Origin of the sequence: Geobacter sp. AOG1, assembly GCF_019972315.1 — a bacterium.
Lineage (GTDB): Bacteria > Desulfobacterota > Desulfuromonadia > Geobacterales > Geobacteraceae > Geomobilimonas.
In genome coordinates this window covers 114,436-345,121 of record NZ_BLIZ01000001.1, presented here as the reverse complement: position 1 = coordinate 345,121, position 230,686 = coordinate 114,436, and the positions used below count along the sequence as shown (strand labels likewise).

The window sequence follows — 230,686 nt, the reverse complement described above, 5'->3', positions numbered from 1 at the left end:
ATTCGCACACCCATGATGCCCCGGACCATGTCCATGACCACGACCACGACCATGGGGATGCACACGGTCATTCCCACGATCATCACTCCCACGACCATCACCACGCTGCCGGCGACAAGCCCCTCGGTCCGGTGGGGCTGATTTTGCTGGGTATATCCGGCGGGATCGTCCCCTGCCCGGCGGCGCTGGCTATTCTACTCGCATCGGTTTCCGTCGGACAGCTTGGAAGAGGTCTTGCCATGGTCCTTGTCTTCAGTCTCGGCCTTGCCGTCTGCCTCGTTGCCATAGGGCTTGCGGTGGTCAATGGCGTGAAGGCGACAAAGCGCTTCCTGGATACTGAACGATATGCGCCGAAGATCGCGTTTGCAAGTGCTGTCATCGTTACCCTCATCGGCATTGTCACCATGTATACGTCGATCACGCATTTCAGGCAGCTATGAAATATTTCACCGTTCTTTTCATAAGCGCTCTCCTCTTAGCTCCGCACGCGGTTTGGGCCCACCCTGAGACCGGCCTGCTCCCCGACGCCATTGCCGAGACCGAATACAAGATCGTTCTGGAGATCAACCCCAAGGATATCGCGACCAGAACCAAACTCGGGATGGTGTTATGCCGGAAAAACAAGCTCAATGAGGCGGAACAGCAGATTGCCGAGGCATTGAGGTTGGCTCCGAAGGATTTCGATGCCCATGATGTCATGGGACTTATCAGGCTGAAGGGGAAAAAACCGGCCGAGGCCATTGTCTGGTTTCAGAAAGCCATCGCCATAAAAAGCGAAGATACTATGGTGCATCACAGTCTCGGTCTTGCGTTCGAGCAGACCGGGCTGTACCGGGAGGCCGAGGCGTCCTACCGTCGGGGGCTGGAGGTCAACGACAGGCTGCTCCGCAAGGGAGCCAACAGGGAGAAGGAGACGGAGCGGAAGGCTACGCTTCTTTCGGCACTACAGGGTGTCCAGGCCAGGTTGAAAACATCGCGAGGGGGGATATGACCATGCACGCAACCGTGCGGCAGATGCTGCTTGCCGTTGTTACCGTAGTTCTCATCACACTGTCCGGAGAGTGCCGGGCGGCAATGCGGGAAATAGGCATGGCAACCATCACAAAGGACACCACCTGGGAGGGTGATATTGTTATTACCGGTGATGTCCATGTTCCGGTGGGTAGTACCCTCACCATTGCTCCGGGGACGACGGTAAGGTTTAAAAAGATAGCACCTGTCGGCGACCGGAACCTCTTCGGGGTCGAATCTCCCTATTACCCCCAGGCCGAGATCATTGTCACGGGCAGGCTCATCGCCAAGGGGACGGCCGAGAAACCGATTCTCTTCACGTCAGCAGAAGCTAACCCCCAGCCTGCCGACTGGGGGTCCCTCAATTTCCTGGGGAGTAAAGGGAACGTGGTCGAACACTGCCGGGTTGAATATGCCTATAACGGTGTCCATTCCCACGGCGGACAGGTTCTCATCAAAGATGACACCTTCGTGAAAAACGCCGTCGCCATCAGCGTCAAGAAAGAAGACGAGGCGGTCGGAACTCCCGGCTTCGGCATCCCTGCGGACATCACGGTCACCGGCAATCTCATCGAGGACAACAAGGGTGGCATCAACGTTCGCATCTCAAAGGCGGTCATCACCCGCAACACTATCCGCGGCAACAAGTTCTTCGGCATTTGGCTCAAGGGAAAGTGCGAGGGGGAGATCAGCCGCAACGAAATTACCGCCAACCAGAAGGGAATCTTCTTCTACAAGGCCGGGGGGATGACCATCAAGGATAACAACATCTTCGGCAACATTGACTACAACCTCGCCATCGCCGACGAGCAGGGGACGGATATCCCTGCTGCCGGCAACTGGTTCGGTATGACGGACCGGTCGAAGATCGAGGAGTTAATCTTCGACGGCAAGGCAGACCCGTCTATTGCCCGGATCATTGTCGCGCCGTTCCTGGCGGAGCGTGTCGGGGATGCGGGGAGGTAGGAGTTACGCATGTCCACCATACACCGCAACCCCAATGTCATGTGGCGCGAGGAAGATGATGCCCTTGCCGAAGCGAGCGACGCCCTTGCCCGCGGCGAGGATGCCGGCGAGATCGGTACCGCGGTGCTCTTTTCCGGCGGCACCATGCTGTCGGTCAATTACCTCGGTATGGAAATTTGGAAACTGTGTGACAACCGGACTGTCGACGGGATCGTGGCCGCACTGCTGGAGCAGTTTGAGGTGGAAGAAGACGTGCTTCGTGCCGATGTTCGTGCATTTCTCGACGAACTGGCCGTGAAAGGTTTCATCGTCTATGCAGAATGATACCATGCCCCAGCTGCAGGCACCCCTTACCATCAATTGGGCCATCAACAACAGCTGCAATTTTGCCTGTAGCCACTGCTACAGCCGCGAGGACACCCACGAGGAACTGCCGCAGGATGTGCTCTACGCGTGCTTGGAAAAGGTTGCCAAGGCAGGGGTCTTTTCTATCAACTTCGGTGGCGGCGAACCGCTGCTCCACCCCCATCTTTTGGAGATTGCCGCGTTTGCCAGCGGACTGGGGCTGCGCGTTTCCATGAACAGCAACGGCTGGCTGCTTGACCGCGACAAGGCGATCGCCCTCAAAACGGCTGGCTTTACCAAGGTCGGGATCAGCATCGACAGCCACGTCGCTGCCGTTCACGACACCTTCCGCGGCGTCGCCGGAAGCCACGGCCGTGCTCTTGCCGCACTTGGCCATCTTCAGGCGGTGGGCATCGCCACCTCCATTTCCACGGTTATCTGCCGCATCAACAGCACGGCCATCGATGAACTCGTGGCGATGGCCCTCACGCATGGGGCGGGACAGCTCAATTTCCACAACTTCAAGTGCTCCGGACTTGGTCTGGCCAACAAGGACGATCTGGACCTGACTGCCGAAGAGTGGAAAGAGTTCTACCGTCATGCCATCGTTGCGAAAAAGAGCGTGAAGGGGCTCGATATCTCCCTCGATGACCCGATCATCGCACTGCTCGGCGAGCGGAACGTGGGAAGTCTCGTCAAGGGGAGCGTCTGCGGCAAGCTTTCGCTCAACATCAAGGCCAACGGCGATATGACCCCCTGCGGTTTTATTCCGATCGTCATCGGCAACATCGTCCAGGATGACCTCCGGCAAGTCTGGAAGGATTCGGCTGTGCTGGAGAAGATGCGCAACAAGCAACCGACCGGCAAATGCAGCGGTTGCAGCAAGTACGAAGATTGCCTGGGGGGGTGTACCGCACGGGCACTGGCCCTGACCGGCGACATGAACAGCCCCGACCCCCACTGCTGGGGAGACGACGAACCATCCCGGTGACGCCCTGCGGCCCGCCTTCCAAGGCAAGAGCCGCAGCAGTTCATCACCGAGGAACATCAGTATGGAACTGGCAACACCGATCACCATCTACTGGGACCTGGCTCCCGATGCTCCCCGCAGCGATTACCTCCTGCGGATAGCTGCCGACATCGCCGCATGCCGTCCGCTCATGCTCCAGCTGTACGACCCGTCACCCCGGCCCGGTGAGGCGCTGCATGCAGTTCTGGAGCAGTTCAGGGGGATGCCGGTCGCCGTTTCACTCACCATGACTCCCGACTCGTTTTCGCACCTCGGCGGCAGCGCCGTCGGAGAGCTCGGCGTCAAGGAGGTCCTTCTGGCCATCGACACCCCTGACGTGCTGGGGAACCTGGCTGGTCGGGTCTCCCTCGGAGTATCCTGGTCGGTGACCCGTGACAACTGGCGCCTGCTCCCGGGCACTGTTGCGACCTGCCGTGCGCGCGGATTCCACCGGCTGGTGCTGCCGATGCAGCGTCTGTACAACGGTGAGGCGCCCTTCCTCCTTTCGCGGGACGAACAGGGGGAACTTGAGAGAGAACTTGCGGCTTCCGGTGGCACGGAGGGAATCAATCTCACCATTCACGACCCCTTTCTCTGGCGCTCCTTCAATCCGGGGGTGCCGTTTCCCCAGGGGGGATGTCAGGCGGCCAATACCATGATCGCCATTTCGCCGGATGGTGGCGTCTACCCCTGTCCGTCCCTGCCGGTCCGTCTGGGCAAGATCGGCGCAAGATCATTGAAGGAGATCATCGCTTCGTCGGAAAAAAGGGAGTTCAGGCGCAGGCTCCTGCTCGACCCCGAAGGATGCCGGGACTGCAGGGAACTGGCTGAATGCCGGGGTGGCTGTCGGGGGAGGGCATACGTCATGCATGGAACTCTCGACGGCATAGATGAAGCGTGCAGATGAATATTACATTGATGCATCACAACAGGAACCTCAACATGCGGATACTTCCAATGATCAGACTCGTTATCTTCCTGGCCGTGCTGCTGGTCGTCGCCGGTTGCAAGACCGAAGGGAAACGCCCGGTCGTCAAGATCGGCTACATGCTCTGCAACAGCGAGCAGGAGACGACCCAGCGGTTTCTCCCCCTGACCCGCTACCTGTCGGACAAGGTGGGGGTCGATTTCGTGATGGTACCGGTGGATACCCTCGACTTCGAAAAGCGCTTCAAGGCGGGCGAGTTCACCTTTACCCACACAAACTCGCTCCTCTACATTGTCCTTCGCGAAAACGAGGGAGTACAGATCGTCGCTTCCGAAAAGCGGGGTAAGTTCGGCGCCCGTACCGCCGGTGCCATTATCGCCCGGAAGGGGAGCGGCATTGAAAAGCTGGCCGACATCCGGGGGAAACGGCTGGCGTTCGGCCCGATGCTCGCGCCGACCGGATATCTTGCCGAGTATGACCTGATGCTCGCCGCGGGGATCAATCCGGAGCACGACCTGGCGTTCTACTCGATTCCGCCGGGTTCCTACAAGCACGAAAAGCTGATCTACGGGGTCCTCTACGGCAAGTACGACGTGGCTGCAGCACCTGTTCTCGACCTGGAGACCATGGCGCGGGAGGGGAAGATAACCCCCGATGATTTTGTCGTCCTTGCCCAGAGCAAGCCGATACCCTACTGCACCTTTGCCGTGGCCAAGGGGACCGACCCCGCGCTGGTGAAGAAGGTGAAGGAGGCGCTTCTTGCCTTGAAGTCGGCGGACACCGCCGAGGTTGACGGTGAACGGCTGAAGGTAATGAAGGCGGCCTGGATCGACGGTTACGAAGAACTTCCCGACAGCGACTATGATCCGATCCGGGAGATGGCGAAGCGGGTGAACATGCCGCCGTATCAGAAATATTGACCTGAACCTGTGAGGGGTGAGCGCCCCGTTACGCTCAGAGTCCCCTCACGTCGCCGCTGTACGGCTCATTGAGTGCCGGCCGATCAACTCACCCTGAAGGGTTCGAACATGATCGTCCGTCTTTGCTCAATTTCGTCTACAGCGGCTGACACTCGGGCACATTCGCTCCACGGGACACTCCCCCCTCACAGACTAACTACTGAGATGCTATGTTCAAAGACACCTTCGACAAACTATGCTGGGCATGCCTGGCGCTCGTCCTTATCGCCCTTCTCGTCCTTCTCGGCATGAAAGCCGGCTCGGGAGAAGGGAAAGCCGCCTCCGGCCTCGACAAGGCAGTGGAGCGAGAGATGGCCTACCACGCCCGCGTGGAACTCATTGCCAAGCTCTACGGGCCGGTTGAAGGGTTGCGCAAGGAGGGGAAAAACCAGGAAGCCCTTCTGAAGCTGGACGAACTCATCCGCAAGTATCCTGGCGAGGCCCATGGTCATATCCTCCAGGGGGAAATACTCCGGGAGATGGGGGCGCTGGACGAGGCAGTGACATCCTACGTGGCCGGTGTCAAGCTGAATGGCGATTACCTGGACGACAAAAGCCCCCTGTCACGGCGAGGCGACATCCAGCGGCTCGTGGATGAGGGGCTGAAGAACATCGGTACACGGGCTGCGGCCAATCCGGGTAACCGGACCATTGCCGCTTCGCTGCAAAAGGTCAACTATCTCAGGAGCCGGCTGGCAGGGGGGTGCGAGTAGATGATGCGCGACCGGCATTTCTGGCTAGTGGTTGCTGCGGGGGTGCTTCTCGGGGGGCTCGGCGTGCTCCTGGCGGTGTGGGGGAACCCGGAGAATTCGGGGATCTGTGTTTCCTGCTTCATCGAAAACAGTGCAGGGGCACTCGGTTTCCATGATAATTCCCGCATGCAGTACCTGCGTCCCGAGTTGATCGGTTTCGTCCTCGGTTCGGCGGCGAGCGCCATCCTGTTTCGCGAATTTCGCTCCCGCGGCGGCAGCGCGCCCCTGCCGCGGCTTTTTGCCGGTATCTTTATGATGGTCGGCTGTGCGGTATTTATCGGCTGTCCCATCAAGCTCTTTCTCCGCCTGACCGCCGGCGATCTGACCGCCCTGGCTGGTGTGGCCGGTCTGGTGGCCGGTGTCTGGGCAGGGGTGCGAAGCCTTGCCAACGGCGTGGAGCCCGGACCTCCCGAACAAAAGGGGAGGGGGGAAGGACTCCTTGTCCCCGTCGGGTTCATCGTTATGCTGGCGTTCCTTTTCGTCCAGCCCGGATTTCTCCTCTTCTCGGGGCGGGGGAGCGCGGCCCAGCATGCTCCCCTGCTCATCTCCCTTGCAGCGGGATTGTCCCTTGGCGTTGCCGCGCAACGCAGCCGTTTCTGTATTACCGGCAGCATCCGCGACATCATGCTCATGGGGCGTAGGTCCTACATGCTCTGGGGATTCATGGCCTTCCTCGTCGCAGCGGCCGGGTTCAACCTTGCAAGTGGAAGGTTCAATCCGGGGTACTACGGCCAACCCGGCGCGCACCTCGATGCCCTCTGGAGTTTTCTCGGCATGGGACTAACTGGTTGGATTTCCGTACTCATCGGGGGGTGCCCGTTCCGGCAGTTGATCAAGGCTGGCGAGGGGGATGGGGACGCAGGTCTCGTGGTGGTCGGGATGTTCATCGGCGGGGCACTCGTTCAGTCCTGGGGGGTTGCGGCGACGGCGGCAGGGGTTCCCCTTTCGGGGAAGATTGCGGTACTTGCCGGGTTCGCCTTTGTCCTGGCCGGTTGCCTTTTGTTCCGCGAACGGAGTGCGTGAAATCGTCTAATAATTCGGTCGGTCGTTGGTTCTTTCCCAAATGGGTCTCCCTCCACGTGCTCTGATCTGGGAGCCTCCTCTTAATCCACGTTTTTCATCTTCAGCAAACAGCATATTTGTTTTGCCACGTCAACGTCTTCCAAATGAGTAGACACGATTTCTCTTTTTTGCGTAATACATACGCATAATAGCGGTTTAAAAATATTAATAATGTGGGTGGACATGTGAAAATGTTCACTAAGCTGCGGTATTTCAGTGAAATTATTGCTGCGAATGGCGTTGTATGTGTTGTCGCACATTAAAATTACACGGAAATTCAGCAATAACGCTACATAAATATTAGATAGCTTGCTTAATTTGTAAATTATAATTTTTCTAAATGTGGTTAGAGAGTTAGTCCCTCCTGCCAGTAATGAGTGCTTGTTGATGTAACGACATCCGAATGGCACTAAAAATGCTTTTGCTTAACCGGGTCAGAATATTTTCTTGGAATAGCTGCAGTAAGTTCATGGAGTACGCGAGACGGTCATGATGAAGAAGCTGTTGCAAGCACCACTTATATATTTTTTTATCATGCTCTATCTGGCCGTGGGTGTGCTGGGTACGGAGGTTGACTACTTCGCGCCCTTTGTAGATCCTAGCACTTCCGCACATACCTGTAAGCATGTCAACCTTGTTCAAAACGATGCTGATATTGACGATGTACACTCCTACGGGGGGATTTCCGGTAATTCCCACGATCCGGCTGCTAAAAAAATTTCTTTCGCTGTTGCCGGCCTTCCCCATCCATTTTTCCTCCATGCACCCTCTTTTACAACAACGATAGTTACCCGGCAACATCTTGCCTATCTATCTGACCCGCGCATAAACCTCCTTGCCTCACGTGCACCCCCAGCCTGATTCCCTTGTAGTACCCCACTCTTAAGCAATTCAGTAACACCGTCTGTCATGTGCCATTCGCGGTGTCTGACAGTTCAGGCTCATGTCTCCTTCGCTGGAAGAGGACCTGTAGCCGATGATTTTTCAGTACGCATTTACCGTTAGCAACGTACGACAACTGCCGGTGATCAGGCGGGGAGGGACCACCTCCGCAGCCTTCTGCGCGGCATGATAACGAACAGGGGAACATATCAATGGCAATGAATCAGCATTCGGCGTTCGTCATGAAAGACCAGAATACTTCGATTATCGAAGATACCTACCTGCTTGCGGCACTATTGACCTTCGATCCCAGCATCAAGTACTACCCGATGCGGGATAGCAGCGGTCGTGTGTCATTTGAAGTCTATGGAAAGATATCGGACCAGATGCGGCGGTTCTACGATGGAGAGCCTGCCCCGGTCAGCAGCTATATAAGTAATCTGAAAGCGCTGAGATCGGCGATCTTTGCGTTGAAGAGCACGTTCAGAAGATAGACAGTGGTCTCCCTGCCCGTCGCTGCGGACGGGCAGGGAGACACGTTGTGCCAACACTGAATACTCTCCTGCCCCGACAAATGGGTGGGCTGTCAGTAATAGAGAAAAACACTAACTCTTCAGAGGGAAGGACCTGATATGGGAAAAGCGATGGCGAAAAAAATTAGGGGGATGAATCTGTGGGTCAAGGTAGGGCTGGTAGTAATGGCGACCTTGCTGGCAACCATAGTCATGTACCAGGAAAAACCGGTAAAGGCCGCGTCGGGAGACGTCATCCTGCTCTGGGACACCGCCAACGGTGCCGTGCCCGCGGGATGGACCAGCATCTCCAGCGTAGCCGGTGATGCGTTTTACGGAGTCTTTCCCCGTGCCGCCGCATCCTACGGTGCCGCGACGGCAGGGTCGGACACCCATACACATACCATGACGTTCTCATCGGCCGGAGCTGGCGCAACAGGCACATACGCTCCGGGTGGTACAGCGGCTGCGGCGGTTGCCCACACACACACCTGGCCGTCTCCAACCGTGACCACGGTGGATCATAAACCCCCCTTCAAGAACCTGGTGTTCATTAAAGCATCCAACCCTACACAGATACCTGCGAACGCCATTGCCATATTCGACACTACAACCCTCCCCGCCGGCTGGACCCAGTACGCGGCACTCAATGGTAACTACCTGCGTGGCTTCAGCGACAATGCAACGGGAGGGGCGGCGACCCACAACCATGACACCGGAGCGGTGACAACCAGCGCGGTATCCGGGACGGTAAGCACCAATGCCGGGGCTACTAACCGTGCGTCCGCTACCCACACCCACACGCTTGCCGCACAAACCGCCGCCTTTACGGCCGACAACAACGCGCCTCCCTACGTCCAGGTGGTTTTTGCCTACAACAGTTCCGGCGCCAGCACGCCCATCCCGGTTGGCTTGATCGCCATGTTCGATACGACCCCGACAGGAGGGTGGACCGTTATCTCCAATGCAGCGCCGTATACGAATAACCTGTTGCTGGGTACGGCAACGACCCCTGGCACGACCGGCGGCAGCGCCACGTTCAACCATGGTGGCACCGAAGTGTATGCTACATCAGGAGCAGCTACTGGAAATTATGCCTCAGCTACTGGCACCGCCGGTGGTTCAGCGAGCGCCCATACCCATGCCAATGTCACCTACACGGTTTCCTCGGTAAGCTCCTATCCTGTGTACCGCGATGTCATCCTTGCGAAGCGAACGGTCACGCCCCCGACCATATCGACGCCGCTCAATCCGAGCAGCGGCAACCAGGGTACCACCCTGAACGTCGTCATCACCGGCACCAACTTTCAGAGCGGTGCAACGGCGAGCTTCAGCGGTAGCGGCATAACGGTCAATTCCACGACGTTCAACACTTCAACCCAGCTGACCGTGAACATAAGCATCGGCCCGGCTGCTACTACCGGTGCGGGTAACGTGACGGTCACCAACCCTGATGGGGGGAATGCCATCAGTACTGGCGCCTTCACGGTCAACGCGGCGCCGACACCGACGGTAACTTCAACATCGCCAAACAGCATGACACAAGGCGCAGGGCCGACCACGGTGACCATCACCGGCACAAACTTCCTGAACGGCGCCACGGTGGCATTCAGTGGTACGGGGATAACACTGGGGGCGGTAACGTATGTTAACGCCACCACCTTGACTGTGCCGGTAACAGTCGCAGCGGGAGCCACAACAGGGGCGCGCAACGTGACGGTCACCCTTCCCGGCGGCCAAACCGGGACTGGCACAGGGGTCTTCACGGTCAATGCCCCCGCTCCGCCAACGGTTACGTCTACATCGCCTAACACCATGTCCCAGGGAACAGGACCAACGACGGTTACCATCACCGGCACCAATTTTACCGGAGCCACGGCGGTCAGCTTCAATGATGCCAACATAGCACTTGGCGCCTTCACTGTCGTCAATGCAACGACGATCACGGTTCCGGTTACCGTTCTTCCTGCAACTACGACCGGTGCCAAAAACGTGTCCGTGACGACTCCTGGCGGCACCGCCACCGGCACGGGGGTCTTCACCGTCACGGCAGGGACCTGCACGGCGAACGCACCGACCGTGACCCTAAGCGCCAATGCGAACGTTCAGCCTGGTCAGCAGGCGGTCTATACGCTATCCGTCACGAACAACGACAGTGCGTTCTGCGGCAGCACCACCTTCACTATCGCTATTGGCACGGAAACGGGGAACACGGCAAGCTTCGTTCTCCCGTCCGTTCTGGGGAGCGCTACCACCGGCGCACTTGCTCCGGGAGCGACATATAACACCACCCTAACGGTAAAAGCCCAGGCGGCAGCTGTTGGCGGCAACAACCTCACGTCGACTGTCAACGTGAGTGGCTCGGGGCATACCACCCAGTCCGACAGTGCGACGACCTTCATTGCGACGGCCTGGGCCAACAATGCACTCCTCCACAACAGCACCAACGCGACCAACAGTTCCAAGAGCGCTTCATACTGGAGCGCCAACGGCGGCTGGGGAATCCCTGGCGCCAAGTACGGTGCCTTCGACTGCACCACCTGCCACATTCCGGGATCGTCCAACATCTCCCGGATCAGAGTGACGCTCACTCCGCCGGATGCTACCACGTTCCCCGGCAGCGCGGTGCTGTTCCAGTCAAAGACGACGATCAATGATGGGACGAACCCGAGCTTCGGGGTCTATTCGGCGGCAATAACCAGTTCCACCAAGATTTGCGAGGTGTGCCACTCCCAGACCAACTACCACCGACAGAACATGTCTGCGGCCGTCAGCCACGAGAACAAGGCGCAGCAGGTGGATTGCATCGTCTGCCATCCGCATGACCAGGGGTTCAAGGCCATCGGTGGCTGTACTGTTTGCCACAAGTTCGTTCAACGCAACAAGCGGGCTCCCGTCATGGGCTTTTTCAGCAGCGGCAATTCTCACCATATCCAAGGTGCCGGCGTGGCGGACCAGAACTGTTACCAGTGCCACTGGGAAGCGAACAGCGACGGCACGGTCAACGTCAACTATCACGATATGAGAATATCGGGTGCACCGGTCAATCTGGCCGTTTACCAGAGCGGTGCACGCCCCGTGGTGCGCAACACGACGACATTCGTACCATATTCCGCCACCGGCACACGCCATGATATGCAGAAACTCAACGCAGTCTGCCTCGGCTGCCATAGTGCGGCGAGCGCCACAGCCCAGCCATTCGGCGATGGGAAAACCCCCCAGCAGTACGCGTGGGACGGCAAAAGCATCGACGAGCGGTATTCCCAGACAGCCGGCGTGAAATGGGGCAAGTACTCCAGCTCCGGGACCAACGCCCATAACGTCAATGCCAAGGATACGGTGATAAAGGCGTTCTCAGCCCATGGCAACTCTGCGCTCAACAAGCGTGGCTGGGACACTACCAATGGTACGGACGGTCCAATAACCAACACGGGCGGGTCCGTGAACGTCCTTTGCTATGACTGCCACAACTCCCACGGTTCGACGGTCAAAGGGATCACCAGCAACTATTCCAGCGCCACGGGGCGCAACCATGGCGCGCTTCTGAAGGACACGGACAACGGTATCGGCGGCTACACCGCCAATTACCAGCCCTCGTCCGATTCCACCACTGCCAACGCCAAATACAATCCGGGCGCGGGACTCTGCTTCGACTGCCACCTGAACTCCACCGCCGGCGCGACACTGCCGTGGGGATATAGCGGTACATTTGGCGCATCGCAGCGCATCATGGGGTACTGGGATTCTCCGTATTTCAAAACCCCGACCGTTGCCGGCGATTATTTCGGCCCCGCCCAGAGGTTTGCCTATAAAGCCACCGTAGTTGCAAACAAGGGTGGCCATTTCGGCGCCTCATCGGTGCTGGACAACCCTCCCGACGCCCAGCACCAGATCAACGGGCTCTGCACGCCGTGCCACGACCCGCACGGTGTCAGTCCGACCCTCAACCAGGCGTACTCGGTACCGTTGCTGAAAGGGACCTGGATGACCTCTCCCTACAAGGAGGACGCCACTCCGGTGAATACCAATGAGTCGCGTGGCGGGACGAACCATGGCGGTTCAAACACAACGCGGCCAAACCAGCAGAATGTGAGCAGTACACCACGGTACCATATCGACCAGAACACCTTCGGCGGCTCCACCACCGCAAACGAGGTCAACTTCGGGACCGCGCAAACCGCCACGAAATGGAACCTCGCCGATACCACGAACCGGATTAAGGAGACGGACACCCAGTTTGGCGGTCTCTGCCTCAACTGCCACAGCAAGACGCTACTGGCACCCAAGGCGGGCCAGAACGTGGCGCCGGACGCCTGGAAATCGCGGTCCAGAATTCATGGCACGGTAAAGGGATGGGCAACGACATCCACGGCGGCGGATGGCAATGCGAACAACAAGGTTCACTCCTATACCTGTTCCAAGTGCCATGCCCCCCACAACTACCGGTTGCCCCGCCTCATGGCCGTCAACTGTCTCAACTTCGAGCACCGGGGGCAAAAGGGGACCACTGGCATAGTTGGTGTAGCGACTGTTGCCGGTGTCGTAAGTTCAACCGGCTACGCCAGCCCGACCGATGATGGTTTTCATGAAGTAACAACCGGCCAGTGCGGGAAAGGGCGGGGCCGGTTCCCGATCGGTGGCGGGTACTACAGTCCGCTGCCGCCATCCAACCCACGCCAGTCGGCCCAGAATCCGGGACAGTGGTGGTGGGGCAATACATCTACCGGGGCGTTCAACAGCTGCCATGACAACGCCAACACAATAGATACCACCTATCCCATGAAGCAGCGCTGGAACTCAAAAACACCATGGTAAGGTGACTTGAAGAGAGACGAGGTCCAACTCTTGCACAAACGGCAAGTGAGTGCGGAAAGGAGATGAAACGATGAAAAAGCAGACCTACACGAAACCGAAGGTGGTTGGTTCAGCGAATGTGCATCCCTGCTAAATAAGGTGCACCATGTTGTGTCGTAATTCAAAGAGGTGGGGCCTGAAGGCTCCACCTCTTGTTATTTGGTTAACTTGTAATGCACTTCCGTTTGTAAACCTGATGTGCATGAACCAATACGAAAAAGGCCGGGGGAATAATCCCCGGCCTTTTTCGTCCTTGGCAAGTTGCGGTTAAATTTTCACCAGTTCGTACTTCCGTGTTCCCAGGCCGATTGTTTCGCCGTGCTCCAGCTGAATCTCCCAGTCGATGTCGGGGTGGACGCCGCGGAACTTGTCTCCCCCCGGCTCAAGGCCGCTGGTGAGGGCCGTGTCCGGGTTGCCGCGTGCGGCGTTGACCAGGTCGGCACAGGCTTGGTCGAGGGCCACCGGGTCGGTGGAGGCGCAGATGCCGATGTCGTTGACGATGGGGGCGTCGGCGTGACCGTAACAGTCGCAGGCGGGGGATACCTGGGTGATGAAGTTTATGAACAGGGACTTGTGCTCCTTCCCCCGGACTGCCCCCATGGCGAACTCGCTCATCTTCTTCATGACCAGAGGAGCGGCCTCGTTCCACTGGATGTTGATTGCCTTAACCTGGCAGGTGGTGATGCAGCGGCCGCAGCCGGTGCACTTTTCCGCGTCGATTCGGGCCTTTCCCTCGATGATGGCGATGGCGTCGTGGACGCAGGCCTTGAGGCAGAGGGCGCAGCCGGTGCAGAACTTTTCCGCTACCTTGGGGGCCACGTTGGAGTGCTGAGTCAGTTTTCCCTGCCGGCTGGCGCATCCCATGCCGAGATTCTTCAGCACGCCGCCGAACCCGGTCAGTTCGTGGCACTTGAAGTGAGAGACTGCCACGAGGGCGTCCGCCTCCACGATCTCCGCTCCGATTTCAACGGTCTGGAGCAATTCTCCGGGGATGGAGACCTTAACTGCCGTGTGGCCGCGCAGCCCATCACTCATGATGAGGGGGGCACCGACCACCGCATAGGCAAAACCGTTTTCGATGGCGCAGGTGAGGGCTGAAACCGCCTCTTTCCGTTCCCCCGGATAAAGGGTGGATGAATCGGTCAGGAAAGGGCTGGCGCCGCAGTTATTGATCTCCTCCACCACTCGCCGGACGAATATGGGGCGGACGAAGGCATGGTTTCCCCGCTCGCCGAAATGGACCTTGACCGCCACCAGGTCGCCGGGGGCGACCCGCTCCCTGATACCGCACTCCTGCATGAGCCGGCCGATCTTGCTGAACAGATTTTCCTTGTGGCCGGCGCGCATATCGGCGAAATAAACGTTGCTTGACATGGCTGTTTCTCCTTGAAAGCCGGGATCGGGACCAGTGACCGATGTAAACTTTCCGATCGCGTTTCTCCGAACGCTACCACATACCGGCGCCGTTTTCAACGGGGCAGAGGCGTTCGCGGAGAAACTTTCTTTGCGGCGGGCGGAAAATGTGGTATCTACTTACATTAAGGACGATGAACGCTGACATGACGGGAGCGTCTATGGCTGCAACAGCGATTGAACGGGAACTCTGGATACTGGGGCTGGGCGACCGGCCGGAACGGGGCGAAATCGTGGGGCGCTATCTGGCGGTTGCCGGCTACGGCACCCGCGTTGCGGAGCTCAACGAACTGGCCAACGGAAGGCCGCTTGGGGTGGTCCTCGACCTGTCTCCCCATTCCACCGACGGTTGGGGAATCCTGCTTGCCATGAAGCACGATCCTGCAACCCGCGATATTCCGGTCCTTCCGGTGTTCCTCAGCGAGAAAGGAAGGGTCGGCGGGGTCTTTCCCGTATCGGGTTTCTTCACCCTCCCGGTGGAGGGTGATTATCTCGCCGAGCGGCTTGCGGTGCTTGGCCTCACCGAAGACGTGGAAGACTACGACCTGCAGGCTCTCCTCATCTCCCGCAAGGGTGAGGAAAAAGTTTCCAAGGCGATGGAGGCCCTCGGTTTCGAGGTGGTCAACGCCTACACCGGCAAGGAAGGAATGGCGCTCGCCACCACCGGCCGCCAGTACCTGATCTTTTGTACCCTCATGCTTCCCGACATGTCGGCCTTCGAGCTTATCGACCGCTACCGCCTCTATCCCCAGACCCGCAACATTCCCTTCTTCGTTCTCGTGAAGGACGGGATGAAGCAGGGAGAACGAGGAGCCATGAGTCGTCAGATCGAACACCTGGTCCGGAAGAAGGAACTTTCTCAGGAGGAGTTTCTTTCTTACCTTCGTCGGCGCGCCTGAAAAAGTTCTTGATAGTTCATGAGAAGAACCGGCCCCTTTCCCCTAGGGGAGCCGGTTTTTTTTATGTGGTTCGAAGGTCTGACACAACTCTCCCCACCAGATTGTGGCGGTGGGGTGGCTTCCTGTCGTGGGCTCCGGCCTCTTTATTGCTCTTGAGTTGCTATAATTTGATGCTATGGTACTTTTGTAATTAATACGGTTTAACAAAAAGCTTTGTGAATTGATGGGTTGTCATGTCAAAACATAGGCATCACAATAGGGCAGATTACGTAAAGAACTGTCAACTGCGTCTGGGGAATTGGTATTACTTGGCCAGAATCAAGAATATCTCTTCTGAGGGCGCTCTTGTGAATTTCTACGCTCCGCCCCCGGACCTTCACATTGGTGATTCTTGTGAAGTTAGCATGAGTATGGATGGGGATTCCCTTGGTGAATATTCTTGTGAAGTTGTACGGGTAGAGGCTTCAAATATTGCCTTAAAGTTTACCGGCGTGAATAAACTTAAAGCTGTTGTGCATTGAGTCCGTATAATCATGTAGGGACTGGAGGGTGTGCTATGCGAGAACACAGGCACCACTGCAGGGTCGATTGTGAAGAGAACTGTCGACTGTACCTGGAAGATTGGTATTACCCTGCCAAGGTCAAGAATATTTCTTATAGTGGTGCTCTTTTGAATATATCGGTCCCGCACACCGACATTCACGTTGGTGATAATTGCGAATTTAGAGTAGAGGTGAAACCTCTTCACGAATATTCCTGTAAAGTTGTACGGGTTGAGCCTTCCTCTATTGCCTTGACGTTCAACGAAATACGGAAACTTTAGGCTAGTGCAAACCCGTCATATCTTCACCGTCTTGTAGAGAAAATTCTTGATAGTTTGCGTAATAACAGCAAGTTATAATTCATAGGTACGATATAGGTACGAACAGGCAGAAAACCCCCTCTTTTTATCCCCCAGGATTTTCACTCATTCCTGACAATTCCTGACAATCTGATCGACCCGCCAGGAACGAAAAAAGCGACCACTTTCCCAAGAGTGAGCCGGCTTTTTTTGTTTTCATCCTTGTACTTCCTTGACTCGTATACAGAGGAAGAGTATTAAGACAATTTAAATATAAATATGTGCAAGGAGGGGAGAGGTAATGGGATTCTTGAATGCATTGTTCGGGAGAACAGGACCTGGTAAACTCGCAGCAGCAAAGAACGCTCTTGCGGCGAAACACATGTTTCTATCCCTCAGTGAAGAAGAGCAACGTATTATCTGTGCCAAGACAGCAGAATTACTTGTGGCCGGGGGTATCCCTCTGAGCCAATTACAGTCTTACGCGGAAACTATGCCCGAAGGTGCTTACTATGGAATGGTTGCTATGGCATTTTCTTGCTACGGGATGGATCCAAGCATGTCGAATTTGTTTCCTGGAGGTCGATGGAACTCTGTTGATAATCCGCTTGTGGCCTTAACCGGTGCAAGTGATGAAATCGTTCTAGCCATAAATGAAATCAAGAGAAAATACGGTGTTACCATAACAATCTCTACATGATGGATTCGGTAGTCTCGTCCTGAAACTCCGTCCACGTCGCTATTGCGTCGTCCCACGCTTCCCGCTGTGCCGCGAACAAGTCCTGTTCCCTCTTCAACTGGTCGGGGTCCGTCCGACTCAGTATCGGTGTCCTGGCTTCCGCGTAAGCTTCGTAGAAGCTCTCCATCATTGCCGCTTCGTGGTCCCCTAGAAACGATTGGAGTTTCCCCGCTGCCTTCAGTTCCCGGAACATCTTCGGCGCTTTGTCCTTCATCGCCTGCTCGATCATCTGTAGTCGCTGCTCCTGATTGATTAGCATAGCCGGCCCCTCCTTTTCGTGAGGACGCTCCAAGTGTACCACAAGAAAAGGGGCATGGTTTCCCATACCCCTCTTGGCTCTCTCTTCCCCTGTGTTTCAATCTTGGCCTTCGCTTTTTTTACAATGTCAGAAAACTCACTGCGGTAGTTCCTGCCCTATTCCTCGCTTGTAGATTTCTGCAACTTGAACGAATTGAGCCATGCGTCTACTGACTCTTGGGTGTAACGAACCTTTGACTTGATCTTGATGTAGCTGGGACCGCCTCCGGTGTGTCTCCATTGCTGGAGGGTAGACCGCTTGATTTCCAGCCCCAGGTTATGCAGGTATGCGGATACTTCGTGGTCGGTCATGTAGATGGTCATTTCCGGACAAGTCCTTTCGCCCGTAATTCAATATATGCGTCTTCGAGGATTTCAAGAAGCCCCTGCTGTTCGGGAAGTTCGAGGGTGATCTTGTTCTCCGTCATGGTGTGCAGTGCCAGTGATACGAAGGCAAGCTTTTTCATAACCCCTCCTGTCATTTGGAAGATTCAAGACAGCGGCAAAGTCGGTCTTTTTGGGTTTCCAGGGACTCAGAAACAAAGCCCAATGTGTGACCGAGCTCGTAAAGCAATTCCGATACCTCAAGTGACTGTTCCGGTTTCATGTCTATGCCCTGACCTGAAAGCTCTGAAAACATGACTGCGCTGCTACCGCACCGATCAGAAAGCGCCCCTAGAAGCAGATGCGCCCTTTCCATCGTGTCCCCGATTGATTTTAAAGCCATTCCGTAACGCTGAATTGTCTGCATGATGATACCCTCCAGAATTGAATTTAATATGTTGCCGTTATATCCCTTTCAATAAACCCATGTCAAGCTTTTTATTTAATAATATCAAATAGTTATGTTCATAATTATTATGAACACCTGACTTAGGGAATGCAGGGGCATTGCGGGAAACGAGTACAAAAAAGGGGGTCGCTATTCACGACGCCCCCGGTGGTCTTGATGAATCGTTGAAGTATAATTCTGAACACTCGAACAGAGAAGGTTGGGAGTTTTCCGACATATACGCGCGCGCGTACTGCTTTGAAAACTACCTTGACGAAATCCAGGATGTCAGGCTTTGTCAGGAAAATCTTAGGATTTCTTAGGGAGCAAGACCCCGAAACCCAGCTTTTCATGCAGCTTGGCGATTCTCTCGAACAGTTGTTCCTCGGTCAAATTGTCAAAGTTGTTCATCTCAACAACATCGGTGAACATCTTGTTGTGTTTGCCGATCAGCTCCAATGCTCTGTTTGCCCCGGAAGAATCGAATCGGAACTCTCCTGTCTCTACCCATTCACCGCCTTCCTTTTTCAATACAGGGACCGCCTGCATGCAGCGTTCAACGACTTTCTGAAGGTTGGTGAGCACGTAATTGGCATCAAGCTTGACTTCCTCGATGCGCTCCTTCTTCGCTTCGTTGATTGCGGCCATGATGTAAGGTTTTGACAAGTTTTCTTCAGCTATCTGTCGTGCCGTCTTTGCACTGTACCCCGCACGGATAGCGGCCTGAGTTGCGTTCAGGTCCTTCAGATACTCTACGACGAATAACTCCTGTTTAGGGGTCATTTCACACCTCCACTATTTTGACGAGAGGCCAAGAACCGAGTTTGTAACCGATTGCGCCAAGCCTGTAGCAACCTCGGCGAATTTGGCAGAAGCATTGATCTCGATAGTTCCCTGACCGAGCATGGCCTGAACTGCGGTGCTGTAACGGCCCAAAGCCTCGGTGATCTCCAGGCGGTTCTTTTCGTGCCATGCCGCGTCCTCTTTCCCGACAATCCCTGCATTGGCATTGAGCACGTCCGCCCTCGCTCCGACAATCCTCACCACGGCGTCAAGCTTGGAAAGCTCCTGCTGCACTTGGATTCTGAACTTCTCCAGAATGCCGTTAAGCTGCGTCATGTAGAGCTCCCGGAAGGTGATCGCGTATTTGTGGGCAAAGTCCATATGCGCCACTTCCACAGAGGCCCCCTGCTGAAGCGCAAACTGAAGGTTGGTCGTTGCCCACTGCGTCATGAGCTTGTCAATTTCCCGATTTAAATTCTCCCTGTCGAACTGGTCTTTCTGGATAAGGTCGGCAATCAGGGCGTTAGTCTGGCCAGTGGCGTACTTAAACCCACGTGCGGAAGTCTGCGCCTTAATCAGATCAATACTGTCGTTCAACGCTTTCTGTCGCCGTTCTTTGTCTTCATTGAAGATACTGTCCTGAAACTCCTGCGACGGCATCCCCATGGAAGAAATATAGGACATGAGGGTTGCCTGAATGGTATCCAGTTGGGTTGATTCCCAGACGTGCTTTTTGTACTTCGCCAGATCATCAGCACGGGGAGCTTCGGGGAACATGTCCGGCTTGATGCTGTTGACCTTTGACATAACTTCATCCACGGTAGGCAAGGAGTTAATGTCGATCGGCTCGTAGTGGCCGGGGGTGTGAATATCGCCAGGGTCTTTATACTCCACCTTGTTGTAAACTTGCGCCCTGGCTGCCGATTCGAGCCGGTTCAGTGCTGCGAGCGCTTCCCCCTTCAGTTCCGAGAAAGCTGTATTATTCGATTGCCAGATTGACGATGTATCGGCCATGACGGGCCTCCTTTATTGAATGTTGGTATCCATAGCCGGCAGGCCGTTACTGTTGCAATACTCATCGAAGCTTGGTGAGCCAGGCTTGAAGTGGTAATCCGCCATTTGGAAATGACTCCAAAACCGCTCAAGGGCTTCAACGGCGCGGTGGTGTTCCGGTCCTCGTGCTTCCTCCCTCGCCCTTTCCCACAAGGGGTTATCGGCAGGAGTCATGCGAAGCTGATTGAACGTCTTGCGGAATGCCTGTTCAGCGGTAACAGCCTGCACAGCCCCTTGCTTCCTCTGCCGTTCCAGGCGGATTGCTTTCAGCCGCGCTGTCAACGGCTCTGTAGCTTCTTGCCACGGATAAGAAACGATCTGTCGAAGTTGCACAATCGCGGTGCGATGCTCCGATAAATCACCGTCCGAAAAATCCCCCAATGCCCAACCTGCCAGCACGAGAGGAAGCTGTTCTTCGAGTTTGGCCAACCCTTCAATGCTTTCCTTGTGGTGAGCTTCGAGCTTCCTGATCGCTGCCATCAATTTTGGTTCCATGTCACTCTCCTTTCATGATTTTTTTAGATTTCGCCGCCGGCAAGGACCGTTTCCACGTCCGTCAAAAGGTCTTGAAGCGCTGCCTCTGCTTCCTTCAGCTTTCCGCCTTGCAGACCGGAAAGCGCGGTAACTGCCTTCTCAAGATAGAAAACCTCATTCATGCAACCGCTGCATTTCCCGTGTTCCTTCTTGTCTTTATTTATGGAAATAACCTTCGCCATGCCGTACTCCTTCCGTTGGATATCCATTTCCCTACGCAGCTAAATTCCTACCCATATGCTCCAATAGGTTGTTAAGGATAAGCGCGGCCCTCCTTACATTGCCGATTTGTGAAGCCTTGTGAGCTTCGTGGAGCCAGTCCAGCAGAAACCCTTCGCAAGAACCTTTGCTGCATTTCCCCGCCTTCTCTGTGTTGTTGATAACGGTGATAGTTGTCATTTCCCTGTCTCCTGTCTTTGACCTGTGATGAAATTTTTTCGCTGTTCGAACCGTTGGAACTGCCCAAGCCATACCATTGGCAATGATGTGTTGCGCTCCCCGTTGCGCTGCTTCTCGATGATGATCTCAGCAACCATGTTGTGCTTTGTGCTGTCATGATCGCTGTCGTTTTTCCGGTCCCGGCACTTGTCGCAGTATGCCGCTGGTCGGAAGGGAAAGAGGATAACGTCTGCATCCTGTTCAAGTTCTCCTGAATCCCGTAAATCGCTCATGGTGGGTCGCTTGTCTATACGGCTGTCTACCCCTCGGCTAAGTTGGGAAATGGCTATGACGGCAAAGTCCAGCTCCCTGGCAAGCAATTTTAAACCACGGCTGATCTCCCCTATCGCCTGGACCCGGTTTTCTTTGGCCGGAATCTTCATCAACTGGAGGTAGTCGACCACCACGAGGTCAAGCCCTTCCTCTGCTTTGAGCTTCCTGCATCTGCTCTTGAGGTCGGCAAGGGATAGGCTCGGCGTATCGTCAATCATCATGGTGTGGCGGTTCATCCGTTCACATGCTGACTGGAATCGTTGCCATTCGTCACGCTCTTGTTCAAGCATCCCGCTCCGGATGTTCCCATACTTCACCCGTCCCACACTGGCGGTCATGCGGTCCATTACCTGATCCGTTCCCATCTCCAGGGAGAAGAAGGCGCCACGATAACCGTTACTGGTCACAGCCTCAAAGATGTTGAGAGCAAAGGCGGTCTTTCCCATGGAGGGACGACCGGCGATGATAATTAAATCCCCCCGGTGCATCCCGTTGGTCTTGTTGTCCAGGTCTGGCCAGCCGTAGGGAATGCCGGTCAACTCTCCTTTCCGCTCATACCTCTTTTCGACCCGTGTGTAAGCCTGACTGGCAAGATCGGCAGCGCTCAACATTGTCTTGCGCTTTGTTCCGACTGTCATTTGTGCAAGGGTCGATTCAACGTGCTCACGTATTTCAAGGTAGGGCCGGCCATCCGCAAACATGGCTCGTATATTGGCGCTGAGGTCGTGAAGACGTACCCGGTTAGCTTCCTCTTTCAACTCCCGGCAGTAGCGGGGGAGAAATGCGGAAGTGCTTTCAACGCTCATCCATTCCACCAGTTCCCCGGCTGATACCTTGCTGCTCATGGCGTGGGCGAGAGTTACGAGGTCATAGGTAGAAGAGGAAAGCATCCATTCGTAAACAGCCCGGTGCTTTCCTGAGATGAAGTCCGACGCCTGGAGGATAGAAGCAACCGTTTCGCGTTCCCCTGGCCAGGTGATAAGGGAGCCGATTATGGCATCTTGAATGATCTCAGGAGTTCTAGGCTGCATAGTTTCCCCCTTGGTAAGCGGGGTCATTCATGTATGAGTTATCAGGCAACGCTTGCGGTTGTGGTGCTGGCTCTGCACCTTTTTCCCAGGTCCTTACCGCTGCCTTCCAATCCTTCATACTATTTTTGCCAATCATCCAGCCTTTTGCCTCGTAGAAATCAAACCACCGCTGAGGGTCGACACCTTTATTTCTCTCAAGGCAATAGGTTTTGACTTCTTCGATGGTCGGTATAGAAGTTGGTTTAGGTTTAGGTTTTATAGTAGTGCCTTGCGATTGGCCCGTTTTTGGCTCGTCATTGGCCCGTTTTATGTCTGCTTCACGTGACAACCACTTGGAATCAATAGCTTTTATTTGTCCGTTATTGGTCCGTTTTTGGCTCGGGTTTGGCATCATTATATGTCCGCGCTGATTCCTTAAATCCGTGGTGTTTTGCGGGTAAGTGATTTCCACTCCGATCTCACAAAAAAATCGTTCGACCTTGCCGCGAGACCATCTCCACTGGTCGGCATAACCACGCACCGTCACTGTATTCCCCTGGTCATAGTCCAGAGAGAGGGAAAACATGGCCTCAAGCCTTGTGTATGCCCTGTTGTGGGGAAGCTCGCGGACAAGCCCTTTATGTAGTGGTATCCATCCACCATAGCTTGTCACCTTACACCCCCTGCTGCCTCCGCCTCTCTCATCCGACGATAGAGACCGCTCCTGCATTTCAAGAGCTGTGAGGCGGAAAGCACAAGACTGCCAGCGGCGAAGTTTGCAGCGGCTTGAACCACTTCTTCTGTCCTTGGGAAGTCAAACATCATCAAGCGTTTCCCAGGGTAAACAGCCGGAGAGTGACCGGTGGCCACACTTATGGCTGCGGCAACGTCGATCTGGTCGGTGGTGAATTTCAGTTCTTCTGCTGGTCTCATGGTCGCCCCCTACGCAGCTTGGCCGGGGTCGCTGGTGCTTGACCTCATGCGAGACTTAAAGAAGGCGTCGGTTTCGGCTATCGGGTACAGAACCTTTGATCCCATTTTGATAAACTGCGGACCACCACCCGCCCATCTTGCCCGACGAAACCAATGAACACTGAGGCCGTATCTTTCCGCTGCCTCGACTTCATTCAGGTTGAGCTTTTCCATTTTCCGCTCCTGTGTTTAGTTGTTTTGGGTGGCCACCCTATTCGTTGCGAAAACCATAGAACGACGCGGAGGGGTTTGTCGATGAAAAGACAACAAAAAACCCCCAAAACTCAATGAGTTAAGGGGGAGTTGCGCAGAAGGTACCTTATACCTTATCGAATGACCTTGTAGTGTACCTTACGGGAGAAAGTAGGGGTCATTGTCTTTTGGCCGTCTCGACAAGGGTTTAAACCCTACAGCTTCATATTTCGCTTTGATTTCGCGTTTCACCTTTTCCCGGACGGAATCAAACTTTTCGGGTGGTACACCAGCCTCTTTTATTATCCGAATGTGATTTATGGTCCTGTCGTTGCTTCGGCTCTTGGCTGCTGTCTGCACCAAACCATTAATCGTTTCCATGATCTTTTCGACTATGCCATCTACTTCGGCCGTCTGTCTCGATTTCAACGTTCTAGCTGCTTCGCTTGCTGGGGATGGTGGATTGAACAGGATTTCAATTTCTCGCCCGGTCAACCGAGCAAAAAGTTCGAGTTCTTCTTTCTGAATATGCAGCTTTGAGACGGGGATTTTTAACTGACCTTCAGGAATATACCTTTCGTTATCCCGCGTGAGGCACAGATACCGTGAAGAGTGGTCAAAGCAGATTTCTCCATTACGCAGCTTGCCTACTTCCTCCATCCCTTCCACGTTGAACCAACCAGAAAACAATGCTGGTTCTGTATTCCTCGCCCTTAGCAGGATCGGTTCTCCAAAGTAGACAGAGGGGGTGGGGAATGATCCAGGGAGTTTGTCATCACCTATATCAGGGGAAACCATTTGTTGAAGCAACCATTCAGGTGTGGGCTTGTTTGAAAGTAGTTCTGCAGCTTCTTCAAGCGTGCAGTATTGCATCCCTTCGCCTCGTTTAAAAAGGCTCTTCGTGTCGTCTGTGTCGGCCTTTGTATTATTTTCAACCTCAAACCGAAGCACAGCTTTTTTCGTTACAATGAGTTCGGTTTTTTTAATCTGGTGATTAACTGCCAAGAAAAACTGGTCTCGCTCCTGGCTGTAAAGACGGCAGCTGCTGATATCGCCACCATTCCACTTCCACTCAATGAGGTCATAATCTATGATCACATGCTGTCCTTCTATACGGACAATTTGTTTTGACACCACCATTCCGTCAGCCCCTTCAGCAAGAAGGCGCGCATTGATTGGGGTCTTGAACCGGCAGCAAGGATACAGGTGCTTTGATTCGAATAGGTGTTCAATGTCTTCTCGCGAGCATTCCCAACGTTCTGTTAGATCGGTAATGCTATACCATTCTCTTGGTAGTTCCATTTTAGCGCCTCCTGTAGCGCTCCTGTGCAGTATCACGGGGAAACCGGCCAGGATAACCGGCTTATCAGGTGCCCCCTATCCCCGTGAAGTGGGTTACTCGCCTTGTGCTGCCGTCAACTGAATAACCTTCGCTCCAACGCCTTCAACCATCAGCCGCTCGATCTCATTTGCTATGATCTGGAGCGGTTTCCGTAGGTCGTCGACGTTCGTTCCATCGTAGTGCTTGCCTGTTACGGTGCTGTCAACGTGGTTTGTCAGGCGCTCCGCATCCTCAAATATTTTGAGCCTCCGCGCCGTGGTGATGAAGGTTCGACGTAGACCATGTACGGTTATCTGTAGGCCGGTCTTTGCCTTGAGTTCTGCCGCCATAAGTCGGACGTGGCCGGTCTTGTTCAGACATTGAGGCCGAAGGAGGGAGGGGAACACAAATTGAGTTCCTTCGGGGTTTTGTTCCTGTCTCCGCTTGAGGATTGTAAGGGACTGAAGGCATAGGGGGGCGCATAACGGCTGCCGATTCTTGGTGTCGGGGATAATCATTTCCTTTTTCTCAAGGTCAATCCCACCCAACCGCTTGCCGTTTTCGACGTACTCCCATTTCAATCCGGCGGCCTCTTCGCTCCTTAGTCCCTGGTAGAGACAAACAAGGTAGGCGTCGCGAGTGATCTCGTTAAATTTCTGGATACCATCATAGAAAGCCTTGAAATCGTTTCCCTCAAGTTTATCTTTCCGCGCCTCTATCTTCTTCATGTGGCTCCCCAAGCGTAGGACGTTCAGGGGATTTGTGGTAATTACGCCAGGGTGACGAATGATTGCATAGTTGATGATCGCCGTGAGCATGACGAAGGCATTACGTGCACCATACGCGCCGTGCTCTCCGGCAATCTGCTTGTGCCGTTCTATCACCATTTCCGGTGTCAGCTTGACGACCTCCGGCAAGGTAAGGGGAAGCCAAGTTTCAAAGTGCCGCTGAATAATGCGGGTGTATCCTTTTACTGTTGCGGCTTTATGGGGCAACCCATCTTTTTTGCGTTTCTTCTCGGTGAAATAGAAGTCCAGCATGTCGTCCAGGGTGACAGTCGCGCCATTGTCGGTAATGGGGCCGCTTTTCATCTCCATCCGTGCACCAGGGACAAAAACCTTTTGCCCGTCCTTCATCTCTGTCCGGCCTTCCATCATCCGCTTTGCTTCTTCCAAGGTAATGTCACCATACCGGCCAAGGGTTTTCTTTGCTGTCCGGTAGCCCGTCTTCTTCTTTGCATCACGAATATCGGTCTTGGCAAAGAAGGTTTTTGCAGTCATACCTACCCGCAAGCATAGCCCAGGTGTCTCGGTGTCGAAGTAGTCTACCTGCCCCTTGTCAGTCAGTGGAAGCTTGTCAATACTGCGTTTGTCAAACTTCATCTTAGGCATAGCTGCCTCCATTAAGGTTTTACCTTAAATTTTCGTACCTATTTGGTTTTTGGGTTTCGTAGGTACGATATAGGTACGAAGAATATTAAAAAACCCGCTTAATCTGTCCCAAAGATTAGCGGGTAAAAGGTACGAAGTCAAGAGATAAAACGCTTATATTTCAACTGATTTCACAGCTATTAAAAACCATGCTTAACCCGTCATATCTTCACCGTCTTGTAGAGAAAATTCTTGAACTTGAAAAACCGTTTCCTCTCTTCCTCGTCTCCGTTCACGTCGCCACTGATCGCCTTGAGGTCCCGGGCGATCTGGGGCATCCCCTTGCCGGCCCTCACCCTGCTCTGTTCGATCACGAGCCGCACCACGTCCCGTGAAATCATGTTGCGCGAATAGGGCTCGTAGACCGCGGTCCAGAAATCCTTCCCCTTGTCGATGTTGGTCAGGATCTCGCCCGCAAGCTGCTCGCTGAGGTTTGCGGCAGCCTGGGGGAGCGTCTCCCGTATCCCGTCCCGGATGGCCCTGCGGATATCGTCCCCCGTCACTACTTTCCCCTTGCGGAAGAAGAGAGCCCTAAGAAGTATACTGCGCAGTTCCCGGATATTCCCCTCGTAACTGTGGCCGACGAGCACCTGCTTGGCTTCGTCCGAAAGGGCCGGTGGATCGTCACGCGTGTCATCCTTGCCGCGATAGGTCCGATACAGCTTGCCGAGGAAGTGGACGGCAAGGTCAGGGATGTCCTCGCGCCGCTCGTTGAGAGACGGAACCTGCATGGAGAGTTCCGAGAGCCTGTGGTAGAGGTCTTCCCGGAAATTCCCCTTTGCAATCTCCTCACGCAGGTTCCTGTTGGTGGCGGCAACCAGCAGAACCCGGCTGTAACGTTCCAGGTTGTCCCCCAGGCGAACGAAGCCGCCATTGTCCAGGAAACGGAGTAGCTGCACCTGGGTCTTCGGGTCGGCGTCGCCGATTTCGTCGAGAAAGACGACACCCCCACCTGCCTCTTCCAGTATACCTTTCCGGTCGCTGTAGGCTCCGGTGAAGGCCCCCTTCTTGTGGCCGAACAGCTCCGAATAGGTAAGTTCCCCGCTGTACGCGGCGATGTTGGTCTTTTTAACCGGGAGTTCACCGTTGGGGTTGATCTCGACCCGGTACATCTCGTTCAGCTTGTTGTAGAGGTTGTTGAAGAAGAATTCCTTGCCTGCCCCGGTCTGGCCGAGGACGAGGATGGAGGGAAGGCCGATGGTCGCCTCCTGGAGTACGTTCTTGCTCCAGAGGGTGATCCGGTTGAAGAGTGGCACCGACACCGTGTTGATGAAGTCGACGATCTCCTGGGCCTTGCGGCTGTTGCCGATGATGTTGCCGAGTCGGTAGGAGGAGACGTGGGGGTCCTTGTAGGCCACGTCCGACTGGAGCCGTGTCACTTCATCCTGGAGTCGCTCGATCCTCTGCAGGTCGGAGATGTGGCGGCTGGTCAGACGCTCGATGATCTGGAGTATCCGCTTGTGTTCTTCAGTGAAAAAAGCCGGTTTGAGGGAGTTGAGGCAGATGACGGCGATCACTTCGTCGTCGCTCACCACCGGAACGGCAATTTCACTCTTGATGAGTTCATGCATGGAACGGTGGAATCCACCCCGCTGCTGTTCTTCTTCTACATGGGGAATGATCTTCGGCTGCTTGGCCCATGCGACATAACCGGTCAGGCTCCGTTCGGCAGCAGCAAGTTCGGGACCGCCGACCCGGAAAGGTGGAATGTTCTTTTTCAGCCATTCCTTGCTTTTGGCGCCGACGATGGCACCGGTTTCATCCTCTACTACGAGCCATTTCCCCCCTTCCCGCTCGGCGACGACCGCGATGCTACCGGTGTCGGCGCCGATAAGTTCGGTTGCCTTGGAGAGAACCTTGGTCAGGAAGGGGTGGAGTTCTTCGTTCCGTTCCCTGAGCAGTTCGGTGATTTCGGCGAGCACCTGTATCTCCAGGTGCTCGCCACCGATTTCAGTAATGACCCGCTCCACCATCTCTGCGTGGGTCTGGAGAAGCCCCATTTCGAAATCCGAGAACCGGTACTGCTCTCGGGTGAAGTAGTTGACGAGGCAGATGACTTTGTGGGTTTCCGGCTCGTAACGGGGGACGACGTAGAGGGAACGGAGTGCCATCTGCTCGGTAAGTGCTCGCTTTTGGAGGGTCTGCTGGGTCAGGTCGGCGATGTAGAGCGGGCGAAGGAGGCGGTTGTCGGCGATGACCGCATCGTCCCGCAGGTAGGTGGCGAAGAGGGATTTCCCTCGCTGGAGGACGATGTCCCCCTGGGCGTCGTATTGAGCCTTCAGTTCCGGGTCGTCCGAATGGCTGGCCAGAATTGCCAGGGTCCGGGTACCTTCCTGATCGCTCACCGGTACGAGTACCGATGCCAGGGAAAGCCGGTCGATCAGCTGCACCGCCGAGCGAACCATGAAGCCGGCTGCTTCCCGTTTCTTGTACTCTTCGACGCGGCGGGCGAGGAGGAGTTGCTGGTGGTATTTGCGGGCGTGGTCGAGCCGTTCGGCCGCAGTCGCGACGAATTCCCCGAGGAGGGCCTTGCCGCGCGCCTGCAGCACTTCGCCGGACCGGTCATTGTCGATACAGACCACGCCAATGGATTTCCCCTGGCTGGTAATGGGGATCAGGTAGGTAGCGGCGATGCCGAAGCGCTCGGCCCAGTTGCGGTCCAGAGGCAAACCGTGACGGTAGGTGTCGCGGAACTCCGACGGGTACTGGGAAACGAACACGCTTGACACCATGGCGTCACCGGAGATGATGGGGAAGGTCGCCTCGCGGATTTCAGCCGCTTGGGGGCCTGTTGCGTAGGCGCAGGAGAGCGCGCCGCGGGTCAGGTCTTCCAGGTAGACCCTGAGCTGGTCTCGCTCCGTCACCAGTCTGACTCCTTCGGCCACGGCGTGGAGCATCTCATCCAGATTCTCCTTGCCAAAGCCGGCGATCTTCTCCCGCAACTGGGCGAGGCGTGCCTGCACAGATTCCATGGATACCTCTGCTATATTAACTGAGTAGTATTTTTACACACTGGATACTTTAGGGGAAACTGAGGGGGGATGTCAAGGGGGATGTGTGGGGCTAGGGGCTAGTTAAGCCCCTTTCTGATCTGGTAGAGTTCTTCCATGTTGAGGCCGTTCAGTTCGTAGTACTCCCTCTCAAGTTCTTCCACGTAGAAGCGGTCGAGGCCTGAGTTTTCCAGGAAGTCCTCCCGCAGGGCGATGTCCCTGGCGTCGATGATGGAGGGGAGGAGGTTGTGGATGTAGATGGCTTCTTTCTTGATAGCGAGGATGGTTTCGCGGAACAGCGCATCCGGGATCTCCCCGTCGATGAGCTTTTTGTGGCGCAATTCATCGGTAACTTCACGCTTGAGGGCATCCTGATCCGCCTTCGTGGCGTACTTGGAGTAGAAGTTGCGTATCCGGTCCCGTACATGCTCCAGGAGGACAAGGGATATCCGTTCCTCGGTATCGATTGAACGCAGTTGCTGGAGGAGGTCGGGGATGGTGAGGCGCTTCTCCTCGATCAGATTGAGGCCGCGGGTCAGGGTGGTGACTTTTTTCCGCCCGTAGTGTCCCAGGTACTTGTTCTCCAGGATGCCGGTGATGAAAAGTTCCTTGAACAGCCCCGCTTTGAGGGCGTCGAACTCGCTCTTGTTGCCGAGGAGGCTTCGCAGCATCTCTTCGGAGCTCTTGACGTTCTCCATGAACGCAAGCTGGCTGATGATAGAGGATGCGGTATCGTACCGGTCGAAGTAGGTGATGATGTAGGAAAACCCTTCCAGCAGGGAGATGTCGGCGCCGTCGCGGATCTTTTCGTCACAGGCCTTGCTGGCGTCGAGGAGAATCTCTTCGAAGGTGTGGTCGCGGTTTTCGGCTGCCTGCTTCTTGGCAAAGAGGAGCTTGAGCATATCCTCCCGGTCGATGGTGCTTTCGATCTGGCTTTCGGTGAGAAACAACCCTTCGAGGATCTGCCTGGTCTCGGAAATGTAGTCGTTTTCCTCCAGGTCGACCATCTTCTTGTCTTTTTTCAGCATCTCGTCCAGGGTATAGAAGAGTGCCCCGGGGATTTTGTTCCGGACGGAAAGGGTCTTCAACCTGGTGAGGCGGGCATTTTCCAGCTTGTTGATCTCTCCCTTGCGGTTGCAGGCGATGAGGATGTTCTTGTATTCGTCGACGATCCGCTTGTTGTCCGGGTGCTTGTACATGACGTCGATGCGGATCCGCTCCTGCTGGTAGCGGTCGATGCCATAACGATTGGCGAGTTCCGAGAGGCGGGCGAACTCTTCGTCGGCGATTTTTTTGTTGCGGAAGTAGAGGGATTTGAAGATGTCGCAGTATTCCTGGTGTTTCTTGTTGACCAGTTTGAAGAGGTAGAGTTGGGCCTTGGGGTCGTCGAGAAGGGCGAATATTTCGCTGATGAGGGTGTTGTCGTCCTGGTCGCCGACGGCGGTGGATCGCTTGATCGCCTTGCCGAGAAGCCGCAGGATCAGTTCCTGCTGCTGCTGGGGGGTGCCGGCGATCTTTTCCGAGTGGAGGAAAAAGAAGTAGTTGAAGACGGCGTTCCCCTCGAAGAATATCTTTTCGTAGGAGAGGGAGCCGTTGGTCACATCGCTGAATCTGAGATTGCCGGCATCCTTGTCGTAGCGGCCGCCGTAGAGGACAAGCCGGTTGATGACGTCACCCTTGGCCAGGTCGGCGATGGGCTGATCGACCCCGAACATATACTCGCAGAAGGAGCCACCGTTTCCCTGGTGGCTGATGCCGGTCGTGCCGATGGTGAATTCGTTGCCGGGAGAGAAGAAACGAAGGTCATCGTCTCGGGACTGATCGAAGTTGAAAAAGAACCGCTTGTGGGCGTCAATGCCGGCAGCAATGGCATAATATTCGATATGCTGGTCTGGTTGTCCGTGCAGGCGGATGTCAGTGTGCATCAGCACCGTCCATGGTCAGTTTTGAAATAGAGTAGCGCAGACCGGTATAAAAGTCCATGATGCCGGTAAAGCATGGCGTAAGGCCTCCTGGAGGATCACTCCAGCCTCATGCCGTCGTAGGCGAATTCCACTCCTGCTGGAAGCTTTGACCCTTCCCGGTAGGGGACTTCGTGGGTCAGATGGGTAAAGATGGCCCGTTCCGGCCTGAGCCGGGCAACAACGTCCAGCGCCCCCGCGATGTTGAAGTGGTTCTCGTGGGGGGTGTAGCGCAGTGCGTCGATTATCAGAATCCGCAGGCCGGTGAGAAGGGGGAGGGAGCCTGACGGGATACTGCTGCAGTCAGTCAGGTACGCCATGTCACCGAATCGGTAACCGGTCGCGGGCATTCCTCCGTGGAGGAGCGGAATCGGGACGATGGTGGTGCCGAAAAGGGTGAATGGCCCCGCAACGACATGGGGCTCCAGGAGGGGGGCGTACCCCGCCGATGCCTGCCCCTGGAAAATATACGCGAAGTTCCGGCCGATGGTCGCCATGGTTTCCGCGCTGCCGTAACAGGAGATAACCCGCTTGTGGATGAAATGGAAGCCGCGCAGGTCGTCTATCCCGTGGATATGGTCGGCGTGGGAATGGGTGAACAGCACCGCGTCGATATGCGGGAGGTGTTCACGGATGGCCTGTTTTCTCAGGTCAGTGGAGGTGTCCACCAGGATATAGCGGCCAGCGATCTCGACGATGATCGAGGCACGTGTCCTCTTGTCCCGCGGGTCGTCTGAGGTGCAGACCGGGCAGCGACAGCCGACCATCGGCACACCGGTGGACGTTCCGCTGCCGAGAACGGTTATTTTCATGGACAGTTACTCCGGCTCGGATGCTACTACATAGCATGATTGCCCCCCGCAGGCAAGGAGTTTGTCCGGTTTCCCGATACTTAGGGGACAACTATGCCGCTCATTCGGCCGGGAAGTTCCGGGTTAGATGCAGCCTGATGGCATCCTCGAATTCCGCTTCCCGGTCTCCCTTGTAGACCATGGAAGAGCCGATCTCGGCGGCCAGAATGGCGTACAGGTACTTTGGGGGAAGCCTGGTAAGACGTCTCCGGTACCGGGGCTCTTCCCGGAGGATGCGCGGCAGGTGGCTGAGGATAGCGCGGCGGTATAACGGTTGTCGGCAGAGTCCCGGCCGCTCCTGGAAAAATCGAAAGAGACGAGAGTAGTTGCCGTTGATCTCAGTACTCAAGGCGTTTGAAATATCGGTGAAGAGCATTGCCGGCTGCTCTCGGTGCCTTTTCAGAATGAGGCGTGCCTCGTCGCTCGCCCGGTTTTCCAGGATTTCCAGGACATCGCGGACGTACCGCTCTTTTTCCGCCATGAACTCCTCCTCCGAGAGAAGCAGATTGGCGATGATCTCGTAGGAGGAGGAGATGACCCCGCACTTGTTGGCCGAGGCATCGCGCATGATGATGATACCTTTTTTCTGGAGCTCGACCCTTGCCGCGGGGGTGATGAAGGAGTTGGCCCCCTCCACGATGGCCCGTGCCGAGGGGGTGCCGTCCGGAAGGATGAACCGCCCCCAGTTCGCTTCGTCGATGCTTTCGGGGCGGCCGCCGGCGGGAATGAAGATATCCGCCGGGACGGTAAAGGGGAGTTCACCGTACTCCCGGGAGAATTCGTCGATGGATATCCATTCTTCGTGGAGACCTGCAGTGTCTCGAGTCACCTTCCGGAAGAGTTCGCGCAGCCCTTCCTTTCTGCTGCCGGTCCGGAAGAGCATGCTCCCGCCGGGATTGAGTGTCGCTGGATCGAAGGCATCCAGGTCCTGCGCGAGGAGTATGCGCCTGAGTTCTCCGGGATCGGCCCCTTGGGGGTCTGCCACTGCAGCGGTACCGTCCAGAATCAGGGTGATTTTCATCTTCGGGCAACGCTCCAGCATGATCCGCATGGCGTTGCCCGCCACATCGCCGTTGGTACCACCGGTGAACTTGACGGCGAAAGGGTCCCGGCGGATGTCGACTCCCAGCTCTTCCATGGTTATTTCGGCGAACGTCACCACGCCGGTGGAGGTGACGCCGTACTCCTTGTGGTTGATTCCCACCCGCTTGCTCGACATGATGCCGATTCCGAGCATATAGCCGCGGCGCTGGGAAAGACGGGCTATCGCTTCGATCATGCCGTCATGCATGTTCTCGTCGGGGCCAAGTTCGAGCGGTTCGTCTTCCCGGTAGTAGTCGACTACGGCAGGGTTCCGTGCCACGCCGTTCTCGGTGACGAAAATGTCGAGGAACGCGTTGGTTATCCCATACTGGAGCTTGTAGAGGCGCCAGATTTCCAGTTCCCGCTCCTTTGCCCGCATCAGGTCGGAGGCGTCCAGGAGCATCACCAGTTTGGAGCCACCTTCGTAGATGTCCTTGTTCTTGAAGTGCTGGGTATGGGCTAGGACGAAGTTTTCCCGGAAAAGGGTGGCGGCGTTGGTGGTGAAGTCGTCCGGCGAACGGGCTATGACGGTGCGCCATCCCCCCCGGGCGATGTCCGAAAAGCCGATGTGGTAGCCGAAGCCGTACCGGCTGAAGAAAAAAGTGACTCTGAACGGTGTTGCCGGGGGGAGGTCGGCGGTGAATTCTGTGCCCAGGTCGGCCAGGTAGGCAGGGTTGAGGCGGAAGGCGAGCGCCTGTTTTTCCGGGACGAAGAAGTTGGTCTTCAGGATATGGGTGATGAAGGTGAGGCAGCAGCGGAAAATGGTGCGCCGCACTTCATCCAGGTGGCGGTGGCCGGTGTTGTATCCTTCCACTTCCTGTGCCGTTTCGGAAAAAACCTTGGGATAGAGGTGGTCACGGTCGGTTATGCTGGGGTCGAACCGGACCCGGAAGAGTTTGATGAGCTGGAGCCCCATTTCCGGATGGCTGTGGAATGCCCCCTGTACGTCGTCGAGGCCGAAGCGGTCCGGCTGGTTATGGGCCAGGTTGGAATGGCAGAAGGCGATAAAGGCGTTGACAAGGGAGGCATCCTCTCCGGACATGAGATCGTTGATCACGAGTTCCCGATAGGTGTACGAGCGGGTCGAAAGCATCTGGGTGGTGGCGAGTTCCTGCCGAAGTCTGACATAGGGCCTGGCCCCGCTGTCGAGAGGCGCGCCATCCTGACTTCGCACGTAAAAGGTCCCGAGGAAATAGGGGTGGACGCCGTTGGAGATGGTGAGGCAGTAGGCGCGGTTTACCCCCAGTTCCAGACGTTTGAACACCTCCATTACCTGAATGAGAAAATCCTTCTGAGGAGGGTTTCCCACGGCGAAGTGGACCCGGGATTCGTTGCCCGCGGCGATCGGTTCCACATCCAGATAGAGACCACCTCCCTGATTCCCTTTCTGGAAAAGGTTCAGAACCTGGGCGATGCGGACCGGCGGTGCCACCCGGACATACCGCTCGTGGTTCAGCCAGATGAGCCTGAGAAGCCGGTCGAAATCCCCCATGTCGAAACCGGGATAGTTCCGGCGTAGTTCCTTCCGCACCTTTCTCCGGACAGCTGCAGGGACGGTGATCTCTCTGCCGGCGTTGATCTCTTCGTTGCTCTTCCGGTCGAATTCGAACCGCTGTATCTCCAGGGACTCGGGAAGCCCCGGCAGCGGTCCCTCCGAGTGGACGAACATGGCGAAGGAAATCTCCCGCTCCTGGACCTCGCGCAGGGTGAGGGTCTCGTAGAGCGATCCCGCATAGTTACGAACGGCGAGTATTTGGGCCTTGTCCCGGTCGGCCAGGATCAGCCGCCGGTTCCCCTTTAGGCTCCCCAGTTCCCGTTCCAGGATGCCGAGCGCTTCCGGTTCGTCTTTCATGGTGATGAAGAAGTAGGGATTCATCTGCTCCCGGAGCCAGCGGCGGTTCTCATGTTTCCCGCCGACCCCCGCCTTGCCGTCTATTGTCGGTTCGCTCATGGCAGCATGCTCCTTTTATCCCCCCACCCGCTCCAGCAATGCCTTGACCATGGGGGTGAACGTTTCGTGTTCGAGGAGGAAAGCGTCGTGGCCATAGGCGGATGTGATGAGGTGGTATTCCACCGGATTGCCGATCTTTTGCAGGACGTTCACCATCTCCTCGGTCTGGTAGGGGGGGTAGAGCCAGTCGGAGGTGAAGGCGAAGAACTGGAGCGGCGCCTGAATTTGTGAGAATGCTTCCTCCATGGATTCGTATCCCCAGGCCACATCATAGAGGTCGAGGGCCTTGGCGAGGTAGAGAAAGGAGTTGGCGTCGAAACGGTCGACGAAGTTGTAGCCGTTATAGGAAAGATAGCGCTCCACCTCGAACTGGCCAAAGAAATCGAACTGGCCGTCTTTGGCGGAGAAGCGGCGATCGAACTTGGCGGTCATGGATTCGTCGGAGAGAAAGGTGATGTGGCCGATCCCCCGGGCCAGGGCCAGGCCGTCCTTGGGATTCTTACGGTATTCCCCCTTCTTCCAGGTCGGGTCGTTGAAGATGGCCCAGCGGGCCACGGCATTCATGGCGATGGCCTGGGCCGACGGGCGGGGTGTCGCGGCAAGGACGACGGCGGAGGCGATGCGCTCCGGCAACTGGGTTGCCCATTCGAGCGCCTGCATCCCCCCCATGCTGCCGCCGAGGACGGTCAGGAGCCGGTCGATCCCCAGGTGGTCGATGAGGAACTCCTGAGCCCGCACCATGTCACGAACGGTAATGACGGGGAAAGAAAGATTGTAGCGCTTTCCTGTGCGCGGGCTGAGAGAGGCGGGGCCGGTGGAGCCGTAGCAGGAGCCGATGACATTGGAGCAGATAACGAAATACCTCTCCGTATCCAGGAGTCGGCCGGGACCGACGATGGCGTCCCACCACCCCGGTTTCGGGTCGTCTTCGGCGAGCTTTCCCGCCAGGTGGGCGTTGCCGGTCCAGGCATGGGTCACCAGGATGGCGTTGGAACGCGCCGCATTGAGGGTTCCGTAGGTCTCATAGACGAGGGTGATGGGCGCCAGGATACGGCCGCTCTCCAGGCGGAGCCCCGTCTCGATGGTCAGGGATTGTTCTTGTACGATGCCGACGGACATTGGATTCTCACTCATACGTGCGGAAGTCTGTAGCACGGAAGCGCGGAAGGGAAAGTTTTTACTTCCAGCCTTCCGAGCTTCCGCTCTTCCACACAAGAAAGCCCCTTCTCGCGAGTGATGATGAGAAGGGGCTTCAGATGTGCAGCTATCGTCTAAGCGCCTCTCTCATCTTTGCCTTACGGCAGGATTTAGCACCTGACGCTCTCCGGTTCGCCTTTGGACCGATGTCTGTTCCGGCTTCGTCGAAAACGCGTCACCGTACTCTGTACGCCGCCACCGTTTCCTTCTTGCCGCCTTGACCTCGGACCGAATGCGAACCGGAGCAACCGGTTGCTGTGGCTTCGCAGGGCCTGTCCCTCCACCACTCTCGATAAGAAAGCTAGCTATTCAATTTTCATGAAAAAGGATACGAAAGGGGTGGGGTTTTGTCAACGTAATTGTTGACCCACATGCCTCCCTCTCTCTGCTAGAACTGCTCGCCGGTCCACATCTCCTCGCTGAACCGGATGGCCTTGTTCCTTCCCGTCTCTTTGGCCTTGTAAAGCGCGACGTCGGCGTATTTGATGGACTGCCAGAAGAGCTGGGTATCGATGGGGAACTCGCTGACGCCGAGGCTTATGGTCTTTTTGAGTACCCCGTCCTGGACCTTGAACTTGGCATTCTGGATGCTTTCCCTGATCTTTTCGGCCACTTTCATGGTCTCATCCTTGTTGGTGTCCAGAAGGACCACGAGGAATTCCTCGCCGCCGAACCTGATGACGAGATCGGAACTCCTGACGCTGCTCTTGATGAGGGCGGATGTCTCCTTTAGCACCGCGTCGCCGGCGTTGTGGCCGTACACGTCGTTGACCTGCTTGAAATAATCCAGGTCGCACATGATGAGGCCGATATTCTTGCCGCGCCGCATGACCCCGGCGACCATGTTCTCGGTGCACTCCTGCAGGAATCTCCTGTTGTACAGGCCGGTCAGGGAGTCCTTGAGCGCGGAATCCCGCAGCGTGTTCATGAGCCGCTTGGCCTCGATCACGGAGAGCGACTCCTTGACATACTGTCTCGCCTTGAACACTTTCCGGTCTATGGCGTGCTGGTCCCGGTACCGGGGGTCGGCCTTGTCGAACACGAGCTGCACCACCCCGCCGGTTCCCCCGCCGATGATCATCGGGATACAGAAATGCTCCTTCCCCTGCTCGATCTGGAACTGCTTGCAGATGTGGGGGTAGACCATGGACGAGATGGCGTGGCCGGTCTTCTTCGCCTTGCACAGTTCGCTGCTGTCCAGGATGTCGGGACTGCAGAACGACTCGCTGTCGGAGAGGACCAGGGGGTAGACGGGATTCATCTTGTTCTGGTTGGTTGAAATCTCGTAGATAAGGAATTCATCGATGCCGATCTGCTCCCGCAGGACGTTCCCCAGGCGGGAGTAGACATCCTCCAGGGTATCGTCTTCCTCGATGACCTTTTTGAAGGTCGTCATGCCATGTATCGATTCCATCAGGCCGTTGAACTCCGCCGACAGGATACCTATTTCGTCCTTGGAGTGGATGGCGATCTTCTTGGACAGGTCAACGTCTCCCGTTCCCAGGGAATGAATCTGTTCTATGATGGAATTTACCGGGTTGGCGATGGATCTGGATATCCAGATGGTGAAGATGCCGAGGAGAAGCAGGGCGATGACCAGGACCACGGCAACGGTGCTTGAGGTATAGTTGACGGTGGAGTTGATTGTTTCGGCGTTCTTTGCATAGAGAAGGGAGGTGCTGGTGGAATAGTCGTTGGACAGGGTCAGGGCCTCGGTGAGGGTCTGCTGGTACTCCTTCAGTTTTGCGTCGAGACGGCCGTTGTCCCGAAGATTGTCATGGAGGTTCCCCATCTTCAGGTCCACGAATGCCTGTAATTTTCTGACGAGAGTCCCCTGGAGGGCTGTCATTTCCCGGATGTACTTCTCTCCGGCCAAGTCTCCCTTTACGGAGGAGGTGGAGAACGTTTCGAGCAGCTTGCCGGTTTCCCGGGAGTAGTCATTCACCTTCCCGCCCGCCTCCAATGCGGAGAGAAAGACATTGATGTCCTCGATGCGGGCCTTGGATGTCTCGACTCTTCGCAGGGCGCTCCTCAAGTCGGAGGTCCGGGAAAGTTCCAGGGCATCCAGATTCAGACTCTGGATGTTCCGGGCAATTTTCTGGGCAAGTCTGTCTTGGGGAATAAGGTTCCTGACGATGTTGTCGGTTTTCTGATCAACGGTGATGAGCGCGGCCATGGTGACAGCGAAGAGCATGACGAACCAGAAAAGAACACCGACGGAAAAGAGGCGGAACTTTTTCTTGATGGGGAGATCGACAAAGGTGATGAAATTTATGAAACGGTTGGATATGTCTTTGATGTTGTTTTCAGGCATGCAGTGCATTCTCCTCGGCAATGAATGTCAATCGGACAATGGGGGTGATTATTCCAGATAAAGGCCCATTAATCAATACTATTTGTGGTGTGGTGGAGGTGGAGTGAGGGGGTCAACGATTGAAATATATCGGGTGCGTATGTGCAAAAAAAAGGGAGGCCTGTTGCAGGCCTCCCTTTGGGTTACGAAAGCGTATGTGTCAGGCGGCACGGGCCTGGACGAGGAGTGGGGTGAGGGCGACTTTCATCTTCCTGAGGGCACCTTCTTCGATCTGGCGCACCCTCTCGCGGGAGATGGTAAAGTGGTCGGCGATCTCCTGGAGGGTAAGGGGTTCGTCGGCAGTGATGCGGTGCTCTATGATGTAGCGCTCCTTTTCGTTGAGAAAGGTAAGGGCGGAAGCGATTTCCGTCTGCAGCAGTCTGCCTTCCTGGAGTTCCGCCAGTTGTTCTTCCTGGTTCTGGCGTTCGTCGGCCAGGCTGTCCAGAAGGGTAAGCCCCTCGCCGTCGCCGATCTCCGCATCGAGGGAGTGCTCGCCACGCATGCGCTGTTCCATTTCCACGACGTCCGACTCCCGTACATCGAGGGAGATCGCGGTCGCTTCGTTGTCGTCGAGGCCGGTCATCTGCCTGATGGCGTTCTTGGCCTGGTTCAGCTTGAAAAATAGCTTCTTCTGCGCCTGAGTGGTACCGATTTTCAAAAGGCTCCAGCCAGAGATGATATGGTTCTGGATATAGGCACGGATCCACCAGACGGCATAGGATATGAGGCGGAACCCCTTGTACGGGTTGAACTTGCGTACCGCCATCATGAGCCCGACATTCCCTTCCTGGATCAGATCGAGCATCTTCATGCCGTAGTCCCGGTATTCGGCGGCGATCTTTACCACGAAGCGGAGGTTGGCGGTAATCAGGCGATGGGCCGCTTCCAGGTCCTTCTCTTCGTAAAATTTCACGGCAAGCAGCTGCTCTTCCTCGGGCGAGAGGAGGGGAAATTTCTTTATTTCGGCCAGATAGAGATTAAGGCTGTCGGCAACGACAGGCATGGTCCTTGTCATGGGGGGTGTCTCCTTCGTCCGTGCCATTAGTCCACGGTACGGTTTGTTGGCACTCTCGGGTGGAGAGTGCTAGCTATATATATAGCAACCGTTGGAGAAAAAATCAAGGGGGGTTACTTCTGCTGGAAGACCATGATAGTCATGTCGGGACGTTTCGGCATATACCCGAAGGAGATGCGGGATTTTGGCCCTTCCCAGATGTAGGTGATCACATGGGGTGAGGGGGATTGTTCATAGTCCCCTTCGCCGAAACTCTTCCGGAATCTGGCAAGGAGCCTGTCGGTGCCGCTTTTCTTGACGTAGTCGGGATTAAACTTGATGGAAACCGCGACGAGGTTGTCATCCTTGAAAATGAAGGTCCGGACGAAAATTTCACGGTTGGGGCTGAATTGGCGATAAACGTAGTCGTTGTGAAGTCTTTCAAGGTTTCCCCGGGGATAGGTTTTCATGACCTGGCGCAGGTCCGTCCCCCAAGGGGTTTCCATGTAACCGTCGGGCAGTCTGCCCGCGGAGGCGGCCATGGCTGTCAGGCAGAGGAAGGCGATGATCAGGGGGGTCAGCCTCTTCATCCGGGCTCCATTTAATGAGTAGTGATGCTGATGCTACAATACAGGAGAATTTCATCAGATGTCAATGGTGACGGAGGAAAACCCTTGCCCGCTAAGGGCTTTGTATGGTAAACGATTCTAGGTAGATAATTCCGACGCAGAGCGCCGCAACCGGAGGTTTTTGCAGATGGACATCACGATTTTACCCCTTCCCGATGACAAGAAAAAGCCCAAATGTGCCGATGAGTCCAAGCTCGGATTCGGTCGACTTTTTACCGACCGGATGCTGCTGGTTGAATGGAAAGCGGGTGAGGGGTGGGTCAACGGCCGTATCGAGCCCTATGGCCCCTTTTCCCTTGATCCGGCATGTTCTGTTTTTCATTACTCCCAGGAGATTTTTGAGGGACTCAAGGCCTACAAGTGGGCAGACGGCACAATAACCCTCTTTCGCCCTGAGATGAACGCCCGGCGTTTCAACCAATCCGCCGACCGGCTCTGCATGCCCGAGGTGCCGGAGGATCTCTTCATCGGCGGCATCGAGAAGCTCGTTGCGCTGGAACGCGACTGGATCCCCTCCTCGGAAGGGACCTCCCTCTACATCCGTCCCACCATGATCGGCGTGGAACCTGCCTTGGGGGTGAAGCCCGCGGATCATTACTACTTCTATGTGATTCTCTCGCCGGTCGGCGCATACTACTCCGCGGGGTTCAACCCCATCAAGATCATGGTGGAAGACCGCTATGTTCGCTCCGTCCCCGGCGGCACCGGGGAGGCCAAAACCGGCGGCAACTACGCCTGTTCCCTCAAGGCCGGCCTTGAGGCGAAAAAGAAGGGGTACGACCAGGTCCTCTGGCTTGACGGTGTCCACAAGCGCTACGTGGAAGAGGTGGGGGCCATGAACATGCTCTTTGCCTATGGGAAGACCATTGTCACCTCACCCCTTACCGGCACCATTCTGAACGGCGTCACCCGCGACTCCACGCTCAAGCTGGCCGCGAGCCTTGGCTACACAATCGAGGAGCGGCTCATCGACGTGAATGAGCTGATGGCCGACATCCGGGCAGGCAAAGTAACCGAGGCCTTCGGCAGTGGCACCGCTGCAGTCATCAGCCCGGTCGGCGTCCTCGCCTACCAGGGAGAGAATTACACGGTGGGCGACGGCGGCGTGGGCGCAATTACCCGCCAGCTCTACGACACCCTTACCGGCATCCAGACCGGCAGGCTTGAAGACCAGTTCGGCTGGGTGAGAAAAATCGGGTAGAGAATGAAAGAGCGGCACCTAGAGGCAAACAAACTCTGTCTTTCCTGCCGTCGTTCCTGCAAGCAGCCCGTTGCGGTGGTGATCGCCTCCTGTCCCCGGTACTACGCGGGGCCGAAGGTGAAACGCTGCACCTGGAAACAGTTGGAACTCGGTCTGTGACCGATTCCAAAGGGTTGTCTGCTACTGTAATCCAGGTTGATCGCCAGCGTTGCAGTGCTTGCGGCCGCTGCGTCGCGGCCTGCCCTGTAAAGCTCTTTACCCTCGATGTTGACGGATTCCGAAAAACCGCGCGCCGGCAGGTTTCAATCGACTGCCGGCGTTGCTTTGCCTGCAGCCGTGGTTGTCCCGTTCGGGCGATCAATTCGGGGGAGGACCCCGACAAAGACCGCTAGTCTCACTGCCGATACTCTCCAGCAAGTCCTCTGCTGCACCATCCCCCTCTGCTCCGTCACCATGTTACGGTCCTTTTCCGGATTTTCCCTGCCTTGACAGGCTCTCCTGCCGTACCTATTATTCTTGTACGAGACGTGCCGCTGACGGGCGATGTATCGACCCGCGCCGGCGCGAAAGGAGATATCCATGATCAGACCCGAAAAAATGACCATAAAGACCCAGGAAGCACTGGCAAGCGCCCAGGATCTGGCGTCCCGGCAGGGGAACGCCGCCATTGAGCCCGAGCATCTCCTGGCAGCACTGCTGGATCAAGAGGGGGGAGTGGTCATGCCGCTTCTCCAGAAGGTCGGCGCGACTCCCGCCGCCATCCAGGCTCAAGTAGATGCTGCCCTGAAGAAACTTCCCCAGGCGAGTGGTGCGACCATGCAGCTGCATCTTTCCTCTTCCCTCCAGCACCTGCTCGATGCAGCCCAGAAGGAAGCCGATGCCATGAAGGACGAGTTCGTCTCCACCGAGCATCTGCTGCTCGGCATCGTGGCGGAAAAGGGGTGTGAAGCTGCCCGCATCCTGGCCGAAGCCGGTGTCACCCGGCAGGCGCTTCTTACGGCCCTCAAGGAGATGCGGGGGGAGGAGCGGATAACGGACCAGAATCCGGAGGAGAAATACCAGGCCCTTGCCAAGTACGCCCGCGACCTGACCGATCTGGCCCGCCAGGGGAAGCTCGACCCGGTAATCGGTCGGGATGACGAGATCCGGCGGGTGCTCCAGGTCCTTTCGCGGCGCACCAAGAACAACCCGGTGCTGATCGGCGAGCCGGGCGTAGGGAAGACCGCCATCGTGGAGGGGCTGGCCCAGCGGATCGTGGCGGGTGACGTGCCCGAAACCCTCAAGGAAAAACGGGTGGTGGCCCTCGATATGGGGGCGCTCATCGCCGGGGCAAAGTACCGGGGCGAATTCGAAGACCGGCTCAAGGCGGTGATCAAGGAGGTGGCCAAGTCCGAGGGGCGTGTCATTCTCTTCATTGACGAACTCCATACTCTGGTGGGGGCCGGTGCCGCCGAGGGGGCCCTCGATGCCTCCAACATGCTCAAGCCGGCACTGGCCCGGGGGGAACTCCACTGCATCGGCGCAACGACACTCAACGAATACCGCAAGTACATCGAGAAGGATGCCGCCCTGGAACGCCGCTTTCAGCAGGTCTACGCCGGCGAGCCCAGCGTGGAGGAGACCATTTCCATCCTGCGCGGCCTCAAGGAAAAGTACGAGGCCTATCATGGCATCCGAATCAAGGACAGCGCCATCATTGCCGCGGCGACCCTGTCGGACCGCTACATCACCGACCGGTTTCTTCCCGACAAGGCCATCGACCTGATTGACGAGGCTGCTTCCCGGCTCCGGATCGAGATCGATTCCTTGCCGACCGAGATCGACGAGATCGAACGGAAGATCATCCAGTTGGAGATCGAGAAGCAGGCCCTTCTCCGGGAGCAGGACACCCATGCGCTGGAACGTCTGAAAAAGGTGACGGACGAGCTGGCAGCCCTGCAGGGAGAGTCGGCTCTGCTGAAGGACCACTGGCGGAAGGAGAAGGGAATCATCCATACCCAGCGGGAGCTGAAGCAACGGCTGGAGGAGAAGAAGGAGGAGGCGAAAAAGACCGAGCGGGAAGGGAATCTGGCACGTACCGCCGAAATCCGCTATGGTGAGATCCCCGCCCTGGAAAAGGAGATGGCGGAGAAGGAGCGAGAGCTCGCGGAACTCCAGCAGGAAGGGAAGATGCTCGCGGAGGAGGTGGATGCCGACCAGGTGGCGGAGATCGTGGCCAAGTGGACCGGCATCCCGGTCAGCCGGATGCTGGAAACCGAGGCGGAGAAGCTGATCCACATGGAAGAGCGGCTCCGGAGCCGGGTGGTTGGGCAGGATGATGCCCTCTTACTGGTGGCCAACGCCATCCGCCGAGCCCGTTCCGGTCTTTCCGATCCCCATCGCCCCATCGGCTCCTTCATGTTTCTCGGACCGACCGGCGTCGGCAAGACCGAAACCGCCAAGGCGCTCGCCTCCTTCCTGTTCGACGATGACCAGGCGGTGGTCCGGATCGATATGAGCGAGTACCAGGAGAAGCATACGGTTGCCCGCCTTATCGGTGCGCCTCCCGGGTATGTGGGGTACGAGGAGGGAGGACAGCTGACCGAGGCGGTCCGGCGCCGCCCCTACAGCATCATCCTGTTCGACGAGATCGAGAAGGCCCATCCGGAGGTGTTCAACGTGCTGCTCCAGGTGCTGGACGACGGCCGGCTCACCGATGGGCAGGGGCGGACCGTCGATTTCCGGAATACGGTCATCATCATGACGAGCAACCTGGGATCCCAGTGGATCCAGCAGTACGGGGCGAGCGACTATGCAAAGATGCGCAGCATGGTCATGGAGACCCTTCGGGAAAGCTTCAAGCCTGAATTCCTCAACCGGGTCGACGAGATCGCCATCTACCATGCCCTACCCCTCGAGCAGATCAAGAAGATCGTCGATATCCAGGTGGGGGAACTGGAAAAGCGGCTGACTGAACGGCGCATCTCCCTTGTCATCAGCGACAATGCTCGAGAATTCCTGGCCCGGGAAGGGTTTGACCCGGCCTATGGCGCCCGCCCCTTGAAGCGGACCCTGCAGCGCAAGATACAGGATCCGCTGGCCCTCATGCTCCTGGACGGAAAGTTTACGGAAGGGGACACGGTGCTCGTGGAACTGTCCGTGACAGGAGAGGATCTGGTCATCCGCAAAAAATAGATGGGGAAGTTGAACCCGCTATCACGAGTTCTCTGTTAGTGCCAATCCCATGCTTTATGTGCCAACAGCCCGTTCTCCTGGCGGGTCGTTGCATTTGCCGGCTTGCCGATTTTACCCTTGATTTATGAGGCGTTTTGATTTAGAAAAAATCTCTTTCGAACGTGAATATTTCATAGGGAACGGTTAATGCGAACTCTCACCCTGCAAGCCCCCGCCAAGGTCAACTACCGGCTCGACGTGCTGCGACGCCGGCCGGACGGCTACCACGATCTGCGCATGATCATGCAGCAGTTCGACCTGTGCGACGAAATCCAGCTTGCCCTGAGCGATACTCCCGGCATTCGTGTCACCTGCGGTCGTGAAGGGGTGCCGGATGGGCCGGAAAACATTGCCTGGCGGGCGGCCGATGCGCTCCTCGACCTTGCCGGCCGGGAGGTGGGGATCGATATAAGGATCACGAAGAGGATTCCCGTGGCGGCCGGTCTTGGCGGCGGCAGTAGCGACTGCGCATCTGTCCTCATGGGGCTGAACCAGTTGCTTGGACTAGGTATGTCCGATGCCCGGCTCATGGAGATAGGGGTGAAGCTGGGGGCCGACGTCCCGTTCTTCATTTTCGGGAAGACTGCCCTGGCCGAGGGTATCGGTGAGCAACTGACCGCAATCGAGCAGATCCCCCGTGTCTGGCTGGCGATCGTTAACCCCAATGTCCCCGTCTCCACCGCCTGGGTTTATCAAAATTTACAATTGACAAACCGTTCCGATGACTTTAAAATACCCCGTTTCTATAGCAGTATCGCGGACATCTGCGCCATTCTCGGCAATGACCTGGAGGCGGTTACCGTAAAGCGTTACCCGGTCATTAGCGAGATCAAGGGGCGTTTGCAGTCTCTGGGTGCGACAGGGGTACTGATGTCCGGCAGCGGCCCGACGGTGTTCGGAATTTTCGAACAGGAAGACGGGGCGCGCAGGGCTGCGGAGGAACTGGCCCGCACTACCGGCTGGTTTACCGCTGCTGCCCAAACGTTGTAAGGTTTGATGGGGTGTCGCCAAGCGGTAAGGCACCGGATTTTGATTCCGGCATTCCCAGGTTCGATCCCTGGCACCCCAGCCATATTACAAAGCTCCATCCGGTAAGCAGTGTATCTCGCCGAAAACCTCGGATGGAATAACTACATAAATCATCGAGAAAGCAGCGGTGCGCATGGAAAACAAGATCAGGGTGTTCAGTGGCAATTCCAATCCGGGGCTGGCGGAAAATATCTGTACCCACCTGGGCGTTCCACTCGGGCAGGCCAAGGTCAAGACCTTCTCCGACGGCGAGATCATGGTGGAGATCGGCGAGAACGTTCGCGGTCGTGATATTTACGTGGTGCAGTCAACCTGTGCGCCCAGCAATAACAACCTGATGGAACTGCTGATCATGATTGACGCCCTGAAGCGCGCATCCGCAGCCACTATCACGGCGGTCATCCCCTATTACGGCTATGCGCGGCAGGATCGCAAGGTAGCCCCCCGCACTCCCATCACCTCCAAACTGGTGGCTGACCTGATAACCACTGCGGGTGCTGACCGGGTGGTGACTGTTGATCTTCATGCCGGCCAGATACAGGGGTTCTTCAATATTCCGGTGGATAACCTCTATGCTGCCCCGGTCATTCTGGAGAAGCTGCGGGAGCGCTTTCCCCATAACAATATTGTCATGGTTTCGCCGGATGCCGGTGGCACCGAACGGGCCCGGGCATTTGCCAAGCGGCTCGGATGCACCCTGGCGGTCATTGACAAGCGGCGGACAGGCCCCAATGTTGCCGAGGTTATGCATCTCATCGGCGATGTGAAGGATAAGACGGCCATCATTCTTGACGACATGATCGACACGGCCGGCACTCTCACTCAGGCTGCAAAGGCTTTGAAGGCGCATGGCGCCAAGACCATTTACGCTTGCGCTACCCACGGCGTGCTGTCGGGCCCGGCCATCGACCGGATCAACGATTCGGAAATAGAGACGGTCTTAATAACCGATACCGTTCCCCTTGGGGAGAAAGAACAAAGGACTGCTAAAATCGCGGTGCTGGGGGTTGCGGAGCTTCTGGCCGAGGCAATTCGGCGGATACACGAAGACGAATCGGTCAGCTCGTTGTTCGTGTAATATAATCCGGGCTATCCCCGGGGATGTTATCGGCGAAACGCCCTTACAACTAAATAAAACATCGGAGGATGTATGGAACAGAGAGAGCTTACTATTGAACTGCGGACAGAGACCGGGAAGAATGCCTGCCGGCAACTGCGGAGCAAGGACCTTATCCCCGGCGTGGTGTACGGAAAGGGGATGGAGGCCGTTGCCATCACGGTGAAACCGAAGGAACTGGACGCTGCCATTGCCGGCGAAGGTGGCCGCAATCACCTTATCTCCTTGAAAGGTGGCGGAAGCCTCAACGGCAGCATGGTTATTGTTGCTGATCTGCTGCGGGATGCGCTCCGGCGTGACGTTCAGCACGTTGACCTGCACAAGGTCAATCTGACGGAGAAGGTTCGGGTAGAAGTCGTCCTCAATCTGGTTGGCACTGCCAAAGGTGTGAAGGATGGCGGCCTGCTCGATTTTGCCATGCATGCCGTTGAAATCGAGTGCCTGCCGACCCAGATTCCGGAGCATATCGACGTGGATATTGCCGAACTCACCATTGGCCACTCAATCCACGTATCCGATCTGCAACTCCCCGCCGGTGTGAAGGTGCTCGCCGATTCCAGGGCGTCCATCGTCAGCGTGCTCGGCAAGGCCCGCGAAGAGGAAGCCGCTCCCGCCGCCGTATAATCGGCGCGCTGCGGCATCGGGCCGGTTGCGTCATGGCAAAACTTATCGTCGGGCTGGGAAATCCCGGCCCCAAGTACCAGGGAACCCGCCACAACGCGGGTTTCATGGTTTTGGACTGTTTAGCGCGCGAGGCGGGGATCCAGATTACCCGCAAGGCGTTCGGCGGGTTTTACGGAGAGGGGAGTTTTCAAGGAGAGCGGCTTCTGCTCCTCAAGCCCCAGACCTTCATGAACCTGTCCGGCCGTTCCGTCTCCGCGGCACTCCGTTTTCACAAGCTTGCTCCGTCTGACCTGGTGGTTATCCATGACGATCTGGACATCCCTTTCGGCCGGGTGAAGCTTAAGGATGGCGGTGGGCATGGTGGCCACAACGGTCTCCGCTCTCTCATGCAGGAGCTTGGGGGAGGCCAGTTCGTGCGGGTCCGCATCGGGGTCGGCCGACCGGTGCATGGCGATGCAGCCGATTACGTCCTGACCAATTTTTCCCATGAGGAGCAGAACGGTCTCGACAGGCTGCTTGACGGCGTTGTCAGTCTGCTGGCCATGCTCATGCGGGAAGGCCTCCCCAAGACCATGAGCCTGTGCAACAACAGGGATTTTCGGGAAGGGCCATAGGACCGCCTCCTGGTGGCAGTCCACGTGACGAAGTCGTCGTGATCGAGGGCACCCGCAACAGGGTGCCCCTACATTTTTTAAGGAAGCATCTCTATGGGTTTCAACTGTGGCATCGTCGGACTCCCCAACGTGGGGAAATCCACCATTTTCAATGCGCTCACCTCGGCCGGTGCCGAGTCCGCCAACTATCCCTTCTGCACAATCGACCCCAACGTGGGCATCGTCCAGGTGCCGGACCCTCGTCTCCAGCAGCTGGCCGAGATCGTCAAACCGGAGCGGATTCTTCCCACCACCATAGAATTTCTCGACATTGCCGGCCTTGTGAAGGGAGCGAGCCAGGGGGAAGGGCTGGGGAACCAGTTTCTTGGTCATATCCGCTCGGTGGATGCCATCGTACACGTGGTCCGCTGCTTCGACGACGAAAACGTGGTGCATGTCACCGGCAGCGTCGATCCCATAAGGGATATCGAGATTATCAAGACAGAACTGGCTCTTGCTGACCTGGACACGGTGGAGAAGAAATTTCAGCGGGTTGAAAAGCAGTCAAAAAGCGGCGACCGGAAGATCAAGGACGAGGCGGATTTCTACTCCCGCGTGAAAAGCGCTCTGGAAAAGGGTGCCGCCGTTACCGGCCTTGCGGAAAATGTGGACGAGCGGCTCTGGATGCGGGATATGCACCTCCTTACCGACAAGCCGGTTCTTTACGTTGCTAACGTGGCCGAGGACGACCTGGCGGGGAACCACCCCTTTGTGGCACTGGTGCGGGAACTGGCGTCCCGTGAGGGGGCGAAGGTGGTCACCATCTGCGGCAGGATCGAGGCGGAGATATCCGAGCTTGAAGGGGAGGAGAAGCAGGTATTTCTCAACGAGATGGGTCTCGCAGAATCGGGGCTCGACCAGCTCATCCGCTCCGGCTACGAACTGCTCGGCCTCATCACCTACTTCACCGCGGGGGTAAAGGAAGTGCGGGCCTGGACCATTACTAAGGGGACCAAAGCCCCTCAGGCGGCAGGCGTGATCCATACCGACTTCGAGAAAGGGTTCATTCGCGCTGAAGTCATTGCCTTTACCGATTACATCGCTTCAGGAGGCGAGACGGGGGCCAAGGAAAAGGGGCTGATGCGGCTGGAAGGGAAAGAGTATGTGGTGCAGGACGGAGACGTCATGCACTTCCGGTTCAACGTATAAGCGAAAATGCGGCTTTTTTTCAATCCCGGGCGTTGGGGTAAAATCCGCGTTTCCAGTATCACAACCGATTGGTTGTAAATGTGGATTGAGTAAGCTTATGCTCGGCCTTCAGCGCGATCTGCAATAAAAAGCTTGTCAAGTTAAGGTAAGTGTAGTAAAAATCATAGTTTCCAAAGAGCAGCCATAGTGGCTGTATCTCCTTGCTCCGGGTCGGACCGGGGCTACAAAACCGTGAGGAGGAAGTAACCATGAGGATGTACGAGACGATTTACATCGTCCAGCCCGACCTCGGCGAAGACGACATCAAGGCGTTGTCTGCCAAGGTGCAGGACGTCATCGCCAAGAAGAACGGCGAGATGAAGCGGCTGGAAGACTGGGGTAGCCGGAAACTGGCCTATCCCATCGAGAAGTTTAGCCGGGGGCGCTATTTCTACCTCCGCTGTGACGGGGATGAGACCCTTATCGCCGAGTTGGAGCGTCGTCTCCGCCTTGACGACAAGGTGCTCCGGTACCAGAGCGTCAAGCTCGAAAAAGAGGTCGAGGCCCCTGCCGCGGCCGCGCCGAAGGCTGCCGTAGAAGAAGTGGCTCCCGAGGCTGCCGCCCCTGAAAGCGAATAATAATCAATTCGGAGGATTATCATAGATGAGCGACGAAAGAACTCCCCAGAGAAGCTCTGGCCCCCGCAAGAAGCGGCCGTTCCAGCGTAGAAAAGTCTGCCGTTTCTGCGCCGATAAACAGGTTACCATCGATTACAAAGACCCCCGTACCCTTCGCTACTTCATCACCGAGCGGGGGAAGATCATTCCGCGCCGCATCTCCGGCAACTGCTCCAAGCACCAGCGGGAGATCACCGAGGCCATCAAGCGGGCACGTAACATTGCCCTGCTGCCGGTTGCCGGTACACACGTATTGCCGTAACGGGGTGCTGACCGGATGAAATCCCTGACACCCGGCCCCTGGCTGGAGATGGTCAAGGGTAGCGTCATAACCCTGGTACTGTTTCTGGCGTATGTCAGTTTTCCCCTCCTGGGGATGTTTCCCGGTCTCTTCGTGCCATTGCCGGGAATATACTATGCCCAGAAGCACGGGATAAAGGTGGGGATGGCGATTGTGGCGATCAGCGTGGCTGTGCTGATGCCGATCGCCGGCGTCTCCTCCGCCATCCTCTACCTTCTTCAGTGTGGCATCATGACCCTTGCATTGCCCGTCTTCCTCTCCCGGGGATGGGGCGGGGCGCGGAGCATCGCGTCGGCGGTGGCGCTCAATGTCGCGGTTGTGGCGTTGTTTGCCGTTGTCTTTGCCCTCAGCCAGGGGATTGACCTCCATGGGCAGGTGCTTAAGGGGATCAATGCAAGCATTACCCAGACCGCGGCGCTCTATGAGAAAAGCGGTCTGACAGGTGAAGAGCTGCAGACCTTCAAAACGGCAATGGAGCAGGCCGGTGCCCTCATCGGCCGGATCTACCCGGCGCTGGTCATCATCACACTCGCGACTATCGCGGGGCTGAACCTCTGGATCATGACACGGCTGGCGATACGTTTGCCGGGCTTTCACACTCTCGGGGAATTCAGTCGCTTCAAGAACCCGGATCAACTGATCTGGGTGGTCATTGCCGCCGGCTTCTCCATGCTCATCCCCCAGACGGATGTCGCTGGGATGGCTCTGAACGTACTGATCGTCACCCTTTTGCTCTACTTCGTGCAAGGGTTGGCTATCATCGGCTGGTTCTTCAATCGATTCACCGTACCGGGTCTGGTGCGCGCCATTTTTTATATCCTGCTGACGCTGCAGCCCTACCTTGCGGTAGCGGTCGCGGCACTCGGCATATTCGATCTGTGGGGCGACTTTCGCACCCCCAGGCAACCAGAAAACCTGTAACTCAGGCTAGGAGGAAAAGGACATGAAGGTAATTCTGAAGGAAAATGTTGAGAATCTTGGTCATATCGGCGACGTGGTAAAGGTTGCACCCGGCTATGCCCGCAACTTTCTGATCCCGAAGGGGTTTGCCCTCGAAGCGACTCTCAAGAACACCAAGGCGCTCGATCATGCGAAACGCCAGTTGGAGTACAAGAAGAACAAGGTGCTGGAAGCGGCCAAGCTGCTTGCTGCCAAGATCGAGGGGCTGGTTCTGAGCATTGCCCACCAGGCCGGCGAGGAAGGGAAGCTGTTTGGTGCCGTCACCAACATGGAACTGGCCGAGCTGCTCAAAGCCCAAGGAATCGAGATTGACCGGAAAAAAATCGTTCTTGCCGAACCGATCAAGCACACCGGCGAGTTCTCTGCCAGCGTCAAGCTTCACCCGGAAGTGAATGCCAGTCTGAAGGTAACCGTCACCAAAGCGGAGTAGACGGCGTTTGCCCCATGGTGGTGTATGGAGTAGAAACGGCGGCCGGGAGTTCCCGACCGCCGTTTTTTTGTCTTGAATCCGTGAGGGGCAAGCTCCCGTTGTGCTCGGCTTCCCCTTGGCTTATCCCCCCCTATATGAAAGTCAGTGCTGGCAGCGAGGGCAGAAATAGGTGGAGCGGCCTCCTTGGCGTTGCATGATAATGGGTGTCCCGCATACCGGGCAGGGCTCACCGCCTCGGTCGTAGACCTTGAGTTGCACCGCAAAGTATCCCGTCTGTTCTTCCCCGACCCTGAAATCGCGGATGGTGGTCCCTCCCTCTGCGATTGCAGCCCGCAGTACCTCCCTGATGGCGGTGATGAGCCGCAGGCAGTCCGTTGCGGAGAGCTCTCCTGCTGGCCGTTCCGGACGGATGCCGGCGCGGAACAGCGCTTCGTTGGCGTAGATATTCCCCACGCCGACAACGACATGGCTGTCCATGATGAACGGCTTGATCGCCACTTTTCGCGTGCGGCTCTTCCCGAACAGGTACCCGGCGTCGAACCCCTCTTCCAGCGGTTCGGGACCGAGTTCTGCGAGAAGCCGGTGCTGATGGGGATCGTCTCCGGTCCAGAGCGCCGTGCCGAACCGCCGCGGGTCGTTGAACCGGAGGGCGATGCCGTCTTCAAGGACGATATCCAGATGGTCGTGTTTACCGGCCGGGGTCGCGGCCGGGACGATACCGAGGCGTCCCGACATCCCGAGATGGAGGATCAGCGTGCCTCTGTCACAACGGACGAGGAGATACTTCCCCCGTCGATCGACACGGATTATCTCCTGGCTGGGGAGAATGGCTGTCAGTTCTGCCGGAATCGGCCAGCGAAGGCCGGCGTTTCGCACCACTACGTTCGTGATGGTTTTTCCTTCGAGATACGGCGCGATTACGCGCCGGGTCGTTTCCACTTCCGGCAATTCGGGCACGATTGATATCCTTTTCGTCTTGAATCTTCGGTAGATAGCTCTACAGGCGGGTGGTGCGCATGGTAGCGCGGCAGCTTCGGCAAGTCAATAATCCTTGACAGAGAGAGGGAGAGACTGTAATCTTACGCGTCTAACCTATTGGATACTATATGCTTTTTTCAGCCGGACGAAACCGCTTTTACAGGGGGTAAAATTGCCGGCTGATTAGGGAGGTGCGCGTTTGACTTTTCAGGATATGATCCTTTCGCTTCAGGGGTACTGGGCCAGGCAGGGATGCGTCATCCAGCAGCCCTATGATACGGAGAAGGGGGCGGGGACCTTCAACCCGGCCACGTTCCTGCGCGTTCTCGGCCCAGAGCCCTGGAACGTTGCCTACGTGGAGCCGTCCCGCCGCCCCACCGACGGCCGCTACGGCGAAAACCCCAACCGACTCCAGCACTACTACCAGTTTCAGGTGATCATGAAGCCCTCCCCCCTGAACATCCTCGACCTCTATCTGGATTCCCTGCGGGCTTTCGGCATCAACCCCAACCAGCACGACATCCGCTTTGTGGAAGACGACTGGGAATCACCGACCCTCGGCGCCTGGGGGCTCGGCTGGGAGGTCTGGCTCGACGGGATGGAGATCACCCAGTTTACCTACTTCCAGCAGGCGGGGGGGATCGACCTGAAGCCGGTGGCCGGCGAGATTACCTACGGGTGCGAGCGGATCGCCATGTACCTGCAAGGGGTGGACAACGTCTATGACCTGGAGTGGACCAAGGGGGTCACGTACGGCGACATCCACCACATCACCGAGGTGGAGTTCTCGACCTACAACTTCGAGGAGGCCAATGTGCCGCTCCTTCTGGAATCCTTCACAAACTTCGAAAAGGAGTGCATCCGCCTGGTGGAGAAGGATCTGGTCTTTCCCGCCTACGACTTTGTCATGAAGTGCTCCCACACCTTCAACCTGCTGGATGCCCGGGGCGCCATCTCGGTCACCGAGCGGGCCTCCTACATAGGCAGGGTGCGTAACGTGGCCCGTCTCTGCGCCGAGGCCTACGTCCGCCAGCGTGAACGGCTCGGTTATCCGATGTTGAAAGGGGGGTGCTGAGCCATGGGTAAGGAACTATTTCTCGAAATTGGGACTGAAGAGATCCCCGCAGGATTTCTCCCCAAGGCGATGGCCGATATCGAGGCGTTGATCGGACGGGAACTAGAGAACGCTCGCCTTTCCTGTGCCTCCATCAAGACCATGGCGACGCCACGCCGCATTGCTCTCTGTGTAGAAGGGTTGCCTGCGGTACAGTCCGATGCCGAGACAACGGCCCTCGGGCCGGCAAAGAGCATCGCCTTCGGACCGGACGGCAAGCCGACCAGGGCAGGTGAAGGTTTTGCCCGGGGGCAAGGTGTGGACGTGAGCGCCCTGACCGTCGTCAGCACCGACAAGGGAGAGTATGTCGCGGCCGTCAAGAAGGAGACGGGCCGTCCGGTGGCGGACCTTCTCACCGAGATCCTGCCGCGGCTCATTGCCAACATCCCCTTCAAGAAATCCATGCGCTGGGGAAGCCAGGATATTCGCTTCGCCCGGCCGATCCACTGGATCGTCGCCCTGTTCGACGGCATCGTGGTCCCCTTTTCCTTTGGCGCCATCGAGAGCGGCACCGCCTCCCGCGGTCACCGGTTCATGGCGAACAGCACGTTCCCGGTGCGCGATTTCGCCCACTACCTGGAAGAGTGCGAACGCCACTTTGTGATTCCCGATCCGGCAAAGCGGAAGGAAATCATCCGCCGCGAGATCGAACGGGTCGCCGTCGGGGCAGGAGGGACCGTCCTGCCGGATGAGGCGCTGCTGGAGCAAGTGACCTACCTGGTGGAGTACCCCTCCGCCGTGCGTGGCGGTTTCTCCACCGTCTTTCTCGATGTTCCCAAGGAGGTGCTCATCACCTCCATGCGCGAGCATCAGCGCTACTTCACCCTTGTGGACGGAGAGGGAAAGCTCCTTCCCAACTTCATCACCATCAACAACACCCTGACGGAAGACCCGTCGGTGGTGGTGAAGGGGAACGAGCGGGTGCTCCGGGCCCGTCTCTCCGATGCCCGCTTCTTCTTCGAGGAAGACCAGAAGGTGAGGCTGGAGACCCGCGTAGAGTCACTGAAGGGGGTCGTGTACCAGCAGAAGCTCGGCACCTCCTTTGAGAAGATGGAACGGTTCCGTAATATCGCCGAAGGACTCGCAGACTGTCTGAATCCGGCCGTCAAGGCCAAGGTGAGTCGTGCCGCCTTCCTCTGCAAGGCCGACCTCGTCTCCGGCATGGTGGGTGAATTCCCCGAGGTGCAGGGGATCATGGGGCGCGAGTACGCTCTGCTCCAGGGTGAGGACGCCGAGGTGGCGACCGCCATCGCCGAACACTACCTCCCCACCCAGGCCGGCGGCGACCTGCCGGTCTCGGATAGTGGCGCCATCCTCTCCATCGCCGACAAGCTCGACACCATCTGCGGTTGCTTCGGGGTGGGGCTCATCCCGACCGGTTCGGCCGACCCTTATGCTCTGCGCCGCTCGGCGCTGGGGATTATCAATATCATCATCGACCGGGGATACGGGCTGTCGCTGCGGACCCTCATCGACAGCGCCCTCGGACTTCTCGCTCCCAAGCTGACCCGTCCCCGGGACGAGGTGGCGGGGGACGTGCTGGAGTTCTTCCGTGGCCGCCTGGTGAACCTCCTCGCCGACCGTTATCCGACCGATGCCGTGGATGCTGCCGTCTCCGCCTCCTTCGACGATCTGGTGGACGTTGCGGCGCGGGTTGCGGCCCTCGCCGAGTTCAAGACCCGTCCCGACTTCGAACCGCTCGCCATCGCCTTCAAGCGGGTCTGCAACATCGTCAAGGAAGAGGTGGCCGCGTCGGTTACCGCAGATTGCTTCCAGGACGCTGCGGAAGGGGAGTTGCACGCCGCGTTCCAGGCGGTGCAAGCCAAGGTCGTTGCCGCCGTTGCCGGTGGCGCCTACCTGGATGCCCTGGCCGAGATCGCCACCCTGCGCGGGCCGGTGGATACCTTCTTCGAACGGGTCATGGTCATGGCCGAGGACGAACGGGTCCGAACCAATCGACTGGCCCTTTTGCAAGAGATAAAAGGGCTTTTCAGAGACATTGCAGACTTTGCAAAGATAGCCGCTTAGCCGAAAGGCAAGCGGCTTTTTTTACGTTTTAATTTGCCTAAACCCGCTTAATTATTAATAAAATGAGGAGGAGTGCCATGGCTGCAAAGTACGTTTATTTCTTCGGTGACGGGAAGGCCGAGGGGAGCGCGGAGATGAAAAATCTCCTGGGGGGTAAGGGGGCCAATCTGGCGGAGATGACGGCGATCGGTCTGCCGGTTCCGGCCGGATTCACCATTTCAACCGAGGTCTGCACCGAATTCTATAAGAACAGCCGTCAATATCCGGCAGGTCTCACGGAAGAAGTGGCGTCGAACCTGAAGCGGGTCGAGGAGCTCATGGGGAAGAAGTTCGGTGATCCCGCCAACCCCCTGCTGGTTTCGGTTCGCTCCGGTGCCCGGGCTTCCATGCCCGGCATGATGGACACCATCCTCAACCTCGGCCTCAACGATACGACGGTCCAGGGGATCATCGCCCAGAGCGGCGACGAGCGCTTTGCCTATGATGCCTACCGGCGGTTTGTTCAGATGTACTCCGACGTGGTGATGGGAATGGACAAGGAGGCCCTTGAACACATCCTGGAGCACAAGAAGGAGGACCGGCGGGTCCGGCTCGACACCGACCTGACTGCGGAGGACTGGAAGGAGTTGGTGGTGAAGTTCAAGGCGAAGATCAGGGAGACCCTGGGACAGGAGTTCCCTGAAGATCCCCAGGAGCAGCTCTGGGGAGCCATCGGGGCGGTGTTCGGTTCCTGGATGAACGCGCGTGCCATCACCTACCGCCGGCTCAACAACATCCCGGCCGATTGGGGGACCGCGGTCAACGTCCAGTCCATGGTCTTCGGCAACATGGGGAACGACTGCGCCACCGGCGTCGCCTTCACCCGCGACCCTTCCACCGGCGAGAACTATTTCTACGGCGAATACCTGGTCAACGCCCAGGGTGAGGACGTGGTAGCCGGCATCCGCACCCCCCAGCCGATCAACAAGGCAAAGAAGAAGGACGGCGACCTGCCGGCCATGGAAGACGTCCTGCCCGACTGCTACCAGCAGCTGGTAACTATCCGGAGCATCCTGGAAAAGCACTACACGGATATGCAGGATATCGAGTTCACCATCGAAAAAGGGAAGCTCTACATGCTCCAGACGCGGAACGGCAAGAGGACCGCAAGGGCGGCCATCAAGATTGCCGTGGATATGGTCGGTGAGGGGCTCGTCGACGAGCGGACTGCCGTGCTTCGCGTGGCTCCGTCCCAACTGGACCAGCTGCTTCACCCCTCCCTCGACCCGAAGGCCGAGAAGAAGGTGATCGCCAAAGGGCTTCCCGCATCCCCCGGCGCGGCCAGCGGCGAGGTAATCTTTAATGCCGACGAGGCGGAAGCTGCCGCCAAGCTCGGCCTCAAGGTGATCCTGGTCCGGGTGGAGACGAGCCCGGAGGATATCCACGGCATGCATGCGGCCCAGGGGATACTCACCGCCCGGGGTGGCATGACCTCCCATGCGGCGGTGGTTGCTCGCGGCATGGGAAAATGCTGCGTGGCGGGGTGTGGCGACATCAAGGTCAACTATGCTGCCAGCCAGTTCACGGACCGGAATGGCAATATCGTCAAGAAGGGTGACATCATCACCCTGGATGGTTCCACCGGCGAGGTTATCCTTGGCATGGTGCCGACCGTTTCACCCGAGCTGACGGGGGATTTCGGCACCCTCATGGCGTGGGTCGACCGGTTCCGTCGCCTCAAGGTGCGGGCCAATGCCGACAACCCCCACGACTCCAAAGTGGCCCGCTCGTTCGGCGCCGAGGGGATCGGCCTCTGCCGGACGGAGCATATGTTCTTTGAAGCTGACCGGATTGCAGCAGTGCGGGAGATGATCCTCTCCGAGGACCTGGAAGGGCGACAACGGGCGCTGGCCAAGATCCTCCCCATGCAGAAGGGGGATTTTATCGGCATTTTCCGCGAGATGAAGGGGCTCCCCGTCACCATCCGCCTCCTCGACCCGCCGCTCCACGAGTTCCTCCCCCAAGAGGAGAGGGACATCGAGTCCCTCGCCAAGACCATGGGGGTCAGCGTCCAGGCCCTCAAGTCCAAGGTGGAGTTCCTTCACGAGTTCAACCCGATGCTTGGCCATCGTGGCTGCCGTCTCGGCCTCACCTTTCCGGAGATCTACGACATGCAGGTACAGGCCATCATGGAGGCCGCCTGCGAACTTGTGAAAGATGAGGGATTCACTATCGTCCCCGAGATCATGATCCCGCTGGTTGCGGTGGTAGATGAACTGAAACGTCTGCGGGAGAACGCCATCCGGGTCTGTGAAGATGTCATCGCCCGGTACGGGGTGAAGATTGATTATTTGATCGGCACCATGATCGAACTCCCCCGGGCTGCACTCACCGCCGACGAGATTGCCACCGAGGCGGAGTTCTTCTCCTTCGGCACCAACGACCTCACCCAGACCACCTTCGGCCTTTCCCGGGACGATGCCGGCAAGTTTCTCCCCTTCTACGTGGAGACCGGACTCCTGGAGGAGGACCCGTTCGTCTCCCTGGACCAGAACGGTGTCGGCCAGCTGGTCAAGATGGGGTGTGAAAAGGGACGTTCAACACGGCCGGAGATCAAGCTCGGCATCTGCGGTGAGCATGGGGGTGATCCAGCATCGGTCATCTTCTGTCACAAGGTTGGGCTCGACTACGTTTCCTGTTCGCCGTTCCGGGTCCCCATTGCCCGGCTTGCCGCTGCCCACGCGGTGCTGACGGAGCAGTAAAGAAGGTGAAGAGCAGGGGGAACCGGTGAATGGTTCCCCCTTTTTTAGTGAACGAGGAGGGTCCTATGGTGAGATTTGTCGTGCGGATGCTGCTTGTCGCAGGTCTGTTGGCCGTGACAGGCTGTTCCGGTGAGAAGGGTAAAGAGCAATTGGAAACCGCCCGGTTCGAGGAAAAGCAGCACAACCTGGAACATGCGGTGAAGCTCTACGAAGAGATTATCACGAAATATCCAGGAACCCCGGCCGCCGCCGCGACGGAAAAACGGATGGCGGAACTGAACAAGGGGAAACCGTAGGGCAGGCTCGTATATTCCGCACTGATCAGAAAAAGGGGGCGTTTCCGCCCCCTTTTTCATTTGCTGCAATCGCACTCCTGCATGTCTCCGCTGGCAAAAGGTATCTTTTTGCCGCACTTCTGGCACCGCCAGAAGAGGCCCCCTCAGCCGGGGAGCAGGAACATGGCCCCCTTGCATTCGGGGCAGATTTTTTCCGTTTCCATGGCTTACCCCCTAAAGATGTGTAGTAAAACTGTAATCCGGCTCGATGTGGGATGTCAATAATTTAAATATTGAAATTATTTAAAAGTCGGTAACTGCAGCGATTCCGGGTTACCTAACCGTTACCGTGAGTGAGCCGACCCCGCTGATTTCGGCGCAGACCCTGTCTCCCGGGACAAGTGGGCCGACCCCCGCAGGTGTGCCGGTAAGGATGATGTCCCCCGGCTCCAGGGTGAAGATGGAGGAGATGTGGCTGATGATCTGCGTAACGGTGTGGATCATCAGGGCGGTGCTGCCGTCCTGGCGCAGCGTGCCGTTGACCGAGAGACGGATCTGGAGCTGCTGGGGGTCACTGATGGTGCCGGCGGGGACGAAGTCCGACAGGGGGCAGGCGGTGTCGAACCCCTTGGCGATCTCCCAGGGGAGGCTCCTTTTCTTGAGGTCGTCCTGTACGTCCCGAAGGGTCAGGTCGATGGCCACACCGTAGCCGGCCAGATGAGAGAGGGTCTCGTCGACGGGGATGTTCTTGCCGCCGGTGCCGATGAGGAGCGCCAGTTCCGCCTCGTGGTGGCAGTTCTTCGAATAGGGGGGTATGACGATTTCATCGCCATCCCCGATGATGGAGGTGGCAGGCTTCATGAAAATGACGGGGGCGGCAGGCGTCTCGTTTCCCAGTTCTTTTATGTGGTCAACGTAGTTGCGGCCGATGCAGAGGATCTTGCCGATGGGGAATTCCTTGCCGGCGATGGGTATACGGGCGGTTTTCATGGATAGTTCTCCTTCATGCTGGGGAAGTATGGTTTTGCACGTTTGACTGAATCATAGATTCCCCACTTTGCAACATTCTCCCGTCAGACGGCATCCCTGCCAGGTGCCGCGCCGGCGCAATTCATTTACGATGGCGTACCACATCTGGTTGTTCTTAAGGTCCCAGGTGGGGGCGACGCGGATCGCCAGGGGAGCCGAGCCGTAGAGCCGCTGGATGGCAATCTCCGCGGGGAGCCGTTCGAGGAAATCGCAGACCGTTGCCACATACTCGTCGAGGGCGAGAGGGACGAATTCACCCCGGTAGTAGAGGTCGGCCAGGCGGGTTCCGGCAACGGCATGGAGTTGGTGGAGTTTGAGCGAGGTGACCGGAAGGGATGCAATCAGTTCCGCGGTCCGGAGGAACCCTTCCCGCGTCTCGCCGGGAAAGCCGTAGATGAGATGGGTACAGAGTTCGATGCCGCGCCCGGCCACCCGGCCCACCGTCTGGAGATATTCCGCCAGGGTGTGGCCGCGGTTGATGCGGGCAAGGATGGCATCGTCCATGGACTGGAGACCCAGTTCCAGGCAGACGTAGTGATCCCTGGCCAGTTCTTCCAGGAGGCTGATTGCCTCGTCGCTCAGAGCGTCGGGTCGTGTGCCGATGGAAATACCGAGTACGTCGGGATGGGCAAGGGCGCGACCGAACAGGTCGCGGAGTTTTGCCGACGGGCCGTAGGTGTTGGTGTGTTTCTGGAAGTAGATGATGAATTTTTCGCTTCCGAGACGACAGCGGTGGTATGCCATTCCCTCGGTCATCTGGGTTTCCAGGGGAATGACCGGCTGGGTGCCGCCGGGTGAGAAGGAGCTGTTGTTGCAGTAGATGCAGCCGCCGCTTCCCCTGCTGCCGTCACGGTTAGGGCAGGTGAAGTCCCCGTCCACATTGACCTTGCTGACACGGCAGCCGAACCGGCGGCGCAGCCAGGCGCCGTAGGAGTTGATCCGGAGTTCGGGATGAATGAGGGTGGACGGCATGAATCAGTCTTCGTGCTCTTCAGGAAGGAGCGTCAGGAGTGCCTTGGCTTCGTCGCGGGGATTGTCGGCGGTGAGCACCGCCGAAACCAGGGCGATGCCGTGTACGCCGCACGCGACGACCTCCGGTACCTTGTCCCGTTTGATACCCCCCAGGGCAAAAACCGGGATCTGAAGGAGGCTGGCGATTTCTTCCAGTTTGGCTGTGCCAAGCGGTTCACCATAAACCGCCTTGGACGGTGTGGGGAACACCGGGCCAAAGGTAATGAAGTCTGCCCCTTTTTCCTGGGCGGTGATGGCATTGACCTGGTTGTGGCAGGATACACCGATGAGCTTTTTCTCCCCCATCACCATCCGTGCCCGGTAGATGGGTATGCTTTCGCCCCCCAGATGGACTCCGTCCGCATCCACCGCCAGGGCGATGTCGACGCGGTCATTGATGAAAAGTCGGGAGCCATACCGGCTGGTCAGCTTGCGCATTTCATAGGCGAGTTCGTACAGTTCCCGGCTGGAGAGGTCCTTTTCCCGCAGCTGAACGGCGCGCACACCTCCCCGCAAGGCTTCTTCCACGACTGCACACAACTCCCTCCCCCCCGTGTTGCGGCGGTCGGTGATGAGGTAGAAGTTGAAATCTATCCAGGGGTTTTCCCCGTTATTCATGGATTATCCCTTCAATGGGGCTGGAGGCGGTGGCGTAGAGTTTCTTCGGAATCCGTCCGGCCAGGTAGGCCAGGCGCCCTGCCCTTACGGCCAGGTTCATGGCCTCTGCCATGGCAATGGGATCCCGGGCGCCGGCAATGCCGGTGTTCATCAGAACGCCATCGCAGCCGAGCTCCATGGCGATGGCGGCATCAGATGCGGTGCCAACCCCTGCATCTACAATGACCGGCACCTTGACTGTGTCCATGATGATCCGGATGTTGTAAGGGTTCCTGATGCCGAGGCCGCTGCCGATGGGGGCGCCGAGGGGCATGACGGCGGCGCAGCCGACATCCTCCAGTTTCTTGCAGACAATGGGGTCGTCGCTCGTGTAGGGAAGGACGGTGAACCCTTCCTTGACCAGCACCGTCGCGGCCTTTAGCAGTTCTTCGTTGTCCGGAAACAGGGTTTTCTCGTCACCGAGCACCTCTAGCTTGACGAAGTCGGAAAGGCCAGCCTCACGGGCAAGACGGCAGGTGCGGATTGCATCATCTGCCGTATAGCAACCGGCGGTGTTGGGGAGGAGAGTGTATTTCTTCAGATCGATGTGGTCAAGGAGCGACTCCTTGCTCCGGTCACTGATGTTCACGCGCCGCACCGCTACGGTGATGACTTCGGCGCCGGAGACCTCGATCGCCCGGACCATCTGCTCCATGCTGGCATACTTGCCGGTTCCGACCATGAGCCGGGAGGTGAACTCCCTTCCGCCGATGACGAGTTTGTCAGGGGTCTGCTGCTGTGACATTGGAATGGTCTCCTTTATATAGGCGCGTGAGAGGCGCGGGGAGTTCGTGACGCAGGGGGTTCCAATCCCCGTGTCCCTGACGAGTTACCCGCCCCCAACGAAATGGACGATCTCCAGCCGGTCTCCCTGGTTCAGCAGGGTCGAGGCGTATTCCCCCTTGGGAAGGATATCAAGGTTGAGTTCCACTGCCACCCGCGATGGGTCGATCTCCAGCGAACGGAGGTAGTCGAGGACGGAAAGGGGAGGGGTCGTGCGGCTTTCGCCGTTGACGATGATTTCCAGTGACATGGTGTGTGATCCTTACCTGGAGGGAAAGGCCGACCGGTACGAAATAAAAAGGCCGCGGAAGCGGCCAAAGAGTTTAACAGGTCTTGTGGTCCGCTTCCCTACGCCGGAATTAACCGGATCAGGTTCAAAGGGTTGTCCGCTCCTGTTCGGATGGGACTCTCAGCCGAAACACCCCCAGCGAGATAGCGCCGATATGTAATTGTCGAACGTGCTGCAGAGCGGACGCTCAAGACGTCCGTACGATAGGTAACCTAGCAATATGGCGTGATTCTGTCAACTCTTTTCTTAGTTGAACGTGCACTCTCTAAGCGGCTCTAGGCTGTGGGAAAACGCACTCAACGGGATTCGTCGTCGGACCAGAAGGCACGTTTACGCTCCAGTTCGACCAGCCGTTCCTGTTCCTTGCGAATCTCGTCATTGCAGTAGGTCCAGATTCGGTAACTTTCCAGACCAAGGACAGTTATTCCCGCCGCGAAGACCGCCCAGAAATTCTCGTCGAGCCCTTTGGCAAAATGGTAGAAACCGTAGAAGGCCGCTAGATAGAGAACGTGGGGGAAGGGGCTTCCTTCCCCCGAGCCCCCCATCATCCGGGAGAGGATCAGGATAATGGCAGAGAAGCTGTAGAGGACGAGGGCGCCACTGATCATGTTGAAGGACGGCGGTTTGCCAAGCATTGCCTGGAATTCGTCGGGGAGGGACGGGAAAAAGCTGAAATCTCCCAGCGCGCAGGTGCTGATCGCAATGAAAAGCGCCAGGGCCCAGAGTCCATGATTTGCTGCGGCCTGCAGTTTGCCGATCCTGGACTTGATCTCCTGGCGGAGTTGGTCCGGGTTCCGGGGCTTGCTGGCAATTCCTTCAACATGGTTTTCAAGGTTGTGCGTCATGCCTAGGGAGCAACTTTCTGGCGGTCTGATGACCGCTGTGTCATGATTGACCGGCAGTACGGTTCGGCTCTGGCGCCTGCCCCCTTATTCACGCCGTGACCGGGATTCCCGTAATTCCTTGGACATATGCTGGAGCGTGCCTGCCACTTCTTTCAACTCCCCTTCGCAGGGGGGGGGCGGGGTTTCAAGATTGCCATGGCGCAGCTCGGCGGCGTAGCTTTTCAACAGCGCTAGCGGGACAAAGACGCTCCGACGCAGGAGTGCCGCCACCCCTCCGATCGTGAGGGCAAGGATCATGAGGGTGAAGACGGTCATTCTTTCCCCCATGGTTATGAGGGTCTTTTGCAGCGGTTCCTGGGAAAGGCCGATGTCGAGAGTTCCCAGCACCTTCTGGCTCGCATTATGGATGTGGCAGGGGGCGGTGTAGCAGGCCGGCTCATTATAGACCGGGGCGGTTATGGCCAGAACCTTCCGCCCCTTTTCATTCTTGAACTGCCGGGCCTGGTCCATCTTCCCGAGCGTGGTGATCGGTTCCGGTCCGCTGTGGCAGCCGATGCACCCCTCTGCTTTCTTGTCGACAAAGTGGTTCAGTTCGTCGCTTGCGGCGGAGAACATGACGAGCCCCTTCTTGTTGAAGATGCGGACATGTTCCACCCCCTGCTGGTCGCCGATGTTGCGGATGATGTTCCCCACCGTTTCCCGGTCCGACTTGAGCATCGCGTAGCGGGTCGACTTGACGATGGTGTCGGCAAGATTCGTGGCATGCTGCACTGCATCCCTCGTCATATCCCGTTTCATGACGGAATAGAGAAGCAGGCAGCAGACCACGACAAAGCCTGTTATGGCAAGCGCGACCGGGACAATTGCCCGGGCGGAAAAGCTCTTCGGCATGACATCTCCTCGCTTACACTACATGTTCGGATGGCATTTGATGCAGGCTTCACGTACGGTGAAAGCGGTTTTGCCGTCATGACATGCGCCGCACGATTTTCCTTCTCCCATGGCCAACATGGAGACCGGTTTGCTTTTCTTCCCTTGGGGATAGATGCGGGAGTGGCAATCGCTGCATTTGTAGAGCCCCATGTGCACCTTATGGCTGAACTTTGCGTTGCCGGCTCCGGTGACCTTGAAGTCCACATCCTTTACCGCGTGGCATTTGCCACAATCGGCCACACTGAATGCGTCCTTGCCGTTGTGGCAGCCACCGCACGATTTCCCTTTTTCCATTTCGGCCATGGTTATCCGTTTATTGGGGCCGGCGGCAAACAGCCTGGTATGGCAATCGCCGCACTGGTGCATCTCCAGGTGTTTCTTGTGGCTGAAGGGAGTGGGACCGGTTTCTTTGACCTTGAACGTGATCTCTTTTACCGGGTGGCAAGTGGTGCACGTGTCGAGGCCGAACGCCTTCTTGCCGTTGTGACAGGCGCCACAGGATTTACCCTTCCCCATCTCCGCCATGGTCACCGGTTTGTTGAGGCCGGTGGCAAAAAGGGCCGGATGGCAGGTGCCGCATGCAGGGGTGGCAGGGAGGTGGGCTTTATGACTGAAACGGACCGGTCCGGTTGCCTTGACCGGCATGATGACGTCCTTTACCATGTGGCATCTGGCGCAATCCTTGAGGGGGAAGGCTTCCTTGCCGTTGTGACAGGCGCCGCAGGATTTCCCCTTGTCCATATCGGCCATGGTGTAGGTCGCCTTTTTTTTCATATTGAAGAGGGCGTCGTGGCAGGCTTTGCAGTTGTTGTTTATCCCTTTCTGACGAATGTGCTGTTTGTGACTGAAGACCACCTTGCCCCCACCTTTAGTGCTGTAGGTGACATCCCGGAGATCCAGCGCAACGGCCACAATGGCTGACAATAAAACGACAACAGCAGGGAGAAGGATGAAGCGGAATTTCATGATTGCCTCCTGTGTGAATGATAGCTGGTTCCCGGAGGGGAGTAGGTCAGGATTATAAGGAACCGGCGTCAATTAGTCAAATTTAAATATGTATACCTAATTGTCGGGCGATGACACAAAAACGGCGCTCCGGCGAAACCGGAGCGCCGCGACATCGCAGCAGGGGTGGGGTCAGTGATGATCTTCCACCTCTTCCCATCCGTCCCACATTGGCTTGAAATGGGCAAACGGGGAATGTCCCAGAGTTGCCAGGTAGATGTGAACGAAGAGGAAGGCGAAGAAGCAGCAGGCGATGAGAAAGTGGGCGCTCACGAGGATCTTGATGCCACCGACGATGAGTATCAATTCCCGTAGCGGTGAAACATTCATGAGCACGATCCCGGACAGAATCACGAGGGGGAGGAGCACCAGCATGATCATGAGGTAGGCGGCCTTCTGCATCGGGTTGAACTTGTTATCCGGCGTGCTGTGGTGGGGATTGGGGCGCCCCAGAAAGTAGTTGAAGAAGTAGAAGAATGCCTGGCGGAAGATGCCGCTCTTCAGGTCCTCCAGATTGGGGACGTAGAGCTTGGCCAGGGTTCCTGCCACAAACATGTAGTAGAAGAGCCAAAGGCCGTACGATATTGAGACCACAATACCGGCGGTGTTATGGAGTGTTATCGCCGACTTGTAGGTGCCGAAGATGTTCACGTATTCGGGAAACCTTATCTGCAGTCCGGTAATGCAGAGGGTGACGATCCCGAGGGCATTCAGCCAGTGCCAGATCCTGACAGGCATGGGTGTGAGGTAGATGTATTCCTTGTGGTTCATGATCAGTGCTCCTTTCTGTTTTTCCGGGTCAGGAACCGGAAGGTGCCGTGGCCGATCGGCATCATGAGTCCTCCGACGAGAATGAGGGCGCCGATGATATTGAGTGGCGTGCTCCGGGTCGAGCCCATCATGTAGAAGTCGGGGGTGCCGTAGAGGAGGTCGAGCACCGCACCTTTTTCCACGGCAACGCGATTGTAGGTGCCGTTCTTATCCGGGAATGCCACGTAACTGGTCTGCATGGCTTTGGGGCCGGAGGCGTGGCAGAATGAGCAGTCCCACCGATTATCGAGAATCTGGTAACTATGGGTGACAACTTCCGGAGTCATCATTCCCCAGAGGCGCATGTTTTTCTTGCGGGCTTCATGGTTGAAAGTCCGGAGTTCCTGCATGGAAATCAAGCCATCTCCGTTCTTGTCAACCAAGCTTCGGACATCCTTTCCTTCCGGCACAAGGCTGGTGAGTTCGTTATATGATGCGACTTTGAAGTCTGCGTGGTTTTGCTTTGCCGGGCGATCCTGGATGTAGAGGGTGATCACATAATTCGTGGAGCCGGTGTGGCAGGTGATGCAGGGGATCGCATCGATGTGGAGGTCGGCCTGGGGCAGCCATTTGGTGTGGCTCGTAATGATTTTTTTTGTATCGTGGCACTTGGCGCACTGGGCATTGATGTCATCCCCCGACACGCTTAAGGGCTTTTTGACCGTGTGGGGGTTGTGACAGTCTGAACAGGCAGCCTTGCTGCCATGAAGACTTTGGGCATATTCTGTCTGGATATTGCCATGGCACTCCTTGCATCTGGCCTTGGGTGGTCTGAAACCATCCTGAGGATGGCCGGGAGTGACCCCTTCGTGGCAAGACGTGCAGCCGATCATGGCATGGGTGGTTGCGGCAAACTTGGCTTCATCGACGTAAAGGCGTTCTCCTCCTTTGCCGATGATCTCTTTACTGCCGTGGCAGTTGAGACATTTTCCGTTCTCCGCTCCCATTGCGCTTGCGACGCCGGCAACCGACAGCACCACCATGATTAGATACGACATGAGCCTGCTTGATTGCATATTCACGTGTTTCCTCCTTCTCCGTACCGATATCAGCGTCGTGCAGATGACGAGGCGGTTTCACGGCGTTAAATTTGAGACTCACTCTGGCAGGTTTTCGGCAACCTCTGCCGACGTTTCTTCTCCCTTTCGGGGGGAGCGGAAGGTGGCGATGAGTGCCCTGATTCCGTGAGGTACGATGATCAGGGCGCAGTATGCCACGAAAATCCAGAACACGATCCCGATCAGATCATCGGGGGGGCCGTCGGCGGCATGGGACGGTAGGGCGGATGCCAATGCCAGTGTGACCAGTGTCGCTATCTGCTTGATTCTGTTCATGTCAACCTCCTCCCGTGCCAATTGCCGGACGGTCTTCCGATGCATCATTTCGTTGCGGTCTGGTGTGCCACGTCCTTTTCTTTGCCGAGTGCCTTTGCGAACCCCAGAGTCACCAGGATGGCCGGAATTAGCTGAGCGGCTATGATGAGTGCGCAGAAGCCGAGGAATATCCAGACGAACAGACCGCTGTTGTCTTCCCGTGCACCCGAGGCAGCGAATGCTGAGGATGTGGAACCGATGACCATTGCCAGTGCGCTTTTCAAAGATGTTCTCGTTTTCATGACTTCCTCCTTGAGATGCCGTTTTTTATCTCCTGCTGCCGAAGGCAGCTGTTTACCACTTGTGATTGGCCTGCAGCTGGTTGATGTTCTCGAAGGCGCACTGCACTGCCTCGCGAATTTCGTCTTTGTCCTGTTTCAGCGCATGGAAGAAAATTCCCTCCCGCCGTACCTTGCGAATCAGGGGGAGAGAGACTTCGTCGGAAACCAGGATGATGGTCAGGTTGCGGTTGCATTTTTTAAGGAGCGGAATAAGGTCGACGGCCGTAAGCTCGTCGAACTCGCTCCCGAGAATAACCACCTGCGCGGATTTTTTCAGGATTCCGTACAGGGCAGTGACCGCCGAATTTGTCACCGTAACATTGTAGCCGGCCTCGATGAAGATATCGGCCATCTGTTTACGGGCATCCACGTCTTTGTCTGCAATGAGAAGTCCTAACATTGCTGTGTCCCTCTCTTTCCAGAGTATCTGTCCAAGGGTGTGCATGGTGCAACCCTCAGGCAGATTCCCCGCCTTTGCTTCCCTTTGCCAGAGACGTTTCGCCGACGGATTTCGAGAAAATTCCTTTGAGCATGGACCCGAACAGGATCAGTCCCGGCACCAGCTGGAAGGCGATGATGAGAGCGCCAAAGCCAAGGAACAATGTGACCAGCAGGCCGTTCCCTTCAGATTCGGCACCGGAAGCGGCGATGGCTGACGAGCAGGCTATCAGCAGCATGGCAATGATGTTAGTTAATGTTTTCATGACGTCCTCCTTGTTAAATCCATCTGTAACGTTTCTGTCTTTGTATGTGCACTGGTCGTGCCATGGTGAACCATATTTTATTAAATATTACTAACTTGTTGTTTTCCTTGACGATAACGGTGCAAAGGCAGCGGATTGGAACGGGGCTAACCCACTAAAATGTATAATTTACTTATGCAGCGAAGGGGGGAAAGCACCCCGCAACTTCTCGCAGGGTGTGGGGGAGTAATGCAGTGATATCAGCGTGTTATAGCGATAAAGGTGGGATGCATAAAAAAAATATACGTACTTGGGGGCGATGAATATGCTGCCAAAATTGCCGTAATACCTTGTCTGTAGCTGATTTATGGGTTGCACATGGCTTTGCCGGCGCATGTTTCCGGTTATTTATAAGGTTTGACTTGTGTGGCCAAATACGGTATTTTTTGAAAAAGTTCATTATAGTTCGCAAACTGCCAGCTGTTCAGCGTTCAGGATCGTGAACGCCTCCGAAGTAACGTTAGATAGGCCGGCAAGAAACATTCTCCTGGTTACTCCCTGTATGCAGCATTTCTGGTAATCAGCCATACCCGTCGGGACGCACTGCAATCGAGAAGGGAGCTATAGTAATGGAAGTAATCGATGTCCTCGTGGTGGATGACGAAGCGATTATCCGTGAAGGGCTCAAACGGATTCTGGAGCATGCGGGGTATAATGTCGCGAGTTCGGCAAGCGGCCAGCATGCACTGGAATGCATGCAGGAGGAGAATTTCGGGCTCGTAATCACCGATCTTAAAATGCCGGGGATGAGTGGCATGGAAGTGCTCAAGGCGATCAAAGTCCTGCAGCCCGAAGTGCCCGTCATCATCATTACCGGCTATTCCACGGTGGATACGGCGGTGGAGGCGATGAAGAACGGTGCGTTCGACTATATCGCAAAGCCGTTCACTCCCGACCAGATTCTTGAAAAGGTGTGCAAGGCTCTCGAGCAAAAAGCGATGATGCAGGAAAATTTCTGCCTGAAAAAAGAGCTTGGAGAACACAACGGCTTCGACATGTTCATCGGCGAAAGCCGCGAGATGCAAAAGGTCTACCGACGGATCATGCAGGTAGCCCCCACCGACAGCACCGTTCTGGTTACCGGAGAATCCGGAACGGGAAAAGAGCTCGTGGCGCAGGCGATCCATCGGCACAGCAAGCGCAGGGACCAGCCTTTTGTTGCGGTGGACTGTACTTCCCTGTCGGAGAATCTTCTGGAGAGTGAACTGTTTGGCCACATCAAGGGGTCGTTCACCGGTGCCATACAGACAAAAACCGGCCTTTTCAAGGTTGCCGACGGCGGCACGCTTTTCCTCGACGAGGTGGCCAATATAAGCCTCACCACCCAGGCTAAGCTGCTGCGGGTTCTTCAGGAACGGGAGATAACCCCCATAGGTGGTACCCAGCCGGTTCCCATAGACATCCGGCTGGTGGCGGCGAGTAACAAGGGGCTGCGTGAAATGGTGGCGAACGGCACCTTTCGGGAGGACCTCTTCTTCCGGCTCAACATCATCCCGATCGACCTTCCCCCGCTGCGGGAGCGAACCGGAGACATCCCCCTTCTCATTGGCCACTTCCTCCGGCAGTTTTCCGAAGAGATGGGAAAAGATCTCAAAGGGATTGCTCCCGACGCGCGGTCAGTCCTGGAAGAATACCCCTATCCGGGCAATGTGCGGGAACTGGAGAATGTCGTTGAACGGGCCGTAGTGCTGACGGAAGGGGATGTGATCCAGCGGGAAGACCTGGAAATGCAGGTGTCGGGGGAAGAGCAGTCGGAGCAGGCCGGTGATTATGTGCCGTTGAATGCTGATGAACTGAAAGAAACCAAACGTCAGATACGGGAACGGGCAGTCGAGCCGATAGAGAAGGCCTTTGTGCTCCATGCCCTCAAACGCAATAACTGGAACATTACCCGGGCGGCCGAGGAAACCGGGATGCTTCGCCCCAATTTCCAGGCACTCCTGAAGAAACTCAAGATTTCGGTCCGGAACGAAGCTAACAGCTGACCGCCGGGTCGTAGTCCTACAACATAACCGATCCGGACATGCCCGCATCGTTGCCGTCCGATGCGTTCTCAACGGTCTCCCCATCTGATGGAAGCGGTAACCGGATGGTAAAGACAGTACCCACCCCCACGGTGCTCTGCACCTCGATGTTCCCTCCGTGGCTCTCGACAATTCCGTAGGACACCGCAAGCCCAAGGCCGGTCCCCAAATTTTCCTTGGTGGTAAAGAACGGATCGAAGATCTTTCCGAGGTTCTCATCCGGTATGCCGCAACCCGTGTCGCGGATGCTGATGAATAGTCTGTTGTCGACGCTTGTCAGGCCGGTGACGACGGTCAGTTTTCCGCCGGCTGCCATGGCATGGCTGGCATTGAGCAGCATATTCACGAGCACCTGCTCAATCTGGTTCGGGTCGACGAGAACCGGCGGCAGTGTCTGCTGGTATTCCCTTATAACCGTTATGTCGTGAAAGCTCGACTGGTGTGTCACCAGGTCAAGGCTGGCGTCGATGAGGCCGTTGATCTGCGTTGGAATCTTGTGGGGTACAGATTCCCGGGCGAAGTCGAGGAGCCCCCGGACGATCTTCGCACAGCGCTGGGTTTCCCTCCTGATCTTTTCCAGATCGTCCTTGAGTTCCGGGTTGAGGCGGGGGTCGTCTCCGACGAGGGAAGAAAATACCAGAATGCCGGTCAGGGGGTTATTGATCTCATGGGCGATGCCTGCCACCAGTTCCCCCAGAGAGGCGAGTTTCTCCGACCGGATCAGCTGGTCCTGGATCTGTTTCAACTGATGGGTGCGCTCCTCCACCTTGACTTCGAGATTTCTTCCCCAGTCCTCCAGTTCGTCGCGGGCCTTTTTGAGACTGACGGTCATGGTGTTGAATGCGGTTGCCAGTTCCCCAAGTTCGTCGCTTGAGGAGGTCAGGACTTTGGAATTCAGTTCGCCGCGGGCGAGCAGGTTGGTGTGCTTGAGAAGTTGTTTGACCGGGCGGCTTACCAGTGCCTGGGTGCAGAGGGTGATGCTGAGCCAGATAAGCAGCAATAGAAAGAACGTCAGTGAAGTGAATTTATACCGGTAGGAACTGGTGATGGCCATGACTTTATCGAGGGACACCACGACATCAAGTACCCCCAGGACCCGGAAATTTTCCGGGTGGAAGTGACATTTGGCCGTGTAGCAGCTCTCTTCGTTGTAGATCGCCTTGGCCAGTCCCAGAACCTGTTTCCCTTTGGCATTCGTGAAAAAACGGCTCCGGTTCATGGTGGATGCGTGAGTCAGGGGGGTCGCTCCCGCATGACACATGTTGCAGGCGGCCGCCTTCTTGTCGACAAAGGTGCCGATCTCCTCGTCTCTGGTGGAAAAGATGATGCGGCCGTCTTTGTTGATGAGCCGGATACTCTCAATACCGCTCTGGGTCCCCACCTCCTGGATCATCTGATACGCCCGCAGTCGGTCGTCATCCAGCATCTGGTGGTGGGTGGTCTTGATGATGGACTCGCTCAGGTTTTCCGCGTCGGAGACGGCTTCGTCGAGAAAAATCTTCTGGAGGGTCTCGATGTTGATATAGGCGAACAGGGCCATGAATACCAACAGCACAAGACTGGTCGAAATGGCGAGCTTTGCTATGAGGCTGAGGCGAAGAGTCGGCAAGGTGGAGATCCTGTCATTTCAGACAAGGTGGTAAAACTGTATATTAAATTACATTAAAGTATAAAATGGCTATTCGTCAAGAGCTTATCGCGAACAGGGTGAATTTACCACGCCTGTCGGAAGGCCTCTTCCTCTCTCCTTCTTTATCTCCGACTTTTGTGAAATGTCCCCCCACCGCCGCATATATTGACTTGTCGGTATAAATAGTGTAATTTCAGTCTGCTAAACTTCATGCAAAATCAAGGGGATTGCCGGATATTTCGCCACACGGAGCCGTACTAAACGCGTTGACCATAGATGTGGAAGACTGGTACCATGTCTGTGGAGAAGAAGAACGGGTATCGTTGCTGTCTCCGGAACGACGGGTCCGCCGTAACGTTGAACTGATCCTGGACCTGCTGGCGGAAGAGGGGTGTACGGCCACGTTCTTCATGCTCGGTTCCGTGGCGGAACAGGAACCGGAACTTCTCCCCCTGATTGCCGGGGGAGGGCATGAGATTGCGTCCCACGGTTACTCCCATCGCCTGATCCCCGAACTCGGTGCAACGGCTTTCCGGGAGGAACTGCGGCGGACATCCGCCATCATCGGGAGCCAGACTCAGGTTGTACCTGCAGGGTTCCGGGCGCCCCGCTGGTCGCTCTCCCGCGAGACCCCGTGGGCGTTCGAAATCCTCGCGGAAGAGGGATACCGTTATGATTCAAGCCTCAACCCTCTCCCCTTTGTAGGGGATCGCCTTGGTGCACGGCTGCCGTTTCGTCGTGGGGCGTCCGGTGGGGATTTACTGGAATTGCCGCCACTGGTGACGCCATTTTCCGGCTTCAATCTCCCGACGGGTGGAGGATGGGGGCTCAGGTTTTTTCCGCTTCCCCTGATATGCTCCACCATTGAAAAGCTGAACAGGCAGGGGGCGCCGGCAGTGCTCTATCTGCACCCCCGCGAGCTTGACCCCTTCGGGCCGCGGCTGGAATTGGCTCCGCTTAAATCCTTCGTGGTCTACGGCCCGCGAACGGACGTCCGGCAGCGCCTGCGGCATCTATTGCAGCGATTTCGCTTCGGATCCATGTGCCAGTTGGTTGAACAGTGGCAATCTGCATAATCATACCGGCGTACAACGCCGTCAACACCTTGCCATCCGTGGTTCGGGAAGTTATCCAGGCGGGTATGCCCGTTCTCGTGGTGGATGACGGTTCCAGTGATGGAACAGCCGCCAGCGTAGCCGGTCTGCCGGTCAACCTGCTCCGGCATCGAGAAAACCGCGGGAAGGGCGCTGCCCTCCGGACCGGCTTTGGCTGGGCGTTGCAGCACGGATTTGTCGGAACGATCACACTTGATGCGGACGGCCAGCACGAACCGACGGCTATTCCCCTCCTGGCCGAGACGGCCCTACGTGATGGTTGGGATATCCTGCTGGCGTCCCGGTTCATCCAGTTTCAGCAAATGGCGGGACTCAGGCGCCACTGGAACCATTTCGGCGCCTGGTGCATGAAAAAGCGGACCGGTTTCGACATCGACGACAGCCAGTCGGGCTTCCGTTATTACTCGGCCCGGTTGCTGCGAACGGTCACGCTGGTGAACGACGGATACAACCTGGAGATGGAAATTCTGATAAAGGCATGGAAGGCCGGCATGACCATCGGCTCGATCCCCGTGCCTGCCCGGGTCGCCGACGGCCGGGCGACCAGCCACTTCCGGCCGGTGCGGGATACCTGGAACATCTGCATGACTTTCCTGCGGTACATGTAGTTTTGACCGCCACAAAGAGAGAACCCAATGCTGCAGAGCATTAAGAACTATTCGACGGAAAAAATCGTCTCGCTCCTCCTTTCCCTTGCCACCACCTCGTCCAACGAGACCTTGGCCCGGATGACCTACCTCATGGAGCTGATTCCCCGGAAGGATTACTACAAAGAGCGGATTCGCTGGATTCGGCAGCTCATCCGGGAGAATCATCCGAGCATCGAGTTTCCCCGTCGCATCCTCCGCGACGTGCATCCCAACCAGCGGCAGAAGTGGATCACCAATCTGGCGGTGAACCATCTCCTGGCCGGTACCAACAAACGGAAGGCCTGGGCCGACCGGGAAGGGTTTTATCCCCCGTCAACGGTGGTCATCAGCCCGACCATGAAGTGCAACCTCTCCTGCTACGGCTGCTATGCCGGCGACTACGGCAAGAACCTGGAGTTGAGCCTGGATGAGGTCGATTCGGTCCTCATGCAGATGAAGGAGATGGGGGTCTATTTCGCGGTCATTTCCGGCGGAGAGCCGTTCTTCAAGAAGGACATCTTCGAGATTTTCAAAAAGCATTCGGACATGGCCTTCCTGGTCTTCACCCACGGGGGGTTGATCGACGAGCAGGTCGTTGAAAAGCTCATCGAGGTGGGGAACGTGATGCCCGCCTTCTCCCTGGAGGGGTACGAGGCGGATACCGATGCCCGGCGCGGTGCGGGACACTTCAAGAAGGTGATGCGGGCCATGGACCTCCTGCGGGAGGCAGGGCTCTCCTTCTGCGGTTCCTTCACCCAGACCAGCCGCAACACACACGTCATTACCGACGGCGGCTATATCGACATGCTGCTGGATAAGGGGGTGTTCGCTCTCTGGCTCTTCACCTACGTGCCGGTCGGCCGGGAGCCGAGTCTGGAACTCATGGCCACCCCGGAACAGCGTGACCTGCTCAGGACCAGAGTTGCCGAGTTCCGCGCCACAAAGCCGATGCTCTTCGTCGACTTCTGGAACGACGGGCCGATCATCAGCGGCTGCATTGCTGGCGGCCGCAAGTATTTCCACATCAATGCCAACGGTGATATCGAGCCGTGCGTTTTCTGCCATTTCGCGGTGGACAACATCCGCCGGACAACCATCAGGGATGCCCTTAATTCCCCACTGTTCCGGAAGATCCGGGAGAAACAGGGAGAGCATGATAACCTGCTCCGTCCCTGCATGCTGATCGACCATCCCGACGTGGGGCGCGAGCTGTACAACTCCTCTGGCGCCTATGCTACCCACGAGGGGGCCGACGAGATATTTACCGACCTGGCCGGGCAGATGGACGGGTACGCCGAAGCCTATGCGACCATTGCCGACCCCGCCTGGGAAAAAGAGTACGCCGAGACCGGCCGGGACGGGGCGCGGGGCTGCTGCCTGAAACGATGAGCGCGAGTCCCGGTGCAGCACCCACAGGGTATGTGGAAGGGGTATACAGTAGTCTCAGCCTCTTTCTCATCAAGCTCTTTACCATCCTGGTCCCGCGCTGGCTCTTCCCCCCCTTCGCCTTCGTCACGGGGGGGCTGTTCTATCTCTTTACGGTCGAGCGACGGCGAGGCATCCGGGCAAACCTGCGGATCATAACCGGTCGGGGGGATGTGGAGCGTCTTGTCCTCTCCACGTATTATAAGTTTGCCCGCAACTGGTGCGACATCATGTTGATGATGCGGCTACGGGGAGAACGGCTGGAGCGGCTCATCGCGTCGAAGGGGTCGGGACGCCCCCTGGACGAGGCACTGGAAAAAGGGAACGGGGCAATTCTCATCACCCCCCACCTGGGGAACTGGGAACTGGGTGGACTCGGACTGGCGGAGCGGGGGTATCGGATCAATGTCCTGACCTTCCGGGAGCCGGACGAAAAGATCAACGCCATGCGGGAACGGGTGCGGCAGGAGCGGGGCATCGGTTTCATCTACGTTGATCGGGACGCCACCTCGCCGCTGGCCATCATCGAGGCAGTCAACGCCCTGCGCCGAAACGAGGTGGTTGCCCTGCTGGGTGACCGTGACGGCTCCTCCCACACCCGGCAGATGGAGTTCTTCGGGCGGCCTACCGGCATTCCGGTGGGTGCCGCCTACCTGGCGCTTGCAAGCGGAGCTCCGATCCTGCCGGTCTTTATCCCCCTTGAAGGGGATCGTTACGCGACCTACATGGAAGAGGCTATTTATCTTTCGGGGGGCCACGGTGACCGCGATGACCTCATCCGGACCGGCGTCGGCAAAGTGCTCCGGGTATTCGAGACCTACATACGGAACTACCCTGACCAGTGGTACAACCTGTTCGACTACTGGCAGATCACTACCAGTGACACAAAGGAATTAATGAATGGCCGAAGAACTGATTGAGAAGGTTAAACAACTGATTATCGACGCCCTCCGGATCGAGGGGATGACGCCGGCGGATATCGAAACCGATGCGCCGCTTTTCGGTGAAGGACTGGGTCTCGACTCCATCGACGCGCTGCAGCTGGTGGTTGCCATGGAGAAGGAATACGGCGTGGTGGTCCCCGACGCGGCAACCGGGACCAAGGTCTTCAGGTCGGTTCGCAGCATGGCCGACCATATCGCGGAACATCGCAAATGAAGCTCCTGCTCGTCTCTCCCGGCTGGGAACGGGGGAGACTGTGGGGTGAACTGGGGTTCAAGTTCCCCTCGCTGTCACTGGCCGCCCTGGCGGCGGTAACCCCCCCGGCATGGGAGGTGGCGCTCTGTGACGAGAACATCGAGCCCCTTCCCCTGGATACCGATGCCGACGTGGTGGCGCTCACCGCCATGACCCCCCAGGCGCCCCGGGCCTACCGGATTGCCGCCGAGTTCAAGGCACGGGGGAAGACCGTGGTCATGGGGGGGTTCCACGCCAGCAACCTTCCCGACGAAGCACTCCGGCACGTGGATGCCGTGGTGGTCGGCGAGGGTGATCTGGTCTGGCCCCAGATGCTGGATGATCACTGTTGCGGTCGTCTCCAACGGCTCTACCGTTCCCCCTCCCTCATCGATATGACCGCCATACCCGTTGCCCGACGGGAGATATTCGCGGGCAAACGGTACCTCCTCACCAATACCCTGCAAACGACCCGCGGCTGTCCCTTCGATTGCGAATTCTGTTCCGTCACCGCCTTCTACGGCCGGAAGTACCGGAAGCGCCCCGTGGGGAGCGTGCTGGCTGAGCTGGAGACCCTGCGCAAAGCGAACTCCTTCGCCTTTTTCGTCGACGACAACCTGGTGGCGGACCGGAAGTACGCCATGGAGCTCTTTGCGGGAATGAAGGGGATGAACTTCAAATGGCTCTCCCATGCCCCCATCGATTTTGCCCGTGATGGCGAATTCATCGCGGCGGCTGGCGAGGCGGGATGCGTGGGGATGTTCGTCGGGTTCGAATCCCTCAACCAGCAGGCCCTGTCGGCCATGGGGAAGGTGACCAACACGGCCCGCTCCTACCTGGATGACGCCAAGGTCTTCCGCGATAACGGCATCGGTATTCTCGGTTCCTTCGTCCTTGGTTACGACGGCGATACCCCGGACGTTTTCGAACGTCTCCTCCGCTTCTGCGAGGAAGCCCGGATCGAGGCGGCCATCTTCCCCATCCTCACCCCCTATCCCGGCACTGACGTCCGCCGCCGCCTGGAGGCGGAGGGGCGGATTACCTCCGATGCCTGGGAGGACTACGACATGGAGCATGTGAATTTCCGGCCGGTGGGGATGAGCGCCGACGAGCTGCAACAGGGGTACGACTGGCTCAACCGGGCGTTCTACTCCCTCCCCTCCATGTACCGGCGGATATTCAAGCTGCACCGCTCCGTGCAGGTATTCGCTCCCATGAACTTCGGCTTCAGGAGTGCGCTCAAGCGCACCAAAAAACGCACCGCGATCGGAGATGTCCCGTAAATGAACTGCTTCATGTTTCCCGGCCAGCCCCTCTCCCATGGAACCGAATGGCCCGACGATCCCGATTTCAGGGCCATCGCCGACATTGTCCGGCGCCGGGCCTTTTTCGACCTGGAAGGGTTTTCCTGGATCGGGACCGGGAGTACCGATAATGTGAAACTGCAGGTGTTCGGCACCGCCATGAGCCTCTACCGGTTCTGGATCTTGCGCCGGGAAAACACCCTGCCCGATTTCATTGCCGAGCACAGCATGGGGATCTATCCTGCCCTGGCTGCCTGTGGCAGCCTGACTGAGGAGGAGGCGATCGAAATGACCTTCCGGGTCGGGGTCTGTCTTGCCCGGATGGGTGAGACCCGCAGCTACGCCCTCGGCTGCGTGGTAGGCCTCTGCCGGGAGCCGCTTCTCGCCATTGCCGAGAACCACGGGGTGTTCATGGCCAATTACAATACTTCCCGCCATTTCCTCCTTTCCGGCGAGCGCCCCAACATGGAAGAGGCGATGGCGGAGGCCCTGGCCACAGGGGCCTTCTCCGCCCGGACCTTCCCGTGCGATACGCCGCTCCACACCCCCCTCGTCGGCGAGATCGATAATGAACTGCGGGGGATATTTGCCGACTACCGCTATGCCGAACCCCGGACCCGTCTGGTGGACCACATCAACCAGGATTGTCTAAGCGCGGCCGATCTGGGCGATTTCCTCCGCGAGGAGCTCCAACGGCCGGTCTACTGGGAAAAAACCTACCGCGCCCTGCGCGCCGCCGGTGTCACGGGTTTTGTGGAGGTTGGCGAGGGAGATTCCCTGAAAAAATACAACCGCTGGATCGACGGCGAGATGCGGTCATGAAGTATCACGAAACCGCCATAACGGTACGTTTCAACGAGGTGGACGCCTACCGGGTGGCGTGGCATGGCCACTATGTCACGTGGATGGAAGTGGGGCGTAGCGATCTGGCCGGGCAGTTCGGACTGAATGCATTCGAGATCGAGACCGCCGGTTATCAGGCGCCCGTGGTGGAACTGGAGCTCAAGTTCAAGAGGCCGCTCCGTTTCAATGATGAGGCACGGATCCAGACTACGGTCCGGCGGACGGAGACCGCCACCCTGGAATTCCACTGCCGCATCGTCGGCAGTGACGGCACGGTCGCGGCCACCGGCCGGACGGTACATGTCCTGACCGATGCCGCCGGCGTCCTCCAGTACACCCTGCCTCCGGTGATCGGCGAACGGCTGGAGCGACTCATGGCCTACCTGGAGGTGTAAGTGAAGATTCTCCTCATCTCCGTCAACCGGGAACGGAGTCCCTACCCGGTATTCCCCCTGGGGCTCGCCTATCTGGCCGGTCCCCTGGCCATGGCGGGGCACTCCCTGGAACTCCTCGACCTCTGTTTCGAACCCGACCCTGTGGCTGCCGTTGCCGCTGCCATCGAACGGTTCGCCCCCGCCGCCGTTATCCTTTCCATCCGCAATATTGACAACGTGACCTATCCCGGCTCCCGCTCCTACCTCGACGGCGTCCGGGAGGTGGTAACGGCCTGCGGCGGCCATGCGCCGGTCATTCTCGGTGGCTCCGGCTTTTCCATCATGCCACGGGAGGTTCTGGCCGCCGTTGGAGGGGATTTCGGCGTCGTGGGAGAAGGGGAGGAAGTCCTTCCCCGGCTCCTGGCAGCCCTTGCCCAAGGGGAAGACGTCGGGCTGCTGCCGGGGGTCCTCGTCAGGGGGAAGGATGGCCATGTGCTTCCCCATCCGGTCCAACTGATCGGTACGCCTGACCGCCAGCTTTTCTCCGTGGAGCGCTACAGCCGCGAGGGGGGGATGGCGAACCTGCAGACCAAGCGAGGGTGTCCCTTTTCGTGCATCTACTGCACCTATCCGCTTCTGGAGGGGAGCCGGATGCGGCTTCGCCCCATCCCCGACATCATCGCCGAGATTCGGGCGCTCCGGGACGGGTACGGTGTCAGTTACCTCTATTTCGTGGACGACATCTTCAATTACCCCATGGATTTTGCCGCCGATCTCTGCCGGGCCATGGTTGCCGCGGAGTTGAACGTCAACTGGTCCGCCTTCATCAATCCCGGGTTCGTGACCCCGGCGCTCCTGGAGGCGATGGTGGCTGCGGGGTGCGATGCGGTGGAGTTCGGTACCGAGGCGGGGTCACCGGTCATGCTGCGGAACCTGGGGAAATCCTTCGGCGTGGCGGAGGTACGGGACGCATCCCGGTTCTGCAGGGATCTGGGGGTGGATTTCGCCCATTACATCCTGTTCGGCGGCCCGGGGGAATGCGAGGCCACGGTCCGGGAGACCTTTGCCCTCATGGACGAAGCCGGGCCGACGGCGGTCATCGCCATGACCGGTATCCGGATCTTCCCCGGCACGCCGCTCCACCGGCAGGCGCTGGAAGAGGGGGTAATCACCCCGGAAACATCGCTCCTGGAACCGGTCTTCTACCTCTCGGCCGCGATACGCGATACCCTCTGCGACCTGGTGACCGAAGAGGCGATGAAACGGAAAAACTGGGTGGCGGCCGGTCTTGAGATCAACATCAGCGACGCCATGCTCGACGCGCTGCGCCATTTTCCCGTGCGGGGTCCCCTCTGGAAACTGATGAAGCGGCTGGGGAAAAGCCGGGTAAAACCGATGTGAAACCAAGCTGTTGACGTGTGAGGTATAGTCATGGAATTCAGGGACAAGATCGTCGTCGTTACCGGTGGCACCCGGGGGATCGGGCGGGCCATCTCCCTTCACTTTGCCCGGGAAGGGGCGCGGGTGACCGCCGCCTACCTTGCCGATGAGGAGGCGGCGCGGAGCATCGAGGCAGAAGCCGCCGGCCTGGCCGGTACCATCGCCGCCGTGCGGGCCGACGTCAGCACCTCCGCCGGGGCGATCTCTGTCATCGAGGCGGCCGCGAAAGAGAGCGGGCACCTGGACGTGCTCGTCAACAATGCCGGCATTATCCGCGACGGTTTCCTCCCCATGATGGCCGACGAGGACTGGGATGCCGTGCTCAGGACCAACATCGATCCCCTCTTCCACTGTTGCAAGTGGGGGGTGCGAAAGATGCTCGGGAAGAGAAAGGGGAGCATCGTCAACCTGTCGTCCATCTCCGCCCTGACCGGCACCGCCGGGCAGACGAACTACGCCGCCACCAAGGGGGCGGTCATCAGCTTCACCAAGGCGCTTTCCCGTGAAACGGGCCCCATGGGAATACGGGTGAACGCCGTGGCGCCGGGCTTGATCGAGACCGAGATGATTGCCGTCATGAAACGGGAGACTGTCGATGCCATCATCAAGGGGGCTTCCCTCGGGCGGATCGGCCGGGCCGAAGAGGTGGCCGAGGCGGTGGCCTTCCTTGCGTCGGAGCGGGCCGCCTATATCACCGGCCAGTGCCTGGTGGTGGATGGGGGGATCATTTAGGCCGCCACGAAACTTCCGGGACATCCCCTGGGGACGGAGAGAGAACGCACGGGGAACCGCTGAGAGCAGGTTTCCTTTGCGTTCTTTCCCTTTTTGCGGTTAAAATAAAGGCCACATTCGGTGCGGCATCGGCCGGATAGCCCGGTTGTCTTCCTGTGAGAATGAAACCCAGAAGGTTCAATGGTACGTAAACGGATCGCCATAACCGGCCTCGGCGTTTTCAGCGCCGCCGGCAAGAATGTTCCCGCCTACCGGGATGCCCTGCTTAATGGCCGCAGCGCCATCGGGCCGGTGGACCTGTTCGATGTTTCCCCCTTTTCGGCCCGGATCGGTGCCCAGGTGCGGGATTTCGATCCTCGTGACCATTTTGACCGCCGGACCGCCGACAGGCTCTCCCGTGCCGACCAGTTCGGTGTCATTGCCGCCGGCGAGGCCCTGGCCGACAGTGGGATCGCCGGCCATTATTCCCCCTATGACATGGGGGTTTCCATGGGGGCAGGGGCGGGGGGGATGTTCCAGGCGGAATTCTGGCTCCAGGATATCCTGGCGGGGCGCAAGGGGCATCCCAACGCCCTGCGGGGGCTCCTGCCTGACCGGACCTCCACCTCCATCGCTGCCATCTACAAGCTGGCGGGTTACCAGGGGAGCATAACCACTGCCTGTTCGTCGTCGGCCACCGCCATTGGCTGGGGGGCCGATCTCATTGCCACCGGGCGGCAGAAGGCGGTCCTTTGCGGCGGGTCGGACAGCCTCTGCGTCCTCACCTATGCGGGATTCAACTCCCTGCGGGTGGTGGACCCGGAGCCGTGCTCTCCGTTCAGCCTCGGACGCCAGGGGATATCCCTCGGCGAAGGGTCGGCTTTCGTGGTACTGGAAGGTGAAGAGGATGCCCTGCGTCGCGGGGCAAGGATTTACGGCTATATCCTCGGCTATGCCATCGTCGGCGAGGCCTACCACATGACCGCCCCCGAACCGAACGGCACCGAGGCGGCCCGGGCGATGACCGGCGCACTTCGCTCGGCCGGCGTGACAACCGGCGATGTGGGGTGGGTGAACGCCCACGGGACGGGCACTCCCTTAAACGACGTGGTGGAATCGAAGGCGATGCGGCAGGTCTTCGGCAACGGCGTGGCGGAGGTCCCCCTTGTCTCCACCAAGGCCCTCACCGGGCATTGTCTCGGTGCGGCAGGGTCCATGGAGGCGCTTGCCACCATCATCGCCCTGAACGAGGGGGTTATCCCCCAGACCCTCAATTTCCGGGGGGTCGACCCGGAGTGTGACCTGGAGTACTGCCACGAAGGTCCGCGCCGGAGCGATGCCACGGTGGCCCTTTCCAACTCCTTCGCCTTCGGGGGGAACATAACCTCCTTGGTGATAGCGAAATGACGTTCAGGGGCGAACCTCGTGTCCGCCCTGAAGGCGGGCGATTACAAGAATCGCCCCTACAGGCTAACAATGGCTAGCGAATTCGACAATATTGTTGTGACCGGTCTGGCCGCCATCTCGGCGGCGGGGGTGGGATTGGAGCCGCTGCGGGAGGCGCTGGCCGACGGAGTGAGCCGCTTGTCACCAGTTCCCGAAGAGGTGCTGGGGGAAACCGGCCACTTCTGGGGGAAGGCCACTGCCTTCCGGGCTGCTGACCACATGCCTCCCCTCAAGGCGCGCAAGTTCGACCGTGCAAGCCTCTTTGCCGTCGTCGCCACCGGTATGGCCCTGGCGGACGCCGGCCTCGACCGGGCGGGATTGGACCCGGTCCGCACGGGAATCATGCTCGGCTGCGGTTTCGGCGGCATCGCCAATTCGGAGGAGTTCCTGCGGGGATACTTCACCAACGGGAGCGAGGGGCTGGTTCCCATGCTCTTTCCCAACACGGTCCCCAATGCCCCGGCCAGCAATGCCTCTATCGAGCACGGCCTCAAGGGGCCCAACGTCACCTTCGTGCAGCGCTTCTGCTCCGCCGAATCGGCTCTGTTCATGGCCAGGCATATCCTGGAGGAAGGGCGGGCCGACGTCATGGTGGTCGGCGGTGTCGATGAACTCAACCCGATGCAGATGCGGGGTTTCAGATCCATGGGGCAGCTCTTCCGTTATGCCGGCGGTTTCGGCGAGGGGGCCGGTCTCCTGGTTCTGGAAAAAGCCGACCACGCCAGGCGTCGCGGTGCCCGTATCATTGCCGGCATGGGGCATGCGAGGACCGTCGGTCAGCTTGTCCCCGGGTCCGAAAGGGAAGGGGTGGCGCGGCTCCTCGATGGGCAACCTGCGGCGGAACTGGTTTCTCTGTCCGGCACCGCCGCCGATGTGACCCTCCTGGCGGAGCGTCTTTCCGATGTGCCGCGCCTGGAAATCGCGCCGCTTACCGGCCGTTCCCTGGCCATGGGGGGGCTGGCCCTGGTGGCCCATCTCCTGACCCTTCCTGCCGGCGCCAACGGCCTCCACCTGGCTGCATCGCCGGAGGGACCCTATTATGCGTTCCGGCTCCGGGGAGGCGACCCTGTTCAACCCTGACCCCGCCGCATACCTCCCCCATCGCCATCCTTTTCTCCACCTCGACCGGGTCGTCGCCCTGGAACCGGGTGTCAGTGCCACTGGCACCATCGGTGTGACCGCCGATATTCCCTACTTTCCGCCGCTCCTCCTCGTGGAAGCAATGGCCCAGTTGGGAGGAATAACCGCCGGCCAGGAGCAGGGGAGCATGGGGATACTGGCTGCCCTTGACCGGGTGGAACTACCGACTGTTGTTTCGCCAGGGACGAGGGTGCGGGTGATGGTCCGGATCGTCAAGACCTTCGGCACTCTCTTCCTCGTGGAGGGGGAGGCACGGGAAGGGGAGCGACTCCTCGCCCGGGCGGAGTTGACGCTGGCGGTGAGCAAGGGGTGACGATTGACGTTGCTGTTACATAATAATCCATATTCCATGTGACGGGTTGACGATGAAAAAGGTTATTATTCTCTTTCTGATGCTGTTCAATGTTGCGGCGGCTCCCGCCCAGGCCGTGCCGGACAAGAAGGCCCTGGAGGGGTTGGAGGTGTTGCGGCGGGGTTTTGCGGAACTCACCGACTTCACTGCCGACATCACCCAGGAGAAGCAGCTGGCGCTCATGAAGCGGAAGATGGTTTCCCGGGGGGTGATTCGCTTCCGAAAACCCGGCACCTTCTTCATGGAGCTCTTCCCTCCCAACGGGAGCCGGCTGCTCATGCAGGACAACGTGCTGACCATCCGGCTGCCGGAACAGGGGATGACCGACCGGATGGTACTCCCGCCTGAGCAGAGCCTGGAGAAGTGGATGGCATTCCTCTCCCGCCCCATAACCACCCTTCCCGAGGGGATGGAGGTCAAGGGGGTGCGCCAGGGGGACAGCTGGACCGTGCACATTCTTCCCTCCGGCACAGGGGGGGTGAAGGAGCTGCAGATCACCTTCGACCTCGAGGGGCGGATCAGGCGACTGGCCATCGAGGAACGGAACCGGGACCGGACCGTCATCAGGTTTACCTCGATGCGCCGGAACGTGGGGTTGAAGGAGAAGGATTTCCGGTTGAACTGAGGACCATGCAAATGCGTCATTCCATGCAGCAGGAACATTCGAGGGTATGATGAACAGAACCGGCAAAGGGCCATGCTATTTTCCCTACGACATCCAGATCAGGGGAGACCTGTGGGGGCTTCTGGAGCTTGATGACGCGGCACGGGAGGTCGAGGAGCGGGGGATGCCCCGGATCATGTTCTTCCGCCGTCTGGCCGAGCGGCTGAGTCACTATTCCGGCCAACCGGTCCAGGCGGGACTCCTCAATCTCTATGCCCTCTACATGAAAGCCCTGCGCCACCTGACTGATGTTCACACCGAGGAGCGGAAACCTGCTCTGCTGGAAGAGGCGCTGGCGACCGCCGGCTTCCCCTGCGGGTCGCCGGAGCTGGCTCGGCTGCTGGAGGGGTTTGGCGACTGCTTTCCCTGCGGCGATCTCCTGAACGGGACCGTTCCCGACCCCGCCGCCTGGCTGGCGGGTGACACTCCCGGCCACGGCCGGAAGAAGCTCGGTGTCAAAGAACTGCTCCTCCTCCGTGCCGCCATCGAGAATCCCGCTCTGACGACGTTCCGGGTGATGCTGGACGACAGCGAGCTGGAGGCGCGGAGCGCATACCGAACGGCGGTTGCCGCCCTGGAGCGGGAACTTGCCAAGGGGGGGCCGGTCGCTCCCTTTGCCCTCTCCCTCCCCGAACTTCTGCGCGCCCCCGCCAAGGCGTCCCCCCATTCCCTGGAGGGGCAGATGGAGTATATCCGCTCCCGGTGGGCCGATGTCCTCCCGCCTGAGCTGGTGGCGGAGCTGACGACTGCCTTCGCCGTGCTGGCGGAGGAGGGTCAGATGTTCGCTCCCCGGGGAGAGCCGGGTGGTGCCAACGTGCTGGAATTCCTCAAGGGGGGGCGGCTCGGGAAAGAGGGATACGACTATCCCGAGTACGAGCGGTTCTCCCCCGATGCCGACTGGATGGCCAACGTGGTGATGCTCGCCAAGATGACCTACGTCTGGCTCGACCAGCTCTCCCGCAAGTATCAGCGCCCCATCCACCGCCTCGACCAGGTGCCGGACGAGGAACTGGACCTCCTTGCCCGCTGGGGATTCACCTCCCTCTGGCTCATCGGGCTCTGGGAGCGCTCTCCCGCGTCCCAGAAGATCAAGCAGATCGCCGGGAATCCGGATGCCATCTCCTCCGCCTACTCCCTCTACGACTACATCATCGCCCACGACCTGGGGGGGGAAGAGGCACTCGGGAACCTGAAGGAGCGCTGTCGGCAGCGGGGGATCCGTCTGGCGAGCGACATGGTCCCGAACCACACCGGCCTCTACTCCCGCTGGACCGTGGAACATCCCGACTGGTTCGTCCAGCTGGATTATCCGCCGTACCCCGCTTACACCTTCAACGGTCCGGACCTCTCCTTCTCTCCCGAGATCAGCCTCCACATCGAAGACGGTTACTGGGAGCGACGCGACGCGGCGGTGGTGTTCAAGCACCATGACCACCGCGACGGCCGTACCCGCTACATCTACCACGGCAACGACGGCACCTCCACCCCCTGGAACGACACCGCCCAGTTGAACTACCTCATTCCCGAGGTGCGGGAGGCGGTCATCCGGACCATCATCCACGTCGCCCGGCAGTTCCCGGTCATTCGTTTCGATGCTGCCATGACCCTGGCCAAGAAGCACTACCAGCGCCTCTGGTATCCCCAGCCGGGGAGCAGCGGGGTCCCCTCCCGCGCCGAGCACGGTATGGGACGCGAAGAGTTCGACGCCGTCTTCCCCGAGGAGTTCTGGCGTCAGGTGGTGGACCGGGTGGCGGCCGAGGCCCCCGACACGCTCCTACTGGCGGAGGCGTTCTGGCTGATGGAGGGGTATTTCGTCCGGACCCTGGGGATGCACCGGGTCTACAACAGCGCCTTCATGAACATGCTCAAGCTGGAGGAGAACGCCAAGTACCGCCAGACCATCAAGAACGTCCTGGAGTACGACCATCGCATCCTGCAGCGCTTCGTCAACTTCATGAACAATCCGGACGAGAAGACGGCGGTGGAGCAGTTCGGCAAGGAGGGGAAGTACTTCGGCGCCTGCGTCCTGCTCGTCACCATGCCGGGTCTCCCCATGATCGGTCATGGCCAGGTGGAAGGGTTCCACGAGAAGTACGGCATGGAGTACCGGCGCGCCTACTGGGACGAGCCGGTGGACGAGCACCTGGTGAAGCTGCACGAACGGATGATATTCCCTCTCATGCGGCGGCGCTGGCTCTTCTCCGGCTCGGAGAACTTCGTCCTCTACGATTTCTTCGCCGACGGCCAGGTGGACGAAAACGTCTACGCCTATTCCAACCGGGCAGGGGACGAGCGAGGGCTCGTCATCTACAACAACCGTTACGGGGATGCGGCCGGCTGGCTACGTACCTCCACTTCCCGGGGGGTGAAAAACGCCCAGGACGAGACGGTGCTCGTGCAGACAACCCTGGCGGAAGCACTCGGGTTCGACCCGGACGGCCGTTCCTATTATACCTGGCGGGACTCCGTCAGCGGCCTCCACTACCTCCGGTCGGGACGGGAGCTGTGCGAGCAGGGGCTGTTCGTAGAGCTTTCGGCCTACGAGTGCCGAGCCTACCTGGATTTCACGGCAATCCGGGATGACGAGTACGGGACCTGGGGGCGCCTCTGCTTCGAACTGGCCGGCCGGCCGGTGGCGAGCCTTGATGAGGAGGTGAAGCAGATACGGCACGCCGAGGTGAATGTCGCATTCCGGGAAGTTTGCGGGGAACTGGACCGGCATCTGGCAGACCCGCCGGCGCTCAGGGAAAATCTGGCGGCACTCGAACCGGCGCTGGAATCGCTCTTCGAACTGATCAACCGTCACACCCTCTGCCAGGGGGACGGGGAAGCGGTGGCTGCCGAAACGCTCACGTCCCTCGAGGTCGTGGAGCGACTCATCCTGCTGCAGAAGGATGAGAAACTCACCCTCCCGATGGTCGTCCTCGATCTGCCGGCGGACCGGCTGATGGTGGCCGGGTGGCTCGCACTCCACCGGGCGGGTCGGCTGGCCGAGACTGCCGACGTTGCCGCGACGGCGGCCAGCTGGTGTGACGAACTCGGCCTGTTGCGGCCATTCGCCGACCTGTTCCGGTTCGCCCAGGCTGCCGCCGGAGCACCGATCCCCATGGACGAGTCGGCGGCAGGTTCCCTGCTCCTCGCCCTCCTTCGCCGGCCGTCGTTTTTTGCCGGTGCCGAGACCTCTACTGCGCCGGAACAGTTCCGACAGCTCTTTGCCGACCCGACTGCGCGAGAGTTTCTTGACTGCCACTGGAGCGGCGATGCGGAGTGGTTCGTGAAGGAGCGGTTCGAGATCCTCCTCGGCTGGCTCCTGCTGGCATCCGTCGTGACGGAAGGGGGTGCCGCTCCCGATTCCCTGGCGACAATCGTCCCTCCCCTGGCATCAGCCTGCCAATCCTACTACCTTACCGCTGCCCGCGCCGGTTACCGGACCGACCGGTTCCTCGCCCTGCTGGCGGGGGAAGAACTACCCACAGGAGTCGATCCCGTTGCTTCGTAACCTCATACTTTTTGTGATACTGGTCGTCTCCCTGGCCGGCTGTGCCGTGGCACCCAAGCCGCTGGTCGGCCTGGTGCCGGGCAAGGAGGCGGAAACGGTTCAGTCCCCCATCTCCATCGCCATCCGGACCCCGGACGGCGGCCGGGGAGGACGGGGCTACCTGATCTTCAAGCGCCCCGACCGCTTCCATCTTGCCATTCTCTCCCCCTTTGGGCTCACCCTGATGGAGGTGTTCAGTGACGGTGACCGCCTGACCTGTCTCATCCCCTCGAAAAATACCGCCTATAGCGGCAGGATCGCCGACCTGCCGGCTCGAGAAGGGCTGCGCACCTGGGGACTCATGCGCTGGGTGGTAGAGAAGCCGCCGGTGCCCGGCCCGGCCCTGAAACGGGACCATGTCACCGCCGATGGCCGGCGGGAGACCGTTTTCTATGACAATCAGGGGGTTGTGCTCCGGAAGGAGACGGAGGAGGGGGACCGGGTCTCCTTCAGCGACTATCAGGTCTATGACGGCGTGGCATTCCCGTCGGTCATGGAAATTTCCGCCGTCAGCGGCGAATCGGTCCGGATCACCTTTGACGAGCCGGAACTGAACAAGCCGGTGGAGGAGGGGGCACTCGTCCCGAACCTGGACGGAATCACGGTACTTCCCTTCTCCGCCTTCAACGGATTCTAAACGAGAAACGCGAATTTTCCGCAATCTCTGCGTTGATCTTCAGGATTCCTTGTGCGGCGTAGCGCTGCTACGCCTCCGCGTCGTTCTTTGATCGTCTTGACCTTGCGAAAAATACACGTTTCGGAAATGATGAAAATTTCTCAGGATACCTGTACAAGATGTTGAAATCGTTCCTCACCACCATAACCGACGCCACCAACCGGGGTATCCGGGCCCACCTGGAGTGGCTGTTCCGGATAACAAGCCGCCGTCCGCTCCTCGTCATTGGTATCTCGATTGTTCTTCTTGCCCTCTCCGGCATCTCCATCGCCACCACCCGCTTCGAATCGGACATCTTCAAGCTCTTCCCCTCCCACCAGGGACCGCTCAAGCTGTTTCTCGACTCCCTGAAGTGGAGCGGCGGCGCCCAGGACGCCTACTTCATCCTCGAAGGTAGCAAAGAGCGGCTGATCGCCGAGGGGGAGCGGTTCGCCGGTCGGCTCACGGCCCTGCAGGTGGACGGGCAGCCAGCCTTCCGCAAGGTGACCTACCGGACCTTCGATCCGGCGGAGGCCCAGTCGTTCGCCGATTTCGTCGGCTATGCCGTGGCCCATCCCCAGCTCTTTGTTTCTCCCGGGGACGCAGGCCGGTTTGCCAAGAGCCTTACGCCGGGCGCCATGGCCGGAAGCCTGGACAAGGCGCGTGCAGAGCTGACGAGCCAGGCGGGAATGGGGCTCAGGGAGATCATCGCCGCCGACCCATTTTCACTGCGAGAGCTTATCCTGCCGCGACTGAAAAAGGGAAGCCAGGCCCTCGATCTCGATACGACCTCCCCCTATTTCCTCTCCCGTGACGGCCGGGTGCTCATCATCATCGCCGAGCCGGCCAGGCCGGTGCAGGACATGGCCTTTGCCCGCAAGCTCGTGACGGGGATCAACGAAGCCCGGCAAGGGGCGACCGTCACCATAACCTGTACCGGTGCGCACCTGGCGGCAGTGCTGGACGAGGCGGCGGTGAAGGGGAATGTCATCTCCTGCGTCCTCTCGTCGCTCGTGGTGGTGCTCCTCCTCTTTTACCTCACCTACCGCCGCTTCCTTCCCACCCTGCTCATCCCGCTCATCCTCTTTTGCGGTGTGGTGCTGGCCCTGGGGACGGCGGGGCTCTTCCTCTCATCCATAAGCCTCATCTCTTTCGCCTTCACCGCTCTCATCATCGGGCTCGGTACCGACTACTCCATCCATATCTACGACCGCTTCCATTCAGAACGGAGCGCCGGACTGGATACTACCGGGGCGCTCCGGTTGGCGGTCATGGATACCGGCCATGGCGTCTTCACCGCAGCCGCCACCACCGCCTTTCCTTTCCTCGCCCTGACCATCTCCGACGTCCGGGCCCTCTCCGAGCTGGGGCTCCTGGTGGGGCTCGGGGTGATCTTCTCCCTCTATGCCACCTTCCTCTTCCTGCCGCCGCTCCTCCTCTTCTCCGAGCGCCGCTTCCCCGCTACGGTCTACCGGCCACTTCCCCGCTTTGGCCTTGGCTGGCTATGGGAGATGTGTCTCCGTCGGTATCGTGCCGTCATACCTGTTTCAGCGGCGCTCGTTGCCCTGCTCCTGGTGGCCACCTTCTTCATCCGTTTCGAAGGGGATCTGAAGAACCTCCAGCCCCGCCATTCCGAGGCATTCCAGGCCCAGGAGAAGATCGAGCAGCACCTGAGCCTCTCACCGAAGCAGCTGCTCGTCGCGGTGGAGGGGAGCAAGCTTGAGGACGTCATGGCCCGGGGAGGACGGGTCGAGAAACTAGCGGAACGCTACGTCCGGGGGGGACAGCTCGTCTCCTTCTCCTCTCTCGGTCAGGTAGTGAACGACCGGGAGAACCAGCAAGAGGTGCTGGCCGCTATGGTGGGGCCGCTGGGGTCACTGAGAGTTGCGGAATCGGCAAACGCCGCCCTCTCCAAGGCCGGTTTCGATCCCGCTCCTTTCGAGGGAACCGTTGCCGGCCTGGCTGCCCTGACCACGGCCCGGCCGGTTCCGCCGGCGGAAGCCATCGAGCGGATCGAGCGTTCACCCCTGCGCGGCATAGTTGCACGACACCTGATGCGGGGGGATGGCAGCTATCACCTCCTTTTCTATCTCAACTACCGGGGGAGCGAGCTCGACCAGAGGTTGTTTCTCAAGGAACTGGCCGCCGCAGACCCGACGGCGCGGGCCACCAGCACCGACCTCGTGAGCGGCCAGCTGGCCGGATCGGTGAAGAAGAGCTTCCTCTGGGGCTTTCTCCTCGGTGGGACCATGGTGCTGTTCCTGCTCCTTTCCCACTTCGAGTCCCTTGCCGACATCTTCACCTCCCTCTTCCCGGTCTTCGCCGGGGTCATCGCCATGCTCGGCCTCATGGCCCTCACCGGGATGGGGGTAAACTTCATGAACGCCATGGTGCTCGTGACCATTCTCGGCATGGGGAGCGACTACGGCCTCCATGTGGTGCACCGGGTGACGGGGGTGGCGGCCGAGGAACGGCGGGAGCAGTTCGTCCAGTCGGGCCGGGCCGTCTTCCTCTCCGCCCTTACCACCATCGCCGGCTTCGGTTCCCTCGCCTTCACCGATTACGGTGCCCTCTCCTCCATCGGCTGGGCCACCAACTTCGGCATCGGTGCCACCATGCTCTTTTCCCTCGTTGCGCTCCCCGCCTTTATGGAAGCGGGAAGGCGGCAAACGGCGCAGAAAAACGGGGCGTTGCCGCAATGAATACTTCTCCCGATGCCAATCCCCGCCTCCTCTTGATCTACCCGGCCACCCACAAGCTGGGGTGGGTGCGGCGCTTCCAGCTCCCCCCCCTTTCCCTGAAGCAAGTGGCCGCCGTAACGCCGCCGTCATGGGAAGTGGTCCTGGTGGACGAGGTCCACGAGGATATCCCCTTCGACGGACGATTCGACCTGGTGGGGATCACGGCCATGACCCACCAGGCGCTCCGCGCCTACGAGATTGCCGACCGGTTCCGGACTCGTGGCGTGCCGGTGGTTCTTGGCGGAATCCACCCGACGGTCCTTCCCGACGAGGCGGCTCTCCATGCGGACGCGGTGGTGGTGGGGGAGGCGGAGCCGGTCTGGGGAAAGCTCCTGGACGATCTCCTTGCGGGGCGGCTGGCCCCCCTCTACCGGGCGCCGATCCCCGAGGGGGACCGCCTCGCGATCCCCTGGGGACGGCGGGACATCCTGAAGGGGAAGACGTACCTCACCACCCAGACCCTCCAGGCGAGCCGGGGGTGTCCCTACGACTGTCCCTTCTGCATTACAACCAACTACTTCGGCAAGAGCTTCCGCTACCGGGACCCGGACGACGTGCTGGCCGAACTCCGCTCTTTTGAGGGGAAACTGACGGTCTTTCTTGATGACAACATCCTGGGGGACCCGGTTCGGGCAAGACCGATCCTGGAGGGGATGGCGGGGATGAACATCCGCTGGGGAGGGCAGGGGAACCTCCGCTTTGCCGAAGACCCGGAAATGGTCAAGCTGGTGGCGCGCTCGGGGTGCATCGGCATCTTCGTCGGCATCGAGTCGGTGACCGGCCCCCACGCCAACCACCCCAAGACCGGGAGCCGTTACACACCGGTCGAACTGGTGAAGCGGGTGCGGGACGCCGGGATCGTACTGGAGGCATCCATGGTCTTCGGTTTCGACGACCACGATGAGAGGGTCTTCGAGCAGACGGTCCGCTTCCTGGAAGAGTGCGCACCGAGCCTCCCCACCTTCCACATTCTCACCCCCTATCCCGGCACCGCCCTGTTCAACCAGTTCGACAGAGAGGGAAGGCTGCTCCACAAGGAGTGGAACCGCTACGACCACGGGACGGTGGTCTTCCGGCCGAAGCAGATGACCCCGGAACGGCTTTACCGGGGGTGGCAGGAGGCGCGCTGGGAGGCGTACCGGCTGCCGGCAATTGCCAAGCGGGTGATGAAGGGGAAGGGAAAAGGGGTGAACCTCATGTACAATTTACTGCGGCGTGGGGGGGTAGATCGTCCGGTTGGTGAGAGCATGAACGGTGCGCTGGAGTAAGAAATTATGATAACGATACTGAATTTTTCTCCGAGAACAAATGGCATTAACGATAAAATATGCGATATGTTGTGCGATGGATTTACTGAAACAAAAGTCAACTATCAGTGTATTAAGTTAAGAGAATTGACTATCCATGAATGCAGCAATTGCCGATCATGTATGAAATCGCCTGGTGATGACGTAGGTACATGTCATTTGACGGATGATATGAGCCAATTCATCAAGTCGATACTGCAATCGAAATGTATTATTATGTCATCTCCGATCAATTGTTATGATTTACCCTCGAAATTACAGGTAATTCTTGAAAGAATGAGTATCTTCTGTCACTGGTCTGATGATATGTACGCACCAAAGGTCAGATTGATGCCACATGATATTAAGGGGATATTGATAACGACCAGTGCGATGCCAGGGGTAATGGTACCCCTTGTCACCAAGGCAAGAAAAACGTTTAGACTGTTTGCCAAACCTTTGCGTGTCAAGAGGATTACCTATTATCATCTTGGTTTTAAAGGTCGAGCAACTGATATGACCGTAACTGAAAAGGACAAAAAAACAGTCCGGTGCATCGTGGAAAAGCTTGCGCATGATGCAGTGGCCACCGCATAGCAGATTGCCGCCGCCAGGGTGACAATTCGCAACGCGAATTGGACAGCGAAGGCTGCCCGAAAGGCGAGGACGGAGTCCGAGCCAAAAGGAACCGCTTCTGTCTAGCGGAAGAGGCTGATGCCGACCGTAAACAGGCTCGAATTAAGGGGTTCGTTGGGGGTGGCGGTGTTGGCGTTGGAGACGTGGTGGTAGCGGTATTCCCCCGTCAGGGCCAGGTCCTTCCTGATGAAATACTGGAGCCCCGTTCCTCCCTGGTAGGAGAAATCGAGCCGCGTCCCCATGGTCGGGAGCCCCAGGTCGACGAACAGGACGCCGCCGCCGGCGAAGACGTAGGGGACCATCTGTTCCAGTGAGGTGAACTTCCAGCTTCCCAGGGCGTAGCCCCCCGTCATGACCCGGCCGTCGTGGTTGACCGCCACGTGGAGCGGCAACTCCAGCAGGAGCTCGTGGCGCCCCTGGTACCAGTTCCCCTTTCCCACTTCGTCGGAGAGGAACCAGCCGTAGCGGAGGATGTTGGTGAAGGTCTGCACGTCGGTGCGGGTGGCGCCGAAATCCCGGTGGGTGACGCCGTAGCCGGCGAGCCAGGTATACTCGTGGCTCGCGTCGCGAACAAAGGCGTTGTCGGCGGCGGAAACGGTGGCGGGGACGAGGACCAGGGCGACGATGATGGTGAGCAGAATTCTTGTCATAAGGTATCCGTAATATTCGGTTGTGATTTCAATGATAGCCCATCCGCCGTAATCTTGTCCGCTCTGGTCGGCCCTTCGCTGCGGACCCTGACCGATGGTGGCAGGAAGATCATGCAGCGCCGGCATCCCGCATGGTTCATAACGGAGAATTCCGGCGGGTGTCCGCTCGTCGCTCCCGAGACCACGACGGATGTTCTCTCGATGTAATAAAAAGCCCTCGGCAAACCGGGGGCTTTTTGCATCAGTCCATGATTGCGGGCTGGATGATCTTGGAGAGGGGGTACTCCACGATCCCCTCGGCGCCGAGCTTGATCAGTTCCGGGACGATGCGGCGCACCTCCTTCTCGGGGAGGACGCTCTCGATGGAGACCCAGTCGGAGTTGTAGAGATGAGCCACGGTCGGGTTGTTGAGGCTCGGGAGCACTTTGGTTATCTTCTCCACCCGGTCGTTTGGGGCATTCATCTTGATACCCACCATCCCCTCGGCTGCCAAGGCGGACTTGAGGAGAGTGGCGATCTGCTGGATCTTGGCCCGTTTCCAGGGATCGGCCCAGGCCGCCTTGTTGACGATCAGCACCGGCACCGATTCCATAAGGTCGCAGACGATGCGCAGGTTGTTGGCCCGGATGGTAGAGCCGGTTTCCGTCACTTCCACGATGGCGTCGCAGAGCCCGTCCACCACCTTCGCCTCCGTCGCCCCCCAGGAGAACTCCACCGTAACCGGGATGTTCCGCTCGGCGAAGTAGCGCTTGGTGAAGCCGACCAGCTCGGTGGAGATGGTGGCGCCGTGGAGGTCCTCCGGTCTCTGCACCTTCGAGTCCTGGGCCACCACCAGCACCCAGCGGACCGGCCGGCGGGAGACCTTGGAGTAGACCATCTCACAGGCCTCGATCACGTCCGAGTCGTTCTCCCGGACCCAGTCGCGGCCGGCGATCCCCACGTCGATGGTTCCCCGTTCCACGTACTTCCCCATTTCCTGGGGGCGGATCAGCTTGCAGTTCATCTCCTCGTCGTCGATGGTGGGGAAGTAGCTGCGGGACGAAATCCCCACCTTCCACCCCGCCTGCTTGAACAGGTCGACGGTGGCTTCTTCCAGGCTCCCCTTGGGGATGCCGAATTTCAGTACATTTGACATGGAAACATCTCCTCTGACGGACGTAGCTTTTGGCCTAAATCAGCGCCCGGTTGGTTTCTATTATTTCTTATAGACGTCGTCAGGATTAAATAAAGGCTTGGAATGCTCCACCCACTGGCCATTCTCCCAGCGGACGTAGAAGCAGCTCCGGTTCCCCGTGTGGCATGCGGCGGGGCCGTTCTGCTTTACCTTAATCACCACGGTGTCGGCGTCGCAGTCGGTGAGGACCTCCATCACCTCCTGGGTGTTCCCCGACTCCTCTCCCTTCATCCAGTACTTGTTCCGGGTCCGGCTGAAAAACCAGGTCTTGCCGTCCTTCAGGGTCAGGTCAAGGGTCTTCTGGTCCATGAAGGCGACCATCAGCACCTCGCCGTTCTCGTAATCCTGGATGACGGCAGGGATCAGCCCCCCCATCTTGTCGAAATCGATCTTGATCATCTCTTCGTTCTCCCCATTTTCCGAATAAAAGTCTTCATGTAATACACCGCTCCCCGGCGGGGTGTCAACAGGAGAATAGGCGGCAAATTCCCGTGGAGGGGTTTGTGTTGCGCAGCCCGGAAGGTGCGAGTTGTCGCTTTCCCTTGTTTTGATGCCCAGGGGATACCTCCCCTGCGCTTCCGGGATGCACGCTTCGAAGATTACAACTTCAACCGCGGCGCGCCGCCTCGATTGCAGCGATGTCGATCTTTTTCATCTCCATCATTGCATCGAAAGCACGCTTGGCGGCGGCGGGATCGGGATCGGTTATCGCTTCGGTCAGAGCGATCGGCGTAATCTGCCAGGACAAGCCCCATTTGTCCTGGCACCAGCCGCAGACATTTTCTTCGCCGCCGTTGCCGACAATGGCGTTCCAGTAACGATCGGTTTCTGCCTGGTCAACGGTTGCGACCTGAAACGAGAATGCCCAGTTGTGCTTGACCTCGGGTCCACCATTGAGCCCGAGGCAGGGGATTCCCATCACGGTAAACTCGACCGTCAACACATCTCCTTTTTTCCCGGACGGAAAGTCTCCCGGTGCGAGGTGCACCGCGCCAACGGATGAATCGGGAAAGGTCCTGGCGTAAAATCGTGCCGCGTCCTCGGCATCGCCATCGTACCAAAGGCAAATCGTATTCTTTGCGTGCTTATTCATGTCACCCCTCCTGGACTATGGACGGTTTTACTGCTTCATCTTAATTCGCATAACGTGGGAGAGTACAGCGGCCAAGGCCGCTGTTACACTTGGTTGGGGCATCCTCCTTCAGTTTAAGCTTTGTTTCGTGTCAGTGGCTGACACCTCATTTTCTCTTTTCCTTCAGAATCTTTTCTTTTATTTCCTTTTGATAAGTTTTGAGCTGTCGTTGATCGTAAGCTTTAAAGCCATAATTTACCTTTTTTTCTAGTTTCTTTGTAAGGCTATAGTTTACTGTAAATTCAATGGGACCTAGAGGAATTGAGCATTTTAGTTTAAAGATCGATACATTTCCGCAACCATCACACTTTGTCACCAACTTAACGCCAACCGTATCCAAACTGTAAAAGTCCGTATTATTGATATGGGAACCACACTCTTTACAGAAAAAATCAAAATAATCGTTAGTCATTCCTCCAATAATGCTATGAAGCGTGTGATTTTCCTCAATGTTTATGCTCATAATATTTTCCTTCCTTTGTGCCAGCCCAACGGTGGCGAGGCGCACCAGCGTAGCGTTAGCAAAGCCCGTGTGCCGCCGAGTGGTTGAGCCTCGTTCTCTTTATTTTGCGGCCTTTACTTCTTCAGTGTGAAAAAAAGCATTAACGGGAAAAACGCAATAAAGGACGCCAAGAAGGTGTAGCTGCTGATGATCAGTAAATTGTCTTTTAAATCAATCGGTTTTCTCTTGATTATGAACTCAACGATTGTCGCAAGTTGCTTGATTGAGCCACAGAACAATCTCCCGTCGATTCCCATGCTTTCAAAAAGGTCTTTATGACTCACTCGTAGTCTAATTACAGTTGCAAGGAACGAGATATTTGCGACTATTACGATGGGCAGTATGATGTCCATTTTCGCCTTTTCTTTTACTTGCTCAACTCGTAATTGAGCAGTTAGAGCCTGGTTTCTAAATGTAGAAACAAGTTTCTCTATTTATAAACCACTAAGGCTTCTACATCTATAAACTTTTGTTGTTTTTGTGGTGGCCGAAGGTGGCACTCGTTACAGCTAGCACAACATTTTCCAATTAGCAATGTCTATAAAACAATCCTGCGCTTTCCCCGCACTCTTTAATTTTTACTCTCGCTAAAAAATTCCGTTTTCGCTATACTTCCCGGGTGAGTACCCTCGCCTTTATCCTCATCGTCATCTCCGCCGTCATGCACGCCCTCTGGAACCTGCTGGTGAAGCGGAGCCGTCACAAGACGGTCTTCATCTGGTGGATGTTCGTTGCCTCGGGGGGACTGTTCACCGCGACCCTGCCGCTGGTGACCGTAGAGTTCCACTGGCCCGATATCAGGACGCTGCTGCTGGTGACGGTGGGGGCGGTCTGCTTTGTCCTCTACCACCTGCTGAATGGCCGCGCCTACCGGGGAGGGGACCTGTCGGTGGTCTACCCCCTCTGCCAGACCTCCATGGTCTACGTCCCCATTTGGGGAATGTGGCTCCTGGGGGAGCGGCTCACCCCCCTCGGGATCGCCGGCATCCTGCTCGTGATCCTTGGGGCCTATTCGGTGCAGATGGAGCGGGTCTCCCTCGCCGAGTTCATCCGCCCCTTCCGCAATCTGGGCTCCGATTCGGTGCGGTACGCCCTGGCGGCGGGGTTCATCTACTCCCTCGGCTCCATCGCCGAAAAGGTCGGTGTCCGCGATTACTCACCCCTCTACTTCACCTACTTTCTCGTCCTGATCATGCTGGGAATCATGAGCTTCAATATCCTCCGCCCCCGCTATCGTCCCCTTATTACCGCCGAGCTGCGGGAGCACTGGGGGCTCATCCTCGTCAGCGGACCGGTGATGATGGCGTCGTTTCTCACCTTCCGCTACGGCCTCAACCTCTCACCCGTGAGCTATGCGGTGCCGGTGCGCCAGGTGAGCATCCTCATGGGGGTGTTGATCGGCATCTTCTTCCTCGGCGAGTCGTGCGGCCGGATCCGGCTCGGGGCGGCGCTGCTCATCCTGGCCGGTGCCATCCTCATCCGCCTCGGCTGAACACTTCTTTCCGCAACCGTTCCCCTTCCACCGACAGAACATTTCACTCAACCACCATGTCATTTTCTTCATGAGTGCCAGTCTGTACATTTCCCGCCGGTAGTGGTATAGGTTGGGGGTAGTTTGTCACAATCCGGCCGGCATGGCTAATTTCGCCATCCTGGCGCAGTCCCAAAGGAGATCCGACATGTTCCTGGCACGAGACAAGGATAAGCACCTCTACCTGTTCGACAAGCTCCCCGTCAGGGGGACCGAATGCTGGTGGGCCGAAACGGGTGTCGACGGCACCTACCTCCGCCTCGACGACTCCCTCTATCCCGAGGTGACGTGGGAGTCGGACCCGCTTGCCGTGGTTCTCTCGACCGCTCCAGCCAAAGAAGCATAGCTATATACCGAAGGAGGATGTCATGAGCATGCTGTTTTCGCCCTTTAAGCTGCGTGAACTGACATTTCGCAACCGTATTTTCGTCTCCCCCATGTGCCAGTATTCCAGCCGCGACGGCATGCCGACCGACTGGCACCTGGTCCACCTGGGGAGCCGCGCCGTGGGCGGGGCAGGGCTGGTCATGGTGGAGGCGACGGCGGTCAGTCCCGAGGGGAGAATCAGTCCGGACGACAGCGGCATCTGGAGCGATTCCCACGGAGAGGCCTTTGCCCCCATTGCCCGCTTCATCCGTGAACAGGGGGCCGTGCCGGCCCTCCAGCTTGCCCATGCCGGCCGCAAGTCCTCCTGCAGTTCCCCCTGGCAGGGGGGCGGCCCCGTGGAAGCGGGCCATGGCGGTTGGCAGACCGTTGCGCCGAGCTCCATCCCCTTCGACGTAGGCCATCATGCCCCCCGGGAGCTTTCGGTGGAGGAGATGGAGGGCGTTCGACGGGATTTTGCCAACGGAGCCCGACGGTCGCTGGCAGCCGGTTTCCAGGTGGTGGAGGTCCACATGGCCCACGGCTACCTGCTGAACGAGTTCCTCTCCCCCCTTGCCAACCGGCGGACCGATGGTTACGGGGGGAGCCTGGAGAACCGGATGCGCTTCCCCCTGGACGTTGCCCGGGCAGTGCGGGAGATCTGGCCTGCCGACCTGCCGGTGTTCGTGCGCATTTCGGCCACCGACTGGGTGGAAGGTGGCTGGGACCTGGAGCAGTCCCTGGTGCTCTGCCGGCGTCTCAAGGAGTTGGGGGTCGATCTCATCGACTGCTCGTCGGGTGGGTTGATGCCCCACGCGGCCGTTCCCGTGGGACCCGGTTACCAGACTCCCTTTGCCGCCGCCATCAGGCGGGAGACGGGGATCGCCACCGGGGCGGTGGGAATGATTACGAGCCCCGTGCAGGCCGAACAGATCGTTGCTACGGGGAATGCCGATGCGGTGTTCCTGGCCCGGGAGATGCTGCGTGATCCCTATTGGCCGATCCATGCGGCCAAGGCGCTGGGGGCTGAGCATGTCTGGCCGGTGCAGTATGAGCGGGCGAAGGGGTAGTGGCCGCCATGGGTAAAAAGAGGAAAAAATACCACCCTTCGGCGGGGGGTCTGCGGGTGGTTGCGTTTTTCGAGGGGGCGAAGGGAGCGCTGGTGCTCCTGGTCGGCTTCGGCCTGCTTGCCTTCATCCACCATGACCTCCATGCCGCGGCCGAACAGCTGGTACGGCATTTCCACATCAATCCGGCCAGTCACTACCCCCGGATTTTTCTCGACCTGTCCGATCGGGTGACGGATATGAAGCTCTGGGCGGTGGCGGTGGGTGCCCTGTTCTATGCCATCATCCGCTTTGCCGAGGCCTACGGGCTCTGGATGCAGCGGCAATGGGCCGAGTGGTTCGGCCTCCTGAGCGGCGGGATGTACATTCCCATCGAGCTGTACGAGGTCGTGCAGGGGATAACCTGGCCCAAGGTGACGGTCCTGGCGGTGAACGGGGTGGTGGTGGCGTACCTGCTGGTGGTGGTTACGCGGTCCAAGGGGAAGTGAACCACCTACTGCTGTGGACCGTGTGATTGGCTGGTGTCAAAAAAGGTGAGGGGCGCATTTTCGCGCCCCTTTTCTTTTTTATCGTTCCAGTGGGGTGAGCATCTGAGGGTAGGGATGGGCCTTGCGCCCGCCCAATCGGGCACCCACACGGGATGCCCCTACAAGGGTGGGACATGCCTCAGATTGCGTAACCGATTTTTGCCCCTTCTCTCATCGCATCCACGATGAGACCCGGCTTCTCGGAGCTGCCGACATTGTAGACCTCTTTGACCAGTCCCCCCAGTTTTTGCACGATTTCATTGTTGGGGGCGAATTCCTGGGTGGTGCAGACGTTGTTGACTTCGATCAGGCGCTCTTTGCCGTCTTTATCGGTAATGACGAGCCCGCGGTTGTTGACTTCCCGGTAGGTAACATCGCTGTTGATCAGAATCCCCTTCCTCTCCATCCAGGGCCAGAGATTCATCAGGTCGTCACCGGTCATCCCTTCCCCCAGTTCCTCCGCCGGCCCGTTATGTACCATGGTGACTTTCCGGCCGCGCTGGGTGAGAAATTCGGTGAGTTCGCAACCGTGCAGCTTGCCGCCGGTGACGACCACCTCTTTCCCCACCGGCATCCAGATCTTGGTCAGTTTGGCCATGGTCATGGGGCTGAAGAACTTCAGGAAGAACTTCATCTGCTTGTGGAGCCCGCCGGGGGTCAGTACCTTCCGGTTATCGTTGCCGGGGCAATGGAATTTGGTATACGCGGAGCCGGCAGCCACCACCAGCACGTCGGGATTTTCCTTCTTGACGATGGCGGGGGTTACCTCTTCCTTCAGGTGAATCTTTACCCCCTCTTTCCTGATCTGCGTCTCCAGATACTTGACAAAGGTCATGATGTCGACGGTTTCCAGGTGTTTTACCATGCTGGCCACCGGGAGCAGCCCCCCCAGCCAGCCCGCTTTTTCGTACAGGACCACGTCGTGACCCCGTTGCGCCGCGACCCTTGCCGCTTCCATCCCGGCGGGGCCCCCCCCCACGACCAGGACCTTCTTTTTCTTTTCGGCAGGCCTGGACTGGAATTCCGGGAACAGTTCACGCCCCAGGGTGGCGTTGATCCGGCAGTTCAGGCGCCGGTTCTTGTTCCGCTCATCCATGCAGTGCAGGCAGCCGTGGCACCAGCGGATATCCTCCATGCGACCCTGGGCGACCTTGTTGGGCATCTCCGGGTCGGCCAGCAGGCGCCGGGTCATGCCGACCATGTCGATGCTCCCCTTCTGCAGGTATTCTTCACCGAGATAGGGGTCGAGACGGCAGGCGGTCCAGAGGGGGATCGTCACCCCCGTGGCCTTGACCGCCTCCACCAGCGGCACGGTGGCCCCTTTGCCGTTGCGGCTCCAGTCCAGATCCTTCGGCAGGTTCGCCGGCGGCTCGGGATAGAGGATCCGGTCCGGCTGCAGCAGCCCCTCACGGTGGCCGTATTTTTCCGCACGGCAGTTGATGCCGTCGGCCACCTCGGCGACCAGTCTGGCCATCTGGGCCCCTTCCTCGATGGTCGTCGCCCGCGGATGGTTGTACTCGCAGATGTTCATCAGCGCCACCACCGTCAGGCCGGGACAGCGCTTCTTGGTTTCGGAGATGATGCGGCGTATGAAGCGGGTGCGGTTTTCATAGCTCTGGGGGCCATATTCGTCGGTCCGCTTGTTCCAGACCCGGGAGAGGAAGGTGTTCCCCTGGTGGCAGGTGCCGTGGTTGATTTCCACGGCGTCGAAGCCTGCCTTGTAGGCCCGTTCGGCGGCGCTGACCCAGAGTTCCACCTGCCGGTCGATATCTTCCGGGGTCATCTCCCGACAGGGGTTGAAGTCCGGCCCGGGGAGCTCCTCCTGGGTCATGGTGGAGGCCCCCTGGGTGTCGCGCGTTTTCGGCAGCAGGCCGGTCGGGTTCCAGGGGCCGGCATGCTGAAACTGGATGGAGGCGACTGCACCCTGTTTTTTGATCGCCGTGGCGAGTTTGCCGTAGCTTTCGATGAATTTGTCGTCGGTGAGGTGCAACTGCACGCTGGCAATGGGGTTGCCGTCCTTGTCGTAGTGGATGTGCTGGACCCCCAGCGGATATTCAACCCCGCATGATTCGACGGTCAGCCAGCCGACCCCGCCGGCAGCCAGCCTTTCGTAAAAGGCGATCATTCCCGGACCGACGGTCTGATCCTCTTCCATGAAGGAGGTGCCGTTGGCGGTTTTCAGGAACCGGTTTCTGGCGGTGGCCTGACCGATCTTCAGGGGTGAAAGTAATTTTTCGAATTGTTGTGCCATGGCGTAACACCTTTCATGTGATGTGGGCAGAGTAGCGCCGCTAGGCCAGCCGTGACTCCAGCGAGCGCACCGTATCCCCGAGGAAATCGAAACATTTCTCAAGCTCCTGTTGCTCTCCCGGTTCCGTTACTACCGGCAGCAATTCCTGCACTCCTCCCCGCCCCAGGCGGACCGGCATGCTGGCGCTCAGGTCGCTGCGGCCGTATTCCCCGTCCAGAACGGCCGAACAGGGAATGACTTCGCCGGTATCATCCAGGATTGCCTTTACGATAGCCGAGATACCTATGGACGATGTCCAACCGGTGGTTCTGCCGGCCCCTAGCGTCTCCAGGCTGTCGAGTATCTTGGGGATCTCGGCCCGGACATCGAGCCGGGTCTGCTGGTCCACCGTGAACGGCTTGCCGTTCACCTTGACGGAACTGAAGAGCAGGACCTGGTGTGGTCCGTGCTCGCCCACCACGGTGGCGTCCACTGTGGGGGCGGGAACCGCCAGCGCCTGGGCCAGCAGGCGGCGGAAGCGGAGCGTGTCGTTGAGCGAATAGCCGAGAAACTGCTGCCGCGGGAGGCCGGTAAGCTTCCAGAGTGCCCAGTTGAGGGGATCGACGGGATTGGTGAGGGTGATGACCACGGCATCGGGGCAGTACCGGCAGATGGTCTGCGCCGCCTCCCTGATGATCGGCATTCCGTCATCGAGCAGTTCCATCCGGTTGTTGATGCGGCGCCAGGGCGCGCCCGCACCCAGTATCACCACATCGGCGCCGGCCAGTTCCTCTTTGTGGCCGAACCTGACCTTCATGTCGTTGATGCCGGTCATGGCCGTTTCGATATCCATCCGGTGAAACTTCACGATGTTTTCCCGGGTTCCCGGGACAAGAATCATTTCGTCCGCCAGGCTCTCCCTGGCAATCATGAATGCGGCGCAGGAACCCAGGGTGCCGGCTGCGCCGATGATGCCCACTTTTTTCGCCATAATTCCTCCCGTGCAGTCTCCCCCAAATGGCCAGCGTGCGAGGGGTCGATTTATTTTGCTATCGAGAATATGTTCTCTGTTAATTTCTGGGGTACCGTATACTGTACCCCAATTTACCGTTGATACGGCGGCTTGTCAAGAGAATTTATTTCAGATGTTCCGGAGGTTCTCGTGAGCGAATAGTGTTTTAAATATCCGTTAGATATGAGGTGGTTGGCTATGCACCTGGAAGCAGGCTGCAGTATCAGTACCCCACGGTAAACCGGTTGCGGAGGTGGCGGGGATGCCCGATTTCGTCGAGAATGGCAACCGCCAGATCGGCAACGGTGATCCAGGTGGGTCCCCCCTCACCCATGAGCACCTGGTCACGGCCGGTTCTGAATATGCCGGTTCTCCTGCCCGGCTTGAGAAGAGGAGAGGGGGAGATGAAACTCCATTCCAGGTCCTCATTCCCACGGATCATTTCCAGCACTTCGCAGGCGGCCAGCGCCTTCGGCCTGATCTCCGCGGGGAATTGGGGGGTGTCCACCAGCCGGACCCCGGGGGCTACTTCAAGGCTGCCGGCACCGCCGACGATCAGGATTCTCTTCACGCCCGATGTTCGCGCTGCTGCGATAATCGCCCGGTACGCATCGACGTTTCTCTGGCAGACATCGTCACCTTCCTGTGCAGGGCCGGTAAAAAAGGCGCTGATGATGGCGTCATGGCCCCGTAACTGCCCGGTGGTTGCCGGTATGTCGAACACATCCCCCTTCAATGCGGTGAGTCGCGGATGGTTGGGGAGCCTGCCGGGATTGCGGACGATGGCGGTGACCGTGTGTCCCCGCTCCAGGGCCTCCTCACGTACCGCCGTGCCGACAAAACCACTGGCACCGATAATGATCAGGTTCATACAGGATACTCCTTTCAGACGTGTGCACAATGTCATGGCGGCTCGGCTTCGCCGGACAGTAGGGAGAGCAAAGGCTGTTTCCCGTCGCATGTCTGGCGGTAGAGAAGCGCAACGGACAGCACCAGCAGGCCGAGAAGCAGGTAGATGCGGGAATAACCCAGAAGGGGTATGCTTGCACCTACCAGGTAGGCGCCGGCGCTCATGCCGAAATCGAAAAAGGTGAAATAGGTGGCCGCGACGGCGCTGGTCCGGTGGGGAGGTGATTTCGCAAAGGCAAGCGTTTGCAAGGACGGCACCAGAATCCCGTAGGAAAAGCCGATCAGCAGCGATGCCGCAAACATGCCGGCCGAACTGCGCGCCGTCCCGAGGACGAACAGGCCGCAGGAGAGCACGAAAATGGCGGGGTAGACGACCCAGTTCGCTCCGTGCCGGTCGTAGACCCGGCCGGCAACCAACCGGGAACAGACCGCACACAGGGCGAGCACGACAAAGAAATAGGTCGATGCCGTGTGCAGCTGCATGCTGTCGGCATAGACAGAGACAAAGGAAAGAACTGCCGTGACGGCAAGCATGAGGAGCATCATGACGACTGCTGCGGGAATTGCCCGACCTTCGAAAAGGTTCCGAATGCGGACGTTTCCTGCCGGCGGCATATTCCCCTTCTGTTCCGGCATCGCGATGGGGAGGGAAACGAGCGCCCCGCATAGCGCGACCAGGGTGGAAAGCCCGAACACCAGCGGAAACCCGCTTGCCCTGGCACAGGTCAACCCGAGAAAAGGACCCACGGCAAACCCGACGGTAACGGCCGCCGCCACGAAGGCAACCCCTTCCGCCTTCCGGCCGGGAGGGGACAATTCTCCTCCCATGGCCATGAGACGCGTGCTTGCGGCAGCGAACAAGGCGCCGCTGCAAAAGCGGATGATCATGAACGACGTCGTGGACCCGGCGAAGAGAAACAGGGCGTTGCTGCACGCAAACAGCAATGACGCACCGAAAAGCACCTGCCGCTTGCCGAACAGGACCTCGAACCGCTCCGTCTGTGTCCTGAACATGACCACGGCGAGGAAAAAAACGGCGTTGACACTCCCTGCTGCCAGGCTGGAACCGTGAAGCTTTTCCAGGACATAGACCGGAAGGACCGGCAGAAAGAGGGCAAAGGGGGTATAGATGAGGAAGGTCGCCAGAATGGTCAGGGTGTAGGGCCTGGTCCAGAGTGCCGTATGGGGAGTGTCGGAATAATTCATAATGCTCTTGGTTCCGCGTATTCGCCGGATATCAGTGGGACATCAGGACCGGTAGCGTCATGTCGTTGAGCAGTTGCCGGGCGACGGGGCCGAGTTTCAGCGTTCTGCCCGACGTGTGGGCGTAGACCCCGACGATGAGGAGATCGCACCCCTTGTCCCAGGCAAAATTCATCAGGATATTGGCAACGGGAATGTCCGTCGATACGATGTCTTCTCCCGTGCAGTCGAGGCCATACCGGGACAGATGGGTGCAGATGCCGCCACCCGGTGTTTCGGACAGGTGCTTGTCCCCGGATGTCTTTATGGAAAGGACATGGATTTTTTCCGAGTTCCGCAGCAGAGGTAACGCATCGTTGACAGCCCGGGCCGATGCGCGCCCCCCCCTCCACGCCACGACGGCGCGGGTTCCGACGGTTGCGAATTTTCCTGCATAGGGGACAACGAGCACCGGCCGTCCCGAACCGAAGACTATCCGTTCCGGGAGATCGGCGGGCACATCCCCCCGCGGTTTGTCGCTGCTCGTCTGGCCGACGACGATGAGGTCCTTCTGGTGTGCGTAATGGTTGATTATTTCAGACATTCCGACACCGACAATTCCCCAGTCCGCCAGAACCCATTCAGACGTTATGCCCGAATTCTCCGTAGCCAGCCGGAACTTCTCCTCGGCCGCCGTCGCCTGTTGTTTCTTCGTCTCGTGTTGCGGCGCGTAGTGGGCATGGGTGATGACATACAGGCCGGTCAGGTGTGCGCCGTGCTCCCTGGCCAGGTTGATGGCCAGTTCGAGTCTGGCTGCGCAGTGTGACGAATCGTCGATATGGATGAGAATGTCCTTGAAGTTCATGGCCAGCCCCCGCATTCTTCCTTGTTTCAGTTCAGTACCCGTGCGCTCAAAATCACTGCAACCGTACGCCGACCCATTTTTCCAGCATGCCCAGGTTCCCGAGCAGTTCAGGGCTGTCGGCCGTATGCACCACGTGGCCGCGATCCAGCACGATGGCGCGATGGGTCAAGTTAAGAGCCTGTTCCACGTGCTGTTCCACCAGAATCAGCGACTGTCCTTCGTTGCGGATCATGTTGCCGATCGCTTCGCAGAGTTCCTCGACGATCACCGGGGCAAGTCCTTCCAGCGGCTCGTCGAGCAGAAGCAGTTTCGGGTTGAGCATCAGTGCCCGGCCGATGGCGAGCATCTGCTGTTCGCCCCCCGACAGCTGATTCCCGAAATATTTGCGCCGTTCCAGGAGGCGGGGGAACAACGTGTAGATCCTCTGCAGGTCCCACTTGCCGGGGAGCGAGGTGACCGTCAGGTTTTCCTCGACGGTCAGTGACGGGAATACCTCCCGCTCCTGGGGTACCCACCCGACACCGGCGCGCGCGCGACGGTGGGGAGCGATCTTAATCAGGTCCTGTCCACACCACTTCATGGCGCCGCGCTGGACCCGGGTATGCCCGACGATTGTCAACAGCAGGGTACTCTTGCCGACGCCGTTGCGTCCCAGGAGAGCGAGACTTTCGCCTTCGCGCATCGACAGGGAACAGTCATCGAGAACAACCGCCTCACCGTAACCGGCAAACACGTTTTCAAGAGTGAGCATCGCCGTGCCCCTTTCCCAGGTAGACTTCACGCACGCGCGGGTCGTTCGCGATTTCCGCCGGCGTGCCGGTCATCAGTTCCGCACCCCCCACCAGGACCGTGATGGTTTTGGCGAAATTGAACACCAGGTTCATGTCATGCTCGATCAGCAGAATGCTGATGTCCGAAGGCAACGCGGCGAGGACTTCGAACAGTTCGTCGCTCTCGCCTTCCGGTACGCCGGCCGCCGGTTCGTCCAGCAGGAGCACTTTGGGCCGGGTCGCAAGGGCCAGGGCCATTTCCAGCAGACGCTGCTTGCCGTAGGCAAGCTTGTGCGTCTCCACGAGGCAGTCCTTCGCCAGATTGAGGTTTTCGAGCAGGGCATGGGCCTCGTCGATTTCGGCGGTACGTCGCGACAACCGGGAAAATCGCCGTTTGAAGAGGTTCAGCCGCGAATGCTCGCGCACACAGATGGCGTTTGTTACCGCCTCGAGCGGTGTCAGCCGCGGGAACAGCGTGTTGATCTGGAACGTCCGTGACAGGCCGCGCCAGACCCGCTCATTGGAGGGGATGTGGGTGATATCGGCGCCTTCGAGCCAGACCGACCCGTCGGACGGGCGCAATACGCCGGTGAGCTGGTTGATCAGGGTGGTTTTCCCCGCGCCGTTCGGCCCGATCAGCGCATGACGGGCTCCGCGGGAGAGAGAGAGATTCACATCCTTGGTGACCATCAGTCCGCCAAAGGATTTCCACAGGCCACGGGTTTCGAGAACGGCGCTCATGTGCGCTCCTTATTCCGCCAACGGGCAATCAGGTCCGTCAGTCTGCCAAGGCCACCGAGAATTCCGCCACGAAGATAGAGTGTCATCACGATGAGCAATACTCCCAGCCAGAAGTGCCAGTACTGCGGGTTGATGTTGGCAAGACGGTCCTGGGCCAGCAGGAATACGGCCGCCCCGACGAAGCCGCCGTACATCGTTGCCGTGCCGCCGATGATCAGCATGATCAGCAGGTCGGCCGAACGCTGGAAGCTCAGGACGTCGAGGCTGACGAACTGGGTCGACTGGGTCAGCAGCGCACCGGCTATGCCGGCGATCACCGCCGCATAGGTGTAGATGTTCGTCAGGGCTGCATTGACGGGGATGCCAATAGCAAGGGCCCTGGTCGGGTTGTCGCGGAAGCTGCGCAAGGCGAGCCCGTAGGGGGAATGCATCATGCTGCGCGTCACGGCAAACAGCAGGAAAGTCACGCCGAGTACGTAGAGGTAAGATGTCTTGCCGTAGAGGTCGAAGGTGAAGAGATTGAACAGTTTGTCCATCTCGACTCCCAGTCCATCCACTCCGCCGGTAAACGCCGTTGCACTGTTGGCAACCTCGTACAGCAGCAGGCAGATGCCAAGGGTAATCATCAGGCGGGTCAAGTCGCTCCCCCGCAACAGGAAAAAACTGGTGAGATAGCCGACAATCCCCGCGACCAGGCCGGCTGCGATCAGTCCCGTCAGCGGTTCATGCCAGCCGTATTTTGCCAGCAGGCCCGCCGTATAGGCGCCAAGTCCGAAAAAAGCCGCATGGCCCAGAGTGACGATACCGGCATAGCCGAGGATGAGGTCGAGCGACAGGGCGAACAGGCCGGTGATAAGTATCTGGGATGCGAACACCAAATTGGTTGGGAACACGAAAAAAACGCTGACCAGCGAGGCCCAGAAAATCATCTCCGCGGGCTTCCAGCGGTCCCGCGACTGCAGGAACGCCAGGTGACTAGTACCGGTGAGAACGTTTTCGCAGCGGATGGTGCCCATGATGTTTTCCGTAGTTGCAGGGGCTTCCGGGGAAGCAGCAACAGCAGGATGCGAGTCGTTCATCGTGCCTTCCTCCGTCCCAGCAGTCCCTGGGGAAACATCAGCAGCAGGATGATCATTGCCGCATAGATAATGAATGCGCCACTCTGGGGGACGTAGTACTTTCCCGTAATATCGGCGACGCCGAGCAGAAGTGCTGCCAGCAAGGTTCCGAATACCGAACCGGGACCGCCGACCACCACGACCAGCAGGAAGTAGACGAGGTACTTGACGGCGAACTGGGGGTCCAGGCCGATAACCTTGACTCCGAGCGCACCTCCCAGGCCGGCAAGGCCGCTTCCCAGCGCAAACGTGAGCTGGAATACCCGGTCAACCCGGATTCCCATCGCTTCTGCCGTCCGTTGGTTGTCCACCGCTGCGCGGATCTTGGCCCCGAAACGGGTGCGGACCAGGCCAAACAGGAGCGCCACCGTAATCACAATCCCGACCGCCATCAGAAACAGGCTGTACCGCGACATGTCGAGTCCCGCCAGCGAAAACTGGCCGGTCAGGGATTCGGGCACGAGTACCGGCTGCTGTGCCGGTCCCCACTGGTAGTCCGCCCCCGCGGTGGCAATGAAGATGATCCCGACTGTCAGCAGTACCTGGTCAAGGGGGGTGCTCTTGTAGAGGGGGCGGTAGAGGGTGCGTTCCAAGGCAAGACTGGCCAGCGCGATGGTGAAGAAGACGACCGGCAGAGCGGGAAGAAAGCCGATGCCGGCCTTCGCCATGAGATCAACCAGCAGGTAGCCGCCCGCCATGGCGAACACGCCATGGGCGAGGTTGTTGAACCCCATCAGCCCCAGCGTAATCGACAGGCCTACGGAGATTACGAACAGCAGCATGCCGAAAGCCAGACCGTCAAAAAGTATTCCGAGAAAATTGAGCATGGTGTTCTACTCCTGGCCCGGGGGGAGGCCGTCCGATGCGGCAGTTGACGGGCAGGGGCTCCCGTCAACTGCCGGTTTCAGGGCTATTTGCCCGGATCCTTCACTGCATTGAACGTATCGAATTCCACGTTGTACACCTTGCCCCCCACCTTCTTTGCTTCGCGGACGTACACGTTCTGGACGATATCGCGGGTCTCTGGATCGATCTGGATCGGGCCGCGCGGGCTGTTCAGTTTCAATCCCTTGAGCGCCTGCATCACCTTGTCGCCGTTGCTCACGTCACCCTTGAGCTGCTTGGCCACCGCATAGATTGCTGCCATGCCGTCATAGGCGTGAACCGCCTTGAAGTTGGGACGCAGCTTGCTGTCGACCTTTTTGTAGTCGGCGACAAATTTCGCGTTCTCGGGGGATTTATGATCGGCCGAGTAGTGGTGGGTGGAAATCACGCCCAGGGGGGTGTCTCCCAGCGCATCCATGACCGCGTCGTCGAACACGTCCCCGGTCGTTATCAGCTTGATCCCCGCCTGCTTCATGCCACGCTCGTTGTACGCCTTCATGATGCCGATTCCCAGTTCCCCCGACGTCACGAACACGAACACCGCCTCCGGCTTTGCGTCCTTGACACGCTGCATGTACGGTCCGAACTCCACGTTCTTCATCGGTACGCGCAGATCGCCCACCACCTGTCCCCCCAGCTTCGTGAAGGCTTTTTTGAAGGCGGCCTCGGAGTCGTGGCCGGGGCCGTAGTCACCGACGACGGTATAGACCTTGCGAATGCCATGTTTGTAAGCCCACTCCGCCATGGGTGCCGTAACCTGGGCCAGGGTGAACGAAACCCGTGCGATGTAGGGGGACTTGGTCGTGATGATCGACGTGGCGGCATTCAGGATGATAACCGGTTTCTTTGCCTCAGTGGCGATGGGGGCTACCGCCAGGGCATTGGGAGTGAGGCCGAAGCCGGCAAGGATATCGACCTTGTCCTTGACGATGAGTTCCTGGGCGAGTCGCTTCGCCACATCGGGGTTGGGGCCCCCCGTATCCTTGACGATGAGTTCGATCTTCTTCCCGGCGACGCTGTCGCCATGCTGCATCATGTAGGTCTTGATGCCGTTCATCATCTCCTTGCCGTGGTCGGCAAAGGTTCCCGTCATCTCGGCAATGATGCCGACCTTGATGGTGTTTCCGGCGGCGGATGCCTGGCCGGCTGCCATGGCAAACACCCCGCACAGCACCAACAAGAAACCTACGGTATTGCGGCACATGATTCTCATCCTCACTACCGACTCCGCTGCTTTATGAGCCATGACGATTCTCCTTTTTGGGGTTTATTGGACACCATGAAGCGTGAAATAATGGCGCGCCGGGTTAAGGCATCCCGCACAATGCGGTGACAATGCTGTAGCGCTTGTCGACCTGCTGCTGGAGGGAAGCCAGCTGTCCCTGATCCAGGTGTTTGAACTTGCCGAGCATCTTCGTGAGCTCCCCCACCGGTTTCTGCTGGTTCACCTTGTTTGTCAGGCGAAACACCCCGTGCTCGGCCTCCCAGAGCGGGAAATAGTTGGTCCGGACCGCGGTGCGGCAGACCTCGATGGAGCTGTCGGTGGACATCTTCCAGCCGACATTGCAGGGGCAGAACACGTGGATGTAGGCGAAACCCTCCTTGCTCATTTCTTTCGCCTTCATCAGCTTCTTGGCAAAATCCTCCAGATGGCTGAGGGTGGCTGTCGCGACATAGGGGACATCGTGCATCGCCATCACCATCGGCATGTTTTTCGAACCGGTGCTCTTCCCCTTGCTCTGTGGGCCGATCTGAGTCGTGCTGGTCGCGGCCCCCAAGGGGGTGCCGCTGCTCCGCTGCACACCGGTATTCATGTACCCTTCGTTGTCGTAGCAGATGTAGATCATCTTCTCGTTGCGTTCGGCGGCACCGCTCAGGGGCTGGAAACCGACGTCCATGGCGCAGCCGTCACCGGTAAAACAGACCACCGTGGCATCCTGCCCCGATTTCTGGTAAAACCTGGTCAGACCGGTGGCGCTGGAGGCAACACCGGTCATGGTGCAGGCGTAATGGGAGTGCTTGTGCCATGCCCCGGTATTTGCCGCATTGAGAACCGGTGCGGAGCACGAAGGGGTCCCCACGAACATGGCGTCTTTCCCCAGGACCCGTGATATGAACCGGGCATTCAGTTCGAGGGCGCATCCCGAACACCAGGCAACCCCTCCGGAAAATTGATCTTCATTCTGATAGTACTCACAGACCTTCGGCAGCTTCTTTTTTGCGGTAGACATAGTAGCTCCTTATTCCCCCATGGTAACCCAGGCCACTTCCTTGTAGGGATGACCCAGGGAGGCGTGGTGGATATCATCTATCATCCGTTCGATGTGCGGTATGGTGATGTCCATATTGGCAAGCCCGTCGATGAAATTCAGCATCGGAACGATGCCGATCTCGGCGGCGAGTGCTTTGGTTTCCATGAAAAGCGGTCCGCATCCCCAGCCGAACCCGAGGCTGCGGTCGAGCACGCCGATCGCCTTTTTACCCCGCAGAGCCTTGACCAGCCGCTCGACGGGGAAGGGGCGGAACATCCGCAACTTGACGAGCCCGACCTTGATCCCCTCTTTTCGTTTGGCATCCACCACCGCCCGGGCCGTACCGACCGCGCTCCCCGACGTAAACAGCACGATGTCGGCGTCGTCGTTGCGGTACTCTTCGATCTGGCCGCCGTAACTTCTGCCGAATGCCTGGCCGAATTCCGCATCGATCTCGTCCCACTTCGTCTTGGCCCGCTCCAGTGCGGCCATATGCTTGTGCCGAAGCTCAACGAATCCCATTCCCAGGCCGTGGGAGCCGCACCCGAGCGATTTCCCGGGGGTCAGCTTCATACGTTCCGGCTGGCTCTTGAGCACCGCCAGATACTTGTCCACCTCGTCAATCCCCGGGATTTCCACCTTCTCGGCAAGGAATGACAGGTAGTAGCCGTCGTAGTTCACGATCACCGGGAGCTGGATATCATGGTCCTCGGCCAGGCGGAAGGCCATGACTACCAGGTCGAGAATCTCCTGGCAGTTCTCGGCGATCACCTGGATCCAGCCGGTGTCGCGGACGGAGATCATGTCCTGCTGGCCGGAACAGACCGCATGGATCCCCGGTGGCTCGCGGTTGACGTTGACCATGACGACCGGTGCCCGGTAGCCCGCAGTCTGGAACATGGCGTCGTACATGAACACCAGTCCGTAGGAGGAGGTGGCGGTAAATGCCCGTCCTCCCGCCATGGATGCCCCACAGACCACGTTCTGGGCCGAATTTTCCCCCTCCACGGTGACCATCTCGGCATCCAGCACGCCATTGGCATGGAAGTTCTCCAGCTGTTCGATCACCTCGCTCTGGGGGGTAATCGGGTAGAGAGAAACCACATCGGGCCTGCAGAGCATGGCTGCATAGGCAGCCGCCCCGTTGCCGGTTATTACCTTAGTCTGCTTTTTGTGAGCTTCCATCGCTTATCTCTCCTTCGGAAACCATGGTGATCGCCTTGGTGGGACATTCCCTGGCGCAGATACCGCAACCTTTGCAGTAGGCGAGGTTCGGCTCGAAATGATCGTCTTTGTCAACCATGCACTGGGGCGGACAGTAGATGTAGCAGAGTCCGCACCTGGTGCACTTTTCCTTGCGCACGACGGGCCGTTCCGTCCGCCAGCTGCCGCTGTCGAGGCAGAGCATATGCTTGGTCGCATCGGACCAGGCACTCTCCGTTTCGAAAATGCACGTGCCTTTGTCGGTTTTCACTTCCATCTCTGCACCTCCACTTCCTTGTATCCCCGTTCCGCATTGCGGATGTTTTTCCTGAGGATGTCACCATCGAGATATTCACCCAGCCCCTTGATTACCGATTCCAGCTTCAGCCATCCGGTGGTTGCGGCAAGGGCACCGATCAGACAGGTGTTGGGGATATCCCGGCCGATCTCTTCGACGGCAATCTGTGTCGCGTTTACCGACCCGACCAACGCCAGGTTTTCACTCATACGCGTGGGCAGCGGATGGGGACTGTTGAGAATCAGAACCCCGCCTGGTTTTAGCCCCTCGAACAGGGACGGCAGCTTCAGAAGGGTAGGGTCGACGACCATGAGGCAGTCGGGGGTGTAGATCTGGCTCTTTTCCCGGATCGGCTCGTCGTCGAAACGGGTGAAGGCGATAACCGGCATTCCGCGCCGTTCGAAACCGTACATGGGGAAGCTGGCAACGCACTTCCCCTCGATCGCCGCGGCAGAAGCCACCATTTTTGCCGCAAGGACAGCTCCCTGTCCGCCGCGACCGTGAAACCTGAGTTCCTTCATTGACATGTACAACTCCTTTCCGCCCTCACGTTGTGTCGAAGACCTCAAACCTGTTACGCGAAACGGTTGAATGTTTATTCTGGCGCCGGAGATATGTAGGCCGCCAGGGCGATGGTGAGCAGCATCGTCTCCATGGAATCGGAGCGGGAGGTCATGACGATCGGTGCCCTGGCTCCCAGTACGGCTGACGCGATTTTTCTCCGGGCAAAAAAAACCAGCGCCTTGTGCAACGGGTTTCCCACCTGAAGGTTGGGGGCGAGAATGATGTCTGCCCTGCCGGCGACCTCGCCATCCAGATTCTTGTAGCGCGCGGCTTCCAGTGAAACCGCATTGTCCAGCGCAAAGGGGCCGTCGATGATGCATCCCTTGATCTGCCCCCGCTCGGACATCTTGCTCAGGACCGCGGCGTCGAGGGTATCCGGTATGGCCGGATTGACCACCTCCACCGCCGACAGAACTGCAACCCGTGGCCGCTGGTATCCCAGTCGGTGTGCCATCTGGACCGCATTGTTGACGATCTGGACCTTTTCGTCCAGGGTGGGGCTGATGTTTATCGCACAATCGGTAATGAGCTGCAGCCCTTCGCCTTCAATCTTCTCGTGCAGCGTGACTTCGCTGATGATGGTGTTGTTGTTGAGCCCCTTCTGCTTGTCCAGAATCGCCTTGAGAAACGTCGAGGTGGGGAGATTCCCCTTCATGATGGCGTTGGCCTTGCCGGCGACAACCAGCCCGACAGCTTCCTCGGCTGCATCCTTGTGCACGGTCCTGTGGATGATTTCCACGTCCTTGCAGTCAAAACCCTCGAAGTGAGCCATGGACGCGATTCTCTCCCGGTCGCCGACGAGGACGAAATCGGCAACCTTCTGCTCCAGGGCCGCCCTGACGAGCTTGATCACCTCACCCCCTTCGGGAGAGGCGATAACAATCCGTTTCTTCGGCATGTTGCTGACGGCGGCGAGCAGGTCGTCAAAGTTTCGTATCACGTCAGTCCCCCCATCAGTAGGTGGCAATCGGTTCCTTGCCGTCGAAATAGCGCATGACGCCTGCCGCCAGGGCATCCATTTCATTTTCACCCGGGTCGAGATAGACCTTGGCAATGAAGGATATCTTGGGGATCAGGCTTTCCGTCAGTGTCTTCGAATAGGCAAGGCTGCCGGTCAGCGCAATGCCGTCGACTTTTCCTTCGAGCACGGCGGCGCAGGCGCCTATCTCTTTCGCAATCTGGTAGGACATGGCCTCGAACACTTCGGCAGCCTCTTTGTCCCCCGCGGCTATTCTTTTCTCGATTTCTATCCCGCTGCTGGTCCCCAGATAGGCCACAAGCCCTCCCTGTCCCTGGATCAGCCGCAGCATCTGTTCTTTCGTGTACTCACCACTGAAGCACATCTTGATGAGATCGCCTGTCGGCAGCGTCCCAGCGCGCTCGGGAGAAAAGGGGCCATCACCGTCAAGGGCATTGTTCACGTCGATGACCTTGCCGTTCCGGTGGGCGCCCACCGAGATGCCCCCGCCGATGTGCACGACGATCAGGCGGGTCTCGTCGTAGCTTTTTCCCAGCAGGGCGGAAATCTTCCTCGCCGTGGCCTTCTGGTTCAAGGCATGGAAACTGCTCTGCCTTTTTATCTGGGGGAGTCCGGAGTAGCGGGCATAGACGCACAATTCGTCGGTGGTCGGATGATCGATGGAAACGGCGGGGATGTCTTTCTCCCGGCCGAGATCGTAGGCGACCATGCATCCAATGACATTCGGATGCATGCCGAACTTTCCACTCCTCGTATCGTCGATCATCTCGGGGCAGATCCTGTAGATGCCGCCAGGTATGGGCTTTGTGTTCCCCCCTCTGCTGGCAATGGCATCCAGTTCGTCCAGAGAGACCTCGTGTTTGCCAAGGACCGACAGAATGGCATTCCTTCGTAATTCATACTGGTCGAATATGGTCGTGAACTCCTTCAGTTCTTCGGAAGAGTGGGTAACCGATTCGGTAATCAGCGCCTTGTCCGACAGGTAAATTCCAACCTTGGTCGAGGTAGATCCAAGATTTATGACCAGTATTTTCTTCAGGGTTTCCACGGCAGCTCCTCGAAAGGGATATGCTCCCAAGGGATTAATCGGCGCCTGCAACTATATTTATAACAAGATTTTATTATTTATGGTACAAAAAACTGAACTTGAGTTGCTGGGGTACCGTATACTGTACCCTAGTATAGACACGGCAAATAGTTCTGTCAAGAAAAATTCCGGGTACTTTTTTTGTGTCGATGCCGAGGGAACGGTACATGATTAATCTAATACATATAGATGGTTATGAAAAAAAGGGGGCAGGAAGAATCCTGCCCCAACAACGAAGAAGGTGCTACGGGAAAATGTGTATTCTGCGATGTAGGGGTAATTTCATCTCTCTATAGATACCAATGTACCGGTGGTTAGTCGTCGTAGCGTGTAGTTTTGCCGTAAAACAATGTTAAATACTGTTTGGTCGGGCAGCTGGGCATCCACCTCTTTTGGTCGTGCGATCATGCGGGTTCGGCATGGGGTTTTCCCCCTTGACCGTGGGGGGCCATTCAGACCCGGCCCCCCACGGCTTGTGTACGTGTTTCGTTTAGAAGAAGTAGTAGACAGCTGCCCTGACGGTGTTGTTCTGGCCGAAGTTCGATGCCGGACCGGAATACTGGGTCCGTTGATACTGGTATTCCGTTGCAACCCGTACGGCGGCATTCAGGTCGTAGTGGATGTTTCCGTACAGCATTTCATTGTACTTTTCAAAGGTTCCAGCAACTGGGGTAGCGGGTGCCGGATTTTTGTAGGATGCATAATTCAAGGCGTTGCGCCGCCCATATCCTACGGTGATTCCCAGGTCCTGGGTCGGGAAGAACTTGAGTTGGCCGTACAAGCCATATCCCTTTGCGGCACTCCTGGTGGCGGGAGTGGTATTGTTCACAACAGCCTGCGCCGTTGCCGCCTGGACGTCAAGGCCCGCGGCGATATACGCCTGGGTCTCAAGCGAGAGTGTCATGGCGCGGTTCTTGCCGTCCTTGGACTTGAGAATCGGGACGAAACCGTATGCGCCGTAGCCATACACGTCGACCGCAGGGCCGTCGGTGAATTTCTGGCTCCCCGCCATGCCGAACACACCGATCTGGAGCGGACTCATGCCGAGTCCCATGAAGCCGGGGGAGACGCCGAGGGCATTGCTGGAGAACATGATCTGCCCGGCTGCGTTCACCACACTGCCGAAACTGCCGTTTTTCGACATGGAGTTGTCACCGGCAACGGCTGCGTCCTGAACCGGGTTCTGGACACCAAACACAAACCTCAACCCGTTCCCTTCGCCCAGTTTTATCTTCTGGGTCAGACGGATCTGGGGAACCCGCGGGTTAGCGGGAGCACCGGTGGCACCACCCTGCCGGAAGTCGATGGTGTCTGCGGCGGCCGGTGTGAAGATATCCCAGAACTGGCCAAACAGCACCTGCGTGTTGGTCCAGTCAAGGCTGCCGTAGGCATGGCGCATCCGCACGTTGCCGAATTCGTTACTCAGAGAGTTTGCGCCATAGAAATCCGCTTCGATCAAGGCGTTGGTTTTGGCGCCCATGAACGTTGGCCCGGCTACTCTGAACCAGATACGGGACTGTTTCGCGGTGAAGAGAGATTCATCCTTGCTCACTTGACCTGGAGGCGTCATCGGCAGACCGGGAACCGGGGAGAGCGGACCGACTGCATTGGTGTTATGGACATAGTCGAGCTTCACATACCCCCCCAGGGAGAGGTTGAACTTGCTCGTGACCGGTGATTTCATTGCGCCGTAAATGCCCGGTGCAACCTCGCACGAAGGTGAATAGTCGCAGTTGTAAGGAACGGATTCTTCGGCCATGGCCGGTGCGGAGACGAGCAGGCAGGCTGCCACCAACAGTTTGATCTTCTTCATTTGTTCCTCCTTTACACTCGAGTTGAACTTCAGTTACTGGAGCTTACCCGTTAAAAGTAACCAGTATTAATCCATTGCATGATGCATTACATGTAATGCATGAGCGCCCATCTCCCCCTTTCTTTGTAGTAATTGCAGACAAATGGAATTCTGAGTTACCGCTTTTCCACCAGGCAGCGCCTGCTATTCAACGGAAACGATGTCTTCCGCCTGAGCGCCTTGCCCGTTCCCGATTGTGCCAAAAGATCCGTTAGCCCCCACGAATCCTTCAATTACCAGCGTTCCGATCTTTTCGCCGGGTGCGTAGCCGAGCCCTTCGATAAATCTCCCTTTGCGGTGAACATTCAGAGGCTGGCCGACCGTGAGGCCTGATTCCTTCCCGGCAGCAATGTAGACCCTGCTTCCTTCCACTTCGGTAATCCTGCCGTACCAGGGGAGCAGGGCGATATAGCTGGATATTTTGTCGGCGAGGGAGGCAAGCACTCCTGAAAGCATGGTTTCCCCGGTGGCGGGATGTGCGGCGGCGCCGGTGGGGATTGACGTTTCAATACGGCGCAGGAATCCTCCTCCCGCGGCATCGAATATCTCGGCGCTCACCGGCTTGCCGGGGACGATTCCCTCCGGAGCAGCCACAAAAACCACCATGTTTGCGCTGTAATCGCGCTGGATGTTTTTTGAAATGCGCCCTTTCTCACGTGAATCGGAAGGTGGAGTGGTCAGCAGGGGGACAAAAACCTGGCTCGGATCGAGGGTGAATACGGATGGAGTCGCCCTCAGGTTTTCATACAGCGGTTTTGTCACATCGTTCTGCCCGATCTCCACGAGGACAATACGGTTCTTTGTCATGGCAGGACCTTTTGTTGCAGCTGGTGCCATGCCGGAAGCGGGGCGCGACCCTTCGGTTGCATGTGCCGCTGGTTGCACTGGTCGTCCAGATCGAGGTTCCTGGGGCGTTTGCCGGAAATTGCCGGCGACTTCCTCTACCCCTTTCTTGATGACTTCGCTCCCGCGAGGTACGCCGTCTTCCACATAGCTTCGGGGAACGAATATCTTTGCCGGCGCATTCGGACTCATCGTCATGGCGGGATTGTCGATCTCAACGTATTGCTCGGTTTTGCCCGATGTCCCTTGGTTGTGGGCACATGCAGCCACTACTGCTCCCAATGATAAGACCACTAATTTCAGGATTCGCATGATGACCTCGCAATTGATGGTGGACGAAATCGATGTGTCACGTTGTGATAGTGCCCCATGGAGTACGATTATTTCTTTGCATGTCTTAATGGGGTACTGTATACTGTACCCCAGAATACAGGTGACTATCTGCGCTGTCAAGCATAAAAAAATAGCGTTTTATTTTTTCACGGTTGTGGAAGTTTTATTCAGTCATCCGGAAGAACAAGGTTGGCTTCTCTCCGTTTATTCTTGCTATTGACGGTACTGTTATATCTGGGGTACAATGTACACTGTTGTTAATACGGGTGTTTACCCGTGGTATTTCATATACTAAATCGTCGGGAGGACGCATATGAGAGATGAAGATCTGGGGCTATCCATTGACCAGCCCCTCTCGATCCGGGAGCAGGTCTACAAGCGTGTCAGTGAACTGATTTTGAGCGGTCGCTTGGCCCCGATGGAACGGATCGTGGAAAACAAGCTGGCCAAGCAGCTTGGCGTTTCCCGGACGCCGGTACGGGAGGCTCTCCATGTCCTGGAAATGGAAGGGTTCCTCGATGCCATTCCCCGCATCGGCTATCAGGTCAAGGAGATTCACTGGGAGGAGGTTGACGAGATATGCGAAATACGGAAAGTCAACGAGAGTTTGGCTGTCCGATGGGCAATAGAAAAAATTACGCCTGAAGAACTGAAAGCTCTCGAAGATAATCTGGATGCGGCGGCGCGTGATCTGAAAAAGGGGGTCACGAGCCGCATCAGTGAACAGGATGCAGATTTCCATGAATTGCTCGTTCGCGCCAGCGGGAGCAAACGTTTGGAAGAAATCTGCCAGATTCTGCGCCGGCATATGTTTCTCTATCGCGTTGAAAGCATGGCCAGACCTGAAACTGCATTGAACGCCATCGAAGGGCATCGGAAGATAGTGAACGCATTCAAGGCGCGTGACGTAAAAAGTGCTGAACAGGCAATAAACGACCATCTGGAATATGTGAAGGATGATATTCGTCAGTACGTGAACCGAAAATCCCTGTAACAGCGCCTGCACTATTCCAAGAAAGCCCGCCGAAGCGGGCTTTCTTGGTTAGATACAACCTATTCCCTTCAGACAGGCTGCTATAAAGCTGCGTGATCCTCCAGCTTCCATTTCCCATTTTCAATCTTCATCAGCAATATGCCACCCATGTTCACTCCTGAATGGTCGGTAGGTGAAAGGGTAAACAGTATTCCGGCACCCTTCACTCCTTTGCTGTTTTCAATCGCGTCACGCAGTGCAGAACGGAACTGCTCCGTGCCAGGCTTCCCGCCTTTCATCGCCTTCGGTACGGCGGCCTGGATGATTTTCAGTGCATCCCAGGAGTGGGATGCGAACATGGAGCGGGGCCCAAATTTGGGTTCGTACGCTTTCACGAATTCCATGGCCTCTTTCTTGGTAGGATAGTCTTTTGGCAGCTGCTCCGCCACGAGGACCGGCGGGGCGGGCATGTACGAACCTTCCAGTGCCTTCCCGCCGATACGGAGAAAATCGGCGTTCGCTCCGCCCCCCGACTGGTAGATCTTTCCCTTGTAGCCACGTTCAATCAGGGCAACGTGCGGCAGGGCGGCCGGCGTTCCGGTGGAGATGATCAACACCGCATCGGGATTTGCCTGCATCGCATGGAGCACCTGAGCTGTGGCGCTTGCATCTGTTCGCTTGTATTTTTCTATGGCCAGGATCTTGATCCCCTTGGAATCCACGAGCTTCTTCAGTGCCGCGGTGTAGTTTTCACCGTAGGCGTCGTCAACGGCAATCACGGAAACGGATTTGACCCCTTTACTGGCCATGTGATTGGTCAACCGTGCCATATATATCCCTTCGTTTGCGGGGGAGTTGAAGACCCATTTCCGCTTCTCATCGGTGGAGGAAATAACGGCGGGGCCCGGGGAACAGGAGATCATCGGGGTCTTGGCTCCCGCAACCGTATCAACCACGGCCATGGTGTTCGACACGGTGGTGCCCCCAATGAGTATGTCGATTTTATCCTCGGAAATCAGCCGTTTCACGTTCTGGACAGCGGTTGAGGCATCTGTGGCGTCGTTGTAAAAGACATACCGCACTTTTTGCCCGGCGATGACCTTTGGCCCAAGTGTTACGGCGTTCTTCTCCGCTATGCCGAGGGAAGAAGCCGGCCCCGTTTCGGACAGACTCACACCAATCGTGATGTCCGCCTGGACGACAGATGCCGTTGCAACAATGGCAAGTACGTTCATACCAAGGGAAAACCATTTCATCTGCTGCCTCCTTTTTCTGGGTGGCTCCAACGAGCGCACCGGTTTGTGTATACTTCAGCCTTCGACTTCCACATACTCATGCGCTTTTCATAAACCATTGAACGGGTATTTGCCCGATTCCTGCGCAGCCTCAGCCAGGAGTTGCTTGGCCCCCAAAAGTCCTTCCGCCGGATATGCGGAAAGGGATGAGACATCCTTCTGCCGGGAACTCATGGCGTCTCCCCGGAGGGAGTAGGCGCAGCAGCGGGACGCGGCCAGGTGAAAGTGGGACGCACTTTCAAATGCGGCAACCTTGACTACTGCTTCCAGCAATGCCATTTTCCTTTCGCTCGTTGCCGCATGCATCTTGGCCGCCCGCAGGACGACGCTTTCCAGGACAAAGATCGTGATGGCCATGTCCGCCAGGGCCACCAGAACCTCCTGGCTCTCCTTGACAGGTCCGGCGCCTCCAAGGACCAGGAGAAAAAGATGTTTCAGCCTCGCTATGAGGCCGAATTCCCGACTGAAGTCCCCCCCTCCGTTTACCTCTACTTCTTCGACCCCCCCAGCCATCCTGTCCCCGGCCTCTTTGACCCGGTCCCAGAGAGCGAGGCTCCCGCTGCCGTCCCTGCGAAACAGCATGGTGGGGATGAGAATCCGGTTGATCTCGTTGGTCCCCTCGAAGATTCGCTGAATGCGGGAGTCGCGGTAATAGCGCTCGATCGGATACTCGCTTATGTAGCCATACCCGCCATGAATCTGAACACCATGGTCGACCACTTCGTCCAGGATTTCGCTGCAGAAGACCTTGGCAATGGCGCATTCGACGGCGTACTCCTCGATTGCCTTCTGATAGCGGTCGTAAAAATCCGGGCCGGCATGGTCCAGGGCAGCTATCCTCCCGTCCAGAAGCCCTGCTACCCGATATACGGCCGACTCGGCGGTAAAAATGCCCGCCACCATGTCCGCCAGCTTTTCCTTGATCGCCCCGAACTCTCCGATGGCCCGACCGAACTGCTTCCTTTCCCTGGCATAGAGAGTCGCTTCTGCAAATGCCCCCTTGGCCATGCCGCACGATGTCGCCGCCACCTTCAGCCGGCCGATGTTCAGGACGTTGAAGGCGATCTTGTGCCCCTTGCCCGGCTCGCCGAGCAGATTCTCCACCGGCACCCGGACATCCTGCAGGCATATCTGGGCCGTGGAGGAACCCTTCAGTCCCATCTTCTTTTCCTCCGGGCCGACGGAAAATCCTGCATAACCCCTTTCCACGAGAAATGCCGAAAAATGCTTCCCGTCGATCTTGGCGAAGACGGTGAAGAGTTCCGCGAACGACGCGTTGGTGATGAACTGCTTGACCCCGTTGAGCACGTAGTATCTGCCGTCTTCCGTAAGTGTTGCCGTGGTGCGAGCGCTCAGGGGATCGCTTCCGCAGTCCGGTTCGGTCAGGGCATAGGCGCCGATCCACTCCGCGGACGTCAGCTTGTCCAGGTAGCGCGCCTTTTGATCGCGGGTTCCATAGTAGACCAGCGGCAGAACGTTGATCCCGGTCTGGCCGCAGTAGGTGAAGGAAAAGGAGCCCGTGGGCGCCATCTTCTCCAGGATCAGCATGCTGGTGGTCTTTTCAAGCTCCAGACCGCCGTCTTCTTCGGGGATATCCCCCAGAAACAGCCCGAGTTCGGCGCAACTCCGCATCTTCTCGACCACGAAACCGAAGTCCTGGCTCTCTATGCGGTCAAGGTTGGGAATGATCTCCTTCTTGACAAACTCATCGGTTGTCTCGGCAATTTGTCTCTGCTCCGAGGAAAAGTCTTCCGGAGTGAAAATCCCTGACCCGGCGGCTTCTGTCAGCAGAAACTCCCCACCTGTAGCAAGGTTGACAGTCATTGATGCATCTCCACGTCCTCAACTACGTTGTCGGTTGCTTGCATTCAGTCCTCCCGCCCGGACAGCACCTTCCGCGAAGGATTTCATCTTTTGAAATCCGGTGTGCGTTTCTCCAGGAAGGCGAAGACCCCTTCCTTGGAAGCGTCGATGCAGGAGATGTCGCCGCTCCCCTGGTAATTGATCTCCAGAGCGGCCTCCAGGGAATCGGCCGCAGCCGCCCCGTTGATCACCCGGGCAATAATGGCCAGCGCCTCTTTGCTCAAGGGGAGCTTGTTGGCCATGGGACTGTCGGGAACCGTGAACTCGGCAATCTTCACCGGTTTTTCGGTGATGCGTGGCACCTGGCCCGCCAGGCGATTGACCTCAGCGATTGCCGCTTCGATCATTTCGATGTACCCGTTGGTAATTTCAGAGACGATACCGATCTCCCGGGCCTCTTTGACGCTCAGGCGCCTGGCCTCGCCGATCATGGCATTGAACGTCACGGAAGCATGGGGCCACTTGCGGTAGGGGATGACGGTTCCTCCCATGCCGGGGAGGATACCCAGGGTAATTTCGGGAAGCTGGAAGAAAGCCGCCGTGTCGGCCACCATGCCGTGGCACCGAAGGGCCAGTTCCACTCCTCCCCCCATGGCTAGACCGTTGACTGCAGCCACCACCGGTTTATCCATTTTGTCCATGAAATGCAGGACTTGGGAATTGCTCCGGGCCAGTTCCACACCTGCCGCCCGGTTGTCTATGGTGGAAATGAACCCGCCGATGTCCGCACCGGCGCAAAAGGCCTTGGTGCCATAACCGGTAATGACGAATCCCTTGACCGACGGATCGCCGGCCCCCTTTTTCAGTTCAGCCAGGATTTCGTTGCAGGTACCTGCACCCAGGGAGTTGGCGACGTGCGGACGTCGGATGGTGATGATACGCACGCCGTCCTTGTCATCCACGAGAATGTCGCGGGGGAAATCGAGGTAGTCGGCAACGGGTCTTTTAGGCTGGGGAAATCCCGGGCGCTCTTTGGCAAAAGCGGCCATGATCCGCTCCACTTCCCGTTCACCCATGTCTTCCATGACATCGAAGACCCCCTTTTTGAAGCCGAGGGCGATCACGCTACCAAAATTGAGATCCGATCGGGTCCCGATAGAGCGGTCGGCAATGTCGAAACATTGGGAGAAAACCAGGCCGATCATCCGGTCGCGGATCCACCCTTTGAGATCCTCGGGGACATCGATGCTGGTACCGGGTTTGGCAACATTCCACTTATCCACCGACAGCAGAATGGGGGACGGAGCGTAGCAGGGGTGTTCGGCGGTCCGGCGCATCTGGGATTCATAGGTGAGGGGGTTGCCACCGGCCATGTTGAGAACGAAAAAGGGGCCTGCACCGGCAAACTCTTCGCAGACCGAATCCACCTGGTAGGTGGTGGCGCGGTCTACCAGGTAGGCGGCCTCATTGGTCCAGTTTTCAAACACCCGGTTAAGTAGAAACGAAAACACATTGTCCGTGACCACCGGCGCCTTGCCGGTGCTGGCGAAAAACCAGATCAGATAATCGAGCAGTTCCCGGCTTGCGCCTTCCCAGTTGATGACTTCAACGGCCATGCTGCGCCAGGCCGGGGCGAAAAAATGGGTGATGGTGGTTCTTTCGGGGTGTCTGAGACCGCTGAAAATCTGTTGGGCCGGGATACCGCTGGTATTGGACGTCAAGATGCATTTCTCGTCGACGACCTCTTCGAGGGTGGCGAATATCTTCCGTTTCAGGGCAAGATTTTCCGTGGCCGCTTCAATGACCAGACTGCAGTTTTTAATCCGGTTGTAATCGGTAGTGTACACAATATTGGCCAAAATCTGTTCGGCCAATTCGGGGGTCATTTTCTTGCGATCGATCCCCTTTTGGGCATAGGACTGGAAACGCTTTTCAGCTTTTTTCAAAGGCTCCTCGGCCACGTCCACCAGGTAGAGTTTTTTGTCCGGTGCGCCGGTCCTCAGATAGTAGGCGATATCCGGACCAATATGGCCGGCGCCTATAACCGCCATCTCATCGGGCAAGGGACGGCTGGTCTTGATCAGATAGGGGTTGAAATAGGAGGGGTACAGCTTCTTTCCCGTAGTCATGTCATGTGCTCCTTGTCGAAAAGTATCGTCCAGTTTATTTATCCAACCTTGATGAGAACGGAGGCAGCGGTGTCCCCGGCGGCGCAGCCGGAGAAGAGGAGATATCCTCCACCCTTCATGGCTACTTCCTCAATCCCCTCGATCATCAACCGCGCACCGGTGGGGGCCTGGGGATGACCGTAGATGAGGGAACAGCCGTAGTTGTTCATGCTGTTCACATCCATCCCCAACTCCCGTGCCATGGCGATATCATTGGCCGCGAAGGGGTTGTGGGTCTTGACGGCGCTCAGGTCGTCGGTTGTGATGCCGGCATTGTCGAGGGCCATCCGGGCCGAAGGGGCCACTGCGGCAGCCATAAATGCCTTCTTTGTCCGGGCATAGCCATAGGAGACGATCTGCACTGCTATCTCGGGGGCGGCGCTCAGTTCCTTCGCCCTTTCCCGTGTGGTCACGCAGATGCCGCTGTTGCCGTCGGCAGGGAACGTCTGGGCGCCGAAGGTATGCACCCCGTCGGAGAGGACTGGTCTGAGACCGGCCAGGCCCTCTTTCGTGGTATGAGTAACTCCTTCGTCCGCCTCCAGAGTGACGGTCTTTTTTCTGGAGACCTGCACCTCGACCGGGAACATGTACCGTTTCTGGAACTCCCGGTCGTTGGCCAGGGCGTCCTGGTACTGCTCGTAGCGCCTGAGGGTGAGCGCATCGCACTCTTCGCGGGTGATACCACACTCGCCGGCCACGTTCTCTGCCGTCCGGATCATGGCTTCCCCGGCCCAGGGGTCTTTATTGACATTGTCCATGAACCAGTCTTCCGCTGTCGGCTTGCCACCGGGGCCATTGGGGTTCGGCCAGACGGCGTGGGGGCCGTTGGAGCAGCGGTCGGCCAACAGGCACCAGCTGTTGCCGTACATGCCGGTTTCTATACCCATACCCGCCTGATACAGAACCAAGGCAGCGGTGGAGCATGCCTGGGTGGTGAGGACGCCGGGCGAGCCCTCCGCCCCCAGCATTGCTGCAGCCCAGGGGCCAGTGTAGAACCACTGCTGCTGGTAAACAGTGCTGCCGACCAGGACGTACTCGATTGCCTTAGGGTCCCATCCCTTGCTCTCTAAAAACCGCTTGGAGGTGGCGGCGCCGAGAACGATGGAGTTCTCGTTGGCCAGTGTCCCTTGCCACTTGGCAAAAGGGGTGCTGTAGTAGCCGCGGTAGGGTATGAATGCCTTTGTTAACATGATGTCTCCTCTCCACTGACAGATTCTTTCCGTACTATGTGCATTTTATGCGTCAATCCCAATTGGCAACCTTCATGGTCCCTTTTTCTTCCAGGTGTTTGTACATATTAAAGACCTTGTAAAGCATCTGCGGCTCGTGAGCGCTGTTGCTTGCCAGGCACGTTCTCAGGGCACGATCGTAGTAATCTTGCAGGACCGGCTTGTACTCGGGATGAACACATGTGTCAATAACTCGCTGGGCCCTCTGTCGTGGTGCCAGGCCGCGCAGATCGGCAAGTCCCTGCTCGGTTACCAGTATGTCCAGGTCGTGCTCGGTATGGTCAACATGGGACACCATGGGGACAACACAGCTGATGCCGTTCGGGTCCGATTTTGACGGGCGGGTCGAGGGGGTATGCATGATCGAGAGATACGCGTTGCGCATGAAATCACCGGAACCGCCAAGACCGTTGATAATGCGGGATCCGTTGACAATTGACGAGTTGACGTGGCCATAAATGTCGAACTCGATGGGGGTATTCATGGCAATCAATCCGAGCCGACGAATTACTTCCGCATGATTTGTTATCTGTGAGGGGCGTAAAACGATCTTCGGACTGTAGGTGTCCCAGTTTGCGAAGAGCCGTTTGACGGCGTCTTCGGAGAATGCGAAGGAAGCTGCCGAGACGTAATCGAGTTTACCGGAGTCAAAAAGGTCCAACAAGATGTCCTGAAAGACCTCGGTCCAGACGGTCAAATGCTCAAAAGGGCTGTTGAGCAGGCCGCCGAATACGGCGTTGGCGATAGTGCCCACGCCCGACTGCAGGGGTAACAGATTCTTCGGCAGGCGGCCTTGCCGGACTTCTGCCTTCAGGAAATCCACGATGTGGGTTGCAATTTGTTCCGATTTCTCGTCATACGGGCCAAAAAGGCGCCCAAGCGGAAACTTGCGCGATTCAACGATGGCGACAATCTTTTCGGAATCGCAGGGTATGCTGGTCAAACCGATCCGGTCCTGTACGTTCTGGATGGGGTAGATTCTCTTATTGGGTGGGGTGTCCACGCCAAGGCAATCGTGGATCCCTTCCAGGGAAGGAATCCGGGTGTTGATCTCGATGATGATCTTTTCGGCCCGCTCAACAATCTGGGAAATGATCCCGACGGAAAGGGTGGGGACGATGCTGCCATCTTCCGTGATGCAGCTCGCCTCGATTACCCCGATATCAAGCTTGTCATTGTTTTCGAGGGTAAAGAAGCCGTAGCCAAAGTCCTGGGCGTACATGCCGAGATGACGGTCGCCAAAGTTGACTTCGCCGGCATTGATCGCTTTGCGTATCGAATCGCCCTGCTGGTGGGGCCAGCGTCGGTCGATCATGCCGAGTTCTGTCCAGCGGTCATCCACGTCTATTCCGATGGAAGCACCGGTAAACACGTTGAAACGCATCTTTCCGACCAAGCCGTTTCTTTCAACATAATCGGCAAGCGCTGCCGGCACCGCTTTGGGATTCCCCTCGGCAAAACCCGAGAATCCAAGGTACATCCCGTTTTTGAAGAGGGGGATGGTTTCCTCGGCATCCATTATTTTTGCATGGAGCCTCGGGTTTCTTATTCTGTGCAGCAGTCCTTCTCCTGGGATGGCGGTCATCTGTCGTCTCTCCCTTTTGCCTGATAATCTATGCGTGGAATGTGAACCGATGCGCGCCTACATCTGTCGTATACCGACAATACAAAAACACTGTTTTGCATTATCCATGCCTATGTGCAAAGCATTTTAAATGTTATGTAACTAGTTATAATAATTAGATACATAATTATAATAAGATTCTATGGCGTTGGTGAGAGGAATTTGTCCTACGGTATTTCGGAGGCGTGGACGTGAGTCGATATGATTTTGCTGGCGGAGTTGTCTGTAACCGGTTGTGGTTTGGGCGGAAATTGGTGGGGTGAGGGTGCTACGATATTTCGGATGCGCTACGATATTTCGGATGTGAGGGGGTTGCGCCTGATTCCCAGCTTCTTCATTTTCGAATCGAGGGTCGTGGGTTTGAGCCTCAGGATTTCCGCGGCGCCATGTTTACCACGGACGCGCCATCCGCACCTTACCATGACAGCCAGGATATGCATCCGTTCCATCTCTTCCAGTGACGTTGCCTGCGAACTTATCGTGGATGGCGTGTCCGGCAGTTCTACGACCAGAGTCGTACCGTTGTTCAGAATCATGGCCCGTTCTATCATATTCCGAAGCTCCCTGACGTTACCGGGCCAGTGGTAACTCCGCAGGGCATCCATGTTTTTCTTCGGTATACGCTCGATCGTCTTTCCGAAAACCTTGCCGAACTCTTTGACCATTGCCCAAACCAGTGCGGGGACATCTTCGCTGCGCTCACGCAGTGGTGGTACGCCAATGGGAAAGACATTCAACCGGTAGTAGAGGTCCTCCCGGAAATTGCCTTGTCTGACCGCCTGAGCCAGATCGCGATTGGTTGCGGCTATGACCCGGACGTCCACCTCAATGGGCTTTGTGCTCCCCAGTCGTTCGAACTGGCCTTCCTGGAGGACCCTGAGCAGTTTGGACTGCAATTCCAGAGGGAGTTCACCGATCTCGTCGAGAAAAATCGTTGAGCCGTTGGCGGCTTCGAAACGGCCTATCTGTGTTGTCGATGCTCCTGTGTAGGCGCCTTTCTCGCGCCCGAACAGCTCGGCTTCGATAAGCGTCGCCGGCAGGGCCGCACAATTCAGCTTGATCATGGCGCGTCCTCTTCGCCCGCTCATGTTGTGAATGGCGCGCGCCACCAGCTCCTTGCCGGTCCCGGTCTCCCCCAGGATGAGGACGGTGGAATCCGTATGGGCTACCTGCTCCGCCTTCAGAAGAACTTTGCGGATGGCATCCGATTGCCCGACAATTTCCTCGTGCTTGTATTCAACGTCGATCTGGTCGCGCAGATAGAGATTTTCGGCCTCCAGGCGGTCTTTTAACAGCCGTATTTCGGCGAGGGCCTTTTGAATCATCTGGTCGGCCCGTTTACGCTCCAGGGCATTGCCGATAATATCCCAGAAAAGCCGCAGTCGTTGGATGAGTAGATCAGGCCATAATTTTTTCGCATGGCAGGACGCAAAGGAGAGGAGACCGACAACAGTTCCCCCCACGTTCAAGGGGATGAACAGGAACGATTTGATGCCACCCATATCCTTGCAGTATTGTTTTTCGCGCCAGAACTCATCCGTCAGCTCATCGACGTCGGATACCCTGAATATCTCTCCCCGCAGGGTCATGCTCGTCCAAACCGGCACCACGTCGTCCACAATGGGTGCTGGCTGCTTGATGCCGGGAAGAGCATAGGAATGGGTACAGTGCAGGCGACCGTCGTCGGTTGAAAATTGCCAGATGCTGCACCGGTCGAACCCCAGGAAATCAACGATCTTTTGCAGCCCCTGCTCGATTTTACGGTCGACTTCGCTGATGGGTATGTTGATGAAGGCGGCCGAGAGATCGGAGAGAATCGCTTCAAACTTCAGGAGCTCTTCCTGGGCAGTATCCTTTGATTTTTGCCCGCTGATATCCCGAACGACAGCCGCGGCCCCTTTCACATTTCCGGCGTCGGTCTTGAGCGGGTAGCAGCTGACAAGCCAGTAGCCGGTTTCAGCCGTGTCGGCCCCCAGGGGACCGGGAACCTCGACCTCGACATCCACCAACTGCTCTCCCTTTTCTATCGCATGACGCAGTACGGGCTCCATCGCCACCGCTACGCCAGGGTCAACTTCACGAATCGTTCTCCCCGTATACCGTTCAACCGGCGTTGCGCTGATTGTCGCCATATGCTCATTGACAAGGATATGACGCAATTCCCGGTCAAAGATAGCGAGCCCGTACGGAAAATCCCGGGACAACAGTGCCAGCTTGATGAACTCATCCCTGAAAAAGTCCCGCGAGAAGACAGGGTCTTTGGACGTCAATTTCATATACCGCCTCGGGTACGTTGTTTTTTCATGAGTCAGCTCCCGACAGATTATAACAACCTGCGGGGAATTACACCTGTAAAAGCAACGTCCTTCACGGAGGCACGACTGCCTCGCACGGAACCCTTGTCTGGCAAAGGCCGCACCCGGTCTGCTGCACGCCGTAACGCTCTCCCACTTCCCGCGGAGCAGCGCCGTAGACGAACTCACGGCAGCGGAGTTTGTCGTGGCCGGCAAAGGTGATGGCACCGACAGGACAGCGGCCGATGCAGACTCCGCAGCTCCCTTCGCGGTGGTAGAGGCAGTTGTGCAGATGGTCGGGGGCGGTGCGGGGGGTGGGTGGCAGGGGAAGGCTCGTGACGACGCTTCCCAGCCGGTGGGCTATCCCCCGCTCTGTGATGAGGCCGTCAGAAAGGCTGAAGGTGCCAAGGCCAGCGGCATAGGCGGCGTGGCGCTCTGACCAGGTGGAGGCGATACCGACCGGGGTGTCGGCGAATTCCTGCCAGGCGGGAGAGTACTGGGGTGCCACTGCCCGGTGTCCGAGCCCTTCCAGGTGTGCCACCAGGTGCCGCCGCAGCTGGCCGTTCAGGGTCTCGCCGTGGCTTCGGGTGAGGGACCACTTGCGGGAGGGCCAGTCACTTTCCATACGGTTGGTCATCCGCGTCGCCGCCGTGATCGGCAGCACCCAGACGATCACCGTCGCCGCCCCTTCCAGGAGCTCGGTCGGCGTCAGGTGGAACGCGCCTATAATCCTCTTGTAGTCGCCGAAAAGCGGGTCCTCGGCCGCCGCGAAGCCGACGAGGGGCTCGTCGAAGTAAGGGCCGCTGCCGTCGGGAAAACGGTTTCCCGGGCTTTCTGCCACGAAACGCCGAATCTCGTCCCGTATCCGTATCTCCATGGTTCCCTCCTTCCCCACGTTGCCGGAGCGTTCATCCCGACGGCGGGGAATGTGCTCAATATCCACCTTACACTTTTTTACCCACCGAGAATGCCTGCCCCAGGAGCGGACCGATTCCGTGGTAGCCCCGGTGGGCGGTGTCGAAGACGAGGGGCTTGATTTTCAGTATATCGGGGAGGCCGTCCTCCCCAAGTACGCTCATGTCCGCTTTTACGTCCACGATTTCACCGACGAACTGGGTGTGGATCCCTATTTCCAGGGTATGGAGCAGTCGGCACTCCAGGACGACAGGAACCTCCGCCGCATAGGGGGCGTCCACCAGATCGCTTCTCACGGGTGTGAGTCCGGTGGCGGCAAACTTGTCGGCGGTGCGTCCCGAGACGATTCCGACGTAATCGGCCTCCTTCATCTGTGCCTCCGACGGGATGCCGATGGTAAATGCCTTGCGCTCCATGATGGCGGCATAGGAATGCCGTTCCTTGCGCAGGGAAACGGCGACGCTGGGGGGCTGGGAAGAGCAGATGCCACCCCAGGCGGCGTTCATCAGGTTCGGTTTCCCTTCGTGATCGTAGGTGCCCACCAGCAGGACAGGTGTGGGAAAGAGGAGGGTGTTGGCCCCCAGGGATTTTTTCATGTTGTTCTCCTCTGTGATTGGTGTAAATGGTTCAACTCTCCAACAGGTTAACCACTACGCGCCCCGTGATGCCGCCGTGGAGGATCGCCTGGATCATGACCTCGAGTCCCTGCAGGGCGCACTCGGTTACCATTTCGTCGAGCCGGGTGGGTTTCCATCCGGTGGCGAGCCGTCGCCAGACCTCTTCGCGGGTCTCCCGGGGGCACTGGACCGAGTCGATTCCGATCAGGCTTACCCCCCGCAGAATGAATGGGTAGACGTTCACCGGCAACTCCGGTGAGGCGACCAGTCCGCAGCAGGTGACGGTACCGCCGTATCGCGTGCCTTTGAGGACCGCCGCCAGGGTCGTGCCCCCCACCACGTCAATGGCGCCCGCCCAGCGCTCGGGGAGCAGCGCCTTCTCTGCGCCGGCCGCCACATCATTCCGACCGATCACCTGAGCGGCGCCCAGATCCTTGAGATACTCCTCGTCGGCGCTCTTTCCGGTGGCTGCCACCACCCGGTATCCCGCCTGGGCAAGGATCGAGACCGCAATGCTGCCGACCCCGCCGGTGGCGCCGGTGACGAGGATATCGCCGTCACCCGGTTTTACCCCGGCCCGCTCCAGCTTCAGCACCGACAGGGCTGCAGTGAAGCCTGCGGTCCCTAGTGCCATACTCTCCCGCAGTGTCAGCCCTTCCGGGAGCCGCACTCCCCAGGTTGACGGGATACGGATCTGCTGGCCGAAGCCGCCGTCAGTCTCCATCCCCAGATCGTAGCCGGTGACGAGCACCTTGTCCCCCGGCGCAAAAGCCCCGCTCTCGCACGATATCACCTCTCCCGCCGCGTCGATGCCGGGGGTGTGGGGGAACTGCCGCGTCACCCCGGGGTGTCCCGTGGCTGAAAGGGCGTCCTTGTAGTTGAGGGAGGAGTAGTGGACCCGCATCACCAGCTCCCCTGGCGGCAGGTCGTCTATGCGCCGTTCCCGGATTTCCCGCACGAACTGCTTGTCGGCCGTTTTTTCCACTACCAGTGCCTTGAACGTTGCCTTTTCCATGTCGTTCCTCCTGGGATCAAGTGAACCTATAAACGGCAATCACGTGCGAAACATGCTGATACCGCCTGCCATAAAGCTTAGATATGAACCACGGATTCGGATTTTATCAAGAAGCTTGGGGTCTCTTCCCCGGTTCAAAGGTATTTTTTCACGGTGGACCATCTGCAAATTTCATTTCTTCAGCGCGGTGGCGAAGATCGTCTCGATGAAATCCCGCAGCGGTTGGGGTGACTTCATAACCTTGGCCCGGAGAACCGCCCCTTCCCATCCGGAGAGAATGAAGCCGGCAATGACGCCCGTATCGAGCTCCGATGCCAGTTCTCCGGCCCGTTGAGCCTCCCGCAGACAGGCGGCGAATCTCTCCTTCCACGAAAGGAAGATATCGTCGAGCCGGGCCCGGAACCGTTCGTTCTGGTCAGCAAGCTCCTGACCGAGGTTGCCGATGAGGCACCCCTTGGTGCACTGGTTCTGGGTGAGTCGTGCCATGCCGCTCTCCAGATAGTTTCTGATCCGGTTGAGAGGGGGAACCCCCTCATCGTTCAGGAAAGTGTCGAGGCGCTGGTCATAGCGCTCGGCGAAGTGGTCGATCACCGCCAGGCCGAACTCTTCCTTGCTGCCGAAGTAGTGATAGAACGACCCCTTTGGCACTCCCGCACCCTTCAGCACCGCGTCTATGCCGGTTGCATTGTACCCGTGGAGGGAGATCATGTCGGTACCGATGGCGATGATTTCAGCTTTGGTATCTTTCTTTTTCATGGCTTTAAAATTAGACCGGTCGTCTAGTCTTGTCAAGCGGTTTCTGCCTTGTTCCGAAGTTAGGATGGCCGTGGTGCACAGGCAGGTCCAGATCCGCTGCATCTCGCCATTTCCGGTGGCAATTGGTGCGGCCTCCCCGCTCTTTTGCTCCAGCAGAGCAGTGCTTCCAAAAATACCGGCGCCATGCCAAAATTTACATAGTGTTAATGTTTGCCAATAAAAACCTGTTATACTTTACATCTGGGGTGCGACCTAAAATATTAGGCCGGAGGTGGGGAGATGAGGATTCTTGTGAAGTACAAAGATCTGAAGTCAGGTGTTGTCAGGGCAGATGAGTTGCAAGAATTGATTCAGTCGGAGAAGTTGCTCGCCTTTCGCCGTGACGATGATGAATGGGTCCGCATCGGAGTAGATCCGGTTCGTGGCACGGGAGGGAGGTATCGCGGACCGGAACGGAGGGGAAACGTTTTGTTCATGTGAAGGGAAGCGGTTGCAGTGAAAGGGGGGGGCAGGCTAAAGAGCCAGGCCCCCTTTTTTATTGCCCAATGGATGGTAAAACGGCCAGTGGATACCGTATCCGGCTGGTGGCGTACCCGTTACCCCATCTGAGCCCCCATCTGCGGCGGGTTTCTTTGCAATGCCGCTACGGGAAGGTAGGCGTACCCATCGCTGAGCATGCCTCACCTGGTTTCTATGCCCCTTCCAGCAATGAGGAAGCCGGAGACGAGCGCCAGGCTTCCCAGCACCAGATTGGAAACCAGGAAGGCGTGGCTCAGTCCCTGGTGTTCGAGCCTTCCCCACAGTACGCCGGCGAGAATACTTCCCAGTGCCTGGCCGCTGACCCGGGCGATGGAGAGAAAGCCGGAGGCGACTGCCTCGGTTTCTGCCGGTGCCTGGGATAAAACCGCCGCGTTGTTGGCGGCCTGGAAGAGCGCCCTGCCGAACCCGATTCCCAGCAATCCGGGGGCCACTCTGCCGGTTATCCCCTGTGAGAGGGTGGCAACGGCAAGAACCAGACTCCCCACCCAACTGACCCGGTCGAATCCACGCTTGTCGGCGAGTTTCCCCGCCCATGGCCCGAGGATGAGGAGCATTGCCGGCGGTATCAGGAGGAGAATGCCGACCTGGCTCGGTGTCATCCCTTGCGCCTCTAGATAAAACGGCCAGAGGAGATTGGTGCCGAACGACTGGGCGAAAAAGAACACCGTCGCCAGAAGTGCCAGGAGAAAACGGGGGGCGGCAACCGCACGACGGATGCTCTCCCGGAGTCCCACGCCGCGAAGTTCGCCGAGCTTCCCCGAGAGGATGAGCGCCATCATGCCGAAGGGGAGATTGATGAAAAAGATGCTGCGCCAGCCGAAAAGGTCCACGAGGAATCCCCCCAACGGCGGTCCCATGAGGGTGCCAGCGGCAACAGCGCCGGCAACCATGCCGAGAGCCCACCCTTTCCTCTCCTGGAACGTGGCGGCAGCCAGTCCCGGCACGAGCCCGACCACTCCTGCCCCGGCAATCCCCTGGCAGAACCGCAAGGCGAGCAGGGTGGGAAGATTGGGGGAAATAGCCAGAAGGAGGGAAATGACACTGAAGGTGAGGAGCGAGGTCCGGTAGACTTTCACCGTACCGATCTTCCCCGCCAGTCCCGACAGGGGGAGGAAGGCGAGGGCGGAACCGATCAGGTAAAAAGACGCGGCCCCCTGGACGGCGGCGGCATCCGTGTGGAAATGGGCGGCGAGGGATGGGAGCGCCAGGTTGAGGGCACTGGAATCCACGGTGGAGAGGATGACACCTATCAGGAGCGCCCCGAGGCGAAGGTCAATAGTGGGAAAAAAGCGCATGTATACCCGTCGTCTTCCGGTCTGGTTTTCTGGTCAAGGGTGGACTGCTTCCACAGGTGTCATCCCGTTGGGGGGAGGGTAGCCGGCATGTATGATGGAGGACAGGCGAATGGTAACAAAGAAACCGGCGGTCAGCAACAGGCAGATCAGGCCGACGACCCCGCTCCACCCCCAGGCTTTCCAGAAAAGCCCGCCGGCAGTTCCTGCGACGCTGGAACCGAGGTAGTAGAAGAAAAGATAGAGCGCCGTTGCCTGGGCCCGGGCGGTGGTCGCCATCCTGCTGACCGAGCTCGATGCGATGGCGTGGGCACCGAAAAAGCCGCAGGTGAAAAGACCGACGCCGGCAACTATCAGCGGCAGAGGGGTGGCCAGGGTGAGCGCGGCGCCCGCTGCCATGGCACAGAGGGAAAACCGGATCATGGCCAGCCGGCCGAAACGGTTTACGAAGTGCCCTATCCCCGTGGCGCTCATGGAGCCGAGCAGGTATACGAGAAAAATCAGGCTCACATGGCTCTGGCTGAGGAGATAGGGGGACGCCAGAAGCCGGAACGTGAGGTAATTGTAGAGGGTGACGAAGCTTCCCACGACAATGAAGGCAATACCGAAGAGACAGCGGAGTTTCGGTTCTTTCAGGTGGTACCCGAGCGATGTCACCAGGTACCGTGCCTCAAAGGGGCGGCGGTGCAGGTGGGACGGGGGAAGGCTTTTCATGAAGATCCAGCTTGAAACGAGGCAGAGGATACCGATGGTGCCAAGCGCTGCCCGCCACGACACGAGATCGGTCATGGTTGCCGTGAAGATTCGCCCCGTCATCCCCCCCACCGCGTTGCCACTGATGTAGAGTCCCATCGCCGGACCGAGGGAGGCGGCGTCCATCTCCTCACCCAGGTAGGCCATTGCCACGGCCGGGAGCCCTGCCAGGGCGAACCCCTGCAACAGGCGGACGAACAGGAGCGAGGCAAAGGTGTGGCTGTATGCGCTCAGCAGGGCCAGGAGGGAGGTGACGAAGAGCGCTCCGGTCATGATCTGTTTGCGCCCCCAGGTTTCCGACAAGGTGCCGGCGAACAGCATGGCGATGGCGAGGGTGCAGGTGGAGATCGAGAGGGGGAGGCTTCCGAGTGCCGGCGCCACACCGTACTCGCGGGAAAACACCGGAAGGAGCGGCTGCACATCGTAGAGCGTGATGAAGGTAACGAAGCCGGCGACGAAAAGGGCCAGGTTGACACGGCGATAGACGTCGGTACCGCTTCTGATGCGACCGAGTTCCCTTGTGGAGTGGGTAGGGGGAATGTCATTCATGGGATTTATGAGTCGCGCAGATTTTTTCATTAATTCAACACTACCACCCCGGTATAAATAAATAAAATATATGTTATTTATAGTTTACATAAGATATATTTATCAATGGGAGGGGCATTCATGGATGTCAGGCAGGTGCGAGCCTTTGTGGAGATTTTCCGTCAAGGAAGTTTCACCAAAGCGGCAGAGCAGCTCCATGTCGCCCAGCCGGCCGTCAGCATGGCGATCAGGGGGCTGGAGGAAGAGTTGGAACTGACGCTTTTCAACCGACGGGACCGTAAGATTTCCCTTACCGCCGAAGGGGAGGTGTTCCTGCGCCATGCCGAGGGAATCCTCGCCGGTTTGAAGGCTGCCGAACTGGAAATGGCCGAGATTCGCGGCCTGATCAAGGGGGAGGTGAGGGTCGGCATTCCCCCCATGATGAGCACCTACTTTTTCCCGGACATCATCTGCGAGTTCAAGAAACGGTATCCGCAACTGAATCTGTCGGTGAACGGAGAAGGGGCCTGGCGGATTCAGCAGATGATCAGCCGGGGAGAGATCGACATGGGGGTCATCACCGGCAAGGAGATCCCCGATGACCTGGAAACACGCCATTTTAGGCGGGAAGAGGTGGTGGTATGCGTCCCGCGTGGGCATCGTTTTGCGCAGCGGAGATCGGTAACTCTGGAGGAATTCGCCGGGGAGTCGTTGGTGTTCTTCAAGGAAGGGTACTACCTGAGGGAGCTTATCGGCGAGGTGCTGAAGGGAGCGGGACAGCCTCCCCATGTCGTCTTCGAGACAAACATGTTTTCCCTGGTGAAATCTCTGGTGCAGGGGGGGATGGGGATATCGACATTGCTCAGGATGGTCGTCGTTGGCGATGACGACCTGTCGGCCATATCATTCGATCCTCCCCTTCACATAGACCTGGTGATTGCATGGAAAAAGCACGCCTATCTGTCCCGTGCCAACCGTGCGTTCGTAGACTTTCTGCTGGAACGGACCAAAGGGTACGACACTATACGGTAAGTCGCGTCCCCCGCCTCACTCGGTCTCTTCCCCTTCAACGGGTTGCTCCGGGTTTTCTTCGGGCTGTCCAAGGCTCTTTTCCCGCTTGCGCTGCAGTTTTTCCTCGGTCTTCTTTTTCCGCTCCAACTCTTTTTGTCGTTTCTGAAACTGGAAATTCGGTTTTGCCATAGGGTTACCTCGCTTGAAATTCTGGAATACGGTAAAAAAAAGCCCCGGATTTCTCCGGGGCTTTTCTGGTTCCGACTCGAGTTCTATTTAGATCCGTGTCACGTTCGCGGCTTGCAGCCCTTTCGGACCCTTGGTTACTTCGAACGTTACACGATCGCCTTCGGCAAGGGATTTGAATCCGTCGCCTGCGATGGCGGAGAAATGACAAAATACATCTTCACCGCTTTCCTGCTCAAGAAAACCAAAACCCTTCGCGTCGTTAAACCATTTCACTGTTCCGTTTACCATTGTGTTCTTTCTCCTGATACTTCTTCTTAGTTTTGTCCGGCACTAATTCCGAACGTAAGTCACCCTACCAGCTTTCAACGAGCAATGTCAATCTATTTAATTGGGCGGCACCTTAAATTAAATGGCAGCAGATGTCCTGACCAGCGGTTTACCCACTGAACTTGCCAGGAGCCGATACGTGAGATCCCTCACACTATGAGCAACATCAGCTCGCGTATTAAGATAGGGAAAAACGGTAGAATCGTATGGGGCACTAGCGTAAAAGTATATATAGCTTGCTATAAACCATACATTAGTTCATTATGTATTGAATGTGAAACTTACTGGTGAAGTAAGAAAATAGATGTGAATGAAAGCTGATACTGTATATTGATTTCGAGGCAGGACCTACCACTCCTTCAGATAGATGAGGACGGAACCAATGATAATCAAGACAGGCAAGTTTGTAAGTCACGCGGGTGCGCTGCAATGGGGCTCTGGCAAGGTGTTGGAGGTGAATGACAACCGGGCGACAATCCAGTTCAGTGATGGCGTTAGCCGGAAAATAGCGGCCTCTCATTTTGACACCTTGCAACCGGCTGAAGCTGCCTCCTATTTGCCTCCTCCGGAAGTGGTGGCTGTGGTGAAAGCCCGCCCGGCACCCAGAAAGGCCAAAAAGAAAACGGTTGCTCCCGCCGAAGGTTAATGACCGGAAGTACGGCTAACGGCCGATGGAAAAATCCGCGCATATAGCATATAGTATGACGTGACATGTCATATTCCCACGACACAAGGCCCCTCTTCCGGAAGGAAGTGGGGCCTTCGCGCTTGTTCTCTCTCCTGCTGATGATAGAAAAGCTTCCCCAATATCCTGCACCGGTAAAAAAATCTTGACATGGCAAGAGTACGGCTATAAATTGGAATGAACGTTCATTCCGGAGACCTTTATGGTGAAATGTGAAAAACGAGACGAAATACTTCGTGCTGCCCTGGCACTTATCGCCGAGCACGGGTTTCACGGCGCTCCCATGGCCTTGATCGCCGAGCGCGCAGGGGTTGGGGCAGGAACGATCTACCGCTATTTCGAGAACAAGGATGTGCTCATCAATGAGTTGTTCCGGGAAATAGAAGGGAAAATCAAAGGGCGCATCCTGACGGGATACTCGGCGGAGCGGCCTATCCGGGAGCGTTTTCTCCATCTGAACCGTGAACTGTTCCGGTATTTCATCGGCTCCCCCCTCCATTTCCGGTATGTGGAGCAGTTCCATAATTCGCCCTATGGCGTTGCCTGCCGCAGAAACAAGATTCTCGGTGAATCGGACAACAAGGACGTGTTTCAGGTGCTCTTCGAAGATGGGTTGGCCCAGCAGGTTATGAAGGATCTTCCCATGCTCATACTCTTTTCCCTGGCGTTCGGCCCCCTGATCTCAGCTGTCAGGGATCATACTCTTGGCTTCTTCGACCTGACCGACACCCTGATCGAACAGATCACCGAGGCGTGCTGGGATGGGGTAAAACGGTAAGGGGCGGCAACAGTCTTGTCTGCAGTTAAAGAGAACGTTCATTCTGGTTATGAATGCAGGCAATGGCATAGCGTCAAACCCCGGAGTAGGACAACAGAGATGAACATTTTTATTGCCGTTACGGCGGCGACCTGGGCACTTATCGCCATTATCGCGTTCACGAAAAAAGACAACTAGCCGGCTGGATTCAGCCTGGTATCTCCAGCCGCATCGCGCTGGCAATTTCTTCAGACCATTGAGGTGTTTATGCAAACCACGAGCAGAGCAAAGCTGATTGCCGTTGCAGGAATTCTGGTAACCGGCGTGATGGTGACCGGATGCGGCAAGAAAAACTCCACCCCTCCACCAAGTGGTCCTCCCGAAGTCGGAATAGTGGTGATCAAACCCGAACGGGTGGTCCTGACCACTGAACTTCCCGGCCGCACTTCGCCTTACCTGATTGCCGAGGTTCGGCCGCAGGTCAGCGGGATCATCCAGAAGCGGGTTTTCACCGAGGGGAGCGACGTCAAGGCTGGTCAGGTGCTCTATCAGATCGACCCGGCAACCTACCAGGCGGCCTATGCCAGTGCCAGTGCGGCTCTGTCCCGGGCCGAGGCCAATCTTATTCCGGCCCGGCTCAAAGAGGAGCGCTTCCGGGATCTCGTGAAGATGAAAGCCGTGAGCCAGCAGGATTATGACGATGCCAGCGCGGCACTCAAGCAGGCCGAGGCCGACGTGGCGGCCAGCAAGGCTGCGGTAGAAACCGCCCGGATCAATCTGGCTTATACCAAGGTTACCGCTCCCATATCCGGCCGTATCGGCCGTTCTACCGTGACCAACGGTGCCCTGGTAACTGCTAACCAGTCTGCAGCGCTAGCCACCATCCAACAGCTCAGTTCCATGTATGTGGATGTCTCCCAGTCCAACGCCGATCTCTTAAAGCTGAAGCAGAACCTGGCCAGTGGCCTGCTGAAAAATGGCGGGACAGCACAGGCAAGGGTCAAGTTGGTGCTGGAGGACGGCAGTGCCTATCCGGTACCAGGGACCCTGAAGTTCTCGGAAGTTACCGTGGACCAGAGTACCGGTTCCATAACCCTGCGGGCGATCTTCCCCAACCCGAAACAGACCCTGTTGCCGGGAATGTTTGTCCGTGCAATTCTGGAGGAAGGGGTGAACGAGCAGGCGATCATGGTACCGCAGCGGGGGGTTACCCGCAATCCGGCCGGCGATGCCGTGGTGATGGTGGTGGGGGCCGAAGATAAGGTGGAACCGCGGACGATCAAGGTGTTCCGCACCGTGGGTGACAAATGGCTGGTGAGCGAAGGGCTGAAGACGGGTGACCGTGTCATCCTTGAAGGGTTCCAGAAGGCGCGTCCCGGAACCCAGGTCAAGGCCGTGCCGTTCGGCAACAAACCGGTGGAGGGTGCTCCGGCAGCGGCTGCTCCGGCAGCGAAAAAATAATGGGTCGTATACGACCTATGGGACCTATAGGACGTACACGACCTATACGAACTCATCGCACGACTTTATAAGGAGTTTTCTTCATGCCTCGCTTTTTCATAAATCGTCCCATCTTTGCCTGGGTCATTGCCATCATGGTCATGCTGGCCGGCCTGCTGGCGATCAAGAAGCTGCCGGTTTCCCAGTATCCTGCCATTGCGCCGCCGCAGATCGCCATCAACGCCACCTATCCGGGCGCGTCGGCCCAGACCGTACAGGATACGGTCACCCAGGTCATCGAGCAGAAGCTGAACGGGATTGACAACCTGATCTACATGTCCTCCACCAGCGATTCGGCCGGGGCAGTGAGCATTACGCTGACCTTCAAGGCCGGCACCGATCCGAACATCGCCCAGGTGCAGGTGCAGAACAAGCTGCAGCTGGCCGTGCCGCTCCTCCCCCAGATCGTGCAGCGCCAGGGGATTCAGGTGGTCAAGTCCACCAGGAACTTCCTGCTGATCATCGGCCTTGAGTCGGAAGACGGCTCTATGGACCGCAACGCCCTCACCGACTACATGGTCTCCAACCTCCAGGACATCGTCAGCCGCCTGGACGGGGTCGGCGAACTGCTGTTGTTCGGCACCCAGAACGCCATGCGAATCTGGCTAAACCCCGCCAAGCTGAATAACTACCACATGACCACCAACGATGTTATCACGGCGTTGCAGGCCCAGAACGTCCAGGTATCGGCAGGACAGTTTGGTGCCGTCCCCGCCACTCAGGGGCAGCAACTCAATGCCACCATCAACGCCCGATCCCTGCTCCAGAACACAGAGCAGTTCGATGCCATCGTCCTGCGCACTAACCCTGACGGCTCGACAGTCAAACTCAGGGATGTGGCCGAAAGCAAAATCGGCACCGAGAACTACGAGATACAATCGTACTACAACGGAAAACCGATGGGGGGGATGGCAATCCGCCTGGCCTCCGGTGCCAACGCCTTGGAAACCGGCAACCGGGTCAAGGCCAAGATGGAGGAGCTTTCGAAATACTTCCCTCCTGGCATGAAGGTGGTCTACCCCTACGATACCACCCCCTTCGTCAAGATTTCCATTGAAGAAGTGGTACATACCCTGGTCGAGGCGGTCTTCCTGGTCTTCATCATCATGTTCCTCTTCCTGCAGAACATTCGGGCCACCCTGATCCCCACCATCGCGGTTCCGGTGGTTCTTTTGGGCACCATGGGGGTGCTGGCGGCCTGCGGGTTCTCCATCAACACCCTGACCATGTTTGCCCTGGTCATCGTCATCGGCCTGTTGGTGGACGATGCCATCGTCGTGGTCGAGAACGTGGAAAGGATCATGACCGAGGAGGGGCTCTCGCCCCATGATGCCACTATCAAGTCCATGGGACAGATCACCAGCGCCCTCTGGGGCATCGCAACGGTCCTGACGGCGGTCTTCCTCCCCATGGCTTTCTTTCCCGGTTCCACCGGTGTTATCTACCGTCAGTTTTCCATTACCATCATCTCCGCCATGATCCTTTCGGTCATGGTGGCCATGATCCTGACTCCGGCCCTCTGTGCCACCCTCCTCAAGCCGGTGGAGAAAGGGCATGAGGCGTGTGAAAAAGGTTGGTTTTGCCCTTTCTTCCGCTGGTTCAACAAAGTATTTGACTTCTGCAGGACAAAGTATGAGGGGATCGTCGGCCGCTCCTTCGGCAAGCCGGTGCGCTACCTGGTGGTCTACGGCACCATCGTGGCCCTCATGGCTTTTTTCTTCCTGCATCTTCCCACGTCGTTCCTGCCGGATGAGGATCAGGGGTTCATTATCTGCCAAGTCCAGTTGCCGGCCGGTGCCACCCAGGAGCGAACGATCCAGGTCATACGGCAGCTGGAACAACATTTCCTTAAGGATGAATCCAAAACTGTGGAAGGGGTCATTACCGTGGCCGGATTCAGCTTTGCCGGTCGGGGCCAGAACATGGGGCTTGCCTTTGTCAAGCTCAAGAACTGGGACCTGCGCAAGACCCCGGACCTGAAGGCAGCCGCCATTGCCGGCCGGGCCATGAAGGCCTTTTCCCAGATACGCGACGGTCTCGCCTTCGCCTTTTCACCGCCGGCAGTGCTTGAACTGGGGGTGGCGAACGGCTTCGATCTCCAGTTGCAGGATCGTGGTGGACTGGGGCATGAAAAACTGATGGAGGCGCGTAACCAGCTCCTGGGTATGGCCATGAAAAATAAGAAACTGATCGCGGTGCGCCCCAACGGCCAGGACGATTCCCCCCAGTTCAAGCTTGACATCGATGACGTACGGGCCGGCGCACTGGGGGTATCTCAGGCGGACATCAACAACGTCCTCTCCACTGCCTGGGGGAGCACCTATGTCAACGATTTCATCCAGAACGGCCGGGTCAAGAAGGTCTATCTCCAGTCAGAACCAAATTCCCGGATGCTGCCGGAGGATATAAACAGCTGGTACGTGAGCAACAAGGATGGCCAGATGGTGCCGTTTTCCGCGTTTGCCACCGCCCGCTGGCAGTACGGTTCGCCCCGCCTGGAACGCTACAACGGTATTCCGGCCGTGGAGATCCTGGGTCAGGCTGCGCCGGGTATCAGTACCGGCGAATCCATGGACGAGGTGGAAAAGATGGTGGCCCAGCTGCCGCCAGGGATCGGGTACGAATGGACCGGCCTCTCCTACGAAGAAAAGAATGCCGGAGCCCAGGCACCGGCACTTTACGCCATCTCGCTCCTGGTGGTGTTCCTCTCCGTGGCGGCACTGTACGAGAGCTGGACCATCCCCTTCGTCAATCTGCTGATGCTGCCGTTGGGACTGGTGGGGGCGGTGACCGCGGTCAAGCTCCGGATGTTCCCCAACGATGTCTACCTCCAGATCGGTCTGCTCACCACCGTGGGACTTTCCACCAAGAATGCGATCCTGATCATCCAGTTCATCAAGGAGCAGATGCATCAGGGCCACGAACTGGTTGATGCCACCCTGGCGGCGGTGAAGATCCGGCTTCGTCCGGTCATCATGACCTCACTGGCCTTCTTCTTCGGCACCCTGCCGCTGGCCCTTACCAAGGGGGCCGGTGCCGCGGCCCAGAACGCCATCGGCACCGCCGTCACCGGCGGGCTCCTCTCGGCCACCTTCATCGACCTGATCTTTATTCCGTTCTTTTTTGTGTTGGTGTCGCGACTGTTCGGCCGAAAAAAATACAAGCCGCATGCCGGGGAACCTGTTGTTGCCAATGTTGTGGAGGAACAGTGATATGAAAAGGCAAATTATTAGCGCCGAGACGCAGGGGTACAAAGAAAAACCGCGCGTCGTGCTCCGTTGTGTAATTGTTGGTTGTGCCCTGCTTGCTCTTTCCGGCTGCACCATGGCCCCTAGCTATACCCGTCCCGATGCACCGGTACCGACCAGTTGGCCAAGCGGCCCGGCGTACAAGGCCGAGGCTGCCAAGTCCACCGAGAAGCCGGCGGCCGATATCCCTTGGCAGGAGTTCTTTGTCGACGGGCAATTGCGGAAGCTGATCGCCCTGGCGTTGGAGAACAACCGCGACCTGCGCGTTGCCGCCCTCAATATCGAACGGTCTCGGGCCCAGTACCAGATCCAGCGTGCCGATCTCGTGCCGCACGTTGATGCCAATGCAGCCGGTACCTTCCAGCGCCTGTCCGAAGACTTCTCGGGGACGGGGGTGCCGGTGAACATCCATCAGTACACTGTCGGCCTCGGCGTCAGCTCCTATGAGCTCGACCTGTTCGGCCGGGTGCGCAGCCTCAAGGACCAGGCGCTGGAGCAGTACCTGGCCACCGAACAGGCGCGGCGCAGTGTCCAGATCAGCCTGGTTTCCCAGGTCGCCGGCACCTGGCTCGCCCTGGCCGCGGACCGGGAACGGCTGCAGCTTGCCAAGGAGACCCTGACGAGCCAGCAGTCCTCCTACCAGCTCACCAAAAGCCGCTTCGAGGCTGGCGTCTCCTCCGCCCTCGATCTCAACCAGGCCCAGACCAGCGTGGATACGGCGCGGGTGGACATCGCCCGTTTCACCACCCTGGTGGCCCAGGATGAGAATGCCCTGAATCTTGTGGTCGGGTCACCGGTTCCGGCTGACCTCCTTCCCCCGTCCCTCTCCGAAACGCTTACCGCGTTGAAGGATCTGTCTCCCGGGCTGCCGTCCGACGTTCTGCTCAGTCGTCCCGACATCCTCCAGGCCGAAAATCTTCTCAAGGGGGCCAACGCCAACATCGGTGCGGCGCGGGCGGCGTTCTTCCCGCGCATCACGCTCGTTTCTTCCGTAGGCTTCGGCAGTGACGATCTGGGGGGACTCTTCACATCAGGTTCCTTTGTCTGGAAATTCGCCCCCCAGATTTCTCTCCCCATCTTCGATGGCGGCAGCAACCGGGCCAATCTGAAGGTGTCGGAAGTGGACCGGGACATTGCCGTGGCCCAGTACGAAAAGGCGATCCAGACCGCCTTCCGGGAAGTGGCCGACTCCCTTGCCCAGCGTGGCACCATAGACGACCAGCTGGTGGCGCAGCAGTCCCTTACCGACGCCACCTCCGAGAGTTACAAGCTTTCCTTGGCTCGCTACGAAAAGGGGGTCGACAGCTACCTGAATGTCCTCGACTCCCAACGCTCCCTCTATGGCGCCCAGCAGAACCTTATCAACGCCCGTCTTGTTCGACTTCTAAATCTGACGACTCTCTACAAAGTGCTGGGGGGTGGAGCCAACGAGTGACCATTACACCATGCGTCATTTGGGACGATGCTACTAATGAATGCTGTGAAAACTGACGTGTAAGGCATAATCAACAATAAAACATGAAGCGGTGAGGAACAGGGGACAGGCAACGCGAGTATCGAGGCCTGTCCCCTGTTTTGTATAGAAAAAGGTAGCAATAAAATAAATAGTATGCTATCTATAATTTATGCAAAAAACCTCTCCAAAAATTGACAGAAGCAATCTCATCTTCCGGCTTACCCACCTGACGCGGCGATGGCGGCAGGTGCTGGACGTCGAGGCCCAGACTGAGGGGTTGACCGATGCAAGCTGGCGTCCACTGCTCCATCTCCATCTTCTTGGGGATGGAATTCGTCAGAAGGATCTGGCTGCATCCGTTGGCATCGAAGGCCCTTCCCTCGTCCGCCTCATCGATACCCTGGTCGCCAAGGGGCTGGTCGGGCGCTCTGAGGATGGGACGGACCGTCGTGCCAAGCTGCTCAGCCTGACGCCGGAGGGGCAAGCGATTGTCGGCCGGATACGGGAAACCGTGGTCACCCTGGAAAACGAGCTGCTCAGTCCTTTCAGCGACAGCGAGATTGCACAGACGGCGGAATTCATCGGACGCCTCGAGTCAACCGTGAACGATGTTCGGGAGCGGATGAAGCGATGACCCTCCATAATCTTTGTCGCCTTTTACGCCGCGAACGGCCGCGTGTCATGTTTGCCATCCGGGGAGCCGCGGCCGCCCTGGCTGCACTGACGGTGGCCGTACTGTTGAAACTCGAATGTCCATTCTGGGCAGCAATGACGGCGATCATCGTTGTCCAGCCGACGCGCGGGTTGTTGCTCGAGAAAAGTTACTATCGGCTTGTCGGAACAGTCGTCGGCTCCGGGGCGGGGATGCTTCTCCTCCTGCATACGAGATCACCGGTAACCCTGACCATTGCCCTTTCGCTCTGGGTCGGGGGATGTGCCCTTATCGGAAACCTGGTCTACGGTCTCCGCTCCTATTCGTGTCTTCTGGCCGGCTATACCTGTTCCGTCATTGCCATCCTCGGTTTTCAGAATCTCCCCAATCTCCACGACCTGGCCTTTGGCAGAATCGCCGGCACCTTCATCGGCATCATAGTCGCTACCACCGTCACGTTCCTCTTTACGCCCCGCCAGTCTAAGGGGGAATTTATGGCCCGTCTCCATCGGGCTGCAGGGGAAACCATTGCATGGCTTGCACTTGTTCTCCGACAGGGAAGGAAGGGTGGGTCGATTCGGCTGGAACGGGATATCGTCATGGAGATCGCAGAGATCGAGAGTCTCGTCGATATCGTGGGGGCAGGTTCGTTCAGTTTCAAGAAGCGAAAGCGCCACGTGCAAAGCCTCATTGTCTCGCTTTTATCGCTGCTGGCTGCCGGCCGTCTGGCCGGTGAACGGTTTGCCCGGCACGGGGGCGAGCAGTGCCGGGGCGATTACTGGCGGGACCAGCTTTCCCTGCATCTGGAGAAAGTTGCCGTAAATCTTGAGGGGAGCGGATCGACGCTAGCGTGCGCAGACGAACTGCAGACGGTCGCAATTGAGGCAACGGCCCATCTCCCCTTTCTGGGGGAGTCACTGGATGAACTCGTTACGTCACTCAGGATTGTCCTGGCTGATTACGAAGCCGTGACGGTCACGCCGACGGCGGAGCCGACGAGCAGGCTTGTTGCCCATCGCGACTGGCAAGTGGCGTGGCGGGCAGCGATACGCGCGACGATTGCCATTCTTGCCGTCGGCCTGTTCTGGCAGATCACTGGATGGATGCAGGCTTTACCCATGGTGATGACAACATCCATCATGGTCAGCCTCTTTTCCACAAGGGAACATCCTCCCTCCACTCTGGTCCAAGTCTTTATCGGCGCATCAGTTGGTACCGTGGCCGGTCTTTTCTGCCGGCTGATCGTGCTGCAGGGAATGGGCAAACCAGGGATGGAAGTTGCCGTTGTCGCACCTTTCATTCTGATGGGTGTCCTCCTTATGCAGTATCGGAAAACAGTCGCCGCGGCAACTGATGCCACGCTTATCTTCATGTTCGTCGCGCAGCCGGGGGCGTCGTTTGTGGCAGAATCATCGCTACAGCTGCAAGGCGCCCTGGCGACGGTTATGGGGATAGGGTTTGCCTGGGCCTCGTTCCGCTTCCTCATGCCGATCAATCCGACCATACGGTTGCTCCCTGCTGGCCGCCATCGTTCGTGACCTGGAAATCATGGCTTCAACGGACTCCGTTCCCGTGATGGAGCGGTTGCGGGCAAGGCTCCAGCATCGAGTCATCCGTCTGGTGATCATGGCGAGGAAATTCGAAGCGGACCACCAGGCGATCGTGGAAGGAGGGCTGGCGACCATGGCCATCTGCAGATGCATTCTGCGGCTGCATGAAGCCCGCGCCAGCGGGGAGATTCCCCATGCCACGGTGCAGATAATACGCAGGACACTGCGAATATTGTCCGATCCCTCGCAACGGCCGAAAGACGTCGTGCCGGTGTTGAAGGATGCCTCACGGGCGCTTCACGGTGTACTGGAGCCGGGGGGCGGAGAGCATGGTTCGCCGGGTAGGGTTGCCGCCGAGGCAATGGGTGATGCCGCAGCCCTTTTCCGTGGAAATGCCGTCATGATGGGAGGTCGGAGAACGCAATGCCCTACCTGAGATTCAAGGGGTTCGACGAGGCGTTCCTGAAGCGGGTGTCTCCCGTTATCGTGGAGGAATTTTCACGGGTCGCCGCCGTCCCGCGGGAGATTGTCAAGATCGAGCTGTTGAGTGTCACCCGGATAACTGCCACTCCCCGATCCCTGGAGATATTCATGTTTCCGCGGACCCAGGAAAAGCACGACCGGATCGCTGCAAACCTGCACGACCTGCTCAGCAATTTCGGATACGGGGAAGTGCATATCTTTTTCGTGCTCCTCACCCCGTCTCTCTACTACAAGGAAGGAGTGCCGTTGAAAGAAGTGAGCTGGCTGACGTGATAGATCATTCAAAAAAACGATGCATAGGAAGAAAGGAGTCATGCATGGATATGAAAGGGAAAATTGTGCTGGTAACCGGTGCCAACGGTGGTATCGGCGGAGCATTGGTCAAAGGTCTGCTGGAGAGGGGTGTGGCAAAAGTCTACGCTGCAGCCAGGAGCGTCGAAGCGGTGATTGAACTGAAACATTGCGATGAGAGGGTCGTTCCCCTTCGACTGGATGTCACCCATGCCGCCAGTGTTGCGGCGATAGCAGAGCAGTGTCGGGATGTGGACCTGCTCATCAATAACGCCGGCGTCAACCGGTGTGTGGCGCTTCTGGATTCCGCAGGTATGGAAAGCGCCCGCGAGGAGATGGAGGTCAACTTCTTCGGTACCCTGGCCATGTGCCGGGCGTTTGCGTCGGTCCTGGCCGCCCGCAACGGGGTGATGGTGAACGTCTGCTCCATCATCGGGCTGGTGAATTTGCCGGTAAACGGGACCTACTGTGCCTCCAAGGCTGCCGGTCATTCCCTGCTGCAGGGGGTGCGGGCCGAACTTGCCCCCCGTGGAGTCCGGGTGATCGGCGTCTATCCCGGTCCGGTGGACACCAGGATGACCGCCGGTCAGGAGATGCCCAAGGCGACGCCGGCAGAGGTTGCCACCGCGATCCTGGCGGGGATCGAAAACGGCGAGGAGGATATCTTCCCCGACCCCATGTCCCAGGCTGTTCATGGCAAGCTGGTGCTGGATCCGAAACAGGTCGTAAGGGAATTTGCGGCGATGGTACCGGCCTGAACTTGCGAAATGGTGTCCAGCTCAGATTTGTTTGCTCACGGGGGCTGACGTCAGTTCTGGGACGGGATAGGGCTAGTCATGTTATTCCACTGCATCACGGTGTTTCAAATAATCTAAAACGCCAGCCCATTTTTCAAATCTAAAAAAAAATATAAATACGCTCTGGAGAATGATTTGCTGCCAGTACACTATTTAACCATAAATAAAATAGTGAGACTTTTATAATAAGGTTTTACATTGTTGCCACGTTTTTTTATGCATTGACGGGGGGTATCCGGTTGCCCTAGATTCCGTAATGTATACAAATAAAGGCAGGAAAACCCCCGTTATCCCATTTCCGCAGATGAATCTGCCGTTTGCCGAAAACGGTCTTTCCCCAGGCTCTTCCGCACGTCGTTTCGTGTTATCCGGAATCTAAGAAGTTGTTCTTCCTCCGGGTTGCCGGGAATCCTCGTTTTTTAGAGAACAGGTGATGGTCCCCTGTGTCTGTTCCGGCGGGATAGCCATCTGTTTGCCGCATCTGGGGTAAGAGTCGGTGCCTCCTGCCATCATACCAGGAATGGAGGATTGCACATGTCGGAACTGCACCAGAGAATCAGAAGAAAGAGCCTGCACGACAAAATCAGACCAGTGGAGGATGTGATCCCCCTGTTCAAGCATGGGATGAGTCTCGGTTGGTCCGGATTCACCCCCGCCGGATACCCCAAGGTGGTTCCCATTGCCCTGGCCAACCATGTGGAGAAGAACGGCCTCCAGGGGAAGCTGAGATTCAATCTTTTCATCGGCGCATCCGTCGGTGTCGAGACTGAAGACCGCTGGGCGTCGCTGGACATGATCGATCGCCGCTGGCCTTACCAGACCGGCAAGAACATCCAGTCAGGGATCAACGAGGGGCGTATCCGGATGGGGGACCGGCATCTTTCCATGTTCGCCCAGGACTTGGGGTACGGTTTTTACACCAAGGATAACGGTGGACGTCTCGACATCGCGATCATCGAATGCTCGGCCATCACCGAGGATGGCGGACTGGTGCTGACTGCCTCCTGCGGGGCGGTGCCGGAAATCGTCCAGATTGCCGACAAGATCATCATCGAGCTGAACACCTCCATTCCCAGCTATGAGGGGCTCCACGACATCATCGAGCCGGTCAGCCCTCCCAATCGGCTCCCCTATCTCATCAGCCGTGTCGACGATCGGGCAGGCTCCCCTTACGTGCGCATCGACACGGACAAGGTCGTTGCCATCGTCGAATCGAAACTGCCGGACAACGGCCGCTCTTTCAGTGAGCAGGACGATACCTCGGAAGCCATCGCCAACAACATCGTCGACTTCTTCAAGTTCGAAGTGGACAACGGCCGCCTGCCGAAGAGCCTGCTGCCGCTCCAGTCTGGTGTCGGTTCCATCGCCAATGCGGTCATCGGTGGTCTGGCAAAGGGGCCGTTCAGCGGATTGAACGTCTGGACTGAAGTGCTCCAGGACACGATGCTCGATTTCTTCGATTCGGGGAAACTCGATTTTGCCTCCACGGTTTCGCTCTCCTTTTCCGTGGACGGGTTCAAGCGCTTTTACGGAAACTGGGAAAAATACAGCGGCAAGGTACTCATGCGTCCCCTCTCCATCGCCAACCATCCGGAGCCGATCCGCCGTCTCGGCTGTATCGCCATGAACACACCGGTGGAGTTCGATATCTACGCCCATGCCAACTCAACGCTGGTTGGCGGCACCCGGATGATCAACGGCATCGGGGGGTCGGGCGACTTCCTGCGCAACGCCTACCTCTCCATCATGCACACCCCCTCCGCCCGCCCGACCAAGACCGACCCGACCGGGATTACCTGCGTGGTGCCCCATGTGCCCCACGTGGATCACACGGAACACGACCTGGATGTTCTCGTGACCGAGCAGGGGCTTGCCGACCTGCGCGGCCTTGCACCACGGGACCGGGCACAGCTGATTATCGACAAGTGCGCCCACCCCGATTACAAGCCGCTCCTCCAGGAGTACTTCGATATGGCCAAGAAGGATTGTCTTGCCAGGAAGGCGGGACATGAGCCCCAGTTGCTCGACCGGGTGTTCAAGATGCAGGTGAACCTGGCAAAGAACGGCACGATGAAAATTGCCAACTGGGAGATGTAGCCTTCGTCACATTTCGTGTGATGCCTGTTGTTAAAGCCCTTCCGGACGCGGAAGGGCTTTTTTTATGGCCGCAAGCGCAGAAAACAGAAAAACCATGCCGACCGACACGAGCAGGAAATGGCATATGCGTTGCCAGGTGCTATAATTTGTCAGCATCATGAGGAGTGAGCATGGTCCGGCGTCTTGGTAACTGTCGGCGACGTATTGACAACTGATTAATATCCTTGACGTGTTGAATAATTCATCCCAACCAAGGAGGCATACATGCGCGTGACACGAAGGCAGTTTTTCAAGGTTTGTGCCGGTGGACTGGGCAGTTCGAGTGTTGTAATGCTCGGGTTTCCCCCTGCCGATGCGCTGGCAGAGGTGCGCGAGTTCAAGCTGATCCGCAGTACCGAGACCCGCAATACCTGCCCTTACTGCTCAGTGAGTTGCGGCTTGATCATGCACAGCCTGGGGGACAAGGCGAAAAACGCCGCGTCATCCATCTTCCACATCGAGGGGGATCCGGACCATCCGGTGAACCGGGGCACCCTCTGCCCGAAGGGCGCTGCCCTGGTTGACTTCATCCACAGCCCCAATCGGCTCCAGTACCCGGAATACCGCGCTCCCGGCTCCAGAGAGTGGAAGCGCATTTCCTGGGACGAGGCATTTACGCGGGTGGCCCGGCTGATGAAGGATGACCGGGACAAGAACTTCATTGCCAGGAACGACGCCGGCGCCACGGTCAACCGCTGGCTGACCACCGGCTTCCTGGCTGCCTCCGCGTCCAGTAATGAATCCGGCTACATCACCCACAAGGCGATCCGCAGCACCGGCATCCTGGCCTTCGACAATCAGGCCCGGGTCTGACACGGACCAACGGTGGCCAGTTTGGCCCCCACATTCGGTCGCGGTGCGATGACCAACCACTGGGTGGACATCAAGAATGCCAACGTCATCATCGTCATGGGGGGCAACGCCGCCGAGGCGCACCCCTGCGGCTTCAAATGGGTGACCGAGGCCAAGGCTCACAACCATGCCACGTTCATCGTGGTGGACCCCCGTTTCACCCGTTCGGCATCGGTGGCGGATCTCTATGCGCCGCTGCGTACCGGCACGGACATCGCCTTTCTGGGCGGGGTTGTCAACTACCTGCTGAGCAACGACAAGATCCAGCACGAATACGTCAAGGCCTACAGCAACGCACCCTTCATCGTAGCCGAAGGGTACCGGTTCGATGACGGCCTGTTCTCGGGCTACGACGAAGCGGCGCGCACGTACGATAAATCCACCTGGGCCTATGAGACCGGGCCGGACGGCTATGCCAAAGTTGACGAGACCCTGCAGCACCCCCGTTGCGTGCTGCAACTGCTCAAGCAGCACTATTCCCGCTACACACCGGAAGTGGTGAGCAACATCTGCGGCACGCCCAGGGATACCTTCCTCAAGGTGTGCGAGATTATCGCCACCACCTCTGCACCCGACCGTACCCTGACTTTCATGTATGCGCTGGGCTGGACCCAGCACTCGGTGGGATCGCAGATGATCCGTACCGCAGCCATGGTGCAGCTCCTTCTGGGCAACGTGGGGATGGCGGGAGGTGGGGTGAACGCCTTGCGGGGCCATTCCAACATCCAGGGACTCACCGACCTGGGGCTCCTGTCCGATCTCTTGCCGGGTTATCTCACCCTCCCCAGGGAAAAGGAGACCGATTACCAGGGTTACATCGCAAAGCGGGCACTCAAGCCCCTGCGCCCCGGCCAGATGTCCTACTGGCAGAACTACGCCAAGTTCCACGTCAGCCTGATGAAGAGTTGGTTCGGCGACGCCGCCACCAAGGAAAACAACTGGTGTTTCGACTGGCTCCCCAAGCTGGACAAGGTCTACGACGTGCTCCAGGTGTTCGAGCTGATGCACCAGGGCAAGCTGAACGGCTATTTCTGCCAGGGCTTCAACCCCCTGGCCGCGATCCCTAACAAGGCCAAGCTGAGCGGCGCCATGGCCAAGCTGAAATACCTGGTGGTGATCGACCCCCTGGCCACGGAAACCTCCTGCTTCTGGGAGAACCACGGCGAATACAACAATGTGGATCCCGCCAAGATCCCTACTGAAGTCATCCGCCTCCCCTCGACCTGCTTCGCCGAGGAGAACGGTTCCCTCACCAACTCCGGCCGTTGGCTGCAATGGCACTACCAGGGTGCCCCGCCGCCGGGGGATGCCAAACCCGATGCCGACATCATTGCCGGCATCTTCCTCAAGCTGCGGGAACTATATCGCAAGGAGGGGGGGGCCTTCCCCGACCCGATCCTGAACCTTGCCTGGAACTACAGGATCCCCCATTCACCGGCTCCCGAGGAACTGGCGATGGAGTACAACGGCAAGGCGCTGGCGGATCTCGCCGATCCCAAGGAACCGACCAAGGTCATGGTGATGAAAGGCCAGCAACTGGACGGTTTTGCCCAGCTCAGGGACGACGGCAGCACGGCCTGCGGCTGCTGGCTGTATTCGGGGGCATGGACGGAGAAGGGGAACATGATGGCCAGGCGGGACAATTCCGACCCCTCGGGCCTGGGCAATACCATCAACTGGGCCTTTGCCTGGCCGGCCAACCGGCGCGTCCTGTACAACCGTGCTTCCTGCGACCCGTCCGGCAAGCCCTGGGACCCGAAGCGCAAACTGATCGGCTGGGATGGAGCCAAGTGGAGCGGCGCCGATGTGCCCGACTTCAAGCCGGATTCTGCCCCCGGCGACGGCATGGGCCCCTTCATCATGCAACCGGAAGGGGTGGGGCGGCTGTTCGCCCTGGACAAGATGGCGGAAGGCCCCTTTCCCGAGCACTATGAGCCATTCGAGACCCCCATCGATACCAATCCGCTGCATCCGAAGGTGATCAGCAATCCGGCGGCACGGGTGTTCAAGGGTGACATTGAGGCCTTCGGCAAGAGCAAGGACTACCCTTACGCCGCCACCACCTACCGCCTCACCGAACACTTCCACTTCTGGACCAAGCACACCAGTCTGTCGTCCATCATGCAGCCGGAGCAGTTCGTGGAAATCAGCGTTGAGTTGGCCAGGGAGAAGGGGATCAAGGCCGGCGACCGGGTCAAGGTGTGGTCCAGCCGGGGTTTCATCAAGGCGGTGGCGGTGGTAACCAAGCGTATCAAGCCCCTCAAGGTCAACGGCAAGACGGTTCACCACGTGGGCATTCCCATCCACTGGGGTTTCAAGGGTATTGCCAAGATCGGCTATCTGGCCAACATCCTGACCCCCTTCGTGGGGGACGCGAACACCCAGACGCCGGAGTTCAAGTCGTTCCTCGTCAACATCGAGAAGGCATAGGAGGTGGATCATGGCACTTCAATCCCTTGACATCACCCGCCGTTCCGCCACCACCACCCCCTCGCCGAGCCAGCGCCAAACCCCGGAGGTGGCCAAGCTGATCGACGTCTCCAAGTGCATCGGCTGCAAGGCCTGCCAGGTGGCGTGCATGGAGTGGAACGACACCCGCGACGCCATCGGCACCAACCATGGAGTTCTCGACAACCCGACGGACCTCACCGAAAACTCCTGGACGGTGATGCGCTATGCCGAGGTGGAAACCGACCGGGGACTGGAATGGCTGATCCGCAAGGACGGGTGCATGCACTGCGCCAATCCGGGCTGCCTCAAGGCCTGTCCGGCGCCGGGAGCCATCGTGCAGTACAGCAACGGCATCGTGGACTTCCACGAGGAAAACTGCATCGGCTGCGGCTACTGCATCACCGGCTGCCCGTTCAACATCCCCCGCCTGTCGAAAAAGGACAGCAAGGTCTACAAGTGCACCCTCTGCTCCGACCGGGTGGCGGTGGGGCTGGAACCGGCCTGCGCCAAGACCTGTCCCACCGGGGCGATCGTGTTCGGCACCAAGGCGGATATGCTCCGCCACGCCGAGGAACGGGTTCAGGACCTGAAGAGCCGGGGGTTTGCCAAGGCGGGGATCTATGATCCGCAAGGGGTTGGCGGCACGCATGTGATCTATGTACTGCAGCATGCCGACAGGCCTGAAATGTACTCCGATCTCCCCAGGAACCCGTCCATTGGCCCGCTCGTCGAACTCTGGAAGGGGGCGGCCAAACCGGTGGCCTCTCTTGCCCTGGCCGCAATCGGTGTCGGCGCTTTTGTCCACTACGTGACCAAGGGTCCCAACGAGGTCTCGGAAGAGATTGAGAAGGAGTTCGAAGATGAAAAATGACTCCAGAACACTGCTCCGATTTACGGTCCCAGAGCGGATAAACCACTGGCTGGTTGCCCTCACCTTCTTTCTGCTGGCCCTGTCCGGGCTGGTGTATTTCCAGCCACTGTACTACCCTCTGAGCCAGCTCTTCGGCGGAGGAACGTGGGCGCGCATCCTCCACCCCTTCTTCGGGGTGGTAATGATCTTCCTGTTCGGCGGCATGTTTTTCCGGTTCCGGAAACTGAGCATCATAACGCCGACAGACAAGGATTGGCTGCGGCATGTCCGCGAGATCGTGAATGGCGATGAACAACACCTGCCGGAGGCGGGCAAGTTGAATGGCGGCCAGAAAGTGATGTTCTGGTCGCTGGTGACCTGCATGGTGCTGCTCATCCTGTCCGGGATCGTTGTCTGGCGCGCCTATTTCTCATTTTTGTTCCCGATTGTCGTGGTTCGCTTCGCCGCCGTTGTGCACGCGGCAGCAGGAGTTGTGATGATTGCCCTGATCATGGGACATATCTACATAGCAATCTGGACCAAGGAGAGTATTGGCGCCATGCTGTACGGCCGGGTCAGGCGGGCCTGGGCCAAGCAGCATCACCCGGCCTGGTTTAGGGAGATGACGGGGGGGGACAAATGACCACCGACGTCCGCATGATTGAACCGGGTCAGATCGAAGCTCCGGCCGGGCAGTTCCGCTTTCTCTTTCTCCCCGGGCGCGATCTGTTTGCCCGCCGCGCCGCGCGCTTCCGGTTTCTTGCCAACGGCCATTCTCTGGGAGACTATCTGTTCTTTCTGGCCCTTCTTGCCGATGCGCAACAGGAAGCCTTGAACCGATTCCCCACAATCTCCTTGCCCGATCCCGAAGAAGAGGCGCTCTGCCGCGAGCATGGCATGCCGCTGCTGGGGTGCCGTTCCTTGCGCCGAAACCCGGCATGGCGGGAGGGTCTGACAACGATACTACAGCGGATGGGAGAGGCTAATCTCCCTGTGGCCGCCCAGGAGACGGTCGCCAGTCTGATGCATGCGGATGAAACCGAGGTCGAGGAGATGGCGGACAGGATTCTGGCGGGGGATATGGACGGTATTTCTCCCCGGCAACTCCCGTTTGTTGCCGCAGCCTTGCAGGTCTACTGGGCTCAGATGGTTTCCGCCCTGGGAGATGGTGTCTGTGGCCGACTGGAACAGGGCGGTTTGTGCCCGGTCTGCGGATCACACCCGGTTGCCGGCATTGTACGCACGGGGGGGAAAGAGCAGGGATTACGCTACCTTTGCTGCTCTCTCTGTGCCTCACAATGGCACATGGTACGGATAAAGTGCAGCAGTTGCGAGTCCACCCACGGGATCAACCACTACTCCCTGGAAGGATCGAACGGCGCAGTCAAGGCGGAGAGTTGCGATGACTGCAACAGCTACCTGAAGCTGCTGTACCTGGAAAAGGACCGTGAGATGGAAGCTCTGGCCGACGACCTGGCCACCCTTCCACTGGACATGCTGATGGACCAGGAGGGGAAGGTGCGCCGGGGACCAAACCTGTTGTTTCATCCGGGGAGAGTTTGATGGTGTCTGCTCATATAGGTGATGCGGCTGTTTCGCGTTTTGACCAAGCCCAGGCTCATATATCATGCACAACGAGGAGGTTTAGATGAAACGGAAAGCTTCGGCCGAATGGCAGGGAAGCCTCAAGGACGGGAAAGGTAACATCTCGACGGAAAGCGGCGTCCTCTCTCAGACCCAGTATTCGTTTGGCACCCGCTTCGAGAGCGGGATCGGCACCAATCCGGAAGAACTGGTCGCCGCTGCCCACGCCGCCTGTTTTTCCATGGCACTCTCGGCCCAGCTTGGCAGCGCAGGACTGGTCCCGGAAAAGATCGCCACGACTGCCACGGTGACCTTCGAGAACCGGGACCAGGGATGGACTGTCACCGAAAGCCATCTGGAGGTCAACGCCACCATACCGGGGGCCACCCCGGAGACATTTGCCAAACTGGCCCAGGACGCCAAGGCGGGGTGCCCCATTTCACGGCTCTTGAACACAACCATCACTATGGACGCGAAACTGACGACATAGAGGTTCTCAATGACCGATCTGATGCCAACCATCTTCATCGGCCACGGCAACCCGATGAATGCCGTGTCGAAAAACGCCTATACCGACGGCTGGGCGGCCATCGGCAAATCCATTCCCCGTCCTCGCGCCATCCTTGCCGTCTCCGCCCACTGGTACATTCCGGGCTGCGGGGTGACGGCTAATGCTGCCCCCCCCACCATCCACGATTTTGGCGGCTTCCCGCAAGAGCTGTACGAGATTCGCTATCCCGCTCCCGGCAGTCCAGAGCTTGCCCGACGGGTGAAGGATCTCCTTTCTCCACTTGAGGTGCCCCTTGACGAAAGCTGGGGGATCGATCACGGTACCTGGTCGGTGCTGACCCACGTTTTCCCCCATGCCGATATCCCCGTCGTGCAACTTGCCATCGACGAGAGGCAGCCTCCCTTGTTCCACTATGAACTGGGGAAGCGGCTCGCGCCGCTGCGGGAGGAGGGGGTTCTGGTCGTCGGCAGCGGCAATCTCGTACATAATCTGCACTCCTACGCCTGGGGAAGGGATGGGGTTCATGCCTACGACTGGGCCGTGCGTTTCGAGCAGCGGGCTCGGGAGCTGCTCCTCGCCGGGGACGACGCTCCGCTTGTGGCATACGAAGGGCTCGGCCGTGATGCCATGCTCTCGGTTCCGACCCCTGACCACTATCTCCCGTTGCTCTATGTCCTTGGGCTTCGCAGGAAAGATGACCCGATCAGTTTTCCGGTGGAGGGGGTGGATGGGGGCTCGGTCTCCATGCTTGCCGTCCGGATAGGCTGACCAACTGCACGATAACGCTGTGTAGAAAGGAGTTTCCCCCATGCCCCCACGCCGTATCAAAAAACTGTTCAAGAGCCGCCCCACCATCGAGGGGGCCGGTGTCCATCTCAAGCGGGCCTTCGGCTATTCCCAGGTCCCCCAGTTCGACCCGTTCCTGATGCTGGACGATTTCCATTCCGATAACCCCGCCGATTATCTGGCCGGCTTCCCCTGGCACCCCCACCGGGGGATCGAGACGATCACCTACGTGCTGGAGGGGCTCGTGGAGCATGGGGACAGCATGGGGAACAAGGGGGCGATCGGTGCCGGCGACGTGCAGTGGATGACCGCCGGCAGCGGCATCATCCATCAGGAGATGCCCAAGGAGAGCCCCACCGGTACCATGTGGGGATTCCAGTTCTGGGCCAATCTGCCGGCTGCCCAGAAGATGATGCCTCCCCGCTACCGGGACGTGAAGGCGGCCGATATCCCCGCAGTCGCGCTGGACGGCGGCGTAGCGGTGAAGGTCATTGCCGGAACGGTCGGGGGTGTGCAGGGTCCGGTGAAGGACATCGTGATCGAGCCGGAGATGCTGGACATCAGTGTCCCGGCCGGGACCGTATTCCGGCATCCGCTGCCGGCGGGGCACACCGCCTTTGCCTACATCCTGGCGGGGGAGGGGTATTTCGACGACCGCCGCGATGCCTATGCCTACGAGGTGGTGGGGCATGGCTGGCTGGATACGGAGCGCCGCTGCATTTGCGGGCCGGAAACGGTGGCGCTGTTCGAACACGAGGGGGACGCCGTGCAGGTCACCACTACCGACAAGCCGGTACGCTTCATCCTGGTTGCCGGCAAGCCGCTGGGTGAGCCCGTCGCCTGGTACGGCCCCATCGTCATGAACACCCAGGAAGAGTTGCGGGTTGCCTTTGAGGAGTACGAGAAGGGGACCTTCATCAAGTAAGAACCGGGAAGGTAAAGCCAGGCGATAAACTGGGGAGGAGCTCAATGGGAGGAACGATCTGGAAAGGATCCATCAACTTCGGGGATACGGACGTGCCCGTGAAGCTGCATGCCGCGGTCAAGGAGGAGCGGATCCAGTTTCACCTGCTTCATCGGCGTGATCAGGTGAAACTGCACCAGCAGATGATCTGTGCGTATGAAAAAATACCCGTGCCAACGGAGGCACAGATCAAGGGGGTTGAAGTGGAGGAGGGGAAATACATCATCGTCGATGCGACGGAACTCGATCAAACCACTCCGGAAAGCAGTCGGATGATAGATGTCCACGAATTCGTCAAGACCGACCAGATTGATCCCCTCTTCCACGAGCGCGTCTATTACCTGGAGCCGGATATCTACTCAGCAGGATATAACGAGCTTGTCGAGGTGCTAACGGAGATGGACGTGGAAGGCATCTGCACCTGGACCATGCGAAAACGTTCCTATCTCGGGGCGTTGCAGGCGAGGGGCAGGATTCTCCGCCTGACTACTCTGCGCTATGCCGACGAAGTGATTCCGGTGAAATCTCTCGGGCTGGAGGAAATCCCCCTGTCTGAAAAGGAACTGAAAATAGGGAGCGATTTGATTGCCCAGTTGACCGGTCCTTTTCAGCCGCAGAAATTCGAAAACGAACATCAGAAAAAGCTGCAGGCGTTGATCGATAAAAAAGCCCGGGGAGAAAAAATTGCAGTCCTGCGTCCCAGGCGCTTGAAACCGACCACGGCGGACGAGCTGCTCCAGGCCCTTGAGGCGAGCCTGAAGAGAGTCGCTTAAAAACAGGCGCGAGGCGCTAGGTATCAGGCTCTGGGAACTTGAACCATTGCCTGGAGCCCAGTGCCCAGCGCCTGCTCTGGGAGGAATGAAATGGCGGTACAGGGGATATGGAGCGGGACGATCAGTTTCAGCCTGGTGGCGATACCGGTTCAGCTGGTGAAAGCGGTCAACCCCGGCCGGGTCTCGTTTCGCCTGCTCCATGACAAGGACTACTCTCCCCTCGCGCGAAGGATGTTCTGCCCGAAACAGGAAAAGATGGTCCCCCCGGAGGAGATCGTCAGGGGATACGAAATCGCACCCGACAGATACCTCCCCATAACCGACGAGGAACTGGAATCCGTGTCACCCGAACGGAGCCGCACCATCGAGATCGTCGAGTTCATCGATATGAATGAAGTGGACCCGGTCTATTACGATCACCCGTATTATCTCGTTCCCTTGAAAGGGGGCGAAAAACCCTACCGGCTGCTGGTCGAGATCATGCGCAGAACCAACAGGGCCGGGCTCGCAAAATTCGTGCTGGCCGAGCGCGAGTATCTCGTGGCGGTCAAGAGCAGAGAGGGAGCTCTCGCCCTGACCACCCTCCATTACCATGATGAAATACTCTCCGATGAAGATATTTCTCCGAAAGAAGGCAAGGTCGAAGCCCTGGAAATGGGCCGTATGAAAAAAAGCATCAAGACCATGATGGCGGACTTCAATCCGGGAAAATATGCGGACGAGCGCCGGGAAAAGGTCATGGCTATCCTGAAGAGAAAGGCCAAGGAAAAGGGGGCCGTGGAAGCTCCGGCAGGAGAGAACGTAGAGGGAGAAGGTCCTCCCGATCTGATCGCCGCGCTGGAGGATATCATGCGCGATGTGAAGAAGAACCGGTGAGCCAAAAAATCGTTGAGATCGCCGGGAGAAGGCTTTCCCTGTCTAACCTGGAAAAGGACCTCTATCCCTCCCATGGTTTCACGAAGGCGCACGTCCTGGAATACTACCACCGGATTGCGCCGTGTATCCTACCCCACCTGAAAGACCGGGCATTGACCCTGAAGCGCTATCCCGAAGGGGTGGAAAAGGATTTCTTTTTCGAGAAGCGCTGCCCTCCCCATCCGGCCTGGGTGGAAACGGCCGAAATCAACCGGGATGATGGGGAGCGGATGACTGCCTGTCTGGTCAACAATCTAGAGACCCTGATGTGGGTGGAGAACCTTGCGTCCCTTGAACTCCATGTCCCTCTGGCACGGGCAGATTCCCCCGAAACGCCCGATTCCATGGTCTTCGACCTGGACCCAGGCGAGCAGGCCGACATCCTGGATTGTGCCCGGGTGGCATTTATCCTTCGGGACCTGCTCTCCCGACTGCGGCTTGCAAGCTACGTAAAAACCTCGGGCCAGAAGGGGCTCCATGTTTATGTCCCCTTGAACTGCGCGAAAACGACCTTCGCGGATACCAAGACCTTTTCAAGAGCCATGGCAGTTGTCATGCAGAAGAATTATCCGGACCTGGTGACCGAAAAAATGGCGAAGGAGCACCGGAAAGCAAGGGTGTTTATCAACTGGTCCCAGAACGACTCGTCAAAGACGATGGCCTGCGTGTATTCCCTGCGGGCCCGGGAGAAACCGATGGTTTCGTTTCCCCTCGAATGGAAGGACCTGGAGCGTCTGGCCGGGGAGGGTGATCCGGAAAGGCTGCAGGTCACCCATGGGGAAGCGGTGAGCAGGGTAGAAAAAATGGGGGACCTGTTTCGCGAGGTGCTGGTGAAAAAGCAGAGGCTTCCGCATCTATAACAACTTCGCAATCTTATGCCAGACAAACCGGAACTTGGACAGATCTTGTTCACGCAACGACGCGACGACGCAACGAAAGACTTTAATATGTTTTACGTCGCGTCGTTGCGCCGTCGCATGAGTGATGTCTTTAGGTTTTCGCCAGGACACAGAGGTGGCTAGAAGTTCCTGTGGTTACAAGGGATGGATTTCCACGATGGGATTGAAGGACTACGCATCAAAACGAAAATTCGAGAAAACCCCCGAACCGAAACCGGCCGTTCTTCAGGGGGGGCACCGTCTCGTGTTCGTCGTGCATAAACATGCGGCCCGGGCTCTTCATTACGATCTCAGGCTGGAACTGGAAGGGGTTCTCAAGAGCTGGGCCGTCCCGAAAGGTCCTGCACTGGACCCTTCCCAGAAAAGGCTGGCAATCATGGTTGAAGACCACCCGCTTGATTACAAGAACTTCGAAGGCGTCATCCCGGCGGGGAATTACGGCGCGGGAAGCGTTATCATCTGGGACCGGGGCTTTTATCGTCATCCCTCAACTGCAGATGAAAGCGAAAGCGAAAAACTTCTTCTGGAGGGATTAAGAAAAGGGGACTTGAAGTTCGTTCTCGAAGGGGAAAAGCTCCAGGGTGAATTCGCCCTGGTCAAAACGGGGAAGGACGGGAAGTCGTGGCTGCTGTTGAAGAAAAAAGATCGGTATGCACGCACAGGGGATATTCTCAAGGAGAACCGTTCGATCGAGTCCCATAAAACGTTGGAGGAGATGCTCGAAGCCGGCGTGCAGAAGTCGTTCCGGCAACAAAAAATAAACCAGATCCGGCACCACGAAGCACTGGAAAGTGAAGTCCTGCGGGATGCGCCGGTAACACCCATGCCGCACCGCATAAAACCGATGCTGGCGACCCTGGCCAGAGAACCGTTCGACCATCCGGACTGGATCTTTGAAATGAAATGGGATGGCTATCGGGCCGTTGCCGAGATCCGGGACGGAGATGCCGCTCTTTTTTCCCGAAACCTGATCTCGTTGAACCAGAAGTTTTCCCCCATCGTGGAGTCGCTGCGCAAGTTCAGATTCGAGGCCGTTCTGGACGGCGAAATCGTTGTCGTGGACGATCGGGGATATCCTGATTTCCAGCTGTTGCAAAATTACCAGAAATCCGGGAACGGTCACCTGCTCTACTACGTCTTCGATCTCCTGTATTTTCAGGGGCATGACCTGACGAACCTCCCCCTGATCGGAAGAAAGGAACTCCTGAAAAAGATTCTCCCGTCTTCACCGAATATACGATTCAGCGATCACCACGGGAAAGAGGGGGTCCTGTTTTTCCATGTCGTAAGAGAGAAGGGGCTCGAGGGGATAATTGCCAAGCATTCCCAAAGCGTGTACCAGATGGGGAGAAGGAGCCGGCAGTGGCTGAAGGTGAAGACAAAGCTCACCCAGGAGGGGGTGATTGCAGGGTTCACGGAACCGAGAGGGGGGAGAAAATATTTCGGCACCCTTGTCCTGGGGGTGTTCGAAGGGGACGAGTTGATCTACATCGGTCATGCGGGGGGCGGATTCGGGGGGAAGGAGTTGCAGGACATCCGCGCAAGGCTGGATCTCCTGACCCAACAGGAATGCCCATTCCGCGTGCAGCCGGAGACCAATGCACCGGTTACCTGGGTAAAGCCGGAACTCGTCTGCGAGGTCGCCCTGTCCGGCTGGACCGAAGACGCCGTCATGAGGCATCCGGTCTTCCTGCGGCTGCGGGAGGATAAATCCGCCCGTGAAGTGGCGCGCGAAAGCGGCAGTGAAGGAGCACAGGCATGAACATCCATGTGGGGACGAGTGGGTATGGGTACAAGGAATGGAAAGGGCGGTTCTATCCTGAAAAAATCTCGCCCAAGGAAATGCTGCACTTCTACGGGGAGCGCTTCGATGCGGTGGAGATCAATTATACGTTTTATCACATGCCCACGGTGGCGGGGCTCGCGTCCTGGGCGGAACAGGTCCCTGAAGATTTTTCCTTCGCACTCAAGGCCCCCCAGGTCATAACTCATCTGAAGCTGTTGAAAAATGTCGGCGAGGAGACCAAATACTTCTTCAAGACGCTGTCGGTCCTGGAGAAGAAGCTGGGACCGGCCCTGTTCCAGTTTCCCGGGAGTTTTCGCGCGAACCGCCCTGCGCTGGAGGAATTTCTCACCCTGATCCCCGGCAACATGTCCTGCGCGTTCGAGTTCCGGAGCAAGACCTGGTTCAAAGACGACATCCTTGACCTACTCCGGGAACGGGGCTGCAACCTGTGCACCGCGGATACCGACGAAAAACCGGCAACGGAGATCATCAGCACGGCGCCCTGGGGGTACCTGCGCTTGCGCCGTTCCGATTATACGGATGCCGACCTGTCCCACTGGCTGGAACGAATACTTGCCCAACAATGGGAGAGGGCTTTCGTATTTTTCAAGCACGAAGACGAGGCCAAGGGGCCCGAAATTGCGGCACGTTTCCGGGCGCTCGCCGCTTCAAGGATAGGGAACCCGAGAAATGAAGGATACTTGAATGAAAAAGGGGCGCCCAAAACTCACCACAAGAAGGAGGTCTCATCATGAAAAAACAGATAACGGCAATAAGCTTGATTCTGACGGTTATGGCGAGCGGTTATGCCCTCGCAGTCGGGCCAGGCAAGACGCTGGAGTTCAAGGGAAGCCCGATGGGTACGGTACTGTTCGACGGGACAGCGCACAAGAACGCCGGATTGACCTGTTCCGACTGCCACAATCCGGAAGTTTTCCCCAAGATGAAACAGGGGACCGTAAAAATAACCATGAACGACCTGTATGCCGGCAAGTATTGCGGGAGATGCCATGATGGGAAGAAAGCCTTCATGATCAAAGATAACTGTACGCGCTGTCACCACAAGCCTGCGGGCACATAAAGAATCAGTGCGCAAAGTTTTTGGTGATTTCCGTCACTGCTGCTAAGATGGCATCCATGAAAAAGCAACCAGCTCCTGCTCTCTGCGACAAGGAACCATCCCGGGTCCCCCACGAAAACACCCCGTTGAATGAGGCCCGCCCCTTTCCCGACATCGGGATGAAGGGGCGGGTCCCGCGTATCCTTCTTGCCGAGGACGATCCGGCGATCCGCGATGTTCTCGGGCTGATGCTGACGTGGATGAACTACGATCTCGATTTTGCCGAGGATGGCCTGAAGGCGGTCGAATTGTGGGAGAAGGGGGGGTATGATCTCGTGCTGATGGATGTCCAGATGCCGCGGCTCGACGGCTTTGCGGCGACCCGCGCCATCCGGAAGAAGGAGGGGGAGCGCGGCGGCCACACCCCCATTGTCGCCATGACCGCCCACGCCCGCAAGGAGGACGAGGAGAGGTGTCTTGCCGCCGGCATGGATTGCCATATCTCCAAGCCGATTGACTTCGAGAAGAGCTTGCAGGTGATCGGGAATATCTTTGCACAGATGTCCGGCGGCATGGCGACCTTCACCTCTCTGCCCTCCGAAGGAACTTAGGGGGTCATGCCCCCAACAGTTATAATTTGAAGAATGTAGACCTGCCCACCTTTATCTGCTCTCCGGTTTTTCCTGCATGAACTCCCCATACTTTTCGTAACTGTTTCCGAGCATGTACCCCAGGTCGCGGTAGGCCTTGTACTGCTCCGGGCTATAGAAGAGGTCGAAGGTCGGATCGTGGGGGAATAGAGGATCCTTCTCCTGGTACTTTATGATGCTGAACGGGTACCCCTGATCGCCCACCTTCACGAGTTGACGGTCCAGGGAGAGCTTGATGTAGATCAGTTCTATAGGGGCATCGTCGCCGTTTTCGTCAACCATGCCGGATATCTTCCCCCTGATGACCGCTTGGGACAACGGCGTGTTGTACACGTCGATAACCTTATCCGGTTTGTCAAAGCTGAGCTTGAGGCCGAGTTCTTTTTCGAGCTGCACCCCGAGCCGGTGAGCAGCCTCGAACACACTTTTCTGGTCCTGTTCCGCATCGACGGCGATGATCTTCTTTGTCCCGCGCCGCACCAGCGAGAAGACCCCAAGGTTATCCGAATGGCCGCCGTCGCTCAGACGTATGCCGCTTGTCCTATCTCCCTGGATCAAATCAGCGACGAAGTAAAGCGGAAACGGCGTAAGCCAATGCAGGAACCTGACAACCGGGTTTGTATTGGGATTTGAAATCCTGTACCCAAGATCCAGATTGAATATGTTCATCGCCGTCGAGGTAGCCTTTGACTCGCCGATTCCGACACCGGCAAGGTCGATCGCTTCCTGCTGGCCGTCCACCGCAGCGCCTGATATCGAGATGGCGCGGGAGAAACTGACCTCCTTTTCGCACTCCTCGGCCTCCCGGTAACCAAAAAGGTCTGATCCGCAGAGCCAGGGGGTGAATTCGAAGATTGCTTTGTGCATCTGCCTGTATTTGCCGTCGCCGAAGACATCATACCCCCTGTCGTACCCACCCGTGGAGTTGATGATGAAGTATGGCATCGGATATTTCTTGTTCGGGTTCGACACGTAGTCGCGCAACTGGGAGAACTTTACCTGCCGGGCAACCGCCTTGCGCTGAAACAGCACCTTTTCGTTGTTGGCGAACTTCTCAAGGTCGTAGCTGAGCGGAACATACCCGTAGGTCCGTTCGATTCCGTTCTGATAGTACCAGCGGGAAGGATTCAGGTTCATGTTCATGTCGAACAGACCGTTGAATATCCAATGAAACGGCAGCGAGAGGGAGTAGACGCTCCCCTTGTACGCCACCTCGCCGTATCCAAGGAGTTTTCCCCATGTCCCCTGTTCCTTGAGACTGGTAAGAATGTCGGATCTCTCTTCCAGGCTTATCTGGAACCGGTATTCATCCAGAATCTTAGGATCGTTGAGATTATGTTCCTTGGACGCGAACAGGCCCTTTCGGTCAAAGGTTTTTCTTTGGGCTAGTAATCGGGCCATTTCATCTGACGTTATTTCGTCGTTCAGAGGGCAATAATCCTCGTTGTTGGCGGTGTTCAGGTAGCAGTTTTGCGAAAAATACCAGTACATTGCGTAGGAGCCGCCCGACACGGAGGAAATTACATCGAGCCTGTCCATGACTCCCTTTTCATCAAGGGCCTTCAGGACACCCATGGTAAAGGAGGCCGACCGTGGCCCGCCACCGGAAAGGGCCAACCCTATCCTCGGTTCTGCGCCTTTTGTCCCGACGTCATGGGGGTATTTTCTGGCAAGATAACTGCGCTCTTCCTTATATTTCCTCCCGAGAATTTCCTGGTTTTTCCGATACAGATCACTACGCGCTTCTTTGCTGGATCTACAGGCAGAAGAGCAGTTCCCGAAGATTCCGGATATATTCCCTTCTCTCTCGTGGTGTACCGTTGCGCAGCCGCTTGCCAGGCAAAACAGTATCGCCATGGCCGCCGCTTGGCTGATTATCCTCATCTCCGCTCCTTTTACTCAGATGTTCCCGATATCCAATCCCTGCTACCCGGATATTTCCGGGGTGTTGTTCCGATGCTTCCCGTCATATCTCCCGGAACGAAAAGCTCCACTCCATCTTGTCGTACGGTTTCCCGTCCAGCTCGGCATAGGGGTAGATGAAGTAGTTGAGTCTGTCTTCCTGCTGGGGTGGTTTGAGCAGGATATCGCGTCCCCGGGTGAACTCGACCCGATTTTCGCAGAGGTTGCCGAAGTAATACTCCTTCCTTGTCTTGTCCTTGCTCGCCTCCGAGGCATCCGCAGGGACCCAGCCTTTCCCTTCCAGGTAAAACTCGGCCCAGCAGTGGTACCCCCCGATACGCCCCTCTCTTGTCCCTTCGGGGAGGGGGAAGCCGATGATGAACCGGGCGGGGATGCCGCTTGCCCGGCAAAGACCTATGAACAGGGAATGAAAGTCGGTGCAGTTGCCCCGTTTCAAGTCACAGACGTAATCGATATCACCCCTTCCCCAGCCGGTTCCGCTCTTGTCATAGGAAAGGTTGTCCACGGTATAGTCGTAGATGGCCCGGGCTTTTGCCAGGGGAGTGGCTCTCCCCGCGGTCACCTCTGCCGCCAGTTTTCGGATTCTCTCGTTCAGGGGGACCAGGCGGTCCGGCATCAGGAAACGGGCCAGCTCTTCCCTTGGCACAGAACCAGTCGTGCCGCTCCCGGTCAGGTCCCCTTGGGTCTCGCGACGGGTCACGTCATACAACAGTTCGATTTCCACTTCTTTTGCAGGGGCCTTGACGCTCCCGAACAGCAGGGAATTGCCGTATTCGTCCTCCTTCTCCGGGGTCAGCGGAACAGGCGAGCTTACCTTGGCGAGCCGCACCGTCTGCTCCCCATTGTTCGGGGCGACGGGAATCCATAGCCTCAACGCGCCGGCCGGAACATCGCCCAGCCTGACCTTGTACGAGAAGAAAAAATGCCGCTTCGTCGGTTCTGCCGCCGCTGCCCCGTGCGCCAGGGCGTTCAAGACCGTCAGCGAAATGATCAGCAAAAAGACATATCGGTGCCCGCGCATACCCACTCCTGTCAGTGAAAAAAAGCCCCCGGTTGCGGGGGCTTTGTGAGCCGGGAGCCATCTCTGCTCCGGTTACTTGATTTCCTTTAGTTCGGTCCCTTCATAGGTGTAGCGGGGTTCGCCGTTCACCTTGTGGATCTTGGTGTCGGTCACCTCCAGCTTGTCTCCCTTGAGAACCATCCAGAAGTCTATGTCGAGAACATCTTTCCCTTCGGTGGATTTGAAATCGCTGCAGGTGAAGTAGGTCATTTTCCCGTCCTTCTCGAACATCCGGACCGGATCGTGAATCTTGTCGAGCTTCAATTTCCACTCTTTGTTGAGCTTATCGTCATGGATCATGAAGATGCCGCCGGTCGCCTTGGACTGGGCTTTTACGTGCTCCTTGATCGATTTCTTGATAAATTTGGCGGTGACCGGCTTGCTCGGATGTTCCCCCGTGGTCTTTTCAACCGCTTTCCCCGGATGTTCCGCGTTCGGTTTGTCCACCTCCGTTCCCGGGTGCTCGGCGGCAGTGCAGACCCCTGCTGCCAGAACCGCTGCTATCGATGCTGCCGCAACATGCAATCGCAAAGTCTTCATGATGCAACCCCCTTTTCCAAGAATATAGGTACTTTCCAATCTTAAAGGGGAAAAGCCGGCTGTCAAGACAACGCCATACCCAGGGATCGGGTAACGGGTCTTCCCTTTAATTTTGATTGACGACATCTCAATTCTTTGATAAGAGAATCATTGTATTCTTATTATTGGAAAAATCACAGCAGCCGATAGACGAAAATACTAAACTATCCGCGAGGATAGGACGGAAAGCCTAAAGGGTCTCCAGGAGACAGCCGGGTTGCCGAAATATCATACGATATTCGGCAACCCGGCTTTTTTTATTGGGGAAAGGTGAAGGGGAGCGATGACCCCGTAACGGTGCTTAACCGATGGGGGGTGGTCTTAGTGCGAGTTTCTTTGCCCATAGCGGGGGAATGGCAATGCACTTTTATGAATACAGGGGATTTACTATTTGTCCAGTGCCTGCATTATCTCTAGCGGATGATGTCTGGACGGTCAATCTATCGATCAGGCACGGGGCACGGGTAAAATCTTTTGAAACAACCTATTCCTTTGGCACCAAGGGTGAAGCCGTCTTCCATTGTATCAATTTAGGGAAAAAGATTATTGACGGTGACGTCGATGGCTTTACGGTAGACGATATTCTCTGAGTATAGCGAAGATCATAAATTTACCGGGTTCAGGACCGTTTTATGGCGAGAAGAGACACCCTTCCGAAAAGCGATCAACGGCGCATAGTCTTCATTGGTCTCGGCTTTGTGGCCCTATCCTATCTTCTCGACGGTATCATCGATGCGTCAGTGAATGGAGAGACCGTATACCGGCAGATATTTTTACCCGGTTCCCGAGAAATCGCCGTACGTTTGGCCTTCTTGAGCGTACTGTTCCTCTTTGTCGCGTACGTATTGAATCTTTTGCTCAAGCGTAGACGCCTGGAAGAGGCGCTCGAGAAGTATCAGGCCGGCATGGATGCCTCCATTGACGGTATTGCCATTCTCAACACTAACCGTGAATGCGTCTACGTGAACAGTTCTCACGCCAAGCTTCACGGGTATGCTTCTCACACGGAACTCATGGGCAAATCGTGGAGTTTTTTTTATGGTGACGATGAAATACGGAGATTCGAAGAAGAAATTTTCCCCGTGATTTTCAAGAAGGGCGAATGGCGCGGTGAGGCAGTTGGCAGGAAACGGCACGGAAGCGTATTCCCCCAGGAAATCTCGCTCTCGAAAATGGACGGCAAAGGTATAGTCTGTATCGTCAGGGACATCACCAACCATAAGGATTTTGAGGAAGAGCTGGAGCGCAAGGCGCGGGAGCTGTCGGTCACCAACCGGGAACTGGAGTCTTTCAGTTATTCGCTTACCCATGACATGCGCAACTACCTTACACGCAGCTCCTCGGCTGCCCAGATCCTCCGGGAAAGTTATCATGCAACGCTGGATGAAAGTGGCCGTTATCTTGTCAAAATAATCGATGAAGCGAATCAGGATATGGAGGAACTGGTCAACGACATGCTGGTTCTGTCACGGTTAATCCAGCGTGAAATCCGGCGGGAGATGGTAGACCTCAGCGAGATGGTTCGTAGCATCGCAGCTGACCTGCTGCTGACCGAACCTGAGAGGGTTGTGGATTTCGTCATTGCGCCCGAACTGGTTGCCGAATGTGACTCGCATTTGTTGAAGATCGCCATCGAGAACCTGCTCGGCAATGCGTTGAAATACACCCGCAAGGTTCCCGATACTCGGGTAGAGTTCGGGGTGGTCGAGCATAATGGCAAGAAAGCGTTCTTTATCCGCGACAACGGGATGGGTTTTGAGATGAAGGACGCTGACCAGCTGTTCAAGCCCTTTCAACGGCTCCAGAATGCCAAGGAGTTTCCCGGGACCGGCATTGGCCTCGCCACGGTGCAGCGCATTATCCAGCGCCACGGCGGGGAGACGTGGGGAGAGGGAGAGCCGGGTCGGGGAGCGACTTTCTACTTCACCTTGCAGGTATAGTGATTTTGATGTTGATACTCATTTGTAATTACATTGTTATGTGGGGGCGGTCGCAGTATAATGTAACCAGGTATACAGGGAAGGGAAGCGAGTTCCCTGTGGAAAGGAGGAACTAGTCATGACAAGCAAAAATCTTCACGGCATGTTGACCCCGGACAATAGTGCCCTGGCTCTGATAGACTACCAGCCGGCGATGTTCTCGGGCGTCAACTCTCACGATAGGACCACAATAGTGCAGAACGTCCAGATAATCGCCAAGGCGGCCCGACTCTTCAAGGTGCCGGCAATCCTCTCGACCGTTGCCGCCGATAGCTTCAGCGGCGCGATGATATCCGAGGTCACCGGCATCTTCCCCGGCAGGGCTCCCATCGACCGGACTTCCATTAATGCCTGGCTCGACCGGAATTTCAGGGGGGCGATCGAAAAGACCGGTAAGAAGAAAATCGTCGTGGCGGGGCTCTGGACCGAAGCCTGCGTGCTCTTCCCGACGCTCGACCTTCTCGCGGCAGGCTATGAGGTCTACGTCCCCACCGACGCCTGCGGCGACATCAGCGTGGAAGCCCACGAAAGGGCAGTAGCGCGGCTTGTTCAGGCAGGAGCGGTGCCGATCACATCGCTGCAGTTTCTCTTCGAACTCCAGCAGGATTGGGGACGGAGCGCGACCTACGAAGGGTGCATGGATATACTCAAGGCGCACTCGCCGTACGGCATCGAAGTCCGGTTCGTGAAGGAGTTTCTCGGCGGGCATGGCGAAGGTGCCAAACGGGCTGCGTAGGAGGGGACCATCAACTCAGTGAACAATTGCAGAAGCTGTTGATGGTGAGTCGTGTGAAGCGGGAATTTCGCACGACTTATTTTGTCACATGACGGGAACTCAAGGGGGCAGGCCCACATGTTCAGACCAGAAGAACGTGGACCTGACCCCTTTCGATTGTGCGCCGGCTAGCGTATCTCCTCGTAAACCTTCACCCCTTCCGCAAATCTGTCGATCTCTTTCTCCATGTCTTTTTGCTCGACATTGCCGTCTTTCAGATGCACCACGTCGTACAGCACATTGGCGGAATCCAGCTTTTTCAGGTCGATCCCCCTGGTGTAAGGCATGGCTATGGTCGTCATTTTGTCTTGAAAGAACGAGACCTTGTTGTACGGCATCCTGGCATTCACCAGATTTTCCCAGTCGCCTCTGTAGGCATCGCTCAGCTCTTCGGGAGGCCGTCTGTTCCTGTTGACGAGAAAGCAGGTATTGGTACTCTTGTCGTCGCCCGGGCAGACACTGATGACATCCCAGACGGTTTTCCCCTTCTCGGGAAAGAACCCCAGGTTCAGCTTCAGATCGCTCCTCTCCGTGATATGCATGACATCCGGCGTGTAAGAAAGAGAGACCCTCTTGGACGTGTAGCGAAAGAATTTATCATAGGCGAAGTCGATGTCGATGGTGGAAAAAAGTTCGGGAAGATACTCCTTGGCAGCCAGGAACTCACGCCACTGTTTGAGGTTCCCGTAATAGGAGACGTAGACGAAATCGGCGAGTACCTTCAGATCGAGGGTGTGTCCATCTTCCACAAGTCCGGACTGTCCGCGCCGCATCATGCTGATGCAGCCACCGGGGACGGGAAGGGAAAAGGCGACAATCCTCTCGTCGCTGTATTCCAGCGGCCAGCTTCTCACCAGCCACTTCCTCCCATAGGAGTCGCGATGGGTGTATTCCGTATCAGCCTTCCCGAGGGAGGTTACCTTGACCTTCTCCGGGCCGATCTGTCTCGTTACACTGACCCCCTTGAGGACGAGGTCCATGAAGGCCTTTGAGTCCTTATAGAGGGACTCCAGGGGGAGGTCATCCGGTTTTTTGAGGCTCATGTAGAAGGAGTTCCCCAGCGTGCCGTAGACGAGATACCCGTTTGTGCCAAGTTCGGAGCGGGAGGTCTCCTTTGGTGAATAAAGGCCCCAATTGCCGTCATCCCCTTGGACGATCAGGTTGGGAAAGTGGGCGGTGAGGTTCTTCTGGAACAGGATGGCCGACCCCTTGCCGTTGGGGAATATGGTGTCCCGGTTTTCGGCGAGGAGGGACTGTAGGAGTTTGGCAGAAAAGGGGTTCACCGTGTCGATCAGCTGCCGGTTCAGCTCCTGGTAGCTCTTGGGGAGGGTTAATTCCGCCTTGAGGGTGTCCATCTTGGTCATATCCATGTTGTCGATGAAATACTTCAGCTTCTTATGGACGGTGGCCAGGTTTTCCTTTGCGTTGACAACCTCGGCGATGGGGAGAGCGATGTTGAGGTTTTCATTTGCAGACTTCCGCAGGACGACACCGACGACTTGCCCCTCCTTGTCCAGAAGGGGGCCGCCGCTGTTGCCCGGGGAGGCCGCGGCGGAAAAGCGCATCCATTTCCACTCTCCATCCTCATCTTCCGGCGTGTCGGAGGTATAGAGACCGTCGCGAATCACGATCCCCTCTCCGAGGGCATTCCCGACGGCATACACCGTTTCGTTCAGCTTCGGATGGGTGTTCACCTTCAGAAAGGAGGAAGCCTTTCCCTCTTTGAGTGAGAAGAGGACGAAGTCCTTTCTGTCCGAGTACTTGTATATCTTGTCAACGGCGTAGACGTTTCCTTCCTTGTCCCGCAGGAAATACTCCTTGAACAGGCTTTTTTGGCCGAGGCTCATCACATGGTCCGCCGACACGAACCGGTCGGGAGCGATGGCAAAGGCTGTGCCAATGGAGTAGTACTTGTCTTTCCTCTCGGCATAGGGAAGGAGGTCCAGGGGAAGGGGTTTCTCGTAGCTCAGGGAATCCTTGGCCGGTTTGGGGACGACCACTTCGAACGTTGCCTTGTTGACGAGTGCTACGATCTTTCCGTCCAGCACCTGCTCGGCCATCCCCATGGCCGGAAAGGTGGCGAGGGCTGCGGCCGTGAGGACAAAGGCCAGGGCTGACCGCCATGTAGTTCTGTTCACTGAAACCTCCTCTGATGTCGGCGGGCCACTGCAAGCCAACCGTAGATTATTTTCTCGAATGGAGGGCTTGGCCCACGTTTGAGCCGTTCTCGTGGACCAGATACGATAAAAGCCGCTCCATCAGCACCTACACTGACCAAGCGGCTCTATGAACCTGCAATTCGGTATCCCATCGCCCCTCCCGGGCACTCCGTAAATTATTACCAACGTACATACACCCGTAGAGGCTGTAGCGTCAAGGAGTTTAGCGCGGAGAGCGAACCCCCTTCCCATTATCTACCTGCTGTAGTATGCTCCCCCCGGTACAGACCGGGACGACACACCCACAGGAGCGACAATGAGCATCAGCAACGGGCAACTGGCCACCATCATCACCTCCATCATCGACGAAACAGGGCTCAAGCCCTTCCAGGTGCAGCAGACCGTGGCTTTGCTGCGCGAGGGCTCCACGGTCCCCTTCATCGCCCGCTACCGCAAGGAGCAGACCGGCGAGTTGGACGAGGTACAGATCCGCACCATCGAGGAGCGCTACGGATACTTCAGCGAGCTGGAGGAGCGAAAGGGCACGATCATCGCCACCATCGGGGAGCAGGGAAAGCTGACCCCTGAACTGCGCGCCCGGATCGAGGCGACCCGCCTGAAGACCGAACTGGAAGACCTGTATCTCCCCTACAAGCCCAAACGCCGCACCAAGGCCACCATCGCCCGCGAGCGGGGGCTGGAGCCCCTGGCTGACCTGATCGCCGCCCAGGAGCTTGCCAGCGGCACGCCGGAGGAGGCGGCCGCTCCCTTCGTGGCCCCGGAGCAGGATGTCCCCGACGCCGCGGCGGCCCTGGAGGGGGCCGGGCATATCCTGGCCGAGCGGCTGTCGGACGATGCGGACGCCCGCGCCATGGTCCGGCGACTCACCTGGGAGCAGGGGGTGTTCTCCTCCAGGGTGGCCGGCGACAAGCGCGACCAGGTGACCAAGTTCGAGATGTACTACGATTACCAGGAGCCGCTGAAGAGCGTCCCTTCCCACCGGATGCTGGCCATGCGCCGGGGGGAGAAGGAGGAGGTGCTGTTCCTCTCCCTCCTGGCGCCGGTGGAGGAGATCCTTGCCGGGCTGAAATGCCGCCTGGTGAAGAAGGAGAGTATCTTCAGGTCGTTGCTGGAGGGGGTGGCAGAGGACGCCTACAAGCGGCTGATCTCAGTCTCCATCGAGGGGGAGCTGCGGCTCCAGGCCAGGGACCTGGCCGACGAAGCCGCCATCGGGATCTTCGCCCAGAACCTGCGCAACCTGCTCCTGGCTCCGCCTGCGGGAGGAAAGCGGGTGCTGGGGATCGACCCCGGCCTGCGCACCGGCTCCAAGCTGGCGGCCGTGGACGCCACGGGGCGCTTCCTGGAGCATGTTACCATCTATCCCCATACGGGCGAGGCGCGTGTCCCCCAGGCGAAAAAGGAGTTCTTGGGGCTCCTGGACGCCCACGCCATCGAGATGGTCGCCATAGGCAACGGCACGGCCGGCCGCGAGATGGAGCTGTTCGCCAGGGAGACCCTGGCCGGGGCGGGTAAGAACGTGCCGGTGGTGATGGTGAGCGAGGCCGGGGCCAGCGTCTATTCGGCATCGGATATCGCCCGCGAGGAGTTTCCCGACCTGGACCTGACCGTGCGCGGGGCGATCTCCATCGCCCGCCGGTTGCAGGACCCGTTGGCCGAACTGGTCAAGCTCGATCCCAAGAGCATCGGCGTCGGCCAGTACCAGCACGACGTCAACCAGGCCATGCTGAAGAAGGCGCTGGACGACGTGGTGGAGTCGTGCGTCAACTACGTGGGGGTCGATCTCAACACCGCCTCGTGGGCGCTGCTGTCCTACGTCTCCGGCCTGGGGCAGTCCCTGGCCAAGTCCATCGTCGCCCACCGCAACGAGCAGGGCACCTTCCCCACCCGGAAGTCCCTGCTCAAGGTGCCGCGCTTCGGGGCCAAGGCGTTCGAGCAGGCGGCGGGTTTTCTCCGCATTCGCGGCGGCACGCACCCGCTGGACAACAGCGCCGTGCACCCCGAACGCTATGCCGTGGTGGAGGCCATGGCAGCCGACCTGGGGGTGACCCTGGAACAGCTGACCGGCGACCCTGCGCTGGCGGGGAAGATAGACCTCAAGCGCTACGTCACCGACCAGGTGGGGCTGCCGACCCTGCGCGACATCGTTGCCGAACTGAAGAAACCGGGGCGCGACCCGCGCAAACGGTTCGAGACCGCCTCATTCCGCGACGACATCCGCGAGATCGGCGACCTGATGGAAGGGATGATTCTCCAGGGGGTGGTGACCAACGTGACCGCGTTCGGGGCCTTCGTGGACATCGGGGTGCACCAGGACGGGCTGGTGCATGTGAGCCATCTGGCCAGCCGCTTCATCAAGGATCCCAACGATGCGGTGCGGGTGGGGGATGTGGTGAAGGTGAAGGTGCTTTCGGCCGATGTGCAGCGCAAGCGCATCGCCCTCTCCATCAAGGAGGCCGAGCCGGGTGGGGCGGCGCAGAAGGAACGTCGGTTGCCGCCGAAAGAGGCAGGAGAGAAGAAGGAGAAGGCGGCGGAATCGAAGGGGGGATTGGACCTGGGCGCCTTGGAGCGGGCGGGATTCAGGGTGAAGCGGAAGTGACCCTATGGTTTCCGGCAGACGAGCACGATCTTGTTGTGCGGCGGGAGCAGGGAGGAATGGACGCGGACGACGGAGAAGCCGATGGATTCCACGAGCTGCAGCAGCTGCCGGAGGGTGAACATCTGCTTGTGGCGAAAGGGGAGGGGGGAATAGAGGGATTCGAGAAAGAGGGGGTTAGCGCCGCCACTGGCGCGATAGGACCATTCGCCGACCCGGTAAAAAAGCGCGTCCCGGCGGGGGGTGTCGAGAAACAGCCAGCCTCCCGGCTTGATGACGTTATAGGCGCTGCGCAGGGTCTCGGCGGGAAAGTTGACATGCTCGAGAACGTCCCAGATGGTGACCACATCGAAAAAACCGGCGTAACCCTCCTGCCAGTGCCGGTCATCGATGGTCTCACCGTTCAGCTCGATGCCGAATTTCCGCTGGGCGAACTCCCGGAAGATCCCTTGCGGTTCGATGCCATGGACTGAAGCCCCCGCTTCGGCAAGGAGATGGGCAAACAGTCCGGCGCCTGCGCCGATGTCGAGGCAATGCGACCCCGACAGCGAAAGATGGCGTTTGACGAGGTGCAGGTTTTTCCGGAGCTGTTTTCCGTTGGCCGGGAGCATTCCTTCGATATAGTCCCACGCCTTCTGGTCGAGTGCCGACCTGGTGTCGCCCGGGGTCTCGGACGGCATGCTGTCCAGGTGGTCGATGAAGTGAAAGCCGCACGCGGCGCACGCATACACCGTCGTTTTCTTCAGTTTGTACGTCGGCCTGGCGGCGTTTGTTGCACACAATTTGCAACGGCTGAAATCGTACACCTGTTGTGTTCTCCCGGGACTATTACCCTATATTCGGCAGTTGAACACTGTCTGCACTCGTACTAGTCCAACGGCAATAACACATCCTAAAACGAAAAGGCCCATTCCCGCAACGACAAACGCCGGCAAGCAGCTCTACTTTGTCCTGGATTTTGTCGCGCAGACGGGTAGAGTAGAGTAAGAACTTATCCGCACATAAGCTTTCCATCCTTGCATTCCGTCTTCACGGCATCTTTGCCCGGCTTTCAATCGCAAAATCCTCGACGTAGACCCGGCTACGCCCGTGGTTTTGCTCAATCAAGCCGGTCAAATCTGCCATAAATCCGGACGCAATCCCTGATAAAGTTATGTACGGACAAGTTCTAAGTTGGCCCTGCCGGAAATTGTACGGGAATGCCACAGGAGGTTTTTATGCATGTCGTCGTTATCCATGGCTGGAAGGAAGAAACGCCTGAACTTGTCCAAATGCTTGCCGCTGCGCTCGGCGTCATGGTTTTCGAAGCACGGCAGCGGATGATTGGAGGCGGGCCGTCGGTGGTGGCAAGTTTCGCCGACCCGCAGCATGCCATGGCACTGGCAGACAAACTGCGTCAGGGGGGAATCGCGGCGCTGGTCCTTGATGCCACGGCAGTGCGTAGCAGGACCGGTTTTTTCATTGTGCGCCGGTTTGTGCCGGGAACGTATGCACTGCACATCGAAAAGAGCGACGGGATCGCCGCCGAAATTCCCTATGAAGACATGGAGCTGCTCCTGCCGTGCACGAGCGTCACCAGCCATACCGAGACAACTACCGTTGTCGAACGCAAGTTCAGTATCGGGAAAACCGTTCTCTCCGGCGGGATTCCGATGAAGACTAAAGTAGAGCGCCAGGAAGAAGTGACCAGCGAAGAGACAAGGAAGGTCCTCTACCTCTATGCGGACAACCGGCCGCCCATACTCTTCGGTCAGGACAATCTGACTTACGACGGATTCGGTTCAGCCATGAAGTTGTCACGGGAGCTGAACTTTGCCTATCTGATCAGCGAGCTGCGCCGGCTCAGCCCCGGTGCCATGTATGACGATCGCCTGCTCAACCGTGCTGGACAGGTACGTACACTCGGCCCTGTGCAGAACATGGGGACAAACCTCGACCTCGCAGCGGAAATTCTTGCCCGGACTCTGCGACACGGGCGCGGAAGCGGTTGATTACGGGGTGAGGGGGAGTTCTATTAAGTGACGGAGGAAGGGCTGGCGTGGTCGGAGAGGTTGTATTTGGGGAGTTGTTCAAGAAAAAGTAGTAGATGGAAATTATGTTAATACATGCCCCTATAGAAAAGTTCTTACAACTGAACCGTCCTCAGATTTTGTAGAACTCTCGGCATCTGATCCCATGTCTTGCCCTGCAGCTCCCTGCCGGCTTTCTTTTTACGAACTCCGCCCCACTGTTTGAAAAAGAATGGGACGTTCGCTCTCAGGCATTTCCCCCTTATCCCGACAACCCACTCCTCTTTCATTGTACGAGCTCCGGGACCGGACTCGCCCCCCACGATAACCCAGTCAATGTCTTGGAGATTGAGGTCAGGAGTTGGCCCAAGCAGCGGCTCCATGGAGAGGAACTTTACAGGAGCCCCAGTCGACCGCAGGTGATCGACACGGTACGTGTAGTCATTGTTCTCTACACTGACTCCCATCCAGATATTCTTTGCCCATGGCAGTTCCGAACTAAGTCCGGCCAGCCTTTCCGATCGCTTTGTCAGAATCTGGAAGGTGTGCCAATGCGCCCGTCGCATCACATCAAAGACCTTCTGTATGAATTCTGCCGGCACGTCATCCAGAAAAAGGTCGCTCATGGAGTTCACAAAGATGGTCTGTGGTTTCTTCCATGTAAGGGGAAGTTCAAGTGCATGAGGGTGCAAAGCCAACTCGAAGCCTGTGAGGTAATTCTTCTGTCCCATCGCCTGCAGGCGCTTCGCCATCCGTTCTGCGTAGCAATGTTTGCAGCCGGGGCTTATCTTGATGCAGCCAGTAACCGGATTCCACGTTGATCCAGTCCACTCTATTGCTGACTTCGACATATTATTTCCCTTCAAAACAGGTCTAGCTGCGGCGTGCTATATTTCTTCACCTCGCCCCAGAACTTGTGTCCCAGAGAATGTTTGCTGAAAAATGCCAGTCGATACAGAGGTAAATTCTTTTCGGTCGACCGGATTTCAACCGAGGCTTCTGCAGTTGTGTATTTATAGCCGATATCTGCCATGGAAGTACAGAACTGCTTGATAAAAAAGAGGCCGAAATTTTCTCCATTCATTTCCGCCGCTGGCCATTCATCCCGCCATTTCGGTCGGCCGGTAAACTCTTCGATTTGTTTGCTATTATACTTCATGTAATACGACACATTACGTCGCACATCCATTCCGGTCGGGATGAGCACCAGAAAATCCATGTATTTAGCCGAAAGTCGCTGCAGCGTATTGAATTTGAGATTGTCGCTCTTGTAAGGATCCACGAAGCAGAAACCGAGCACCTTGTATGAGGTGGAATGTTGGGGGATCAGGGAGAGTATTTCGTCAACGGAATCGTTGGCGTCGCCATGGACGAAATGGCTATCCAACGAAGGATAGTGGACCTTGACCCTTTTGGATAACGCATCGAGGTTCGTCGCATCCTTCTCACAGAAGATATATCTGTCAAAAGGGTCTTCGATACTTAGTGCAATAAGCGGTGAGCCATCGACAATTTTACCGGTATCCTTGATTTTCGCGCGTCCCGCCCCCGAAAACAAATCGATGTAAACCCGACACTGCCACTTATCCTTCATGGACGTCGCAAACATCTGGGCGTAGTTACGAACGAGGCGGTATTTTTCTTCACCCCATGAGCCTATTTCCGGTAGATAAAATTCCATGATCGCCCTCGTACGAGGATAGTTATTTGTTGAGGTTTCCAAGTAGCCAATTGCGCCCTTGCCTCATGCCGCCAATGACAGTTCTTTAGTTATCTTTCCGCCCCATCACTTTAGCGGCACAAATTCACTATCCTTATTCTTGTTCGACCTGCACAACAAATCCGGCACATCCGACTTGGCGGCAAATTCCTTGTCGCCTTTCGGGTGCATCGCAACGAGAGTGTATTTATCCGTTGCGACGTCATTGAAATGCACGTCTATATCCTGCGTTTTCCTGAAGTTCGCCTGTTCCAGACTGTCGGGATACACTTTGTGCTCGGCATAATAGGTGTCGACGCACGTCCTGGCGTTTTTCAGCTCGGAAAGCGCGGCTGCATTGAAACTCTTCGTCCTGTACGCGGCAAATTGCGGTATCGCAATGGCGGCTATTATCCCCAGAAGGGCTATTCCGATCAGTGGCACCAGTACGAGGGCAACATTGTTCACCCCCCCGGCACGGGCTATCTCGACAGCCCTGCCCATCTCCGAAGGCATCGAGTTTATCTCATTCAGTTTTTTCTTTGTGTAGATGTAGTAAATGTAGTTCCCCGTCAGACCGAAGGCGACCATGGAGAGCAGGCCGACATAGGGAATGAACGAGATGAAAAAGGCAAGGAGAGCCCACATGTACTGTTTTCTGTACACCAGCCACCAGAAGGGAACGAAGAAGGCCGGCCAGTGCCAGGTCACGGCAAAACCGTCATCCCCGCCCGAGGTGAAGTTCTCGAACTTTCGCAGATATTTGTCGGCATTCTTGCCGACGAAGGTTCTCATATCATCGTCGGTGGCAGCCGAAGCTGCCGCCCTGGCACTTCGTCCGGCCGATGGTCTCTCCGTGCGCGGCTGCCGGACGGTCCTCTCCGCCGCTGCCTGGCGTAAAGCCGTTCGGACATCCGCTGTGGAGCTGGCGGCTGGAGAGACCGGTTTCGGCTGCTCCCGGGGCTGCTCCGGTGCCGGTTCCCTTTTTACGAGAAACCGTTCCTTGCATTTGGGGCAGGCAGCGTAGAGACCCTGCTCCGGTAACTTTGCGTCATCGATGTGTCCTGCCAGCTTACAATTCGGACAGGTGAAATCCATGCCTTCTGCCTCCTCTATTCACCGTATTAACACCACATAAATCACACCCAAACCAGCCTTCCGGGATGCCAATCAGCTCCATCCCAGCGTGAAAGCCGCTTCAACGGCTTTCACGCTGATCAAGCGGCTCTATGCCCTGCATACCGGCCTCCCATAACCCCTCCCGGGCACTCCATAAAAGATTGCTCATGTACATACACCCACAGAGACGGCAGCGTCAAGGATGAAGTGTGAAGGATATAGTGTGAATCGACGGAATCGCAGTGGATAGGTACTAGTTCTCCCCCGCAACGTGATTTGACACTTCTTGTTTGCGAATTAAACTTTGGAAGGCTGCACGATTAAATACTTCTTATTCTGGAAAGGCGGGCTCTATGAAAAAGATCGCATTCAAGGTCAATGGTGTTGCGCGTTCCTACTCCGGCAATCCCGACATGCCGCTGTTATGGTATCTCCGCGACGAACTGCACCTGACCGGCACGAAGTTCGGCTGCGGCAAGGGGCTCTGCGGAGCCTGCACGGTGCACCTCGACGGAGAGGCCGTGCGCAGCTGCATCACGTCCATGAAGAGCGTGGCGGGGAAGAAAATTGTCACCATCGAAGGGTTGAGCGCCAAGGGGGATCATCCTCTGCAGAAGGCCTGGAAGGAGTTAAGCGTGCCGCAGTGCGGCTACTGCCAGAGCGGCCAGCTCATGCAGGGGGCGGCGCTGCTCAAGGAAAAGCCGAAGCCGACGGACCAGGAGATCGACGATGCCATGCAGGGAAATATCTGCCGGTGCGGAACCTATGAGCGTATCCGCGAGGGGATAAAGCAGGCTGCGGGGGTGAAATCATGAGCTACGTGCTCCGTATCAGTCGCCGCGGTTTTCTCAAGACGGCGTTTTCGGCCGGGGCGCTGATCCTTTGCGCCCGGGTATTCCCGGGCAAGGCGCTCGATGCGCTGGCAGCGGAGGAGTGGTACCCCGGCGTCTACCTGGGGATCGAGCCGGACGGCACGGTGATCATCGTCGCCCATCGTTCGGAGATGGGGACCGGGATCCGCACCGCCCTGCCGATGGTGGCGGCCGACGAACTCGACGCGGACTGGGCGCGGGTCCGGGTCGTGCAGGCAATCGGCGATCCGAAGTATGGCGACCAGAACACCGACGGCTCGAAATCGATCCGCGATTTCTATGCCCCCCTGCGCCAGGCGGGTGCGACGGCACGGCTCATGCTGGAACGCGCGGCCGCGGCCACGTGGGGAGTGCCGGCCGCTGAATGCCGGGCGCGCAACCATCAGGTCGTACATGCCGGCGGTCGAACCGTCGGTTTTGGCGAACTGGTAGTCCGGGCCGCAAAGCAGCCGATCCCCGGTAAGGATGAGTTGCGCTTCAAAACGCCGGCCGATTTCCGCTATATCGGCAAAGGGGTGCCGATCGTCGACTTCGACGATATCTGCACGGGGAAGGGCATCTACGGCATCGACGCCCGGATGCCGGGAATGGTGTACGCATCGATCGAGCGGTCGCCGGTCCTCGGCGGCAGACTGACATCGTACGACGACAAGGAGGCGCGCAAGGTCAAGGGAGTGTTGCGGACGGTGACGATCGAGGCGGCCCAGCCCCCCTACGGGTTCCAGGCGCTTGGCGGGATTGCGGTGATTGCCACCAGCAGCTGGGCGGCGCTGCGGGGGCGGCAGAAGCTGAAAGTCGCCTGGGAGCCGGGTGCCAATGCCGGCTACGAATCGGAATCCTTCAGGACGACGCTCCTGGAGACCGTGCGCCGGCCGCAGAAGGTGGTGCGCTCAATCGGCGATGTGGATGCCGTATTTGCCAGGGGGGGTACGATCCGCGAGGCGGAGTACTACGTCCCTCACCTCGCCCATGCCACGATGGAACCGCCGGCGGCGGTGGCCGAATATAAAAACGGCAAGGTAACGGCCTGGGCAGCGACCCAGAACCCGCAGGCCGTGCAGGATGCGGTGGCCAAGGCGGTGGGGATCGCCAAGCAGGACGTAATCTGCCACGTGACGCTCCTCGGCGGCGGCTTCGGCCGGAAGTCCAAGCCCGATTACGTGGTTGAGGCGGCGCTCCTGTCGAAGAAGGTCGGGAAGCCGGTGCACGTCACCTGGAGCCGCGAGGACGATATCCGCCACGACTATTACCATACGGTGTCCGCGATGTACCTGAAGGCGGCGACGGACGCCCAGGGACGGCCAACGGCCTGGTTGCAGCGGTGCGCCTTCCCGCCAATCCCGTCGACTTTCGACGACTCGGTGCGCTATGGCGGGGACGGCGAGCTGGCCCAGGGGTGGGTGGACGTGCCGTTCGACATCCCCAACCTGCGCGCTGAGAACGGGCCTGCGCAGAGCCACGTGCGCGTCGGCTGGCTCCGGTCGGTGGCCAACATCTACCATGCCTTCGCGGTCCAGTCGTTCATCGACGAGCTTGCCGCGGCGGCGGGCCGTGACCGGATCGAGTATTTCCTCGATGTGCTGGGCCGGCCACGCACCATCGATTTCAAGGCCGAGGGGACGAAATACGCGAACTATGGGAAACCGCTCGACCAGTACCCTTGGGAAACGGGGCGTCTGCGGCGGGTGATCGAAGTGGTGGCGGAGAAGTCCGGCTGGGCGAAGAGGAAGCCGGAAAAGGGGCGCGCGCTGGGGTTTGCCGCGCACAGGAGTTTCTTCAGTTACCTGGCGGTGGTTGTGGATGTCCAGATGGACGAGCAGGGGCGAATCAGCATCCCGCGTGTGGACGTGGCGGTGGATGCGGGGCGGGTGGTGCATCCGGAACGGGTGCGGGCGCAGTTCGAAGGGGCGGCGGTGTTCGGCGCCAGCCTGGCTTTGATGGGCGAAATCACGGCGGCCCAGGGCCGGATCCAGCAGTCCAATTTCGACGACTACCCGGTGGCACGGATCGGCGAGGCTCCCAAGGAGACGCATGTGCACATCGTGCCGAGCGACGGCCTGCCGACCGGCGTGGGCGAGCCGGGGGTTCCCCCTATCGCGCCGGCGCTTTGCAACGCTCTGTTTGCCATAACCGGCAAGCGCATTCGCCAGTTGCCGATCAATAAGACCAAACTCACGTGACGCAGATGCGACGCCCCGGGATGAAAGATCGCGGAGAGCATTCCGGCGGCGGCCGTTCAGAACGCCAACCAAGGAGGTAGAGAATGAAAAAGTCTCTCGGATTGACCATCGCGATCCTCTTCATAGCGGCCCCCGCCCTCGCCGCAGAGCCGGTCTACAACACCGACGCCCAGCCGTCCCCGGAGGTGGCTCCCGGCGTCTACGGGAAGATGTTCAACCAGGTGCTCAGCAAGTTCAACCTTTCCATCGGCGGCTATGTCAAGCTTGACTATGCCTACAACTCCACCAACCTCGGGAACAACGGTGTCATCACTCCTGTCTCCGGGGCGATCCCCTCGAAGGCCATCAGCGGTACGGGCACCAACTCGGCGACCTTTGCCAACCAGGACCAGTCGGTCTTTTCCTTGAAACAGTCGCGCATCTGGTTCAAGGTGGATGGCCCATCGTATGCCGGCTCCAGAACCGGTGCCTTTTTCGAGGTCGACTTCTACGGCGACAACTCGGCCTCTGCCGAGAGTCCGATGCCGCGGCTGCGCCACGCCTACGGCACGATAGATTGGCCCCGGACCCAGGTGCTGTTCGGCCAGTACTGGGACATGTTCGCCCCCATGCTCGCCTCCACCGAGGACTTCCGGCTTGCCTCCCCCCAGGGGGCGGCGTACTCGCGCGTCCCGCAGATCAGGCTCACCCAGAAGATGGACTTCACCGCCGACCAACAGTTGAAGCTGGTCTTTGCCGTACAGGACCCGAACCAGACCGGCGATAACCAGGGTGCCGTAACCGGCCAGTACGGCCCGGGCGTGAACTATGCCGGCCAGATATTCTATATCAACAAAGGGCTCGGGGTTGCCCCCGGCTATATGAGCCTTACGATGAATCCGCTGACCGTAGGGGTTTTTGGCCTCTACGGGACCGAAAAGGCGCCGAGCAATGCCAACAAAAGCCTCTCCTCCTGGGGCTATGGGCTCTATACCTTTGCGCCCCTCCTCAGGTCGAAGGACGGGGTAAACCGGGCCATGACCCTGGCATTCGAGGGGCAGGCGTATACGGCGGGGAACCTCGCATACAACAGCGCCACATCGCTGTCTGTTGTCGGCACGACGCCGACGGGGGGGACGCAAGGGAGTACTTCCAACACGCTCGATGCCGCCGGCAACCAGAAACCGGCCAGGAACTGGGCCTTCATCGGCCAGTTGAAATTCTTCCCGATCCAGGACCTGGGGGTTACCGCCGGCTACGGTAGTCGCTACGCCTTCAATAATGGCGACTATGCCGGCATTGCCAATTACCAGCGGCAGTCGCGACAGATCTATGCCAACGTTACCTATGACCTCAATGCCGCGATACGGCTGGCCACGGAATATCAGAACATCGAGACCACGTATGGCAACGTCAACGGCGTCAGCGGCGCCAGGGCGAGCGGCGTCGACAACACCGTCCGCCTTTGTGCCTACTATTTTTTCTGACCTGCTGATCTCGAGTCTCCTGGCCCGCTGCCAGTCAGCATCGACCGCCGCCGCAAAGCTGAGAGCCGTACGCGCCCCATCTCCCGGCAGGCCACTGGCCTCGGCTAGCCACTTCTCAGTAATCGAAGGCGCATCCGGTGTTACCTTGGAAATCGACATAAAAAGTGGTAGACTCTGCAAATGAGTAGCCCCGGCCATTGCGGCCACTACTTATCGAAATGGAGGACACCATGCAGAAAATACGTTACGGAATCATTGTGCTGTGGATGCTGTCGTGCTCGGTGACGCCTGCCGCGGCCCAGGTAAGCATCGGTATCGGGTTACCCAACGTGAGCATCGGTATCAACCTGCCGCTGTTCCCGGAACTTGTCCGGGTGCCGGAATATCCGGTCTACTACGCTCCAGGGGTGGATTACAACTATTTCTTTTACGATGGGATGTACTGGGTTTTCCAGGGCGATAACTGGTACGCGAGTTCCTGGTACAACGGCCCCTGGTGGCTTGTGGACCCGTATGCCGTGCCGCTGTACATCCTGCGTGTCCCCGTGCGCTACTACCGACAGCCGCCGGTGTACTTCCGCGGCTGGCGGTCGAATGCACCACCCCGCTGGGGTGAGCACTGGGGCCGTGGGTGGGAGCAGCGCCGAAGCGGCTGGGACAGATGGAGGCGCGGCTCTGCTCCGGCGCCCGCCCCGCTGCCCGTCTACCAGCGGCAGTATACGGGAGACCGGTATCCCCGCCAGGTTGAGCAGCAGCAGAAGATACGCAACCAGCAGTACCGTTACCAGCCGCGCGACACGGTAGTTCGCAAGCACTATCAGCAACAGGGAGAACTCCGAGCGCCCGCGCCTTCCCCGCGGGGAAGACAAGAAGAGCCTCGGGCGAGAAGTCCAAGACCGCAGGATACCCAGCGTGCAATGCCGCCTCAGCAGGGCGGTCAGGCCGGACGACCGCAGCCGCAGTACGAGGGCCCTTCTCAGCAACGAGGTCCTGCACCACAGGACCAGAGGCAGCAGCGAGCCCCGGCAGTACAGGATCAGAGACGGCAGCCTGGGGCTATACAGCGTGAACAGCAGGAACCAAGGATGCGGGGCCCGGAACAGCGGCCGCAGGGGAGAGGGGAGTCGCAGGAGCCCAGGGGCCAAGGGCAAGGACAGCGGAGAGATGAGGAACGGGGCCGGTAATGCACGTGTAGTAATCGGTTGATATGCGACGTTCAGGGCGGATCTAGCCCGCGTCGGCTTCGGTTCAATGAAACGGGCGCACCACGGTGCGCCCGTTTTCGCGTCTTGGGGATCGCGTTTTTGAGACACCATACTTAATGCCCCTGCAGTATCCCCTCCGCGGCCCTGATCCCACTGGCCCAGGCGCCGGTTATGCCGCGGGATGTGCCGGCGCCGTCCCCCACCATGTAGACGTTGGCGCTTACCCGGAAATGGGGGTCGAGGAAGGCGGGTTTGTTCGCATACATCTTGATCTCCGGGTAGTACATGATGGTGCTCGGGTGGAGGACTCCGGGGACTATGGTGTCGAGCTTCTTCATGGCTGCCCAGATATGGCGCATGATCTTGGCCGGCACGGCCAGCCCAAGGTCGCCGGCCGTGACCGGACAGCTGGGGGGGAAGGCGTAGAGGTCCTCGTTGAATGCCTCGGCGGTGGAGCGTTTTCCCATGCGGAAATCCCCCACCCGCTGCATGAGCGGCTTGCCGCCGCCGATCTCGTTGGCCAGGCGGGCGAGAAATACTGCCATCTGCTGGCCGCTCCGGACCGGGTTCTTCAAACCGATGGTCTTGAGCAGGGCGAAATTTGCCAGGTTGTTTCCCTCCTGCTCCTCGGAGAGGGCGTGGCCGTTGACCAGGCTGAACCCCTGGTAGCGCTCGAGTACCACCCGCGCATGGCCCGAGTTGGTGCAGAAGGTGCGCACTGCGTCGGGGAAGAGGAACTTGGGGTCGTAGTAGTCGTTGACGATGGGGTAGTTGGCCACCCGTGTCTCGACGCGGATCCCCACATCCACCACGTTGTCGATGTAGGCGATTCCCATGCGCTCCATCACCTGCTGGAGAAAGCTGAACCCCTTCCGACCAGGGGCGACGATCACCTTCCGTGCATGCACCCTTTCCGTGCCGGCTATGACGACACCCGGTCCGTCGGCATCGTCGAAGACGTCGGTTACTTCCTTTTGCAGCATGAACTGCACCCCGCGACGCGTGAGCTCGCCCAGGAGACGCTGGATCAGGACCCTGCTCCGGTCGGTGCCGACATGGGCCTGGCGGACGTCCAGCAGGGTGACGCCGAGCCGTTCCGCCCGCCGCCGGTAGACCTCAAGGTTCTGCTTCTCCTTGATGGCCGGCTGCAGCCACTTTTCCACCTGGGGGAGGAGCCGCTCGGCCTCTTCTTTGGTCCAGTTCTCGGAGGCAAAGCCGATGGGGTAGGTGTAGTTCTGTTTGCAGTCGTTCAGCAGGCCGCCGGAGCAGATCTTCTCCCGGTCGACCATGAGGATGGAGAGGGAAGGGGAATGCTCGACGAGATGGAACGCCGCACCGAGACCTGCCGGGCCGGTGCCGACGATGATGATGTCGTAAGTTGGAGAAGGCATGGGATACTCCGTGTGAAAAATATTACTGTCCCAATTATACCCCGCATTTTGCGCTAAGGCTGATGGACGCGGCATGAAACTTCATTCGGCTCCGTACCTCACCATGTTAAAGAAAATGAAAATCAAATGCAAAAAACGTCCAGATGTTCTATACTATAGGCAGAGGAGCAGAGTGAATGGGGTAATAACCAGGAAAGGAGCAACGACGTATGAGTTATATCTTGGTAACGTTCATCATCCTGAGTGTGGTTACATTGGTATACCAGATAAGAAATTACAAGTCTGCGAAATAGCAGCCAGGTAATTTAAACTGCTCTTTACACCGGAGTCCGCAAGGAGTTCGGTTTTTTTTGCGTGGAGCCAGAAGAACAGATACGCAAGGCGCGGGAATTTTTAGCATTCCTGCTTCATGCCTCGGTTCTTTCACTGAAGAACCGGATCAGGAACTCCGCGTCCAGGGGTGAGAGATCGAACTTGAAGATCGCTTCCTGGACGAGGGGCTGGACCGGCTGGGCGGGATTTTCCTGCAGGTTTCCGGACACCCATTTCACGGCGCGTCGCAAATCTTCTCCATCGGGTAACAGGTCGTGCATGATGTGGGTTTCTCCTATTCTTCCCTATTCGTTTCCGTCCTGCAGTGCTCCGTCAGCACCCGTGTCGCCGTCCGACGGCGTCGGCAGGGGCTGAGGTGGCGGGTTGACGGGAGCTCCGCCATGTTTTGGGCAGTATTCGGTCGGCTCGGTCCCCGCTATGTAGAGTTCATCACGTTGTTCCGGGCACTCCGCATTTGCCAGGTAGCCGGTGCTCGGGTCGATGGCAACGGAAACGACCGTATCCGGTTTGGGGAAATCGATGGCCGGTCTGGAGGCCAGGGCCGGGCGCATGAACCGTTCCCAGATGGGGGCGGCGATACCTCCTCCGGTAAAGCCTTTTCCTCCCGGTTTCGGCTTGTCGTAGCCTACCCAGATGCCGGTTATCACCTGGGGAGTATAACCGATAAACCAGGCGTCCCGGTAGTCGTCGGTGGTACCGGTCTTGCCGGCGGAGGGATGTTCTTGGCTGAATTTCCTGAGGGACTTGGCAGTGCCGTACACCAGAACGTCCTTCAGCATCCGGGTCGTGACGAAGGCGGCAGCGGGGGAAAGGACCGGGGTGACGGCGGTCGGATTCTCGCTCCAACCGTTGCGATTGCGATCATAGATACGGAGTATGGTCCGTGATTCGGCCCTGACCCCACCGTTGGCCAGGGGGGTGTACGCCTGCACCAGGTCGTGCAGGGTGACTTCGTTGGTACCGAGGGCGAGGGAGAGATCGTTGGGCGAGCGCAGGGGCAGACCCATCTTCCCCGCAAAGTCGACGAACGAGGGGACGCCGATGGTATCCAGCACCTTTACCGTGATGACGTTGTTGGAGTATGCCAGCGCCTGCCTCAGGCTAAGCTGACCATACTGCTCTCTCCCGTAGTTCTGCGGCTTCCAGGTCTCGTTATTCCCCCGGTTGTAGCCCACCGGCGTATCGTCCCAGATGCTGCCGGCAGTGATTCCCTTTTCAAGGGCGGCGGCATAGATGAGCGGCTTGATAGCCGAGCCGGGCTGGCGCTTTGCGACGAAAGCGCGGTTGTAGGGATTCCGGGCGAAATCGGTCCCCCCCACCGTTGCCAGCAGGTCACCCGTTGTGGGATCCAGGCAGATCAGCGCCCCCTGCAACTCGGAGGAAACCTTGTGAACCCCTTCGCGCAGGGCCTTTTCCGCCAGCTTCTGCAGGTTCAGGTCCATGGCGGCGGTGACTTCCAACCCCCCCTGCTCGATGATGCCAGCTCCATACTGTTCGATCAGTTTGTTCCGGATATGGGCCATGTAATAGGGTGCCTGTCCGGGGGGGGTGACCGTTGCGCGCTGGGCTCTCACGGCCCCCCTCTCCCGGGGGGAGATCGCCTTGACCTCGACCATCCGCTTGAGGACCACGTCCCTTCGCAGCGCGACCTTGGCCGGTTTCCCCAACGGGTTGTAGGCGCCAGGGTTTTTGGGCACACCGGCCAGCAGGGCACATTCGGCGTCGGTCATCTCCTCCGGGTTTTTGTCGAAATAGAGCCGGGCTGCCTGGGCAATCCCCCAGGCCCCGTTCCCGTAATAGATTTCGTTGAAATACATCTCCAGGATCTGCTTCTTGCTGTATTTCCGCTCATACTCCATGGCCAGGCGGGCTTCGTCGATTTTTCGTTCGATCGATTTCTCCCCGGACAGATGTTTGTTCTTGATCAGCTGCTGGGTGATGGTCGAACCACCCTCGGCCAGTTTCCCCTTGACCACGTCCTTCACCAGGGCTCGCGCGATCCCCCGAACATCGATGCCGCCATGTTCATAAAAGCGGGCGTCTTCAACGGCCACCACTGCCTTCTGCAGGAACGGGGGGATGCGGTCGATGGGGACCCAGTACCTTTTCTCGGGAAGGATCCGGCCGACGAACCGCCCCTGGCGGTCGAAGACCTTGATGGTGGAGTAGCCGGCGGGGAGGGGGGGGTAGGTGGCGAAGTTTTCCTGGGCCCGGGCCGATGGGGTCAGTGTCAGTGCCAGGAAAAGGCCCAAAATCATGGAATGGAGCGCCTTTGCAAGGGGAGAGGATGAATGGAAAAGCAAGGTGTTGTTTACTCCTTCAGGGAGAATGGGGGACGGATTGGCCGTTTGCCCGCTGAAAGATTCTGTCACACCTGGTACATGGCGGCAAGTCAAATATAGTGATCGTGTTCATGCCAGGCACCATTACCATCGAACATCCCGTCTCTTCTGATTTTTTCCGCTACCTTCCTGAAGTGAAACCCGTAGACGGCATAGGTTATGGCCAGCGGGAAGAGTCGTGGCTTTCTGAGGAGAGACCAGAAGAAGAGTTTCCAGAAGTGGAGCCTCTCCCTGCCGATAACCCCCAGGAACAGGATCGATTTGAAGAGCGCCCCCACATACCCCGGCTGGAGGTGAAACTTCCCCAGATGCAGTGGCCGGTACTCCCTGAGGAGCCTGATCACCCGCTGGTAATAGTTCCTGGGGGAGTAGATGGTGTCGAGGATGGTCCGGTAGCCCCCGATGAGCGCCTTGACCTCCATCCGGGGAACAAAGTTGAGGTCGTTGTCCATATTGTTGCCGGAGTCGTCCCCCAGCAGCCGCCCCTCTCTACGTAGACGCCGGTGGAGCCTGGTCCCGCGAATGGCGGAAAGCAGACCCACCATGGCGGTGACGATGCCGCTCTCCTGAATGAAGAGAATCTGTTTTTCGAAGATCGAGGGGGGGTCGCTGTCGAAGCCGACGATGAACCCCCCATGCACCTGCAGTCCGGCCCGCTGGATGCACTTGACCGAGGCCAGCAGGTCACGGTTCCTGTTCTGCACCTTGCCGCTCTCGGCGTGGCTCTCCTCGTAAGGGGTCTCGATGCCGATAAAGACCTCCTCGAACCCGGCCCTGACCATGAGTTCCATGAGACGGGGGTCGTCGGCCAGGTCGATGGACGCCTCGGTATAAAAATAGAAGGGGTGCTCTTTCTGATCCATCCAGTCGATAATGGCTGGCAGGACCTCCCGCTTCAGTTTCCCCTTGTCGCCGATGAAGTTGTCGTCGACGAAAAAGATTGCCCCGCGCCATCCCCGGGCGTAGAGGCTCTCCAACTCTGCGATCAACTGCTCCCGCGTCTTGCTCCTCGGCCTTCTCCCGAACAGCGTGGTGATGTCGCAGAACTCACAGTCAAAGGGGCATCCCCGGCAATACTGGATATTCATGGCGGCATAGTTCCTGACATCTATCAGGTCCCAGAGCGGGATAGGGGTGGTCCTCAGGTCAGCCCATCGCTCGTCGGCATAGAGATGCCGTGCCCCGCCTTTGCACAGATCAGCCAGGAAGGGTGGAAGAGTGAGTTCCGCTTCCCCCAGTACCAGGTGGTCCACGTCGGGAAAATCGTCGTGGCAGGCGGTAAAGAGGGGGCCACCGGCCACGGTCCTCACCCCCAGTTGCCGGCAGCGGGCGATCACCTCCTTCGCCGACTTCCGCTGGATGGTCATGGCGCTGATGAAGACGTAATCCGCCCATGCCAGCTCCTCGTCGGAGAGAGCCTGGACGTTCATGTCGACGAGCCTCTTTTCCCACTGGCCGGGGAGCATGGCAGCCACCGTCAGAAGCCCCAACGGGGGAAAGCTTGCCTTCCTGTCGATGAATTTCAGGGCGTACCGGAAGCTCCAGAAGGTGTCGGGATAGTGGGGATACACGAGGAGAATCTTCATGTGAATGCTCCTGCGATGCATTTATGCGGGAAAGTGATTCTTTAGAGTGTATAGCTATTTCTGCGACTGTCATCGCCGGCAATGTAAACGATTTGTAAAAGATGGGCGACTGTGGGCGGGCCTTGATATCAGAGAGTTGCCATGGTGCGGAAGTAAGGACTCTCTTACACGGCGTTATCATGAAAATTAAATGAACACTCCCGCTGGGCGCATGCGCCCTGCGGGAGTGTCAACAGCGCAAAACAATGCGGCCGTTCCTTAATACTTATCTCTCTTCACGCTCGCGCCTGAATTCTCCACCCCGTTCTTCTCTCCCCCTTTGCCTGATCTCTTTTGGCCAGTGGGATCTCGGCAGCTCCGCCCAGGGTCCGCTCCTTGATCTCGAGTAGTTCCAGCGATCGCCCTGATAGAAATAGTAGTAGCCGCTCTGATAGTAGTACGGTTGTGCTACATCCAACTCGATAACCGCTGGAAGAGCCGGGGCCACTTCCACGCCGTAGCCTCCCGGGCCCGGCGTCACCACGCATGCCGTGAGCATGAACGCTGCAAATAGCGCGACAAAAAACATGCTGAGTAAACTTTTCATTTTTTGCTCCTTTGTTGAGGGTGCTTTTGTCTCCGGATGCCTCAAAACCGGTAGCCGATCCCCCCCAGAAAGACGTCGGAGTCCCGGTTGTAGCTCGTGATGATCCGGTCCCAGGTGGCGCGTATGTGCCAGTGCTCGCTGAGCCGGAAACTGCCCGACATCGAGGCGATTTCGGCTACGAAGGCGTTGCTGTTCCGTCCCTCTTCATGGCCGCCGCGGCGTTGATCCACGGCGTAATACCCGCCGAAGCCGGCACTGAGGGCAATACGGTCATCCAGGAAGGGCTTTGCCAGCCAGAGCTGGGTGGTCAGGCCGTACCGGTCGATCAGGTCGTTTCTTCCCTCGTAACGGGCCCCTGCCGTCAGCTCCAGAAAGCGCCAGAGTCCGCGCCGGTATTCGAGAGCGATGGCGCGCGAACGTCCCTGGCCGGGGATATTCACGACCGTTTCGCCGCCAAGCACCGTCAGTTCGTTGTCGGTGGTTGTCTTGGTGAGGCGGGTTCCTTTCACGTCAGGTCCCGGTGAAGGCGGTGCATCGAGCTGGTAGCCGATGCCGGCGAGCGCCGACAGGGTATTGAAGCTTTGCCCCCCCCTGACCCAATAGCCTTGCAGTTGGTAGAACAAGCGGCTCTCCGTATACCAGGTCGCCGCCACGTTGACCATGGTCCCCCAGCCGTGAAAATCCTGGGCGGCGCCTCCGTTGGCAGGGTGGATGGTGTCGTAATAGAACAAGCCTCCGAAGCCTGCGCCCAGCGAAAGCTGCCGATCGAACAGATTGGTGCGGACCCAAAGATTGGCGGCATTGGCGTCACGGTGGTGCGAGATAAAGTGCCCCTGGTTCACGTACGAGAGGGAGTAGGCGAAATGCTCGCCAAGCCCCTCCATGTACTGAACTTGCCAGGCGAAGGTTTTCTCGACAGGGTTATTGGTCCACCCGTTACCGCCGAGAAAGCTGATTTCCCCGGCAAAAGCCGGCCAGGCCAGAAGAACTAATATGAGCGAAAGAGTTGCACGGCGCATGGCAGCTTCCCCCCTTTTCCCGTTGATTTCATTCTTATGGGTACCACAGGGAGGTTGCTTGTCAATGGGACCAGGTGCGTTGACAGGCAGGCAGTGTTGGATAAACTTAGTTCTGCGTAAGGTAAAATGTAGTACCTATGGAAAGGAGAAAACATCATGCTAAAACTGTATCGCATGTTGAAATTCCTGGTCTGCATCGGGCTGATTACCACCTTCCTGGGGTGCGCAGCCACGCAAAAGCAGGAGAGCACCGGCCAGTATGTCGATGACTCCGTCATCACAACCAAGGTGAAAGCCGCAATCTTTAACGAAGCAACGCTTAAAACCTTGCAGATCAACGTCAAGACATTCAAAGGGGTAGTTCAGTTAAGCGGTTTTGTCGATTCGGCGCAGAGCGTTAAAAAGGCAGGAGAGGTTGCCGGCAGCGTAAATGGTGTCGTTTCGGTGAATAACGACCTGGTTGTAAAATAGCAGCATAGATTCAGGTGCATTCACAACCCGCTCCGGCGGGTTTTTTCGATTCTGTTAGACGTTATCAGGGTGCTGAAAAGGCAGCGGTTGACGCTACTGACAGCCGTTGCTACAGGGGGGAGGGCGTTATGCTCTGGACAATCTGCGTGGTCATGATAGTACTGTGGCTGTTAGGCATTGTTACTTCATATACCATGGGGGGGCTGATCCACATTCTGCTCGTAATTGCCATTATAGTGGTGCTGGTACGCATCATTCAAGGGCGGAAGGTCCTGTAGCATCCTGTCTTTGCCAGTCCGAAAGACTGCAATTCTCCAACAGAAGGGAACAAGCTAACAATGGTACGGACGTGGCCCCATGCCGATCCGTAGAAACGAAATGCACGTTAAAGCAATGGAGGCATCCGCATGATGCACCTGAGAATGCTGTTCATCACCTGCCTCCTCCTGTTGCCCGTGTCAAGTATGGCGGCGGACGACGGCTACGGCTACCCGATTCCGGGATCGTATGAAGCCACCATTCTCGGGACCCCGGCAAGCCTCATCCCCAAGTTCCCCGCAAAGATGCGCACCCGGCAACTCGTGCTTGATGTCATCCCGGACCGGCAGATACCTCCGGTCTTCTTTTACGACACGGGGCTGCGTTGCACCTTCGCCTACCAGGAGCAAAAGGCACCGCTGGTATTCCTGATCGCCGGCGCCGGCTCCAGTGACCGGGCTCCCAAGCTTTTGACCATGATGAAAGCCTTCTACCAGGCCGGCTTTCATGTCATTACCCTGCCGTCGCCCTCCCTTGCCAATTTTATTATCTCCGCCTCCCAAAGCAGCGTCCCCGGCGACCTGACCGAGGACGCTGCTGACTTGTACCGGGTGATGGAGACCGCCTGGAAGCAGGTGGAAAGTGACATCGAGGTATCCTCCTTCCATCTGTGCGGCTATAGCCTGGGAGCCAGCCAAGCCGCCTTCGTGGCGAAGCTGGACGAGGAGCGCCGGGTCTTCAACTTCCACAAAGTGCTCATGATCAATCCTCCTGTAAGCCTCTACAATTCGGCGACAAGGATTGAGGAACTGGTGAAACAGATTCCCGGGGGATCCAAGAAGCAAGGAATATTTTTCAACAAGATGCTGGCCAAGTTTAGTCAGTATTATCGCTATGGGAATTTCGTCGCCATCAACGATGATTTTCTTTACTCGATATACACGGAGCGTCTTTTCTCCCGCGAGGAAACCGCCGGATTAATCGGGCTCACCTTCCGCATCAATCTGGCAGGCATGATCTTTTCCTCCGACGTGATGACCAACGGCGGCTACGTTGTGCCGAAGAACCGTCTGCTGAGTGCCACCGATTCCCTTTTCGACTATTTCCTGGTCTCCACCCACTTGAGCTTCTTCGACTATTTAAACGAGTACTTTTATCCCTACTTCCAAAAGCGGCGGCCGGGACTCACCAAGGAGGCTCTCATTGAGTCAGAGTCCCTCAGGAGCATCGAAGGGTACCTGAAATCGTCTGCCAAGTTCGGCGTGATGACCAACGAGAACGACTTCATCCTGACCAAAGCGGAACTCGATTATCTGCGGCAGGTCTTTGGCGAGCGAACCAAAATCTACCCGCGCGGCGGCCATCTGGGCAACCTTGAGTACCAGGAAAACCTGGATTACATGGTCGCTTTCTTCAAATGACAAGGAGGGCACCACGATGACGGTTTCCCGCTACCGAGCCTGCCGGGTCCTGGTCCACAGGATAATCCTCGCGTTGGTGTTGTTGCTGTCCCTTGCCGGGTGCGCCGGAACCAGGGCGAATACCCCGGCAGAGGTGTCGCCGATGCACTCCATAAGCGAGTTCCGGGATCAGCGCTTCGCCGAGGTAGCGGACCCCTGGGAGGGGTTCAACCGAAGCATGTACCGGTTCAACTTCTACTTCGACAAATACCTCTTCCTCCCCGTGGTGAATGGTTACGAGTTCGTCACTCCCACCTTCCTCCAGGAACGTATCTCCGGTTTCTTCAATAACCTCGGGGAAGTCAGAAATCTCACCAACAGCCTGTTCCAGCTGAAGGGGACGGAGTCGGTGACGACGCTTGGCCGTTTCGTGACGAACAGTACCTTTGGGCTTGGCGGCTTGTTCGATCCGGCCACCAGTTTTGGCCTGGAGCGGCATGATGAGGATTTCGGCAAGACCCTTGGCTACTGGGGGGCAGACTCCGGGCCGTACCTGGTGCTGCCGATATTGGGCCCCTCGTCCCTGCGCGACGCGGGAGGTCTCGCCGTGGATAGTGGCATCAGATACGGGATTTACACCGCGATCGATCCGTTTGGAAACTCCGACGACGCTTTCGCCATCACCTCGGGGATAACGACCCTTGAGGCAATCGATACGCGGCACCAGCAGAGTTTCCGCTACTATGAGAGCGGCTATCCCTTCGAGTACTACATGGTCCGCTTCTTTTACCACGAGAAGCGCGAAATCGAGTCAGGCAAGCCTCTCCCCGCAGAGTGACAGGATGTAGGAGTTGGCATGAATCTGCTGGATGTTTTTTTATTCGTTATTCCGACCAGTTTATCTCACGAAGCCTCTCTTCCAATCAGGCTTATTAAATCCATGAGGTTATTCCACCCCAACCTCGAACTCGACCCGGCTCACGGGTTCCCCTCCCCTCGCCGGCACCCTGTACATGTCCCCGCTCTTCTGGAAGACCCGCGCTGAATCCATTTTCCCCTGATTAACGAGAAACGCCTTGACCCCGGCAGCCCTGGCTTTGGCCAGGCTCCGCAGTTGCTGCTCGCCCACGACGGTGTTAGCCAGAATCAGCTTCTTCATCTCCGCATCGGGGATCGCCTTGATCAGCCCGAGGATGTTCCGCGGCTTGGGGAATTCTTCCTTGGCGTAGACCGCCTTCAGGTATCTGACGTACTCCTCGCGGGAGATCTGCACGGTCTCAGGAGAATCGCCCGGCTGGTTCTTCTTCTCCTTCACCATGGAGAGGAACTTCTCGGCGCGCATCTTTTCCAGGAGGAGCTCGTTCCGTAACCCCTCATCGTCACGTTCCCTGTCCACAAAACCGACAACCTCGATCTTAAGCGCCGGCCTGTCGCTGAGCACCGTAGCCAGCTTCAGAAGTTTTTCCCGTTCGCCGAGGGAAAGCTCGGCGGAGCCATAAGCGAAGCCGACGCTTCTCAAGTCCTCCTTCACGCCGAACATGGACTGGAGCAAGGTGAAGGGGGAGTTCGCCGCAGTAACGACGAGATTCTTCAGGATATCACGCACCACGCGCCAGACACTGAACTGCGGGTCGTCGGTCCGTCCCGTGACCGGTAGGACGAGGCGGATCTCCCCCTTCCGGTCCTTGAGGAGAGCGACGGCAAGGCGGACCGGAAGGTTGGTCGCCTTGTCGCTTTCGATGCGCTTGCCGAAGTCAAGCTGATCGATGAAGACCCTGTTCTCCGAATCGAGCTTCCTGCTCTCGATCCGGTAGTTGGAGTCGAGAAACAGTTTCCCCTTGTCTACAGCATAGCCGAGGTAGGTCCCCGAATAGGGGGTCATGGGGGAGAGTTCAATATCGGTGAAGCTCACCTTGAGGTCGGCGAAGAGGTCGGCGCGCAGGGGGTTGATTCGCCCGGTAATCCTGAGAGGGGATTGGTTTTGCAGGTTGCCGCGCAGGTCCACGTCGGCAAACCGGTTCTCCTCGGAGGAGAGGCCACTTACCCGTCCCCCCAGATTGAAAAGGGCCGTGGTGTATCCCCCCATCACATGGTGGTCGGTGAAGGCAAGGGTACCGTCCTGCATGGTGACCGTGCCGATCCGGACCATTCTCCTCTTCCTCCCGGCCGCGGTTTCCTTCTCTTCCCCCTCCGGTTCCCGAGTGTAGAGGTGCTGGAGGTTGAGGCTTCCGTCCTTTTCAACGATGATCCGTGAATAGAACCGGGTGAGGGCCACATCGCCGATATCGAGAGCAAAGGGGGCAAGGCTCCCGTTCATCTTGTCCAACTGGAGGCTTTCCCATTTCAGAAGGTCCTCCCCCTCGGCGTCGAGACAGTATAAGGAACGGATGCCGGCCGACCCGCCGAACGTGCCGGTCAGGCGGTCCCCCTCGGCAGCTAGAGAGACGGCGAGACGGGCATCGACCTTGCCGTCCGCTACGACCATGTTGAGGTTTTCAGGGAAGTAGGGGGCGAAATCGGTGAGCGGAATCCGTTGCATGGTCACATTCCCTTTAAGCTTCCAGGGGGCGGGGGTGGCGCTGCCGGAGACCCTGAGCGAGCCCCCTTTCCCGTATGTCGCCGCTACGCTGAAGGGGATCAAGCCAAAGGGGGGGCCGGCGAGCTTCTCCAGGGTGAAGGCGATCTTTTCAAGGGTGAAGTTCGGCCGCTTTGCCAGCATCTCATCCGAAAAGGAAACGTTCATCCCTGACCCGGCGATGCGGCCGATCCGGTAGCGGAGTGGTGGTGTCGCCGCCTTATTACCTTTCGCAGCCCTCTTTTCCCACTCGGACAGAAGGGCCAGAGGCAGGAGTGTCCCCTTCCGTATGCGGGAGAACCGGAGATCGCCATCCCTGAGGGTGACATCGGCCGCTTCCAGCAGGTATTCCTTCTGGCTGAACCTCCCCCCGGCGAGGGAGAGCGACTCCAGGGTTATTTCCTCACCCTTTTCGAACGGTGCGGAAAGCTGCCGGACCTGGATGACGACCTTCTCGATCCTCATCCCATCCGGCCCGCCGAAGTCCAGATTGGCTGCGACATCGAGACTCCCCTTCAACTTGGCGCCCAGGACCGAAGCGAGGTAGGGGTAGTACGCTTCCAACATAACCCCGGTAAGCTCAATCGACGAAGAGGTCACCAGCGGCAGGGGAGAGAACTCACCTTTCAGGCTCCCCTTCTCCCCGCGCAACGTTGTAAAGGAGAGGGCATAGCTCGCCCGTTTTCCCGGGGAGGTTGAGTAGCCTCGCATATCTAGGGAGATCCCTTCCAGGTCGGCCGTAAACCCGCCGGGAGGGAGGCTGTCAATGAAGTGGAACCGCCCGTTTCTGAGCCGCGTCTCTGTTACGCTGACGAGCGCTTTCCTGCGAGGGGCGGCGCTAGGGGAAACCTCACCAGCAAGCCGGCTGTGGCTCCAGACCCCTTTTTTGTCGCGCGACAGGAAGACCTCCAGCCCGTCGGCGGATAGGGAGGAGAGCTCGAACTCCTCTGCCAGGAGCCGGGCGCGGGTGATCCCTGTGTCGAGCCGCGTCAAAGCCAGGAAGGGAGCCCCGGTCCGGTCGACTATCTTCATGTCAGCCAGGGTCACGCTGCCGTTGAGCGCCAACTCCGGGTTTTCCATCTGCGCCGCCCGGTAGTTCACCTCTACCTTCGCCGATACCCGCCCTGATTCGACCCGGACCGGGAGCGCTCCGGGGACGTAGGCAAGGTAATAGGGGAGGGAGACCTCCTTCAGTTCTAAGGCTATCGAGGCCTCAACTGCCTTGGGGAACGGCCTGAGTTTTCCCTCCACATGAAGCGGAGAGCCGTTCACTACTGCGTTCAGGCGGGGGTTGATGTACCGGTCGGCAAGATACGGAATGGTAGTGATAAAGGGGACGGCAAGCTCGACCTTGCGCAGTTCATGCCGCTTCTCGACGGGAAGCCCTTGGTCGATGAAGTCGATGGAGCCGTTTGTTATCGTGAGGTTGTTGACGGATAAACGGGGATGCAGAGGCAGCCACTTCAGGAGGTCCGAGAAGTTGTAGCAGTTTGCCCCGACCCTGACGATGCGGAGGTGGGGAGAGTTTATACGGGCCGCAGCGATGATCGGCGCCCTCCGGTAGAGGGATAAAGGGCTCACGGCGATCCGGGCGCTGCTGAAGGCGGCGAAGGTCTCCCATCCTCCCTCCTCGGAGAAACGGAAGTCACGAACCTCAATCGTCCAGGCAAAGGGGTTGATGGAAATCCCGCCGATGGCGAGCTTTCTGCCGGTCGCAGTCTCCACCTTCTGCACCGCCTGGTTTTTGACGATGCCTGGGAGCTCAAACGCGACGAAACCCGCCAGGAGAAGCACGATGCCGCTGGTAATGAGCGCCGCTTTCTTCCATCGCTTCATCGTCTATCCCTTGCATTAGCTCATCGGAGGGAATTACCATAGAAGCGTCTTCTCAGGAAGTATAACTGCAAATAAACATGTTACAATTATTCTGCACGACTGTTGGGAGGAGCGCATGGCGGTGATGGTCGACCCGGAGAAAAGCAGCCTGTTGCGAGCGGCGCCGAGGCTAATGCAAATCCTGCGCGTGCTCGTCCGACACAAGTTCCTCGGCGCTCTGCGCGGCAAGAGTCATTGGCCATCGCCGAAAGAGGTCCGGGAAACTTTCGAGGAACTGGGGCTGACGTTTCTCAAATTCGGGCAAGTGCTCGCGATGAGACGCGACCTGCTGCCGGACGCCTACATCGATGAGCTGGAGCTGCTGCAAGACCAGTTGCCGGCGCTGGGCATTGACGCGGTGCGCGCCAAAGTCGAAGACGAACTGGGCGCCCCGTTGACGAAACTCTTCGCATCGTTTGGCGAAACGCCGCTGGGTTCCGCCACCATAGCACAGGTGCATGAGGCGACGCTGCATGACGGGCGTCGCGTGGCCGTGAAGGTGCAGCGGCCCGACCTTGAAGCGATGATTGCCACGGATGTCGCGGCGCTAGCCTACCTGGTCTCGCTTATGGAAAAGCTCTTTCCGCGTCTGATTGCGCTCGACCTCCCGGTTCTGGTGCGTGAATTTGCCAACAGCCTGAACCGGGAAACCGATTTCAGTCGCGAAGCGCATTCCATTGTGGTCTTTCGCACCGCCTTGGCGGATATCCACGACCTCTGGATTCCGGATGTCGTCGCAGAATATTCTACCGGAAACGTGCTCACGATGGAATTTTCGGACGGCGAACGGGTGGATATATACGCGAAGCTGCATCCGGAAGCGATGCCGCGCTCGATCAATACCCTGGTTCGGTTGATGCTGCAGACGATCTTCGAAGAAGGGTTGTTTCACGCCGACCCGCATCCCGGCAATGTATTGATCCTTCCCGACGGACGACTTTCCCTGCTAGATTTCGGGATGACGGGCGAGCTTGACGAACCGATGCGCGACTCGCTGACACTCCTGCTCGAAGCGGTGGTCAAAGGCGATGCCCGGGGGGCCACCGAGGCGTATCTCGAAATGGCGCCGCAGGGGAGCGAAAAAGTCAACCGGGCGGCGCTGCTGGTGGACATAAAATCAGTGCTTCATGATATCCATCGGAGTGACATGGCGGATGTTTCCATCGGAGATGCATTCGATTCACTGCTGCGTGCCGGGAGCCGTCACGGAGTCCACAACCCTGGCGAATTTTTCCTGCTGACGCGCACGTTCGTCATCCTGGAATCGATGATCCGGGAACTCGATCCGGATCATGACTATATGGGATCGTTTCGCGCTGAAATCTCACGACTGACCGCGCAACACTTTTCTCTGGCGCGGATAAAGGACAAAACGGGCAAGCTGGCGCGCGAAATGGAGCGCCTGATGAATGATGCGCCCGGCGACACGCGCCGCGTCCTCAGGCGAATCGCCGAAGGGGATCTGGGACGATTTCAGGCTCCGGCGGTGGAAGCCCTGGGAGGGCGCATCAGCCGCAACCTGGAACGGCTCACCGGCGCCATCATTTCTGCTGCGCTCATGGTCGCCGGAGGGCTGATGATTGTTGCGCCAAAGGATGCCGGATGGCACCATAATGTCGGTCAGGCAATGATCGTCGCCGGGATTGCCTGGGCGATCATCCTTACTGTCAACACTATGCGCCGTGACCGTGGCCGCCGCTGACCCCCCCTGCGCTCACTGCGGCTTGACGTACATGAAATTTGCACAACAGGTACAGATATGAACGATTACGATAAAACGAAAGCGCAGCTGGTTCATGAGATCACCGAACTTCGCAAGCGATATGCCACACTTGAAAAAACAGCGATTGAATGCAAGCAGCTGGAAACGGTAATCCAGGATGCCCGGGAATATGCCGAGAACATCGTTGAAACCGTACGCGAACCACTTGTGGTGCTCAATTTCGACCTGAAGATTCTCACCGCCAACCACAGCTTCTACGATACCTTCAAGGTAACGCCCGAAGAAACTATCGGCTATTTCATCTACGACCTCGGTAACCGGCAATGGGACATCCCCAAGCTGCGGGTTCTCTTTGAGGAAATTCTTCCCCACGATACCGTGTTCAATGGCTATGAAGTCGAGCATGATTTTCTCGACATCGGCCGCAAGACCATTCTGCTCAACGCCCGACAGATTTTTCGGGAAGATATCGGTTCACACATTATCCTCCTGGCGATGGAAGACATTACCGAGCGCAAGGTGGCGGAGGAGCGAATCAGCGAAGTTATTCGTCAGCAACAGGCCATTCTTGACAATATCCCCAATATGGCCTGGCTTAAGGACAGAAAGGGTCGGTATGTCGCGGTAAACGATCCCTTCAGCAAGGCGTTTGGCTTGGCACCTGAGGATCTGGTCGGGAAGAGCGATTATGATCTCTATCCGCCTGAACGTGCGGATAAATACGGGAAAGACTTCAAGAATGTCATGGCGACCAGGACGCGTACGTATTGCGAAGAGTCTATTGTTGATCGGGAGGGGAAGATTCAGTACGTGGAGAAGATCGAAACGCCCATCTTCAATGACTCAGGAGTGGTCATCGGTATCATCGGCATCGCCCATGACGTTACCAGCCGCAAGGAAGTTGAAGTAAAGCTCAGACACGATAGTACTCACGATATGTTGACCGGTCTCTATAACCGGGCGTTTTTCGATGGAGAGTTGGAACGGCTTGCCCATGGCAGAATGTTTCCTGCAAGCATCGTGATGGCAGATGTCAACGGTCTGAAAACTGTCAATGATACCCTGGGGCATGAAGCGGGGGATAATCTGATCCGGTTGGCGGCCCGGCTTATTTTGGGAGCATTCCGGGCCGAGGACATAGTTGCCCGTATCGGGGGAGACGAGTTTGCCGTTCTTCTCCCGGGAACGGACAGAATCGTTGCGGAGCAAGCTGTCAAGAGGATTATGCGGTGTCCTGAAATCAGCAATGGTCTGGTGAGTATCGCTTTCGGAATTGCATCCGCAGAAAACAAAGATCAACTCACGGAAGCTTTAAAGCTGAGTGACGAGAGAATGTATCAGGATAAATCCGACCAAAAGGAATAAAGGAGTGTAAAAGGTTAGCGAATGAGGGCGAACCGTCGCTGTTGCCGGAAGAGGAGATGCTCTATCAACTGCGGGTGGCGATCCAGATCGTGTGCCGGTTTCCCCCGGCGGTGCCTCGCGCCCGCACACTGACCTCTTCCACCTCAAAACCGGCCCGGCACAAGCGTTTGGTGAAGGTCATGTCGGGACCGGCCGACCATACCGCCAACACGCCGCCGGGCTGCAGCGCGGCAAAGGCCGCCTTGATTCCCGCTTCGGTATAGAGCCAGTCGTTGCCTTTGCGGGTTAACCCTTCGGGTCCGTTATCCACGTCGAGCAGGATGGCGCTGTAGGCCTGATGCTCCGTCTTCAGGACAAGGGCGACGTCGGCCTCCCGGACAGTGACACGTGGATCCTGAAGAGGATGGCCGGTCAACTCTCCAAGGAATTTTCGGTTCCATTCCACTACCGCCGGCACCAGTTCGGCCACTACCACCCGGCTTTCTGCATCGAGTAGCCGCAGTGCCGCGGCGGTGGTAAACCCCATGCCCAACCCTCCGATAAGTATGCGGGGAGATTGCCTGTTGCCGATACGTGCACACGCGAACTCGGCCAAAGCATCTTCCGAACCATGAACGCGACTGTTCATGAGTTCACAACCGTTTACCCGGATCGAAAACTCCGTGCCCCGGGCATAGAGGCAAAGTTCGGCGCTGTCGCCGGGCACCAGGGTGCTGTCGAGGAACTTCCAGGGAATCACGACCATCTCCACGTGCTGCCGTCAATGACTGAAAGGGAAAGAACGCTCCGGAGCATCAGGCAGAGGTCCCCCGGGCTGCTTTCAGCCAGCCTGCAAAGCGTTCTCTCGCCCTCTTGGCTAAAATCCGTCCGAAGACTTCCTGGTCGTAGAGGTACAGGCAGTGTCTGATCAAGGTGTAGGGGCTGAAAGTTCTGTCGGGGTTTTCTGCCATTAAATGGTCGCGATAATCCCTGGCGGTTTTTAAATTCTCGATCAGGCAGGTATGCAGATCCGACTTTTGAAAGCCACTGTCCAGCTTCAGAATATCCTGGACGAAGTCGTCAACTTTGTGGTCCTCGAATTCGAAATCCCTGAAGAAATGGCCAGCGACACGCAGGAAATTAAAGACGTTTACCGTTTTTGCGCTGGCTGCCGCTGCTGCCTGCCCCGCCGCCTCTCGGGCGTCATCGAGGGGATCGCTGATCGGCGCCACCGTTGCCTGTTGCATCAGTTCCGTAGTGGCGTTGCGGATTTCCTTGAATTCCCGGTCGGCCAGTTCAAACAGGGCAGAGAGAATGTTGATCCTGCGCTTGAGGTCGATGGGGATCGACTTTTTGTATTTGATCTTGTGGTCCAGCACACTCCAGGCATCCTGGATCAAGGACCTGATCTGCACTTCGAAGGGTTGGTCCGCACAGGGCAGGTACTTCGGCTGGGACGCCATCTCGTCGTTCAGGGCCAGGTCCAGGTGCAGCCCCTTGTAGCCGAAGGAATCCTCGGTGCTCTCCACGGCCAATATCTTGTCGGTCACATCGAGGGTCTTGAAGTGCCGTTGCAACACCTCCGACACCACGGGGATCTGGTCTTCGTAGAGGCAAACGATGCGGATGCCGATCAGGTCGGAAATGAAATCCTTGATCTCGTAGGGCTGTTCATCGGTTTCGAGTTTGCCTTGGTACTTACGATGGAATTTCTTGATGCACTCCTCTTTCTCTTTGACCCGGCCTTCGATTTTCGTTATCTCGCCCACTTCAGACCGCTTGAGCAGTGAACCGATGACGCGGATATAGGCGTTCCTGGCCTCGGCGAATTGCTTCCGGTTGCTCTCGTAGTACTTACTGAAGACTCTTTTTTCCTGCTCAAAGTCCAGAGATGCCATGGTGATTCCCTTTATTCTCCCTTGTCATTCCAGATAGGGTTTAGTTTGTCGTCGGGATGCAGCTTTACGAGCTCCTCTGGATCCACATGCCAAAAGGACTTGTCGATAGAGCCCTCCTCGTATTCCCGTTTTTGGTCATGGGCAAACGGGCACCACCAATTTTCCACTATTTTCACCAAATACACAACATACCTGAAAAGCGCGACACTCAAGGGACAGTAGAGCTTGCAGTTGAAGATCCAGAAAAACCGGTAGTGCGCCGGATGAAACCGAGAAATATTGATTGCCGGCTGCTCATTGTTTTCATACCGATGGGAAATCCAGGCGGGGACAAAATCAGAATACGATTTGATATCCATGCCGCCGACATACTTCAGATGCGTTTTAATCAGAATAACACCGATAGCCACGAATGGTACGGTCGTGATTATCGGCAGGTAGATGAGGGGGACACCGAGGATTACTTTCCATAAGAGTTGTCGTTCGTAATTACAGCCGATTCTTACTCTATCCATAGATTTTTCCTTTTCCTGCATTTACATGCTTAAACGGCATGTGGTCGTGCCAAGGGCCCAACGGGTCTAAAGCGTGAGGCTCGCAACGTAATTCCCCTGTTGAGGGAATAGGGCCTCATGCCAATTGATGTGACCGGAAAACGGGGGGGCGTCGAAATGACGAAGAGAAATGATTTCTGGTGGTAGGTCAGTTGGGTAACTGTACGCCGTTATCAGGTTTATAGCCAGGTATTACGACTCCAGGGCACTGTTTTTTAAAGATACCGCTTTTCGCGGCCGCACCTTGTGCAGCAGCCGATCCATATAGTAGTAGACTACGGGAGTGATGTAGAGGGTCAGAAGCTGCGACGTCAGCAGCCCGCCCACAACCGCGAGCCCCAGCGGTTGCCGCGACTCTCCACCAGCTCCCAGCCCTACGGCAATGGGGAGGGTTCCCATCAGGGCTGCCATGGTAGTCATCATGATCGGCCGGAAACGTACCATCGCCCCCTCGAAAATGGCGTCCAGCGGCTGCTTGCCATTCTCCCGTTCGGCTTCCAGGGCGAAGTCGATCATCATGATGGCGTTCTTCTTGACGATGCCAATCAGCATGATGATGCCGACAAATGCATAGATGTCCAGATCGCATTTGAAGATCATCAGGGTAATCAGTGCGCCGAAACCGGCTGCCGGCAGTCCGGAAAGGATGGTAATCGGGTGGATGTAGCTTTCATAGAGCACGCCGAGTACCACGTAAATAACGAAGATCGCCATTGCCAGGAGCAGCCATAAGCCGCTGAACGAGGACTTGAAGGCCTGGGCCGTACCCTGGAAGCTGGTGCTGACCGACGGGGGGAGGGTGGTGCCGGCCAGTTTATCGACCAGAATCATGGCATCACCCAGGGCAACTCCGGGGCGGAGATTGAACGAGATGGTCACCGCCGGCAGCTGCCCCAGATGGTTGACCGCCAGCGGGCCGATGGTTTTTGAAATGGTTGCGATGGTTTCCAGCGGCACCAGCTGATCTGTTTTGCCACGAATGTAGAGCATCCCCAGCGCTGCCGGATCACCCTGGTAGCGCGGGTCGAGTTCCATGATCACCTGGTACTGGTTGGTCGGGGCAAAAATGGATGAGACCTGGCGCGACCCATATGCATACGACAGCGCATCCTCCACCTGGAGTACGGAGAGCCCCAGGGCCGCCACCTTGTCCCGGTTGATCTCCACATGCACCTGAGGATTGCTGATCTGCAGGTCGCTGGTCACGTCCATCAACTCCGGCAGTTCCCGCAGCTTCGCCTCGAAATCGGTTGCAGAACGGTACAGCTCATCCGTATCCTGGCCCTGCAGGGTGAACTGGTACTGGCTTTTGGAACTGGTGCCGCCGATCTGGATCGAGGGGACGTTTTTCAGGAAGACGCGGATACCCGCAACTTTGGCAAGTTTGGGGCGCAACTCCTGGATAATCTCGTCGGCAGAGAGTTTACGCTCCTCGCGTGGTTTTAGCCGCATGAAAAACCGGCCGGTATTGCTGCCACCGCCGCTGCCGATGGATGACATGAACCCCTCGATATTGGGGTCCTTGGCGATGATGGCCGCCACCGCCTCCTGGTGCAGTTTCATATCCGCGTAGGATGTCCCCTGGGCCGTCTCGGTGTCGGCGTTGAGCCGGCCGGTGTCTTCGGTCGGCAGGAAGCCTTTGGGAACCTGGGTGAAGAGCCAGCCGGTAAACAGGGTGAGAACGATTGTCACCGCCATGACGGTCCGCCGGTAGTGCAGTACCCGTTGCAGGGAACGTTCGTACAGATGAAGCATGCCGTCGAAAAAACGCTCCATGACCAGGAACAGCCGGCCATGATGCGCAGTTGCCGGCGGTTTCAGAAAGCGGCTGCAGAGCATGGGGGTCAGGGTCAGGGAGACGAAGCAGGAAACCAGGATCGCCGCACTGATCGTTATGGCGAATTCATGCAGAAGGCGCCCCAGGATTCCTCCCATGAACAGGACCGGGATGAAGACCGCCACCAGTGATATGGTCATGGAGATGATGGTGAAGCCGATCTCTTTGGAGCCCTTGAAAGCGGCCTCCATGGCACTCTCACCCTTTTCCATGTGCCGGACGATATTTTCCAGCATGACGATGGCGTCATCCACCACGTAGCCGACCGCCAGGGTCAGGGCCATCATGGAGATGTTGTTGATGGAAAAGCCGAGGAGATGCATGACGGTGAAGGTGCCGACGATGGACATGGGGAGCGCCAGCGACGGGATGATCGTGGCGGAAAGGTTGCGCAGAAAGAGGAAGATCACCATGATGACCAGGCCGATGGTCAGCACCAGGGTGAACTTTACGTCGTGCATCGATTCACGGATCATGGTCGAACGGTCGTACAGGACGTTCAGATCGACCGAGGCCGGTATCTGGCTGCGGAACCCGGGAAGCAGATCCCTGACGCTGTCCACGACCTCGATCGTGTTGGTTCCCGGCTGGCGATAGACGGCCAGCACGATGGCTCGCGTGCCGTTGTACCAGCTGGCGGTCTTGGTGTTCTCCACGCTGTCGAGAACAGTCCCGAGCTCTTCCAGCCTCACCGGTGAGCCGTCCCGGTACGCCACCACCAGCTTTCGGTAGGCGGCCGCCTTGAAGAGCTGGCCGCTTGCTTCGATGGTATATGCCTGTTTTGCCCCGTCCAAAGTCCCGGTCGGCAGATTGACATTGGTTTCGTCAATGGCGGTCGCCACTTCATCGATACCGATCCGGCGGGAGGCCAGCGCCTTCGGATCGAGCTGGGCCCGGACGGCGTATTTCTGCGACCCGAACACATTGACCTGGGCCACGCCGCTGATGGTGGAGATGCGGCGCGCGATCAGGGTCTGGGCATACTCGTCCACCGAAGAGAGCGGCAGGGAAGGGGAGCTGAGCGCCAGGTAGAGCACCGGCTGGTCAGCCGGGTTCACCTTGCGAAACGATGGCGGCGTCGGCATGTTTTTCGGCAAAAAACGGATGGCCAGTGAGATGGCCGCCTGGACATCCTGGGCCGCCGCATCGATATCCCGGTCGAGGTTGAACTGGAGGGTGATCCTGGTGGTGCCGATACCGTTGGTCGAGGTCATGGAATCGACGCCGGCGATGGTCGATAACTGGTTTTCCAGCGGGGTCGCCACTGCCGATGCCATGGTGTCCGGATTGGCGCCGGGGAGACTGGCATTTACCTGGATGGTGGGGAAATCCACGTTGGGGAGGTCGTTCACCGGCAGCCCGCGATAGGAGACCGCCCCGAAGATCAGGATGGCGATCATGACCAGGGAGGTCATGATGGGACGGCGGATGAAGATATCCGCGATATTCATTACTTCTTGCTCCCGGCAGGTTGTTTCTCTTTCGTCTCAACGACCGCCCCGGGGGTCAGGCGCAGCTGGCCATCCACCACCACGGTCTCACCCGCTGCCAGCCCCTTCTCGATGACCGTTTCTTCTCCCGCCGCTATGGCAGATGTTACCTGCCGCATCTCCACCGTAGCATCCGGTTTCACCACGTAGACGAACTCTCCCTCCTGGCTGGTCTGGATGGCATGGGTCGGAATGACCACGGCATTTTGACGGGAGGCGAGCGTCATGACCACATCGGTAAACTGGCCCGGCCAGAGTTTGCGTGCCTTATTGGCGAAAACCCCCTTGAGCTTGATGGTGCCCGTGGCCGGATTTACGGCATTGTCCAGAAAACTGATCGTACCGGTCTCGGTGCTTCCCGGTTCATTGGGGATAACGGCCTCGATCTTCAGTTGGCCGGCGGCCATGGCCCGTTTTATTTCAGCAAGCCGTTTTTCGGGGAGGGAAAAGGTGACATAGATCGGGCTAAGCTGATTGATGGTCACTATGGGCAGATCGTTCGCCTTCACCAGGTTGCCCGGTTGCAGGGCAACGGTGCCGGTGCGGCCGGAGATCGGCGACCGGATGGAACAATAGCCGAGCTGGATTCTGGCGTTCTTGATGGCGGCCCGATCGGCAGCCAGGGTGGCCGCCAATGATTCGGCGTTTGAATGGAGCGATTCATACTGGTCCCGGGTTACGATGCCATCCTTCAGCAATCCTTCGTAACGGTTCGCCTGTTCCCGCGCAAATTTAGCCTGGGCCTGATCCTTTGCCAGGGTAGCCTCGCATTGGCTCAGCGTTGCCCGGAACGGTTCCGGGTCGATACTGATAAGCAAGGTTCCCTTCTCCACATCGCTCCCTTCCGTGAAATGGACCCGTGCGATCTGGCCGCTTACCTGCGACTTTATGGCAACAGTGGTGTATGCCTCGATGTTGCCAATGGCCTTGATCTGCACCGGCACATTTTTTTGCACCGCCTGTGCCACCTTTACCGGTACTGGCGGTTTGGCTTTAGGCTTTTCTTTCTTGGCCGTACAGGAGGAACAGCAAAGGAAAAGAGCGGTGATAATCAGCGTTAGGGGTGTTAGCTTCAAGAGGCCTTCTTTCCTGATACACGAAAAATGGCGACAAAGCCGTAGTCTATGCGTTTTGAGGTCGGTCGTCAATAGAGGACGCTAATTGACTCATGCGGCCTGTATCTCCGTCTACTCCGGCTTCCCCATCCGGACGACTACCCGATGCTTCACCAGTCCTTGTTCCAACGTGATCACGCCACCGGGTACTCGCTGCCCATCCATCTCCACCCAGGCGACACCACGCTGGCAGCCGTGCGGATTCTCCACCTGGATCGCGTAGATCGTTTCACCGTGTCGATAGCGGAGGCTGAAGCCCTTCCACGCCGCCGGGATGACCGGATGTATCCGCATCTGGCTCCCACGCACCTGCAAGCCGAGGACCTCTTCGATCCAGGCCCGGTACATCCACGCCGCCGAACCGGTATACCAGGACCAGCCACCCTGTCCCACCCGACCAGGCAACCGGTAGACGTCGGCCGCGACCACGTAGGGTTCAATCCCGTAGTGCCAGACCGCGTCCGCATCGCGGGCGTGTTCGATGGGATTGAGCATACGCAAGAGATGTACCGCCCGCCCCCCGTCCCCTTTGCGGGCCATGGCCATTGCCATCCAGAGAGCGGCATGGGTGTACTGGCCGCCGTTCTCCCTCACCCCGGGGGGATACCCCTTGATGTATCCTGGCGAGGGTTCCGATGTGTCGAAGGGTGGCTCGAAGAGCAGCACCAGCCCTTCATCCTCGCGGACAAGATGGCGCCAGGCCGACTCCAGTGCTTGATCCGCGCGCTCAGGGTCGGCTGCACCGGAAAGCCAGGCCCACGATTGGGGGAGGGAATCGATCCTCGCCTCCCTGTTTGCAGCGGAGCCAAGCAGGCTACCATCGTCGAAGGTTCCCCGCAGATACCACTCCCCGTCCCAGCCGGCCTGCTCGACCCGTTGAATCAAGGCAGACCGCTCCTCTTGGTAGGTCCTGCCCAATTCCGGCTGGTGCATGAGGCTCGACAGTTCGACCATCCCCTGCAGGGACTCGCAGAGGAACCAGGCGAGCCATACGCTCTCACCTTTTCCTCCGGCACCCACCAGGTTCATCCCGTCGTTCCAATCCCCCGTCCCCATCAAGGGCAAGCCATGGGGGCCGATCGTCAGGCCGCGGCTGACTGCGCGCCGGCAGTGTTCAAAGAGCGTGGCGCGTTCAAAGGTGACCTCCGGCGTGGAGAATACCTCGCGTTGATCGTCAGCCAGCGGGGGGGCGTTGAGGAAGGGGACCTCTGCCAACAGGATGTCGGCATCGCCGGTCGTCCGGACGTAGTGAGCGACCACATAGGGGAGCCATAGGAGGTCGTCGGAAATACGCGAGCGGATCCCGGCGCCGGCAGGTTCATGCCACCAATGCTGAACATCCCCCTCCTTGAACTGGCGGCTGGCGGCCAGCAGAATCTGGTCGCGCGCCAGTTCGGGCCTGGCGTAGAGGAACGCCATGACGTCCTGCAACTGATCGCGAAAGCCGAATGCGCCGCCAGACTGGTAAAAAGCGGAGCGCCCCCAGATGCGACAGCTTAAGGACTGGTACTGCAGCCAGCGGTTGATCAGGAGATCGGCGGCCAGTTCGGGGGTCTGTACTTCAACCGTGCCGAGCAGCGCATCCCACCACGTTCTGGTCCGATCGAATGCGTCCTCCAGCGCCAGTTCCTCACGGTAGCTCTGCACCAGTTGCCGGGCTTCCGCCACGGACCCGGACTGGCCCAGCATGCAGGTAATATCACGTTGTTCGCCAGGTGCCATTTCCAGGGTCACCCGGAGTGCCGCGCACGGGTCAAGACCCGCTCCGGTCCGTTGTGACAGCCGGGTCAGCTCCATGGCCGCCGGGTTGGCCAGAGAGCGGTTGCGGCCGATGAAGGAGGTGCGGTCACCGCCGTATGAGTCGGCCTCGGGAGTGATGGCCACGAAGGCGACCCGCTTTCCGTACTCGGGGTGGTAGCGGTTCCGTGCCAGCAGTGCCCGGGTTTCGGTATCCCACGTGGTCATGACGTGCATCTGGGAGGTTTCGCGGTTCTCGCCAAGGGTCAATTCCACATAATAGGTCACCGAGAGCCTGCGCCTTCGGGAGGAGGCGTTGGTGAGCCTAAGCCGCTGCAACTTGATCGGCTCGCCCCCGCTTTCATCCACGGGGACGAAGACGGTCAGCTCCTGCTCGATCCCGTTACTGTTATGTTCGAAGACCGTGAAGCCGGCCCCGTGCCGTGCCCGATAGGCGGTTTCCTCACGGATCGGTGCGGCGGTCGGCGACCAGAATGTGCCGCTCTCTTCGTCGCGGATATACAGCGCCTCCGACGCCGGGTCCAGCACCGGGTCGTTCGACCAGCCGGTCAGACGATTGCGCTGGCTGTTGCCATACCAGGTGAAGCCGGACCCCGTTTCGCTGACCAGGGTGCCGAAGCTGGGGTTGGCGATGACGTTCACCCATGGTGCGGGGGTGTTGGTGTCGGGACCGAGATAGATCACGTATTCATGTCCGTCCGGCGTAAAACCACCGAGGCTGTTGAAATAGTTCAGCTCCATGAACGGGAGCGGGGCCGAGGGCTCCCGGGGAGAACGTTTCCGGACCAATGTTTCCAGAAGTTCGGCGGCCTCCACCGGAACTCCCAATTGCTGGGGTAGTGTGCCGCGAGCCGCCACCAGCATGACACTGGACGCGGCCTTGAGGAGCATAAGGTCCTCCTCGGGGATGTGCGCTGCACTGCGCAGGAAGACCCTGCCCGGCCGATCAGCCCCGGCAGTCAGGGAATGGCTGTGAATCAGGCGTTCCAGCCTTTCCTGGAGCGGCCGTTCATAGCCCCCGGCTTCCTCGTTGAGGATCACCAGGTCCGTGGGAAATCCGTGTAGGCGCCAATAGGTGTGGGCCTGGAGCATCTGGCGGACCAGGGTGATATCCCGCGCCTCGCCAATGGTGATCAGGGCCATGGGCAAGTCGCCCGAGATGCCGTAAGGCCACAATCCTGCCTGCCCCTTGCGGTTGTCTTCAAGGCGTTCGGCGGATGCGCGCAAGAGGGGATTGGGGAACAGCAGGTGACTTGCCAGTTGCTGGAAACGGCGCGCTTCGTCAGGCTGGATGTGCAGCATCTGCAACTCCTGCTGGGCCGAGCCCCAGGCGAAATCCATGGCCCGTTCGATCGCATGGGGGTCGCTGTACTTATCCATCAGCAGCAGCAATTGTTCGCGGGTTGTCCCGGCAGCGAGCACCAGGGAAACCCGGGCGCGCTGGCCCGGCTCAAGCGTAAGACTCTGCCGCAGGCTTAAGCTGGGGTCCAGGACAAACCCTTGACTGTTGCCGAGCTCTTGCACGGCGCCCATGGGATTGGCAAGGGTCCGACCGCGGCCGATGAAGCGCCCACGGTCGGTTTCAAACTGCCACCCCTTTCCGTGCGGGCTATCATCCCCTGTGTGCTCAAACGTCAAGCGGTGGGCCACATACAGAGGCGGATCGTTTTCACCCCGCGGCCTCCGGTAGGCGAGGAGAGCCTGTTGCTCGGGGAGTGCCTCGGTCTGGATGAACAGCTTGTTGAAGGCCGGGTGCTGGCGGTCTGCATTGTGGGGCGCCATGGAGAGTTCGACGTAGCTGGTCAGGTCGAGATGGCGGGCGCGATTGGTGCGGTTTACCAGGGTAATCCGACGCACCTCCACATCGTCTTCCGGTGAGACGACGACCTCTGTTTCCGTCTGGATTCCGTTATCGGCGCGGCGGAATACGGCCCGATCAAGGGCAAATTCAGCGGAATACCCTTCAATCTTCCCGCCGACTGGGTGATAGGTGGTGGACCAGACACGATTCGGCTCGACCTCATGGATGTAGCAGAAGGTCCCCTGCCCGTCACAGGTCTGATCCGACCGCCAGCGGGTGAGTTCCTGTCCCTCCCACTGACTGTAGCCGCCACCGCTGTTGGTAACCATCACGCCATAGCGGCCGTTGCAGAGAAGAATACTCTTGGGGGTGACGGTATGGGGTGTGGTAAAGGTGCTTCCTGCCATAGCTACCAGGTCTGCAGCCAAAAGCTGCGGTTCACTCTGCCGGGTCGAAATAAGGTGCAGTGGCGGAAGGGTCGGGATGCGCTCCTGAAGCAGGGCCTCAAAGGCACGCACCCGCGGATCGCTATGGAATCGTCGCGGGAACGGGTTCCCTTGGAGAAAGTTGGTCAGCGCCAGGAAGGCCATCCCCTGGTGATGGGCCATATACGCCTCGATGATCACCCCGCGCTTGAGAGGCTGACCCTCCGCGTCACGCTGCGGTTGCCGGCTGAAATCCATCGCCTCATAATAGCCGTAATCCCCGAGCAACCCCAGCCCAGCAAGTCGTTGCAGATTCTGCACGGTCTCACCCGGCGCCACGTTCAGTGCCAGCAGGGTGGCATAGGGAGCGACGACCAGCTTTTCCTCAAGACCACGCTTCAAGCCGAGCGCCGGAACGCCGAAAGCCTTGTACTGATAGGTCTTGTTGCTATCCAGATCGGCAAAGGCGGACTCGGAAATGCCCCATGGGACGCGGTGTGTCCGCCCGTAGGCAATCTGGACCGCCACCGCTTCCCTGGCCGCCTTGTCCAGGAGCGAGTTGCCATAGGAGCGCTGGAACAGGAGCGGCATCAGGTATTCGAACATGGTCCCGGTCCAGCTGAGCAACACGCGCTGCCGGCCGATTGCTCCGTAGGGGCGGCTCATGGAAAACCAATGCTCCAACGGGACATCGCCCCGGGCAATGGCGACGAAACTTCCTAGCCGCGCTTCACTTGCCAGCAGATCGTAGCTGGAACCGTCCAGACGGTTCGTAGAGACGTTGTAGCCGATGGCGAACAACTTCCGCTTGGGGTCATAGAGAAATCGCATCTCCATCCCCGCCGACAACTCGCGGACCTTGACGATCAACCGCTCAACCATCCCCAGGGTCTCGCCTGCCAGCCACTGCGCAGTCGCAAAGGCCGCAATGACGCGGTCGAGCCATGGGAGGAGCGATGAGCAGGCAGGGGGAGCATCCTCCCGGATTGCGTTGAGAATCCGGATCGTGTCGATTCGGCCATGGGCAAGATCGAAGAGGGTCGGCGCCCGGGACAGGTCCTGGCGGATGGCGAGCAGGGCCGCCGGCCCCAGTTGGGCAAGTTCCGTTTCCGTCTTTTCGGCAAGGATTTCGATCCAGGTGAAATAGCGATCCGAGATCGCTATCCAGGCGGCCACCTGTCCCTCCATCTCCCCGGCCCATGAGGCCGCACCCCCCGGAACAAGCGGGACCCTGAAGGTTCCCTCCATTTTCCGCAGCAGGCGCAGTTCATCAACAATACGGGCTGGTGGTGACTCCCATTCGTCCATCAACTCGTCCAGGATGTGGAGATCGAAGCCGGCACGACGTTCTTGCCCGACCATCTGTTTCAGGATTCCGCCGGTGTCGCGAAAGCCGGCAAAGGCTTTGCCATCGAGAATCGCTCCGTGCATCAGCTCGTCAAGCCCCTGTTCCATTGCAACCAGGGCACCCAGCAGGTTTCCGCTGTCGACAGTGGAGACGTAGCGGGGTTCGAGCGGAGCCAAGGTCTGGACATCGTACCAGTTAAGGAGATGCCCTTCATGACGTTCCAGGCGGTCGATGGTTTCCATGGTGCGGGTCAGTCTTTCCACGACCTGGTTGATGGTAAGGTAGCCGCAATCGTGGGCTCCCAGGGCGCTGGCCATCCAGAGACCGATGTTGGTGGGACTGGTGCGCATGGCCAGGCGGTTCTGATGGGAGACCTGGTAATTGTCGGGTGGCAACCATGATGTGTCATCGCTGACAAATTCAGAGAAATAGCGCCAGGTCCGCCGGGCGACCTGCCCGAGGAAACGGCGGTCCGTTTCCGGCAGCGGTTGCGTCTGCTGCTCAACGGGTCGCAGGTTCAGGAGCCAGCCGAGCAGCGGGGAGAGGAACCACAACACGAGCCAGGGGGCTGCCAGCGGCAGGCTGGCCGGCATGACGCGCCAGATCGCCCACCCAACGATGCAGCTGAAGAGGCTTCCCAGCGCCAGGCTTGCAACAAAGAGCGATTGCCGCCGGGAAGAGCTCCAATGGGTAGCCTGGGCCGTCCACTCCAGAAGATTGTGCCCGGATATCATGCGACGGTAGAAGACCCGGGCGATGGCATCCAGGGTCACTGCCGCCTGGTGGGGGAGCAGCGCGGCATCGGCTGCCGCCCGCAACAGGTCGTGCATGACCTTCGACAGGTCGAAGTACTTCAGCCCCTTGCGGGTGGTGGCCATGGTGAAAGGCTGCGCCAGAGGGTGGAAGAGGAGCTGCATGCCAATCACCAGCGTGGCGATGATGCCGATTCTCGGGGAACTGAGCCAGGACGCAATCAGCAGGCCCAGGCTGGTGGCGGGCACCAGGCTGCGGCGCAGGTTGTCGAGGATTTTCCAGCGGTTCAGCAGGGAGAGCGGGTTCGGCCCCCGGCCGCCGGAAGCCTGCGGAACACGCGGGAAGATCCACCCTGCGATCTGCCAGTCGCCGCGAATCCAGCGGTGGGCCCGGCTGGCGTAACTCTGGTACCCTTGCGGGAATTCGTCAAAGAGCTCGATGTCGCTGGCAAGTCCCACCCGGACGTGAGCACCTTCGATCAGGTCGTGACTCAGCACCCACTCTTCGGGGAACCGTTCTGACAGCACGCGACTGAAGGCGCGCACATCGTAGATGCCTTTGCCATGGTACGAGCCTTCACCGCTCAAGTCCTGATAGACATCGGAGACTGCCTGGGAGTAAGGATCGATGCCGACCGCATCGGCGAAGAGCCGGCTGAAGGTCGAGACGCTCGTGCTCGGCAGGGTCGGACTTACCCGTGGCTGGATGATGGTGTAGGAGCCGGCCATGATGTTACCCGAACCATCAAAGCGGGGCTGGTTGAGGGGATGAGCCAGGGTCTCGACCATTTTGCGGGCTGTTGCGTGCGGCAGTTGGGTATCGCTGTCCAGAGTGATGACGAAGCGGACGTCCGTAAGATGATCGGGGTCCCCCACGTAGACCATGGGTGGGGCGGTTTCGGGCCGCGTGCCGTCGATCAGGCGATTCAGTTCCTCCAGCTTGCCCCGTTTGCGCTCCCAGCCGATGAATTTCTGCTCGGATTCGCTCCAGCTGCGCTCCCGGTGGAACAGGAAAAAGCGCTCACCTCCATGGTGCCGGTTGAGAGCTTCCAGGCATTCACTCGCGGTCTGGAGGAGCCGGCTGTCATTTTCACGCGAAAGCGTGATGGAATCGGTGTAGTCCGTGAACAGGCTGAAGAGCAGATTTGCTTCCTTGTTGGCCAGGTAGCGGATTTCCAGCTTCTCCACCTCGGCTTGTACTGTCTCTGCATTCACCAGCATCATCGGCACGACCACCAGCGTGCGGAACGCATCGGGAATACCCGTATCCTCGAAATCCATTCTGGGCAAGGGGCGGGGGGGGAGGAAACGGGTGACCATGTAGTTGACCACCTCGATCGCTAATTGGCTGACCGGAATCAGCAGGAACAGCAGAAGTCCGAGCCGGATCGCGGGCGACAGCCCACTCAGCCCGAGGCCTGCGGCTACGGCGATGAACAGGGTTACGAAGCCGAAAATTCCAAGGGCGTAGACTGCGGCGTGATGGCGATAGACCCATCCCAGGGCCTGATAACGGGGCGCTTCACGGCATGCAAGCAGCTGCACCAGTTCAGCCCGGCCTTCCCCGACCAGCCATGTTCCGACGTGGCTGCGCCGTTCATCAGGAGTTGAATCACGACCAGCCTGTGTCGCCAGCTTGACAACGCGCTCGGCGACCTGTTCCTCGGTCTGGGCAGAGCCGCGGGCAAGGTCTTCAATCGCTCGTCGGCAGCGGTCACGGGTGGCGAAATCCATGGAGGGATAGACTCCGGATGGATCGCGACGCAGCAGCAGTTCTATCCGGCTGAGCTTTTCGAATATCTCCCGCCAGTCCAGCAGGGCAAGCTGGCGCAGACTGGTGAAGGCGTTGCCGCATGACAACTGCTCGCTGGTCTGTCGGTTCTGCTCCCTCAGGCTGAAGTCGTGCATGGGGTTTTTGAGCGTGCGTTCGAGCCAGCTCTGCACCGGCGCCAATGCGGCTGCCTCGTCATAGAGCAGACTGACCAGCTGCGCACCGAAATAGGTCGTGGGGCACGGCTCCGTGGCAGCAAGCTCGGCGAGGATCGCGAAGAGTTGGTTCGAATCGCGGCGGTTGGCGGCGATCAGCCGGTTTGCCCAGAAGTCGGCCAGCTGCCGTTCGCGCAGGTCCTCCAGGGCTGTGACTGCAAGATTCCGGATGCTTTCGATAAGTGCAATGCGCAGCATCTGGGGAATCGCCCAGAGTTCGCCGATCGTCAGCGTGCGTACGGATTGGTGCGCCTCGATAAACGCCAGGATGTTTTCCCGGTCCAGGTGCAGTTCATTATGGGAAACGAGATTCTTGGCAAGACCATAGATGCATGGCAGTCCCTGGTAGGGATCGGCGGACAGGGCGGGGAGTTGCTGGTAAAAGCGTCGGGGAAGGTTCAGCAGGACATCACGGGCGCTCCCTTCCAGGATGTACTCGTTATCGAGTATCCAATCGGCGGCCGGCGTGGCTTTCTGTTCCAGACGGCTCGCTGCGGAGAGATCCGCGCATACCTCGCGGACCCATTGACGGGATTGCTTGAGTCGTTTGAGCAGTTCGGTAGAGTGCTGCGGGCTGAGGTCCACCTGCTGCTCCCGGGCATGGCGCTGGGCATGCTCCTGAACCTGCGTTGGGGAGAGCTTTGCCGCGGAATTCCGAGCCTCGAGCCGTCGTTCACGCTTTGGATGCATGACGAACAGCGCCGGAGGGATATCGCCGCTTTCCCGCAGCAGAGCCACCGGCCGCTGTAAAGATTCGACCGGTGCCTGGAGGATCAGGACGGACTCCCCGGACACGATCCAGCGGGCATGATCGTGCAGGACCCCCGACCCAACACCGTACCTGGAGCGTCGAAGCCATAAAAGACCTGCCATGGCACCGATTGTGGCACATGCAAGGATCAACGACAGGGGAGTGAAATGCCTCCAGCCTGGAAGCGACTGCGACAAGTGCAGGAGCGAAGAGATAGCCCCGCCAATCCCGCCGGACAGGATGGCCGCCAGGATTATCCCGACGGCGCGACGCCAGAGGAATGGATCTGAGATATGAACATATCCGTCCGTACCCTTATGTATCAGGGCAGTGCGGTGGAAGCCCTGCTGTGCCAGTTCCCGAAGTGCTTTTCGAGCTTCATCCTGTTGTGCGAAGTAACCAATGAGAATGCCAACGCCCACTATGTGTCCTTTACTCAGTTCGTAGTCTGAGCGTCCAGCATGTGAAGGATTTCACGAGACGGGAGGGCTCAGAAAGGAACTGTGCGGACTGTTCCCGAGGATGTGGCAATAAGGTGGATGGAGATGACCGGAAAACAGAGGGGATTCGAAATGACTGAGAGAAATGATTTCGGAGGGTAGGCCAATTAAAGATAATACGCTGTACTCACGTTAATAGATAGGGATATTTGATGATGTCCCCGTTTCATGGACAATCAGCTACGTGTCTCAAATCCCGACAGTTCCTCCCCGGTCTTCGTCGGGTTTGCGCTCAAGTTCTGCAATGACCTGGGCACCCAGCAGCAGGATTACTGCTACAACCTCTATGCTGAGAAGGGCCACCACCGTTATGGCGATGGAACCGTAAATGACGTTTACCATGGATACGGCTGCGTAATACCAGATCAGCACCCGGCGGGTGATCTCCCATAAAACCGCTGCGGTTACCCCGCCGATGAGCGCGTGACGAAACCTGACCCGCACCACGGGCATCACCAGATAGATGGAGGTGAGCATCAGCACCTCGCCGACTATCCCCAGGATATACAGTGCCATCCCGGTAGCGCCTTCAAGGTTCAAACTCCAGCCGAGAATCGTCAAATGCCTGCTTTCCAGTATCTCGATTGCACCCACAACAAACGACACCAGCACGATACCGAGCCCCATCACAAAGATGTACAGATAGGGAATAATTGCGGAAGCGAGGAAGTTGCGGCGTTGAATCCTGACCCTCTGGGAAAAGATCACCGCCATGGCATTTTCGAGCATGGAAAAGGCAATGGAACTGAAGAACAGCATGCCGAGGAAGCCGATGATACCGACCACCTTACGCTGTTCGAGGAATGCACGCACCTGCTCTGTCAACGTTGACGCGTAGCCGGGGATCACCATTTCCAGGTACGTCGACAGGGTGTTAATCAACTGCTGCTCTTCGATAAAATTTGTCAGCACAATGAGGGCAAGGATTGACAGCGGCACAACTGACAAGAGGGTATAATAGGCGACAGCGCCGGACAGCAGGAGCCCCTGATTGCGTCTGAACCCGCGCAACACCCGCAGCAGGAAGCTGAAGAAACGACCCATGACCTGTCCACTCATCGTTGCCACAGGATATGGTTGGCTTCCAGGGGAACCGCAATGCCTGAGCGGTGCGGTATCACACGCGCCGTATAGTCCGTGGCTGGTCGTGCCGCCTGTACCTGCGCGACATAGATGTAGCCGTTTTCCGCACCCACTAGTTTTGGACCGAGTGTCATCTCCTTGTGCACAGGATCGCCGCCGTTGACTCCTTCAGCATATAACTCGACCCGTACCGCATCCGTGTCGAAGCCGTTAAGATAGATCTGAACCTCGAATATATGCTGATCCCCCTTCTTCGCAATCGTCGCTTCGCCGAAGCGCAGATTCCCCCACCCCCGTTCCAGGGCGAGCTGCCAGTTCACCATCTTTGCACCCGCTGCTCCCTTATCTGCGGCGCGCTCGCGGTAGGCAGCAGCGGCAGATATATAGTAGTGCTCGGTGTACTGGCGCACCGTGCGATTACTGGAAAAGTGAGTCGTAAGTCGCGCCATGCTCTCGCGTATGCGTGCCACCCAGTCAACAGGAATGCCGTTCCGGTCGCGGCTGTAAAACCCGGGGATTACCTCCCGTTCAAGGAGCGCGTAGAGCGCCTCGGCTTCGACAGCATCCCAGGTCGGGTCGCTATCGTGCTCCTTTCCGTCACCCAGCGCCCACCCCACTTCAGGCGTGTAGGCTTCAGCCCACCAACCATCCAGCTCCGACAGATTGAGCCCGCCATTGACGAGCACCTTCATGCCGCTTGTGCCGCACGCCTCCCAGGGTCGTCGTGGCGTGTTGATCCAGACATCCACTCCTTGCACAAGACGTTCGGTCATCAGCATGTCGTAGTCGCTCAGGAAGACCACGTGCTTGCATGCTTCGGGGCTCTTGATAAAACGCACCCATTCCTGGATCATGGCCTGTCCTGCCTGGTCGGCCGGATGGGCTTTGCCGGCAATGATGAGCTGAACCGGGCGCTTCGGATCGGTGAGGATGCGAAGGAGCCTCTCAGGGTTGTGCAACAGCAGGTTCGGTCTCTTGTAGGTTGCAAAACGGCGCGCGAACCCCAGCGTCAATACGTTGGCATCAAAAATATGCCGCGCGCTCCCGATCTCCCCGGGTGCAGCGCCTGAGGCGGCCAGTTGCCTGGACAACCGTTCGCGGACGTAGCCAACGAGGGACTTGCGGGCGTCAGCGCGGAGCTGCCAGAGCTTGTCGTCAGGAGCACAGCGGATCTTCCCCTCCAGGATTTCCGTCATTCCCAGCCAGCGCTCCTTGCCACAGTACTCAGTCCAGAGGGCGTCGGCCTCTGCCGAATCCCAGGTCGGCATATGGACGCCGTTGGTCACATGCCCCACTGGCACCTCAATCTCCGGCCAGTGCGGGAAGAGAGGCTGAAAGATGCCCCGGCTCACTTCCCCATGCAGACGGCTCACCCCGTTGGCCGCTCCGCTCCCACGTACGGCCAGGTACGCCATATTGAAATCTTCCGTGGGGTCGTCTGGATTTAGGCGGCCGAGTGCCAACAAATCGCGGAGCGGGATGCCGAGCCTGTTCCTGGCATAATTGCCGATGTATTGCTCAATGAGGTGAGGGTCGAAACGGTCAAACCCGGCAGCTACCGGCGTATGGGTGGTGAAGAGGTTACCCGCCTTTGTAACGGCCAGCGCAACTTCGAAAGGTTGCCCTGTCTCTTCCATAAAGCTTCGCGTCCGTTCCAGTACCGCAAAGGCTGCATGCCCTTCATTCAGGTGGCAGACGTCCGGCTTTATGCCGAGCGCTTCGAGCAGTCGCCAGCCGCCGATCCCGAGAACTATTTCCTGCCTCAGACGCTGCTCTGGTCCGCCACTGTAGAGCTCACTGGTAACACCCCGATAGGCCGGGAAATTCGCCGCATCATTGCTGTCCAGGAGGTACAGCTTCACTCTCCCCACCTGGACCTGCCAGGCACGCACCCAGAGCGAGTAGCCGGGCAACACGACCTCCAGTCGCAACCACTCTCCATTCGGTTCACGTACCGGCATGACTGGCAATTGCCCGGGATCGTTGTACGGGAAGAGGGACTGCTGCGCGCCATACCTATCTATTACCTGACGGAAATAACCTTGCTGGTAAAGGAGCCCCACGCCGACCACCGGCACGCCCAGATCGCTTGCCGCTTTGAGCTGGTCGCCGGCCACATTGCCAAGTCCTCCTGAGTAAATGGGTAGCGCTTCACTCAACATGAACTCCATGCTGAAATAGGCGACAGAGGTCAAGGTATTCTGGGGATGCCTCTGCTGAAACCAGGCTGGCCCCTCTGCCTCATGACGCTTGGTTTCCACCAGGTCATCAACCTTCCTGCGGAAGACGGGATCGTCCAACACTTGCTGGAGGCGGTCCCGCGAAACGGTTTGCAGAACGACCCAGGGATTGTGCGTGAGGTCCCAGAGATCTGGATCGAGCTGCGCCCACACTTCGTCGGCCGCGTGATTCCACGACCAGCGCATATCCAGCGCCAGCTCTCCCAGCGCATCGAACCCCTCGACCTCAGTGGGGAAGAACGTGTATATGGGACTGCCGACTCTCTTGAGTTTGCTCATCTGTTCTCTCCTAACGCCGCTTCACTCAGCGGCAAAGCGACTGAAGAACCATCGCTTCATCCCTTCCACCGCCAGCAGGTAGGCGAGCAGCAGGGCGGTCAGGATCAGGAAAAAGGACGCCGGCGGTGCCACAAAACCGAGATGCACGCCGGCAGGGGTGAACGGCAGCAATGCGGCCACCGCTACCACCGTCAGCGAGCAGGCGATCAGCCAGGGATCGGGGCGGCTTTTGAAAGGATTCCTGCGGGTGCGGATGATGAAGATCACCAGCACCTGAGTAGCCATGGACTCGATGAACCAGCCGGTATGGAACAACGACTCCCCGGCATGGAAGAGTGCCAGCATAATATAGAAGGTAAGGAAATCGAAGGCAGAGCTGACCGGGCCGATAACCAGCATAAAGTTGCGGATAAATTTCATGTCCCAGTGTCGGGGATGGCTCAGATAATCGTCATCCACCCGATCCAACGGAATGGGAAGTTCCGATACGTCGTAGAGAAGGTTGTTGAGTAGTATCTGCACCGGCAGCATGGGAAGGAAGGGGAGGAAGAGCGAGGCTCCGGCCATACTGAACATATTACCGAAATTGGAGCTGGTTCCCATCATGATGTATTTCATAATATTGCCGAAAGTGCGCCGTCCTTCCAGGACACCGGCGTGGAGAACCCCCAGGTCCTGCTCCAGCAGGATCATATCCGCAGCAGCCTTCGCCACGTCCACGGCGCTGTCCACCGAAATCCCCACATCGGCCGAATGAAGCGACGGGGCGTCATTGATGCCGTCGCCCATATACCCTACTACATGACCGTGTCGTTTTAGGGCGAGGATGATCCGGTTTTTCTGGGCTGGCGCCACGCGGCAAAAGAGGTTCACCTGCTCCACCCGTGCGGCAAGAGCGGAATCATCCATCTGCTGGATTTCCGCACCGGTCAGCACCCCGGTGACTGGCAGACCGAGTTTTGCAAAAATATGCTGGGTCACCAGTTCGTTGTCGCCGGTTATGATCTTGACATCGACCCGGTCGGCGGCAAGTCCGGCCAGTGCCGCCTTGGCGCTGACTTTGGGGGGATCTAGGAAGGCGGCAAAGCCCGCAAAGACCAGCTCCGACTCATCGCTGACCACCGCATGGGGATGGTCCGGGCCCACCGATCGTGAAGCGATCCCCAGCACCCGGAACCCCTCCCTGCTCAATGCCTCGAATTGCCCGTTAATCATCTTGAGAGCGGCAGCATCCAGCGGAAGCGTGACCTCTGCGCCATTCGCCTCGTAGCTGACTGACAACCGCAGGATATCTTCAGGCGCGCCTTTGACTACCAGCAGCCTGCTTGTGCCGTTGTCTAGGAGCACCGAAATCCGGCGGCGCTCAAAATCGAACGGCACCTCATCGATTTTTTCCCAAATTTTAGCGTCGATTTCCGTGTGTTCCAGAATGGCATCATCCAGGGTGCTCTTCAGTCCGGTCTCAAAAAAACTGTTGTAATAGGCCAGTTCCAGGACCCTGCGGCTTTCATTCCCCATGGGGTCCTGGTGGCGTTCCAGATGAATGCGAGCTTCGGTCAGGGTGCCGGTCTTGTCGGTGCAGAATACATCCATGCTCCCCAGGTTGTGGATCGAGGCGAGCCGTTTCACGATTACCTTGTTGGCCGCCATCCGGAGAGCACCCCGTGACAGGGTCACGGAAACCACCATGGGAAGCAGTTCCGGGGTCAACCCGACGGCCAGGGCCACGGCAAACAAGAACGATTCGAGCCAGGGACGATGAAAGAAGGCGTTGACCAGCAGCACGAACAGGACGAGGAGGACCGTCATCCGCATGATGAGCAGCCCGAATCGGTGGGTCCCTTCTTCAAAGGCGGTAGGCGGGGCCTTGACTAAAAGGGTGTCGGCAATCCCGCCCAGTTCCGTACCCTGCCCGGTGCGACATATCAGCACCCTGGCTGTGCCGCTGATTACCGAGGTTCCCAGGAGCACACTGTTGTCGGCAGTGAGAACGTCTGTCACTTCAGGCAATTCGACCGGAGATTTTTCCACCGGAAAGGATTCTCCTGTCAGAAGGGCCTGGTTGACGAAAAAATCCTTTGTCTCCAGCACCCGACCATCACAGGGGACCAGGTCGCCGGCCGCTAAGAGCGCCACATCTCCGGGCACCATCTCTGCAAGCGGGGTCTCCATGAGCTTGCCGTCACGGAGTACCTGTCCACGCACCGCCACCGACTGGCGCAGACGGTCCGCTGCCTGCCCGGCCCGGTATTCCTGGACGAAATCGAGAGTCACGCTGATGAGGACGATGGTACCGATGATGAAGAAGCTGGTTGCGTCGCCGGTGAAGGCGGAGAGGCCGCTCGCGGCAAGGAGGATAATGACCAGAGGGTTCTTGAACTTGCTGAGAAATTGCAGGATAAGCGCCCGTTTCTGCTCTCCATGGATCAGGTTCGGACCGTACTTTGCCAGACGGATAGTTGCCTCAGAGCTGCTCAATCCATCCGGGCTTGCGCCCAGCTGTTCCAGGAGTGTAGAAACGGGGAGTTGCCAGAACGGTGATTCAGTACCAACTGCGGGTGTAGGCATGATGAATTCCCTTCAACGCATGGTAGGGAATGTCTACCTTTGAGAGCAAACAAAAAAGAAGGATTAACTATCATAGTACTATGCAATAAACAAAAGAGAAGGTGATATACGCTTTTGCTAAAATCCAAACACGTAATGTCCAACTTATAAAGGTTCTTGAAAAGAAAAAGCATCAAGTATGTAGGGTGACAACCTGCCAGCAGGGGAATTTTCTAGAGGGTCTTCCGATCCAGGAGCGGGCCGGAAATGTGGGAGCGGTAGTGCTGGATCATGATGGGGGTACAGAAGCACTGGTGCTGGGGATCGCCGACGTAGCCGCCGTGACAGGAATTCATGGCGGAGACGAGCATGAGCCGTGACGGGTAGGTGATGGACATGAGCGCCCGGGAGATGGTGACCCGGCGTCCTCCAGGGGCTGGCGCAAGACATCCAAGTATTGCCATTCCAGAGAGAACTCGACTGACGTTCTCCCTAATAACTGGTCCAGTTTTAGGGGGTGAGGTCACAAAGAGGAAAATTGCTTCGGATTTACCCTAAACCCAAAACGGGGACCCGAAGGACACAAACCGACTCATGCGGCCTGTAATGTTGATATAATTGCCGTTCAAATGGAGCAGGGGAAAGGAACAAGGCGGGCCTATTACCATAAAATCCGCTCGTTGCTGAAGGGTTCAAACAGGACACGTCCAATGCCGGGCTCGATTCCCGCATCAAAGATAGTTGCTGATGGATCGTCCCTTCCCCACCAGTTGCCTGCTGCCTTCACATCCTCGTCATTGAAATCGCCCATTTTTATGTTGTACGTGCTGTTTCGGAAGAGGTTGCTTCTGGTTATGTTCAGCCCCCCTCCCTTTTCCCGAACGAAAATACCGACTTCATTGTCCGTAAAATCAGATTCCGATATCTGCGCTATTCCCTGATATGACCTGATACCGATCCTGTTGCCTGTAAACAGGCACTTGCTGATGGTGAGAGGTCCGCTGCGAAACCTTATCCCCCCTTCGCTGTTTCTGAAGGTACAGGCTACGAGGTTCAGCCGGGTAAAATGGCTTTGTATGCCCCAGGTGGCATTCTCGATGATGCAATGCTCCATAACGCTGTCGCCGGCCTTTTCTATCCTGATCTCATCCCAACTGCCGGGAGTACCGTTTTTTGCCGAGGTGAAGACGATCTCCTCTCCCTTCCGGCCGACTGCCTTGAGCGTTCCCTTCACCAGCAGGCCGCTTCCCTTGGAAAACAGGATCTTGCTGCCCGGTCGGATTTCGAGCGTTTTTCCTTTTGGAACGGTAAAAGTTCTCTTGATCTGGACCGTGCCGCTCCAGACGCTAGTTTTGCTTTTGACAGGCGCACTGCTGGCAGCATGCGTGTAATCAGCCAGCATCAATGTCAGAATCAGGATAATTCCATGGCCAATAAGTCTCACGTTTCCTCCCTCAAACGAGGTTATCTTCGACATCATCCCTCGCAGTTTATCCTCCGTAACTGTGCAAACCTGAAAGAAGAAGATTCACCCCGAGATAGCAAAAAATGGTAGCGGCAAAGCCGACCATCGAAAGCCACGCCGCACGCCGGCCAGCCCAACCGCGGGTTATCCGGGCATGGAGGGTTGTCTCAGGAATATCAACCATACTATCAAGGGACAGCCGGAGAACTTACATATCGTTTCGGACATTCGATAGCGCACGAATCACACCCCCCAGGGCAGGGTTCGATATGCACCAGAATATGACAGTGGGGCAGGCATTTCTCAATATCTGCCGTGATCTGATGGGCAAGCGTATGCCCTTCTTCCACGGTCATTTGTTTCGGCACCACCAGATGCATGTCGATGTGCCTGACATGACCTGACTTGCGGGTACGCAGCTTGTGGTACTCGATGAACCGGCTTCTGTAAAGATCCATCACGTCATGAATCAACGATTCCTCGTCATCGGGAAGCTTGACGTCCAGAACATGGAAAAATGCCGCTTTGGTGAGGTCCCAGGCGGCTTTTATGATCATGAGCGCCACGACGATGGCGATGACAGGGTCGAGCATTGCGATGCCGGTGAGCTTGATGGCCACGAGACCTCCAAGCACGCCGACAGAGGTGTACACATCGGTTCTCAGGTGCAGTGCATCGGCTTCCAGTGCCACCGAATCGGTCTTGATCGCCACGTTCAGCAGATGCCGGGAGACAAGGTAGTTTGCCATGGCAGAAACGCCCATCACTGCTGCCCCTAACCCCAGGCTCTCGATCTCCACCGCTCCTGCTCGTAGCTTATGTGCCGCTTCCCAGATGATATAGAAGGCCGCACCAAAGATGAGCACTGCCTCTATGGTCCCGGCCACATTCTCGATCTTGCCGTGACCGAAGCGGTGCTCGTCATCGGCAGGCTTGCCCGACTCCCTGATCGAAAACCAGGCAATTATCGCTGCTATAAGGTCGAGCCCGGAATGGACGGCTTCGGAGATGACGCTGACTGACTGCATCATGATGCCGACTGCCAGCTTAAGGGCAATCAGTATCGTATTCGAAGCTATTGACAGGGTTGCGGCCCTGCTTTTGGCCGCCTGGACTTCAGGTGATTGGATCATTGCGTTACTCCTGCTGCCGTCATAATCACGTTGAACGTGTCAGTTGCCCCCACTGCGCTGATGAGTACAATCGATACAATCTGTTCTATGATGCGTATTCTCCGGTGCCATGGGTGCTCATAACGTTACGGGAGGGGTCGCCCACTCCCGTAGTAGATTCCGATTGCAAAAACATCCGTTAATCGAACAACTCCGACAGCCAGTTCTTTTTCCTGTATTGACCGTTATGGCCGTAGCCATGATCGTCATGATGTTTCTTTTCGTAATGTGGCTGATGGTAGCCAGGCTGCTGGACTTGCGGCTCCGGCTGCGTGTAGGTGGGTGTCTGGACGCCTGACCGCTCGATGATTTTATCGAGCTCTCCCCGGTCGAGCCATACTCCACGGCATTCGGGGCAATAATCGATTTCTACTCCCTGGCGATCGGCCATTTTAAGGTCTACTCCTGTGCATACGGGGCATTTCATATTTTTTCTCCTTATGGTCTGATGGGGTGTTATTCCTACGGTTATTGTGGGATTTGTCCGCTCCTGCCC

Annotated in this window: 208 protein-coding genes, 1 tRNA gene, 2 pseudogenes and 3 riboswitches (1 of these 214 cut by a window edge); of the genes and pseudogenes, 103 read left to right on the top strand and 108 right to left on the bottom strand. The window is 58.1% G+C overall.

From position 1 onward, the window contains the following. The 12 genes from LDN04_RS01565 to LDN04_RS01510 all read left to right on the top strand — a co-directional run. Positions 1-440 carry the 3' portion of a sulfite exporter TauE/SafE family protein gene (locus LDN04_RS01565; RefSeq protein ID WP_276572175.1) on the top strand. The gene continues 430 nt to the left of window position 1, outside the view, so the window shows 440 of its 870 coding nt (coding positions 431-870); the start codon falls outside the window, past its left edge; its stop codon occupies positions 438-440. Continuing rightward, complete coding sequence (locus LDN04_RS01560; RefSeq protein WP_223905661.1) at positions 437-991, top strand: tetratricopeptide repeat protein; 555 nt, start codon at positions 437-439, stop codon at positions 989-991. The genes LDN04_RS01565 and LDN04_RS01560 overlap by 4 nt, the downstream gene beginning before the upstream one ends. Positions 992-993: 2 nt before the next feature. Then, positions 994-1,977 (top strand): NosD domain-containing protein, encoded by a 984-nt coding sequence (locus tag LDN04_RS01555; protein WP_223905659.1) that lies wholly within the window; start codon positions 994-996, stop codon positions 1,975-1,977. Between the two features lie 9 nt (positions 1,978-1,986). Next, positions 1,987-2,301, top strand: coding sequence for a GeoRSP system PqqD family peptide chaperone (locus tag LDN04_RS01550; RefSeq protein WP_223905657.1), 315 nt, complete (start codon positions 1,987-1,989; stop codon positions 2,299-2,301). A 4-nt stretch (positions 2,302-2,305) separates the two neighbouring features. Then, positions 2,306-3,313, top strand: coding sequence for a GeoRSP system radical SAM/SPASM protein (locus LDN04_RS01545; protein WP_223905655.1), 1,008 nt, complete (start codon positions 2,306-2,308; stop codon positions 3,311-3,313). Between the two features lie 61 nt (positions 3,314-3,374). Continuing rightward, positions 3,375-4,238 (top strand): GeoRSP system SPASM domain protein, encoded by an 864-nt coding sequence (locus tag LDN04_RS01540; protein WP_223905653.1) that lies wholly within the window; start codon positions 3,375-3,377, stop codon positions 4,236-4,238. Positions 4,239-4,288: 50 nt separating this feature from the next. Next, on the top strand, positions 4,289-5,179 hold the full coding sequence (locus LDN04_RS01535; protein WP_223905651.1) for a phosphate/phosphite/phosphonate ABC transporter substrate-binding protein: 891 nt from the start codon (positions 4,289-4,291) through the stop codon (positions 5,177-5,179). A gap of 209 nt (positions 5,180-5,388) precedes the next feature. Further along, positions 5,389-5,931, top strand: a complete 543-nt coding sequence (locus LDN04_RS01530; protein ID WP_223905649.1) for a hypothetical protein — start codon at positions 5,389-5,391, stop codon at positions 5,929-5,931. After that, positions 5,932-6,993 (top strand): YedE family putative selenium transporter, encoded by a 1,062-nt coding sequence (gene yedE / locus LDN04_RS01525; protein ID WP_223905647.1) that lies wholly within the window; start codon positions 5,932-5,934, stop codon positions 6,991-6,993. A 528-nt stretch (positions 6,994-7,521) separates the two neighbouring features. Next, a complete protein-coding gene (locus LDN04_RS01520) occupies positions 7,522-7,893 on the top strand; it encodes a hypothetical protein (RefSeq protein WP_223905646.1) in 372 nt (123 codons plus the stop codon). 233 nt (positions 7,894-8,126) lie between these two features. Continuing rightward, positions 8,127-8,408 carry a hypothetical protein gene (locus tag LDN04_RS01515; protein ID WP_223905644.1) on the top strand — a complete coding sequence of 94 codons (282 nt, stop codon included), beginning with the start codon at positions 8,127-8,129 and terminating at the stop codon, positions 8,406-8,408. Between the two features lie 150 nt (positions 8,409-8,558). Continuing rightward, a complete protein-coding gene (locus LDN04_RS01510) occupies positions 8,559-13,241 on the top strand; it encodes an IPT/TIG domain-containing protein (protein WP_223905642.1) in 4,683 nt (1,560 codons plus the stop codon). Positions 13,242-13,547: 306 nt separating this feature from the next. Here LDN04_RS01510 and LDN04_RS01505 read toward each other — a convergent pair whose 3' ends face one another. Further along, positions 13,548-14,654: a DUF362 domain-containing protein gene (locus tag LDN04_RS01505; RefSeq protein ID WP_223905640.1), complete on the bottom strand. Its 1,107-nt coding sequence runs from the start codon at positions 14,652-14,654 to the stop codon at positions 13,548-13,550. Positions 14,655-14,827: 173 nt separating this feature from the next. Between LDN04_RS01505 and LDN04_RS01500 the strand changes: the two genes are divergently transcribed. The 4 genes from LDN04_RS01500 to LDN04_RS01485 all read left to right on the top strand — a co-directional run bounded on the left by LDN04_RS01500 (position 14,828) and on the right by LDN04_RS01485 (position 17,133). After that, entirely contained in the window at positions 14,828-15,592 is a 765-nt protein-coding gene (locus LDN04_RS01500) for a response regulator (RefSeq protein WP_223905638.1), read from the top strand. Positions 15,593-15,825: 233 nt separating this feature from the next. Continuing rightward, positions 15,826-16,113, top strand: coding sequence for a PilZ domain-containing protein (locus tag LDN04_RS16925; RefSeq protein WP_223905636.1), 288 nt, complete (start codon positions 15,826-15,828; stop codon positions 16,111-16,113). Between the two features lie 35 nt (positions 16,114-16,148). Further along, complete coding sequence (locus LDN04_RS16920; RefSeq protein WP_223905634.1) at positions 16,149-16,415, top strand: PilZ domain-containing protein; 267 nt, start codon at positions 16,149-16,151, stop codon at positions 16,413-16,415. Positions 16,416-16,734: 319 nt separating this feature from the next. Beyond that, the gene (locus LDN04_RS01485) at positions 16,735-17,133 is read left to right on the top strand and encodes a hypothetical protein (protein WP_223905632.1); all 399 of its coding nucleotides are present in this window, start codon (positions 16,735-16,737) and stop codon (positions 17,131-17,133) included. On the opposite strand, the gene LDN04_RS01480 is transcribed toward LDN04_RS01485, so the two are convergent. The 23 genes from LDN04_RS01480 to LDN04_RS01370 all read right to left on the bottom strand — a co-directional run bounded on the left by LDN04_RS01480 (position 17,126) and on the right by LDN04_RS01370 (position 40,217). Further along, positions 17,126-17,431, bottom strand: a complete 306-nt coding sequence (locus LDN04_RS01480) for a hypothetical protein (RefSeq protein ID WP_223905631.1) — start codon at positions 17,429-17,431, stop codon at positions 17,126-17,128. The genes LDN04_RS01485 and LDN04_RS01480 overlap by 8 nt on opposite strands. Before the next feature lie 155 nt (positions 17,432-17,586). Continuing rightward, on the bottom strand, positions 17,587-17,781 hold the full coding sequence (locus LDN04_RS01475) for an AlpA family transcriptional regulator (RefSeq protein WP_223905629.1): 195 nt from the start codon (positions 17,779-17,781) through the stop codon (positions 17,587-17,589). 8 nt (positions 17,782-17,789) lie between these two features. Then, positions 17,790-17,936, bottom strand: a complete 147-nt coding sequence (locus LDN04_RS01470) for a hypothetical protein (protein ID WP_223905627.1) — start codon at positions 17,934-17,936, stop codon at positions 17,790-17,792. Between the two features lie 11 nt (positions 17,937-17,947). Beyond that, positions 17,948-18,220, bottom strand: coding sequence for a hypothetical protein (locus tag LDN04_RS01465; RefSeq protein ID WP_223905625.1), 273 nt, complete (start codon positions 18,218-18,220; stop codon positions 17,948-17,950). A 330-nt stretch (positions 18,221-18,550) separates the two neighbouring features. Then, positions 18,551-19,024: a terminase small subunit gene (locus tag LDN04_RS01460; protein WP_223905623.1), complete on the bottom strand. Its 474-nt coding sequence runs from the start codon at positions 19,022-19,024 to the stop codon at positions 18,551-18,553. A gap of 12 nt (positions 19,025-19,036) precedes the next feature. After that, positions 19,037-20,038 (bottom strand): hypothetical protein, encoded by a 1,002-nt coding sequence (locus LDN04_RS01455; protein ID WP_223905621.1) that lies wholly within the window; start codon positions 20,036-20,038, stop codon positions 19,037-19,039. A 12-nt stretch (positions 20,039-20,050) separates the two neighbouring features. After that, positions 20,051-20,572 (bottom strand): hypothetical protein, encoded by a 522-nt coding sequence (locus LDN04_RS01450; RefSeq protein ID WP_223905619.1) that lies wholly within the window; start codon positions 20,570-20,572, stop codon positions 20,051-20,053. A gap of 23 nt (positions 20,573-20,595) precedes the next feature. Further along, entirely contained in the window at positions 20,596-20,793 is a 198-nt protein-coding gene (locus LDN04_RS01445; RefSeq protein WP_223905617.1) for a hypothetical protein, read from the bottom strand. 31 nt (positions 20,794-20,824) lie between these two features. After that, positions 20,825-21,010, bottom strand: coding sequence for a hypothetical protein (locus LDN04_RS01440; RefSeq protein ID WP_223905615.1), 186 nt, complete (start codon positions 21,008-21,010; stop codon positions 20,825-20,827). Further along, on the bottom strand, positions 21,007-22,353 hold the full coding sequence (locus LDN04_RS01435; protein WP_223905613.1) for a replicative DNA helicase: 1,347 nt from the start codon (positions 22,351-22,353) through the stop codon (positions 21,007-21,009). Before LDN04_RS01435 ends, LDN04_RS01440 begins: the two co-directional genes overlap by 4 nt. Next, a complete protein-coding gene (locus tag LDN04_RS01430; protein WP_223905611.1) occupies positions 22,343-23,005 on the bottom strand; it encodes a hypothetical protein in 663 nt (220 codons plus the stop codon). The genes LDN04_RS01435 and LDN04_RS01430 overlap by 11 nt, the downstream gene beginning before the upstream one ends. After that, positions 23,002-23,265: a hypothetical protein gene (locus tag LDN04_RS01425; protein ID WP_223905609.1), complete on the bottom strand. Its 264-nt coding sequence runs from the start codon at positions 23,263-23,265 to the stop codon at positions 23,002-23,004. Before LDN04_RS01425 ends, LDN04_RS01430 begins: the two co-directional genes overlap by 4 nt. Before the next feature lie 9 nt (positions 23,266-23,274). Then, positions 23,275-23,478, bottom strand: a complete 204-nt coding sequence (locus LDN04_RS01420; protein WP_223905607.1) for an AlpA family transcriptional regulator — start codon at positions 23,476-23,478, stop codon at positions 23,275-23,277. A 177-nt stretch (positions 23,479-23,655) separates the two neighbouring features. Next, positions 23,656-24,798, bottom strand: coding sequence for a hypothetical protein (locus LDN04_RS01415; RefSeq protein WP_223905605.1), 1,143 nt, complete (start codon positions 24,796-24,798; stop codon positions 23,656-23,658). Between the two features lie 93 nt (positions 24,799-24,891). Beyond that, a complete protein-coding gene (locus LDN04_RS01410; protein ID WP_223905604.1) occupies positions 24,892-26,208 on the bottom strand; it encodes a tyrosine-type recombinase/integrase in 1,317 nt (438 codons plus the stop codon). Between the two features lie 200 nt (positions 26,209-26,408). After that, on the bottom strand, positions 26,409-29,219 hold the full coding sequence (locus tag LDN04_RS01405) for a GPMC system transcriptional regulator (protein WP_223905602.1): 2,811 nt from the start codon (positions 29,217-29,219) through the stop codon (positions 26,409-26,411). Positions 29,220-29,317: 98 nt separating this feature from the next. Beyond that, positions 29,318-31,162, bottom strand: a complete 1,845-nt coding sequence (locus LDN04_RS01400) for a TIGR04442 family protein (protein ID WP_223905600.1) — start codon at positions 31,160-31,162, stop codon at positions 29,318-29,320. A 95-nt stretch (positions 31,163-31,257) separates the two neighbouring features. Continuing rightward, entirely contained in the window at positions 31,258-32,010 is a 753-nt protein-coding gene (locus LDN04_RS01395) for a GPMC system MBL fold metallohydrolase (protein ID WP_223905599.1), read from the bottom strand. A 100-nt stretch (positions 32,011-32,110) separates the two neighbouring features. Further along, entirely contained in the window at positions 32,111-35,083 is a 2,973-nt protein-coding gene (locus LDN04_RS01390; RefSeq protein ID WP_223905597.1) for an NAD-glutamate dehydrogenase domain-containing protein, read from the bottom strand. Positions 35,084-35,098: 15 nt separating this feature from the next. Then, positions 35,099-36,202: a homoserine O-acetyltransferase gene (locus LDN04_RS01385; RefSeq protein WP_223913316.1), complete on the bottom strand. Its 1,104-nt coding sequence runs from the start codon at positions 36,200-36,202 to the stop codon at positions 35,099-35,101. 162 nt (positions 36,203-36,364) lie between these two features. Beyond that, a riboswitch (SAM riboswitch) is annotated at positions 36,365-36,579 on the bottom strand. Between the two features lie 89 nt (positions 36,580-36,668). Further along, on the bottom strand, positions 36,669-38,594 hold the full coding sequence (locus tag LDN04_RS01380) for a diguanylate cyclase (protein ID WP_223905596.1): 1,926 nt from the start codon (positions 38,592-38,594) through the stop codon (positions 36,669-36,671). A 199-nt stretch (positions 38,595-38,793) separates the two neighbouring features. Further along, the gene (gene rpoH, locus LDN04_RS01375) at positions 38,794-39,648 is read right to left on the bottom strand and encodes an RNA polymerase sigma factor RpoH (RefSeq protein ID WP_223905594.1); all 855 of its coding nucleotides are present in this window, start codon (positions 39,646-39,648) and stop codon (positions 38,794-38,796) included. 113 nt (positions 39,649-39,761) lie between these two features. Beyond that, positions 39,762-40,217, bottom strand: coding sequence for a hypothetical protein (locus tag LDN04_RS01370; protein ID WP_223905593.1), 456 nt, complete (start codon positions 40,215-40,217; stop codon positions 39,762-39,764). Between the two features lie 166 nt (positions 40,218-40,383). Between LDN04_RS01370 and LDN04_RS01365 the strand changes: the two genes are divergently transcribed. From LDN04_RS01365 to rplI, 14 genes are all read left to right on the top strand, one after another. Next, positions 40,384-41,457 carry a branched-chain amino acid aminotransferase gene (locus LDN04_RS01365; protein WP_223905591.1) on the top strand — a complete coding sequence of 358 codons (1,074 nt, stop codon included), beginning with the start codon at positions 40,384-40,386 and terminating at the stop codon, positions 41,455-41,457. 3 nt (positions 41,458-41,460) lie between these two features. Then, positions 41,461-41,616 carry a hypothetical protein gene (locus tag LDN04_RS01360; RefSeq protein WP_223905589.1) on the top strand — a complete coding sequence of 52 codons (156 nt, stop codon included), beginning with the start codon at positions 41,461-41,463 and terminating at the stop codon, positions 41,614-41,616. Then, on the top strand, positions 41,613-41,849 hold the full coding sequence (locus LDN04_RS01355; RefSeq protein ID WP_223905587.1) for a 4Fe-4S dicluster domain-containing protein: 237 nt from the start codon (positions 41,613-41,615) through the stop codon (positions 41,847-41,849). The genes LDN04_RS01360 and LDN04_RS01355 overlap by 4 nt, the downstream gene beginning before the upstream one ends. A 187-nt stretch (positions 41,850-42,036) precedes the next feature. Then, positions 42,037-44,631, top strand: a complete 2,595-nt coding sequence (clpB, locus tag LDN04_RS01350) for an ATP-dependent chaperone ClpB (protein WP_223905586.1) — start codon at positions 42,037-42,039, stop codon at positions 44,629-44,631. A 186-nt stretch (positions 44,632-44,817) separates the two neighbouring features. Next, positions 44,818-45,660, top strand: a complete 843-nt coding sequence (ispE, locus tag LDN04_RS01345; RefSeq protein WP_223905584.1) for a 4-(cytidine 5'-diphospho)-2-C-methyl-D-erythritol kinase — start codon at positions 44,818-44,820, stop codon at positions 45,658-45,660. A gap of 7 nt (positions 45,661-45,667) precedes the next feature. Then, positions 45,668-45,742, top strand: a tRNA-Gln gene (locus LDN04_RS01340). Between the two features lie 90 nt (positions 45,743-45,832). Then, a complete protein-coding gene (locus tag LDN04_RS01335) occupies positions 45,833-46,777 on the top strand; it encodes a ribose-phosphate pyrophosphokinase (RefSeq protein WP_223905582.1) in 945 nt (314 codons plus the stop codon). A gap of 72 nt (positions 46,778-46,849) precedes the next feature. Then, positions 46,850-47,440 (top strand): 50S ribosomal protein L25, encoded by a 591-nt coding sequence (locus LDN04_RS01330; RefSeq protein ID WP_223905580.1) that lies wholly within the window; start codon positions 46,850-46,852, stop codon positions 47,438-47,440. A 32-nt stretch (positions 47,441-47,472) separates the two neighbouring features. After that, the gene (gene pth / locus LDN04_RS01325; protein ID WP_223905578.1) at positions 47,473-48,054 is read left to right on the top strand and encodes an aminoacyl-tRNA hydrolase; all 582 of its coding nucleotides are present in this window, start codon (positions 47,473-47,475) and stop codon (positions 48,052-48,054) included. Positions 48,055-48,147: 93 nt separating this feature from the next. Further along, a complete protein-coding gene (gene ychF, locus LDN04_RS01320; protein ID WP_223905576.1) occupies positions 48,148-49,242 on the top strand; it encodes a redox-regulated ATPase YchF in 1,095 nt (364 codons plus the stop codon). A gap of 248 nt (positions 49,243-49,490) precedes the next feature. Further along, positions 49,491-49,859, top strand: a complete 369-nt coding sequence (gene rpsF, locus LDN04_RS01315) for a 30S ribosomal protein S6 (RefSeq protein WP_223905574.1) — start codon at positions 49,491-49,493, stop codon at positions 49,857-49,859. Positions 49,860-49,884: 25 nt separating this feature from the next. After that, the gene (gene rpsR, locus LDN04_RS01310; protein WP_214174306.1) at positions 49,885-50,160 is read left to right on the top strand and encodes a 30S ribosomal protein S18; all 276 of its coding nucleotides are present in this window, start codon (positions 49,885-49,887) and stop codon (positions 50,158-50,160) included. A gap of 15 nt (positions 50,161-50,175) precedes the next feature. After that, positions 50,176-51,120, top strand: coding sequence for a YybS family protein (locus tag LDN04_RS01305; RefSeq protein ID WP_223905572.1), 945 nt, complete (start codon positions 50,176-50,178; stop codon positions 51,118-51,120). Between the two features lie 22 nt (positions 51,121-51,142). Continuing rightward, positions 51,143-51,589 carry a 50S ribosomal protein L9 gene (rplI, locus tag LDN04_RS01300; RefSeq protein WP_223905570.1) on the top strand — a complete coding sequence of 149 codons (447 nt, stop codon included), beginning with the start codon at positions 51,143-51,145 and terminating at the stop codon, positions 51,587-51,589. A gap of 141 nt (positions 51,590-51,730) precedes the next feature. Here rplI and mutM read toward each other — a convergent pair whose 3' ends face one another. Then, positions 51,731-52,546, bottom strand: a complete 816-nt coding sequence (mutM, locus tag LDN04_RS01295; protein ID WP_223905567.1) for a bifunctional DNA-formamidopyrimidine glycosylase/DNA-(apurinic or apyrimidinic site) lyase — start codon at positions 52,544-52,546, stop codon at positions 51,731-51,733. Between the two features lie 220 nt (positions 52,547-52,766). Here mutM and glyQ point away from each other — a divergent pair, with 220 nt between their 5' ends. From glyQ to LDN04_RS01275, 4 genes are all read left to right on the top strand, one after another. Continuing rightward, positions 52,767-53,642 (top strand): glycine--tRNA ligase subunit alpha, encoded by an 876-nt coding sequence (gene glyQ, locus LDN04_RS01290; RefSeq protein ID WP_223905565.1) that lies wholly within the window; start codon positions 52,767-52,769, stop codon positions 53,640-53,642. 3 nt (positions 53,643-53,645) lie between these two features. Beyond that, positions 53,646-55,709: a glycine--tRNA ligase subunit beta gene (gene glyS / locus LDN04_RS01285; protein ID WP_223905563.1), complete on the top strand. Its 2,064-nt coding sequence runs from the start codon at positions 53,646-53,648 to the stop codon at positions 55,707-55,709. A 77-nt stretch (positions 55,710-55,786) separates the two neighbouring features. Further along, complete coding sequence (ppdK, locus tag LDN04_RS01280) at positions 55,787-58,450, top strand: pyruvate, phosphate dikinase (RefSeq protein WP_223905561.1); 2,664 nt, start codon at positions 55,787-55,789, stop codon at positions 58,448-58,450. A gap of 65 nt (positions 58,451-58,515) precedes the next feature. Further along, positions 58,516-58,746, top strand: coding sequence for a hypothetical protein (locus tag LDN04_RS01275; protein ID WP_223905559.1), 231 nt, complete (start codon positions 58,516-58,518; stop codon positions 58,744-58,746). Positions 58,747-59,058: 312 nt separating this feature from the next. Here the strand turns inward: LDN04_RS01275 and LDN04_RS01270 are convergent, their stop codons facing one another. From LDN04_RS01270 to LDN04_RS01205, 14 genes are all read right to left on the bottom strand, one after another. Continuing rightward, positions 59,059-59,715 (bottom strand): fumarylacetoacetate hydrolase family protein, encoded by a 657-nt coding sequence (locus tag LDN04_RS01270; protein WP_223905558.1) that lies wholly within the window; start codon positions 59,713-59,715, stop codon positions 59,059-59,061. Between the two features lie 51 nt (positions 59,716-59,766). Then, positions 59,767-60,726 (bottom strand): TIGR01212 family radical SAM protein, encoded by a 960-nt coding sequence (locus LDN04_RS01265; protein WP_223905557.1) that lies wholly within the window; start codon positions 60,724-60,726, stop codon positions 59,767-59,769. Between the two features lie 3 nt (positions 60,727-60,729). After that, on the bottom strand, positions 60,730-61,383 hold the full coding sequence (thiE, locus tag LDN04_RS01260; RefSeq protein WP_223905556.1) for a thiamine phosphate synthase: 654 nt from the start codon (positions 61,381-61,383) through the stop codon (positions 60,730-60,732). Next, on the bottom strand, positions 61,376-62,167 hold the full coding sequence (locus LDN04_RS01255; protein WP_223905555.1) for a thiazole synthase: 792 nt from the start codon (positions 62,165-62,167) through the stop codon (positions 61,376-61,378). The genes thiE and LDN04_RS01255 overlap by 8 nt, the downstream gene beginning before the upstream one ends. An 84-nt stretch (positions 62,168-62,251) precedes the next feature. Next, on the bottom strand, positions 62,252-62,449 hold the full coding sequence (gene thiS, locus LDN04_RS01250; RefSeq protein WP_223913315.1) for a sulfur carrier protein ThiS: 198 nt from the start codon (positions 62,447-62,449) through the stop codon (positions 62,252-62,254). Between the two features lie 84 nt (positions 62,450-62,533). Beyond that, positions 62,534-62,641: riboswitch (TPP riboswitch) on the bottom strand. Between the two features lie 149 nt (positions 62,642-62,790). Beyond that, positions 62,791-63,339 (bottom strand): menaquinol oxidoreductase, encoded by a 549-nt coding sequence (locus LDN04_RS01245; protein WP_223905554.1) that lies wholly within the window; start codon positions 63,337-63,339, stop codon positions 62,791-62,793. Between the two features lie 84 nt (positions 63,340-63,423). Continuing rightward, a complete protein-coding gene (locus tag LDN04_RS01240; protein ID WP_223905553.1) occupies positions 63,424-64,230 on the bottom strand; it encodes a HAMP domain-containing protein in 807 nt (268 codons plus the stop codon). A gap of 18 nt (positions 64,231-64,248) precedes the next feature. Next, positions 64,249-65,238 carry a cytochrome c3 family protein gene (locus LDN04_RS01235; protein ID WP_223905551.1) on the bottom strand — a complete coding sequence of 330 codons (990 nt, stop codon included), beginning with the start codon at positions 65,236-65,238 and terminating at the stop codon, positions 64,249-64,251. Positions 65,239-65,409: 171 nt separating this feature from the next. Further along, on the bottom strand, positions 65,410-66,048 hold the full coding sequence (locus LDN04_RS01230; protein WP_223905549.1) for a cytochrome b/b6 domain-containing protein: 639 nt from the start codon (positions 66,046-66,048) through the stop codon (positions 65,410-65,412). Positions 66,049-66,050: 2 nt separating this feature from the next. Next, on the bottom strand, positions 66,051-67,085 hold the full coding sequence (locus tag LDN04_RS01225) for a cytochrome c3 family protein (RefSeq protein ID WP_223905547.1): 1,035 nt from the start codon (positions 67,083-67,085) through the stop codon (positions 66,051-66,053). Between the two features lie 99 nt (positions 67,086-67,184). Then, entirely contained in the window at positions 67,185-67,421 is a 237-nt protein-coding gene (locus tag LDN04_RS01220) for a hypothetical protein (RefSeq protein WP_223905544.1), read from the bottom strand. Positions 67,422-67,465: 44 nt separating this feature from the next. Then, positions 67,466-67,702, bottom strand: a complete 237-nt coding sequence (locus LDN04_RS01215) for a hypothetical protein (RefSeq protein ID WP_223905542.1) — start codon at positions 67,700-67,702, stop codon at positions 67,466-67,468. 52 nt (positions 67,703-67,754) lie between these two features. After that, positions 67,755-68,141 carry a response regulator gene (locus LDN04_RS01210; RefSeq protein WP_223905540.1) on the bottom strand — a complete coding sequence of 129 codons (387 nt, stop codon included), beginning with the start codon at positions 68,139-68,141 and terminating at the stop codon, positions 67,755-67,757. 55 nt (positions 68,142-68,196) lie between these two features. Continuing rightward, positions 68,197-68,445 carry a hypothetical protein gene (locus tag LDN04_RS01205; RefSeq protein ID WP_223905538.1) on the bottom strand — a complete coding sequence of 83 codons (249 nt, stop codon included), beginning with the start codon at positions 68,443-68,445 and terminating at the stop codon, positions 68,197-68,199. 608 nt (positions 68,446-69,053) lie between these two features. Here LDN04_RS01205 and LDN04_RS01200 point away from each other — a divergent pair. After that, entirely contained in the window at positions 69,054-70,469 is a 1,416-nt protein-coding gene (locus LDN04_RS01200) for a sigma-54 dependent transcriptional regulator (protein WP_223905536.1), read from the top strand. A 16-nt stretch (positions 70,470-70,485) separates the two neighbouring features. On the opposite strand, the gene LDN04_RS01195 is transcribed toward LDN04_RS01200, so the two are convergent. Next, on the bottom strand, positions 70,486-72,117 hold the full coding sequence (locus tag LDN04_RS01195) for a HAMP domain-containing sensor histidine kinase (protein WP_223905534.1): 1,632 nt from the start codon (positions 72,115-72,117) through the stop codon (positions 70,486-70,488). Positions 72,118-72,404: 287 nt separating this feature from the next. On the opposite strand from LDN04_RS01195, the gene LDN04_RS01190 reads away from it, so the two are divergent. The 19 genes from LDN04_RS01190 (at position 72,405) to LDN04_RS01100 (ending at position 93,574) form a co-directional block, all read left to right on the top strand. After that, positions 72,405-73,214, top strand: a complete 810-nt coding sequence (locus tag LDN04_RS01190) for a polysaccharide deacetylase family protein (RefSeq protein ID WP_223905532.1) — start codon at positions 72,405-72,407, stop codon at positions 73,212-73,214. Continuing rightward, complete coding sequence (locus LDN04_RS01185) at positions 73,199-73,861, top strand: glycosyltransferase family 2 protein (RefSeq protein WP_223905530.1); 663 nt, start codon at positions 73,199-73,201, stop codon at positions 73,859-73,861. Before LDN04_RS01190 ends, LDN04_RS01185 begins: the two co-directional genes overlap by 16 nt. Before the next feature lie 27 nt (positions 73,862-73,888). Further along, positions 73,889-75,271, top strand: a complete 1,383-nt coding sequence (locus LDN04_RS01180; RefSeq protein WP_223905528.1) for a radical SAM protein — start codon at positions 73,889-73,891, stop codon at positions 75,269-75,271. After that, the gene (locus tag LDN04_RS01175) at positions 75,268-76,227 is read left to right on the top strand and encodes a lysophospholipid acyltransferase family protein (protein ID WP_223905526.1); all 960 of its coding nucleotides are present in this window, start codon (positions 75,268-75,270) and stop codon (positions 76,225-76,227) included. Before LDN04_RS01180 ends, LDN04_RS01175 begins: the two co-directional genes overlap by 4 nt. Beyond that, on the top strand, positions 76,208-76,465 hold the full coding sequence (locus LDN04_RS01170) for a phosphopantetheine-binding protein (protein ID WP_223905524.1): 258 nt from the start codon (positions 76,208-76,210) through the stop codon (positions 76,463-76,465). Before LDN04_RS01175 ends, LDN04_RS01170 begins: the two co-directional genes overlap by 20 nt. Then, positions 76,462-77,766: a B12-binding domain-containing radical SAM protein gene (locus tag LDN04_RS01165; protein ID WP_223905522.1), complete on the top strand. Its 1,305-nt coding sequence runs from the start codon at positions 76,462-76,464 to the stop codon at positions 77,764-77,766. Before LDN04_RS01170 ends, LDN04_RS01165 begins: the two co-directional genes overlap by 4 nt. Then, positions 77,767-78,609, top strand: a complete 843-nt coding sequence (locus LDN04_RS01160) for an ACP S-malonyltransferase (RefSeq protein ID WP_223905520.1) — start codon at positions 77,767-77,769, stop codon at positions 78,607-78,609. It begins immediately after the preceding gene. Continuing rightward, positions 78,606-79,025, top strand: coding sequence for a thioesterase family protein (locus tag LDN04_RS01155; RefSeq protein WP_223905519.1), 420 nt, complete (start codon positions 78,606-78,608; stop codon positions 79,023-79,025). The genes LDN04_RS01160 and LDN04_RS01155 overlap by 4 nt, the downstream gene beginning before the upstream one ends. Further along, complete coding sequence (locus LDN04_RS01150) at positions 79,026-80,405, top strand: lipid biosynthesis B12-binding/radical SAM protein (RefSeq protein WP_223905517.1); 1,380 nt, start codon at positions 79,026-79,028, stop codon at positions 80,403-80,405. A gap of 30 nt (positions 80,406-80,435) precedes the next feature. Beyond that, on the top strand, positions 80,436-81,176 hold the full coding sequence (gene fabG / locus LDN04_RS01145) for a 3-oxoacyl-ACP reductase FabG (RefSeq protein ID WP_223905515.1): 741 nt from the start codon (positions 80,436-80,438) through the stop codon (positions 81,174-81,176). Between the two features lie 180 nt (positions 81,177-81,356). After that, complete coding sequence (locus LDN04_RS01140; RefSeq protein ID WP_223905513.1) at positions 81,357-82,562, top strand: beta-ketoacyl synthase; 1,206 nt, start codon at positions 81,357-81,359, stop codon at positions 82,560-82,562. A 69-nt stretch (positions 82,563-82,631) separates the two neighbouring features. After that, entirely contained in the window at positions 82,632-83,681 is a 1,050-nt protein-coding gene (locus tag LDN04_RS01135) for a beta-ketoacyl synthase N-terminal-like domain-containing protein (RefSeq protein WP_223905511.1), read from the top strand. Further along, complete coding sequence (locus LDN04_RS01130) at positions 83,641-84,054, top strand: hydroxymyristoyl-ACP dehydratase (protein ID WP_223905509.1); 414 nt, start codon at positions 83,641-83,643, stop codon at positions 84,052-84,054. The genes LDN04_RS01135 and LDN04_RS01130 overlap by 41 nt, the downstream gene beginning before the upstream one ends. 52 nt (positions 84,055-84,106) lie before the next feature. Then, entirely contained in the window at positions 84,107-84,718 is a 612-nt protein-coding gene (locus tag LDN04_RS01125; RefSeq protein WP_223905507.1) for an outer membrane lipoprotein carrier protein LolA, read from the top strand. Between the two features lie 46 nt (positions 84,719-84,764). Beyond that, entirely contained in the window at positions 84,765-88,256 is a 3,492-nt protein-coding gene (locus LDN04_RS01120) for an alpha-amylase family glycosyl hydrolase (protein ID WP_223905505.1), read from the top strand. Beyond that, positions 88,246-88,932, top strand: a complete 687-nt coding sequence (locus LDN04_RS01115) for an outer membrane lipoprotein LolB (protein ID WP_223905503.1) — start codon at positions 88,246-88,248, stop codon at positions 88,930-88,932. Before LDN04_RS01120 ends, LDN04_RS01115 begins: the two co-directional genes overlap by 11 nt. Positions 88,933-89,090: 158 nt before the next feature. Next, entirely contained in the window at positions 89,091-91,652 is a 2,562-nt protein-coding gene (locus LDN04_RS01110; protein WP_223905501.1) for an MMPL family transporter, read from the top strand. Beyond that, positions 91,649-92,959: a B12-binding domain-containing radical SAM protein gene (locus LDN04_RS01105; protein ID WP_223905499.1), complete on the top strand. Its 1,311-nt coding sequence runs from the start codon at positions 91,649-91,651 to the stop codon at positions 92,957-92,959. Before LDN04_RS01110 ends, LDN04_RS01105 begins: the two co-directional genes overlap by 4 nt. A gap of 6 nt (positions 92,960-92,965) precedes the next feature. Continuing rightward, positions 92,966-93,574, top strand: a complete 609-nt coding sequence (locus tag LDN04_RS01100; protein WP_223905497.1) for a flavodoxin family protein — start codon at positions 92,966-92,968, stop codon at positions 93,572-93,574. Between the two features lie 101 nt (positions 93,575-93,675). Here the strand turns inward: LDN04_RS01100 and LDN04_RS01095 are convergent, their stop codons facing one another. Beyond that, positions 93,676-94,263, bottom strand: a complete 588-nt coding sequence (locus LDN04_RS01095) for an acyloxyacyl hydrolase (protein WP_223905495.1) — start codon at positions 94,261-94,263, stop codon at positions 93,676-93,678. 54 nt (positions 94,264-94,317) lie between these two features. Between LDN04_RS01095 and LDN04_RS01090 the strand changes: the two genes are divergently transcribed. Further along, entirely contained in the window at positions 94,318-94,470 is a 153-nt protein-coding gene (locus tag LDN04_RS01090) for a hypothetical protein (protein ID WP_223905493.1), read from the top strand. A gap of 34 nt (positions 94,471-94,504) precedes the next feature. Here the strand turns inward: LDN04_RS01090 and hisG are convergent, their stop codons facing one another. From hisG to LDN04_RS01070, 4 genes are all read right to left on the bottom strand, one after another. Next, positions 94,505-95,398: an ATP phosphoribosyltransferase gene (gene hisG / locus LDN04_RS01085; RefSeq protein WP_223905491.1), complete on the bottom strand. Its 894-nt coding sequence runs from the start codon at positions 95,396-95,398 to the stop codon at positions 94,505-94,507. A gap of 60 nt (positions 95,399-95,458) precedes the next feature. Then, positions 95,459-95,989, bottom strand: coding sequence for a phosphoribosyl-AMP cyclohydrolase (gene hisI, locus LDN04_RS01080; RefSeq protein WP_255573462.1), 531 nt, complete (start codon positions 95,987-95,989; stop codon positions 95,459-95,461). Positions 95,990-96,044: 55 nt separating this feature from the next. Then, positions 96,045-96,530 (bottom strand): VOC family protein, encoded by a 486-nt coding sequence (locus LDN04_RS01075; protein WP_223905487.1) that lies wholly within the window; start codon positions 96,528-96,530, stop codon positions 96,045-96,047. A gap of 145 nt (positions 96,531-96,675) precedes the next feature. Further along, on the bottom strand, positions 96,676-97,032 hold the full coding sequence (locus LDN04_RS01070; RefSeq protein ID WP_223905485.1) for a hypothetical protein: 357 nt from the start codon (positions 97,030-97,032) through the stop codon (positions 96,676-96,678). Between the two features lie 658 nt (positions 97,033-97,690). Here LDN04_RS01070 and LDN04_RS01065 point away from each other — a divergent pair. The 4 genes from LDN04_RS01065 to LDN04_RS01050 all read left to right on the top strand — a co-directional run bounded on the left by LDN04_RS01065 (position 97,691) and on the right by LDN04_RS01050 (position 100,520). Then, positions 97,691-98,563, top strand: coding sequence for an EamA family transporter (locus LDN04_RS01065; protein ID WP_223905483.1), 873 nt, complete (start codon positions 97,691-97,693; stop codon positions 98,561-98,563). A gap of 187 nt (positions 98,564-98,750) precedes the next feature. Then, a complete protein-coding gene (locus tag LDN04_RS01060) occupies positions 98,751-98,948 on the top strand; it encodes a hypothetical protein (protein ID WP_223905481.1) in 198 nt (65 codons plus the stop codon). 22 nt (positions 98,949-98,970) lie between these two features. Further along, positions 98,971-100,035 (top strand): NADH:flavin oxidoreductase/NADH oxidase, encoded by a 1,065-nt coding sequence (locus LDN04_RS01055; protein WP_223905479.1) that lies wholly within the window; start codon positions 98,971-98,973, stop codon positions 100,033-100,035. A gap of 8 nt (positions 100,036-100,043) precedes the next feature. Continuing rightward, positions 100,044-100,520, top strand: coding sequence for a DUF2127 domain-containing protein (locus LDN04_RS01050; protein ID WP_223905477.1), 477 nt, complete (start codon positions 100,044-100,046; stop codon positions 100,518-100,520). 178 nt (positions 100,521-100,698) lie between these two features. On the opposite strand, the gene LDN04_RS01045 is transcribed toward LDN04_RS01050, so the two are convergent. The 18 genes from LDN04_RS01045 to LDN04_RS00960 form a co-directional block, all read right to left on the bottom strand. Further along, the gene (locus tag LDN04_RS01045) at positions 100,699-102,810 is read right to left on the bottom strand and encodes an FAD-dependent oxidoreductase (RefSeq protein WP_223905476.1); all 2,112 of its coding nucleotides are present in this window, start codon (positions 102,808-102,810) and stop codon (positions 100,699-100,701) included. Positions 102,811-102,850: 40 nt separating this feature from the next. Beyond that, a complete protein-coding gene (locus LDN04_RS01040; RefSeq protein WP_223905474.1) occupies positions 102,851-103,780 on the bottom strand; it encodes a malate dehydrogenase in 930 nt (309 codons plus the stop codon). Between the two features lie 244 nt (positions 103,781-104,024). Next, positions 104,025-104,672 carry an NAD(P)-dependent oxidoreductase gene (locus tag LDN04_RS01035; protein ID WP_223905473.1) on the bottom strand — a complete coding sequence of 216 codons (648 nt, stop codon included), beginning with the start codon at positions 104,670-104,672 and terminating at the stop codon, positions 104,025-104,027. Between the two features lie 32 nt (positions 104,673-104,704). Continuing rightward, positions 104,705-105,916, bottom strand: a complete 1,212-nt coding sequence (locus LDN04_RS01030) for an MFS transporter (RefSeq protein ID WP_223905471.1) — start codon at positions 105,914-105,916, stop codon at positions 104,705-104,707. Between the two features lie 31 nt (positions 105,917-105,947). After that, positions 105,948-106,757: a universal stress protein gene (locus LDN04_RS01025; protein WP_223905469.1), complete on the bottom strand. Its 810-nt coding sequence runs from the start codon at positions 106,755-106,757 to the stop codon at positions 105,948-105,950. A gap of 52 nt (positions 106,758-106,809) precedes the next feature. Then, positions 106,810-107,508 (bottom strand): ABC transporter ATP-binding protein, encoded by a 699-nt coding sequence (locus LDN04_RS01020; protein WP_223905468.1) that lies wholly within the window; start codon positions 107,506-107,508, stop codon positions 106,810-106,812. Then, entirely contained in the window at positions 107,495-108,268 is a 774-nt protein-coding gene (locus LDN04_RS01015; RefSeq protein WP_223905466.1) for an ABC transporter ATP-binding protein, read from the bottom strand. Before LDN04_RS01015 ends, LDN04_RS01020 begins: the two co-directional genes overlap by 14 nt. Further along, positions 108,265-109,347, bottom strand: coding sequence for a branched-chain amino acid ABC transporter permease (locus tag LDN04_RS01010; protein ID WP_223905464.1), 1,083 nt, complete (start codon positions 109,345-109,347; stop codon positions 108,265-108,267). The genes LDN04_RS01015 and LDN04_RS01010 overlap by 4 nt, the downstream gene beginning before the upstream one ends. After that, a complete protein-coding gene (locus LDN04_RS01005) occupies positions 109,344-110,213 on the bottom strand; it encodes a branched-chain amino acid ABC transporter permease (protein ID WP_223905462.1) in 870 nt (289 codons plus the stop codon). Before LDN04_RS01005 ends, LDN04_RS01010 begins: the two co-directional genes overlap by 4 nt. A gap of 83 nt (positions 110,214-110,296) precedes the next feature. After that, the gene (locus tag LDN04_RS01000; RefSeq protein ID WP_374045159.1) at positions 110,297-111,475 is read right to left on the bottom strand and encodes an ABC transporter substrate-binding protein; all 1,179 of its coding nucleotides are present in this window, start codon (positions 111,473-111,475) and stop codon (positions 110,297-110,299) included. 103 nt (positions 111,476-111,578) lie between these two features. Further along, a complete protein-coding gene (locus LDN04_RS00995; protein ID WP_223905459.1) occupies positions 111,579-112,502 on the bottom strand; it encodes a thiamine pyrophosphate-dependent enzyme in 924 nt (307 codons plus the stop codon). Positions 112,503-112,511: 9 nt separating this feature from the next. Continuing rightward, positions 112,512-113,708, bottom strand: a complete 1,197-nt coding sequence (locus LDN04_RS00990; protein WP_223905457.1) for a hypothetical protein — start codon at positions 113,706-113,708, stop codon at positions 112,512-112,514. Then, positions 113,683-114,003 carry a 4Fe-4S binding protein gene (locus tag LDN04_RS00985; RefSeq protein ID WP_223905455.1) on the bottom strand — a complete coding sequence of 107 codons (321 nt, stop codon included), beginning with the start codon at positions 114,001-114,003 and terminating at the stop codon, positions 113,683-113,685. Before LDN04_RS00985 ends, LDN04_RS00990 begins: the two co-directional genes overlap by 26 nt. After that, positions 113,994-114,551 carry a 2-oxoacid:acceptor oxidoreductase family protein gene (locus tag LDN04_RS00980; RefSeq protein ID WP_223905453.1) on the bottom strand — a complete coding sequence of 186 codons (558 nt, stop codon included), beginning with the start codon at positions 114,549-114,551 and terminating at the stop codon, positions 113,994-113,996. Before LDN04_RS00980 ends, LDN04_RS00985 begins: the two co-directional genes overlap by 10 nt. 68 nt (positions 114,552-114,619) lie before the next feature. Continuing rightward, complete coding sequence (locus LDN04_RS00975) at positions 114,620-115,528, bottom strand: bifunctional enoyl-CoA hydratase/phosphate acetyltransferase (protein ID WP_223905451.1); 909 nt, start codon at positions 115,526-115,528, stop codon at positions 114,620-114,622. A gap of 13 nt (positions 115,529-115,541) precedes the next feature. After that, positions 115,542-116,615 carry a butyrate kinase gene (buk, locus tag LDN04_RS00970; RefSeq protein ID WP_223905445.1) on the bottom strand — a complete coding sequence of 358 codons (1,074 nt, stop codon included), beginning with the start codon at positions 116,613-116,615 and terminating at the stop codon, positions 115,542-115,544. Positions 116,616-117,144: 529 nt separating this feature from the next. After that, positions 117,145-118,467, bottom strand: coding sequence for a hypothetical protein (locus tag LDN04_RS00965; protein ID WP_223905443.1), 1,323 nt, complete (start codon positions 118,465-118,467; stop codon positions 117,145-117,147). Positions 118,468-118,650: 183 nt separating this feature from the next. Further along, positions 118,651-119,661: a hypothetical protein gene (locus tag LDN04_RS00960; protein ID WP_223905441.1), complete on the bottom strand. Its 1,011-nt coding sequence runs from the start codon at positions 119,659-119,661 to the stop codon at positions 118,651-118,653. A gap of 334 nt (positions 119,662-119,995) precedes the next feature. Here LDN04_RS00960 and LDN04_RS00955 point away from each other — a divergent pair, with 334 nt between their 5' ends. Continuing rightward, positions 119,996-120,676, top strand: coding sequence for a GntR family transcriptional regulator (locus LDN04_RS00955; protein ID WP_223905439.1), 681 nt, complete (start codon positions 119,996-119,998; stop codon positions 120,674-120,676). An 80-nt stretch (positions 120,677-120,756) separates the two neighbouring features. Here LDN04_RS00955 and LDN04_RS00950 read toward each other — a convergent pair whose 3' ends face one another. From LDN04_RS00950 to LDN04_RS00905, 10 genes are all read right to left on the bottom strand, one after another. Beyond that, the gene (locus LDN04_RS00950) at positions 120,757-121,911 is read right to left on the bottom strand and encodes an ABC transporter substrate-binding protein (RefSeq protein ID WP_223905437.1); all 1,155 of its coding nucleotides are present in this window, start codon (positions 121,909-121,911) and stop codon (positions 120,757-120,759) included. An 87-nt stretch (positions 121,912-121,998) separates the two neighbouring features. Beyond that, positions 121,999-123,774 (bottom strand): acyl-CoA dehydrogenase family protein, encoded by a 1,776-nt coding sequence (locus LDN04_RS00945; protein WP_223905435.1) that lies wholly within the window; start codon positions 123,772-123,774, stop codon positions 121,999-122,001. 83 nt (positions 123,775-123,857) lie between these two features. Then, complete coding sequence (locus LDN04_RS00940) at positions 123,858-125,882, bottom strand: 3-hydroxyacyl-CoA dehydrogenase/enoyl-CoA hydratase family protein (protein WP_223905433.1); 2,025 nt, start codon at positions 125,880-125,882, stop codon at positions 123,858-123,860. Between the two features lie 38 nt (positions 125,883-125,920). Continuing rightward, a complete protein-coding gene (locus LDN04_RS00935) occupies positions 125,921-127,111 on the bottom strand; it encodes a thiolase family protein (protein ID WP_223905431.1) in 1,191 nt (396 codons plus the stop codon). A gap of 52 nt (positions 127,112-127,163) precedes the next feature. Then, positions 127,164-128,669 carry an acetyl-CoA hydrolase/transferase C-terminal domain-containing protein gene (locus tag LDN04_RS00930; protein WP_238482219.1) on the bottom strand — a complete coding sequence of 502 codons (1,506 nt, stop codon included), beginning with the start codon at positions 128,667-128,669 and terminating at the stop codon, positions 127,164-127,166. A 392-nt stretch (positions 128,670-129,061) separates the two neighbouring features. Beyond that, positions 129,062-131,050 carry a sigma 54-interacting transcriptional regulator gene (locus LDN04_RS00925; RefSeq protein ID WP_223905427.1) on the bottom strand — a complete coding sequence of 663 codons (1,989 nt, stop codon included), beginning with the start codon at positions 131,048-131,050 and terminating at the stop codon, positions 129,062-129,064. 91 nt (positions 131,051-131,141) lie between these two features. Next, complete coding sequence (locus LDN04_RS00920) at positions 131,142-131,945, bottom strand: epoxyqueuosine reductase (protein WP_223905425.1); 804 nt, start codon at positions 131,943-131,945, stop codon at positions 131,142-131,144. Positions 131,946-132,012: 67 nt separating this feature from the next. Continuing rightward, positions 132,013-132,579, bottom strand: coding sequence for a flavin reductase family protein (locus LDN04_RS00915; RefSeq protein ID WP_223905424.1), 567 nt, complete (start codon positions 132,577-132,579; stop codon positions 132,013-132,015). Between the two features lie 31 nt (positions 132,580-132,610). Continuing rightward, on the bottom strand, positions 132,611-133,615 hold the full coding sequence (locus LDN04_RS00910) for a YhdH/YhfP family quinone oxidoreductase (protein ID WP_223905422.1): 1,005 nt from the start codon (positions 133,613-133,615) through the stop codon (positions 132,611-132,613). A gap of 171 nt (positions 133,616-133,786) precedes the next feature. Further along, entirely contained in the window at positions 133,787-134,371 is a 585-nt protein-coding gene (locus LDN04_RS00905; RefSeq protein WP_223905420.1) for a TetR/AcrR family transcriptional regulator, read from the bottom strand. Between the two features lie 279 nt (positions 134,372-134,650). On the opposite strand from LDN04_RS00905, the gene LDN04_RS00900 reads away from it, so the two are divergent. Continuing rightward, on the top strand, positions 134,651-134,851 hold the full coding sequence (locus LDN04_RS00900; protein ID WP_223905418.1) for a GSU3473 family protein: 201 nt from the start codon (positions 134,651-134,653) through the stop codon (positions 134,849-134,851). A gap of 200 nt (positions 134,852-135,051) precedes the next feature. Here LDN04_RS00900 and LDN04_RS00895 read toward each other — a convergent pair whose 3' ends face one another. Then, positions 135,052-136,206, bottom strand: coding sequence for an MFS transporter (locus LDN04_RS00895; RefSeq protein WP_223905416.1), 1,155 nt, complete (start codon positions 136,204-136,206; stop codon positions 135,052-135,054). Positions 136,207-136,239: 33 nt separating this feature from the next. Then, positions 136,240-137,505, bottom strand: a complete 1,266-nt coding sequence (locus LDN04_RS00890) for an MFS transporter (RefSeq protein WP_223905414.1) — start codon at positions 137,503-137,505, stop codon at positions 136,240-136,242. Positions 137,506-137,625: 120 nt separating this feature from the next. Here LDN04_RS00890 and LDN04_RS00885 point away from each other — a divergent pair, with 120 nt between their 5' ends. Then, positions 137,626-138,516 (top strand): LysR family transcriptional regulator, encoded by an 891-nt coding sequence (locus tag LDN04_RS00885; protein WP_223905412.1) that lies wholly within the window; start codon positions 137,626-137,628, stop codon positions 138,514-138,516. A gap of 15 nt (positions 138,517-138,531) precedes the next feature. Here the strand turns inward: LDN04_RS00885 and LDN04_RS00880 are convergent, their stop codons facing one another. Beyond that, entirely contained in the window at positions 138,532-138,684 is a 153-nt protein-coding gene (locus LDN04_RS00880) for a hypothetical protein (RefSeq protein ID WP_223905410.1), read from the bottom strand. A gap of 87 nt (positions 138,685-138,771) precedes the next feature. Beyond that, on the bottom strand, positions 138,772-138,972 hold the full coding sequence (locus tag LDN04_RS00875) for a cold-shock protein (protein ID WP_223905408.1): 201 nt from the start codon (positions 138,970-138,972) through the stop codon (positions 138,772-138,774). Positions 138,973-139,393: 421 nt separating this feature from the next. Here LDN04_RS00875 and LDN04_RS00870 point away from each other — a divergent pair, with 421 nt between their 5' ends. From LDN04_RS00870 to LDN04_RS00750, 25 genes are all read left to right on the top strand, one after another. After that, positions 139,394-139,657: a DUF3553 domain-containing protein gene (locus LDN04_RS00870; protein WP_223905407.1), complete on the top strand. Its 264-nt coding sequence runs from the start codon at positions 139,394-139,396 to the stop codon at positions 139,655-139,657. Between the two features lie 241 nt (positions 139,658-139,898). Further along, positions 139,899-140,474: a TetR/AcrR family transcriptional regulator gene (locus tag LDN04_RS00865; RefSeq protein ID WP_223905405.1), complete on the top strand. Its 576-nt coding sequence runs from the start codon at positions 139,899-139,901 to the stop codon at positions 140,472-140,474. Between the two features lie 246 nt (positions 140,475-140,720). Then, on the top strand, positions 140,721-141,914 hold the full coding sequence (locus tag LDN04_RS00860; RefSeq protein WP_223905403.1) for an efflux RND transporter periplasmic adaptor subunit: 1,194 nt from the start codon (positions 140,721-140,723) through the stop codon (positions 141,912-141,914). 83 nt (positions 141,915-141,997) lie between these two features. Further along, positions 141,998-145,165 carry an efflux RND transporter permease subunit gene (locus LDN04_RS00855; protein ID WP_223905401.1) on the top strand — a complete coding sequence of 1,056 codons (3,168 nt, stop codon included), beginning with the start codon at positions 141,998-142,000 and terminating at the stop codon, positions 145,163-145,165. A 112-nt stretch (positions 145,166-145,277) separates the two neighbouring features. Continuing rightward, a complete protein-coding gene (adeC, locus tag LDN04_RS00850; protein ID WP_238482237.1) occupies positions 145,278-146,636 on the top strand; it encodes an AdeC/AdeK/OprM family multidrug efflux complex outer membrane factor in 1,359 nt (452 codons plus the stop codon). 190 nt (positions 146,637-146,826) lie between these two features. Beyond that, complete coding sequence (locus LDN04_RS00845) at positions 146,827-147,291, top strand: MarR family winged helix-turn-helix transcriptional regulator (protein ID WP_223905397.1); 465 nt, start codon at positions 146,827-146,829, stop codon at positions 147,289-147,291. Next, positions 147,288-148,847 (top strand): FUSC family protein, encoded by a 1,560-nt coding sequence (locus tag LDN04_RS00840; RefSeq protein WP_255573198.1) that lies wholly within the window; start codon positions 147,288-147,290, stop codon positions 148,845-148,847. Before LDN04_RS00845 ends, LDN04_RS00840 begins: the two co-directional genes overlap by 4 nt. A gap of 10 nt (positions 148,848-148,857) precedes the next feature. Beyond that, a complete protein-coding gene (locus LDN04_RS16820; RefSeq protein ID WP_255573197.1) occupies positions 148,858-149,295 on the top strand; it encodes an FUSC family protein in 438 nt (145 codons plus the stop codon). Then, a complete protein-coding gene (locus LDN04_RS00835; protein WP_223905395.1) occupies positions 149,283-149,615 on the top strand; it encodes a DUF1904 family protein in 333 nt (110 codons plus the stop codon). Before LDN04_RS16820 ends, LDN04_RS00835 begins: the two co-directional genes overlap by 13 nt. Before the next feature lie 44 nt (positions 149,616-149,659). Next, a complete protein-coding gene (locus LDN04_RS00830; protein WP_223905393.1) occupies positions 149,660-150,391 on the top strand; it encodes an SDR family oxidoreductase in 732 nt (243 codons plus the stop codon). Positions 150,392-150,964: 573 nt separating this feature from the next. Then, positions 150,965-152,527: an acetyl-CoA hydrolase/transferase C-terminal domain-containing protein gene (locus tag LDN04_RS00825; RefSeq protein ID WP_223905391.1), complete on the top strand. Its 1,563-nt coding sequence runs from the start codon at positions 150,965-150,967 to the stop codon at positions 152,525-152,527. Between the two features lie 264 nt (positions 152,528-152,791). Further along, positions 152,792-155,848: a formate dehydrogenase-N subunit alpha gene (fdnG, locus tag LDN04_RS00815; protein ID WP_255573196.1), complete on the top strand. Its 3,057-nt coding sequence runs from the start codon at positions 152,792-152,794 to the stop codon at positions 155,846-155,848. Between the two features lie 10 nt (positions 155,849-155,858). Beyond that, positions 155,859-156,740, top strand: a complete 882-nt coding sequence (gene fdxH, locus LDN04_RS00810; RefSeq protein WP_223905385.1) for a formate dehydrogenase subunit beta — start codon at positions 155,859-155,861, stop codon at positions 156,738-156,740. Further along, positions 156,730-157,362: a formate dehydrogenase subunit gamma gene (locus LDN04_RS00805; protein WP_223905383.1), complete on the top strand. Its 633-nt coding sequence runs from the start codon at positions 156,730-156,732 to the stop codon at positions 157,360-157,362. The genes fdxH and LDN04_RS00805 overlap by 11 nt, the downstream gene beginning before the upstream one ends. Then, positions 157,359-158,282, top strand: coding sequence for a formate dehydrogenase accessory protein FdhE (gene fdhE / locus LDN04_RS00800; RefSeq protein ID WP_223905381.1), 924 nt, complete (start codon positions 157,359-157,361; stop codon positions 158,280-158,282). Before LDN04_RS00805 ends, fdhE begins: the two co-directional genes overlap by 4 nt. An 85-nt stretch (positions 158,283-158,367) precedes the next feature. Continuing rightward, positions 158,368-158,793: an OsmC family protein gene (locus LDN04_RS00795; RefSeq protein ID WP_223905379.1), complete on the top strand. Its 426-nt coding sequence runs from the start codon at positions 158,368-158,370 to the stop codon at positions 158,791-158,793. 9 nt (positions 158,794-158,802) lie between these two features. Then, positions 158,803-159,582: a 4,5-DOPA dioxygenase extradiol gene (gene ygiD, locus LDN04_RS00790; RefSeq protein WP_223905377.1), complete on the top strand. Its 780-nt coding sequence runs from the start codon at positions 158,803-158,805 to the stop codon at positions 159,580-159,582. Between the two features lie 40 nt (positions 159,583-159,622). Continuing rightward, on the top strand, positions 159,623-160,525 hold the full coding sequence (locus tag LDN04_RS00785; protein WP_223905375.1) for a pirin family protein: 903 nt from the start codon (positions 159,623-159,625) through the stop codon (positions 160,523-160,525). A 44-nt stretch (positions 160,526-160,569) separates the two neighbouring features. Further along, the gene (locus LDN04_RS00780) at positions 160,570-161,337 is read left to right on the top strand and encodes a Ku protein (RefSeq protein WP_223905374.1); all 768 of its coding nucleotides are present in this window, start codon (positions 160,570-160,572) and stop codon (positions 161,335-161,337) included. A 90-nt stretch (positions 161,338-161,427) separates the two neighbouring features. Further along, positions 161,428-162,213 (top strand): Ku protein, encoded by a 786-nt coding sequence (locus LDN04_RS00775; protein ID WP_223905372.1) that lies wholly within the window; start codon positions 161,428-161,430, stop codon positions 162,211-162,213. Then, positions 162,210-163,112: a non-homologous end-joining DNA ligase gene (gene ligD / locus LDN04_RS00770; RefSeq protein ID WP_223905369.1), complete on the top strand. Its 903-nt coding sequence runs from the start codon at positions 162,210-162,212 to the stop codon at positions 163,110-163,112. Before LDN04_RS00775 ends, ligD (LDN04_RS00770) begins: the two co-directional genes overlap by 4 nt. Positions 163,113-163,266: 154 nt before the next feature. Beyond that, the gene (ligD, locus tag LDN04_RS00765) at positions 163,267-164,913 is read left to right on the top strand and encodes a non-homologous end-joining DNA ligase (RefSeq protein ID WP_223905367.1); all 1,647 of its coding nucleotides are present in this window, start codon (positions 163,267-163,269) and stop codon (positions 164,911-164,913) included. Beyond that, positions 164,910-165,692 (top strand): DUF72 domain-containing protein, encoded by a 783-nt coding sequence (locus LDN04_RS00760; protein WP_223905365.1) that lies wholly within the window; start codon positions 164,910-164,912, stop codon positions 165,690-165,692. Before ligD (LDN04_RS00765) ends, LDN04_RS00760 begins: the two co-directional genes overlap by 4 nt. Further along, entirely contained in the window at positions 165,689-166,018 is a 330-nt protein-coding gene (locus LDN04_RS00755; protein ID WP_223905363.1) for a cytochrome c3 family protein, read from the top strand. The genes LDN04_RS00760 and LDN04_RS00755 overlap by 4 nt, the downstream gene beginning before the upstream one ends. 56 nt (positions 166,019-166,074) lie before the next feature. After that, the gene (locus tag LDN04_RS00750) at positions 166,075-166,608 is read left to right on the top strand and encodes a response regulator (protein WP_223905361.1); all 534 of its coding nucleotides are present in this window, start codon (positions 166,075-166,077) and stop codon (positions 166,606-166,608) included. Positions 166,609-166,659: 51 nt separating this feature from the next. Here LDN04_RS00750 and LDN04_RS00745 read toward each other — a convergent pair whose 3' ends face one another. From LDN04_RS00745 to LDN04_RS00735, 3 genes are all read right to left on the bottom strand, one after another. After that, the gene (locus LDN04_RS00745) at positions 166,660-168,531 is read right to left on the bottom strand and encodes a patatin-like phospholipase family protein (RefSeq protein ID WP_223905359.1); all 1,872 of its coding nucleotides are present in this window, start codon (positions 168,529-168,531) and stop codon (positions 166,660-166,662) included. Positions 168,532-168,613: 82 nt separating this feature from the next. After that, on the bottom strand, positions 168,614-169,591 hold the full coding sequence (locus LDN04_RS00740; RefSeq protein ID WP_223905357.1) for a transglutaminase-like domain-containing protein: 978 nt from the start codon (positions 169,589-169,591) through the stop codon (positions 168,614-168,616). 72 nt (positions 169,592-169,663) lie between these two features. After that, on the bottom strand, positions 169,664-170,170 hold the full coding sequence (locus LDN04_RS00735; RefSeq protein ID WP_223905355.1) for a hypothetical protein: 507 nt from the start codon (positions 170,168-170,170) through the stop codon (positions 169,664-169,666). Between the two features lie 187 nt (positions 170,171-170,357). Then, a riboswitch (cyclic di-GMP riboswitch) is annotated at positions 170,358-170,434 on the top strand. Between the two features lie 134 nt (positions 170,435-170,568). Between LDN04_RS00735 and LDN04_RS00730 the strand changes: the two genes are divergently transcribed. The 3 genes from LDN04_RS00730 to LDN04_RS00720 all read left to right on the top strand — a co-directional run bounded on the left by LDN04_RS00730 (position 170,569) and on the right by LDN04_RS00720 (position 172,924). Next, positions 170,569-170,799, top strand: a complete 231-nt coding sequence (locus LDN04_RS00730) for a CV_2116 domain-containing protein (RefSeq protein ID WP_223905353.1) — start codon at positions 170,569-170,571, stop codon at positions 170,797-170,799. Between the two features lie 42 nt (positions 170,800-170,841). After that, positions 170,842-172,149: an ATP-binding protein gene (locus tag LDN04_RS00725; protein WP_223905351.1), complete on the top strand. Its 1,308-nt coding sequence runs from the start codon at positions 170,842-170,844 to the stop codon at positions 172,147-172,149. 118 nt (positions 172,150-172,267) lie between these two features. Further along, a complete protein-coding gene (locus LDN04_RS00720) occupies positions 172,268-172,924 on the top strand; it encodes a hydrolase (RefSeq protein ID WP_223905349.1) in 657 nt (218 codons plus the stop codon). Between the two features lie 167 nt (positions 172,925-173,091). Here the strand turns inward: LDN04_RS00720 and LDN04_RS00715 are convergent, their stop codons facing one another. Further along, positions 173,092-175,101: a serine protease gene (locus tag LDN04_RS00715; RefSeq protein ID WP_223905347.1), complete on the bottom strand. Its 2,010-nt coding sequence runs from the start codon at positions 175,099-175,101 to the stop codon at positions 173,092-173,094. Positions 175,102-175,438: 337 nt separating this feature from the next. Between LDN04_RS00715 and LDN04_RS00710 the strand changes: the two genes are divergently transcribed. Beyond that, positions 175,439-177,739, top strand: coding sequence for a Tex family protein (locus LDN04_RS00710; RefSeq protein ID WP_223905345.1), 2,301 nt, complete (start codon positions 175,439-175,441; stop codon positions 177,737-177,739). Positions 177,740-177,741: 2 nt separating this feature from the next. Here LDN04_RS00710 and LDN04_RS00705 read toward each other — a convergent pair whose 3' ends face one another. After that, positions 177,742-178,542 carry a bifunctional 2-polyprenyl-6-hydroxyphenol methylase/3-demethylubiquinol 3-O-methyltransferase UbiG gene (locus LDN04_RS00705; protein WP_223905343.1) on the bottom strand — a complete coding sequence of 267 codons (801 nt, stop codon included), beginning with the start codon at positions 178,540-178,542 and terminating at the stop codon, positions 177,742-177,744. A 411-nt stretch (positions 178,543-178,953) separates the two neighbouring features. Between LDN04_RS00705 and LDN04_RS00700 the strand changes: the two genes are divergently transcribed. After that, on the top strand, positions 178,954-179,727 hold the full coding sequence (locus LDN04_RS00700; protein WP_223905342.1) for a hypothetical protein: 774 nt from the start codon (positions 178,954-178,956) through the stop codon (positions 179,725-179,727). Positions 179,728-179,861: 134 nt separating this feature from the next. On the opposite strand, the gene LDN04_RS00695 is transcribed toward LDN04_RS00700, so the two are convergent. The 3 genes from LDN04_RS00695 to LDN04_RS00685 form a co-directional block, all read right to left on the bottom strand. Beyond that, the gene (locus LDN04_RS00695) at positions 179,862-180,596 is read right to left on the bottom strand and encodes a DUF5131 family protein (protein ID WP_223905339.1); all 735 of its coding nucleotides are present in this window, start codon (positions 180,594-180,596) and stop codon (positions 179,862-179,864) included. 11 nt (positions 180,597-180,607) lie between these two features. Then, a complete protein-coding gene (gene tcmP / locus LDN04_RS00690) occupies positions 180,608-181,426 on the bottom strand; it encodes a three-Cys-motif partner protein TcmP (protein WP_223905337.1) in 819 nt (272 codons plus the stop codon). A gap of 105 nt (positions 181,427-181,531) precedes the next feature. Then, positions 181,532-182,239, bottom strand: a complete 708-nt coding sequence (locus tag LDN04_RS00685; RefSeq protein WP_223913314.1) for a DUF2628 domain-containing protein — start codon at positions 182,237-182,239, stop codon at positions 181,532-181,534. On the opposite strand from LDN04_RS00685, the gene LDN04_RS00680 reads away from it, so the two are divergent. Next, complete coding sequence (locus LDN04_RS00680; protein WP_223913410.1) at positions 182,220-182,471, top strand: hypothetical protein; 252 nt, start codon at positions 182,220-182,222, stop codon at positions 182,469-182,471. The genes LDN04_RS00685 and LDN04_RS00680 overlap by 20 nt on opposite strands. A 14-nt stretch (positions 182,472-182,485) precedes the next feature. Here LDN04_RS00680 and LDN04_RS16915 read toward each other — a convergent pair. Beyond that, positions 182,486-182,542 (bottom strand): annotated as a pseudogene (locus LDN04_RS16915) (hypothetical protein); the annotation flags it as partial. Between the two features lie 374 nt (positions 182,543-182,916). Here LDN04_RS16915 and LDN04_RS00670 point away from each other — a divergent pair. The 3 genes from LDN04_RS00670 to LDN04_RS00660 all read left to right on the top strand — a co-directional run bounded on the left by LDN04_RS00670 (position 182,917) and on the right by LDN04_RS00660 (position 187,081). Continuing rightward, entirely contained in the window at positions 182,917-183,378 is a 462-nt protein-coding gene (locus LDN04_RS00670; protein ID WP_223905335.1) for a (2Fe-2S)-binding protein, read from the top strand. Then, positions 183,375-185,615 (top strand): xanthine dehydrogenase family protein molybdopterin-binding subunit, encoded by a 2,241-nt coding sequence (locus LDN04_RS00665; protein ID WP_223905332.1) that lies wholly within the window; start codon positions 183,375-183,377, stop codon positions 185,613-185,615. Before LDN04_RS00670 ends, LDN04_RS00665 begins: the two co-directional genes overlap by 4 nt. A gap of 83 nt (positions 185,616-185,698) precedes the next feature. Further along, positions 185,699-187,081, top strand: coding sequence for a hypothetical protein (locus tag LDN04_RS00660; RefSeq protein WP_223905330.1), 1,383 nt, complete (start codon positions 185,699-185,701; stop codon positions 187,079-187,081). Positions 187,082-187,401: 320 nt separating this feature from the next. Here LDN04_RS00660 and LDN04_RS00655 read toward each other — a convergent pair whose 3' ends face one another. From LDN04_RS00655 to LDN04_RS00625, 7 genes are all read right to left on the bottom strand, one after another. Beyond that, complete coding sequence (locus tag LDN04_RS00655) at positions 187,402-187,905, bottom strand: hypothetical protein (RefSeq protein WP_223905329.1); 504 nt, start codon at positions 187,903-187,905, stop codon at positions 187,402-187,404. Between the two features lie 494 nt (positions 187,906-188,399). After that, on the bottom strand, positions 188,400-189,677 hold the full coding sequence (locus LDN04_RS00650) for an NAD(P)/FAD-dependent oxidoreductase (RefSeq protein WP_223905327.1): 1,278 nt from the start codon (positions 189,675-189,677) through the stop codon (positions 188,400-188,402). Positions 189,678-190,084: 407 nt separating this feature from the next. Further along, on the bottom strand, positions 190,085-190,270 hold the full coding sequence (locus LDN04_RS00645; protein WP_223905325.1) for a hypothetical protein: 186 nt from the start codon (positions 190,268-190,270) through the stop codon (positions 190,085-190,087). Positions 190,271-190,294: 24 nt separating this feature from the next. Beyond that, positions 190,295-192,268, bottom strand: a complete 1,974-nt coding sequence (locus tag LDN04_RS00640; RefSeq protein WP_223905323.1) for a transglycosylase domain-containing protein — start codon at positions 192,266-192,268, stop codon at positions 190,295-190,297. A 134-nt stretch (positions 192,269-192,402) separates the two neighbouring features. Further along, on the bottom strand, positions 192,403-193,938 hold the full coding sequence (locus LDN04_RS00635) for a B12-binding domain-containing radical SAM protein (protein ID WP_223905321.1): 1,536 nt from the start codon (positions 193,936-193,938) through the stop codon (positions 192,403-192,405). Positions 193,939-194,203: 265 nt separating this feature from the next. Next, positions 194,204-194,524 carry a hypothetical protein gene (locus LDN04_RS00630; protein WP_223905319.1) on the bottom strand — a complete coding sequence of 107 codons (321 nt, stop codon included), beginning with the start codon at positions 194,522-194,524 and terminating at the stop codon, positions 194,204-194,206. A gap of 41 nt (positions 194,525-194,565) precedes the next feature. Beyond that, positions 194,566-195,543 (bottom strand): hypothetical protein, encoded by a 978-nt coding sequence (locus tag LDN04_RS00625; RefSeq protein ID WP_223905316.1) that lies wholly within the window; start codon positions 195,541-195,543, stop codon positions 194,566-194,568. Positions 195,544-195,699: 156 nt separating this feature from the next. Here LDN04_RS00625 and LDN04_RS00620 point away from each other — a divergent pair, with 156 nt between their 5' ends. From LDN04_RS00620 to LDN04_RS00605, 4 genes are all read left to right on the top strand, one after another. Continuing rightward, a complete protein-coding gene (locus LDN04_RS00620) occupies positions 195,700-196,014 on the top strand; it encodes a BON domain-containing protein (protein ID WP_223905314.1) in 315 nt (104 codons plus the stop codon). A 128-nt stretch (positions 196,015-196,142) separates the two neighbouring features. Further along, entirely contained in the window at positions 196,143-196,292 is a 150-nt protein-coding gene (locus LDN04_RS00615) for a lmo0937 family membrane protein (RefSeq protein WP_223905312.1), read from the top strand. Between the two features lie 129 nt (positions 196,293-196,421). Next, positions 196,422-197,693: an alpha/beta fold hydrolase gene (locus LDN04_RS00610; protein WP_223905310.1), complete on the top strand. Its 1,272-nt coding sequence runs from the start codon at positions 196,422-196,424 to the stop codon at positions 197,691-197,693. A 16-nt stretch (positions 197,694-197,709) separates the two neighbouring features. Continuing rightward, positions 197,710-198,510 carry a VacJ family lipoprotein gene (locus LDN04_RS00605; RefSeq protein WP_223905308.1) on the top strand — a complete coding sequence of 267 codons (801 nt, stop codon included), beginning with the start codon at positions 197,710-197,712 and terminating at the stop codon, positions 198,508-198,510. 108 nt (positions 198,511-198,618) lie between these two features. Here LDN04_RS00605 and LDN04_RS00600 read toward each other — a convergent pair whose 3' ends face one another. After that, on the bottom strand, positions 198,619-202,083 hold the full coding sequence (locus LDN04_RS00600; protein WP_223905306.1) for a DUF748 domain-containing protein: 3,465 nt from the start codon (positions 202,081-202,083) through the stop codon (positions 198,619-198,621). 115 nt (positions 202,084-202,198) lie between these two features. On the opposite strand from LDN04_RS00600, the gene LDN04_RS00595 reads away from it, so the two are divergent. Together LDN04_RS00595 and LDN04_RS00590 are read left to right on the top strand one after the other, a co-directional pair. Then, positions 202,199-203,824: an AarF/ABC1/UbiB kinase family protein gene (locus tag LDN04_RS00595; RefSeq protein ID WP_223905304.1), complete on the top strand. Its 1,626-nt coding sequence runs from the start codon at positions 202,199-202,201 to the stop codon at positions 203,822-203,824. Between the two features lie 57 nt (positions 203,825-203,881). Beyond that, a complete protein-coding gene (locus tag LDN04_RS00590) occupies positions 203,882-205,210 on the top strand; it encodes a sensor domain-containing diguanylate cyclase (protein WP_223905302.1) in 1,329 nt (442 codons plus the stop codon). A gap of 64 nt (positions 205,211-205,274) precedes the next feature. On the opposite strand, the gene LDN04_RS00585 is transcribed toward LDN04_RS00590, so the two are convergent. The 6 genes from LDN04_RS00585 to LDN04_RS00560 form a co-directional block, all read right to left on the bottom strand. After that, positions 205,275-205,949, bottom strand: a complete 675-nt coding sequence (locus tag LDN04_RS00585; protein ID WP_223905300.1) for a spermidine synthase — start codon at positions 205,947-205,949, stop codon at positions 205,275-205,277. 55 nt (positions 205,950-206,004) lie between these two features. After that, positions 206,005-207,087: a GTP pyrophosphokinase family protein gene (locus LDN04_RS00580; RefSeq protein ID WP_223905298.1), complete on the bottom strand. Its 1,083-nt coding sequence runs from the start codon at positions 207,085-207,087 to the stop codon at positions 206,005-206,007. Between the two features lie 11 nt (positions 207,088-207,098). Further along, entirely contained in the window at positions 207,099-207,602 is a 504-nt protein-coding gene (locus LDN04_RS00575) for a hypothetical protein (RefSeq protein ID WP_223905296.1), read from the bottom strand. Positions 207,603-207,833: 231 nt separating this feature from the next. Then, complete coding sequence (locus LDN04_RS00570; RefSeq protein WP_223905294.1) at positions 207,834-210,929, bottom strand: efflux RND transporter permease subunit; 3,096 nt, start codon at positions 210,927-210,929, stop codon at positions 207,834-207,836. Continuing rightward, the gene (locus LDN04_RS00565) at positions 210,929-212,044 is read right to left on the bottom strand and encodes an efflux RND transporter periplasmic adaptor subunit (RefSeq protein WP_223905292.1); all 1,116 of its coding nucleotides are present in this window, start codon (positions 212,042-212,044) and stop codon (positions 210,929-210,931) included. Before LDN04_RS00565 ends, LDN04_RS00570 begins: the two co-directional genes overlap by 1 nt. Before the next feature lie 111 nt (positions 212,045-212,155). After that, positions 212,156-221,026 (bottom strand): GH36-type glycosyl hydrolase domain-containing protein, encoded by an 8,871-nt coding sequence (locus LDN04_RS00560; RefSeq protein ID WP_223905290.1) that lies wholly within the window; start codon positions 221,024-221,026, stop codon positions 212,156-212,158. 45 nt (positions 221,027-221,071) lie between these two features. On the opposite strand from LDN04_RS00560, the gene LDN04_RS16815 reads away from it, so the two are divergent. After that, positions 221,072-221,194 carry a hypothetical protein gene (locus LDN04_RS16815; protein WP_255573190.1) on the top strand — a complete coding sequence of 41 codons (123 nt, stop codon included), beginning with the start codon at positions 221,072-221,074 and terminating at the stop codon, positions 221,192-221,194. Positions 221,195-221,593: 399 nt separating this feature from the next. Here LDN04_RS16815 and LDN04_RS00555 read toward each other — a convergent pair whose 3' ends face one another. The 8 genes and pseudogenes from LDN04_RS00555 to LDN04_RS00520 form a co-directional block, all read right to left on the bottom strand. Further along, entirely contained in the window at positions 221,594-222,463 is an 870-nt protein-coding gene (locus LDN04_RS00555; RefSeq protein WP_223913313.1) for a YihY/virulence factor BrkB family protein, read from the bottom strand. Beyond that, positions 222,460-225,006 (bottom strand): alpha-glucan family phosphorylase, encoded by a 2,547-nt coding sequence (gene glgP, locus LDN04_RS00550; protein ID WP_223905288.1) that lies wholly within the window; start codon positions 225,004-225,006, stop codon positions 222,460-222,462. Before glgP ends, LDN04_RS00555 begins: the two co-directional genes overlap by 4 nt. Positions 225,007-225,027: 21 nt before the next feature. After that, entirely contained in the window at positions 225,028-227,574 is a 2,547-nt protein-coding gene (mgtA, locus tag LDN04_RS00545) for a magnesium-translocating P-type ATPase (RefSeq protein WP_223905286.1), read from the bottom strand. Positions 227,575-227,786: 212 nt separating this feature from the next. Next, entirely contained in the window at positions 227,787-228,017 is a 231-nt protein-coding gene (locus LDN04_RS00540) for an ATP-binding protein (protein ID WP_223905284.1), read from the bottom strand. Positions 228,018-228,214: 197 nt separating this feature from the next. After that, positions 228,215-228,997, bottom strand: a complete 783-nt coding sequence (locus LDN04_RS00535; RefSeq protein WP_223905282.1) for a right-handed parallel beta-helix repeat-containing protein — start codon at positions 228,995-228,997, stop codon at positions 228,215-228,217. A gap of 46 nt (positions 228,998-229,043) precedes the next feature. Then, positions 229,044-229,181 (bottom strand): annotated as a pseudogene (gene ccsA, locus LDN04_RS00530) (cytochrome c biogenesis protein CcsA); the annotation flags it as partial. 25 nt (positions 229,182-229,206) lie between these two features. Beyond that, the gene (locus LDN04_RS00525; protein WP_223905280.1) at positions 229,207-230,151 is read right to left on the bottom strand and encodes a cation diffusion facilitator family transporter; all 945 of its coding nucleotides are present in this window, start codon (positions 230,149-230,151) and stop codon (positions 229,207-229,209) included. Between the two features lie 178 nt (positions 230,152-230,329). Beyond that, positions 230,330-230,617, bottom strand: a complete 288-nt coding sequence (locus LDN04_RS00520; RefSeq protein WP_223905277.1) for a zf-TFIIB domain-containing protein — start codon at positions 230,615-230,617, stop codon at positions 230,330-230,332. Positions 230,618-230,686: the final 69 nt, after the last annotated feature.

What these genes read in the sequence shown, in the direction of transcription:
- LDN04_RS01235 (WP_223905551.1), bottom strand. Translation starts at nt 65,238, where the DNA reads ATGAAATTCCGCTTCATCCTTCTCCCTGCTGTTGTCGTTTTATTGTCA.
- LDN04_RS00905 (WP_223905420.1), bottom strand. Translation starts at nt 134,371, where the DNA reads ATGAAAAAGAAAGATACCAAAGCTGAAATCATCGCCATCGGTACCGAC.
- LDN04_RS00775 (WP_223905372.1), top strand. Translation starts at nt 161,428, where the DNA reads ATGGCGGTACAGGGGATATGGAGCGGGACGATCAGTTTCAGCCTGGTG.
- LDN04_RS00555 (WP_223913313.1), bottom strand. Translation starts at nt 222,463, where the DNA reads ATGAGTGGACAGGTCATGGGTCGTTTCTTCAGCTTCCTGCTGCGGGTG.
- LDN04_RS01040 (WP_223905474.1), bottom strand. Translation starts at nt 103,780, where the DNA reads ATGGCGAAAAAAGTGGGCATCATCGGCGCAGCCGGCACCCTGGGTTCC.
- LDN04_RS01050 (WP_223905477.1), top strand. Translation starts at nt 100,044, where the DNA reads ATGGGTAAAAAGAGGAAAAAATACCACCCTTCGGCGGGGGGTCTGCGG.
- LDN04_RS00945 (WP_223905435.1), bottom strand. Translation starts at nt 123,774, where the DNA reads ATGACTGTCAACCTTGCTACAGGTGGGGAGTTTCTGCTGACAGAAGCC.
- LDN04_RS01520 (WP_223905646.1), top strand. Translation starts at nt 7,522, where the DNA reads ATGATGAAGAAGCTGTTGCAAGCACCACTTATATATTTTTTTATCATG.
- LDN04_RS00540 (WP_223905284.1), bottom strand. Translation starts at nt 228,017, where the DNA reads ATGGCAATACTTGGATGTCTTGCGCCAGCCCCTGGAGGACGCCGGGTC.
- LDN04_RS00865 (WP_223905405.1), top strand. Translation starts at nt 139,899, where the DNA reads ATGGTGAAATGTGAAAAACGAGACGAAATACTTCGTGCTGCCCTGGCA.
- ispE (WP_223905584.1), top strand. Translation starts at nt 44,818, where the DNA reads ATGCGAACTCTCACCCTGCAAGCCCCCGCCAAGGTCAACTACCGGCTC.
- LDN04_RS00875 (WP_223905408.1), bottom strand. Translation starts at nt 138,972, where the DNA reads ATGGTAAACGGAACAGTGAAATGGTTTAACGACGCGAAGGGTTTTGGT.
- LDN04_RS00925 (WP_223905427.1), bottom strand. Translation starts at nt 131,050, where the DNA reads ATGAAATTGACGTCCAAAGACCCTGTCTTCTCGCGGGACTTTTTCAGG.
- LDN04_RS01180 (WP_223905528.1), top strand. Translation starts at nt 73,889, where the DNA reads ATGCTGCAGAGCATTAAGAACTATTCGACGGAAAAAATCGTCTCGCTC.
- LDN04_RS16815 (WP_255573190.1), top strand. Translation starts at nt 221,072, where the DNA reads ATGCCTCCAGCCTGGAAGCGACTGCGACAAGTGCAGGAGCGAAGAGAT.
- LDN04_RS00600 (WP_223905306.1), bottom strand. Translation starts at nt 202,083, where the DNA reads ATGAAGCGATGGAAGAAAGCGGCGCTCATTACCAGCGGCATCGTGCTT.
- LDN04_RS00740 (WP_223905357.1), bottom strand. Translation starts at nt 169,591, where the DNA reads ATGCGCGGGCACCGATATGTCTTTTTGCTGATCATTTCGCTGACGGTC.
- LDN04_RS00755 (WP_223905363.1), top strand. Translation starts at nt 165,689, where the DNA reads ATGAAAAAACAGATAACGGCAATAAGCTTGATTCTGACGGTTATGGCG.
- LDN04_RS00670 (WP_223905335.1), top strand. Translation starts at nt 182,917, where the DNA reads ATGAAAAAGATCGCATTCAAGGTCAATGGTGTTGCGCGTTCCTACTCC.
- LDN04_RS16820 (WP_255573197.1), top strand. Translation starts at nt 148,858, where the DNA reads ATGGCTTCAACGGACTCCGTTCCCGTGATGGAGCGGTTGCGGGCAAGG.
- LDN04_RS00990 (WP_223905457.1), bottom strand. Translation starts at nt 113,708, where the DNA reads ATGGAAGCTCACAAAAAGCAGACTAAGGTAATAACCGGCAACGGGGCG.
- ygiD (WP_223905377.1), top strand. Translation starts at nt 158,803, where the DNA reads ATGACCGATCTGATGCCAACCATCTTCATCGGCCACGGCAACCCGATG.
- LDN04_RS01465 (WP_223905625.1), bottom strand. Translation starts at nt 18,220, where the DNA reads ATGCAGACAATTCAGCGTTACGGAATGGCTTTAAAATCAATCGGGGAC.
- LDN04_RS00900 (WP_223905418.1), top strand. Translation starts at nt 134,651, where the DNA reads ATGAGGATTCTTGTGAAGTACAAAGATCTGAAGTCAGGTGTTGTCAGG.
- LDN04_RS00580 (WP_223905298.1), bottom strand. Translation starts at nt 207,087, where the DNA reads ATGGCATCTCTGGACTTTGAGCAGGAAAAAAGAGTCTTCAGTAAGTAC.
- LDN04_RS01455 (WP_223905621.1), bottom strand. Translation starts at nt 20,038, where the DNA reads ATGGCCGATACATCGTCAATCTGGCAATCGAATAATACAGCTTTCTCG.
- mgtA (WP_223905286.1), bottom strand. Translation starts at nt 227,574, where the DNA reads ATGCCTACACCCGCAGTTGGTACTGAATCACCGTTCTGGCAACTCCCC.
- LDN04_RS01155 (WP_223905519.1), top strand. Translation starts at nt 78,606, where the DNA reads ATGAAGTATCACGAAACCGCCATAACGGTACGTTTCAACGAGGTGGAC.
- LDN04_RS01440 (WP_223905615.1), bottom strand. Translation starts at nt 21,010, where the DNA reads ATGACAACTATCACCGTTATCAACAACACAGAGAAGGCGGGGAAATGC.
- LDN04_RS01275 (WP_223905559.1), top strand. Translation starts at nt 58,516, where the DNA reads ATGGTGAGATTTGTCGTGCGGATGCTGCTTGTCGCAGGTCTGTTGGCC.
- LDN04_RS01410 (WP_223905604.1), bottom strand. Translation starts at nt 26,208, where the DNA reads ATGCCTAAGATGAAGTTTGACAAACGCAGTATTGACAAGCTTCCACTG.
- LDN04_RS01435 (WP_223905613.1), bottom strand. Translation starts at nt 22,353, where the DNA reads ATGCAGCCTAGAACTCCTGAGATCATTCAAGATGCCATAATCGGCTCC.
- LDN04_RS00885 (WP_223905412.1), top strand. Translation starts at nt 137,626, where the DNA reads ATGGATGTCAGGCAGGTGCGAGCCTTTGTGGAGATTTTCCGTCAAGGA.
- LDN04_RS01020 (WP_223905468.1), bottom strand. Translation starts at nt 107,508, where the DNA reads ATGCTCACTCTTGAAAACGTGTTTGCCGGTTACGGTGAGGCGGTTGTT.
- LDN04_RS01510 (WP_223905642.1), top strand. Translation starts at nt 8,559, where the DNA reads ATGGCGAAAAAAATTAGGGGGATGAATCTGTGGGTCAAGGTAGGGCTG.
- LDN04_RS01270 (WP_223905558.1), bottom strand. Translation starts at nt 59,715, where the DNA reads ATGAAAACCGCCCGTATACCCATCGCCGGCAAGGAATTCCCCATCGGC.
- LDN04_RS01140 (WP_223905513.1), top strand. Translation starts at nt 81,357, where the DNA reads ATGGTACGTAAACGGATCGCCATAACCGGCCTCGGCGTTTTCAGCGCC.
- LDN04_RS00520 (WP_223905277.1), bottom strand. Translation starts at nt 230,617, where the DNA reads ATGAAATGCCCCGTATGCACAGGAGTAGACCTTAAAATGGCCGATCGC.
- LDN04_RS01035 (WP_223905473.1), bottom strand. Translation starts at nt 104,672, where the DNA reads ATGAACCTGATCATTATCGGTGCCAGTGGTTTTGTCGGCACGGCGGTA.
- LDN04_RS00910 (WP_223905422.1), bottom strand. Translation starts at nt 133,615, where the DNA reads ATGGAAAAGGCAACGTTCAAGGCACTGGTAGTGGAAAAAACGGCCGAC.
- LDN04_RS00940 (WP_223905433.1), bottom strand. Translation starts at nt 125,882, where the DNA reads ATGACTACGGGAAAGAAGCTGTACCCCTCCTATTTCAACCCCTATCTG.
- LDN04_RS00825 (WP_223905391.1), top strand. Translation starts at nt 150,965, where the DNA reads ATGTCGGAACTGCACCAGAGAATCAGAAGAAAGAGCCTGCACGACAAA.
- ppdK (WP_223905561.1), top strand. Translation starts at nt 55,787, where the DNA reads ATGGCTGCAAAGTACGTTTATTTCTTCGGTGACGGGAAGGCCGAGGGG.
- adeC (WP_238482237.1), top strand. Translation starts at nt 145,278, where the DNA reads ATGGCCCCTAGCTATACCCGTCCCGATGCACCGGTACCGACCAGTTGG.
- LDN04_RS01160 (WP_223905520.1), top strand. Translation starts at nt 77,767, where the DNA reads ATGAACTGCTTCATGTTTCCCGGCCAGCCCCTCTCCCATGGAACCGAA.
- LDN04_RS01380 (WP_223905596.1), bottom strand. Translation starts at nt 38,594, where the DNA reads ATGCCTGAAAACAACATCAAAGACATATCCAACCGTTTCATAAATTTC.
- LDN04_RS01415 (WP_223905605.1), bottom strand. Translation starts at nt 24,798, where the DNA reads ATGGAACTACCAAGAGAATGGTATAGCATTACCGATCTAACAGAACGT.
- LDN04_RS00605 (WP_223905308.1), top strand. Translation starts at nt 197,710, where the DNA reads ATGACGGTTTCCCGCTACCGAGCCTGCCGGGTCCTGGTCCACAGGATA.
- LDN04_RS01540 (WP_223905653.1), top strand. Translation starts at nt 3,375, where the DNA reads ATGGAACTGGCAACACCGATCACCATCTACTGGGACCTGGCTCCCGAT.
- LDN04_RS00915 (WP_223905424.1), bottom strand. Translation starts at nt 132,579, where the DNA reads ATGAAAAAATCCCTGGGGGCCAACACCCTCCTCTTTCCCACACCTGTC.
- rpsF (WP_223905574.1), top strand. Translation starts at nt 49,491, where the DNA reads ATGAGGATGTACGAGACGATTTACATCGTCCAGCCCGACCTCGGCGAA.
- LDN04_RS00610 (WP_223905310.1), top strand. Translation starts at nt 196,422, where the DNA reads ATGATGCACCTGAGAATGCTGTTCATCACCTGCCTCCTCCTGTTGCCC.
- fdhE (WP_223905381.1), top strand. Translation starts at nt 157,359, where the DNA reads ATGACCACCGACGTCCGCATGATTGAACCGGGTCAGATCGAAGCTCCG.
- LDN04_RS00965 (WP_223905443.1), bottom strand. Translation starts at nt 118,467, where the DNA reads ATGAAGAAGATCAAACTGTTGGTGGCAGCCTGCCTGCTCGTCTCCGCA.
- LDN04_RS01175 (WP_223905526.1), top strand. Translation starts at nt 75,268, where the DNA reads ATGAGCGCGAGTCCCGGTGCAGCACCCACAGGGTATGTGGAAGGGGTA.
- LDN04_RS01470 (WP_223905627.1), bottom strand. Translation starts at nt 17,936, where the DNA reads ATGAAAAAGCTTGCCTTCGTATCACTGGCACTGCACACCATGACGGAG.
- LDN04_RS00750 (WP_223905361.1), top strand. Translation starts at nt 166,075, where the DNA reads ATGAAAAAGCAACCAGCTCCTGCTCTCTGCGACAAGGAACCATCCCGG.
- LDN04_RS01365 (WP_223905591.1), top strand. Translation starts at nt 40,384, where the DNA reads ATGGACATCACGATTTTACCCCTTCCCGATGACAAGAAAAAGCCCAAA.
- LDN04_RS01460 (WP_223905623.1), bottom strand. Translation starts at nt 19,024, where the DNA reads ATGACCCCTAAACAGGAGTTATTCGTCGTAGAGTATCTGAAGGACCTG.
- LDN04_RS01535 (WP_223905651.1), top strand. Translation starts at nt 4,289, where the DNA reads ATGATCAGACTCGTTATCTTCCTGGCCGTGCTGCTGGTCGTCGCCGGT.
- LDN04_RS01165 (WP_223905522.1), top strand. Translation starts at nt 76,462, where the DNA reads ATGAAGCTCCTGCTCGTCTCTCCCGGCTGGGAACGGGGGAGACTGTGG.
- fabG (WP_223905515.1), top strand. Translation starts at nt 80,436, where the DNA reads ATGGAATTCAGGGACAAGATCGTCGTCGTTACCGGTGGCACCCGGGGG.
- LDN04_RS01010 (WP_223905464.1), bottom strand. Translation starts at nt 109,347, where the DNA reads ATGAACGACTCGCATCCTGCTGTTGCTGCTTCCCCGGAAGCCCCTGCA.
- LDN04_RS01450 (WP_223905619.1), bottom strand. Translation starts at nt 20,572, where the DNA reads ATGGAACCAAAATTGATGGCAGCGATCAGGAAGCTCGAAGCTCACCAC.
- LDN04_RS01480 (WP_223905631.1), bottom strand. Translation starts at nt 17,431, where the DNA reads ATGCTAATCAATCAGGAGCAGCGACTACAGATGATCGAGCAGGCGATG.
- LDN04_RS01245 (WP_223905554.1), bottom strand. Translation starts at nt 63,339, where the DNA reads ATGACGCACAACCTTGAAAACCATGTTGAAGGAATTGCCAGCAAGCCC.
- LDN04_RS01030 (WP_223905471.1), bottom strand. Translation starts at nt 105,916, where the DNA reads ATGAATTATTCCGACACTCCCCATACGGCACTCTGGACCAGGCCCTAC.
- LDN04_RS00995 (WP_223905459.1), bottom strand. Translation starts at nt 112,502, where the DNA reads ATGTCTACCGCAAAAAAGAAGCTGCCGAAGGTCTGTGAGTACTATCAG.
- LDN04_RS01100 (WP_223905497.1), top strand. Translation starts at nt 92,966, where the DNA reads ATGATAACGATACTGAATTTTTCTCCGAGAACAAATGGCATTAACGAT.
- LDN04_RS00830 (WP_223905393.1), top strand. Translation starts at nt 149,660, where the DNA reads ATGGATATGAAAGGGAAAATTGTGCTGGTAACCGGTGCCAACGGTGGT.
- LDN04_RS00575 (WP_223905296.1), bottom strand. Translation starts at nt 207,602, where the DNA reads ATGGATAGAGTAAGAATCGGCTGTAATTACGAACGACAACTCTTATGG.
- LDN04_RS01045 (WP_223905476.1), bottom strand. Translation starts at nt 102,810, where the DNA reads ATGGCACAACAATTCGAAAAATTACTTTCACCCCTGAAGATCGGTCAG.
- LDN04_RS01420 (WP_223905607.1), bottom strand. Translation starts at nt 23,478, where the DNA reads ATGGAAAAGCTCAACCTGAATGAAGTCGAGGCAGCGGAAAGATACGGC.
- LDN04_RS01215 (WP_223905542.1), bottom strand. Translation starts at nt 67,702, where the DNA reads ATGAAAACGAGAACATCTTTGAAAAGCGCACTGGCAATGGTCATCGGT.
- LDN04_RS00935 (WP_223905431.1), bottom strand. Translation starts at nt 127,111, where the DNA reads ATGTTAACAAAGGCATTCATACCCTACCGCGGCTACTACAGCACCCCT.
- LDN04_RS01225 (WP_223905547.1), bottom strand. Translation starts at nt 67,085, where the DNA reads ATGTCGTATCTAATCATGGTGGTGCTGTCGGTTGCCGGCGTCGCAAGC.
- LDN04_RS00615 (WP_223905312.1), top strand. Translation starts at nt 196,143, where the DNA reads ATGCTCTGGACAATCTGCGTGGTCATGATAGTACTGTGGCTGTTAGGC.
- LDN04_RS01445 (WP_223905617.1), bottom strand. Translation starts at nt 20,793, where the DNA reads ATGGCGAAGGTTATTTCCATAAATAAAGACAAGAAGGAACACGGGAAA.
- LDN04_RS01075 (WP_223905487.1), bottom strand. Translation starts at nt 96,530, where the DNA reads ATGAATAAGCACGCAAAGAATACGATTTGCCTTTGGTACGATGGCGAT.
- LDN04_RS01500 (WP_223905638.1), top strand. Translation starts at nt 14,828, where the DNA reads ATGAACGCTGACATGACGGGAGCGTCTATGGCTGCAACAGCGATTGAA.
- LDN04_RS01210 (WP_223905540.1), bottom strand. Translation starts at nt 68,141, where the DNA reads ATGTTAGGACTTCTCATTGCAGACAAAGACGTGGATGCCCGTAAACAG.
- LDN04_RS01335 (WP_223905582.1), top strand. Translation starts at nt 45,833, where the DNA reads ATGGAAAACAAGATCAGGGTGTTCAGTGGCAATTCCAATCCGGGGCTG.
- LDN04_RS01385 (WP_223913316.1), bottom strand. Translation starts at nt 36,202, where the DNA reads ATGTCCGTCGGCATCGTACAAGAACAATCCCTGACCATCGAGACGGGG.
- LDN04_RS00745 (WP_223905359.1), bottom strand. Translation starts at nt 168,531, where the DNA reads ATGAGGATAATCAGCCAAGCGGCGGCCATGGCGATACTGTTTTGCCTG.
- LDN04_RS00860 (WP_223905403.1), top strand. Translation starts at nt 140,721, where the DNA reads ATGCAAACCACGAGCAGAGCAAAGCTGATTGCCGTTGCAGGAATTCTG.
- LDN04_RS00730 (WP_223905353.1), top strand. Translation starts at nt 170,569, where the DNA reads ATGCACTTTTATGAATACAGGGGATTTACTATTTGTCCAGTGCCTGCA.
- LDN04_RS01405 (WP_223905602.1), bottom strand. Translation starts at nt 29,219, where the DNA reads ATGGAATCTGTGCAGGCACGCCTCGCCCAGTTGCGGGAGAAGATCGCC.
- LDN04_RS00960 (WP_223905441.1), bottom strand. Translation starts at nt 119,661, where the DNA reads ATGCGAATCCTGAAATTAGTGGTCTTATCATTGGGAGCAGTAGTGGCT.
- LDN04_RS00985 (WP_223905455.1), bottom strand. Translation starts at nt 114,003, where the DNA reads ATGGAAGTGAAAACCGACAAAGGCACGTGCATTTTCGAAACGGAGAGT.
- LDN04_RS00835 (WP_223905395.1), top strand. Translation starts at nt 149,283, where the DNA reads ATGCCCTACCTGAGATTCAAGGGGTTCGACGAGGCGTTCCTGAAGCGG.
- LDN04_RS00840 (WP_255573198.1), top strand. Translation starts at nt 147,288, where the DNA reads ATGACCCTCCATAATCTTTGTCGCCTTTTACGCCGCGAACGGCCGCGT.
- LDN04_RS01120 (WP_223905505.1), top strand. Translation starts at nt 84,765, where the DNA reads ATGATGAACAGAACCGGCAAAGGGCCATGCTATTTTCCCTACGACATC.
- LDN04_RS01105 (WP_223905499.1), top strand. Translation starts at nt 91,649, where the DNA reads ATGAATACTTCTCCCGATGCCAATCCCCGCCTCCTCTTGATCTACCCG.
- LDN04_RS00980 (WP_223905453.1), bottom strand. Translation starts at nt 114,551, where the DNA reads ATGTCAATGAAGGAACTCAGGTTTCACGGTCGCGGCGGACAGGGAGCT.
- LDN04_RS00620 (WP_223905314.1), top strand. Translation starts at nt 195,700, where the DNA reads ATGCTAAAACTGTATCGCATGTTGAAATTCCTGGTCTGCATCGGGCTG.
- LDN04_RS01265 (WP_223905557.1), bottom strand. Translation starts at nt 60,726, where the DNA reads ATGCCGTCCACCCTCATTCATCCCGAACTCCGGATCAACTCCTACGGC.
- LDN04_RS01125 (WP_223905507.1), top strand. Translation starts at nt 84,107, where the DNA reads ATGAAAAAGGTTATTATTCTCTTTCTGATGCTGTTCAATGTTGCGGCG.
- LDN04_RS00880 (WP_223905410.1), bottom strand. Translation starts at nt 138,684, where the DNA reads ATGGCAAAACCGAATTTCCAGTTTCAGAAACGACAAAAAGAGTTGGAG.
- LDN04_RS01545 (WP_223905655.1), top strand. Translation starts at nt 2,306, where the DNA reads ATGCCCCAGCTGCAGGCACCCCTTACCATCAATTGGGCCATCAACAAC.
- fdxH (WP_223905385.1), top strand. Translation starts at nt 155,859, where the DNA reads ATGGCACTTCAATCCCTTGACATCACCCGCCGTTCCGCCACCACCACC.
- LDN04_RS01395 (WP_223905599.1), bottom strand. Translation starts at nt 32,010, where the DNA reads ATGAAAATAACCGTTCTCGGCAGCGGAACGTCCACCGGTGTGCCGATG.
- LDN04_RS00590 (WP_223905302.1), top strand. Translation starts at nt 203,882, where the DNA reads ATGAACGATTACGATAAAACGAAAGCGCAGCTGGTTCATGAGATCACC.
- LDN04_RS00955 (WP_223905439.1), top strand. Translation starts at nt 119,996, where the DNA reads ATGAGAGATGAAGATCTGGGGCTATCCATTGACCAGCCCCTCTCGATC.
- LDN04_RS00950 (WP_223905437.1), bottom strand. Translation starts at nt 121,911, where the DNA reads ATGAAATGGTTTTCCCTTGGTATGAACGTACTTGCCATTGTTGCAACG.
- LDN04_RS01205 (WP_223905538.1), bottom strand. Translation starts at nt 68,445, where the DNA reads ATGAAAACATTAACTAACATCATTGCCATGCTGCTGATAGCCTGCTCG.
- glgP (WP_223905288.1), bottom strand. Translation starts at nt 225,006, where the DNA reads ATGAGCAAACTCAAGAGAGTCGGCAGTCCCATATACACGTTCTTCCCC.
- LDN04_RS00805 (WP_223905383.1), top strand. Translation starts at nt 156,730, where the DNA reads ATGAAAAATGACTCCAGAACACTGCTCCGATTTACGGTCCCAGAGCGG.
- LDN04_RS01025 (WP_223905469.1), bottom strand. Translation starts at nt 106,757, where the DNA reads ATGAACTTCAAGGACATTCTCATCCATATCGACGATTCGTCACACTGC.
- LDN04_RS01560 (WP_223905661.1), top strand. Translation starts at nt 437, where the DNA reads ATGAAATATTTCACCGTTCTTTTCATAAGCGCTCTCCTCTTAGCTCCG.
- LDN04_RS01005 (WP_223905462.1), bottom strand. Translation starts at nt 110,213, where the DNA reads ATGCTCAATTTTCTCGGAATACTTTTTGACGGTCTGGCTTTCGGCATG.
- LDN04_RS01110 (WP_223905501.1), top strand. Translation starts at nt 89,091, where the DNA reads ATGTTGAAATCGTTCCTCACCACCATAACCGACGCCACCAACCGGGGT.
- LDN04_RS01400 (WP_223905600.1), bottom strand. Translation starts at nt 31,162, where the DNA reads ATGCACACTGACATCCGCCTGCACGGACAACCAGACCAGCATATCGAA.
- LDN04_RS00920 (WP_223905425.1), bottom strand. Translation starts at nt 131,945, where the DNA reads ATGGAGATACGGATACGGGACGAGATTCGGCGTTTCGTGGCAGAAAGC.
- rpoH (WP_223905594.1), bottom strand. Translation starts at nt 39,648, where the DNA reads ATGACAAGGACCATGCCTGTCGTTGCCGACAGCCTTAATCTCTATCTG.
- LDN04_RS00625 (WP_223905316.1), bottom strand. Translation starts at nt 195,543, where the DNA reads ATGCGCCGTGCAACTCTTTCGCTCATATTAGTTCTTCTGGCCTGGCCG.
- LDN04_RS01370 (WP_223905593.1), bottom strand. Translation starts at nt 40,217, where the DNA reads ATGAAGAGGCTGACCCCCCTGATCATCGCCTTCCTCTGCCTGACAGCC.
- LDN04_RS00890 (WP_223905414.1), bottom strand. Translation starts at nt 137,505, where the DNA reads ATGAATGACATTCCCCCTACCCACTCCACAAGGGAACTCGGTCGCATC.
- hisG (WP_223905491.1), bottom strand. Translation starts at nt 95,398, where the DNA reads ATGTCAAATGTACTGAAATTCGGCATCCCCAAGGGGAGCCTGGAAGAA.
- LDN04_RS01015 (WP_223905466.1), bottom strand. Translation starts at nt 108,268, where the DNA reads ATGAGCGCCGTTCTCGAAACCCGTGGCCTGTGGAAATCCTTTGGCGGA.
- LDN04_RS01360 (WP_223905589.1), top strand. Translation starts at nt 41,461, where the DNA reads ATGAAAGAGCGGCACCTAGAGGCAAACAAACTCTGTCTTTCCTGCCGT.
- yedE (WP_223905647.1), top strand. Translation starts at nt 5,932, where the DNA reads ATGATGCGCGACCGGCATTTCTGGCTAGTGGTTGCTGCGGGGGTGCTT.
- LDN04_RS00685 (WP_223913314.1), bottom strand. Translation starts at nt 182,239, where the DNA reads ATGAGAACCTTCGTCGGCAAGAATGCCGACAAATATCTGCGAAAGTTC.
- LDN04_RS01305 (WP_223905572.1), top strand. Translation starts at nt 50,176, where the DNA reads ATGAAATCCCTGACACCCGGCCCCTGGCTGGAGATGGTCAAGGGTAGC.
- LDN04_RS01330 (WP_223905580.1), top strand. Translation starts at nt 46,850, where the DNA reads ATGGAACAGAGAGAGCTTACTATTGAACTGCGGACAGAGACCGGGAAG.
- clpB (WP_223905586.1), top strand. Translation starts at nt 42,037, where the DNA reads ATGATCAGACCCGAAAAAATGACCATAAAGACCCAGGAAGCACTGGCA.
- LDN04_RS01220 (WP_223905544.1), bottom strand. Translation starts at nt 67,421, where the DNA reads ATGAACAGAATCAAGCAGATAGCGACACTGGTCACACTGGCATTGGCA.
- LDN04_RS00710 (WP_223905345.1), top strand. Translation starts at nt 175,439, where the DNA reads ATGAGCATCAGCAACGGGCAACTGGCCACCATCATCACCTCCATCATC.
- LDN04_RS00640 (WP_223905323.1), bottom strand. Translation starts at nt 192,268, where the DNA reads ATGATTTTGGGCCTTTTCCTGGCACTGACACTGACCCCATCGGCCCGG.
- LDN04_RS01200 (WP_223905536.1), top strand. Translation starts at nt 69,054, where the DNA reads ATGGAAGTAATCGATGTCCTCGTGGTGGATGACGAAGCGATTATCCGT.
- LDN04_RS00720 (WP_223905349.1), top strand. Translation starts at nt 172,268, where the DNA reads ATGACAAGCAAAAATCTTCACGGCATGTTGACCCCGGACAATAGTGCC.
- LDN04_RS00560 (WP_223905290.1), bottom strand. Translation starts at nt 221,026, where the DNA reads ATGGCAGGTCTTTTATGGCTTCGACGCTCCAGGTACGGTGTTGGGTCG.
- LDN04_RS00635 (WP_223905321.1), bottom strand. Translation starts at nt 193,938, where the DNA reads ATGAAGATTCTCCTCGTGTATCCCCACTATCCCGACACCTTCTGGAGC.
- LDN04_RS00595 (WP_223905304.1), top strand. Translation starts at nt 202,199, where the DNA reads ATGGCGGTGATGGTCGACCCGGAGAAAAGCAGCCTGTTGCGAGCGGCG.
- LDN04_RS00660 (WP_223905330.1), top strand. Translation starts at nt 185,699, where the DNA reads ATGAAAAAGTCTCTCGGATTGACCATCGCGATCCTCTTCATAGCGGCC.
- LDN04_RS01130 (WP_223905509.1), top strand. Translation starts at nt 83,641, where the DNA reads ATGCGTTCCGGCTCCGGGGAGGCGACCCTGTTCAACCCTGACCCCGCC.
- LDN04_RS00695 (WP_223905339.1), bottom strand. Translation starts at nt 180,596, where the DNA reads ATGTCGAAGTCAGCAATAGAGTGGACTGGATCAACGTGGAATCCGGTT.
- LDN04_RS01230 (WP_223905549.1), bottom strand. Translation starts at nt 66,048, where the DNA reads ATGAACCACAAGGAATACATCTACCTCACACCCATGCCTGTCAGGATC.
- LDN04_RS01095 (WP_223905495.1), bottom strand. Translation starts at nt 94,263, where the DNA reads ATGACAAGAATTCTGCTCACCATCATCGTCGCCCTGGTCCTCGTCCCC.
- glyS (WP_223905563.1), top strand. Translation starts at nt 53,646, where the DNA reads ATGGGTAAGGAACTATTTCTCGAAATTGGGACTGAAGAGATCCCCGCA.
- LDN04_RS01240 (WP_223905553.1), bottom strand. Translation starts at nt 64,230, where the DNA reads ATGCCGAAGAGCTTTTCCGCCCGGGCAATTGTCCCGGTCGCGCTTGCC.
- LDN04_RS00665 (WP_223905332.1), top strand. Translation starts at nt 183,375, where the DNA reads ATGAGCTACGTGCTCCGTATCAGTCGCCGCGGTTTTCTCAAGACGGCG.
- LDN04_RS01060 (WP_223905481.1), top strand. Translation starts at nt 98,751, where the DNA reads ATGTTCCTGGCACGAGACAAGGATAAGCACCTCTACCTGTTCGACAAG.
- LDN04_RS01000 (WP_374045159.1), bottom strand. Translation starts at nt 111,475, where the DNA reads ATGTGCCGCAATACCGTAGGTTTCTTGTTGGTGCTGTGCGGGGTGTTT.
- LDN04_RS01505 (WP_223905640.1), bottom strand. Translation starts at nt 14,654, where the DNA reads ATGTCAAGCAACGTTTATTTCGCCGATATGCGCGCCGGCCACAAGGAA.
- tcmP (WP_223905337.1), bottom strand. Translation starts at nt 181,426, where the DNA reads ATGGAATTTTATCTACCGGAAATAGGCTCATGGGGTGAAGAAAAATAC.
- LDN04_RS00845 (WP_223905397.1), top strand. Translation starts at nt 146,827, where the DNA reads ATGCAAAAAACCTCTCCAAAAATTGACAGAAGCAATCTCATCTTCCGG.
- rplI (WP_223905570.1), top strand. Translation starts at nt 51,143, where the DNA reads ATGAAGGTAATTCTGAAGGAAAATGTTGAGAATCTTGGTCATATCGGC.
- LDN04_RS16920 (WP_223905634.1), top strand. Translation starts at nt 16,149, where the DNA reads ATGCGAGAACACAGGCACCACTGCAGGGTCGATTGTGAAGAGAACTGT.
- LDN04_RS01475 (WP_223905629.1), bottom strand. Translation starts at nt 17,781, where the DNA reads ATGACCGACCACGAAGTATCCGCATACCTGCATAACCTGGGGCTGGAA.
- thiE (WP_223905556.1), bottom strand. Translation starts at nt 61,383, where the DNA reads ATGAATAACGGGGAAAACCCCTGGATAGATTTCAACTTCTACCTCATC.
- LDN04_RS00650 (WP_223905327.1), bottom strand. Translation starts at nt 189,677, where the DNA reads ATGCCTTCTCCAACTTACGACATCATCATCGTCGGCACCGGCCCGGCA.
- LDN04_RS01390 (WP_223905597.1), bottom strand. Translation starts at nt 35,083, where the DNA reads ATGAGCGAACCGACAATAGACGGCAAGGCGGGGGTCGGCGGGAAACAT.
- LDN04_RS01530 (WP_223905649.1), top strand. Translation starts at nt 5,389, where the DNA reads ATGTTCAAAGACACCTTCGACAAACTATGCTGGGCATGCCTGGCGCTC.
- LDN04_RS00525 (WP_223905280.1), bottom strand. Translation starts at nt 230,151, where the DNA reads ATGATCCAATCACCTGAAGTCCAGGCGGCCAAAAGCAGGGCCGCAACC.
- LDN04_RS00725 (WP_223905351.1), top strand. Translation starts at nt 170,842, where the DNA reads ATGGCGAGAAGAGACACCCTTCCGAAAAGCGATCAACGGCGCATAGTC.
- LDN04_RS01425 (WP_223905609.1), bottom strand. Translation starts at nt 23,265, where the DNA reads ATGAGACCAGCAGAAGAACTGAAATTCACCACCGACCAGATCGACGTT.
- LDN04_RS01255 (WP_223905555.1), bottom strand. Translation starts at nt 62,167, where the DNA reads ATGTCACAGCAGCAGACCCCTGACAAACTCGTCATCGGCGGAAGGGAG.
- rpsR (WP_214174306.1), top strand. Translation starts at nt 49,885, where the DNA reads ATGAGCGACGAAAGAACTCCCCAGAGAAGCTCTGGCCCCCGCAAGAAG.
- pth (WP_223905578.1), top strand. Translation starts at nt 47,473, where the DNA reads ATGGCAAAACTTATCGTCGGGCTGGGAAATCCCGGCCCCAAGTACCAG.
- LDN04_RS01485 (WP_223905632.1), top strand. Translation starts at nt 16,735, where the DNA reads ATGGGATTCTTGAATGCATTGTTCGGGAGAACAGGACCTGGTAAACTC.
- LDN04_RS00870 (WP_223905407.1), top strand. Translation starts at nt 139,394, where the DNA reads ATGATAATCAAGACAGGCAAGTTTGTAAGTCACGCGGGTGCGCTGCAA.
- LDN04_RS00895 (WP_223905416.1), bottom strand. Translation starts at nt 136,206, where the DNA reads ATGCGCTTTTTTCCCACTATTGACCTTCGCCTCGGGGCGCTCCTGATA.
- ychF (WP_223905576.1), top strand. Translation starts at nt 48,148, where the DNA reads ATGGGTTTCAACTGTGGCATCGTCGGACTCCCCAACGTGGGGAAATCC.
- LDN04_RS00795 (WP_223905379.1), top strand. Translation starts at nt 158,368, where the DNA reads ATGAAACGGAAAGCTTCGGCCGAATGGCAGGGAAGCCTCAAGGACGGG.
- LDN04_RS00570 (WP_223905294.1), bottom strand. Translation starts at nt 210,929, where the DNA reads ATGAATATCGCGGATATCTTCATCCGCCGTCCCATCATGACCTCCCTG.
- LDN04_RS00780 (WP_223905374.1), top strand. Translation starts at nt 160,570, where the DNA reads ATGGGAGGAACGATCTGGAAAGGATCCATCAACTTCGGGGATACGGAC.
- LDN04_RS16925 (WP_223905636.1), top strand. Translation starts at nt 15,826, where the DNA reads ATGTCAAAACATAGGCATCACAATAGGGCAGATTACGTAAAGAACTGT.
- LDN04_RS00760 (WP_223905365.1), top strand. Translation starts at nt 164,910, where the DNA reads ATGAACATCCATGTGGGGACGAGTGGGTATGGGTACAAGGAATGGAAA.
- LDN04_RS01055 (WP_223905479.1), top strand. Translation starts at nt 98,971, where the DNA reads ATGAGCATGCTGTTTTCGCCCTTTAAGCTGCGTGAACTGACATTTCGC.
- LDN04_RS00785 (WP_223905375.1), top strand. Translation starts at nt 159,623, where the DNA reads ATGCCCCCACGCCGTATCAAAAAACTGTTCAAGAGCCGCCCCACCATC.
- LDN04_RS01170 (WP_223905524.1), top strand. Translation starts at nt 76,208, where the DNA reads ATGGCCGAAGAACTGATTGAGAAGGTTAAACAACTGATTATCGACGCC.
- LDN04_RS00630 (WP_223905319.1), bottom strand. Translation starts at nt 194,524, where the DNA reads ATGAAAAGTTTACTCAGCATGTTTTTTGTCGCGCTATTTGCAGCGTTC.
- LDN04_RS01555 (WP_223905659.1), top strand. Translation starts at nt 994, where the DNA reads ATGCACGCAACCGTGCGGCAGATGCTGCTTGCCGTTGTTACCGTAGTT.
- LDN04_RS01515 (WP_223905644.1), top strand. Translation starts at nt 8,127, where the DNA reads ATGGCAATGAATCAGCATTCGGCGTTCGTCATGAAAGACCAGAATACT.
- LDN04_RS00700 (WP_223905342.1), top strand. Translation starts at nt 178,954, where the DNA reads ATGCATGTCGTCGTTATCCATGGCTGGAAGGAAGAAACGCCTGAACTT.
- LDN04_RS01070 (WP_223905485.1), bottom strand. Translation starts at nt 97,032, where the DNA reads ATGAGCATAAACATTGAGGAAAATCACACGCTTCATAGCATTATTGGA.
- LDN04_RS01550 (WP_223905657.1), top strand. Translation starts at nt 1,987, where the DNA reads ATGTCCACCATACACCGCAACCCCAATGTCATGTGGCGCGAGGAAGAT.
- LDN04_RS00855 (WP_223905401.1), top strand. Translation starts at nt 141,998, where the DNA reads ATGCCTCGCTTTTTCATAAATCGTCCCATCTTTGCCTGGGTCATTGCC.
- LDN04_RS00930 (WP_238482219.1), bottom strand. Translation starts at nt 128,669, where the DNA reads ATGGATGCCGAGGAAACCATCCCCCTCTTCAAAAACGGGATGTACCTT.
- LDN04_RS00645 (WP_223905325.1), bottom strand. Translation starts at nt 190,270, where the DNA reads ATGCACGACCTGTTACCCGATGGAGAAGATTTGCGACGCGCCGTGAAA.
- LDN04_RS00735 (WP_223905355.1), bottom strand. Translation starts at nt 170,170, where the DNA reads ATGAAGACTTTGCGATTGCATGTTGCGGCAGCATCGATAGCAGCGGTT.
- LDN04_RS01135 (WP_223905511.1), top strand. Translation starts at nt 82,632, where the DNA reads ATGGCTAGCGAATTCGACAATATTGTTGTGACCGGTCTGGCCGCCATC.